At 69.5% G+C, this 205,616-nt stretch carries 192 protein-coding genes, 2 tRNA genes, 3 pseudogenes and 1 riboswitch (1 of these 198 cut by a window edge); of the genes and pseudogenes, 118 read left to right on the forward strand and 79 right to left on the reverse strand.

From position 1 onward, the window contains the following. The 4 genes in view from ACIPEK_RS09790 to ACIPEK_RS09805 are tightly spaced (at most 9 nt apart) and all read left to right on the forward strand, a layout consistent with a single transcriptional unit that may run on beyond the window. Positions 1-755, forward strand: the 3' portion of a protein-coding gene (locus tag ACIPEK_RS09790; RefSeq protein WP_401993023.1) for an ABC transporter permease. The gene continues 172 nt to the left of window position 1, outside the view; only the last 755 of its 927 coding nucleotides appear in the window; its start codon lies off the left edge, out of view; it ends in the stop codon at positions 753-755. Beyond that, positions 748-1,713 (forward strand): ABC transporter permease, encoded by a 966-nt coding sequence (locus ACIPEK_RS09795; RefSeq protein WP_401993026.1) that lies wholly within the window; start codon positions 748-750, stop codon positions 1,711-1,713. The genes ACIPEK_RS09790 and ACIPEK_RS09795 overlap by 8 nt, the downstream gene beginning before the upstream one ends. Before the next feature lie 9 nt (positions 1,714-1,722). Then, positions 1,723-2,781, forward strand: a complete 1,059-nt coding sequence (locus ACIPEK_RS09800) for an ABC transporter ATP-binding protein (protein ID WP_401993029.1) — start codon at positions 1,723-1,725, stop codon at positions 2,779-2,781. After that, positions 2,774-3,925: a dipeptide ABC transporter ATP-binding protein gene (locus ACIPEK_RS09805; RefSeq protein WP_327273118.1), complete on the forward strand. Its 1,152-nt coding sequence runs from the start codon at positions 2,774-2,776 to the stop codon at positions 3,923-3,925. Before ACIPEK_RS09800 ends, ACIPEK_RS09805 begins: the two co-directional genes overlap by 8 nt. 317 nt (positions 3,926-4,242) lie before the next feature. On the opposite strand, the gene ACIPEK_RS09810 is transcribed toward ACIPEK_RS09805, so the two are convergent. The 6 genes from ACIPEK_RS09810 to ACIPEK_RS09835 form a co-directional block, all read right to left on the reverse strand. After that, positions 4,243-5,328, reverse strand: a complete 1,086-nt coding sequence (locus ACIPEK_RS09810; RefSeq protein ID WP_401993033.1) for an ABC transporter ATP-binding protein — start codon at positions 5,326-5,328, stop codon at positions 4,243-4,245. Positions 5,329-5,354: 26 nt separating this feature from the next. Continuing rightward, positions 5,355-6,320 (reverse strand): ABC transporter ATP-binding protein, encoded by a 966-nt coding sequence (locus tag ACIPEK_RS09815; RefSeq protein ID WP_401993456.1) that lies wholly within the window; start codon positions 6,318-6,320, stop codon positions 5,355-5,357. A gap of 71 nt (positions 6,321-6,391) precedes the next feature. Further along, complete coding sequence (locus tag ACIPEK_RS09820; protein WP_401993036.1) at positions 6,392-7,372, reverse strand: ABC transporter permease; 981 nt, start codon at positions 7,370-7,372, stop codon at positions 6,392-6,394. Between the two features lie 92 nt (positions 7,373-7,464). Beyond that, a complete protein-coding gene (locus tag ACIPEK_RS09825; RefSeq protein ID WP_401993039.1) occupies positions 7,465-9,252 on the reverse strand; it encodes an ABC transporter substrate-binding protein in 1,788 nt (595 codons plus the stop codon). Between the two features lie 75 nt (positions 9,253-9,327). Next, complete coding sequence (locus ACIPEK_RS09830) at positions 9,328-10,356, reverse strand: ABC transporter permease (RefSeq protein WP_401993042.1); 1,029 nt, start codon at positions 10,354-10,356, stop codon at positions 9,328-9,330. A 262-nt stretch (positions 10,357-10,618) separates the two neighbouring features. Continuing rightward, positions 10,619-11,098 carry a hypothetical protein gene (locus tag ACIPEK_RS09835; RefSeq protein ID WP_401993485.1) on the reverse strand — a complete coding sequence of 160 codons (480 nt, stop codon included), beginning with the start codon at positions 11,096-11,098 and terminating at the stop codon, positions 10,619-10,621. Positions 11,099-11,158: 60 nt separating this feature from the next. Here ACIPEK_RS09835 and ACIPEK_RS09840 point away from each other — a divergent pair, with 60 nt between their 5' ends. The 5 genes from ACIPEK_RS09840 (at position 11,159) to ACIPEK_RS09860 (ending at position 16,993) form a co-directional block, all read left to right on the forward strand. Continuing rightward, entirely contained in the window at positions 11,159-12,796 is a 1,638-nt protein-coding gene (locus tag ACIPEK_RS09840; RefSeq protein ID WP_401993045.1) for an ABC transporter substrate-binding protein, read from the forward strand. Between the two features lie 117 nt (positions 12,797-12,913). Continuing rightward, on the forward strand, positions 12,914-13,837 hold the full coding sequence (locus ACIPEK_RS09845; RefSeq protein ID WP_401993048.1) for an ABC transporter permease: 924 nt from the start codon (positions 12,914-12,916) through the stop codon (positions 13,835-13,837). Next, positions 13,830-14,804 carry an ABC transporter permease gene (locus ACIPEK_RS09850; protein WP_383075759.1) on the forward strand — a complete coding sequence of 325 codons (975 nt, stop codon included), beginning with the start codon at positions 13,830-13,832 and terminating at the stop codon, positions 14,802-14,804. Before ACIPEK_RS09845 ends, ACIPEK_RS09850 begins: the two co-directional genes overlap by 8 nt. Before the next feature lie 13 nt (positions 14,805-14,817). Beyond that, complete coding sequence (locus ACIPEK_RS09855; RefSeq protein ID WP_401993051.1) at positions 14,818-15,795, forward strand: ABC transporter ATP-binding protein; 978 nt, start codon at positions 14,818-14,820, stop codon at positions 15,793-15,795. Further along, positions 15,785-16,993, forward strand: coding sequence for an ABC transporter ATP-binding protein (locus ACIPEK_RS09860; RefSeq protein WP_401993054.1), 1,209 nt, complete (start codon positions 15,785-15,787; stop codon positions 16,991-16,993). Before ACIPEK_RS09855 ends, ACIPEK_RS09860 begins: the two co-directional genes overlap by 11 nt. Before the next feature lie 156 nt (positions 16,994-17,149). On the opposite strand, the gene ACIPEK_RS09865 is transcribed toward ACIPEK_RS09860, so the two are convergent. Then, the gene (locus tag ACIPEK_RS09865; RefSeq protein ID WP_401993057.1) at positions 17,150-19,282 is read right to left on the reverse strand and encodes a prolyl oligopeptidase family serine peptidase; all 2,133 of its coding nucleotides are present in this window, start codon (positions 19,280-19,282) and stop codon (positions 17,150-17,152) included. A gap of 166 nt (positions 19,283-19,448) precedes the next feature. Here ACIPEK_RS09865 and ACIPEK_RS09870 point away from each other — a divergent pair, with 166 nt between their 5' ends. From ACIPEK_RS09870 to ACIPEK_RS09915, 10 genes and pseudogenes are all read left to right on the forward strand, one after another. After that, positions 19,449-19,643, forward strand: a complete 195-nt coding sequence (locus ACIPEK_RS09870) for a hypothetical protein (protein ID WP_093896879.1) — start codon at positions 19,449-19,451, stop codon at positions 19,641-19,643. Between the two features lie 72 nt (positions 19,644-19,715). After that, on the forward strand, positions 19,716-20,615 hold the full coding sequence (mshB, locus tag ACIPEK_RS09875) for an N-acetyl-1-D-myo-inositol-2-amino-2-deoxy-alpha-D-glucopyranoside deacetylase (protein WP_401993060.1): 900 nt from the start codon (positions 19,716-19,718) through the stop codon (positions 20,613-20,615). Next, positions 20,612-21,043: a DUF6113 family protein gene (locus ACIPEK_RS09880; RefSeq protein WP_401993063.1), complete on the forward strand. Its 432-nt coding sequence runs from the start codon at positions 20,612-20,614 to the stop codon at positions 21,041-21,043. The genes mshB and ACIPEK_RS09880 overlap by 4 nt, the downstream gene beginning before the upstream one ends. Before the next feature lie 639 nt (positions 21,044-21,682). After that, positions 21,683-23,503 carry a hypothetical protein gene (locus ACIPEK_RS09885; RefSeq protein WP_401993066.1) on the forward strand — a complete coding sequence of 607 codons (1,821 nt, stop codon included), beginning with the start codon at positions 21,683-21,685 and terminating at the stop codon, positions 23,501-23,503. 218 nt (positions 23,504-23,721) lie between these two features. Then, positions 23,722-24,657: an ABC transporter ATP-binding protein gene (locus ACIPEK_RS09890; protein ID WP_401993069.1), complete on the forward strand. Its 936-nt coding sequence runs from the start codon at positions 23,722-23,724 to the stop codon at positions 24,655-24,657. Continuing rightward, positions 24,654-25,394 carry an ABC transporter permease gene (locus ACIPEK_RS09895; protein WP_401993072.1) on the forward strand — a complete coding sequence of 247 codons (741 nt, stop codon included), beginning with the start codon at positions 24,654-24,656 and terminating at the stop codon, positions 25,392-25,394. The genes ACIPEK_RS09890 and ACIPEK_RS09895 overlap by 4 nt, the downstream gene beginning before the upstream one ends. Continuing rightward, a complete protein-coding gene (locus ACIPEK_RS09900) occupies positions 25,391-26,569 on the forward strand; it encodes a sensor histidine kinase (protein WP_401993075.1) in 1,179 nt (392 codons plus the stop codon). The genes ACIPEK_RS09895 and ACIPEK_RS09900 overlap by 4 nt, the downstream gene beginning before the upstream one ends. After that, positions 26,566-27,177, forward strand: coding sequence for a response regulator (locus ACIPEK_RS09905; protein ID WP_401993078.1), 612 nt, complete (start codon positions 26,566-26,568; stop codon positions 27,175-27,177). The genes ACIPEK_RS09900 and ACIPEK_RS09905 overlap by 4 nt, the downstream gene beginning before the upstream one ends. A 389-nt stretch (positions 27,178-27,566) precedes the next feature. Beyond that, complete coding sequence (locus ACIPEK_RS09910; protein ID WP_401993081.1) at positions 27,567-28,010, forward strand: hypothetical protein; 444 nt, start codon at positions 27,567-27,569, stop codon at positions 28,008-28,010. Positions 28,011-28,125: 115 nt separating this feature from the next. Next, positions 28,126-28,218, forward strand: a pseudogene (locus tag ACIPEK_RS09915) (DNA-binding response regulator); the annotation flags it as partial. Positions 28,219-28,232: 14 nt separating this feature from the next. Here the strand turns inward: ACIPEK_RS09915 and ACIPEK_RS09920 are convergent. Both ACIPEK_RS09920 and ACIPEK_RS09925 read right to left on the reverse strand, forming a co-directional pair. Continuing rightward, a complete protein-coding gene (locus ACIPEK_RS09920; RefSeq protein ID WP_401993084.1) occupies positions 28,233-29,105 on the reverse strand; it encodes a hypothetical protein in 873 nt (290 codons plus the stop codon). Positions 29,106-29,273: 168 nt separating this feature from the next. Next, positions 29,274-29,498, reverse strand: coding sequence for a hypothetical protein (locus ACIPEK_RS09925; RefSeq protein ID WP_401993087.1), 225 nt, complete (start codon positions 29,496-29,498; stop codon positions 29,274-29,276). 111 nt (positions 29,499-29,609) lie between these two features. Here ACIPEK_RS09925 and ACIPEK_RS09930 point away from each other — a divergent pair, with 111 nt between their 5' ends. Both ACIPEK_RS09930 and ACIPEK_RS09935 read left to right on the forward strand, forming a co-directional pair. Then, on the forward strand, positions 29,610-30,434 hold the full coding sequence (locus ACIPEK_RS09930; RefSeq protein WP_401993089.1) for a Scr1 family TA system antitoxin-like transcriptional regulator: 825 nt from the start codon (positions 29,610-29,612) through the stop codon (positions 30,432-30,434). Further along, positions 30,421-30,714, forward strand: coding sequence for a DUF397 domain-containing protein (locus tag ACIPEK_RS09935; RefSeq protein ID WP_401993090.1), 294 nt, complete (start codon positions 30,421-30,423; stop codon positions 30,712-30,714). Before ACIPEK_RS09930 ends, ACIPEK_RS09935 begins: the two co-directional genes overlap by 14 nt. A gap of 32 nt (positions 30,715-30,746) precedes the next feature. Here ACIPEK_RS09935 and ACIPEK_RS09940 read toward each other — a convergent pair whose 3' ends face one another. From ACIPEK_RS09940 to ACIPEK_RS09950, 3 genes are all read right to left on the reverse strand, one after another. Next, the gene (locus ACIPEK_RS09940; protein ID WP_401993092.1) at positions 30,747-31,034 is read right to left on the reverse strand and encodes an FG-GAP repeat protein; all 288 of its coding nucleotides are present in this window, start codon (positions 31,032-31,034) and stop codon (positions 30,747-30,749) included. Positions 31,035-31,387: 353 nt separating this feature from the next. Then, positions 31,388-32,110, reverse strand: coding sequence for a class F sortase (locus tag ACIPEK_RS09945; protein ID WP_401993094.1), 723 nt, complete (start codon positions 32,108-32,110; stop codon positions 31,388-31,390). Between the two features lie 151 nt (positions 32,111-32,261). Continuing rightward, complete coding sequence (locus ACIPEK_RS09950) at positions 32,262-33,269, reverse strand: hypothetical protein (protein ID WP_401993097.1); 1,008 nt, start codon at positions 33,267-33,269, stop codon at positions 32,262-32,264. Between the two features lie 664 nt (positions 33,270-33,933). On the opposite strand from ACIPEK_RS09950, the gene ACIPEK_RS09955 reads away from it, so the two are divergent. Then, positions 33,934-35,949 carry a GTP-binding protein gene (locus tag ACIPEK_RS09955; RefSeq protein ID WP_401993100.1) on the forward strand — a complete coding sequence of 672 codons (2,016 nt, stop codon included), beginning with the start codon at positions 33,934-33,936 and terminating at the stop codon, positions 35,947-35,949. Positions 35,950-36,290: 341 nt separating this feature from the next. On the opposite strand, the gene ACIPEK_RS09960 is transcribed toward ACIPEK_RS09955, so the two are convergent. Together ACIPEK_RS09960 and ACIPEK_RS09965 are read right to left on the reverse strand one after the other, a co-directional pair. Beyond that, complete coding sequence (locus ACIPEK_RS09960; protein WP_401993103.1) at positions 36,291-37,148, reverse strand: tetratricopeptide repeat protein; 858 nt, start codon at positions 37,146-37,148, stop codon at positions 36,291-36,293. Positions 37,149-37,166: 18 nt separating this feature from the next. After that, positions 37,167-38,168: a GNAT family N-acetyltransferase gene (locus ACIPEK_RS09965; protein ID WP_401993106.1), complete on the reverse strand. Its 1,002-nt coding sequence runs from the start codon at positions 38,166-38,168 to the stop codon at positions 37,167-37,169. A 117-nt stretch (positions 38,169-38,285) separates the two neighbouring features. Between ACIPEK_RS09965 and fdxA the strand changes: the two genes are divergently transcribed. Continuing rightward, positions 38,286-38,606 (forward strand): ferredoxin, encoded by a 321-nt coding sequence (fdxA, locus tag ACIPEK_RS09970; RefSeq protein WP_018956287.1) that lies wholly within the window; start codon positions 38,286-38,288, stop codon positions 38,604-38,606. A 123-nt stretch (positions 38,607-38,729) separates the two neighbouring features. Next, positions 38,730-39,827 (forward strand): bifunctional succinyldiaminopimelate transaminase/glutamate-prephenate aminotransferase, encoded by a 1,098-nt coding sequence (locus ACIPEK_RS09975; protein ID WP_401993109.1) that lies wholly within the window; start codon positions 38,730-38,732, stop codon positions 39,825-39,827. Between the two features lie 71 nt (positions 39,828-39,898). Here ACIPEK_RS09975 and ACIPEK_RS09980 read toward each other — a convergent pair whose 3' ends face one another. After that, entirely contained in the window at positions 39,899-40,297 is a 399-nt protein-coding gene (locus ACIPEK_RS09980) for an ATP-binding protein (protein ID WP_401993112.1), read from the reverse strand. 287 nt (positions 40,298-40,584) lie between these two features. Next, a complete protein-coding gene (locus ACIPEK_RS09985; RefSeq protein ID WP_401993459.1) occupies positions 40,585-41,532 on the reverse strand; it encodes a hypothetical protein in 948 nt (315 codons plus the stop codon). Positions 41,533-41,593: 61 nt separating this feature from the next. Between ACIPEK_RS09985 and dapE the strand changes: the two genes are divergently transcribed. Then, on the forward strand, positions 41,594-42,673 hold the full coding sequence (gene dapE / locus ACIPEK_RS09990) for a succinyl-diaminopimelate desuccinylase (RefSeq protein WP_383078284.1): 1,080 nt from the start codon (positions 41,594-41,596) through the stop codon (positions 42,671-42,673). 87 nt (positions 42,674-42,760) lie between these two features. Beyond that, positions 42,761-43,510, forward strand: a complete 750-nt coding sequence (locus ACIPEK_RS09995) for a TIGR00730 family Rossman fold protein (protein ID WP_093897516.1) — start codon at positions 42,761-42,763, stop codon at positions 43,508-43,510. A gap of 117 nt (positions 43,511-43,627) precedes the next feature. Here the strand turns inward: ACIPEK_RS09995 and folP are convergent, their stop codons facing one another. Continuing rightward, complete coding sequence (folP, locus tag ACIPEK_RS10000; RefSeq protein WP_383078282.1) at positions 43,628-44,500, reverse strand: dihydropteroate synthase; 873 nt, start codon at positions 44,498-44,500, stop codon at positions 43,628-43,630. Positions 44,501-44,610: 110 nt separating this feature from the next. Between folP and ACIPEK_RS10005 the strand changes: the two genes are divergently transcribed. Continuing rightward, entirely contained in the window at positions 44,611-45,084 is a 474-nt protein-coding gene (locus ACIPEK_RS10005; protein WP_401993116.1) for a hypothetical protein, read from the forward strand. Next, positions 45,081-45,668: a DNA-3-methyladenine glycosylase I gene (locus ACIPEK_RS10010; protein WP_401993119.1), complete on the forward strand. Its 588-nt coding sequence runs from the start codon at positions 45,081-45,083 to the stop codon at positions 45,666-45,668. The genes ACIPEK_RS10005 and ACIPEK_RS10010 overlap by 4 nt, the downstream gene beginning before the upstream one ends. 14 nt (positions 45,669-45,682) lie before the next feature. Here ACIPEK_RS10010 and ACIPEK_RS10015 read toward each other — a convergent pair whose 3' ends face one another. Beyond that, positions 45,683-46,495, reverse strand: coding sequence for an enoyl-CoA hydratase/isomerase family protein (locus ACIPEK_RS10015; protein WP_401993122.1), 813 nt, complete (start codon positions 46,493-46,495; stop codon positions 45,683-45,685). A 313-nt stretch (positions 46,496-46,808) separates the two neighbouring features. On the opposite strand from ACIPEK_RS10015, the gene ACIPEK_RS10020 reads away from it, so the two are divergent. Continuing rightward, complete coding sequence (locus tag ACIPEK_RS10020) at positions 46,809-46,976, forward strand: DUF3117 domain-containing protein (RefSeq protein WP_003966491.1); 168 nt, start codon at positions 46,809-46,811, stop codon at positions 46,974-46,976. A gap of 158 nt (positions 46,977-47,134) precedes the next feature. Here ACIPEK_RS10020 and ACIPEK_RS10025 read toward each other — a convergent pair whose 3' ends face one another. Further along, a complete protein-coding gene (locus ACIPEK_RS10025; RefSeq protein WP_383078275.1) occupies positions 47,135-47,800 on the reverse strand; it encodes an O-methyltransferase in 666 nt (221 codons plus the stop codon). A 182-nt stretch (positions 47,801-47,982) separates the two neighbouring features. On the opposite strand from ACIPEK_RS10025, the gene sigE reads away from it, so the two are divergent. From sigE to ACIPEK_RS10050, 5 genes are all read left to right on the forward strand, one after another. After that, entirely contained in the window at positions 47,983-48,744 is a 762-nt protein-coding gene (gene sigE / locus ACIPEK_RS10030) for an RNA polymerase sigma factor SigE (RefSeq protein ID WP_401993462.1), read from the forward strand. Then, a complete protein-coding gene (locus ACIPEK_RS10035) occupies positions 48,741-49,763 on the forward strand; it encodes a zf-HC2 domain-containing protein (RefSeq protein WP_401993125.1) in 1,023 nt (340 codons plus the stop codon). The genes sigE and ACIPEK_RS10035 overlap by 4 nt, the downstream gene beginning before the upstream one ends. A gap of 122 nt (positions 49,764-49,885) precedes the next feature. After that, entirely contained in the window at positions 49,886-51,532 is a 1,647-nt protein-coding gene (locus ACIPEK_RS10040) for a trypsin-like peptidase domain-containing protein (protein ID WP_401993128.1), read from the forward strand. Between the two features lie 99 nt (positions 51,533-51,631). Continuing rightward, positions 51,632-52,117: a sec-independent translocase gene (locus tag ACIPEK_RS10045; protein WP_401993131.1), complete on the forward strand. Its 486-nt coding sequence runs from the start codon at positions 51,632-51,634 to the stop codon at positions 52,115-52,117. Positions 52,118-52,235: 118 nt separating this feature from the next. Then, positions 52,236-52,895, forward strand: coding sequence for a hypothetical protein (locus ACIPEK_RS10050; protein ID WP_401993134.1), 660 nt, complete (start codon positions 52,236-52,238; stop codon positions 52,893-52,895). 123 nt (positions 52,896-53,018) lie between these two features. Here ACIPEK_RS10050 and ACIPEK_RS10055 read toward each other — a convergent pair whose 3' ends face one another. The 3 genes from ACIPEK_RS10055 to ACIPEK_RS10065 are packed head-to-tail and all read right to left on the reverse strand — an operon-like array spanning position 53,019 to position 56,018. Then, on the reverse strand, positions 53,019-54,152 hold the full coding sequence (locus ACIPEK_RS10055) for an Mrp/NBP35 family ATP-binding protein (protein WP_401993137.1): 1,134 nt from the start codon (positions 54,150-54,152) through the stop codon (positions 53,019-53,021). Positions 54,153-54,196: 44 nt separating this feature from the next. Further along, positions 54,197-54,754 (reverse strand): DUF1003 domain-containing protein, encoded by a 558-nt coding sequence (locus ACIPEK_RS10060; protein ID WP_401993140.1) that lies wholly within the window; start codon positions 54,752-54,754, stop codon positions 54,197-54,199. Continuing rightward, complete coding sequence (locus tag ACIPEK_RS10065) at positions 54,744-56,018, reverse strand: magnesium transporter MgtE N-terminal domain-containing protein (protein WP_401993143.1); 1,275 nt, start codon at positions 56,016-56,018, stop codon at positions 54,744-54,746. The genes ACIPEK_RS10060 and ACIPEK_RS10065 overlap by 11 nt, the downstream gene beginning before the upstream one ends. A gap of 203 nt (positions 56,019-56,221) precedes the next feature. On the opposite strand from ACIPEK_RS10065, the gene ACIPEK_RS10070 reads away from it, so the two are divergent. Then, positions 56,222-56,989: a hypothetical protein gene (locus ACIPEK_RS10070; protein ID WP_401993146.1), complete on the forward strand. Its 768-nt coding sequence runs from the start codon at positions 56,222-56,224 to the stop codon at positions 56,987-56,989. Between the two features lie 262 nt (positions 56,990-57,251). Here the strand turns inward: ACIPEK_RS10070 and ACIPEK_RS10075 are convergent, their stop codons facing one another. Together ACIPEK_RS10075 and ACIPEK_RS10080 are read right to left on the reverse strand one after the other, a co-directional pair. Beyond that, positions 57,252-57,773 carry a hypothetical protein gene (locus tag ACIPEK_RS10075; protein WP_401993149.1) on the reverse strand — a complete coding sequence of 174 codons (522 nt, stop codon included), beginning with the start codon at positions 57,771-57,773 and terminating at the stop codon, positions 57,252-57,254. Between the two features lie 12 nt (positions 57,774-57,785). Next, positions 57,786-58,901: a magnesium and cobalt transport protein CorA gene (locus tag ACIPEK_RS10080; protein ID WP_401993152.1), complete on the reverse strand. Its 1,116-nt coding sequence runs from the start codon at positions 58,899-58,901 to the stop codon at positions 57,786-57,788. Positions 58,902-59,310: 409 nt separating this feature from the next. Here ACIPEK_RS10080 and ACIPEK_RS10085 point away from each other — a divergent pair, with 409 nt between their 5' ends. Then, positions 59,311-59,946, forward strand: a complete 636-nt coding sequence (locus ACIPEK_RS10085) for a suppressor of fused domain protein (RefSeq protein ID WP_401993155.1) — start codon at positions 59,311-59,313, stop codon at positions 59,944-59,946. Between the two features lie 103 nt (positions 59,947-60,049). Here the strand turns inward: ACIPEK_RS10085 and ACIPEK_RS10090 are convergent, their stop codons facing one another. Beyond that, positions 60,050-61,282 (reverse strand): MFS transporter, encoded by a 1,233-nt coding sequence (locus ACIPEK_RS10090; RefSeq protein WP_401993158.1) that lies wholly within the window; start codon positions 61,280-61,282, stop codon positions 60,050-60,052. Between the two features lie 157 nt (positions 61,283-61,439). Here ACIPEK_RS10090 and ACIPEK_RS10095 point away from each other — a divergent pair, with 157 nt between their 5' ends. The 3 genes from ACIPEK_RS10095 to ACIPEK_RS10105 all read left to right on the forward strand — a co-directional run bounded on the left by ACIPEK_RS10095 (position 61,440) and on the right by ACIPEK_RS10105 (position 63,860). Then, positions 61,440-62,078, forward strand: coding sequence for a DUF6758 family protein (locus ACIPEK_RS10095; protein WP_114246494.1), 639 nt, complete (start codon positions 61,440-61,442; stop codon positions 62,076-62,078). Between the two features lie 128 nt (positions 62,079-62,206). Beyond that, entirely contained in the window at positions 62,207-63,073 is an 867-nt protein-coding gene (locus tag ACIPEK_RS10100) for a PHP domain-containing protein (RefSeq protein WP_401993162.1), read from the forward strand. Positions 63,074-63,254: 181 nt separating this feature from the next. Then, a complete protein-coding gene (locus ACIPEK_RS10105) occupies positions 63,255-63,860 on the forward strand; it encodes a MarC family protein (protein ID WP_093897497.1) in 606 nt (201 codons plus the stop codon). Between the two features lie 76 nt (positions 63,861-63,936). Here ACIPEK_RS10105 and ACIPEK_RS10110 read toward each other — a convergent pair whose 3' ends face one another. Beyond that, positions 63,937-64,089, reverse strand: coding sequence for a hypothetical protein (locus ACIPEK_RS10110; RefSeq protein ID WP_015611185.1), 153 nt, complete (start codon positions 64,087-64,089; stop codon positions 63,937-63,939). Between the two features lie 221 nt (positions 64,090-64,310). On the opposite strand from ACIPEK_RS10110, the gene ACIPEK_RS10115 reads away from it, so the two are divergent. Further along, positions 64,311-65,198 carry an NYN domain-containing protein gene (locus tag ACIPEK_RS10115; RefSeq protein WP_383078253.1) on the forward strand — a complete coding sequence of 296 codons (888 nt, stop codon included), beginning with the start codon at positions 64,311-64,313 and terminating at the stop codon, positions 65,196-65,198. 17 nt (positions 65,199-65,215) lie between these two features. On the opposite strand, the gene ACIPEK_RS10120 is transcribed toward ACIPEK_RS10115, so the two are convergent. Both ACIPEK_RS10120 and ACIPEK_RS10125 read right to left on the reverse strand, forming a co-directional pair. Continuing rightward, positions 65,216-66,064, reverse strand: coding sequence for an alpha/beta fold hydrolase (locus ACIPEK_RS10120; protein WP_401993165.1), 849 nt, complete (start codon positions 66,062-66,064; stop codon positions 65,216-65,218). 326 nt (positions 66,065-66,390) lie between these two features. After that, on the reverse strand, positions 66,391-68,235 hold the full coding sequence (locus tag ACIPEK_RS10125; protein ID WP_401993465.1) for a DEAD/DEAH box helicase: 1,845 nt from the start codon (positions 68,233-68,235) through the stop codon (positions 66,391-66,393). Between the two features lie 618 nt (positions 68,236-68,853). Between ACIPEK_RS10125 and ACIPEK_RS10130 the strand changes: the two genes are divergently transcribed. Beyond that, positions 68,854-69,567 (forward strand): ferritin-like fold-containing protein, encoded by a 714-nt coding sequence (locus tag ACIPEK_RS10130; protein ID WP_383078247.1) that lies wholly within the window; start codon positions 68,854-68,856, stop codon positions 69,565-69,567. A 52-nt stretch (positions 69,568-69,619) separates the two neighbouring features. Here ACIPEK_RS10130 and ACIPEK_RS10135 read toward each other — a convergent pair whose 3' ends face one another. The 4 genes from ACIPEK_RS10135 to ACIPEK_RS10150 form a co-directional block, all read right to left on the reverse strand. Further along, positions 69,620-69,889: a hypothetical protein gene (locus ACIPEK_RS10135; RefSeq protein WP_401993169.1), complete on the reverse strand. Its 270-nt coding sequence runs from the start codon at positions 69,887-69,889 to the stop codon at positions 69,620-69,622. 223 nt (positions 69,890-70,112) lie between these two features. Continuing rightward, entirely contained in the window at positions 70,113-70,340 is a 228-nt protein-coding gene (locus tag ACIPEK_RS10140) for a DUF3107 domain-containing protein (protein ID WP_218105578.1), read from the reverse strand. A gap of 142 nt (positions 70,341-70,482) precedes the next feature. After that, entirely contained in the window at positions 70,483-71,124 is a 642-nt protein-coding gene (locus ACIPEK_RS10145; RefSeq protein WP_018105511.1) for a TetR/AcrR family transcriptional regulator, read from the reverse strand. Positions 71,125-71,292: 168 nt separating this feature from the next. Continuing rightward, complete coding sequence (locus ACIPEK_RS10150; protein WP_401993172.1) at positions 71,293-71,508, reverse strand: hypothetical protein; 216 nt, start codon at positions 71,506-71,508, stop codon at positions 71,293-71,295. Between the two features lie 109 nt (positions 71,509-71,617). On the opposite strand from ACIPEK_RS10150, the gene ACIPEK_RS10155 reads away from it, so the two are divergent. The 12 genes from ACIPEK_RS10155 (at position 71,618) to moeZ (ending at position 86,576) form a co-directional block, all read left to right on the forward strand. Beyond that, positions 71,618-72,580 (forward strand): alpha/beta fold hydrolase, encoded by a 963-nt coding sequence (locus ACIPEK_RS10155; RefSeq protein ID WP_401993175.1) that lies wholly within the window; start codon positions 71,618-71,620, stop codon positions 72,578-72,580. Positions 72,581-72,588: 8 nt separating this feature from the next. Further along, a complete protein-coding gene (locus ACIPEK_RS10160; protein WP_401993178.1) occupies positions 72,589-73,845 on the forward strand; it encodes a DUF3152 domain-containing protein in 1,257 nt (418 codons plus the stop codon). Between the two features lie 166 nt (positions 73,846-74,011). Then, positions 74,012-74,107, forward strand: coding sequence for an Ms4533A family Cys-rich leader peptide (locus tag ACIPEK_RS10165; RefSeq protein WP_322110005.1), 96 nt, complete (start codon positions 74,012-74,014; stop codon positions 74,105-74,107). A 227-nt stretch (positions 74,108-74,334) separates the two neighbouring features. Continuing rightward, a complete protein-coding gene (locus ACIPEK_RS10170; RefSeq protein WP_401993181.1) occupies positions 74,335-76,059 on the forward strand; it encodes an ABC transporter substrate-binding protein in 1,725 nt (574 codons plus the stop codon). A 2-nt stretch (positions 76,060-76,061) separates the two neighbouring features. Beyond that, the gene (locus ACIPEK_RS10175) at positions 76,062-77,045 is read left to right on the forward strand and encodes an ABC transporter permease (RefSeq protein ID WP_401993184.1); all 984 of its coding nucleotides are present in this window, start codon (positions 76,062-76,064) and stop codon (positions 77,043-77,045) included. Next, a complete protein-coding gene (locus ACIPEK_RS10180; protein ID WP_401993187.1) occupies positions 77,042-78,031 on the forward strand; it encodes an ABC transporter permease in 990 nt (329 codons plus the stop codon). The genes ACIPEK_RS10175 and ACIPEK_RS10180 overlap by 4 nt, the downstream gene beginning before the upstream one ends. Beyond that, positions 78,028-79,647, forward strand: a complete 1,620-nt coding sequence (locus ACIPEK_RS10185) for a dipeptide ABC transporter ATP-binding protein (RefSeq protein WP_401993190.1) — start codon at positions 78,028-78,030, stop codon at positions 79,645-79,647. The genes ACIPEK_RS10180 and ACIPEK_RS10185 overlap by 4 nt, the downstream gene beginning before the upstream one ends. Positions 79,648-79,837: 190 nt before the next feature. Continuing rightward, on the forward strand, positions 79,838-81,685 hold the full coding sequence (locus tag ACIPEK_RS10190) for a DUF3492 domain-containing protein (RefSeq protein WP_401993468.1): 1,848 nt from the start codon (positions 79,838-79,840) through the stop codon (positions 81,683-81,685). Positions 81,686-81,770: 85 nt separating this feature from the next. Further along, positions 81,771-83,360, forward strand: coding sequence for a hypothetical protein (locus tag ACIPEK_RS10195; protein WP_401993193.1), 1,590 nt, complete (start codon positions 81,771-81,773; stop codon positions 83,358-83,360). A 174-nt stretch (positions 83,361-83,534) separates the two neighbouring features. After that, positions 83,535-84,500 (forward strand): NAD-dependent epimerase/dehydratase family protein, encoded by a 966-nt coding sequence (locus ACIPEK_RS10200; protein ID WP_383078231.1) that lies wholly within the window; start codon positions 83,535-83,537, stop codon positions 84,498-84,500. After that, the gene (locus tag ACIPEK_RS10205; protein ID WP_401993196.1) at positions 84,488-85,312 is read left to right on the forward strand and encodes a spherulation-specific family 4 protein; all 825 of its coding nucleotides are present in this window, start codon (positions 84,488-84,490) and stop codon (positions 85,310-85,312) included. Before ACIPEK_RS10200 ends, ACIPEK_RS10205 begins: the two co-directional genes overlap by 13 nt. An 85-nt stretch (positions 85,313-85,397) precedes the next feature. Next, positions 85,398-86,576: an adenylyltransferase/sulfurtransferase MoeZ gene (gene moeZ / locus ACIPEK_RS10210; RefSeq protein ID WP_401993199.1), complete on the forward strand. Its 1,179-nt coding sequence runs from the start codon at positions 85,398-85,400 to the stop codon at positions 86,574-86,576. Positions 86,577-86,646: 70 nt separating this feature from the next. Here the strand turns inward: moeZ and ACIPEK_RS10215 are convergent, their stop codons facing one another. The 3 genes from ACIPEK_RS10215 to ACIPEK_RS10225 form a co-directional block, all read right to left on the reverse strand. Then, positions 86,647-88,227, reverse strand: a complete 1,581-nt coding sequence (locus tag ACIPEK_RS10215) for an alpha/beta hydrolase (protein WP_401993202.1) — start codon at positions 88,225-88,227, stop codon at positions 86,647-86,649. 78 nt (positions 88,228-88,305) lie between these two features. Further along, positions 88,306-89,907, reverse strand: coding sequence for an alpha/beta hydrolase (locus ACIPEK_RS10220; protein ID WP_401993205.1), 1,602 nt, complete (start codon positions 89,905-89,907; stop codon positions 88,306-88,308). Positions 89,908-90,047: 140 nt separating this feature from the next. Beyond that, positions 90,048-92,828, reverse strand: a complete 2,781-nt coding sequence (locus ACIPEK_RS10225; protein ID WP_401993208.1) for a YbhN family protein — start codon at positions 92,826-92,828, stop codon at positions 90,048-90,050. 212 nt (positions 92,829-93,040) lie between these two features. Here ACIPEK_RS10225 and ACIPEK_RS10230 point away from each other — a divergent pair, with 212 nt between their 5' ends. The 5 genes from ACIPEK_RS10230 to nudC all read left to right on the forward strand — a co-directional run bounded on the left by ACIPEK_RS10230 (position 93,041) and on the right by nudC (position 103,638). After that, positions 93,041-93,460, forward strand: coding sequence for an MGMT family protein (locus tag ACIPEK_RS10230; protein WP_401993211.1), 420 nt, complete (start codon positions 93,041-93,043; stop codon positions 93,458-93,460). A 212-nt stretch (positions 93,461-93,672) separates the two neighbouring features. Further along, entirely contained in the window at positions 93,673-97,167 is a 3,495-nt protein-coding gene (locus ACIPEK_RS10235; RefSeq protein WP_401993214.1) for an ATP-dependent helicase, read from the forward strand. Between the two features lie 372 nt (positions 97,168-97,539). Beyond that, complete coding sequence (locus ACIPEK_RS10240; protein ID WP_401993217.1) at positions 97,540-101,067, forward strand: UvrD-helicase domain-containing protein; 3,528 nt, start codon at positions 97,540-97,542, stop codon at positions 101,065-101,067. 184 nt (positions 101,068-101,251) lie between these two features. Then, complete coding sequence (locus tag ACIPEK_RS10245; protein ID WP_401993220.1) at positions 101,252-102,646, forward strand: dipeptidase; 1,395 nt, start codon at positions 101,252-101,254, stop codon at positions 102,644-102,646. A 44-nt stretch (positions 102,647-102,690) separates the two neighbouring features. Beyond that, complete coding sequence (nudC, locus tag ACIPEK_RS10250) at positions 102,691-103,638, forward strand: NAD(+) diphosphatase (protein WP_401993223.1); 948 nt, start codon at positions 102,691-102,693, stop codon at positions 103,636-103,638. Positions 103,639-103,735: 97 nt separating this feature from the next. Here nudC and ACIPEK_RS10255 read toward each other — a convergent pair whose 3' ends face one another. Further along, positions 103,736-103,990, reverse strand: a complete 255-nt coding sequence (locus tag ACIPEK_RS10255) for a mycoredoxin (RefSeq protein WP_093897475.1) — start codon at positions 103,988-103,990, stop codon at positions 103,736-103,738. A gap of 158 nt (positions 103,991-104,148) precedes the next feature. Here ACIPEK_RS10255 and ACIPEK_RS10260 point away from each other — a divergent pair, with 158 nt between their 5' ends. From ACIPEK_RS10260 to ACIPEK_RS10275, 4 genes are all read left to right on the forward strand, one after another. Next, positions 104,149-106,401: an ATP-dependent DNA helicase UvrD2 gene (locus tag ACIPEK_RS10260; protein ID WP_401993226.1), complete on the forward strand. Its 2,253-nt coding sequence runs from the start codon at positions 104,149-104,151 to the stop codon at positions 106,399-106,401. Between the two features lie 165 nt (positions 106,402-106,566). Beyond that, a complete protein-coding gene (locus ACIPEK_RS10265; protein ID WP_383076854.1) occupies positions 106,567-106,899 on the forward strand; it encodes a hypothetical protein in 333 nt (110 codons plus the stop codon). Positions 106,900-107,072: 173 nt separating this feature from the next. Next, positions 107,073-107,441: a WhiB family transcriptional regulator gene (locus ACIPEK_RS10270; RefSeq protein WP_401993230.1), complete on the forward strand. Its 369-nt coding sequence runs from the start codon at positions 107,073-107,075 to the stop codon at positions 107,439-107,441. 32 nt (positions 107,442-107,473) lie between these two features. Then, positions 107,474-107,797, forward strand: a complete 324-nt coding sequence (locus ACIPEK_RS10275; protein ID WP_383076920.1) for a hypothetical protein — start codon at positions 107,474-107,476, stop codon at positions 107,795-107,797. Between the two features lie 506 nt (positions 107,798-108,303). Here ACIPEK_RS10275 and ACIPEK_RS10280 read toward each other — a convergent pair. Next, positions 108,304-109,698, reverse strand: coding sequence for an ABC1 kinase family protein (locus tag ACIPEK_RS10280; protein ID WP_401993233.1), 1,395 nt, complete (start codon positions 109,696-109,698; stop codon positions 108,304-108,306). Between the two features lie 41 nt (positions 109,699-109,739). Then, positions 109,740-110,885, reverse strand: coding sequence for a ThiF family adenylyltransferase (locus tag ACIPEK_RS10285; protein WP_401993236.1), 1,146 nt, complete (start codon positions 110,883-110,885; stop codon positions 109,740-109,742). 219 nt (positions 110,886-111,104) lie between these two features. Here ACIPEK_RS10285 and ACIPEK_RS10290 point away from each other — a divergent pair, with 219 nt between their 5' ends. The 4 genes from ACIPEK_RS10290 to ACIPEK_RS10305 all read left to right on the forward strand — a co-directional run bounded on the left by ACIPEK_RS10290 (position 111,105) and on the right by ACIPEK_RS10305 (position 114,940). After that, positions 111,105-111,728: a M48 family metallopeptidase gene (locus ACIPEK_RS10290; RefSeq protein WP_401993239.1), complete on the forward strand. Its 624-nt coding sequence runs from the start codon at positions 111,105-111,107 to the stop codon at positions 111,726-111,728. A 107-nt stretch (positions 111,729-111,835) separates the two neighbouring features. Then, a complete protein-coding gene (locus tag ACIPEK_RS10295) occupies positions 111,836-113,473 on the forward strand; it encodes a TerD family protein (protein ID WP_401993242.1) in 1,638 nt (545 codons plus the stop codon). 11 nt (positions 113,474-113,484) lie between these two features. Continuing rightward, positions 113,485-114,165: an AIM24 family protein gene (locus tag ACIPEK_RS10300; protein ID WP_327369746.1), complete on the forward strand. Its 681-nt coding sequence runs from the start codon at positions 113,485-113,487 to the stop codon at positions 114,163-114,165. Positions 114,166-114,184: 19 nt separating this feature from the next. Continuing rightward, positions 114,185-114,940, forward strand: coding sequence for an AIM24 family protein (locus tag ACIPEK_RS10305; RefSeq protein WP_401993246.1), 756 nt, complete (start codon positions 114,185-114,187; stop codon positions 114,938-114,940). 82 nt (positions 114,941-115,022) lie between these two features. Here ACIPEK_RS10305 and ACIPEK_RS10310 read toward each other — a convergent pair whose 3' ends face one another. Both ACIPEK_RS10310 and ACIPEK_RS10315 read right to left on the reverse strand, forming a co-directional pair. Further along, positions 115,023-115,571 carry an NUDIX hydrolase gene (locus ACIPEK_RS10310; RefSeq protein WP_401993248.1) on the reverse strand — a complete coding sequence of 183 codons (549 nt, stop codon included), beginning with the start codon at positions 115,569-115,571 and terminating at the stop codon, positions 115,023-115,025. Beyond that, on the reverse strand, positions 115,568-117,019 hold the full coding sequence (locus ACIPEK_RS10315) for a zinc-dependent metalloprotease (RefSeq protein WP_401993251.1): 1,452 nt from the start codon (positions 117,017-117,019) through the stop codon (positions 115,568-115,570). The genes ACIPEK_RS10310 and ACIPEK_RS10315 overlap by 4 nt, the downstream gene beginning before the upstream one ends. A 192-nt stretch (positions 117,020-117,211) precedes the next feature. Here ACIPEK_RS10315 and ACIPEK_RS10320 point away from each other — a divergent pair, with 192 nt between their 5' ends. The 4 genes from ACIPEK_RS10320 to ACIPEK_RS10335 all read left to right on the forward strand — a co-directional run bounded on the left by ACIPEK_RS10320 (position 117,212) and on the right by ACIPEK_RS10335 (position 120,456). After that, complete coding sequence (locus tag ACIPEK_RS10320; RefSeq protein WP_401993254.1) at positions 117,212-118,354, forward strand: SDR family oxidoreductase; 1,143 nt, start codon at positions 117,212-117,214, stop codon at positions 118,352-118,354. A 100-nt stretch (positions 118,355-118,454) separates the two neighbouring features. Next, positions 118,455-118,916, forward strand: a complete 462-nt coding sequence (locus ACIPEK_RS10325) for a molybdenum cofactor biosynthesis protein MoaE (protein WP_401993257.1) — start codon at positions 118,455-118,457, stop codon at positions 118,914-118,916. Positions 118,917-119,044: 128 nt separating this feature from the next. Continuing rightward, positions 119,045-119,215, forward strand: coding sequence for a hypothetical protein (locus tag ACIPEK_RS10330; RefSeq protein ID WP_383076876.1), 171 nt, complete (start codon positions 119,045-119,047; stop codon positions 119,213-119,215). Between the two features lie 152 nt (positions 119,216-119,367). Next, positions 119,368-120,456 carry a PDZ domain-containing protein gene (locus ACIPEK_RS10335; protein WP_401993260.1) on the forward strand — a complete coding sequence of 363 codons (1,089 nt, stop codon included), beginning with the start codon at positions 119,368-119,370 and terminating at the stop codon, positions 120,454-120,456. A gap of 30 nt (positions 120,457-120,486) precedes the next feature. Here the strand turns inward: ACIPEK_RS10335 and ACIPEK_RS10340 are convergent, their stop codons facing one another. Continuing rightward, positions 120,487-121,056 carry a PPA1309 family protein gene (locus tag ACIPEK_RS10340; protein WP_266358114.1) on the reverse strand — a complete coding sequence of 190 codons (570 nt, stop codon included), beginning with the start codon at positions 121,054-121,056 and terminating at the stop codon, positions 120,487-120,489. A 128-nt stretch (positions 121,057-121,184) separates the two neighbouring features. Between ACIPEK_RS10340 and ACIPEK_RS10345 the strand changes: the two genes are divergently transcribed. The 4 genes from ACIPEK_RS10345 (at position 121,185) to ACIPEK_RS10360 (ending at position 126,760) form a co-directional block, all read left to right on the forward strand. Further along, positions 121,185-124,115 (forward strand): UPF0182 family protein, encoded by a 2,931-nt coding sequence (locus tag ACIPEK_RS10345; protein ID WP_401993471.1) that lies wholly within the window; start codon positions 121,185-121,187, stop codon positions 124,113-124,115. Between the two features lie 52 nt (positions 124,116-124,167). Then, a tRNA-Met gene (locus ACIPEK_RS10350) sits at positions 124,168-124,241 on the forward strand. A 213-nt stretch (positions 124,242-124,454) separates the two neighbouring features. Continuing rightward, on the forward strand, positions 124,455-126,605 hold the full coding sequence (locus tag ACIPEK_RS10355) for a sel1 repeat family protein (protein ID WP_401993264.1): 2,151 nt from the start codon (positions 124,455-124,457) through the stop codon (positions 126,603-126,605). An 81-nt stretch (positions 126,606-126,686) separates the two neighbouring features. Beyond that, a tRNA-Met gene (locus ACIPEK_RS10360) sits at positions 126,687-126,760 on the forward strand. Between the two features lie 63 nt (positions 126,761-126,823). On the opposite strand, the gene ACIPEK_RS10365 is transcribed toward ACIPEK_RS10360, so the two are convergent. The 4 genes from ACIPEK_RS10365 to ACIPEK_RS10380 form a co-directional block, all read right to left on the reverse strand. Next, on the reverse strand, positions 126,824-127,966 hold the full coding sequence (locus tag ACIPEK_RS10365) for an ABC transporter substrate-binding protein (protein WP_401993267.1): 1,143 nt from the start codon (positions 127,964-127,966) through the stop codon (positions 126,824-126,826). A gap of 32 nt (positions 127,967-127,998) precedes the next feature. After that, positions 127,999-128,868 carry an ABC transporter permease gene (locus tag ACIPEK_RS10370; RefSeq protein ID WP_383076883.1) on the reverse strand — a complete coding sequence of 290 codons (870 nt, stop codon included), beginning with the start codon at positions 128,866-128,868 and terminating at the stop codon, positions 127,999-128,001. Further along, positions 128,865-129,674, reverse strand: a complete 810-nt coding sequence (locus ACIPEK_RS10375) for an ABC transporter ATP-binding protein (RefSeq protein WP_401993271.1) — start codon at positions 129,672-129,674, stop codon at positions 128,865-128,867. Before ACIPEK_RS10375 ends, ACIPEK_RS10370 begins: the two co-directional genes overlap by 4 nt. 194 nt (positions 129,675-129,868) lie before the next feature. Then, on the reverse strand, positions 129,869-130,288 hold the full coding sequence (locus ACIPEK_RS10380; protein ID WP_093900545.1) for a Fur family transcriptional regulator: 420 nt from the start codon (positions 130,286-130,288) through the stop codon (positions 129,869-129,871). Positions 130,289-130,449: 161 nt separating this feature from the next. Here ACIPEK_RS10380 and ACIPEK_RS10385 point away from each other — a divergent pair, with 161 nt between their 5' ends. Continuing rightward, positions 130,450-131,901: a catalase gene (locus ACIPEK_RS10385; RefSeq protein ID WP_401993275.1), complete on the forward strand. Its 1,452-nt coding sequence runs from the start codon at positions 130,450-130,452 to the stop codon at positions 131,899-131,901. Positions 131,902-131,975: 74 nt separating this feature from the next. Here ACIPEK_RS10385 and ACIPEK_RS10390 read toward each other — a convergent pair whose 3' ends face one another. Next, positions 131,976-132,380, reverse strand: coding sequence for a cyclic nucleotide-binding/CBS domain-containing protein (locus tag ACIPEK_RS10390; RefSeq protein WP_383076889.1), 405 nt, complete (start codon positions 132,378-132,380; stop codon positions 131,976-131,978). A gap of 164 nt (positions 132,381-132,544) precedes the next feature. Continuing rightward, on the reverse strand, positions 132,545-133,345 hold the full coding sequence (hisN, locus tag ACIPEK_RS10395) for a histidinol-phosphatase (RefSeq protein ID WP_383076891.1): 801 nt from the start codon (positions 133,343-133,345) through the stop codon (positions 132,545-132,547). Positions 133,346-133,466: 121 nt separating this feature from the next. On the opposite strand from hisN, the gene ACIPEK_RS10400 reads away from it, so the two are divergent. Next, entirely contained in the window at positions 133,467-134,081 is a 615-nt protein-coding gene (locus ACIPEK_RS10400; RefSeq protein WP_401993280.1) for a TetR/AcrR family transcriptional regulator, read from the forward strand. A 121-nt stretch (positions 134,082-134,202) separates the two neighbouring features. Here ACIPEK_RS10400 and ACIPEK_RS10405 read toward each other — a convergent pair whose 3' ends face one another. The 4 genes from ACIPEK_RS10405 to ACIPEK_RS10420 form a co-directional block, all read right to left on the reverse strand. Then, positions 134,203-134,526, reverse strand: a complete 324-nt coding sequence (locus ACIPEK_RS10405) for a multidrug efflux SMR transporter (RefSeq protein ID WP_114246542.1) — start codon at positions 134,524-134,526, stop codon at positions 134,203-134,205. Between the two features lie 90 nt (positions 134,527-134,616). After that, positions 134,617-135,633 (reverse strand): ribosome small subunit-dependent GTPase A, encoded by a 1,017-nt coding sequence (gene rsgA, locus ACIPEK_RS10410; RefSeq protein WP_401993283.1) that lies wholly within the window; start codon positions 135,631-135,633, stop codon positions 134,617-134,619. 3 nt (positions 135,634-135,636) lie between these two features. Then, positions 135,637-136,953, reverse strand: coding sequence for a 3-phosphoshikimate 1-carboxyvinyltransferase (gene aroA / locus ACIPEK_RS10415; RefSeq protein ID WP_401993286.1), 1,317 nt, complete (start codon positions 136,951-136,953; stop codon positions 135,637-135,639). Positions 136,954-137,056: 103 nt separating this feature from the next. Further along, positions 137,057-137,770 (reverse strand): M50 family metallopeptidase, encoded by a 714-nt coding sequence (locus ACIPEK_RS10420; RefSeq protein ID WP_401993289.1) that lies wholly within the window; start codon positions 137,768-137,770, stop codon positions 137,057-137,059. Between the two features lie 65 nt (positions 137,771-137,835). On the opposite strand from ACIPEK_RS10420, the gene ACIPEK_RS10425 reads away from it, so the two are divergent. The 9 genes from ACIPEK_RS10425 (at position 137,836) to ACIPEK_RS10465 (ending at position 146,259) form a co-directional block, all read left to right on the forward strand. Further along, complete coding sequence (locus tag ACIPEK_RS10425; protein ID WP_401993292.1) at positions 137,836-138,651, forward strand: SOS response-associated peptidase; 816 nt, start codon at positions 137,836-137,838, stop codon at positions 138,649-138,651. 20 nt (positions 138,652-138,671) lie between these two features. Then, the gene (locus ACIPEK_RS10430) at positions 138,672-139,340 is read left to right on the forward strand and encodes an alpha/beta family hydrolase (RefSeq protein ID WP_401993295.1); all 669 of its coding nucleotides are present in this window, start codon (positions 138,672-138,674) and stop codon (positions 139,338-139,340) included. A gap of 321 nt (positions 139,341-139,661) precedes the next feature. Then, positions 139,662-140,318 (forward strand): sigma-70 family RNA polymerase sigma factor, encoded by a 657-nt coding sequence (locus ACIPEK_RS10435; RefSeq protein WP_189273941.1) that lies wholly within the window; start codon positions 139,662-139,664, stop codon positions 140,316-140,318. Continuing rightward, a complete protein-coding gene (gene rsrA / locus ACIPEK_RS10440) occupies positions 140,315-140,635 on the forward strand; it encodes a mycothiol system anti-sigma-R factor (protein ID WP_114246548.1) in 321 nt (106 codons plus the stop codon). The genes ACIPEK_RS10435 and rsrA overlap by 4 nt, the downstream gene beginning before the upstream one ends. 154 nt (positions 140,636-140,789) lie before the next feature. Next, positions 140,790-142,235 carry an HD-GYP domain-containing protein gene (locus ACIPEK_RS10445; protein ID WP_401993298.1) on the forward strand — a complete coding sequence of 482 codons (1,446 nt, stop codon included), beginning with the start codon at positions 140,790-140,792 and terminating at the stop codon, positions 142,233-142,235. Further along, positions 142,232-143,524: an HD-GYP domain-containing protein gene (locus ACIPEK_RS10450; protein WP_401993301.1), complete on the forward strand. Its 1,293-nt coding sequence runs from the start codon at positions 142,232-142,234 to the stop codon at positions 143,522-143,524. Before ACIPEK_RS10445 ends, ACIPEK_RS10450 begins: the two co-directional genes overlap by 4 nt. Positions 143,525-143,615: 91 nt before the next feature. Then, positions 143,616-144,608: a tetratricopeptide repeat protein gene (locus ACIPEK_RS10455; protein ID WP_401993304.1), complete on the forward strand. Its 993-nt coding sequence runs from the start codon at positions 143,616-143,618 to the stop codon at positions 144,606-144,608. 105 nt (positions 144,609-144,713) lie between these two features. Next, entirely contained in the window at positions 144,714-145,352 is a 639-nt protein-coding gene (def, locus tag ACIPEK_RS10460) for a peptide deformylase (RefSeq protein ID WP_401993307.1), read from the forward strand. A 169-nt stretch (positions 145,353-145,521) separates the two neighbouring features. After that, positions 145,522-146,259, forward strand: coding sequence for a D-Ala-D-Ala carboxypeptidase family metallohydrolase (locus tag ACIPEK_RS10465; RefSeq protein ID WP_401993309.1), 738 nt, complete (start codon positions 145,522-145,524; stop codon positions 146,257-146,259). Positions 146,260-146,564: 305 nt separating this feature from the next. Here ACIPEK_RS10465 and ACIPEK_RS10470 read toward each other — a convergent pair whose 3' ends face one another. Then, complete coding sequence (locus ACIPEK_RS10470) at positions 146,565-147,539, reverse strand: GlxA family transcriptional regulator (protein WP_401993312.1); 975 nt, start codon at positions 147,537-147,539, stop codon at positions 146,565-146,567. 81 nt (positions 147,540-147,620) lie between these two features. On the opposite strand from ACIPEK_RS10470, the gene ACIPEK_RS10475 reads away from it, so the two are divergent. Further along, the gene (locus tag ACIPEK_RS10475; protein ID WP_401993315.1) at positions 147,621-147,833 is read left to right on the forward strand and encodes a hypothetical protein; all 213 of its coding nucleotides are present in this window, start codon (positions 147,621-147,623) and stop codon (positions 147,831-147,833) included. Here the strand turns inward: ACIPEK_RS10475 and ACIPEK_RS10480 are convergent. From ACIPEK_RS10480 to ACIPEK_RS10495, 4 genes are all read right to left on the reverse strand, one after another. Beyond that, positions 147,830-148,849 (reverse strand): ribonucleotide-diphosphate reductase subunit beta, encoded by a 1,020-nt coding sequence (locus ACIPEK_RS10480; protein WP_401993318.1) that lies wholly within the window; start codon positions 148,847-148,849, stop codon positions 147,830-147,832. The genes ACIPEK_RS10475 and ACIPEK_RS10480 overlap by 4 nt on opposite strands. Further along, positions 148,849-151,260: a ribonucleoside-diphosphate reductase subunit alpha gene (locus ACIPEK_RS10485; RefSeq protein WP_401993321.1), complete on the reverse strand. Its 2,412-nt coding sequence runs from the start codon at positions 151,258-151,260 to the stop codon at positions 148,849-148,851. The genes ACIPEK_RS10480 and ACIPEK_RS10485 overlap by 1 nt, the downstream gene beginning before the upstream one ends. 138 nt (positions 151,261-151,398) lie before the next feature. Continuing rightward, positions 151,399-151,540, reverse strand: a riboswitch (cobalamin riboswitch). Between the two features lie 142 nt (positions 151,541-151,682). After that, a complete protein-coding gene (gene mctP, locus ACIPEK_RS10490) occupies positions 151,683-153,320 on the reverse strand; it encodes a monocarboxylate uptake permease MctP (protein WP_401993324.1) in 1,638 nt (545 codons plus the stop codon). Continuing rightward, the gene (locus ACIPEK_RS10495) at positions 153,317-153,571 is read right to left on the reverse strand and encodes a DUF3311 domain-containing protein (protein ID WP_093900524.1); all 255 of its coding nucleotides are present in this window, start codon (positions 153,569-153,571) and stop codon (positions 153,317-153,319) included. The genes mctP and ACIPEK_RS10495 overlap by 4 nt, the downstream gene beginning before the upstream one ends. A 261-nt stretch (positions 153,572-153,832) precedes the next feature. Between ACIPEK_RS10495 and ACIPEK_RS10500 the strand changes: the two genes are divergently transcribed. Then, positions 153,833-154,087 (forward strand): hypothetical protein, encoded by a 255-nt coding sequence (locus tag ACIPEK_RS10500; protein WP_401993328.1) that lies wholly within the window; start codon positions 153,833-153,835, stop codon positions 154,085-154,087. A gap of 80 nt (positions 154,088-154,167) precedes the next feature. Here the strand turns inward: ACIPEK_RS10500 and ACIPEK_RS10505 are convergent, their stop codons facing one another. After that, the gene (locus ACIPEK_RS10505; RefSeq protein WP_327372104.1) at positions 154,168-154,932 is read right to left on the reverse strand and encodes a GntR family transcriptional regulator; all 765 of its coding nucleotides are present in this window, start codon (positions 154,930-154,932) and stop codon (positions 154,168-154,170) included. Positions 154,933-155,211: 279 nt separating this feature from the next. Between ACIPEK_RS10505 and ACIPEK_RS10510 the strand changes: the two genes are divergently transcribed. The 4 genes from ACIPEK_RS10510 to ACIPEK_RS10525 all read left to right on the forward strand — a co-directional run bounded on the left by ACIPEK_RS10510 (position 155,212) and on the right by ACIPEK_RS10525 (position 160,047). Further along, positions 155,212-156,513 (forward strand): sugar ABC transporter substrate-binding protein, encoded by a 1,302-nt coding sequence (locus ACIPEK_RS10510; RefSeq protein WP_401993331.1) that lies wholly within the window; start codon positions 155,212-155,214, stop codon positions 156,511-156,513. A 133-nt stretch (positions 156,514-156,646) separates the two neighbouring features. Next, on the forward strand, positions 156,647-157,642 hold the full coding sequence (locus ACIPEK_RS10515) for a carbohydrate ABC transporter permease (protein ID WP_383074217.1): 996 nt from the start codon (positions 156,647-156,649) through the stop codon (positions 157,640-157,642). Continuing rightward, entirely contained in the window at positions 157,639-158,496 is an 858-nt protein-coding gene (locus ACIPEK_RS10520) for a carbohydrate ABC transporter permease (RefSeq protein WP_383074219.1), read from the forward strand. The genes ACIPEK_RS10515 and ACIPEK_RS10520 overlap by 4 nt, the downstream gene beginning before the upstream one ends. 9 nt (positions 158,497-158,505) lie before the next feature. Beyond that, positions 158,506-160,047 carry a glycoside hydrolase family 3 protein gene (locus tag ACIPEK_RS10525; RefSeq protein WP_401993335.1) on the forward strand — a complete coding sequence of 514 codons (1,542 nt, stop codon included), beginning with the start codon at positions 158,506-158,508 and terminating at the stop codon, positions 160,045-160,047. Positions 160,048-160,367: 320 nt separating this feature from the next. Here ACIPEK_RS10525 and nagB read toward each other — a convergent pair whose 3' ends face one another. Continuing rightward, complete coding sequence (nagB, locus tag ACIPEK_RS10530; RefSeq protein ID WP_389983172.1) at positions 160,368-161,153, reverse strand: glucosamine-6-phosphate deaminase; 786 nt, start codon at positions 161,151-161,153, stop codon at positions 160,368-160,370. A gap of 71 nt (positions 161,154-161,224) precedes the next feature. Between nagB and ACIPEK_RS10535 the strand changes: the two are divergent. After that, a pseudogene (locus ACIPEK_RS10535) lies at positions 161,225-161,572 on the forward strand (glucosamine-6-phosphate deaminase); the annotation flags it as partial. Between the two features lie 565 nt (positions 161,573-162,137). After that, positions 162,138-163,604, forward strand: a complete 1,467-nt coding sequence (locus tag ACIPEK_RS10540) for a histidine kinase N-terminal domain-containing protein (RefSeq protein ID WP_401993474.1) — start codon at positions 162,138-162,140, stop codon at positions 163,602-163,604. Positions 163,605-163,778: 174 nt separating this feature from the next. Here ACIPEK_RS10540 and ACIPEK_RS10545 read toward each other — a convergent pair whose 3' ends face one another. After that, entirely contained in the window at positions 163,779-164,036 is a 258-nt protein-coding gene (locus ACIPEK_RS10545) for a WhiB family transcriptional regulator (RefSeq protein WP_003953983.1), read from the reverse strand. Positions 164,037-164,355: 319 nt separating this feature from the next. Continuing rightward, the gene (locus ACIPEK_RS10550) at positions 164,356-165,324 is read right to left on the reverse strand and encodes a diacylglycerol/lipid kinase family protein (protein ID WP_401993339.1); all 969 of its coding nucleotides are present in this window, start codon (positions 165,322-165,324) and stop codon (positions 164,356-164,358) included. A gap of 239 nt (positions 165,325-165,563) precedes the next feature. Here ACIPEK_RS10550 and ACIPEK_RS10555 point away from each other — a divergent pair, with 239 nt between their 5' ends. Further along, positions 165,564-165,941 carry a hypothetical protein gene (locus ACIPEK_RS10555; protein ID WP_401993477.1) on the forward strand — a complete coding sequence of 126 codons (378 nt, stop codon included), beginning with the start codon at positions 165,564-165,566 and terminating at the stop codon, positions 165,939-165,941. Positions 165,942-166,099: 158 nt separating this feature from the next. Here the strand turns inward: ACIPEK_RS10555 and ACIPEK_RS10560 are convergent, their stop codons facing one another. The 3 genes from ACIPEK_RS10560 to ACIPEK_RS10570 form a co-directional block, all read right to left on the reverse strand. Next, positions 166,100-167,053 carry an RNA polymerase sigma factor SigF gene (locus ACIPEK_RS10560; RefSeq protein WP_401993342.1) on the reverse strand — a complete coding sequence of 318 codons (954 nt, stop codon included), beginning with the start codon at positions 167,051-167,053 and terminating at the stop codon, positions 166,100-166,102. Then, the gene (locus tag ACIPEK_RS10565; protein ID WP_073781878.1) at positions 167,050-167,463 is read right to left on the reverse strand and encodes an anti-sigma regulatory factor; all 414 of its coding nucleotides are present in this window, start codon (positions 167,461-167,463) and stop codon (positions 167,050-167,052) included. The genes ACIPEK_RS10560 and ACIPEK_RS10565 overlap by 4 nt, the downstream gene beginning before the upstream one ends. Before the next feature lie 231 nt (positions 167,464-167,694). Further along, complete coding sequence (locus ACIPEK_RS10570; RefSeq protein WP_401993345.1) at positions 167,695-167,955, reverse strand: UBP-type zinc finger domain-containing protein; 261 nt, start codon at positions 167,953-167,955, stop codon at positions 167,695-167,697. A gap of 35 nt (positions 167,956-167,990) precedes the next feature. Here ACIPEK_RS10570 and ACIPEK_RS10575 point away from each other — a divergent pair, with 35 nt between their 5' ends. Continuing rightward, positions 167,991-169,595 carry a Na+/H+ antiporter gene (locus ACIPEK_RS10575; RefSeq protein ID WP_401993348.1) on the forward strand — a complete coding sequence of 535 codons (1,605 nt, stop codon included), beginning with the start codon at positions 167,991-167,993 and terminating at the stop codon, positions 169,593-169,595. A 21-nt stretch (positions 169,596-169,616) separates the two neighbouring features. Here the strand turns inward: ACIPEK_RS10575 and ACIPEK_RS10580 are convergent, their stop codons facing one another. Together ACIPEK_RS10580 and ACIPEK_RS10585 are read right to left on the reverse strand one after the other, a co-directional pair. After that, a complete protein-coding gene (locus tag ACIPEK_RS10580) occupies positions 169,617-170,552 on the reverse strand; it encodes a 1-aminocyclopropane-1-carboxylate deaminase/D-cysteine desulfhydrase (protein ID WP_401993351.1) in 936 nt (311 codons plus the stop codon). 34 nt (positions 170,553-170,586) lie between these two features. After that, the gene (locus tag ACIPEK_RS10585; protein ID WP_327273000.1) at positions 170,587-171,318 is read right to left on the reverse strand and encodes an XRE family transcriptional regulator; all 732 of its coding nucleotides are present in this window, start codon (positions 171,316-171,318) and stop codon (positions 170,587-170,589) included. 356 nt (positions 171,319-171,674) lie between these two features. Here ACIPEK_RS10585 and ACIPEK_RS10590 point away from each other — a divergent pair, with 356 nt between their 5' ends. After that, positions 171,675-171,899 carry a hypothetical protein gene (locus tag ACIPEK_RS10590; protein ID WP_401993355.1) on the forward strand — a complete coding sequence of 75 codons (225 nt, stop codon included), beginning with the start codon at positions 171,675-171,677 and terminating at the stop codon, positions 171,897-171,899. A 399-nt stretch (positions 171,900-172,298) separates the two neighbouring features. Here ACIPEK_RS10590 and ACIPEK_RS10595 read toward each other — a convergent pair whose 3' ends face one another. Beyond that, positions 172,299-173,495, reverse strand: coding sequence for a globin domain-containing protein (locus tag ACIPEK_RS10595; protein ID WP_401993358.1), 1,197 nt, complete (start codon positions 173,493-173,495; stop codon positions 172,299-172,301). A 95-nt stretch (positions 173,496-173,590) separates the two neighbouring features. Then, positions 173,591-174,040: an RrF2 family transcriptional regulator gene (locus ACIPEK_RS10600; protein WP_401993361.1), complete on the reverse strand. Its 450-nt coding sequence runs from the start codon at positions 174,038-174,040 to the stop codon at positions 173,591-173,593. A gap of 178 nt (positions 174,041-174,218) precedes the next feature. Here ACIPEK_RS10600 and ACIPEK_RS10605 point away from each other — a divergent pair, with 178 nt between their 5' ends. From ACIPEK_RS10605 to ACIPEK_RS10625, 5 genes are all read left to right on the forward strand, one after another. After that, entirely contained in the window at positions 174,219-175,625 is a 1,407-nt protein-coding gene (locus ACIPEK_RS10605; RefSeq protein WP_401993364.1) for a family 2B encapsulin nanocompartment shell protein, read from the forward strand. A 22-nt stretch (positions 175,626-175,647) separates the two neighbouring features. Beyond that, on the forward strand, positions 175,648-176,811 hold the full coding sequence (locus ACIPEK_RS10610; protein ID WP_401993367.1) for a family 2 encapsulin nanocompartment cargo protein polyprenyl transferase: 1,164 nt from the start codon (positions 175,648-175,650) through the stop codon (positions 176,809-176,811). A 207-nt stretch (positions 176,812-177,018) separates the two neighbouring features. Continuing rightward, positions 177,019-177,687 carry a DUF6304 family protein gene (locus ACIPEK_RS10615; protein WP_383074247.1) on the forward strand — a complete coding sequence of 223 codons (669 nt, stop codon included), beginning with the start codon at positions 177,019-177,021 and terminating at the stop codon, positions 177,685-177,687. Between the two features lie 252 nt (positions 177,688-177,939). Continuing rightward, the gene (locus tag ACIPEK_RS10620; protein ID WP_401993370.1) at positions 177,940-178,923 is read left to right on the forward strand and encodes a DUF1648 domain-containing protein; all 984 of its coding nucleotides are present in this window, start codon (positions 177,940-177,942) and stop codon (positions 178,921-178,923) included. A gap of 2 nt (positions 178,924-178,925) precedes the next feature. Then, on the forward strand, positions 178,926-179,285 hold the full coding sequence (locus tag ACIPEK_RS10625; RefSeq protein WP_351256520.1) for a GntR family transcriptional regulator: 360 nt from the start codon (positions 178,926-178,928) through the stop codon (positions 179,283-179,285). On the opposite strand, the gene ACIPEK_RS10630 is transcribed toward ACIPEK_RS10625, so the two are convergent. The 3 genes from ACIPEK_RS10630 to snpA all read right to left on the reverse strand — a co-directional run bounded on the left by ACIPEK_RS10630 (position 179,272) and on the right by snpA (position 180,595). Next, entirely contained in the window at positions 179,272-179,460 is a 189-nt protein-coding gene (locus ACIPEK_RS10630; protein WP_401993374.1) for a hypothetical protein, read from the reverse strand. The two genes, ACIPEK_RS10625 and ACIPEK_RS10630, sit on opposite strands and share 14 nt — an antisense overlap. Next, positions 179,460-179,747 carry a hypothetical protein gene (locus ACIPEK_RS10635; protein WP_401993377.1) on the reverse strand — a complete coding sequence of 96 codons (288 nt, stop codon included), beginning with the start codon at positions 179,745-179,747 and terminating at the stop codon, positions 179,460-179,462. Before ACIPEK_RS10635 ends, ACIPEK_RS10630 begins: the two co-directional genes overlap by 1 nt. Positions 179,748-179,938: 191 nt before the next feature. Then, positions 179,939-180,595 (reverse strand): snapalysin, encoded by a 657-nt coding sequence (gene snpA / locus ACIPEK_RS10640; RefSeq protein ID WP_383074359.1) that lies wholly within the window; start codon positions 180,593-180,595, stop codon positions 179,939-179,941. A gap of 267 nt (positions 180,596-180,862) precedes the next feature. Between snpA and ACIPEK_RS10645 the strand changes: the two genes are divergently transcribed. The 5 genes from ACIPEK_RS10645 (at position 180,863) to ACIPEK_RS10665 (ending at position 185,186) form a co-directional block, all read left to right on the forward strand. After that, entirely contained in the window at positions 180,863-181,816 is a 954-nt protein-coding gene (locus ACIPEK_RS10645) for a LysR family transcriptional regulator (RefSeq protein WP_401993380.1), read from the forward strand. An 84-nt stretch (positions 181,817-181,900) separates the two neighbouring features. Continuing rightward, positions 181,901-182,908 (forward strand): NAD-dependent epimerase/dehydratase family protein, encoded by a 1,008-nt coding sequence (locus ACIPEK_RS10650; RefSeq protein ID WP_401993480.1) that lies wholly within the window; start codon positions 181,901-181,903, stop codon positions 182,906-182,908. Between the two features lie 336 nt (positions 182,909-183,244). After that, a complete protein-coding gene (locus ACIPEK_RS10655) occupies positions 183,245-183,604 on the forward strand; it encodes a DUF952 domain-containing protein (RefSeq protein WP_327272988.1) in 360 nt (119 codons plus the stop codon). After that, positions 183,601-184,518, forward strand: coding sequence for an NAD(P)H-binding protein (locus ACIPEK_RS10660; protein WP_401993383.1), 918 nt, complete (start codon positions 183,601-183,603; stop codon positions 184,516-184,518). Before ACIPEK_RS10655 ends, ACIPEK_RS10660 begins: the two co-directional genes overlap by 4 nt. A 44-nt stretch (positions 184,519-184,562) precedes the next feature. Beyond that, positions 184,563-185,186 carry a nucleotidyltransferase domain-containing protein gene (locus tag ACIPEK_RS10665; RefSeq protein WP_401993386.1) on the forward strand — a complete coding sequence of 208 codons (624 nt, stop codon included), beginning with the start codon at positions 184,563-184,565 and terminating at the stop codon, positions 185,184-185,186. Between the two features lie 39 nt (positions 185,187-185,225). Here the strand turns inward: ACIPEK_RS10665 and ACIPEK_RS10670 are convergent, their stop codons facing one another. Beyond that, positions 185,226-185,837, reverse strand: coding sequence for a TetR/AcrR family transcriptional regulator (locus ACIPEK_RS10670; RefSeq protein WP_401993389.1), 612 nt, complete (start codon positions 185,835-185,837; stop codon positions 185,226-185,228). A 102-nt stretch (positions 185,838-185,939) separates the two neighbouring features. On the opposite strand from ACIPEK_RS10670, the gene ACIPEK_RS10675 reads away from it, so the two are divergent. Next, a complete protein-coding gene (locus tag ACIPEK_RS10675; protein WP_401993392.1) occupies positions 185,940-187,412 on the forward strand; it encodes an MFS transporter in 1,473 nt (490 codons plus the stop codon). A gap of 68 nt (positions 187,413-187,480) precedes the next feature. Here the strand turns inward: ACIPEK_RS10675 and ACIPEK_RS10680 are convergent, their stop codons facing one another. From ACIPEK_RS10680 to ACIPEK_RS10700, 5 genes are all read right to left on the reverse strand, one after another. Continuing rightward, positions 187,481-187,960 carry a VOC family protein gene (locus ACIPEK_RS10680; RefSeq protein WP_401993395.1) on the reverse strand — a complete coding sequence of 160 codons (480 nt, stop codon included), beginning with the start codon at positions 187,958-187,960 and terminating at the stop codon, positions 187,481-187,483. Between the two features lie 1,013 nt (positions 187,961-188,973). Beyond that, positions 188,974-189,489: a DinB family protein gene (locus tag ACIPEK_RS10685; protein ID WP_401993398.1), complete on the reverse strand. Its 516-nt coding sequence runs from the start codon at positions 189,487-189,489 to the stop codon at positions 188,974-188,976. A 182-nt stretch (positions 189,490-189,671) separates the two neighbouring features. Further along, entirely contained in the window at positions 189,672-193,328 is a 3,657-nt protein-coding gene (locus ACIPEK_RS10690; RefSeq protein WP_401993401.1) for a hypothetical protein, read from the reverse strand. Between the two features lie 148 nt (positions 193,329-193,476). Next, entirely contained in the window at positions 193,477-194,007 is a 531-nt protein-coding gene (locus ACIPEK_RS10695; RefSeq protein WP_401993404.1) for an NUDIX domain-containing protein, read from the reverse strand. A 1-nt stretch (position 194,008) separates the two neighbouring features. Then, positions 194,009-195,364, reverse strand: coding sequence for a tetratricopeptide repeat protein (locus ACIPEK_RS10700; RefSeq protein WP_401993407.1), 1,356 nt, complete (start codon positions 195,362-195,364; stop codon positions 194,009-194,011). A 194-nt stretch (positions 195,365-195,558) separates the two neighbouring features. Here ACIPEK_RS10700 and ACIPEK_RS10705 point away from each other — a divergent pair, with 194 nt between their 5' ends. The 4 genes from ACIPEK_RS10705 to ACIPEK_RS10720 all read left to right on the forward strand — a co-directional run bounded on the left by ACIPEK_RS10705 (position 195,559) and on the right by ACIPEK_RS10720 (position 198,553). Further along, positions 195,559-196,308 (forward strand): hypothetical protein, encoded by a 750-nt coding sequence (locus ACIPEK_RS10705; RefSeq protein ID WP_401993410.1) that lies wholly within the window; start codon positions 195,559-195,561, stop codon positions 196,306-196,308. A gap of 79 nt (positions 196,309-196,387) precedes the next feature. Next, positions 196,388-197,299 carry an aminoglycoside phosphotransferase family protein gene (locus tag ACIPEK_RS10710; RefSeq protein ID WP_401993411.1) on the forward strand — a complete coding sequence of 304 codons (912 nt, stop codon included), beginning with the start codon at positions 196,388-196,390 and terminating at the stop codon, positions 197,297-197,299. Continuing rightward, positions 197,300-197,992 carry an SAM-dependent methyltransferase gene (locus tag ACIPEK_RS10715; protein WP_401993413.1) on the forward strand — a complete coding sequence of 231 codons (693 nt, stop codon included), beginning with the start codon at positions 197,300-197,302 and terminating at the stop codon, positions 197,990-197,992. 15 nt (positions 197,993-198,007) lie between these two features. Further along, positions 198,008-198,553: an HAD domain-containing protein gene (locus ACIPEK_RS10720; RefSeq protein ID WP_401993415.1), complete on the forward strand. Its 546-nt coding sequence runs from the start codon at positions 198,008-198,010 to the stop codon at positions 198,551-198,553. Positions 198,554-198,646: 93 nt separating this feature from the next. Here the strand turns inward: ACIPEK_RS10720 and ACIPEK_RS10725 are convergent, their stop codons facing one another. After that, positions 198,647-199,150 carry a DUF2716 domain-containing protein gene (locus ACIPEK_RS10725; RefSeq protein ID WP_401993417.1) on the reverse strand — a complete coding sequence of 168 codons (504 nt, stop codon included), beginning with the start codon at positions 199,148-199,150 and terminating at the stop codon, positions 198,647-198,649. Positions 199,151-199,329: 179 nt separating this feature from the next. On the opposite strand from ACIPEK_RS10725, the gene ACIPEK_RS10730 reads away from it, so the two are divergent. The 3 genes and pseudogenes from ACIPEK_RS10730 to ACIPEK_RS10740 all read left to right on the forward strand — a co-directional run bounded on the left by ACIPEK_RS10730 (position 199,330) and on the right by ACIPEK_RS10740 (position 201,547). Further along, entirely contained in the window at positions 199,330-200,028 is a 699-nt protein-coding gene (locus tag ACIPEK_RS10730; protein WP_401993420.1) for a hypothetical protein, read from the forward strand. A gap of 274 nt (positions 200,029-200,302) precedes the next feature. Next, positions 200,303-200,368 (forward strand): annotated as a pseudogene (locus ACIPEK_RS10735) (XRE family transcriptional regulator); the annotation flags it as partial. A 24-nt stretch (positions 200,369-200,392) separates the two neighbouring features. After that, positions 200,393-201,547 carry a tyrosine-type recombinase/integrase gene (locus tag ACIPEK_RS10740; protein ID WP_401993423.1) on the forward strand — a complete coding sequence of 385 codons (1,155 nt, stop codon included), beginning with the start codon at positions 200,393-200,395 and terminating at the stop codon, positions 201,545-201,547. A 7-nt stretch (positions 201,548-201,554) separates the two neighbouring features. Here ACIPEK_RS10740 and sodN read toward each other — a convergent pair whose 3' ends face one another. Then, positions 201,555-201,950, reverse strand: a complete 396-nt coding sequence (gene sodN, locus ACIPEK_RS10745; protein ID WP_093899557.1) for a superoxide dismutase, Ni — start codon at positions 201,948-201,950, stop codon at positions 201,555-201,557. A 180-nt stretch (positions 201,951-202,130) separates the two neighbouring features. Here sodN and sodX point away from each other — a divergent pair, with 180 nt between their 5' ends. Continuing rightward, a complete protein-coding gene (gene sodX, locus ACIPEK_RS10750; RefSeq protein WP_401993482.1) occupies positions 202,131-202,589 on the forward strand; it encodes a nickel-type superoxide dismutase maturation protease in 459 nt (152 codons plus the stop codon). Here sodX and ACIPEK_RS10755 read toward each other — a convergent pair. Next, positions 202,493-203,122, reverse strand: a complete 630-nt coding sequence (locus ACIPEK_RS10755) for a CGNR zinc finger domain-containing protein (protein ID WP_383074277.1) — start codon at positions 203,120-203,122, stop codon at positions 202,493-202,495. The genes sodX and ACIPEK_RS10755 overlap by 97 nt on opposite strands. A 90-nt stretch (positions 203,123-203,212) precedes the next feature. Here ACIPEK_RS10755 and ACIPEK_RS10760 point away from each other — a divergent pair, with 90 nt between their 5' ends. The 3 genes from ACIPEK_RS10760 (at position 203,213) to ACIPEK_RS10770 (ending at position 205,375) form a co-directional block, all read left to right on the forward strand. Then, positions 203,213-203,974 (forward strand): class I SAM-dependent methyltransferase, encoded by a 762-nt coding sequence (locus tag ACIPEK_RS10760; RefSeq protein ID WP_401993427.1) that lies wholly within the window; start codon positions 203,213-203,215, stop codon positions 203,972-203,974. Between the two features lie 148 nt (positions 203,975-204,122). After that, entirely contained in the window at positions 204,123-204,611 is a 489-nt protein-coding gene (locus tag ACIPEK_RS10765; RefSeq protein WP_401993430.1) for a SigE family RNA polymerase sigma factor, read from the forward strand. Beyond that, the gene (locus tag ACIPEK_RS10770; RefSeq protein ID WP_401993433.1) at positions 204,608-205,375 is read left to right on the forward strand and encodes a hypothetical protein; all 768 of its coding nucleotides are present in this window, start codon (positions 204,608-204,610) and stop codon (positions 205,373-205,375) included. Before ACIPEK_RS10765 ends, ACIPEK_RS10770 begins: the two co-directional genes overlap by 4 nt. The last annotated feature ends 241 nt before the right edge of the window (positions 205,376-205,616 follow it).

Consider the following 205,616-nt stretch of genomic DNA (forward strand, 5'->3'; position numbering starts at 1 on the left):
TGGACCAGTCCCTTCCCATGCAGTACTTCAACTACATGAAGGACCTGTTCCAGCTGGACTTCGGCGAGACCTTCGGCGGCCGTCCCGTCTGGGACGAGATGTCGAGAGCCTTCCCTGTCACGATCCGTCTCACAGCCGTTGCGATGGCCATCGAGATGATCGTCGGTCTCAGCCTCGGCGCATGGGCCGGACTCAAGGCGGGCAAGGCACCGGACACCGGCGTGCTGATCTTCACGCTGGTCGTCATCTCGATCCCCGTGTTCATCCTCGGTTACGTGGCCCGGTTCATCTTTGCGGACACGCTGCACTGGGTCGCGCCAAACGTCGAAGACTCGATGGACATCACGCAGTTGTTCCTGCCGGGCTTCGTCCTGGCCATGCTCTCCATGGCGTACGTCGCCCGACTGACGCGTACGACCTTCGCCGAGAACCTGCGCGCGGACTACATGCGCACGGCGCTCGCGAAGGGGCTGCCGCGGCGTCGCATCGTCGGGGTGCACCTGCTGCGCAACTCGCTGATCCCGGTGGTCACGTTCCTCGGTACGGACGTCGGCGGCTTCATCGGCGGTGCGGTCGTCACCGAGGGCATCTTCAATGTCCAGGGTGTCGGCAACCTGCTCTACCGGGCGCTCCAGCAGCGTGAAGGTTCCACCATCGTCGGTGTCGTCACCGTATTCGTACTGATCATTCTCGTGATCAACCTGATCGTCGACCTGCTCTACGCGGTCCTGGACCCGAGGATCCGGTATGCCTGACGTGACCAAGGACCAGAGCATCAAGGATGCCGGAGCGGACGTGGCCGTGACGGTCGACGAGACGCCGGCCAGCCCCGCCGGGGAATCCACCGGCAAGCCCCGTGGTCTGTGGGGTGACGCCTGGTTCGACCTGCGCCACCGCCCCATGTTCTGGATATCGGCGAGCCTGCTGGTCCTGCTGCTGGTGATCGCGGCCTTCCCCGGCCTGTTCACCGGCACCGACCCGCGGGCCGGCGATCTGACTCACCACTACCTGACGAAGCCCGAGTTGGGGCACTTCTTCCAGGCGGACTGGTTCGGCTACGACGTTCAGGGCCGCTCGATCTACGCTCGGGTGATCTACGGAACCCGCGCCTCGATCCTCGTCGGCGTCGGCGTCACCGTGGCGATCACCGTCGTCGGCGGTCTGCTGGGTCTGCTCGCCGGCTACTTCGGCGGCTGGCTCGACGCGATCATCTCCCGCATCACGGACATCTTCTTCGGTCTGCCCTTCCTGCTCGGCACGATGGTCGTCCTGAACGCCTTCGCCGAGCGCAAGGTGTACGTCGTGATCGCGGCCCTCGCCTTCCTGGGCTGGACCTCGATCTGCCGTGTGATGCGTGCATCGGTGATCACCGCGAAGCAGGCGGACTATGTGACGGCGGCACGCGCTCTCGGCGCGGGGACCGGCCGGATGCTGTTCCGCCATGTCCTGCCCAACGCCCTCGCGCCGACCATCGTGGTCGCCACCATCGCTCTCGGTGGCTTCATCTCGGCCGAGGCGACGCTGTCCTACCTGGGCCTGGGTCTCGCCGACCCGACCATCTCGTGGGGCATCGACATCGCCTCGGGCAGCGAAGAGATCCGTAACAACGTGCATGTGCTGCTGTTCCCGGCAGGAATGCTCAGCCTCACGGTCTTCGCGTTCATCATGCTCGGCGACGCGGTGCGCGATGCACTCGACCCGAAGCTGCGCTGAGGAGGGCGTATGACCATCATGGACAAGACAGCAGACATCCCGGCGCCCCGTGCCGGGGGGTCGGACGACAGCCCGCTCCTCGAAGTGCGCGACCTGCACGTGGAGTTCCACACCCGTGACGGAGTCGCCAAGGCCGTCAACGGTGTGAACTACAGCGTCGACTCGGGCGAGACCCTGGCCGTGCTCGGCGAGTCCGGTTCCGGCAAGTCCGTGACCGCTCAGGCGATCATGGGCATTCTCGACATGCCGCCCGGCAAGATTCCGCAGGGCCAGATCCTGTACCGCGGCCAGGACATGCTCACCATGAGCTACGAGGAGCGGCGGAAGATCCGTGGCCAGAAGATCGCGATGATCTTCCAGGACGCGCTCTCCTCGCTCAACCCCGTGCTCTCGGTCGGCTACCAGCTCAGCGAGATGTTCCGTGTCCACCAGGGACTCTCCAAGAAGCAGGCGAAGGCCAAGGCCATCGAGCTGATGGAGCGGGTCAAGATCCCCGCAGCCAAGCAGCGGGTCAATGACTACCCGCACCAGTTCTCCGGCGGTATGCGCCAGCGCATCATGATCGCCATGGCGCTGGCCCTGGAACCGGACCTGATCATCGCGGACGAGCCGACCACCGCGCTCGACGTGACGGTCCAGGCCCAGGTCATGGACCTGCTCAAGGAGCTGCAGACCGAGTTCAACATGGGTCTGATCCTGATCACCCACGACCTCGGCGTCGTCGCCGATGTCGCGGACAAGATCGCGGTCATGTATGCGGGCCGGATCGTCGAGACGGCGCCGGTGCACGAGCTCTACAAGCGGCCCGCGCACCCGTACACCCGCGGTCTGCTCGACTCGATCCCGCGGCTCGACCAGAAGGGCCAGGAGCTCTACGCGATCAAGGGCCTGCCGCCCAACCTGCTCAAGATTCCGTCCGGCTGCGCCTTCAACCCGAGGTGCCCCAAGGCGGATGACATCTGCCGCACGGAGATCCCGGCTCTGGTGCCGGTCTCCGAGCAGGACGGCAGCGAGCTGCCCGGCCGCGGCAGCGCCTGCCACTTCTGGAAGGAGACGATCCATGGCTGAGCTCGACAAGACGGACGGATCGTTGGACAGCACCCCGAACGTCACCGAGGTCGTGACCGTCGACGCCGCCGACGAGACGGCGGCGGTCGCGGCGATCGAGGCCCCGGCGGAGCGCGGTGAGCCGATCCTCCAGGTGCGCAATCTGGTCAAGCACTTCCCGCTGAGCCAGGGCATCCTCTTCAAGCGCCAGGTCGGCGCCGTCAAGGCCGTGGACGGGGTCTCCTTCGACCTCTACCAGGGCGAGACGCTCGGCATCGTCGGCGAGTCGGGCTGTGGCAAGTCCACGGTCGCGCGGCTGCTGATGACGCTGGAGACGGCCACGTCCGGCGAGGTCTTCTACAAGGGCCAGGACATCACCCGGCTGTCGGGGCGCGCGCTGAAGGCGGTCCGCCGCAACATCCAGATGGTGTTCCAGGACCCGTACACCTCGCTGAACCCGCGTATGACGGTCGGCGACATCATCGGCGAGCCCTTCGACATCCACCCGGAGGTGGCGCCGAAGGGCGACCGGCGCCGCAAGGTCCAGGAGCTGCTGGACGTCGTCGGTCTCAACCCGGAGTACATCAACCGCTATCCGCACCAGTTCTCCGGCGGCCAGCGCCAGCGCATCGGTATCGCCCGCGGCCTCGCGCTCAACCCGGAGATCATCATCTGCGACGAGCCGGTCTCCGCGCTCGACGTGTCGGTGCAGGCGCAGGTCATCAACCTGATGGAGAAGCTCCAGGACGAGTTCAACCTCTCCTATCTCTTCATCGCGCACGACCTGTCCATCGTCCGGCACATCTCCGACCGGGTCGGCGTGATGTACCTCGGCAAGATGGCCGAGATCGGTACGGACACGGAGATCTACGACCACCCGACGCACCCCTACACCCAGGCGCTGCTGTCGGCGGTCCCGGTCCCGGACCCGGAGGCCCGCGAGCGCGGCGAGCGGATCATCCTCACCGGTGACGTCCCGTCGCCGGCGAACCCGCCGTCGGGCTGCCGCTTCCGTACGCGGTGCTGGAAGGCCCAGGACAAGTGCGCCACGGAGACGCCGCTGCTGGCGATCCCCGAGCGCTTCAAGTCCGTGGACTCCCCGGCCGCGCACGAATCGGCGTGCCACTTCGCCGAGGAGAAGGACATCGTCGGCGCGGCCTCGTAGTACGGCGCGTGTGACACGGAAGGCCCGGAACCTCAGGTTCCGGGCCTTCTTTCGTGGCCGGCGTACCGTCACCCTCCGCGTTCGTGACGGTGTGTCAATGTCCGCAGCCGACGCGCGCCCTGATCGACGCGCGAGATTCGAACGCGCCCGGAGCCGATCGGTTCCGGGCGCGTCTCCCGTTTCCCCGGAACCGGGCTCGCAGGCGGCTCGGGTCAATGGGCGCACATGCTCGGTTCCTTGGGCCGGGGGAGCCCCGTGGTTCGCGGGCCGATCGGGTCCGTGTCCGTGAGGGCGCCCCCGGGGCCGGGCCAGGGGTGTCAGGCCCCGGCCTCGGGGTCTTCGGTGGTCTTGTCGAGCTTCGGCCCGTCCGAGGCCGTACGGGCCTTCGGGACGGACGACACGGACTGGGAGTCCTCGGGGTAGTGGCAGGCCGTCAGATGGCCGTCCCGGCTGCCCTCCACCCGTACCAGCGGCGGCGCCTCGCTCGTGCACTTGTCCGTCGCCTTCCAGCACCGCGTACGGAAGCGGCAGCCCGACGGCGGGTTGACCGGGGACGGCACATCGCCGGCGAGGCGGATGCGCTCACGGGCCGGTGTGTCGTCGGCGGTCGCCTCGGGCACGGCGGAGAGCAGCGCCTTGGTGTACGGATGACGCGGGTTGCCGTACAGGTCCTCGCGATGGGCGATCTCCACGATCCTGCCGAGGTACATGACCGCCACGCGCTGCGAGAAGTGGCGTACGACGGCCAGGTCGTGGGCGATGAACAGGAACGCGATACCGAGTTCCTTCTGCAGCTTCTGCAGCAGGTTCACCACCTGGGCCTGGATCGACACGTCCAGCGCCGAGACAGGCTCGTCGGCCACGATCAGCTTCGGTTCCAGGGCGAGCGCGCGGGCCACGCCGATGCGCTGGCGCTGGCCGCCGGAGAACTCGTGCGGGAAGCGGTTGTAGTGCTCCGGGTTGAGTCCGACGATCTCCAGCAGCTCCCGTACGCGCGCCTCGCGGCCGCCCGCCGGGTTGATGTCGTTGATCTCCATCGGCGCGGTGATGATCTTGCCGACGGTCTGGCGCGGATTCAGCGAGGCGTACGGGTCCTGGAAGATCATCTGGATCTCGGAGCGGACCGGGGCCAGCTGCTTGCGCGAGGCGTGGGTGATGTCCTGCCCGCGGTAGGAGATCGTGCCGGCCGTCGGCTCCAGGAGCCGGGTGATCAGCCGGCCCGTCGTCGACTTGCCGCAGCCGGACTCGCCGACCAGGCCCAGGCTCTCGCCCTCGGCGACGGTGAAGTCCAGTCCGTCGACGGCCTGGACCGCGCCGACCGTCCGCCGGATCGGAAAGCCGGCCTTGATCGGGAAGTGCTTGGTGAGTCCGGAGACGTCCAGGAGGGGATCTGTGCTGCTCATTGTAGGGAAGTCCCGTCTCTTGTACGTCAGTTGGGCCGGGTGCCGGCGAAGTCGGCGAAGAACTCGGTGCGCTGCTCCGCGGTGAGGTGACAGGCGGCCCCGCGCCCGGCCACCAGTTCCAGCGGCGGCTGGTCGGTCGTACAGCGGTTGCCGCCGACCTGCTCGGTGAACGTGCACCGCGGGTGGAAGCGGCAGCCGGTCGGCGGGTTGAGCAGGCTCGGCGGCGAGCCGGGGATCGGCGACAGCGGCACGTCGACCGGCCCTTCGAGGCTCGGCATGGACCCCAGCAGACCCCAGGTGTACGGGTGCTGGGGTGCCCGCAGCACCTCCTTCTTGGTGCCGCGCTCGACACAGCGCCCGCCGTACATCACCAGCACGTCGTCCGCGATGTCGGCGATGACACCGAGGTCGTGGGTGATGAAGATGATCGAGGTGCCGGTCTCCTGCTGGAGGTCCTTGAGCAGGTCCATGATCTGGGCCTGCACGGTGACGTCCAGTGCGGTCGTCGGCTCGTCCGCGATCAGCAACGCCGGGTTGCAGACCAGCGCCATGGCGATCATCGCGCGCTGGCGCATACCGCCGGAGAACTGGTGAGGGTAGTCGTCCACCCGTAGATCGGGCTGGGGAATGCCCACCTTGGTGAGCATCTCGACAGCCCGGGCCCGGGCGTCCCGTTTGGAGGCACCGGTGTGCTTGCGGAACGTCTCGCCGATCTGCTTTCCGATGGTGTGGTAGGGCGAGAGCGAGGCCAGGGAGTCCTGGAAGATCATGGCCATCTTGTTGCCGCGCAGCCGCTCCAGCTCCCGCTCCGAGGCGGCCAGCAGATCCTGGCCGTCGAGCAGGATCTCGCCCTCGATCTCGGTGTGGTCGGGGTGGTGCAGGCCGAGGATCGTCAGGTTGGTGACGGACTTGCCGGAGCCGGACTCACCGACGATGCCGAGGGTCTTGCCCTTCTCCACATCGAAGGACAGCCCGTCGACGGCCTTGACCATGCCGTCTTCGGTGGAGAAGTGCACGCGCAGATCGCGTACGGAGAGGAAGGGGGTGCTCACTGGATCTCTCCCTAGGCGAGGCGGACGCGTGGGTCGATGAGGGCGTAGACGGCGTCGACGACGATGTTGAGGATCACGATCGCGGTGGCGGCCACCATCATCACGCCGAGCAGGGTCGGCAGGTCGTTGGTGTTGACGGCCTTGACCGAGAGCGCCCCGATGCCCTGGAGGCTGAAGGTCTTCTCGGTGATGATCGCGCCGCCGAGGAGGACGCCCAGGTCGAGGCCGAAGATGGTGACGATCGGGCCCATGGCCCCGCGCCAGGCAAACCGGAAGAAGACGGTCCGCCGGGACAGGCCCTTGGCCCGCGCCGTCCGTACGTAGTCCTCGCTCAGTGACTCCACCAGCTGGGACCGGGCCATACGGGTGTAGTTGGCCGTGAAGATGACGGAGAGGACCAGCCAGGGCAGCAGGAGGCCGGAGAACCACGCGCCCGGATTCTCGCTGAGCGGGGTGTAGCTCGGCCGGTCCAGCAGGTGCAGCTGGTCGGTGAGGAAGTACATGGCGACCACGCCGACGATGTAGATCTGCAGCGAGGAGGCGACGAGTGACGCGGAGGACGCGACCTTGTCGAGCAGCTTGCCCTGCTTGACCGCGGCCAGCATGCCGGTGCCGACGCCGAAGATGACGAAGACGAACGCGCTGCCGACGGAGAGCGAGAGGGTGGTCGGGAAGCGGTCGACGATGGTGCCGAAGACCGGCTCGCGGTTGATGAACGAGTACCCCAGGCAGGGGGCGGGGCAGTGCCCGTACGACTGGTATTCGCGGCCGACGAAGACTCCCTGCAGCCAATGCCAGTACTGCACCGGTATCGAGTCGGCGATCCCCAGGTTGTGACGTACCAGCGCGAGTGTCTCGGGGGTGCAGACCTTGCCGCAGGCCACCCGGGCGGGGTCGCGGGGGGCGGTGTAGAAGAGAACGAAGACTAGGACGCTGATGATCAGCAGGATGACCGCGGCGCCGACGACACGGCGGAGAAGAAAGCGCAGCATGGCAGTGGGTTTTCCTGACGGATGCCGAGAGGGAGGAGGGGAACGGGCGGCTCTCCGGTGGAGAGCCGCCCGCGCCCCGCGGGGGCCGTTCGTCAGGCCTTGACGTACGTCTTGTAGAGCAGCGTCGCGGAGAACAGCGGGTCCATCATGGCGCCGCCGACCTTGGAGCCGTACAGGTAGAAGCGACGCTGGAAGGTCTCCGGGATGATCGGGACGACCTCGTCCATGATCCGCTTGTCCAACGCCGCCCAGGCCTCACCGGCCTTCTTCTGGTCGCTGATGACGACGTTCTCCTTGATGGCCGCGTCGATCCAGTCGACCTTCGTCTGGGAGACGTTGTTCTGGCCGTTGCCGACGGAGGCGCTGTCGAAGAGCGGCTGGATCATCGTGTAGGCGGTCGGCCAGTCCGGGGACCAGCCGAACCACATGACGTCGAAGCTGTTGTCGACCTGCTGGATCTGGTCGTAGTACGAGGTCGAGTCGACGGCCTTGATGACCGGCGTGAAGCCGGCCTTCTTCAGCGCGTTCTCGATGACGACGGCCGTCTTGTCGTAGGTGGGGCTCTGCGGGTAGCTGTAGACGACCTTCTGGCCGAGCTTGCCGGCCTTCTTGAGGATCGCCTTGGCCGCTTCCGCGTCTCCCTGAGGAGCCTTCAGCTTGCCGTAGAGGTCGAACTCCTCACGGCCCAGGATGTCGGGGCTGAGGATGGTCGTCGCGTAGTCGCCGGCGGACGGACCGCCGTAGATCTTGCGGATCTGTTCGAGCGGCCAGGCGATGTTGAGCGCCTTGCGCACCTCGACGTCGGTGGTGCGCTTGCAGTTGATGGCGTAGTAGTACGTGCCGGTGAGCAGACCGTTGAACGTGCGCTTCTTCAGCTCCGGGTCGGTGAGCACCTTCTGCATGCGCTCGGCCGGCACGGACTTGTAGATGGAGACCATCTGCTGGTCCTTGCCCTGGTCCGCGATGAAGCGGTCCGCGGACTCCAGCGAGGTGGGGCCGAACTCGAACTCGAAGCTGTCCGGGTAGGCGTTGCGGATCGGGTCGGTCGCCGGGTCCCAGTGCTTGTTGCGCGTCAGCGTCATCGACTTGTCGATGGAACGGTGCTTGACGATGTACGGACCGCAGGAGACGGGCTGCTTGTCGTACTTCTCCTTGGTGTCCAGCTTCACCGGGGTGGCAGCGTAGGAGCTCATGGCCAGCGTGAAGTTGAAGTCCGGGCGGGCTTCCGCCAGCTTGAAGGTGATCGTCTTCTTCGCCTTGTCGGTGACGATCGAGTCCAGGTGCTTGCCGCCGTACGGACCCTCGTAGCCCTTGCGCCAGTCACCCTTGCCGGTGAGCGCCTGCTGGACGTAGGCGGCGCCCTCGGTGATGAACGGCGCCCAGGAGCGCTCGATGCCGTGGCGGACGTCGTCGACGGTCAGCTCGCTGCCGTCCTCCCACTTGAGCCCGTCCTTCAACGTGAAGGTCCAGGTCTTGTTGTCGGCGGAGGCGGTGCCGACGTCGGTGGCGAGGTCGCCGACGAGGGTCAGGGAACCCTTCATGTCGATCTTGTAGCCGGTGAGACCACGCGCGAACATCATCGCACCGGAGGAGTTGAACGCGAAGTAGATGCGCTGCGGGTCGAGGTGCGAGAAGTCGTCCTCGGAGACGCCGTAGATCGTCCCGCCCTTCTTGGCGCCGGGAACCTCCGGAGCGGGGCCGACCGAGTCTTCCTTGGTGCCGATCTTGACGGTGGCACCGGTGTACTCGGTGGCGCCCGCGCGCGGCGTGTCCTTGCTGCCGCCTCCGCCCGCGTCACCACTGCTGCACGCGGAGAGAACGAGGGAGCCGCCCGCCGCGACGGATGTGGCGATGACGAAGTTTCTGCGGGAGAGAGACATGGCAACCTGCCCTGGTCGATGAAGAGGGACGAATGATCCGGCGGAGCCCCGTCGCTCCGGTCCGGGACGGAACTGTCAGCGCTTGGTCTTCGGGTCGAGAGCGTCGCGAACCGAGTCACCGAGGAGATTGAAGGCGAGGACGAAGACCACCATCGACACCCCCGGGAAGAGCATGAAGGTGATGTCGTCCTGGTAGACGTCGGCGCCGCGTTGAAGGATCACGCCCCAGTCGGGCGTCTTCGCCGTCAGCCCGACGCCGAGGAACGCGAGTCCTGCCTCGGCGGTCACGAACATGGGAAGAGCGAGGGTCGCCTGGATGAGGATCGGCGTCCACAGGTTGGGCAGCAGTTCCTTGAAGATGATCCGCGCCGGCGAAGCGCCGGTGACTCTCGCGGCCTCGACGAACTCCCGCTCGCGCAGGGCGAGCACTTCTCCGCGCAGGAGTCGGGCGATGGACGCCCAGCCGAACGCGGTCATCACCAGGATGAGGCTGGTGACGGTGAGCCAGATCGGGGTGGCTTCCTCCGGCGAGACCAGGATGTTGATGAGGACAGGCCAGAACGCGATGAAGAACAGCGTGGAGGGGAACGCCAGCAGGATGTCGATGACCCGGCCGATGAAGTAGTCGGTCTTTCCGCCCAGATATCCGGCGGTGACGCCGATCACGATGCCCAGGACAGTCACCAGGAGGGTCGTGATGCCGGCGATGAAGAGCGAGTTGCGGATGCCGTAGACGAGGAAGGTGAAGAGGTCACGGCCGAGCTGTGGTTCGACGCCGAACCAGAAGTCGCCGCTGATCCCGCCGTTGGGCTTGACCGGAAAGCCGAAGTCGTTGAGCAGGCCCTCTTGGTCCTGGCCGTAGGTCGTGTACGGATCCTTGCCGTACGCCTTGGAGATCAGCGGCGCGCAGATGGCCACCAGGAAGAAGAAGATGACCACATAGGCCGAAATCACGCCGGTGCGGTCGCGCCTGAAGCGCCGCCAGGCGAGCTTTCCCGGCGAACGGCCGTCGCCGCCCTTGAGGGCCGAAGGGTCCGGCGCCTGCTGCGTGTTCGCGTCCGCGTCCTCAATGGGCGTGGCTGCGTTCGGGGTTGGAATCGTCATGGTGCTCCTGGCCCGGAGGGTCGAAGGACTCCGCAGGCACACCTACGGGCTACCCGGACTTTTTCAACGCAATTCATGCAGGGTCAATGAATGTCCGTCCCCCTTGAGGCGCTCTTTGGGAAATTGGCCAACTCATGACCTTCATATGGGCGTATCTTTGCCTCCGTTTGTTTCATTCGGGGGCGCGGTTGCGGTCATTCGGGAGAAATCCGGCAATGAGTTCGTTATCCGGGCGCCGGTGTCTCGGAATTCGTACATCCAGTCAGGCGGGTGCGTGGTCGATGCACGTTCGATGCGCGGTCGTTATCGCCCCAGTCCTTGTGCGGGTCGGTGTCCGGCGCCCTCGCGGCAGGCGTTTGGGTGGTCGGTCCAGGGTGGGCCAGGTGGTCTCGATGTGGTCTGCGGCGGTGTTGGAGTCCGCGTTGCCGGGCCGCAGCGGCATCCCGCTTGTCGGAGTGGGTGGCATCAGCGCCCCGTCCAGGTGAACGATCAGTGGGTCCGCGGCGTCCGGTGCTCCGGCCAACTTCCGGGCATGTGCCCGCGCTTCGATCCGCGCGGAGCGGGTCGCGGTCGGAGCCTTCGGTCCGGTCGCCGCGAGGGTGTCGGTGAGCGCGGAGGCCGTCAGGTCGGAGGGCGCGGGGTCGAACGCGGCGGGCTCGTCGCTGGTCTGTGCGAACCCGCCCCTCCAGCGCCACTTGAGGCGGCTCTTCTGCGTCCGAATGGGTGGAGTAGGTGTGCGCAATATTCGTTATGCGGTGATATTTGACCCTACGTGAGACGGAGCACAACGAGGAGGCACTCCATGCGCGGAGCCACACAGGCCAAGTGGGCCGCATGCGCGGTGGCCGTCGCCCTGGCGGCGACGGCATGTGGCGGAGGGGGCAGCGGCGGCGGTGGTGGCGGTGGTGGTGCCGACGGAATCGTGAGCTCCTCCTGGGGTGACCCGCAGAACCCGCTGGAGCCCGCGAACACCAATGAGGTGCAGGGCGGCAAGGTCCTCGACGTGATCTTCCGGGGACTCAAGAGGTACGACCCGAAGACCGGCGCGGCCACCAACATGCTCGCCGAGAAGATCGAAACCAAGGACAACCAGAACTTCACGATCACCGTGAAGGACGGCTGGACCTTCAGCAACGGCGAGAAGATCACCGCGAAGTCGTTCGTGGACGCCTGGAACTACGGGGCGCTGCTGAAGAACAATCAGAAGAACGCCTACTTCTTCGGTTATATCGACGGATACAGCAAGGTCCACCCCGAGTCGGGCAGCGCCAGGGCGAATACGCTCTCCGGCCTCAAGCTCGTCAACGACAAGACCTTCACGGTCAAGCTGATGCAGAAGTTCTCCCTCTGGCCCGACACCCTCGGCTACCCGGCCTTCGCCCCGCTGCCCAGGGCCTTCTTCACCGACCACGCCGCCTGGGTGTCCAAGCCGATCGGCAACGGCCCGTACACCATCGTCAAGTACACCAAGGGCTCGTCGATGAACCTGCGCAAGTGGGACAAGTACCCCGGGGGCGACAAGGCGCAGAACGGCGGCATCGACCTCAAGGTCTACACGGACAACAACACCGCCTACACCGACCTGACGGCCGGCAACCTCGACCTCGTCGACGATGTGCCCGCCTCGCAGCTGAAGAACGTCAAGGCGGACCTCGGCGACCGGTACATCAACACCCCGGCAGGCATCATCCAGACGCTCGCCTTCCCCTTCTACGTCAAGAAGTGGGACACCCCCGGCGGCATCAAGGTCCGCCAGGGCCTGTCGATGGCGATCAACCGCGATCAGATCACCGGTCAGATCTTCCAGAAGACCCGCACCCCCGCCTCCGACTGGACCTCCCCGGTCCTCGGCGCGGCAGGCGGCTTCAAGAAGGGTCTGTGCGGCGCGCCCTGCGAGTACAACGCGGCGAACGCCAAGAAGCTGATCCAGGAGGGCGGCGGCATCCCCGGCGGCCAGCTCAAGATCTCGTACAACGCGGACACCGGCTCCCACAAGGAGTGGGTCGACGCCGTCTGCAACAGCATCAACAAGGTGATGGGCAACAACAAGGCCTGTGTCGGCGCCCCGGTCGGCACCTTCGCCGACTTCCGCAGCCAGGTCTCCCAGCAGAAGCTGACCGGCGCCTGGCGGGCCGGCTGGCAGATGGACTACCCGCTCATCCAGAACTTCCTGCAGCCGGTGTACTACACCGACGCCTCGTCCAACGACGGCAAGTGGAGCAACAAGCAGTTCGACGGCCTCGTCGACAAGGCCAACGCCGAGTCCGACAAGGCCAAGGCCGTCTCGACCTTCCAGGACGCGGAGAGGGTCCTGGTCGCGCAGATGCCCGTGATCCCGCTCTGGTACCAGAACGGCAGCGCCGGTCACTCGGACCGGATCACCAATGTGTCGCTGAACCAGTTCAGCGTCCCGGTGTACGAGCAGATCAAGGTCAAGTGACCCGTTGAGGCCGGGTGGCCGGTGCGGTCCTGGCACCGGCCGCCCGGCTTCCGCATCCCGTCGACGCGTCACTCCCCAGCCCCGCGCCTCTGACCCCCGCGACCTCCGGAGCCCTTCATGGGACGTTATGTGATCCGGCGGCTGCTGCAGATGATCCCGGTCTTCTTCGGCACCACGCTGTTGATCTTCCTCATGGTGAACGTGATGGGTGACCCCATCGCGGGCCTCTGCGGCGAACGCCAGTGCGATCCGGCGACCGCAGCCCAACTCCGTGCGGAATTCGGCCTCGACAAGCCCGTCTGGCAGCAATACCTGACCTACATGGGCAACGTCTTCACCGGCGACTTCGGCACCGCGTTCAACGGGCAGAAGGTCACCGATCTGATGGCGACCGCCTTCCCCATCACCATCCGGCTCACCATCGTTGCGCTCCTGTTCGAGATCGTCATCGGCATCAGCCTCGGCGTCGTCACCGGTCTGCGCCGCGGCCGCCCCATCGACACCACCGTGCTGATCCTGACCCTGGTCGTCATCTCCATCCCGATCTTCGTCACCGGTCTGCTGCTCCAGCTCCTCCTCGGCGTGAAGTGGGGGATCACCCATCCGTCCGTCTCATCGGAGGCGCCGCTCAACGAACTCATCATCCCGGGGCTCGTCGTCGCCTCCGTCTCCCTGGCGTACGTCACCCGGCTCACCAGGACCTCGATCGCCGAGAACGCCCGAGCCGACTATGTCCGTACCGCCGTCGCCAAGGGCCTGCCCAGGCGCCGCGTGATCACCCGGCACCTGCTGCGCAACTCCCTGATCCCCGTCGTCACCTTCATCGGTACGGACGTGGGTGCCCTGATGGGCGGGGCGATCGTCACGGAGCGGATCTTCAACATCCACGGCGTCGGCTATCAGCTCTACCAGGGCATCCTGCGCCAGAACTCCCAGACCGTCGTCGGATTCGTCACCATTCTGGTCCTCGTCTTCCTGGCGGCGAACCTGATCGTCGACCTGCTGTACGCCGTACTCGACCCGAGGATCCGCTATGCCTGAGCAGACACCGGACGAGGCGATCTCGTCGGCCGGAGCGGGAGGTGTGATGGACCTCGCCCTGGAGGAGGGTGCGACGCTCGAAAAGACACCGGGCGGCCCCGAAGGCACCGGCCCCGCCGAGAAGCCGCGCAGTCTGTGGTCCGACGCCTGGCGGGATCTGCGCCGCAACCCGGTCTTCATCATCTCCGCCCTGATCATCCTCTTCCTGGTGATCATCTCGATCTGGCCGTCACTGATCGCGGATCAGGATCCCCTCGACTGCAACCTGGGCAAGGCCCAGGAGGGCTCACAGCCCGGCCACCCGTTCGGCTTCGACGGACAGGGCTGCGACGTCTACACCCGGACCGTCTACGGGGCCAGGAACTCGGTGACCGTGGGCGTCTGCTCCACCCTGGGCGTCACCCTGCTCGGCAGCCTCCTCGGCGGCCTTGCCGGCTTCTACGGCGGCCTGTCGGATTCGTTCCTCTCCCGTATCACCGACATCTTCTTCGGCATCCCGGTGGTCCTCGGCGGCCTGGTCTTCCTCTCCGTGGTGCCGAGCTCCACCGTCTGGCCGGTGATCGGCTTCATCGTGCTGCTGGGCTGGCCGCAGATCGCCCGTATCGCACGTGGCTCGGTCATCACCGCCAAGCAGAACGACTACGTCCAGGCGGCCCGCGCGCTCGGCGCCTCCAACTCCCGGATGATGCTGCGCCACATCACGCCCAACGCGGTCGCCCCCGTGATCGTCGTCGCGACCATCGCCCTGGGCACGTACATCGCTCTGGAGGCGACTCTCTCGTTCCTCGGCGTCGGCCTGAAACCGCCTGCCGTCTCCTGGGGCATCGACATCTCCGCCGCGGCCAACTACATCCGCAACGCCCCGCACATGCTGCTCTGGCCCGCCGGAGCGCTGGCGATCACCGTGCTCGCGTTCATCATGCTCGGCGACGCGGTGCGCGACGCCCTCGACCCCAAGCTGCGCTGAGGAGCCCGTTGCCATGTTGCTCGAAGTGCGCGATCTGCACGTGGAGTTCCACACCCGCGACGGGGTGGCCAAAGCCGTCAATGGCGTCAACTACTCGGTGGCCGAGGGTGAGACGCTCGCCGTCCTCGGTGAGTCCGGCTCCGGCAAGTCGGTCACCGCACAGGCGATCATGGGCATTCTCGACATGCCCCCGGGAAAGATCAGCGGCGGCGAGATCCTCTTCAAGGACCGCGATCTGCTGAAGATGAAGAAGGAGGAGCGCCGGAAGATCCGCGGCCAGGAGATGGCCATGATCTTCCAGGACGCGCTCTCCTCCCTCAACCCCGTGCTCAGCGTGGGGGAGCAGCTCGGCGAGATGTTCGTCGTCCACCGCGGGATGTCCCACAGGGACGCCAGGCTCAAGGCCGTCGAGCTGATGGACCGGGTCCGCATCCCGGCCGCCAGGGAACGCGTCGGGAACTACCCGCACCAGTTCTCCGGCGGCATGCGCCAGCGCATCATGATCGCCATGGCGATGGCGCTGGAACCTTCGCTGATCATCGCGGACGAACCCACCACCGCCCTCGATGTGACCGTCCAGGCCCAGGTGATGGACCTGCTTGCCGAGCTCCAGCGCGAGCTCAACATGGGACTCATCCTGATCACCCACGACCTGGGCGTGGTCGCGGACGTCGCCGACTACATCGCCGTGATGTACGCGGGCCGGATCGTCGAGTCGGCCCCCGTCCACGAGATCTACAAGGCCCCCGCCCACCCGTACACCAAGGGCCTCCTCCAGTCGATCCCGCGCCTGGACCAGAAGGGCCAGGAGCTGTACGCGATCAAGGGCCTGCCGCCCAACCTGCTGCACATCCCGCCCGGCTGCGCCTTCAACCCGCGCTGCCCGATGGCTCAGGAGATCTGCCGAGGTGAGGTACCGCCCCTCTTCGAGGTGGCCCGGCACCGCGAGAGCGCCTGCTACTTCTGGAAGGAGACGCTCGATGCACGCTGAACCGGGGAGCACCCGCGTGGGCGGCGAACCCATTCTGGAGGTCCGCGATCTGGTCAAGCACTACCCACTGACCCAGGGCATTCTGATCAAGAAGCAGATCGGCTCCGTGAAGGCGGTCGACGGGGTCTCCTTCGACCTGGCGGCGGGCGAGACGCTCGGCATCGTGGGGGAGTCGGGCTGCGGCAAGTCGACCGTGGCCAGGATGCTGGTGCATCTGGAACAGCCGACGGCCGGTGCGATCAGGTACAAGGGCGAGGACATCACCAAACTGTCGGGGCGCGCCCTGAAGGCCGTGCGCCGCAACATCCAGATGGTGTTCCAGGACCCGTACACCTCGCTCAACCCCCGGATGACCGTCGGCGACATCATCGGGGAGCCGTACGAGATCCACTCCGAGGTGGCCCCGAAGGGCGACCGGCGCAGAAAGGTCCAGGATCTGCTGGACGTCGTCGGGCTCAACCCGGAGTACATCAATCGCTATCCGCACCAGTTCTCCGGCGGCCAGCGCCAGCGCATCGGCATCGCCCGCGGGCTGGCCCTGAACCCCGAGATCATCGTCGCCGACGAACCCGTCTCCGCCCTCGACGTCTCCGTACAGGCGCAGGTCGTCAACCTGCTGGACCGGCTCCAGGCGGAGTTCGGACTGAGTTACGTCTTCATCGCGCACGACCTGTCGATCGTCCGGCACATCTCCGACCGGGTGGGCGTGATGTATCTGGGCCGGATCGTCGAGATCGGCACCGACGAGCAGATCTACGACCACCCCACGCATCCGTACACCCAGGCGCTGCTGTCCGCCGTCCCGGTGCCGGACCCGATGGCCCGCGAGCACCGGGAACGCATCATCCTGCACGGCGATGTCCCCTCGCCCGCCAACCCGCCCTCCGGCTGCCCGTTCCGCACCCGCTGCTGGAAGGCGCAGGAGCGGTGCGAACGGGAAGTGCCGCTGCTGGCGGTTCCGGCGGTCTTCCGGCTGACGGACACACCGGCCGGGCACGATTCGGCCTGCCACTTCGCGGAGGAGAAGCAGGTGGTGCCGCCGGAGGGGCTGCTGGAGACGCCGGGGGAGACAGTGGCGGAAGAGGCCGTTCCGCAGAAGAAGGCGGACGAGTCCGGCCAGGAGGGCGCCCTGAGCCCGTCCGACGCCGTGGGCCGGGAGGACGGGCCGCCGCCTTCCGGGAGCAGCCGGGCCGGCTGACCGCAAACACGTTAACGCGCGGGCAACTTGGCTGTCTCACGTCCGATATACGAACGCGCCACCATGGTCGGCGTACGGCCGTGCGGGTGCCGTGAACCGGCCGGGGGGGCGTCAAGTCCCCCCGGCCGGTTGCCCGTTCGGGCGCCGCCGCTCAGGTCACCCCCGCAGCCCCAACGACCGCTTCAGGAAGTCCACCTGGAGCAGCAGCAGATTCTCCGCCACCTGCTCCTGCGGCGTCATGTGCGTCACCCCGCTGAGCGGCAGCACCTCGTGCGGGCGCCCCGCCGAGAGCAGCGCCGACGACAGCCTGAGCGAGTGCGCGACCACCACGTTGTCGTCCGCCAGACCATGGATGATCAACATCGGCCGGACCTGGTCCGCGGCCTCGGAGAGCCCCTCGTCCGTCAGCACCGAGTTGTGCGCGTACACATCCGGCTGCTTCGCCGGGTCGCCGAGATAGCGCTCGGTGTAGTGGGTGTCGTACAGCCGCTGGTCGGTCACCGGCGCGCCCACCACCGCCGTGTGGAAGACATCCGGCCGCCGCAGCACGGCCAGAGCCGCCAGGTAGCCGCCGAACGACCAGCCCCGGATCGCCACCTTGCCGAGGTCCAGCGGGAACCGCCCGGCGAGCGCGTGCAGCGCCTCGATCTGGTCGTCCACGGTGAGGACGAGGTTGTTCTTGACAGCTTTCTCCCAGCCCGGTGAACGCCCCGGTGCGCCCCGGCCGTCCGCGACGACCACCGCGAAGCCCTGATCGGCGAACCACTGCGACGTCAGATGCGGATTGTGGGCGGCGAGCACCCGTCGGCCGTGCGGGCCGCCGTAAGGATCCATGAGTACCGGAAGCGGGCCGTCCGACTCTTTGTACCCCTCGGGGAGCAGCACGGCGCACGGAATCCGCCGTGCGCCCCCCTCGGTGAGGTGCACCCGCGCCGACAGAACCGGCTCTTCCGCATGGCTTGCGACGGTGGCGACCCGCTTGCCGTCCCGGAGCACGTCGGCACGGGCCCCCGGCCGCTCCAGCGAGTGGGAGACCAGCACCGTCACGCCGCCCGCGCGGACGGCCGAATGCACCCCCGCCCCTTCGGAGACCCGCTCGACACCCAGCTCATTGACCCGGTACACATGGCTCTCGCCGATCTCCGGCTCCGCGGCCTCCTCGCCCGCCGACGCCGAGACCAGGACATCCGACTCGCCGATGTCCAGGACCGCCTGGAGCTGCAACTGCGCCCCGGTCAGCAGCCGGTCGCCGACCGCGAGCACCCGCGCCCCGCCCTCGTCCGCGATCCGCACGAGCCGCCCGTCCGGCGCCCAGGCGGGCACACCGGGGAAGATTTCCAGCCAGACCGGGTCCTCGTCGACATGTACCGTCCGCGTCGTACCCGTCTCCGTGTCCACCGCGAGGAAGAGCTGGCTCTGCTGGTCCCGGGCCTGCACGAGCAGCAGCGGAGCCCCGGCCGACGACCAGTGCACCTGTGCCAGGTACGGGTGGCGAGCCCGGTCCCAGACCACTTCGGTACGGGTGCCGTCCAGGCCCACCACGAAGAGCCGCACCTCGGCGTTGGGCGTCCCCGCCGCCGGGTAGGCGACCTCGGCCGGCCTGCGGTCCGGGTGTGCGGGATCCGCGATCCACCATCGCTGTACGGGGCTGTCGTCGACTCTGGCGACCAGCAGCCGGTCCGACTCCGGTGACCACCAGAAGCCCCGCGAGCGCTGCATCTCCTCGGCCGCGATGAACTCCGCGAGGCCGTAGGAGATGTTCGCGCCCTCCGGCTCCGCGAGCGCCCGGTCCCCGTCGCCCTCGGCGCCCACGACGCGCAGCGCGCCCTTCGACACATATGCGATGCGGCGCCCGTCCGGTGACGGCCTCGGGTCGATCACCGGGCCCGGCACCGGCAGCGCACGCGCCGTACCCGCCCGCAACTCCGCGACGTACACCTTGCCGGAGAGCGCGAAAGCGGCCAACTCGGCCGCCGCGTCGACCGCGTAGCCGACGATCCCCGATGAACCTTCACGGCTGCGCTCGCGCCGGGCCCGCTCCTGGGCCGACAGCCGCTCCGCCGAACCGCCGAGCAGCGTCTCGGGGTCGGCGACGACGCGCTCCTTCGGCGTACCGCCCGCGGGCAGATCCAGCACCCACAGCCGGCCCGTCCGGTCCGTGCCGGAGCCCGACCGCAGGAAGATCACCCGCTCCCCGTCGGGTGAAACGGTGAACGCGCGGGGGGCGCCGAGGGTGAATCGCATCGTCCTGGCGTGCTGACGTGGAAATGAGATCTTCTGCGAAGTCATGGGCCCGAACCTAGTCCCCGACCGCCCGGTCGTGCGCCCCTCGTGCTGCTGTGCCCCGATCAATGCGGTGCCACGGATAGTTATGATCCGTAGCGCTTGGTGGGTATGAACCTGCTGGCTCCATGTGTGCTGCCCGTCCCGACCGTACTGATGGAGGTGAACCGCCGTGGCACTCTCGATTTCGGCGGTGGTGCTGCTGGCGATCGTCGTCTTCCTGCTGATCCGGAAATCCGGACTGAAGGGCGGACATGCGGTGGTCTGCGCGCTGCTCGGTTTCTATCTCGCCAGCTCGTCCATTGCGCCCAGCATCTCGAACCTGACCACGAATGTGGCCGGGATGATCGGAAGCCTCAAGTTCTGAGACCCGGCTCGTCGGCGGCTCGTGCGCGGGCGCGGTCGGTCCAGGGCCTGTCCGGCTCGTAGGCTGGTCCCCATGACGGATCATCCCGCCCGGCGTCTGCTCCTGGTGCACGCGCACCCCGACGACGAGTCGATCAACAACGGCGCCACCATGGCCAGGTATGCGGCCGAGGGTGCCCAGGTCACCCTGGTGACCTGCACGCTCGGCGAGGAGGGCGAGATCATCCCGCCCGCGCTCGCCCATCTCGCGGCAGACCGGGACGACACCCTGGGCCCCTACCGCCAGGGCGAACTCGCCGCGGCGATGAAGGAGCTCGGGGTCACCGACCACCGGCTCCTCGGCGGCCCAGGACGCTTCCGCGACTCCGGAATGATGGGCGCCGAGCAGAATCACCGCCCCGGCGCCTTCTGGGACGCGGACGTGGACGACGCGGCCCAGTACCTCGTGGACGTGATCCGCTCGGTGCGCCCGCAGGTCCTCGTCACCTACGACCCCGACGGCGGCTACGGGCACCCCGACCACATCCAGGCGCACCGCGTCGCGATGCGCGCGGCGGAGCTCGCCGCCGATCCCGCGTACCGCACCGGAGCGGGCGCGGTGCACACCGTCGCCAAGATCTACTGGAACAGGGTGCCGCGTTCGGTCGCCGAAGAGGGCTTCGCGCGCCTGCGGGACACGGTGCCGGACGCCTTCTCGGGGATCGCCGCCATCGACGACGTACCGGGTGTGGTCGACGACGCGAGGATCACCGCGCAGATGGACGGCTCCGCCCATGCGGCGGCCAAACGCGCGGCGATGCGGGCCCATGCCACGCAGATCGCCGTGGACGGCCCCTTCTTCGCCCTCTCCAACGACCTCGGCCAGCCCGTCTTCACCACCGAGTACTACGAGTTGGTGCACGGCGCCTCCGGGGCCCCTCAAGGGGCGCGCGAAGACGATCTGTTCGCCGGTGTACCGGGGGCGGAACAGTGAGCGGCAAGCAGCGCACACCGCGCACCGGTGCACCCTCCGGGGACGTGCGGGCCACCGGTCTCGCCGCGCCCCTCAACCCAGGGCGGATCGCCGCCTATGCGGGCCTTGCCGTTCTCGGCGCGCTCGTCGGGATCGCCGGGGCGCTCGTCCAAGCCGCCTGGTTCCCCGGCGGGTTGCTGCTCGCGCTGGTCGCCTGCGCCGGGCTGTTCTACGGCGGGCGCTGCGTCTTCGGCACCCAGCTCGGCGCCCTGGCACCTGCGGCGGGCTGGCTGATTTCGATCGTTCTTCTGCTCGGCGGACGACCGGAGGGCGACTATGTCTTCGGCGATGAACTGGGCCTCACCCTTTTCATGCTGGGCGGGATGGCGATCGCTGTGATCTGTGCCACTATGTCGCGGTCGCCTCAGAGCCTGTCGGGTGACCTCTGATCGGGCGGCCACGGCATGGCACGCACTCCCCCAAGGCCTTAAGGGCCAGGGGGGACCCCCTCCGGCGTTGCCGAAATGGCCTGGTAGCTCCGCTACGAGGCCATCCCGACGCCTTGGAATCGCACGCACCATGCCGCGTCCGCTCTCCGATCGAAGGTCACCCGACAGGCTCTCAACCGGGCGCCGACAGCGGCCGACCTGGCAAGTAATGTGCCACGTCCGATCCCGTAATGCCCCTTGTCCGTCCGGTGGTCACGCAGTCGTTTCCCCCGGTCGCGGAGTGTCTGTCGGCGACGGCCAGTATGGTGGTTCGCGCGCCGAGCCGTCCCCTGGCCTGCGGCATGGGGGAAGTACGGGCGGCGGAGCCAATCGGGAGAACCTGCTTTGAGTCGTGAAACTGACAGTTCGTCCTCCGGGCCCCAGGGGCGCGGGGGAGCCGCGTACCCCTCGGGGACGCCGCCGTACGGATCCCGCCAGTATCCGTCGCTGCATCCTTCGCAGGACGCCCCGGAGGGGGCCCCGGAGCCTGCGGACCCGCCTCAGTCCGAGGAGCCGAGGACCGAGACGACGCTGACGACGCGCATCCGGATCAACATTCCGGGCTCGCGTCCCATCCCGCCGGTTGTCATGCGTACGCCCATGAGCGACGCCGACACGGCCGAAGCCGAGCGCACAGGCAGCATTCCGCGCCCCGGCTCGCCCGCGTCGGGTGCGTCCGACGCCGACCCGGGCGCCGAGACGAGAGCCGGTTCCGCGCCCGCGGAACCGGCTGCCGACAAGCCGGCCAGGGAGAAGAGCGGCAGCGACTGGTTCGCCCCGCGCAAGGCCCCCACGAACACCTCGGTCGTCGGCGGCAGCGGCAGCGCGGCCGGTGGCGCCGACGGCCCCACGGGCGAGGCGCCCGCCCCGCCCCGCGCCGACCTGCCGTATTTCTCGGACGGCCCGCAGCGCACGGGCGACCAGGACACACCCCGCCCCGGTCGCAGCGCCCTCGACGAGTTCAGCCACGGCGGCCCCGTAGCCGGCCCGCGCCCCACGCCGAACCTCGGGGTGCGTACGCCGGGCCCCTCCGGACCCACCACGGGCCCGGTCACCGGCACCTCGTCCCTCACCCCGAACCTCGACGGAGCGGGCGGCCAGGGCCCCGGAGGTCCGCGAGGCTCCGGTGGTCCCGCGGGCCTGCAGGGGCCCGGCGCACCCGGTGGCGTGCCCCCGCGGATGTCCGACGACACGGCGGTGCTGACGCCCCAGTTCGCGGCCCCGGCCTCCGCCGGGCCCGGCGGCAACGTCTCGGGTGACACGCTCACCAGCGGCATCCCCGTCGTTCCGCCGGAGCGCCGTTCGCCGTCCCCGTTCCCGAGCGCGGGCGGCCCCGGTGGCGGGCGTCCCGATCTGACGCCCCGTATCCCGGACGACGCGATGGGCACCGGACCGGCAGGACCCGGCGGTCCCGTCGCGCCGTCGCCCACCCCGGCGCCCCGCCCCGCCCCGGCGCCCACGCCGGCGAAGAAGAAGGGCCGCTCCAAGCTGGTCCTCCTCTGCGTCGGCGTCGTCGGCCTGGTCGGTGTCGCGTACGGCGCCGGACTGCTGATGAACCACTCCGACGTCCCCAAGGGCACCACCGTCCTCGGCGTCGACATCGGCGGCGGCACGAAGGAAGAAGGCGTCGCGAAGCTGGACGCCGCCCTCGGCAAGCGCGCCGAGGCCCCCCTCCAGCTCTCCGTGGACGGCAAGAAGGCCGAGCTCGCACCGGACAAGGCCGGGCTCGGCCTGGACAGCCAGGAGACCGTGCGCTCCGCCGCGGGCAGCGACTACAACCCGGTCTCCGTCATCGGCTCCCTCTTCGGCGGCAAGCGCGCCGTCGACCCGGTGATCCCGGTCGACGAGGAGAAACTCGGTGTCGCGCTGACGGACCTGGCCGGTGTCTCCGGCTCGGCCAACGACGGCACGATCAGGTTCGAGCCGGGCAAGGCCGTCGCCGTACCCGGCAAGTCGGGCAAGGCGCTGGACGTCAACCAGTCGATGATCTCGGTGCGCGACGCGTACCGGGCCCAGGTGCAGACGGGCAAGCCGGCCACCGTCGAACTGCCGGTCACCACCCGGGAGCCCACCATCAGCCAGGCCGAACTGGACCGGGCGATGAAGGACTTCGCGAAGCCCGCGATGTCCGGCCTGGTCACCATCAAGGCCGGGCCCAAGCAGATCCAGTTCGGCCCGGCGAAGTCGCTGCCGCAGATCCTCACGATGGTGCCGGTCAAGGGCCGACTGGTCGAGCACTACGACAAGAAGGCCATCGACACCCTCTGTGACGGCGTCTTCGACGGCATCGTGATCACCAAGGGTGACGGCAAGAAGCACCAGCTCAGTGCGGACGATGTGGCGCATGCCATGCAGACCGCGCTGCTCGGCAGGACCCCCGCCGCGCGGACCGTCACGATCGGCCTGAACGGAAACGGATAACCGCCCCACCGCGGAGAACCGCACCGCACAACCGCCCCCGTCCGGACCCCCGGCCGGGGGCGGCGTCGTGTTCGGCGGTGTACGGCACTGCAGCGGCGTCGTGTTCCGCGGACGTCCGGCACGACAGCGGCGTCATGCGCGCGGCATGACATCTGTCATCCCGTTTCCACGACCCGCGACCCTGCCGGACGGGCCCCCCGCTCCGCCACGCTGGACGCATGACGACAACAGCCACCGAGGCCACCGGGGCGAAGACCGCCGTGGTCCGCTTCGACCAGGTCAGCAAGGCGTACGGAGCGGTACGAGCAGTCGACGGACTCACCCTCGACCTGCACCCCGGCGAGACCGTTGCGCTCCTCGGCCCCAACGGCGCCGGAAAGTCCTCCACCCTGGACCTGCTGCTCGGCCTGCGCCCCGCCGACTCCGGTTCCGTCCAGGTCTTCGGCACGACCCCGCAGGGCGCCATCGCCGCGGGCCGCGTCGGCGCGATGCTGCAGAGCGGCGGTCTGATGGAGGACGTCACGGTCGAGGAACTGGTCCGCCTCGCCTGCGATCTGCACCCCAGGCCCTACCCGGTGGGCGAGGTGCTGTCCCGGGCCGGCATCGCGCAGATCGCCGACCGCATGGTCAACAAGCTCTCCGGCGGTCAGGAGCAGCGCGTACGGTTCGCGCTCGCCACCGCCGGGGCCAACGACCTGATCGTCCTCGACGAGCCGACCACCGGCATGGACGTCACCGCCCGCCAGGCCTTCTGGGCCACGATGCGGGAGCAGGCCGAGCAGGGCCGTACCGTCCTGTTCGCCACCCACTACCTCGAAGAGGCCGACGCGATCGCCGACCGCGTTCTCGTCCTCCACAAGGGCCGGCTGCTCGCAGACGGCAGCGCCGCCGAGATCAAGGCGAAGGCCGGAGCCCGCCGGATCTCCTTCGAGCTGGAGGGCCCGGTCGACGAAGCGGCCCTGCGCGCCCTGCCGTTCCTCTCCGCGCTCGACACCTCCGGCAACCGGGTCCGCATCCAGTCGCACAACGCCGACGCGACCGTCCACGCCGTCTACGCGCTCGGCCTCTACCCGCGCGAGCTCGAAGTCGCGGGACTCGGCCTGGAGCAGGCCTTCGTCGCCATCACCGAGGCCGAGGAGGCCAGGACCGCATGAACACCCTGATCAGGCTCGAAGTGACCCGCACCCTGCGGAACAAGAAGTTCATGTTCTTCTCGGTCATCTACCCGTCGGTGATCTATCTGCTGATCTCCGGCACCCGGAACACCACCGACAAGGTCCCGCACAGCGATCTCACCCTCCAGGCCTTCTTCATGGTCTCGATGGCCTCCTTCGGCGCGCTGACCGCCGTCCTCATGGGCAACAGCGAACGCATCGCCAAGGAGCGCGAGAAGGGCTGGGTCCGCCAGCTCCGGCTCACCGCACTGCCCAGCCGCGGCTACGTCCTGGCGAAGATCGCCAGCGCGGCGATGGTCACCCTGCCCTGCATCGTGGTCGTGTTCCTGGTCGCCGCCGGCGTCAAGCACGTACGGCTGGACACCTGGCAGTGGTTCGCGCTGGCGGGGGTCATCTGGGCCGGTTCGCTGGTCTTCGCCGCGCTCGGGGTCGCCATCGGCTACATCGCCAGCGGTGACGCGGTCCGCCCGATCACGATGATCATCTACTTCGGGCTCTCCATCCTCGGCGGTCTGTGGATGCCCAGCGCGACCTTCCCGCAGTGGCTGCAGAACATTTCCGAGTGGCTCCCCACCCATGCGTACGCTTCTCTCGGTCAGGCGATCGAGATGGGCGGCTCGCCGCACGCCAAGGACGTCGCCATCCTCTGCGCCTACTTCCTGATCTTCGCGGGCGGCGCAGCCTGGCTCTACCGGAAGGACACCCTGAAGGCGTGAACGACGAGGAGGAGTACGTGGGTGTCGGGCGCCCGCCGACGGGACGCCGGCAGGTCGGGATCAAGCTGCTCTGGATCGGTGTCTGGCTCGCGTTCATGAGCGCTCCGGTCAAGGACCTGGCCGACGGCCACCACACCCCGTGGGGCACCGCGCTGGGCGTACTGGGTCTGCTGGTCTTCGTCGGCGCCTATCTGATGCTGGTCTTCCGCCACACGTCGAAGGCCCTCGACCGGCGCGTCGTCCAGTCCTCGATCGCCTTCCTCGGCGCCCTCGCCATCACTCTCTTCCTGACTCTCGGCACCGCGTGGCTGGTCCTCTTCGTGTACGTGGCGGTCTCCGTCGGCGCCACACTGCCGCTGCGGACCGCCCGCTGGCTGATTCCCGCGGTCGTCGCCGTCCTGGTCCTCCTCGGCCTCACCGACGACCACCCCCGCGAGATCATCACCGCCCTGGTCTTCCCCGCACTCCTCGGCGGCTTCGCGATGACCGGCGTACGGCAGATGATCCGTACGACGATCCAGCTCCGCGAGGCCCGCGCGACCGTCGCCCAGCTCGCCGCCAACGAGGAGCGGCTCAGGCTCGCCCGCGATCTGCACGACCTGCTCGGCCACTCGCTCTCGCTCATCACGCTCAAGAGCGAACTGGCCGGGAGGATGCTCCCCGACCATCCGGAGCAGGCGGCCGCCCAGGTCGCGGACATCGAACAGGTCAGTCGCCAGGCCCTGGTCGACGTACGCAGCGCCGTCACCGGCTACCGCAGGCCGACCCTCCCCGGCGAACTGGCCGGAGCCCGTACCGCACTCGCCGCCGCGGGCGTCACCGCCGACGTCCCCGCCGAGGCTCCTGAGGACCTCCCCGAGAAGCCGGAGGAGGTGCTCGCCTGGGCACTGCGCGAAGCCGTCACCAACGTCGTACGCCACAGCGGCGCCCGGCACTGCACCGTCACCCTCACCCCCCGCCAGACCCTCGACGGCAGGGTCCTCGAACTCACCGTCGCGGACGACGGCGTCGGAGCCGCGGGTACGAAACCGGGCAACGGCCTCACCGGCATCACCGAACGCCTGGCCACGGTCGACGGCGCGCTGACCAGCCGGGCCGGTAACTCCGGATCCGGTAAAGGCTTCACCCTGACCCTGACCGTCCCGCTCGGTTCCGGCCTAGGATCCACGGAATGAGCATGATCAGACTCCTCCTCGCCGAGGACCAGTCCATGGTGCGCGAGGCCCTCGCGGCACTCCTCGGCCTGGAACCCGACATCGAGGTGGTGGCCCAGGTCGCCCGGGGGGACGAGGTGCTCGCCGCGGCCCAGGAGCATCGCATCGACGTGGCGCTCCTGGACATCGAGATGCCGGGCATGACCGGTATCGACGCGGCGGCGGCCCTGCGGCGCGAACTCCCGGCGGTGAAGGTCGTCGTCGTCACCACCTTCGGCCGCCCCGGCTACCTGCGCCGCGCCATGGAGTCGGGCGCCGACGCCTTCCTGGTGAAGGACGCACCGGCCGCCCAACTGGCCTCGGCGGTAAGGAAGGTGCTGGCGGGGGAGCGGGTCATCGATCCCACCCTCGCGGCTGCCGCACTCGCCGACGGGGCGAGCCCGCTCACCGACCGCGAACGCGATGTGCTGCGCACGGCGGCGGACGGCTCCACCAACGCGGAGATCGCGGCCACGCTCCACCTCTCGCAGGGGACGGTCCGCAACTACCTCTCCATGGCGATCCAGAAGATGGCGGCCCGCAACCGGGCCGAGGCGGTCCGCATCGCCCGCGAGAAGGGCTGGCTGTAGAGCCGTAGCAGCAGGCCGGGGCCCGGCCGCCGTTGTCGCCGCGACCGGACCCCGCTCCGTTCCCCCGGCTGAGGGAAGGACGCCACCTGCGACGGAACGGTGCTCGTCCCGGACGTAGGAGCACTCTTGCGACGGGCTGCCAGGTCAAGGTGGCCACGAGAGGGCTGTGCACAGGACCGGGGCTGGTCGTCCTTGCATGACACCTCACTTACGTTCAAGTCACGTCTTCCGAAATGGTGTGCCGGTGGCCACTCGCCGATCCGTTGGCAGGCCATGCGGTGGGTTCGGCCGGGAGGGCGGGTTCGTCGGTTCCTTCGTACCGATGCGAATACGCCACCCCCCATTTTCCGGTCGGTCTAAGATCACTTACTCATTCGCTAGGGGGAAGCATGCGCAAGATCATCATTGGAACGGCTCTGGTCCTGGCCACGACTCTGCTGACGGGATGCGGCAGCGACGACGGCCCGGCGACCGTCGGCAAGTCCGCGAACGCGAACGCGAGCGGGAAGCCGCAGCCGGACGCCGGCAGTGGCGAGGGCAAGCACGAGGTCACCCTCGAAGTTCTTGGTACGGGCACGTCGCAGGTCTACTACAACCTCGACACCAACAAGATGGAGAAGGTGACGCTGCCCTGGAAGAAGACGTCGACCATCACCTTGACGACCGACGCCGAGAAGAGGACCGGCCTTTCGGTGTCCGTCGTTCCCGGCTCCGTGCCCGACCCCGACGGCATGCTCCACGCGGCGGCCTGCGTCATCACCGTCGATGGGAAGAAGGTCGCGGACAACCAGGGCGGCAAATCCGACAAGATGTGTCAGTACAAGGTGAAGTGAGGCTCTCCGGACGGGCTTGACGCCGCCGGCCGTCCGGTGCGGAGCAGGTCGAACACGACGTGACGCCACGAGAAGCCCCGGGCATCGCTTCGCCGTACGCTCCGCCTCCGGCAGGACGGTCCGCAACTACCTCTCCATGGCGATCCAGAAGATGGCGGCCCGCAATCGGGCGGAGGCGGCCCGGATCGCCCGCGAGAAGGGCTGGCTCCAAGGCCTGTCCTTTCAGCGGCGTGGGCGGGCGAGTCGGCCCGGCATCCCCGCGCGCACGGCCGCCGCACCACGCACAGTGGCCGCAGCCGCCGATTCCCGCTGCGGTGCCGCACTCTGGCACGAACCGCACAGCTCCTCGTCTCCCACGGGAGTGAAGAGCAGCGGCTGTACGTGGGGTCCGGCGCACTCCCGCATCAGGGACAGGCGGGACGGCGGGGCGGGAGGTGTCGGCGGGGTGGGTGGCGTCACGGGACTCGGCTCGCGGAGCACGTATCGCAGGAGGCCGCCGGGCCGGTGGATGGCCTGCCCCTGCCCGGGCAGACTGCGTCGGATGTCCGCGCGTACGTCATCGGCGGTGTGCCCGAGAGTCAGCCACTCGGAGGCGAGGGCGACGAGCTGCGGGACCATGCCGCGCGGCACGGTCAGCCGGGCGTCCAGCGCGGTCAGGCTGTCGACCAACTCCCTTGCCCCGCGCTCCGCTTCCGGCTCGGGGGCCGAGCGCGGGGGAAGGTCGGAGGTGTTCCCTTCGGGGGTCTTTTCGGGATGACGACCGGTGACCCGGCCCCTCGGCTGACCGGCGGCCGGACAGGCGACCGTCGGACGCCCGTCGCGCGCGGCGAGGGCCTCCTCGGCGGTCAGCGGTACGGACGACACGAGCTGCACGGTGGTCCAGAGGCCGCGCAGCCCTTGCTGCCGCCACTCGTGTACGTACCCCTCCTCCTTGAGCTGCGCCTTGGCGCGGTTGAAGGCGCCCTTCTTGATCCCGGCGCGGTCGGCGGTGCGGGAGAGGGACTCGTCGGTGTCCTGGGGGAGGGAGAGCTGCCAGGTGAGGATGCGGACCGCGTCGGACGACAGCCGGGGATGTCGGAGGATCTCGTTGGACACCTGGGAAAAGAAACGAACGGGGGCGATAACATGCCGAAGCATTGTTGGTGCTCCTAGGGTAGGCACTGACGGTGTAGGCCCTTGTCGCCGGGTGCAACCAGCGATGAGGGCCGTTTTATCGGTCACCGTACAGCAACGTGCGTGCACGCAGGGTCACTTCACGCAGGCTCACCACTCGCCGCCGTAGCGCTCCTGCTTCCGTTTGAGCCAGGCCTGGATGACATGGGTCTCCTCGGGCGAGGCGTCGCGCAGGTCGCCCGCGCTGATGGTCGCCACGAAGTGCACGAACCGCACACGCCGACGGTCCCCGTCGACCTCGATGACCTTGCCTGGGCCGTAGACGTCGGTGCCGGTGTGGGCGACGTAGGTGTCCTGCCCGAAGGGCGTTGCCATTGCACTGCCTCTCACTCTGTGTGTAATTCACGTCACAGAGTGGGCTGCTTGCGGATACGCTCGCCAGAGGGTTCAGAGTGACGACGCGCTTCGCACATAGGGGAATTGCCGGTGGCCATCGAGGACAATCCCGAATCCCGGGTCTCGTACGGCGAGGAACTGCGCAGCCGCCGGGAGGCGGCCGGGCTCACGCAGGAGCAGTTGAGCCAGCGTGCAATTCTCTCGCGCACACACGTGGCGCACATGGAGGCGGGGCGGCGGAGACCGTCGCCGGAGGACGCCCAGAGGCTGGACCAGGTGCTGGGGACGGGCGGGTTCTTCGTGCGGTTTCTGCCTACGTTGGACGGGCGGAAAGTCGCGGAACACTTCGAGGCTGCGGCAGAGTTTGAGCAACAGGCGTCGGTTATCAGGGAGTACGGGGCGTCACTGATCCCGGGCATCCTGCAGACCGATGGGTATGCCCGGGCGGTCTTTCAGACGCGCTTTCCTCCCATGACTGAGGAGGAATGTGACGAGGCGCTCGTCACGCGCCTCGGACGATCTCGAATCCTCGACGATCCCAAGTCACCAGTTGTGTGGACGCTACTGGACGAAGCAGCGCTGCGACGTCCGGTCGGCGGGCCGTTGGTGATGGCGCAACAGTTGCAGCACGTCCTGGCGTTGGGCGACAGCCGCCGCATCCGCGTCCATGTGCTTCCGTTTGGTGTGGGCGCTCATACCCTGATGGAAGGCATGGTCTCTCTCATGTGGTTCGAGGATCTGCCGCCCATCGTCTATGCCGAGGGCTGGAAGACGGGCAAGGTCTGGGACACCGCGACAGTGGTACAGCAGTGCCTCGCGGCTTACGATCTTGTCCTGGGAGATGCGCTGTCGCACCAGAAGTCGTTAGCCCTCATCAGGTCAGTCGCGGAGGAATACGAGCATGAAGCGCAGTGAGCACATCGTTCTGGACGCCTCGTCCCTGCCCATGTGGCGCAAGTCCAGCTACAGCGGCGCGAATGAGGGCAGTTGCCTGGAGGTCAGCGAGGCATACGCGACCTGGCGCAAGTCCTCGTACAGCGGTGGCGAAAGCGGCGACTGTCTTGAAGTGAACGACGACTGCACCGCCTGCGTCCCCGTCCGTGACAGCAAGAACCCGCACGGCCCGGCCGTCGTCTTCGCGGCCTCGGCCTGGACGCCGTTCGTCACGGCGGTCAAGGGTGAAGGCCTGGTGTGACGGCGTACGTGCGGGGGCGCACCCCCGCACGGTCAGGCCGTCAGCGTCTCGCTGAAGCGGGACAGGCCGGCCGGGGCGCCGAGGGTGGCCGCGCCGAATGAGACGGCGCCTTTGGCGATGATCCCGGTGGCGTCCGAGCCGAAGATCCACAGAGCGCCCCTGCTGCTGTTCTCCGTGGGGTCGCCGGCCACCAGCTCCGCGCGTCCGTTGCCGTCGTAGTCGCCCAGTGCGGTGGCCTCGCCGAAGTGGTCGCCCGTCTCGGCGACACCCGGGACCCCTGCCGTGTACTGGCCGAACTCCTTGGAGCCGGTGCGGCTCACACCGCTGCTTGCGGGTGGAGGACAGGCCGCCGGGGCCCCGAGGAGAACGCTCGCGGCGGGCCCGCACCCTCCGCCTTGCCGACGGTAGCCATAGGGGCGCCCACAGCGACGTTCGGATGCGGGGGCGGTCGGCTTCGTCGTGGCGTGGCCGACGGGCATCACGACGGCTCCGGCGACCAGAGCGATGCCGGTTGCGATCGCCAGGCGGCGGCGGTGGGAGAGAACGGGCACGTTGCTCAAATCCGTTGCTCAGAAGGCGAGTCGGGGCGGCAGGAACTCAGGTTCCGTGCCGCCCCGTACGACCTCCCGGCCCGGCGGATGGTTGTATCCCGGCGTCGACCGCCGACCGGCTGTCAGCCATTCTTGGAGGATTCGAGGTGGGCGAAGGCCACCACGTTGTCCTCGTAGTGCTTGGCCTTCCTGTTGTACGGGCCGCCGCAAGTGATCAGGCGCAGTTGCGCGGACGGGGTGTCCGAGTAGACGCGCTTGTCCGGGAACTTCGCCTTGTTGAACGTCTCGACGGAGTCGACCTTGAATGTGGCGACCGAGCCGTCGGCGCGGGTGATGTCGACCGTGGAACCCGGCTTGAGGAACTGGAGCTGCAGGAACACGGCCGGACCGGTCGTCGTGTCGACATGGCCCGCCACGATCGCGGCACCGCGCTCGCCAGGGGTGACACCGCCCTTGAACCAGCCCACCAAGTTGCTGTCGTTCGGGGGCGGCGGGTTCAGCCGACCGTCGGCGCCGATGGACAGGGCGGTGAACGGTGCCTTGACGGCGAGGGACGGAATCTGCAGCCGCGTCGGGACGGAACGCGACATCGCCGGGCCGACGGCGGGCGCCGACGGGGTGACGGGTCGGGGCGCGGCATGGGAGCCGAGGACCTCGGGTGCGGCTGCGGGCGCGACGGCGGCGGGTGGGGCCGGCGGCTTGTCGTCGACCGAGGTTTCGATGGAGTTGTAGATCAGGAGCATGCCGACCCCGGCTGCCACGGCGGGCCACATCAAGGCGCGGCCCAGTGTGGTTCCGGGGGCAGTCCGGGTTGGGATGGAGCCGGGAGACTGCGGGGCGGCCATGGGAACGTGCCTTTCGGTTGTGCGGTGTTGGAGAGGGGTGAGGGAGGGGTGCGGGGGTGAGGGTGGGGTGTGCAATCGAAGCCGTCGCGGCCGCCGCCCCGAGGGACGGCGGCCGCGACAAACGAAACGACCGGTCAGCCGTTGGGCCCGGTCAGGCGATCGCACCGCCCGACGACTGGCGACGGCGCAGCTTGTACGCGCCGAAGCCGATGCCACCGATCAGCAGCGCCGAGCCGGCGGCCAGGCTGTTGCTGGTCGTAGCCATACCGCCGCCGCCGGCGTTGACGCCACCGCTGGGCTTGCCCTTGTCGCCGCCGCGGCCACCTTCGTCGCCGCCGCGGCCACCCTTGTCGCCGCCACGGCCGCCCTCGTCGTCGCCGCCGCGACCACCCTTGTCGCCGCGACCGCCTTCGTCGCCGCCGCGGCCGCCCTCGTCGTCGCCGCCGCGGCCACCTTCGTCGTCGCCGCCGCGACCGCCTTCGTCGTCGGTGATGACCCGGGCCATGAAGCCGCCGCCGGCGTTGACGCCACCGCTGGGCTTGCCCTTGTCGCCGCCGCGGCCACCTTCGTCGCCGCCACGGCCACCCTTGTCGCCGCCGCGACCGCCTTCGTCGCCGCCGCGACCACCCTTGTCGCCGCGACCGCCTTCGTCGCCGCCGCGGCCACCCTCGTCGTCGCCGCCGCGACCGCCCTCGTCGTCGCCGCCGCGGCCACCTTCGTCGTCGCCGCCGCGGCCACCCTCGTCGTCGGTGATGACCCGGGCCATGAAGCCGCCGCCGGCCTGAACGCCACCGCTGGGCTTGCCCTTGTCGCCGCCGCGGCCGCCTTCGTCGCCGCCGCGGCCACCCTTGTCGCCGCGGCCGCCTTCGTCGCCGCCGCGGCCACCCTCGTCGTCGCCGCCACGGCCGCCTTCGTCGCCGCCGCGGCCACCCTCGTCGCCGCCGCGACCGCCTTCGTCGCCGCCGCGGCCACCCTCGTCGTCGCCGCCACGGCCACCTTCGTCGGAGCCGGACTTTCCGTTCTCGTCGCTGCGCGAGGACGAGGATCCCTTGTGGTGTCCCGAATCCGCGGCCGTGGCCATGGCGTAGGCGGAGGGACCGGTAATGGCAAGGACCGCTGTGACAGCGGCCGAAGCGAACAGTGTGCGGGCAGAGCGCATCTGAACACATTCCTTCCGCCGCAACTGCGAAGAGTGACAGGGCGTCGACTCAGACTGGCGCAGTGGCGACATGATCTACCGTCAGTCCGAATGTCACTTTGCGCCAACGCAAAATGCCGCATTGAGGCCATGTCGTGGGCCCTTCGGGTGGCGAAAAGCCAATAATCACCCGTTGGACTGCACGCAGAGCCACGTGAGGTTTGGGCGGCGATCGTCCACTCGTTTGCCGACGCTTCGGCACGGTGGCCCAATCGCCACCCGGCTCCGCAATGATCCCTCGATGGGCTCGAACAGCCCTTTGGCGAACTGGAGTTGAGAAGAATCGCTCTCCCTGTCCGGCGAGACGTGCGCGCGCGGTGCCTGGCGGGAATTCGCCCGGAGCCATACTTTGAATTTGCGTAACGGCGTACGTGACCCGCCGATGCGCAGAGGCTGATCTACTTGTCCTCGGCTGCCGGGTGTGAAAGCGCAGGAGGCGGGCACGCGGGTTCCGGCAGGCATCCCCGGCTCGGTGAATGGCAGGCTGGTAAATCGGTTGCCGCTCGGGGCGGCCGCCTGCTGTACTCCCCCTCCAGTACTCGATCGACCGAGGAGATGATCATGCGCGGAACTCTCGTGTTCATTCAGACGGAAATTTCCACCGATCTCGAAGGCATGGAGTTTTGTGCACACGCTGAATCTGGGAATTCTGGCGCATGTCGACGCCGGTAAGACAAGCCTGACCGAGCGGCTGCTCCACACTGCCGGTGTCATCGATGAGATCGGCAGCGTCGACGACGGGAGCACCCAGACCGATTCCCTGGCGCTGGAACGACAACGCGGCATCACGATCAAGTCCGCAGTCGTCTCGTTCGCCATCGACGACATCACGGTCAATCTCATCGACACACCCGGTCACCCGGATTTCATCGCCGAGGTGGAACGGGTGCTGAACGTGCTCGACGGTGCTGTGCTGGTCATCTCCGCCGTGGAGGGCGTACAGGCGCAGACCCGTGTTCTGATGCGGACACTGCAACGCCTGCGCATTCCGACGCTCATTTTCGTGAACAAGGTCGATCGCGGCGGTGCGCAGGACGAGTCCCTTCTGCGGAGCATTTCGGAGAAACTGACCCCGGCTGTGCTTGCCATGGGATCGGTCGACGGACCGGGCGGCCGGGACGCCCGCTGCACGCCGTACACCGGTGCCGACGCGGACTTCACGGCCCGGCTGACCGAGCTTCTCGCCGACCACGACGACGCGCTGCTGGCCGCATACGTCGAGCACGCGGCGCCGCTCCCGTACAGCAGGCTGCGCGAAGCGCTGTCCACGCAGACCGGGCAGGCGCTGGTGCATCCGGTGTTCTTCGGCTCGGCGATCACCGGGGCGGGTGTGGACGCCCTGATCGGTGGGGTGAGGGAGTTGCTGCCCGCGGGTGAGGGTGATGCCGACGGGCCGGTCTCGGGATCCGTCTTCAAGGTGGAGCGGGGGCCGGGTGGCGAGAAGATCGCCTACGTCCGGATCTTCTCGGGCACGGTACGGACACGTGACCGGCTGCCGTTCGGCCGGGGCGAGGGACGTGACGAGGGGAAAGTGACCGCGATCAGTGTCTTCGACCGAGGCTCGGACGTGCGCGAAGCAGCGGTCGGCGCCGGCCGGATCGCGAAGCTCCGGGGCCTCGGCGGCATTCGGGTCGGCGATACGGTCGGCGTATCGGACACGACCGCGCAGGGCCGTTGGTTCGCCCCGCCGACCCTGGAATCGGTCGTGGTGCCCTGTGCTCCGGCGAGCAGGGGCGAGCTGCATTTCGCGCTCGCGCAACTGGCCGAGCAGGATCCATTGATCAATCTGCGGCAGGACGACATCCGGAAAGAAGTGTCCGTCTCGCTCTACGGCGAGGTACAGAAAGAAGTCATCCAGGCGACGCTCGCCGATGAATTCGGAATCGATGTCACCTTCCGCAAGACCACGACCATTTGCCTGGAACGGCCGAACGGCAGCGGTGCGGCGTACGAGGTCGGCGACCAGGATCCGAATCCCTTTCTGGCAACCATCGGCCTTCGGATCGATCCCGCCCCGATCGGCAGCGGTATCGAGTACCGGCTGGAGGTGGAGCTCGGATCGATGCCGTTCTCCCTGATGAGGGCGGTGGAGGAGACCGTCGGGGAGACCTTGCGGCAGGGAATCCACGGCTGGCAGGTCACCGATTGCGTCGTCACCATGACGCACTCCGGCTACTGGCCCCGGCAGAGCCATTCCCATGCCGTTTTCGACAAGAGCATGTCGAGCACCGCGGGGGACTTCCGCAATCTGACCCCTCTGGTCCTGATGAGTGCGCTGAAGGAGGCCGGCACCACGGTGTACGAGCCGATGCACCGCTTCCGTCTGGAACTCCCCGCGGACGTGCTGGGTCCGCTCCTGCCGGTACTCGCACATATGCGTGCCGTCCCCGGGACACCGGCCGTGCAAGGTGCGACATGTGCGCTGGAGGGAGAGATTCCGGCGGCGCGGGTCCATGAACTGCAGCAACAGCTCCCGGCCCTGACACGCGGCGAAGGGGTCCTGGAATCCGGCTTCGACCGTTATCGGGCGGTCGTCGGTACGCCCCCGGACCGGCCACGCACCGACCGCAATCCGCTCCACCGCAAGGAGTACCTGCTGCACACGGTGCGCAGGATCGCCGGACGGGAGGATGCCCGCTGACCGGGGCCGGTCCGGCCGGGGCTCAGCCACCGTGCGCCGCCCCGGCACGTTCCCGGCCCGTACACACGTACCCGGCCCTGCACGGCTCCCGTTTCACCTCGTTGCAGGGCGCCGTTCCTGACCAGCGTGCATGAGTGGGTCCTGGACCCACTGCTGCGTGCCGGGCGCATCCCGAACGGTGTTGGGTGCACCGGGTTGCCGCTTTCTCGTCCCGTTCGGCGGCACGTCTCCGGGGGCGTGGTCCGTTGTGGGTGGGCGGGTTCCCTCACGTCCTCGGGTGCGGAGCGGCGCTGAGACGGGGGCGCGGACCGGCGGCCGGCCGCCTCCCGAGCCCCGCCCCGCTAGTTCAGCAACGCTCGCGCCGCCCGCGCCCGTCGCCGGATCGTCTCCGCCGCCTCGGGTTCGATCCCGGCGACCACATCCGCGTACTCCTCCATCTCCGCCGCCCCGCGCAGAAACTGCCCGCTCTGTACGAGTAGCTGCGCCCGCTCGTAGCGCAGCCTGGCCGGATGCGAGGGCAGCAGCAGCGACAGATCCACCGCCCACAGCGCCACATCCGTCCGCTCCGGACGGGCCGCCGCCCACGCCCTGATGTTGTTCAGGATCCGCAGCACGATCTCCAGCGGCCGCGCGGGCACCAGCATCGACTCCTCGAGCGGCTCCCCGGTCGCCCCCGCCACCAGCAGCTCCGCGTCCTGCCCGGTCATCGGCCGGCCGCCGTCGAACGGGTCGGCCAGCACCCGCTCCGAAGGGTCGCCGAACCCGACGACGAAGTGACCGGGCAGCGCCACCCCGTACACCGGAGCGCCCGCCCGCCGCGCGACCTCGATCCACACCACGGACAGCAGGATCGGCAGCCCGCGACGCCGGCGCAGCACCTCGTGCAGCAGCGACGACTCCAGCCGCTGGTAGTCCGCCGACGAGCCCGCGAAGCCGCACCGTTCACCGAGAAATCCGGCAAGGGCCGAGGCCCAGGCCCGGCCGCCCCGTACCCCGTACGGAAGCCGGCCCGCCAGCTCGTCCAGTTCGATCTGCGCCGCGTCGATCCCGTTCGCGTCCAGCGCCGGGTCGGCCACCGCGCCCAGCAACAGGCAGAGCAGCGCGAGGTCCGGCCGCTCGGCGCGCGCCTCCTCGGCGAACTGCCGGCGCAGCTCGTCCGGGCCGGGACGCTCGGGCTGCTCGGGGTGGTGAGGATTCATGGGGCTCGTCCGTCTCCGTCACGCCGACCGGAAGTGGTGATACAGGTGATGGACCGCGAACCCCATGCGCTCGTACAGCGCCCGCGCCCCCTCGTTGTCCGTCTCCACCTGGAGCCACGCCGCCGACGCGCCCTCGTCCAGGGCCTTGCGGGCGAGCGCGGCCATCACGGCGGTGGCGATCCCCCGGCGCCGGTACTCGGGAGCGACCTCGACGGCCATGAAGCCGGTCCACCGCCCGTCCACCACGCACCGCCCGATCGCCGCGGGCGGTGCGCCCTCGGTGTCGCCGGGCACCGAGGCGAACCACACCGAGGGACCGCCGCGCAGCACCTTCAGGACGTGCGGCCCAGGGGTGTCGAAGCGCTGATAGCGGGAGAGCCACGTCTCGTCGAGGTCCCGGCTCAGCCGTACCTGCGACACATCCGCGTCCAGATCACCGATCGGCGCCAGCGCGGCGATCCGTACCTCCGCCGTCACCTCGCGTCGCCATCCGCGCTGCTCCAGCGCCGCACAGAGCTGTTCCTGGGTGCCCTCGGCGCCGGTCGCGGTCTGGATGTACGCGGGCAGGTCCCGCTCCCCGTACCACTGCCGGACGCGCCCGAGCGCCTCGTCGAGCGGTACGCCCGGATCGCCGAGCGGCAGCACGGAGTTGGCACGCCGGGTGAACCCCTGAGCGGCGCGCAGCTGCCAGTCGCCCAACGGCTCGCTCTCCAGCGGCTGCCAGGCGCGGGCACAGACGGGCGCGAGCTCGTCGAAGGAGGCCGCGGGACCGCGCCGCCGGGCCGGGGCGGCGGGCACGACCTTGCCCGCCACCAGCGTCGATTCCGCGATACGGACGCAGTCGCCGCTCTTCGTTGTGATCGACAGCACATCACTGTCCCATGATGTGAGAACACCGACCGTGTCGGTGAACTTCGGCCCCTGCGAGCCGCCCTCGGCCGTGCGCCGGACTGATACCCGTTTGCCCACGTCAGCCGGTGTAATTCGGACTTCGAGTTGTCCGCCGATGGTGAATTCCATAGCTCTGTCCGCCCCTCCTGTTCGGTTCGCGCCCGGGAACGGAGATACTAGGGGTGGGCATCGACGACGCCGCGCTCCCGCGCGAGAGCCAACGCCCTACCGAGGAGGAACGACAGCGTGACCTACGTCATCGCGCAGCCTTGTGTCGACGTAAAGGACAAGGCCTGCATCGAAGAGTGCCCCGTCGACTGCATCTACGAGGGCCAGCGGTCCTTGTACATCCACCCGGACGAATGCGTCGACTGTGGAGCCTGTGAACCGGTGTGCCCGGTCGAGGCAATCTTCTACGAGGACGACACCCCGGAGGAGTGGAAGGACTACTACAAGGCGAACGTCGAGTTCTTCGACGACCTCGGGTCGCCCGGTGGTGCCTCCAAGCTGGGCCTGATCGAACGCGACCACGCGTTCATCGCTGCGCTGCCGCCGCAGAACCAGTAGTCAGCGGCCGGCACGTGCGTCGCCCCGGTCCCGTACGGCTTGTCACCGTGCGGGGCCGAGGCGTTTCCACGCCCGAGCGCCCCGAGCAACCCTCGGAACCCCCGTACGAGAAAGCAGAGATCCGTGTCCGCAGTCTCCTCCCGTCTCCCGGTCTTCCCCTGGGACAAGCTTGCGCCCTACAAGTCGACGGCCGCCGCCCACCCGGACGGCATCGTGGACCTGTCGGTCGGCACGCCCGTCGACCCGGTGCCCGGGCTGATCCAGCGGGCGCTCGTCGCCGCCGCGGACAGCCCCGGCTATCCGACGGTGTGGGGGACCGCCGAGCTGCGTGACGCGATCACCGGCTGGGTGGAGCGGCGGCTCGGCGCGGTCGGGGTGGCGCACGAGAACGTCCTGCCGGTCGTCGGGTCCAAGGAGCTGGTGGCCTGGCTGCCGACGCAGCTCGGCCTCGGCGCGGGCGACAAGGTGGCGTACCCGCGCCTCGCCTACCCGACGTACGAGGTGGGCGCCCGGCTCTGCGGCGCCGAGCCTGTCGTCTACGACGACCCGACGGAGCTGGACCCGGCCGGCCTGAAGCTGCTCTGGCTCAACTCGCCGTCCAACCCGACCGGTCGCGTCCTGTCCAAGGACGAGCTGATCCGGATCGTCGCCTGGGCGCGCGAGCACGACGTGCTGCTCTTCAGCGACGAGTGCTACCTGGAGCTGGGCTGGGAGGCCGAACCCGTCTCCGTACTGCATCCGGACGTCTGCGGCGGTACGTACGAGGGCATCGTCGCCGTCCACTCGCTCTCCAAGCGCTCCAACCTGGCCGGATACCGTGCGGCCTTCATCGCGGGCGACGCGGCCGTACTCGGCGAGCTGCTGCTGATCCGCAAGCACAGCGGAATGATGACGTCGGCCCCTGTCCAGGCGGCGACCGTCGCTGCGCTCGGCGACGACGAGCACGTCGCCGAGCAGCGGACCCGGTACGCGGCCCGGCGCGCGGCCCTGCGCACGGCGCTGGAGGCCCACGGCTTCCGGATCGAGCACAGCGAGGCGAGCCTCTACCTGTGGGCGACGCGCGACGAGCCGTGCTGGGAGACCGTGGCGTACCTGGCGGGGCTCGGCATTCTGGTGGCACCGGGCGACTTCTACGGAACGGCCGGTGACCGCTTCGTACGCGTCGCGTTCACGGCGACGGACGAGCGGGTGGCCGCCGCGGTCAAGCGGCTGGCCCGATAGCGGGCGGTACACGCGAGGGGCCTCGGGCGCACTCCCGAGGCCCCTCGCGTGTGATGTGCCGACGGATCGGGTCAGCCGATCGGCAGGCCCTGGGTGGGCAGGCCGCCTCGCGGCGCGGCACCGGCGGCGCCGCCCAGGACCTCGCCCGCGCTCCCCGCGGCGCCGCCGGCGGCGGTCTGCACGGTGGGGGCGGCCTGGGCGCCGGCCTTGCCGACGGTCTTGCCCGCGACCGGAAGGGTCGTCCCGACGATCTTGCCGCCGGTTTCGCTCGCCGCCTTGGTGCCCTGCTGGGACGCGCCGTCGACCGTCTTGCCGAGGCCGTCGCCGTCGACGGTGGTCAGACCGCCGAGCTCCGGGGCATGCGGGAGCTCCGCGGCACCTGCGGCACCGGCCGCACCGACCACGGGGGCTGCACCCGCGGCGATCAGCAGCGCGGCACGGGCGATCCGGCGGGTCAGGGGGAGGGACATGATGCTCCTTCGACGGGATGAGGAATCTGTCTGTCCGTTGACCGGACGCAGTGACAACCGTCGTAGGGGCGGGGGAGGTTGCGGTGGGACCAGGCAAAGAGTCGGCAATGCGTCACATAATCCACAACGGAGGAACCCGGGCGGACGCCGCATTCCCGGATGACCCGATGAACCGTCACTTCCCTTTGACTGCAAGGAAATTGAGGAGTCGCGGAGCGGTGACGGGAGATGTTGCGCCAGGGGGCGTTCCGTGCCGGCCGGATAACGCCTTCGGGTGACTGTCCGCACTAGCGTGCGAGCCTCATACGGACCTCGGTGGTGCCCGATTCCGTACGCTCCGTCCGCCAGCCCGACCCGGCCTTCCACACCCGGCCCGCGTACGCGACCTCGTCCAGGCGGAGTGCCTCGGACTGCGCGACCGCCCAGTGTGCGAGCTCCCAGCCGCGCCGCGCCGAATCGTCGTCCCCGGCGGCGCGGGCCGCCCGCACCGGCACCGAGACCGTGCTCGTCGCCGACGCACCGGCCGCGCCCGTTCCGTCCTTCGGCGACCGCTTCTCCGCGGGCAGCACATCCTTGCCGAAGGCGCGGACCAGCTCCGCCCGCACCTTCGCCGCATCGGCCTTCGCAGCCGTCGTCCGGGGCGGCGTGCAGGTCAGCGCGGCAGGCGTACGGCCGGTCAGCGCGGCCGCCAGCAACGCCGCATCCGGCTCGTGCTTCGCGTACGCCTGCGGGAAACCGCTGCGCTGGACCCGCTGCGCGGCGACCGTCAGCGGCAGCCGCGAATAGCCGGGGACCTCGGCCAGATGCCGGTAGAACTCCCCCGCGGAGTAGACCGGGTCCAGGATCTGTTTCTCGGTGCCCCAGCCCTGCGAAGGACGCTGCTGGAACAGCCCCAGCGAGTCCCGGTCCCCGTGCTCGATATTGCGCAGCCCGGACTCCTGCAACGCGGTCGCCAGCGCGATCGTCACCGCCCGCTCCGGCAGCCCGCGCGAGGTGCCGACCGCGGAGATCGTCGCGGCGTTCGAAGCCTGCTCCGGGCTCATCCGATACGTACGGCCCTGGCCGGCCGAACCGTCGGCGGACTCCACGGTGCAGCCTTCGGTGACCTTGCTGCCGGAAATGTACTGCACGGCCAGATAGCCGCCCAGCGCGGCGAGCACGACAAAAGCAGCCGCGATACGGAAGAGGCGGCTGCGGCCGGTGTGTCGGCGGGCGGGGGAGACGGTCCGGGGCACGGAGCCACCGTACTGGAGTGCCCGGCCGGGGCCGAGGGCCCAGTCCTTTAGGGTCGGCTCCATGCCCGAAAGCACGCTCGACCTCACCCTGGACGGCCCGGCGCTCACCGCCCGGCTCGTCGACTTCCCGTCGGTCAGCGGTCAGGAGGAGGAGCTCGCCGACGCGATCGAGTCGGCGCTGCGCACCCTCCCGCATCTGACCGTCGACCGGCACGGCAACAACGTCGTGGCCCGGACGAACCTGGGCCGTGCCGAGCGGGTCGTGCTCGCCGGACACATCGACACCGTGCCGATCGCCGACAATGTGCCGTCCCGGCTCGACGGCGACGGTGTGCTGTGGGGCTGCGGCACCTCCGACATGAAGTCGGGCGTCGCCGTCCAGCTGAGGATCGCCGCGACCGTGCCCGAGCCCAACCGCGACCTCACCTTCGTGTTCTACGACAACGAAGAGGTTGCCGCGCACCTCAACGGTCTCGGCCACGTGGCCGACGCCCACCCCGAGTGGCTCGCCGGAGACTTCGCGGTCCTCCTGGAGGGCACCGACGGCCAGGTGGAGGGCGGCTGCCAGGGCACCCTGCGGGTCTTCCTGCGTACCGAGGGGGAGCGGGCCCACTCCGCCCGCAGCTGGATGGGGTCCAACGCCATCCACGCCGCCGCCCCGATCCTGGCCCGCCTCGCCGCGTACGAACCGCGCCGCCCGGTCATCGACGGTCTCGAATACCGCGAGGGTCTCAACGCCGTACGGATCGAGGGGGGCGTCGCCAACAACGTCATCCCGGACGCGTGCACGGTCGTCGTCAACTACCGGTACGCCCCCGACCGCACCGCCGAGGAGGCACTGGCCCACGTCCACGAGGTCTTCGCGGACTGCGGCGTCGTCGAATTCACCGTCGACGACCACTCGGGCGCGGCCATGCCCGGTCTTTCCCACCCGGCTGCCAAGGCGTTCATGGCGGCGGTCGGCGGCACCGCCCACCCCAAGTTCGGCTGGACCGACGTCTCCCGTTTCAGCTCCCTCGGCGTTCCCGCGGTGAACTACGGACCCGGTGACCCGCTCCTCGCGCACAAGCGCAACGAGCATGTGGCGGTCGACCGGATCACCCACTGCGAGGAGCGGCTCCGCTCCTGGCTCACCAGCTGACCCACGGTATTCCCCTGTCCGTAACCTCCGCCGATCTACCCTGACCTGACACAGATGGTCATCGATCGTCGTCGGAGGGAGCAGGTCATGGGCAATCCCGAGGGAGCGCACGTCCCCGAGGAGCAGCGGCAGGGCCCGGTACTGCGCCGCAGGGACCAGGTGCAGCCCGGCACCACCGATCAGCGGCTGCTGGACACCGAGGGCGACTCCGAGTGGGTGCACACCGACCCATGGCGGGTGATGCGCATCCAGTCGGAGTTCGTCGAAGGATTCGGAGCCCTCGCCGAGCTGCCGAGCGCCATCAGCGTCTTCGGCTCGGCCCGCTCCCCGGCCGGCGGGCCGGACTACGAGGCGGGCGTAAGGATCGGCAAGGCCCTGGTCGAGGCCGGCTTCGCGGTGATCACCGGAGGTGGCCCCGGAGCGATGGAAGCGGCGAACAAGGGGGCGCGGGAGGCGAAGGGCGTCTCGGTCGGCCTCGGCATCGAGCTGCCCTTCGAGTCAGGCCTCAACCCGCACGTCGATATCGGCGTGAACTTCCGCTACTTTTTTGTCCGAAAAACGATGTTCGTGAAGTATGCCCAGGGGTTCGTCGTTCTGCCCGGCGGCCTCGGCACCCTGGACGAACTCTTCGAGGCCCTCACCCTCGTCCAGACGGGCAAGGTCACCCGCTTCCCGATCGTGCTGTTCGGCACCGCGTACTGGAGCGGGCTCGTGGACTGGCTGCGGGACACGGTGGTGGCGCAGGGCAAGGCGTCCGAGCACGACCTGCTGCTGTTCCACGTCACGGATGACGTGGACGAGGCGGTCGACCTCGTGACGAAGGAGGTCGGCCGGTAGTTCAAGCCCCTCCGGCGATCGAGGAGCGGGGGCCGGGCAGAGCCCCGGTTCCGGGAAGGGCGGGCAGGGGGCAAGGTCCGCCACAGGCGCCCTGCCCCCTGCCACCTCACGCCCCGGTTACGCCAGCCCCCTCCGTGCCACCGCCGGCTCCCGGTGCCCCGCGATGGACGCCACCATGTCCAGCACCTGCCGCGTCTCCGCCACCTCGTGCACCCGGTACACCTGCGCCCCCAGCCACGCGGACACGGCCGTCGTCGCCAGCGTCCCGATCACCCGTTCCTTCACCGGCCGGTCGAGCGTCTCCCCGACGAAGTCCTTGTTGGACAGCGATACGAGGACCGGCCAGCCGGTCTCCGCCATCTCGCCGAGCCGACGCGTCGCCTCCAGCGAATGCCGGGTGTTCTTCCCGAAGTCATGACCGGGATCGATCATGATCCCGTCCGGCCGCACCCCGAGTCCGACCGCCCGCTCGGCCAGCCCCAGCGTCACCCGCAGGATGTCCGCCATCACGTCGTCGTACGCGATCCGGTGCGGCCGGGTCCGCGGCTCGGCGCCGCCCGCGTGCGTACACACCAGACCGGCGCCGTACCGCGCGGCGACCTCCGCGAGCTTCGGGTCGACGCCGCCCCACGCGTCGTTCAGCACATCCGCACCGGCCTCGCAGACCGCCTCGCCGACATCGTGGCGCCAGGTGTCGACGCTGATCACCACATCCGGGTGGCGGCGCCGCACCTCCGCGACGAACCCCACCGTGCGACGGGCCTCTTCCTCGGCGGTCACCTCTTCACCGGGGCCCGCCTTCACACCCCCGATGTCCACGATCGCCGCGCCGTCCGCGATCGCCTGCTCGACCCGGGCCAGCGCCGGCTCGTCCTGGAACGTCGCGCCCTGGTCGTAGAAGGAGTCAGGGGTGCGGTTCACGATCGCCATGATCACCGGCTCGTGCGCACCGAATTCACGCCGCCCCAGCCTGAGCGCACCGCTTCGCATCCCGTGTCTCTCCTCTGGTAGATCGCCCGGTGGGTCGCCTGCGACCCTAACTGTCGGCACCGCATGGCACGATCGGACCCGGACAGGTTTCCGCTCCCGGGGAGATACGCGTGTTCTGGTTCTTGCTGCTGGCGATGGTGGTGGTCGTGGCCGCGGTCACCCTCGCGGTGGTCGGCGGAGGGAAGAGTGCCGTCCTGCAGGACGTGGCGGCGGAGCAGCTGACCGACCCGCTGCCCGCGACGCGCCCGGTCGGCCGCGCGGATGTCGAGGCGCTGCGGCTGCCGGTGGCCGTACGCGGCTACCGCATGACGGATGTCGACGAGGCGCTCGGCCGGCTCGGCGCCGAGCTCGCCGAGCGGGACGCGCGGATCGCGGAACTGCAGTCGGCGCTGGCCGGCGCGCAGGCGACCGCGGTCGGCGGCCCCGATCTCCTCAAGCGGCCGCAGGACGTGCCGCAGCTGACGCCGGAGCGGCCGGAGGACCGTCCGAGAGCGCCGTGGGAGGCGCCCCGACAGGAACACCGGCAGGAACACCGGCAGGACCCGCAGCGGACAGAGCACCCCGGAGAGGAGCCCCAGCGATGAGCGGCGGCGCAGAAGCGGCCCCGGACGGCGGTCTGCGCTGCCCGTGGGGGCTCTCCACCGAGGACTACCTCGCCTATCACGACACCGAATGGGGCCGCCCCGTCCACGGCGACGACGCCCTCTTCGAACGGCTCTGCCTGGAGGCCTTCCAGTCGGGCCTTTCCTGGCTGACGATCCTGCGCCGCCGGGAGGGCTTCCGTTCCGCCTTCGCCGGGTTCAAGATCCCCGCGGTGGCGGAGTTCACCGACGCCGACAAGGAGCGCCTCCTCGCCGACGCCGGCATCATCCGCAACCGGGCGAAGATCGACGCGACCCTCGCCAACGCCAAGGTGCTGGCCGGCTGGCGCGACGGCGAGCTGGACGAGCTGATCTGGTCCTACGCCCCCGACCCGGCCGGCCGCCCGGCCCCGCGCACCGTCGGCGACGTTCCCGCGGTCACCCCGGAGTCCACGGCTCTGGCCAAGGACCTCAAGAAGCGCGGTCTGCGCTTCGTCGGACCCACGACGGCCTACGCCCTGATGCAGGCCTGCGGCCTGGTCGACGACCACCTGGCCGACTGCGTGGCGCGCGGCACCGGGGCGTAGACCCGCGCCGGCGGCTACCGGCCGAGGTACTTCGGCTTCTCCTTGTTGAGGAACGCCTGCACCGCGATCGTGTGGTCCTCGGACGCGCCCGCCTTCGTCTGGAGTTCGTCCTCCTTCTCCAGCGACTCGCTCAGCGTGTGACCGGCGCCGTAGGCCAGGGACTCCTTCAGCGCCGCGTACGCCACCGTGGGACCGGACGCCAGGGTGCGGGCCACGGCGACGGCCTGAGCGGCCAGGTCGGCGGCGGGCACCAGCTTGTTCACGATGCCCAGCTCATGGGCCTCCTGCGCGGAGATCGAGCGCGGGAAGAGCAGCAGGTCGGCGGCGCGGCTCTGCCCGATCAGGCGGGGCAGCGTCCAGGAGACGCCCGAGTCGGCGGTGAGGGCGACCCCGGCGAACGAGGTGTTGAACGAGGCGGTGTCGGCGACCACCCGGTAGTCGCAGGCGAGCGCGAACCCGAAACCGGCACCGGCGGCGACACCGTTCACCCCGGCGACGACCGGCTTGGGCATCTCGGTGATGGCCCGCACGATCGGGTTGTAGTGCTCCCGCACGGTGCTCAGCGCGTTGCCGCCGGCGGACTCACGGGCCTCGTCGAGCTTGCCGACGTGCTCCTTCAGATCCTGGCCGACGCAGAAGGCGCGCCCGGTCGCGGTGAGCAGAACGGCCCGTACGGCGGTGTCGGCCGCCGCGGACTTCAGCGCGTCACGGAGCGCCACCTTGGCCGCGGTGTTCAGGGCGTTCATCGCGTCGGGAGGGTTGATCGTGATGGTCGCGAGTCCGTCGCTCACTTCGTAGAGCACGCTGTCCGCCATCTGGTCGGCCATGTCGCTGTCCCCTCTGCACCTTGGGCAATGCCTGTCCAGGCAAGCATGGCCGACTCGGGCGGGAGCGAACATGTGACCTGCGTCTAACAATTGCGCCGCGATGGAGGGGGGAAGGGGACGGAGTATCGCAGCTGGATCGCCGAATTGGGTGGTTTTGAGAGAGCGCGTTGCGCAAGCGATGCAGACCGATGTTGGTCATTGGGGTCTGTGATGCGGGATAATGGCCTGGAAGCAATGTGTTCGATGCCGGTGACACAGCGCCTGTCATGGGGCCGCCGGTTGTGATGAGCTGGTTTCAGGAAGGGGAACGAGCATGGCGGCCATGAAGCCGCGGACGGGCGACGGCCCGCTCGAGGTGACAAAGGAGGGGCGGGGCATCGTCATGCGCGTTCCGCTCGAAGGCGGCGGTCGGCTTGTCGTGGAGCTGACTCCGGACGAGGCCGATGCACTCGGCGATGCCCTCAAGAAGGTCGTCGGCTGAGCAGAGGCGCCCACACTTCATCACTGCCCCGGCACGGTGTCCGTGCCGGGGCAGTGATGCGTTCACACTCAGCAGAATCAAGCCCGTCCGGCGCTTGAGGACACCCGCCTGCCCCAGGCACGGGGGACACGGGGCAAGAGCCCTGCCCCGCCGGCCCCTCAGCCCCGCCGCACCGCGCACAGCAACCCGTCGCCCACCGGCAGCAACGTCGCCATCAGCTCCTGGCTCTCCCGCACCGCACGCAGCAGCTCCCGCAGTCGCAGCACCTCCGCGGGCTGCGCCGCCGAGTCGACCGTACGGCCGTCCGCGAAGACACCCTCGAAGCAGACCAGGCCACCAGGTCGCAGCAGACGCAACGATTCAGCGAGGCAGTCCAGGCTCTCCAGCCGGTCGCCGTCGCAGAACACCAGGTCGTATCCGCCGTCCGCGAGCCGCGGCAGTACGTCCAGGGCACGGCCGGGAATGAAGCGGGCCCGATTGGCGGCGAACCCCGAGGCCCGGAACGCCTCACGGGCGAACTGCTGGCGCTCGGGCTCCGGGTCGACCGTGGTCAGCACCCCGTCGGGCCGCATGCCGTGCAGCAGATAGAGTCCGGACACGCCGGTCCCGGTGCCGATCTCGGCCACCGCTTTGGCGTCCGTCGTGGCAGCGAGCAGGCGCAGCGCGGCGCCGGTACCTGGCGACACCGAGCGGAGCCCTGCATCCCGAGCCCGGTCCCGGGCCCAGCGCAATGCTTCGTCCTCGGCGACAAAGGCGTCGGCGAACGCCCAGCTCGTCTGCCGGTTGGCGGTAATGACCCTCTCCTGTCCCCGTAGTTGGCGCAACGGTGACTGTATCCGCTGCACCCGGGAACCCGCAGATGGGACCAGGCGTTAGACAGGGGCAGGGGAAAGCCCGTGGAACCGGCCCGCAGATCGGGTCCGGGAGACACCGGCCGGCGGTTCCCGGGGTGACCCCCGGCCCCAGCAGGAAAAAGGCTTATCCGGAGCTAACGGGCGAGGTGGCTATGGTAGGGGCTCCACTGGACACCACCAGAGCCGATAGGGGAGGTGCGGCTGCGCCTGTGGATCGGGGAGGAGTGCTGCGGCGCTTTCTCAGGTCGGCGGGTGAGCCGAAATCCGTGACCAACATCGCTGACCGTTCTTCCAACGAATCCGCACCGACTGCGACCTTCGCCTCAGATGCGAACTCCCAGGCGTGGACGCCGCCCTCATGGGAAGAGATCGTCAGCACGCACAGCGGCCGTGTCTATCGCCTTGCCTACCGGCTGACGGGCAACCAGCACGATGCGGAGGACCTCACACAGGAGGTCTTCGTGCGCGTGTTCCGGTCGCTGTCGACCTATACGCCGGGCACCTTCGAGGGCTGGCTGCACCGCATCACGACCAACCTGTTCCTGGACATGGTCCGTCGTAAGCAGCGGATCCGCTTCGACTCCCTCGGCGACGACGCCGCCGAGCGGCTGCCGAGCCGTGAACCGTCCCCGCAGCAGGTCTTCAACGACACCCACTTCGACGCGGATGTGCAGCAGGCGCTGGACACCCTTGCGCCCGAATTCCGTGCCGCTGTCGTGCTCTGTGACATCGAGGGCCTCTCGTACGAGGAGATCGCCGCGACGCTGGGTGTGAAGCTCGGTACCGTGCGCAGCCGTATCCACCGCGGTCGCTCGCACCTGCGCAAGGCGCTGCAGCACCGTTCGCCCGAGGCCCGTGCCGAGCAGCGCTCGCTGGCGGGCGCGATCCTGGCAGGGGAGGGCGGAACGGCGTGAGTGGCACAGTTCCGACCCCTGCGGAACAACACCTGGGGGACCGGCTCGCCGCGCTTGTCGACGGTGAGCTCAAACACGACGCCCGGGAGCGGGTGCTCGCCCACCTCGCGACCTGCGCCAAGTGCAAGGCCGAGGCTGCCGCCCAGCGGCGGCTGAAGAGTGTCTTCGCACAGTCCGCCCCGCCTTCGCCGTCCGAGGGATTCCTCGCCCGGCTGCAGGGCCTTCCCGGGGGACCGGGGGGTCCGGGGGGTGACGACGACAACCGGGGGAAACCATTCGGCGGCTCCGGGCGCTTCGCCGACGGGCTCTTCCCCATGATCCAGCCGCCCGGGAGCCGCACGGATTCGCCGGGGGATTCACCACTGGGGAGTTTTGGCTTCCTCCCCGCCCCGCACGGCTCGACCGCCGTACTGCCGGGTGGCTCCTCCCGTTCGGGCTTCCGGATCCATGAGGTCGGCCGTGAGGGAGACCGCTCGCCGTGGCGCGGCCGGAGGTTCGCCTTCGCAGCGGCCAGCGCCGTATCGCTGGCGGCCATCGCCCTGGGCGGTGCCCTGCCGACGGGGGCGGGTCCCAGCTCCCCGGCCCGGGCCGAGGGCGCCGGAAACACCGTGAACCCGCTCGACACCGCATCCCGCAGCGAGAGCGGCAGCTCGGTGAGCCGCCGCGGCGGTGGCAGCCAGAGCACCCTTTCCGCTACGGAGGCGGGCGACCGCTCGACCGCGGCCGCTGCCCCATCACCTCCCGTGCCGCGGGCCACACCGGCGGTGCCTTCCACCGCTCCCGCGCTGCTCTCCACGGGAAGTCTCGCGGAGAACACCTTCGCCGTTCAGGTTCTGACCAATGTGTCCGCGCCACCTCTGATACGCCCGACCGGCACCACCCCGCTCTTCGCCCGGGTGCTCGGACGACCGGCCCCACAGGCCCCGGAGCCCTCCGCGCCGCCGTCCTGGACGCCGCCGTCGGCCTCGGCCCTCCCCACCCCCGCCGATCGCGGCCTGCCGCTTTCCTCCCGGCGCTGACCGGGGTCTGCGCCGGGGTCTGCGCAGACATTCGCAAACCTGGTTGAATTCCGGGAGGAATTCCGGGACGGACGCCCCTGCCGGGGCGTGCAGAGGCCAGACGCGGCAGTTGCGGGGAGAGCATGGAAGACGGGAAGTCCACCGGGCCGAAGGCGAAGTGGTGGAGCCGGCCCACGGCGGGAGGCAGCACCCGCACCGCGCCGGACGAGCCGCCGCCCGTCGAGGACACAGCGCCCACGGCCGATGTGACTGGCGCGACGGGCGTGACGGAAGCGCACACAGCTGACGTGCCCCCTCAGCCGTCGGCCCCCGAGCCGGTGTCATCCCCGCCCGCACCCGAGCCCGTGGCGTCCGTAGCGGCCACGCAGCCCGTGGCACCCCTGCACGAGCCCGATCAGTACAGCACCCCGCCGTACGGTGGACCCGGCCCCTGGGCGCCCGCACCACCCGTACAGCGACCGGTCCCGACCCCGGCACACGGCACCCCCGTACCCCCGCAGTACGCGGGTACGAACGGCGCCGGCATCCCCACCTCGCCCGCCCCCGGCTTCACGCCCCCGCCTCAGCAGCCGCAGTGGCTCCAGTACGACCCCTGGGGTGCGCCCCGGCAGCCGCTGACCAATCCGGGTCCGCCGCTCGGGGCCGACGGCGGCCGCAAGAAGAACCGCCGCGGCTCCCTCCTCGTCGGGGCGGTGCTGCTCGCACTGGTGGCGGGCGGCATCGGCGGCGGCATCGGCGCCTACATCGAGCGCAACGGCGGCCTGACCCAGGTCGAGCTTCCGCAGTCCGGTCACAACAGCGGCGGCCGCGCCCCCGACAGCGTCGCGGGCATCGCCGCCAGCGCCCTGCCCAGTGTGGTCACTCTCCATGTCAGCGGCACCACCGAATCCGGCACCGGTACCGGCTTCGTTCTCGACAACTCCGGCCACATCCTCACCAACAACCATGTTGTCGCCCCGGCCGGGCCCTCCGGCGAGATCACTGTGACGTTCAGCGGCGGCGAGACCGCGCGCGCCCAAGTCGTCGGCAAGGACAGCGGCTACGACCTGGCCGTGGTCAAGGTCACCGGCGTCTCCGGCCTCAAACCGTTGCCGCTGGGCAACTCCGACAATGTGCAGGTCGGCGACCCCGTGGTGGCCATCGGCGCCCCCTTCGACCTGTCCAACACCGTGACCTCCGGCATCATCAGCGCCAAGGACCGGCCCATCACGGCGGGCGGCGAGAAGGGCGACGGCAGCGACATCAGCTACGTCGACGCGCTGCAGACCGATGCCCCGATCAACCCGGGCAACTCCGGTGGTCCGCTCGTCGACACCGACGCCCATGTCATAGGCATCAACAGCGCCATCCGTGCCGCCGACAGCGGTTCGAGCACCGAGGGCGGACAGGCAGGCTCCATCGGTCTCGGCTTCGCCATCCCGATCAACCAGGGCAAGCGGGTCGCCGAGGAACTGATCAACACGGGGAAGGCCACCCACCCGGTGATCGGCGTCACGTTGGACATGAAGTACACGGGGGACGGCGCCAAGGTCGGTACGAAGGGTGCGGCCGGCAAGCCCGCGGTGACGCCCGACGGGCCCGGTGCCAAGGCCGGGATCAAGCCGGGGGACGTCATCACCGAGGTCGACGGCGGGCGGGTGCACAGCGGCGAGGAGCTGATCGTGAAGATCCGCGCCCACCGGCCCGGCGACCGTCTGGACCTCGGCCTGACCCGTGGTGGTAAAGACCTGTCCATCTCTTTGACTCTTGGTTCGGCAACCGGCACGTGACGGCCACGGGACGCTACCGCGCGGACAGTTTCGGCGGGTACCGTGGGCCGGGTCCGGACCTCGACCGACACGGTCTCGGAGAACACGAGGAGCAACAGGGTGTTCAATGACATAGGCGTACTCGAGCTGGCGACGCTCGCGATCCTGGGCGTGCTGATCTTCGGCCCGGACAAGCTGCCCAAGGTCATCCAGGACGCCTCGCGCTTCATCCGTAAGATCCGTGAGTTCTCGGAGAGTGCCAAGGAAGACATCCGTACGGAGCTCGGCCCGGAGTTCAAGGACTTCGAGTTCGAGGACCTCAACCCCAAGACGTTCGTCCGCAAGCAGCTCATGGACGGCAATGACGATCTGGGGCTGAAGGAGATCCGCGAGAGCTTCGACCTGCGCAAGGATCTGGCCGAGGTCACCGACGCGGTGAACGGCCGGGAGAGCGCGGCCGTGGAGTCAGCGGACTCCCCGAGCGGCGTGTCGAGCGGCTCGGCGATCACCGCGGCCAACGGCTCCGCCGGTACTCCGGACCTGCTCAAGAAGCGTGAACAGCCCGCGAAGGACGACCGCCCGCCGTTCGACGCAGACGCCACCTGACAGCAGTCAATCCCGGCTCGTTGGGAGGGTATGGCTATTCTCCATCTGTCCGGTTGTGAGGACGCCCGTGGGGGGCGGGCCGCTCCGGACGCAAGGGATCGAGGAGGCGGCCGGTCAGATGGAGACAACCAGTCGGGTGGGCGCGGAAGGTGCGCCGAGCACAGTCACCGCAGAGGGGGTATCGGCGGCCCGGCGTACTGTCGACGGTTTTCTGGCAGCTCCGTTTCCCTGGTACGGACTGGACGAGGCCTTCACCGGGCCGCGTTGGCCGATGCAGGTGGGCACCGCGGCGGACGGCACTGTGCAGCACGGTTCCATCGGGCACGGTGACGAGCCGTCGGTACGGGCCGACTCGGGTGTCGAGAAGCAACGATTCGCTGTCGTCGTGACGGTGGCCAGCAGCCCGGTGCGGCGCAGCGGTGACGGTACGGGGGTTCTGGACGCGACCACGGCCTCCTCCGCGGCCTGGCTGGCCGGGTCCGGCCTGCTCGCCTGTACGTGGCCCCCGCAGATGGATCACACACTGCGTGACGACTGGCTGGACCAGCAGACGGAGACTGCGTTCGAACTCGCCGACGATCTGGACGGTCCCGCATGGTCGGCGCTGTCGCTGCCGGTGGACGGTGTCCCGGTGTCGTTCCACTACCGCGAGTCCGAGTTCGGCTGGGTGCTGGCGGGGTCGGCGCACGGCGGGGTGCACATCGGGGCGTACGGGCGGGGGATGAGCGCGTACGGACTGGGGTTCTCGGTGGTCGGCGACATCGCGACGTACGCGTAGGGCGGGGCGGCGAGCGGTGACCGGTCATGGCCGGTTGCCGCTTTGTTCTCAATCGCCGGCCGGGCTCGGTCTCGCCGGACAGGCCTGGAGATCAGGCCCGTCCGGTGTTGCCTTCGTCCCCGCTCAGAACTTGTTGCGCGGGGTGATTCCCAGTGACATGCCCGACAGGCCGCGCTGACGGCCTCCCAGCTTGTCCGCGATGGTGCGGAGTGCCTTGCCGGCCGGGGAGTCGGGGTCGGACAGGACGACCGGCTTGCCCTCGTCGCCACCCTCGCGCAGCCGTACGTCGATCGGGATGGAGCCGAGCACCGGCACCTCCGCGCCGACCGTCCTCGTCAGGCCCTCGGCGACCTTCCGGCCACCGCCGGTACCGAACACATCGACCATCTCGTCGCAGTGCGGGCACGGAAGCCCCGACATGTTCTCGACGACACCGACGATCTTCTGGTGGGTCTGCACGGCGATCGAGCCGGCCCGCTCGGCCACCTCGGCCGCCGCCTGCTGCGGGGTCGTGACGACCAGGATCTCGGCGTTGGGCACGAGCTGTGCCACCGAGATCGCGATGTCACCGGTGCCCGGCGGCAGGTCGAGCAGCAGGACGTCCAGGTCGCCCCAGTACACATCGGCGAGGAACTGCTGGAGTGCTCGGTGCAGCATCGGTCCGCGCCACACCACCGGGGCGTTGCCCGGGGTGAACATGCCGATGGAGATGACCTTCACGCCGTGCGCCGACGGCGGCATGATCATGTTCTCGACCTGGGTCGGCTTGCCGTCCGCGCCGAGCATCCGCGGCACGCTGTGTCCGTAGATGTCCGCGTCCACGACACCGACCTTGAGGCCGTCGGCCGCCATCGCGGCCGCCAGGTTCACCGTGACCGACGACTTGCCGACGCCGCCCTTGCCGGATGCCACCGCGTAGACCCGGGTCAGCGAGCCGGGCTTGGCGAACGGCACCTCGCGCTCAGCCGTGCCGCCGCGCAGTGAGGACGCGAGTTCCTTGCGCTGTTCGTCGCTCATCACGTCGAGCGTGACGTCGACGCGCGTGACGCCTTCGACCTTCGCCACCGCGTCGGTCACGTTCTTGGTGATGGTCTCGCGCATCGGGCAGCCGGACACCGTGAGATACACCGTGACAGCGACCGCACCGTCAGCATCGATCTCGACCGACTTCACCATGCCGAGTTCGGTGATCGGACGGTGGATCTCCGGGTCGTTCACTGTCGCCAGTGCCTCAAGCACCGCGTCTTCCGTAGCCATACGGACGATGTTACGGCGCCTGCTGCTACGCGCGAGTAGCCCCGTCAGCGGTCTTCGTCACTCTCGGGCGGGAATAGGGCACGCCGGTCGTCCAGGCCCCTGAGGAGGTCCTCCAGTTCGGAGCGGATCCAGTCGCGGGTGGCGACCTCGCCGAGCCCCATCCGCAGTGCCGCGATCTCGCGGGTGAGGTACTCGGTGTCCGCGATGGAGCGCTCGTTCTGCTTGCGGTCCTGCTCGTAGGTGACCCGGTCGCGGTCGGCCTGCCGGTTCTGCGCGAGCAGGATCAGCGGGGCCGCGTACGAGGCCTGGAGCGACAGGACCAGCGTCAGGAAGATGAACGGGTACCCGTCGAACCGCCACCCCACGGGCGCGAAGGCGTTCCACACCACCCAGACGATGATGACCAGTGTCATCCAGGCGATGAAGCGCCAGGTGCCCAGGAACCGGGCGATCCGTTCGGAGAGCCGGCCGAACGACTCGGGGTCGTATTCGGGCAGCAGCCGCCGCCGCGGGGCCTTCGGCTGGTCCAGCCGGGAACGGGGCGGGCGCGCGATGCCCGAGGCGCCCGTGGACGCCCCTTTCGCACGGTCCTCACCGGCCACGGGCGGCCTCCTCCTCACCGTGGAAGTCCGTCTCCCGCCAGTCCTCGGGCAGCAGGTGGTCGAGCACGTCGTCGACGGTCACCGCGCCGAGCAGCGAGCCGCTCTCGTCCACCACCGGCACCGAGACCAGGTTGTACGCGGCCAGATAGCTCGTCACAGCCGACAAAGGGGTGTCCGGGGTGAGGGGGACGAGGTCGCTGTCGACGATCGAGCTGACCAGAGCGTACGGCGGATCCCGCAGCAGCCGCTGGAAGTGCACGGTGCCCAGGTACCTGCCGGTCGGTGTCTCGTCCGGTGAGCGGCACACGTACACCTGGGCGGCGAGTGCGGGGGACAGATCCGCCTGCCGGACCCGTGCGAGCGCGTCGGCGACCGTCGCGTCCGGCCGCAGAATGATCGGCTCGGTGGTCATCAGACCGCCGGCGGTCCGTTCCGCGTACGACATGAGGCGCCGCACATCCGCCGCGTCGTCCGGACGCATCAGGGCCAGCAGCCGCTCCTTGTCGTCCTCGGGCAGTTCGGACAGCAGGTCGGCCGCGTCGTCCGGGTCCATGGCCTCCAGGACATCGGCGGCGCGCTCCTCCTGGAGCTTGCCGATGATCTCCACCTGGTCGTCCTCGGGCAGCTCCTCCAGGACGTCGGCGAGCCGGTCGTCGTCGAACGCGGCCGCTACCTCGGCCCGTCGCTTCGGCGACAGATGGTGCAGCGCGTTGGCCACGTCGGTCGGGCGCAGCTGCTCGAAAGTGGCGACCAGGGACTCGGCGCCCTGCCCGTCCTCCTCCAGCGAGAAACCACTGACCGCCGACCATTCGACCGTCAGGGTCTCGCCCTTGCGCCGCAGCGCCCCGCCCTTGCCCTTGCGTACGAAGTACTTGTCGATCTCCCAGTCGCGGCGGGCCGGAAGCTGCGACACGGAGACATCGAGGACGGTGACCTCCTCGCCGGTCTCCACGAGGCGGACCCGCCGGTCGAGGAACTCGCCGAGCACCAGGCGCTCGGTGGGCCGCTGCTCGAAGCGCCGCATGTTGACGACACCGGTGGTGATGACCTGACCGGACTCGATCCCCGTCACCCGGGTCATCGGGAGGAAGATCCGGCGGCGGCTGAGCACCTCGACGACCAGGCCGAGCAGCCGGGGCGGCCGGCCGCCGACCCGCAGCATCGCGACCAGGTCGCGGAGGCGGCCCACCTGATCGCCGTGGGGATCGAAGACCGGGACGCCGGCGAGGTGCGAGACGAAGATCCGGGGGGCGCCTGCCGCCATGGTGCGCCTCCTACTTCCGTGTACGACTTCTCTGTCCGGTCCGTTTGGCAGCTAATTAACCGTTATGACGGGATCAGGCTAGCCCGTACCGCTCCGGGCTGCCCCGGTGGATCCGTCCGTACGGCTCTCTGCCGGAAGGTGTGAACGGCACAGGTACGCTGCCGTCTGCCACCCCCGCCATGCAAATGAGAGGCAGTGCGCCCGTGACCTCTTCCGTTCCGCCCGTCCGGGCCCGACGCCGCCGGACCGCCCTCGCTGTTGTGCTCTGCGCGGGGCTGACCGCCGCTCTCACGGGGTGCGGGGGCGAGGATCCGGACAAGGGGACCAACGGCGTCGGCAAGCTCGACGCCACGGAGATCGAGAAGAAGGCGCAGACCGCAGCGGACTCCGCCGATGCGGTGCGCCTCGCCGGGACGCTGGTCAGCAAGGGCGGCACGTACAAGCTCAATATGCAGCTCAGGGAGAAGGGCGGCATCGGCTCCGTCGTCTCGAAGAGCAGCACCTTCGAACTGCTGCGGATCGGTGACGAGCTCTATCTGAAGGCGGACTCGGGGTTCTGGAGCCACGACGAGAAGTCCGGCGCCGACAGTGACGCGGGCGGGACGGCCGCGGACAAGCTCCAGGACAAGTATGTGAAGGTGCCCGAGGACGACCCCACGTACAAGCAGCTGCGCGGCTTCACGGACAAGAAGACCCTGCTCGACGGGTTGCTCACGCTGCACGGCACCCTCAACAAGGGCGACCGGGAGAAGGTCGGACCGAACCGGACCGTTCAGATCATGGGCGGCAAGGGCGAGGGCGGAACACTCGACGTCTCGCTGGAGGGCACGCCGTATCCGCTGCGTTTCGCCCGCGGCGGTGGCGGGGGGATCGTGACGCTGTCGGACTGGGGCAAGGACTTCACGCTGGAGGCCCCGGCGAAGGGCGACACGGTCGACTACGGGCAGCAGCTGCCCAAGACGTCCTCCTGAGAGCCTGTCGGGTGACCTTCGATCGGAGAGCGGACGCGGCATGGTGCGTGCGATTCCAAGGCGTCGGGATGGCCTCGTAGCGGAGCTACTAGGGCATTTCGGCAACGCCGGAAGCGTGCGTGCCAGGGCGTGGCCGCCCGATCAGAGGTCACCCGACAGGCTCTGAGAGCGGGCCGCACGGCACGCGGTCCAGGAGGTGACCCTGTCCGGCGGATCAGAGGCTCTGTCCGGCGGATCAGCGGCGGGACAGGCCCTGCCCCGGTCAGCCCTTGAGCGCCCGCTTCAGCAGCCGCGGCAGTCCGGCCGGCACCGGCCGCCGCGTGGTCGCGGATGTCGGCAGGGGCGCAGCGGCCAGCGAGCCGTCCGGCAGCTCTGTACGGAATTCGCCGGGTGTCAGCCGCAGCACCCGGCATTCGCGCGCCCACCGCTCCGTCATCTGTTCGGCGTCCGGTGCGTTCAGCCGCTTGCCCTTGAGCTCGGCGACGGCGGCCTCCCACTCCTCGGAGTGCGGTGCGAGCTCCGTCACGGCGGCCGTCCAGGCGACCAGCCGGCCGCCCTTGTCCTTGCTGCGCACGGTCACCTCGGCGGCGGACCCGTCGTCGAGACCGGCCGGGAGCGGCTGCTCGCCGGGGCCGTCGCCGACCAGATGCACCGCACCCTCGTGCCACACGTGCCACAGCGCCCGCGCGGGCCCGGTGCCCCGCACCCAGATGAGGCCCGACTTCTTGGTGGCCTCCTCGACGAGAGCCCGGCCCAGCGGCACGTCAGCGGCAGCAGCAGTCATACCCGAACTCTATTAGAGCCAGCCGTTGCGCTTGAGTGTGCGGTGGATGGAGAAGCAGACCACTCCGATGACGCCCAGCACCATCGGGTAGCCGTACCTCCAGCCCAGCTCGGGCATGTGCTTGAAGTTCATGCCGTAGACGCCGCAGATCATCGTCGGTACGGCGACGATGGCCGCCCAGGACGTGATCTTGCGCATGTCCTCGTTCTGCGCGACGGTCGCCTGCGCCAGGTTGGCCTGGAGAATCGAGTTCAGCAGTTCGTCGAAGCCGATGACCTCTTCGTGCACCCGCGCCAGGTGGTCGGCGACGTCGCGGAAGTACTTCTGGATGTCGGGGTCGATCAGCCGCATCGGCCGCTCGCTCAGCAGCTGCATCGGCCGCAGCAGCGGCGACACTGCCCGCTTGAACTCCAGGACCTCACGCTTGAGCTGATAGATCCGGCCCGCGTCCGAGCCGCGCGGGCTGCCCTTCGCGGGGGTGGAGAAGACCTCGATCTCCACCTCGTCGATGTCGTCCTGGACGGCGCCCGCCACCGCGATGTAGCCGTCGACGACATGGTCGGCGATGGAGTGCAGGACCGCGGAGGGCCCCTTGGCGAGCAGCTCGGGGTCGTCCTGCAGCCGGTGCCGCAGTGCGCGCAGCGAGCCGTGGCCGCCGTGCCGGACGGTGATGACGAAGTCCCGGCCCGTGAAGCACATCACCTCGCCGGTCTCGACGACCTCGCTGCTCGCGGTGAGCTCGGTGTGCTCGACGTAGTGGATGGTCTTGAAGACGGTGAAGAGAGTGTCGTCGTACCGCTCCAGCTTCGGCCGCTGGTGGGCGTGGACGGCGTCCTCGACCGCGAGCGGGTGGAGGCCGAACTCGCGGGCGATACCGGCGAATTCCTCCTCGGTCGGCTCGTGCAGGCCGATCCAGGCGAAGCCGCCCTCCTCACGCACCTGGAGCATCGCCTCGTGCGGCGTGCGGCAGGTGCCGGTCTCCACTCGCCGTCCGTCGCGGTAGACCGCGCAGTCGACGACCGCGCTGGAGGCGGACGGGTCACGGGTGGTGTCGTAACTGTTGTGCAGGGCGTTGCTCTTGCGCAGGGACGGGCGCACGGCGGCGCGCAGGTCGCGGATCATCGACATGGCTGGCTCCTTCACGGAGGGCCGTCGTCAGGCACGTGGAACAGCCCGGAATGGGGACGTGCGCTCACGTCCGCAAAGCGGGCGGCACCGCAGCGGCGCGATGACGGCGTTCGCTACAGACAGGCAAAAAAGGGGTGCTCTTCCGTCGTGCGCAATGCCATGGGCCTTGACCGAGAAGGCTTCAGATCACCGAAGAGAGGTGAGGAGCGGAAGAGCGGTTGGTACTGCACGGTCGACTTCGATCCATTGCAGCCCCACCTCCTCCAGCCGGTCCCCCGTGGGGGATGACGTGTCGTCGGGACTGAGAGCGACGCTTCTGCGTGCTGCCCCGACCAGCGGCCAAGACTATCAGCCGACTGAGGGCCAATCCTTTACTTTGCCCGTTCCATACGCGTCCTATGCTCGCAGGATGGGAGAAATTCTTGCTCTGGTCGAGGCCCGGCTGCTGGCGGCCCTCGGCGAACCGGACGCGCGCGCCGCAGTGACGTTTCTCGGGACGGACCGCATCGAGGTACTCCGCTTCGCCGACCGCGACGTGGTGCGCTACGCCACGCTCGGCATGTCCGCACAGCCGATGGCCGATCCGACCGCGGCCCTTGCGGACCCGGTGAAGGGCCCGCGCGCCGAGCTGGTCCTCTCCGTGCGCGCCGGACTCGCCGACACCGACAAGGTGCTGCGTCCACTGGCCGTGCTGGCTGCCGCCCCGCAGGTCGAGGGGTTGATCGTGGCGCCCGGCGCCTCGCTGGACCTCGGCGAACCGCTGTGGCCCGGGGCGCCGTTCAGCTCCGTGCTGGTCGCCGAGCCGGGCGGTCTGGTCGAGGACCTCGAACTGAATGAGCCTGCGCTGTGCGGCGGCTCCGCGGGGGGCGGTGGCCGGGAGACGGGCGGGCCGATGGAGCCGGTGCGGTTCCTGCCCCTGCTGCCGATGACGCACAACGAGGCCGCGTGGAAGCGGGTCCGCGGCGCGCAGGAGCTCCAGGAGCGGTGGCTCTCGCACGGTACGGATCTGCGTGATCCGCGGCGTGGCTCCGTGGCGCTGGACTGAGACGTCGGACCGGTCGGCTGAGTCGTGACGGGCAAACGGGAAGCCCCGCCGCGCAGCCAGGAGGGGTAGCCGTGGGCGGGGCGGAGCCGGGTCTGCGTCGTGGTCAGTCGGCGAAGACCGTGACGCCGTCCTCGCCGGCGTGCTTGGGCTCCAGCTCCTTTGCCTCGTGGGTCAGCGCCGTACGCCGGATCCAGACGACGACCGCACCGACGACGGCCGCGATCGCGGCGACCACGAACGGGATGTGGATGTTGCTCCACTCCTCGATCTTCGGTGCGAGGTACGGGGCGGCGGCCGCGGCGAACCAGCGGACGAAGTTGTAACCCGCGCTCGCCACCGGGCGCGGTGCGTCCGACACACCGAGCGCCAGCTCCGTGTAGACGGTGTTGTTCATGCCGATGAAGGCGCCGGAGACGATCGTGCAGACGATGGCGGCGGTGTGGTTGCCGTATCCCAGGATCACGAGGTCGACGGCGAGCAGCACCAGCGAGGCGCCGAGCACCTTCAGTGACCCGAAGCGCTTCTGCAGCCGCGGGGCGACGAGCACCGAGAAGATCGCGAGCAGCAGACCCCAGGCGAAGAAGACCGCGCCCGACTTGTACGGCGTCATGTTCAGCACGAACGGTGTGAACGCCAGGATCGTGAAGAACGCGTAGTTGTAGAAGAACGCCGAGGTCGCGACGGAGGCCAGGCCGCCGTGGCCGAGCGCCTTGACCGGGTCGAGCAGCGAGGTCTTCCTGGCGGGCTTGGGCTGCTCCTTCAGGAACGCCGTGATGCAGATGAAGCCGATCGCCATCAGCGCGGCCGTGCCGAAGAACGGGTAGCGCCAGCTGGCGTCACCGAGCAGGGCGCCGAGCAGCGGTCCGCAGGCCATGCCGAGACCGAGCGCCGACTCGTAGAGCAGGATCGCCGCCGAGCTGCCGCCGGCCGCCGCACCGACGATCACGGCGAGCGCGGTCGATACGAAGAGCGCGTTGCCCAGCCCCCAGCCGGCCCGGAAGCCGACGAGTTCGGCGACGGACGACGAGGTGCCGGAGAGCGCGGCGAAGACGACGACGAGCGCGAGGCCGGTCAGGAGCGTCTTGCGGCCACCGATCCGGCTGGACACGAAGCCGGTGACGAGCATCGCCACGGCGGTGATCAGGAAGTACGAGGTGAAGAGCAGCGACACCTGGCTCGGCGTCGCCTCCAGGCCCTTGGCGATGGACGGGAGAATCGGGTCCACCAGGCCGATTCCCATGAACGCGACAACAGAAGCGCCCGCCGTGGCCCAGACGGCCTTCGGCTGGCGCAGGATGCTGCCCGCTCCCTGATCGAACGGATCCTCTCCCTGCATGGGTCTTCTCACTCTCCACTAGGTAGTTGCATTATGCACAGAATAAGTTAGAGGAACTAATAAATGCAAATTACATCTAATTCTGCTGGTGGGAGCCACGCTGCGGACGGGTGATCATCCTTGACGCGGCGACGGTCCTGGAGGACCGTTGGACGCTATGAGGGGCGAACCCAGTTGCCCGAAGTGTGGAGGCCGGGTCAGGGCGCCCGGTCTCTTCTCCGACACCTGGCAGTGCGCGGTGCACGGCAGCGTGCAGCCGCTGCAGCCGGTCGTCCCGCCCAGCGTCGAGGCGCTGAGTGTGGTGGTGCAGCGGGCCCAGGTCCCGGTGTGGATGCCCTGGCCGCTGCCGGTGGGCTGGCTGTTCACCGGTGTGGCGAGCGCGGGTGACGACCGCAGTGGCGGTCGCGCCACCGTCGTCGCCTGTTCCGGCCCCGGTCCCGTCGGCGGTATCGGCGAGCTGCTGCTCGTCACCGAGGAACTCGGCGTCGGACTCGGGGCGCGCTACGCCGGGATCGACGGCCTCGACCCCGGCCCCTATCTGCACGTCGACGGCCCGCCGGACGTGAAGATGCTCGCCGCCGGCCGCCCCACCCCGCTCTGGAACGTCAAGGGAGCGCCCGAGGACCGGGCGGTCTTCGCGGGCGAGGCGCGCGGGCTCTGGCTCTGGGCGATCGTCTGGCCCGAGCAGTCGGGGCTTTTGATGTACGACGAGCTGGTGCTCGCCGATCTGCGCGAGGCCGGGGGTGAGATGGACCTCGTACCGTGCGGGGCGCTCACGCCGCGCCTGCTCAACTAGGACCTGCCCGGCGGACAGGGTCCGGCACCCCGGGTGCCCGCAGGGCCTTCGGGCCCGGCCGGGCACCGGTCGAATGCCGGTTATCCTTAAATGTCCCCTTGTCCGGCCCGAGCAGTGGAGTACGCGTCGTGCGCATCGACCTGCACACCCACTCCAGCGCGTCGGACGGTACGGACACCCCCGCCGAGCTGGTGCTGGGCGCAGCCGCCGCAGGCCTCGACGTCGTGGCCCTCACCGACCACGACACCGTGCGCGGCCACGCCGAGGCGATCGCCGCCCTTCCGGAGGGGCTCACCCTCGTCACCGGCGCCGAGCTCTCCTGCCGGATCGACGGCGTGAGCCTGCACATGCTGGCGTACCTCTTCGACCCCGATGAGCCCGAGCTGGCACGCGAACGCGAGCTGGTGCGGGACGACCGGGTGCCGCGCGCCCGGATCATGGTGGGCAAGCTCCAGGCGCTCGGCGTTCCGGTCGAATGGGAGCAGGTCGCGAGGATCGCCGGGGACGGATCGGTCGGCAGGCCGCACATCGCCACCGCGCTCGTCGAGCTGGGCGTCGTCGAGACAGTCTCCGACGCCTTCACGCCCCAATGGCTCGCGAACGGCGGACGCGCGTACGCCGAGAAGCACGAACTCGACCCCTTCGACGCGATCCGGCTGGTCAAGGCCGCCGGTGGCGTCACCGTCTTCGCCCACCCGCTCGCCGTCAAGCGCGGCGAGGTGGTGCCCGAGTCGTCGATTGCGCGGCTCGCCGCCGCAGGCCTCGACGGCATCGAGGTCGACCACATGGACCACGACGAGCCGACCAGGGCCAGGCTGCGCGGGCTCGCCCGGGAGCTGGGGCTGCTGACGACCGGGTCCAGCGACTACCACGGCAGCCGCAAGACCGTCGCACTCGGCGAGTACACCACCGACCCCGAGATCTACGGCGAGATCACCCGGCGCGCCACGGGAGCCTTCCCGGTGCCGGGCGCAGGCGGACTCCGCCCCGCGTAACGACGCACGTGTCGCTGCCGGGGCGTGAAGCCCCTCGCCGCCCTGCCGGGCGGCCGGAAGCGTACCGCCACTCGACCCACTACTGCGTTCCACTTCTGCGCACCCGGCCGTCAGGCCGCCGTCATGGCTTCGGGGTGCGCTCCTTCAGGCCATTTCTCGCTCTCTTCTCGCAAGGCTCACTGTGTTCGACGTCGCTGTCTTCGGATCCCTTTTTCTCACGCTTTTTGTGATTATGGATCCCCCCGGGATCACCCCGATCTTTCTTGCCCTCACCGCCGGCCGCCCCGCAAAGATGCAGCGCAGGATGGCGCTGCAGGCGGTGGCCGTCGCCTTCGGTGTGATCGCCGTCTTCGGTGTGCTCGGCCAGCAGATCCTCGACTATCTGCATGTCTCCGTGCCCGCCCTGATGATCGCGGGCGGATTGCTTCTGCTCCTGATCGCGCTCGATCTGCTGACCGGCAAGACCGACGAGCCGACGCAGACCAAGGACGTCAATGTTGCGCTCGTGCCGCTGGGCATGCCGCTGCTCGCCGGGCCCGGTGCGATCGTGTCGGTGATCCTCGCGGTGCAGCACGCCGACAGCGTGGGCAGCCAGATCTCGGTCTGGTCGGCGATCATCGCCATGCACATCGTGCTCTGGCTGACCATGCGCTACTCGCTGCTCATCATCCGGGTCATCAAGGACGGCGGTGTCGTGCTGGTGACCAGGCTCGCCGGAATGATGCTCTCCGCCATCGCCGTACAGCAGATCATCAACGGGGTCACCCAGGTCATCCAGAACTCCTGAGGTGCTCGCGGACACCAGAGCGCCCCCGTACGGACCTTCCGTACGGGGGCGCTTCGTCTTTGAGCGTCGTAATGCGTTACGAAGCCGAGCTTTCGGCCGGGCGGATATAGATGCGCTGGCCCATGGCTGCGGCCTGCTGCACGATCCGGTTGACGGAGGCGGCGTCCACGACGGTGCTGTCCACGGCGGTACCGTCGACATCGTCGAGTCGCATGATCTCGAAGCGCATAAGGCTTCCCTTCGTCTGATCCTCCTGCTGGAGAACTACTGGGAGGACGGGTGCCCCGTCCGCAAGGATGAGAGCGCCCGACACCTATGTCTTGCGCTCCACGACGTGTACAACGGCTTGCCTCCTGCAAACATTCCCTACGCTAAGGAAATTTTTTGGATGTCTAAGTACCAGCAGGTCACCGAGCGCGATCCGGCGACAAGGCCCACGACGAGGCCCGAATGAACGAGGTAGAGATCCGCGAGCGCCTGGACCGCACCAACGAGCTGCTCCAGCGCGTGCTCGCCGAGGTGTCGAAGACCCCCTCGACCCACGCGATCTTCGTGGACGCGGGCTATGTGTACGCCGCGGCCGGACTGCTCGTCACCGGCACCGAGGACCGCCGCTCCTTCGACCTCGACGCGGAAGGGCTGATCGAGGCCTTCATCGACAAGGCCCGCACGATCTTCGCGGACAGCAGACTGCTGCGCGTGTACTGGTACGACGGAGCAAGGAGGCGCATCCACACCGTCGAGCAGCAGTCCATCGCCGAACTCCCCGACGTCAAGGTCAGACTCGGCAACCTCAACGCCAACAACCAGCAGAAGGGCGTCGACTCACTCATCCGCACCGACCTCGAATCGCTCGCCCGGCACCGCGCCATCAGCGACGCGGCACTGGTCGGCGGTGACGAGGACCTGGTGTCGGCGGTCGAGGCGGCGCAGGGGTACGGGGCCCGGGTGCACCTGTGGGGCATCGAGGCGGGGGAGGGGCGCAACCAGGCCGAACCGCTGCTCTGGGAGGTCGACAGCCAGCGCACCTTCGACCTGGACTTCTGCCGCCCGTACGTCACCAGACGCCCCGTCACCACCTACGAGGACGACACCCCCGCACCCTCGCGCGAAGACGTCCGCTTCGTCGGTGCGCAGATCGCCGCTGCCTGGCTGGCCGCCCGGGGCCGCGAGTCCCTCGCGGATCTGCTGCCCGGACATCCGTACCTGCCTGGCTCCGTCGACCAGGACCTGCTGGTCGAGGCCGAACGGCTGCTGCAGCACTCGCTGCGCGGCCACGCACATCTGCGGCGGGCGCTGCGTGACGGTTTCTGGCAGCACCTGCAGGCGCAGTACTGAGGTCTGACGCCCGTCGCCTACAGGCTGTCCCAGAAGGAGACGAGCGCGGAGGCCGTCTGCTCCGGACGGTCCGTATTGGGGGAGTGCTCGGCGCCCGTGATCCGGGTACGGCGCGCGCCCAGCCGCTGGGCCATCTCGTCGAGCAGCGGCACCGGCCAGGTGTCGTCGCGCTCGCCGGAGAGCACATGGAGGGGCAGAGGCACGGCGGCGAGTTCGGCCACCCGGTCCGGCTCGGTCGCCAGCTGGCGGCCGGTGGCGATCAGCTGGGCGGGCTGGTGGCGCAGCCAGCGCCGGCGCAGAGCCTCGCCGTCCGTCGCCGCGTCCTCGGGCGGGTCGAGGGCGCGCATCGCCTCCCACACCTCGGCCATGCTCAGCGTCGCGAGCGCGTCGCCGAGCATCTTCACCTTGAGCTGCTGGGCCTCGGTGACCTGTGCCGGTCCGGACGACATGAGGGTCAGTGAACGGAACGGCGAGGCGTCCAGAAGTACGGCGGCGCGGGCGATCTGCCCGCCCAGCGAATGCCCGACCAGATGCACGGGGCCCTCGCCGCCGACGCCGGGAGCGGTGGCCTGCGCGAGCACATCGCGGGCCAACTCGCCCTGTGCGTAGTCACCTTGATGGGTCGAGCCCTCGGTCTCGTACTGCCCGCGACCGTCCACGGCGACGGTCCGGTACCCGGCGGCACAGAGCGGTTCGAGGAGTGCGATGAAGTCCTCCTTGCTGCCTGTGTAACCGGGCAGCAGGAGAGCGGTACCGCGCGGCGCGGTGCGCGGCGAGGCGTCCAGCACGGCGAAGTCCCCGCGCGCGGTGCGGAGCTGGCGGGCGTGGGCGCAGGGGGGCGGGGCGAAGGTGGGCGGCCGACTCATGGGACGAGGTTATGTCCTCGAACGCCGGACGGGCTTGAGGATGCCCTCAAGCCCGTCCGGCGAAATCAAGCCCCTCAGAGCCTGTCGGGTGCCCTCCGGCCGGGCGGCCACGCCCTGGCACGCAGGCTTCCCGCGTTGTCGTCAGTCACCGACTCCCCCATAGCTGAAGGCATGGGGGGACCCCCTTCGCGTCGACTTTCTCCTCCGCCTTGGAATCGCACGCACCAGACCGCGTCCGCTATCCGATCGGAGGTCACCCGACAGGCTCTCAGGCGTTCGAGGAGCGGGGTCCGAGGCGGAGCCCCGGATCAATCAGCGCTCCGTGCTCAGCCCTCGGTCTTGGCGGCAGCCGCACGCGGCGCCCGCCTCCTCCGCGGCTTCGCCTCGCCCTCGGCGACCGGGGCCTGGGCCACGGCCTCCGTCTTCGGCTTGGCTGCCGCACGGGTGCGACGGCGCGGCTTGGTCTCCGGGTTGGGCTCGGAGATCGGCGCGATCTGGAAGTCGACCTCGTCCTCCGCCGGCTTGATGACGCGGGCGCGGCGACGCGGCTTGGTCACCGTCCTCGCCTCGGGCACCGGCTCGGCGACGGGCGCGATCTGGAAGTCGACCTCGTCCGCGACCGGCTTCACGACGGCGGCCCGGGTGCGGCGGCGGCGCGGCTTGGTCTCGGTCGCGGGCTCGGCCTCGGCCTCGGTCTTCGTGGCGACGGCGGTGGCCGGAGCCTCCACCGTGGCCACAGCGGCCTCGGCCGTGATGTCCGGGGCACCGACGCGGGTACGGCGGCGGCGGCGCGGCGTACGCGGCTCCGACGGGGCGTCGTCCACCTCGGTGGACGGGGCCGGCACCGTGGCGGTGGCGGCGGCCTCCTCGACCGCGGAGCCGCCCCGCGTACGACGACGCTGACGCGGCGTACGCGGCGCACGCTCCTCACGGACGGCGGGCGCCGAGGACGCGGCGGAGGACTTGCGACCGCGGCCGCCTGTCTCGCCCAGGTCCTCGATCTCCTCGGCCCGCAGACCCGCACGGGTCCGCTCGGTGCGCGGCAGGACACCCTTGGTGCCGGCCGGGATGTCGAGCTCCTCGAAGAGGTGCGGAGAGGTGGAGTACGTCTCGACCGGGTCGGGGAACTTCAGGTCGAGCGCCTTGTTGATCAGCTGCCAGCGCGGGATGTCGTCCCAGTCGACCAGCGTGATCGCGATGCCCTTGGCGCCCGCACGGCCGGTCCGGCCGATGCGGTGGAGGTACGTCTTCTCGTCCTCCGGCGACTGATAGTTGATGACGTGGGTCACACCCTCGACATCGATACCGCGGGCCGCCACGTCGGTGCAGACGAGCACGTCCACCTTGCCGTTGCGGAACGCGCGCAGTGCCTGCTCGCGCGCGCCCTGGCCGAGGTCGCCGTGGACCGCGCCGGACGCGAAACCGCGCTTCTCCAGCTGCTCGGCGATGTCGGCGGCCGTGCGCTTCGTACGGCAGAAGATCATCGCGAGTCCGCGGCCGTTGGCCTGCAGGATGCGGGAGACCATCTCCGGCTTGTCCATCGAGTGGGCCCGGAAGACATGCTGCGAGATGTTCGCGACGGTCGCGCCCTCACCGTCGGGCGAGGTGGCGCGGATGTGCGTCGGCTGCGACATGTAGCGCCGCGCGAGGCCGATGACGGCGCCCGGCATGGTCGCCGAGAACAGCATCGTCTGCCGCTTCGGCGGAAGCATGGTGATGATCTTCTCGACGTCGGGCAGGAAGCCCAGGTCGAGCATCTCGTCGGCCTCGTCGAGCACGAGTGCGCGGACGTGCGAGAGGTCGAGCTTGCGCTGCCCGGCGAGGTCGAGCAGTCGGCCCGGGGTGCCGACGATCACATCGACGCCCTTCTTCAGGGCCTCGACCTGTGGTTCGTACGCGCGGCCGCCGTAGATGGCGAGAACGCGGACGTTACGCACCTTGCCGGCGGTCAGCAGGTCGTTGGTGACCTGCTGGCAGAGCTCGCGGGTGGGGACGACGACCAGCGCCTGCGGCGCCTCGGTCAGCTGCTCGGGCTCCGCCCGGCCCGCCTCGACGTCCGCGGGGACGGTGACGCGCTCCAGCAGCGGCAGACCGAAACCGAGGGTCTTGCCGGTGCCGGTCTTGGCCTGGCCGATGACATCGGAGCCGGAGAGTGCGACGGGGAGCGTCATCTCCTGGATGGGGAACGGGGACACGATGCCGACGGCCTCAAGGGCCTCGGCCGTCTCGGGAAGAATCCCGAGGTCTCGGAACGTAGTCAGGGTGCTGCCTCTTCTGTGAGACGCGGTCCGAGGCGAACGCTGGGGGTCGTACCGTGCCGGGGTTGGTCATCCGGCCGTGGATGGGCCGGGTGGCGCGGGACCACTGCCGTCGCTCGAGCGCTCGTGCCGCTGAGGGGGCCCCTCATCTGCGGTCGTACGTGGCGTACGCCCCGCGTGGAGGGCTGTCGGGTCGGAGCCGATCGGGCCACCGACCGGGCATCCTCATTGGATTTCGTTCACGCCGCAGGTACATCCAAAATACTCAGTAGCGCAATACCACTGTACCCCGGATTCGCGCACATGTGTTGGGTGGTACGTCACGAGAGAGCCTGTCCGACAATGCCGGACAGGCTCTTCCCTCAAGCTGAGGGCGGACTATTCTGCGCTTCGTGACTCCTCCCCGGAGGGGCTTCTCACTTGGCTGCCAGACAGCTTCATGACGGACAAGCCCTGCCCGGCGCGGCGAAGCGCAGTAGGGAAGCCATCAGCTGTATGCGATGCATCACAGCCGATTCAGAAAGGATTGCCGTGGCCGAAAGCGAGCACACGCAGGTCGCTGCCCAGGGCTGGGAGCAGGCCTCTGCCGACCCGCAATACAGGGCGGCGGTTGTCGACCTGCTCGGAGCACTCGCATACGGGGAGCTGGCGGCCTTCGAGCGGCTCGCCGAGGACGCCAAACTCGCGCCGACGCTGGCCGACAAGGCGGAGCTGGCAAAGATGGCCTCCGCCGAATTCCATCACTTCGAGCGGCTGACGGACCGGCTGACCGCGATCGAGGTGGAGCCGACGGGCGCGATGGAGCCGTTCGCCAAGGCGCTCGACGACTTCCACCGCCTGACCGCGCCGTCGGACTGGCTGGAGGGCCTGGTCAAGGCCTACGTCGGCGATTCGATCGCCAGCGACTTCTACCGCGAGGTCGCCGCCCGGCTCGACTCGGACACCCGCTCCCTCGTCCTCGCCGTGCTCGACGACACGGGGCACGGCAACTTCGCCGTCGAGAAGGTGCGCGCCGCGATCGAGGCCGACCCGCGTGTCGGCGGGCGGCTCGCGCTGTGGGCGCGCCGGCTGATGGGCGAGGCGCTCTCGCAGGCACAGCGGGTGGTGGCCGACCGGGACGCACTGTCGACGATGCTCGTCGGGGGAGTGGCCGACGGGTTCGACCTGGCGGAAGTCGGGCGGATGTTCTCGCGGATCACCGAGGCGCACACCAAGCGTATGGCCGCGCTCGGGCTCGCCGCGTAGTCGCGGTTCACCGCGGCCGTCCGGCGTCCGTTCGCGCGGGTGCCGGACGGCTTCAGGCCGCCGCTGATCGACTCAGGCGGTGGCTATCGGGGCGGACCAGCAGCGAGAGCGTCACGGCCCCGACCGGCACCGCGCCGATCAGTGTGGCCACGACGTGGTCCGGGCCCAGCACCGAGTGCATCAGAAACGCACCGAACACCGCTCCCAGAGCGCCGGTGGCGAAGACGGCACGGCGGGACGGGAGCCGGTGCGGCAGCGCACGGAGCGCCACCCAGGCGAGGGTGAGCCCGAGCACGACGGAGCCGAGGAATTCCAAGATCACAGATGATCACCTCGCGAGTTGCGGGGCGGGTAAATCGGTCGTTAGCGGTACTACCCGAGGGTTGCGGAACGCAACCCTCCTTGAACGGGGTTCGCACAGGAATCGCCCGGCTGACGGAAACGCGGACGCGGACGCGGACCGATATGACGGGCCGGAACGGAAGGCGGCCCGGTGGGGAATTCCCACCGGGCCGCTGCCACGGTCACCGCTTCGAGCGTGCTGCCTACAGCGCGCCGAACCCCACGCGGCGCGTGCTCGGCTCGCCGATCTCCACGTACGCGATCCGGTCGGCCGGCACCAGGACCTTGCGGCCCTTCTCGTCCGTGAGGCTGAGCAGCTGCGCCTTACCGGTGAGAGCCTCGGCGACCGTGCTCTCGACCTCTTCGGCGGAAAGCCCGCTCTCCAGAACGATCTCCCGGGGCGTGTGCTGCACCCCGATCTTGACCTCCACGGCTATGTCCCTCCGACGGTCAGTCCCTGCGCGGTGAACCGCGCCGTACGCAGCACACATTAGCCCGCTGAGGGGATCCGCCAGCGGTCGGCGGGCAACGCCCGCAGCGAACACGGGCGCCGGCCGCACCCGGCGGCTTCCGTCAGTGCTGATCGATGCCGTGCAGCGGGAAGCCCGCGATGCCCCGCCAGGCCAGCGAAGTGAGCAGCTGCACCGCCGTATCCCGCGGAATGGCGGACCGGCTGGAGAGCCAGTAACGGGCGACCACCTGGGAGACACCGCCCAGACCCACCGCGAGCAGCATGGACTCGTCCTTGGACAGTCCCGTGTCACCGGCGATGACGTCGGAGATGGCCTCCGCGCACTGCAGCGAGACCCGGTCGACGCGCTCGCGCACCGCGGGCTCATTGGTCAGGTCCGACTCGAAGACCAGCCGGAAGGCGCCGCCCTCGTCCTCGACGTATGCGAAGTACGCGTCCATCGTCGCGGCGACGCGCAGCTTGTTGTCGGTCGTCGACGCCAGCGCCGTACGGACTGCCTGGAGCAGCGACTCGCAGTGCTGGTCGAGCAGGGCCAGATAGAGCTCCAGCTTGCCCGGGAAGTGCTGATAGAGCACCGGCTTGCTGACCCCCGCCCGCTCGGCGATGTCGTCCATCGCGGCGGAGTGGTAACCCTGCGCCACAAATACTTCCTGCGCGGCGCCCAGCAGCTGGTTGCGTCGGGCGCGGCGGGGCAGTCGAGTGCCCCGCGGGCGCGCCGCCTCGGTCTGCTCGATGGCTGTCACGCCGCCTCCCAAATTTGTGATCGGACACAGCCTTTCCGTGCACGCTGCGCCATACAGCCATCGTACTTTTGGGTAACCCGGGTATGCGCGGCGCGGACGCAGAATTTCACGGACCGGACGGCTGCGGTAGCCATGGATTCGTCGACCGATGGGGCAAAACGGGGTGTATCAGCGGTAATCATCTTCATCCTGTGTGACAACACGAGCCTGTTCCGCCGCATCCGCCTCATCGGCACTGTCCCGGTCGATGTCCGTGAGCGGTTCGTCCTGCCGCTGCTGGAGATCGGCCCGCTGCTCGGCGGCGTCCGCCCGGGGCGTCTCCTGGTCCGGTTCGTCCGGCTGGATGTCCTCGAAGGTCTCCGGGTCACTGGGGTCGACCGTCATGGTGACTCCCTTCCTTGCTTCGAGCCTAGGAGCTACCCCTGCAAGCCGCTATGCGGTGTGTGACCGCGAACACATGAACCGCGGTGTGATCGTCTCGTAACATTGCCGCATGTCTTCGACCGAGCTGCCGGGAGTCCGCGCCGCCACCGCGGTGGCCCCCATGGTGAGCACCGTCAGGGTCGCGGAGGGGGAGAAGCTGCGCTCCGCCGCGCTGCCCGGACTGACGCTGACCGTCCGATCCCGGCCGCCGGAGCGGACCGGGCTGCCGCCCGCGCTCTATGTACATGGGCTCGGCGGCTCCTCGCAGAACTGGTCGGCGCTGATGCCGCTGCTCCAGGACCTGGTGGACGGAGAGGCGGTCGACCTGCCCGGTTTCGGCGACTCGCCGCCGCCGGACGACGGCAACTACTCGGTCACCGGGCATGCCCGTGCCGTGATCCGGTTCCTCGACGCGGGGGAGCGCGGGCCCGTCCATCTGTTCGGCAATTCGCTCGGCGGCGCCGTGGCCACCCGGGTTGCCGCGGTCCGCCCCGACCTGGTGCGCACCCTCACCCTCATCTCGCCCGCGCTCCCCGAGATCCGGGTGCAGTGGCCCGCCGTGCCGACCGGACTGCTCGCCGTTCCGGGCGTCGCAACCCTGTTCGCCAGGATGACCAGGGACTGGACCGCGGAAGAGCGCACGCGCGGCGTCATGGCACTCTGTTACGGCGATCCGGCGCGCATCTCCGAATCGGGCTTCCGTGAAGCGGTGGCCGAAATGGAGCGCCGGCTGGAGCTGCCGTACTTCTGGGACGCGATGGCGCGCTCGGCACGTGGCATCGTCGATGCGTACACGCTGGGCGGGCAGCACGGACTGTGGCGCCAGGCCGAGCGGGTGCTCGCACCGACCCAGCTCGTGTACGGCGGACGGGACCACCTGGTCTCGTACCGGATGGCACGCAGGGCGTCCGCGGCCTTCCGCGACTCGCGGCTGCTGACACTGCCCGACGCGGGGCACGTGGCGATGATGGAGTACCCGGAGGCGGTCGCCCAGGCCTTCCGGGAACTGCTCGACGAACGCGGCGGGAGCTGATCCGGGGCGTGGGACGACATAGTCGAAAGGGCCCCGAACCCGCGGGGTCCGATGTCGAGGCCGCCGTCGGGAATACAGGCGGTGATCGTGAGGCCATGCGTCCGGGGCCCGGCAGCGGGCGGCGCCGGAGGCAGGCCGACACACCGGCCGGCGCGGATGGACACGCCCCGTTCCGGCAGACCGGCCACGTCCGCGGCGGCCACCCCGAACAGCGTGAACCCGGCGGCGGCTGGGGGACCGGGCCGCAGCAGGCGGTGCCCCGGCGTCAGCAGCAGGCCGGTACCCGGCCACAGGTACCGGGACCGCGGCGCGAGTTCGTCGAGGCGTTCGACGCGCCGCCCGCACCCCCCGCGCCCCGTGGGCCTTCCGTCCCGCCGGCCGATCCGTACAGTTTGGTCGGCGAGTGGGACGAGCAGCCGCCGCACAGCGACGCCGACGTGCCGACGCCCGCCAAGGACGGCAAGGGCGCCAGGGGTCGTACCTTCACCGGTATCGCGGCCGCCGCGGTGACCACCGTGCTCGCGGTGGTCGTGGCCGGGCAGGTCGCCCACGACGGCGGCGGGACCAGCGCCGCGCAGCCCGCGGGCGTCGACCGGGACGGCACCGACGGCGCCTCCCGCTCGGACGGCCGGCCGACCCCGAAGGTGGCGCAGGTCAAGTCCCTTTCGTACGCGGAGAAGATGGCCAAGGCGTATCCGCTCTCCCCAAAGCTCCATGGGTCCGGGAAGTTCGAGGCGGTTCCGGGTACGGCGAAGGCCCCGGGCAGGGGCCACAAGTACCGCTACCGGATCGATGTCGAGAAGGGCCTCGGGCTCGACGCCTCGCTCTTTGCCCGTGCCGTCCAGGAGACGCTCAACGACGACCGCAGCTGGGCGCACGACGGCGCCATGACGTTCGAGCGGATCTCCTCCGGCGACCCCGATTTCGTGATCACCCTGGCCAGTCCCGGGACCACCGGGGACTGGTGCCGGAAGTCGGCTCTGGACACGACCGAGGACAACGTCTCGTGCGACTCCGCGGCGACCGAACGCGTGATGATCAACGCCTACCGCTGGGCGCAGGGGTCGTCGACGTTCGGCCCGGACAAACTCTTCGCCTACCGCCAGATGCTGATCAACCATGAGGTCGGTCACCGGCTGGGGCACGACCATGTGAGTTGTCGCACGCCGGGAGCCCTCGCTCCGGTGATGCAGCAGCAGACCAAGTCCCTGAACATCAACAAGATCAAGTGCCGGCCCAACGCCTGGGTATATCCGAGCAGTTGAATCGAAAAGGGCCGGACCGGGGGGCATGCCGGGCCGTCTCGTCGATCGAGCCGGGCTCCGCCGTCATCTGCCGGGCGGCGCGCCCACACTCGATGGTGTCCGCATATTGAGACGGTCGTCTCATTCCGCGTTGACATCCCCTGGGCGGTGATCCATATTTCTCGGCATGTCACGCAGCCCTGTCACCCCCGAACGCGCCGCCATAGAGCTGGCGCTCATCGGCGTGACCGGGCACAGCGTCGCCGACATCCACTGTTGCTGACGCCTGCCCGAGCGCGCGTCGGCCCTCTGCCCGAGCCCTGAAACGGCCCGGACGACCATGCACGACTGCCGCGCCTGGGCGCACTCCGTCCGCAGGCGCGACAGTCTCAGTGTTCCGGTCATCTTTTCCATGTGCCGACCGGTTGTGTGCACTCGCTCTCGTTGCTGCCTGCACGGAAATTCCCTCCGTTCTTTTCTCCAGGCAGTACTCCGAGAGGTCACCTTCCGATGCGTCAACCGTCCGTCATATCGCGCCGCGTGGCAGCGGCCGCCGCAGTACTCGTCGTGGCCGCGGGTGCCGCGGCCTGCGGGCCCCAGGACAGCAAGGACAGCGGCGGTGATTCCGGCGCGGCGGGCACGCCCGAGAAGGGCGGCACGCTCACCGTCCTCAACAGCAAGCCGCAGGAGGACTTCGACCCCGCCCGGCTCTACACCTCCGGCGGCGGCAACGTCCCGTCCCTCGTCTTCCGTACGCTCACCACCCGCAACCGGGAGGACGGCGCGGCGGGCGCGAAGGTCGTCCCCGACCTGGCGACCGACCTGGGCACGCCCAGCAAGAACGCCACCGTGTGGACGTACACGCTCAAGGACGGGCTGAAATACGAGGACGGCACCGCGATCACGAGTGCCGACATCAAGTACGGCATCGAGCGCTCCTTCGCCGCCGAGCTCTCCGGCGGCGCGCCCTACCTGCGTGACTGGCTGATCGGCGGGGCCGACTACCAGGGCCCGTACAAGGACAAGAAGGGCCTCGACTCGATCGAGACGCCCGACGCGAAGACGATCGTCTTCCACCTCAACAAGCCGGAGGGCGAATTCCCCTTCCTGGCCACGCAGACCCAGACGACCCCCGTGCCGAAGGCCAAGGACAAGGGCACCAAGTACGAGGAGCACCCGATCTCCTCGGGGCCGTACAAGGTCGTCAAGAACGAGGGCGACGGCGAGCGCCTCGTCCTGGAGCGCAACCCGCACTGGTCGGCAGCGACCGACGAGGAGCGCAAGGCCTACCCCGACCGGATCGATGTGCGCTCCGGGCTCGACTCCGCCGTCATCAACCAGCGCCTCTCCGCATCGCAGGGCGCCGACGCGGCCGCCGTCACCACCGACACCAACCTGGGCCCGGCCGAGCTCGCCAAGGTCACCGGCGACAGGAAGCTCGCCGCCCGCGTCGGCACCGGCCACTTCGGTTACACCAACTACATCGCCTTCAACCCGAAGGTGAAGCCGTTCGACAACCCGAAGGTGCGCCAGGCGATCTCGTACGCCGTCGACCGCTCCTCCGTGGGCAACGCGGCCGGCGGCTCCTCGCTCGCCGAGCCCGCCACCACCTTCCTCCCCGACCAGAAGGCCTTCGGGTACACCCCGTACGACCACTTCCCGGCCGGGAAGTCCGGCAACGCCGCCAAGGCCGAGGAACTGCTGAAGGAGGCCGGCTACCCCAAGGGGCTGACCGTCACCCTCACGCACTCCAACGACAAGGACTTCGCGACGAGCCCGGAGATCGCCACCGCGCTCCAGGAGGCGCTGAAGAAGGCCGGCATCACCGTCAAGCTCCAGGGACTGGAGAGCAACGACTACTCCGACACGGTCTACAACGTGAAGAGCGAGCCCGGCTTCTTCCTCGGCGGCTGGGGCGCCGACTGGCCGTCCGGCGGTCCGTTCTTCGCACCGATCTTCGACGGACGCCAGATCGTCAAGGCCGGGTACAACTTCAACTCCGCCCAGTTGAACGACCCCGCGGTCAACAAGGAGATCGACGAGATCAACAAGCTGACCGACCTGAGCGCCGCCGCGAAGCGCTGGGGCGCGCTCGACGAGAAGGTCGGTGAGCAGGCACTGACCGTGCCCCTGTTCCACCCGGTCTACAAGCGCCTGTACGGCGAGTCCATCAAGAACGTCGTGATCAGCGACTGGACCGGTGTGCTCGACATCTCGCAGGTCGCGGTCAAGTAACCATGGCCGAAGCTCTACTGGCCGAGGAGACGGGGGCCGTCAAGGCCCCCGCCTCCGGGGCCCATCCGTTCTGGCGGCGGCTGCGCGCCCGGCGCGCGGCCCTCGTGGCGGCCGTCGTCGTCGCCCTGCTGGTCCTGATCGCGCTCGCCGCACCGCTGCTCGCGGGCATCGAGGGCCAGGACCCCACCACGTACCACCCGGATCTCGTCGACTCCGCCACCGGCGGGGTGCCGCTCGGCTCCTTCGGCGGGATCAGCGCCGAGCACTGGCTCGGCGTCGAACCGCTCACCGGACGCGACCTGTTCGCACGCGTCGTCCACGGGGCGCGGGTCTCGCTCGGCGTCGCTCTCGCCGCCACCCTGCTCCAGGTGATCATCGGGGTCGGCGTCGGCCTCGCGGCCGGGCTCGGCAACCGCTTCGTCGACCAGGCGCTCAGCCGGGTCACCGACGTCGTGGTCGCGCTGCCCGTCATGGTGATCGCGCTCGGCGCGCTCGCCGTCGTCCCCACGAGCTTCCCGCGCCCGGTCCTGATCGCCGTGATCATCGGCCTGGTCGGCTGGTCCGGCATCTCGAAGATCGTGCGCGCCCGGACGCTCGCGCTGAAATCGCTCGACCATGTCTCCGCCGCCCGGCTCAGCGGCTGGGGCTCCTGGCAGATCGCCAAGCGGGAACTGCTGCCCGCGCTGGCCGCCCCCGTCATCACCTACGCGGTGCTGCTCTTCCCGGCGAACATCGTCGTCGAAGCGGCCCTGTCCTTCCTCGGCGTCGGCATCAAGCCGCCCACGCCATCCTGGGGACAGATGCTCAGCGACGCCGACACCTGGTACCAGGCAGCGCCCACCTATCTGCTGATCCCCGCCCTGCTGCTCTTCGTCACCGTGCTGGCGCTGACCGTCCTCGGCGAGGGCGTACGCACCGCGCTCGACCCGCGCGCCGAATCCCGGCTGCGGATCGGCACCGGCCGGAAGAAGGAGGCCGACGCATGAGGTTGTTCCTGCTCAGGCGCCTCGGCGGGGCGCTCTTCGTGCTGCTCGCGCTCAGCATCGTCGTCTACGCCGCCTTCTACGTCGCCCCCGGCAACGTCGCACAGATCGCCTGCGGTCCGCGCTGCTCGCCCGCGCAGGTGGCACAGGTCAGCGAACAGCTGCACCTGGGCGACCCGTTGTACATGCAGTACGCGCACTTCCTCCAGGGCCTCTTCGTCGGCCGCGACTACTCGACCGGAACCGGGGTGCTGCACTGCCAGGCGCCCTGCCTGGGGCTCTCGTACCAGAGCGACCAGCAGGTCACCGAACTGATCCTGGCCAAGCTCCCGGCGACCGCCTCGCTCGCCGTCGGCGCCTTCGTGCTGTGGATGCTGCTCGGTGTCGGCACCGGACTGCTCTCGGTGTGGCGGCGCGGGCGGGCGACCGAGCGCATCCTCACCTGGATCACCCTGGCAGGCATGGCCACCCCGGTCTTCGTCATAGGCCTGCTGCTGATCATCATCCTGGTCACGGCGCTCCAGATCCTGCCGTTCCCGGATTACGTGCCCCTCACCGAGGACCCGGAACAGTGGGCGTGGAACCTGCTGCTGCCGTGGATCTCGCTGGCGCTGGTGACCGCGGCCCCGTACGCCCGGATGACCCGGGCCTCGATGCTGGAGACGCTGGCCGAGGACCATGTGCGCACCTTCAGGGCGTACGGGGTCAGCGAGCGGGCGCTCGTCGGGCGACACGCGCTGCGCGGTGCGCTGGCGCCGGTGATCGCGCTCGGCGCACTGGACATCGGCTCGATGTTCGGCGGCGCCGTACTCACCGAATCGCTCTTCGGGATCCCGGGGGTCGGCCGCGAACTCGTCGACGCCGTGAAGCACGTGGACCTTCCGGTGGTCGTCGGTCTGGTGCTCGTCACCGGGTTCTTCGTCGTCCTTGCCAATGCCGTCGCGGACGTACTCCAGGCGATGGCCGACCGACGGGTGGTACTGGCATGAGCCTGGTCGAAGTCTCCGATCTCTCGATCTCGTTCGGCGACGTGCGGGCGGTGGAGAAGCTGTCGTTCTCGCTGGAGGCCGGTGGCGCGCTGGGCGTGGTCGGTGAGTCCGGCTCCGGCAAGAGCGCGTCGGCGTACGCCCTGCTCGGACTGCACCGCGGGACCGGGGCGCGGGTCGGCGGCTCGATCCGGGTCGCCGGGGTGGACGTGACCGCGGCGGGCGACGCGGAACTGCGTGCCCTGCGGGGCGCGAAGGCGGCGATGGTCTTCCAGGACCCACTGTCCTCACTGGACCCGTACTACGCGGTGGGCGACCAGATCGCCCAGGTGTACCGGGTGCACAACCGGGTCTCCCGGCGGGTGGCGCGGGCCCGGTCCGTCGAGGTGCTGGACCGGGTCGGGATTCCCGACGCGGTACGGCGCTCCCGGTCCCGGCCGCACGAGTTCTCCGGCGGGATGCGGCAGCGGGCACTGATCGCGATGGCCCTGGCCTGCGAACCCCAGCTGCTGATCGCCGACGAGCCGACGACCGCCCTGGACGTCACCGTCCAGGCCCAGATCCTGGATCTGCTGCACCATCTGCGGCGGGAGACGGGCATGGGGTTGCTGCTGGTCACGCATGACGTGGGCGTGGCGGCCGAATCGGTCGACGAGGTACTGGTCATGCAGTCGGGGCGGGCGGTGGAACGGGGGCCGGTGGGCGAGGTGCTCGTGGCGCCGCGCGAGCCGTACACGCAGGCGCTGCTGGCGGCGGTGCCACGCATTCCGGTCCGCCCGGCGGCCTCGGACGACAAGCCGGCCGCGGACGAGGGCGAGGCATCCGCCGATGGTGAGGAACTCGTCGGGAGTGAGCCGCTTGTCGAAGCCGTCGACGTCCGGCAGGTGTTCGGCAGGGGCAAGTCCGCCCTCGCCGCTGTCGACGGTGTCTCCCTCACAGTCCGGCGCGGCGAAACCCTCGGCATCGTCGGCGAGAGCGGCAGCGGAAAGACCACCCTCGGGCGGATGCTCGTAGGACTGCTGGAGCCCACCTCCGGGCGGCTCACCCGCCGGGCCAGGGTGCAGATGGTCTTCCAGGACCCCGTCTCCTCCCTCAACCCGCGACGCTCGATCGGCGAATCGGTCGCCGACCCGCTGCGGGCTTCCGGGGAGCGCGACGAGGTCGCGATCCGGGCCCGGGTACGGGATCTGCTGAAGCGGGTCGGGCTCGACCCCGAGCAGTACGACCGCTACCCGCACGAGTTCAGCGGCGGACAGCGCCAGCGCGTCGGGATCGCACGGGCGCTGGCCGCCGAGCCGGAACTGATCGTCTGCGACGAGGCCGTCTCCGCACTCGATGTGACGACCCAGGCCCAGGTGACCGCCCTGCTGGCGCAGTTGCAGCGGGAGCTGGGGCTCGCCCTGGTCTTCATCGCGCACGACCTCGCCGTCGTACGGCAGGTCAGCGACCGGGTCGCCGTCATGCGGCGGGGCCGGATCGTCGAGGAGGGTGACGTGGACCAGGTGTACGGAGACCCCCGGGACCCGTACACCAAGCAGCTCCTGGCGGCCGTTCCCGCGCTCGATCCGGCGCTCGCGGCAGTGCGCCGCGCAGCCCGCAAGGAGCTGGCCGCAGCCTGACCCTGCGTGACCGGCCACTCCCATAGCGCGACAGAACGCTACCGGGGTGGGAAAGTTACGACGGTTCACCCCTTTCGGTGGCGCGACGGACAACCGTCCGTCGCGCCACCGGCGTATCCGCTTACGGTCGTCCCGCTGTGAGTCGCCGTTCCAGCGGCGGCCGACCACAAGGGAGATCGGGGGTGTGCTCGTGCGGATCGGACTCCTCACCGACGGTGGTTATCCGTATGCGACCGGTGAGTCCAGGCTCTGGTGCGACCGTCTGGTGCGCGGACTCTCGCAGCACGAGTTCGATCTCTTCGCGCTCAGCCGCTCCGCCGAACAGGAAACGCAGGGCTGGGTCCAGCTTCCGGCACAGGTCAGCCGGGTGCGGACGGCGCCGCTGTGGACGACCGACGAGGACATCCTGGGCACCCACGCCTCCAAGGGGCTGCTCGCCCGGATGGTGACGGGCGGGGGCGGACGCTCGTACGGACGGCGCGAACGGCAGCGCTTCACCGCGTACTTCACGGCTCTCGCGACCTCCGTCTGCACGGCGGATGCGACGAGCGGCGAGGACGATGCCGCAGGCGCGAGCGGGGGAGCGGGTTCCGGTGGACGGAGCGATGACGGGCGTACAGGGCGTACGGCCGTCGGCGTCATGGACGCGCAGTTCACGGACGGCCTGTACGGACTGGCCGAACTGGCCCGCGAACACGGGGGGCTCCCAGCGGCGCTCCGCTCCGAAACCGCCGTACGCGTGCTCGAAGCCGCCTGCCGTGCCCCGGGCACCGGGCGCACCGTCCAGACCGCCACCGTCCCCGACTTCCTCGCCTTCGCCCGGGAGCTCGACCGGGTACTGCGCCCGCTCTCCCTCGACTGGTACGACGAGGAGAGCCTCGGCGCGGTCGACCTCTGCCACGCCACATCCGGTGGTGCCGCGGCGCTGCCGGGGCTGCTGGCCAAACGCTTCTTCGGGGTACCGCTGCTGGTCACCGAGCACGGCGTGCAACTGCGGGCGCACTACCTCGCAGCGGCCGACACCCCCCTGAGCGCGCCGGTACGCGCCCTGCTCTCCAACTTCCACGGACGGCTCGCCACCGAGGTGTACCGGCAGGCCGCGATCGTCACCCCCGGCAACACCCACACCCGCCGCTGGCAGGAACGCTGCGGTGCCGAGCGCGAGAAGCTGCGCACAGTCCACCCCGGCATGGAGTCAGGCAGGTTCACGGCCCTGGGGGAGAGCGGCGACAGCGGTCCCGACGACACGCTGGTCTGGGTCGGCCGGATCGAGCCCGCCAAGGACCTGATCGCGCTGCTGCACGCCTTCGCGGAGGTGCGGAAGGCCGAACCGGACGCCCGGCTGCGGATCATCGGCGCCCCGGCGCAGGGCCCGGAAGGCGCCACCTGTCTCGCGCACTGCCGGGCGCTCGCCGCCCAGCTGTTCCCCGACGAGGCCACGGGCGCACACGCCGTCGGCGACAACCCGGTCTCCTTCGAGGACATCGGCGGAGCCGAGGTGCCGGATCTGTCGGAGGCCTATGCGGCGGGCGGGGTCGTCGTCCTCTCCAGCGTTGTCGAAGGCTTCCCCATCAGCCTCGTCGAGGCGATGTTCTGCGGACGGGCCACGGTGTCGACGGACGTCGGCGCGGTGGTCGAAGTCATCGGCGGTACCGGGCTCGTGGTGCCCCCGCGCAACCCCAGGGCGCTCGCCGACGCCTGCCTCGCGCTGCTGCGCGACCCCGAGCGCCGCGCGCGGCTCGGAGCGGCGGCGCGCGCCCGCGCGCTCGAACTCTTCACCGTCGAACAGAACCTCGCGGCATTTCGCGGCATCTACCTGGAGCTGATCTCGCACGCCCCGGTGCGCAGGGAGGCCGACACGGTGAACGCCGACGGCGAACCGCGCCCGTTCGCCACTCCGCCCGAGGCGCACGTCCAGGGCCCGTGGACGGCCTCGGGCCCTGCCCCGGCAGGCGCGGTCGACCGCACACTCAGCTGGGCCGCCGAGTCCAGGACCGTCTGCGCGGGAGCTCGGGGAGCGGGTGGCGGCGATGTGTGAACAGCAACGGGGAACGGCCGGGACGGGCCGCAGCGGCGGGCCGGGACGGCCCGAGGCAACCGGCGACGATCACGGAGGAACCACCATGGGCGGCCCGACCGAGGTGTCCGACGCACCCGCCACACCGACCACCGGCGGAAGCTGGGACCTCCGCTCGCGGGCGCTCGTCTCCAAGACCCTCGTCGCCGAGATCTCGGAACCTGTGTGGGGCCCGCCGAACCCTGACCCGGCAGCGGTGGCGGCAGCTGCGGGCGAGCCCGTGGGCGTTCCGGACGATGCTGCTCGGAACGAGGCTTCTCGGGTCGCCGAGGCCGGTGACGTATCGGCCGAGGCCGGTCCCCTTACGGCTCCGGACGGCGAGCCCGCCTCCGCGCCGAAAGCCACAGAGAAAGCTGCCCTGGAAGAAACAGAGAAAGCTGCCCTGGAAGAACAGGCCACGGAGAAAGCGGCCACGGAGAAAGCCACCGCGGAGAACACCGCCGCAGAGCAGACCTTCGCGGAGCAGACCTCCGCAGAGAGGGCCACCACTCCCCGCGCCCCCGAGATCGCGCGCGCCGCTCCGGCGCGCAAGCTCAACGCCTCGCGCCGCGGTCCCGCCGACCCCGTGAAATCGCTGATGCACCGCCATCGCGAGCTGTGCGAGCGGGCCGTCGATCCGTTGGAGATCGCCGCCGGGCTCGAAGCCCATGGCGTCACCGACCGCGCCGCCGCCCGCTACCGGCACCGCGATGTCTTCTCGCTCGCCGAGGAGCTCTTCGCCCGGGTACCCGCCGTGGCGGGGGAGCCCGTAACAGCGCTCCGCGCGGCGGAGCGCGACACCGAGACGCGCGCCGTCTGGTCGCTCCGCGCACTGGTGCCAGGCGCGGCCTGCATCGCGACCGCCGGCGCACTGAGGCTTACCGAGGGGATGCTCGGAGGCCAGGGACGGCTTGCGATCGCCCTCACCGGAGTGCTCGTCGGCATTGTCGGACTCGCCCTCAGCCTGCGCAGCGGCCCCCTGCACGCCGAAGGCCGGTCCTCGGGCACCGCCCATGTGTACGGCTGCTGGCTCCTCGGCTATGTCCTGTACGGCGAAGCGCTGCTCGACCAGGTACTCAGCGGCGGCCCCGAAGGCCCCTGGACGCTCACCCCCGCACCGCTGCTGGGGCTGGCCCTCTCCGTCGCCCCGGCCGCTTGGTGCGCGCACCTCTTCTCCGTACACGCACACCGCAAACTCATCGTCAGTCGCGCACTGGAGGAGTTCGCCGCAGGTGTGCGCCCCCTGCTGTTCGGAGCCGTCGCACTCCACCTGTGCGTCCTCGCCGGGCTGCTCTACGTCGCGCATCTGGGGTACGGGGGCGGCGGCGCCTTCGTCGGGGCGGCCGCGCTCGGTGTGCTGCTCCTGCTGGCCCGGCTGCTGACCGTGCACGGTTTCCCGGAACCCGCCGCCGTCGGACTCGCCGCCGCCTGCGCCCTCGAAGCGCTGGCACCCGCACTGGTCCTGGCCGGGCGGCTGCCCGGTCTGCACTTCCTCGCCCGTCCCGTCGACGCCCTTGTCATGGCGGCCGGCACCGGAGCCGTACCCGCCGTCGCCTGTGGCGCAGCCGCGCTCGGACTGCTGATCAGCGCCACTGTCGCCCTCTCCCGGGCATCCGCCCACACCACACCCGGCGACGAAACCCGTACCACCGCGTAACCCGCGCGACCGAAGCCGCACCACCCTCACATACGAACAACCCGCACGCCCCCCGCGGAGCCGACGCTGCGGGTCCTTCCCCCGTACCGCACCACACTTCCTGAAGGAGACACCGGACATGACCCCCCAATCCCCCGCACCGGCAGCCCGCCGTCGGCACCGAGGGGGCGCGCGATGAGGGTGCTGCTGCTCGGAGCCAACGGATTCCTCGGCCGGTTCGTGGCCGACCGCCTCCTCGCCGACCCCGCCGTGCACCTCACGGCGCTCGGCCGCGGCGACGACGCCGACGTACGGTTCGACCTCGCCGGCGGCAGCCCCGGCGCGCTGACCCGTTTCCTGGACGCCGTCCACCCCGGAGTCGTCGTCAACTGCGCGGGCGCCACCCGTGGCGGGGCTCGCGACCTGACCCGCCACAACACCGTCGCCGTCGCCACCGTCTGCGAGGCAATGCGGCGCAGCGGCTGTACGGCCCGTCTCGTCCAGGTCGGCTGTTCGTCGGAGTACGGGCCCTCGCAGCCCGGCTCATCGACCGCGGAGGACGCAATTCCGCGCCCCGGCGGCCCGTACGGCGTCAGCAAGCTCGCAGCCACCGAACTCGTCCTCGGCTCCGGCCTCGACGCGGTCGTGCTGCGGGTCTTCTCCCCGGTCGGTCCCGGCACCCCGGCCGGTTCCCCGCTCGGCAGGCTCGCCGAGGCGATGCGCCGGGCCATGCAGTCCGGCGACGGCGAGCTGAAGCTCAGCGGCCTCGGCGTGCAGCGCGACTTCGTCGACGTACGCGATGTCGCGCGCGCCGTGCACGCCGCCTCGCTCTCCGCCGCGCAAGGCGTCGTCAACATCGGCACCGGCCGCGCCGTGCGGCTCCGGGACGCGGCCGGTGTTCTCGCCAGGGTCGCCGGATACGCGGGCGCACTCCACGAACTCGACGCGCCCCCGCCCCGGCTGCCGATCGGCGCCCCGCGCACCTCCACCGAGTCGGTCATCGAGCATCTCTCGGCGACCCCCTCCCCCTACCCGGACGGCTGCGGGGCCTGGCAGCAGGCCGACGTCCGCACCGCCAGGGACCGGCTCGGCTGGCGCCCCCGGATCAATCTGGAGGAGTCCCTCGCCGACATCTGGATGGAGGCGGCGTGCCGTATCTGACCCCCACCGATACCGCCCGCCGGACCAGCGGGGCCGAACAACTCGGCTTCGGTGTCCCCGGTTACGCGCATCCGCTGCTCGCCCCCACCGAATGGGCCGAGCTCACCCGCCCCGGCACCCCGCTGCACTGGGCGGTCCTCAACATCGACAACGGCCCCGGTGCCCGCCCCGACCCGCACTGTCTGGAGGCCGCGGGCCGGCTCCGCAACGCGCGGGAGCGGGCCGTGCACGGCGAAGCCCCGCAGGACTCCATTCGGGCGGCGGGCGGCCGGCTGCTCGGCCACCTCGATCTGGCCTTCGGCAGCCGCCCCTTCGGCGAGCTGATCGCCGACGCGCAGTCCTTTCTCGACTGGTACCGCGTCGACGGCTTCTATCTCGGCCGGTGCCCGGCCGGGCGTGCCGACCTCGCGGCGGTGCGCCGTCTCACCAGCACACTCGCCACGCTTCTCGAACACGGCGACTACGGGGAGGAGCGCGGGCTGCTGGTGCTGGGGCTGGGCACCCATCCGCATCCGGGCTATGCCGAGGCCGCCGACCAGCTGGTCACCTTCTCCGGACCGTGGACCGACTACCGCTGGTCGCAGGTGGCGGAGTGGACCGCCGCCTGTCCGCCGGAGCGGTTCGCGCACTTCGTCCACGGCGTTCCGCGCACCCACCTCGAAGAGGCCATGCGCATCGCCCGCTGGCAGGGCGCGGGCACGATCTTCTTCACGGACCGGGACGGCCGACACGGACAAACGGACCCATTCGCGGCGCTGCCCAGGTACTGGGACGAAATCGTCTCGCGGATCGGACCTGGTATCTCGGAATGAGAAGGGGCGTGGCAGTGTTACGGCAAGAACAACCGTACGTAGATGAAGTACGTAGAAACCGACCACCTGCATTGTTGAGGTTCCTGTGTCGCTGCCACCCCTGGTCGAGCCAGCTGCTGAGCTCACCGTCGACGAGGTCCGCAGGTACTCCCGCCACCTGATCATCCCGGATGTCGGGATGGACGGACAGAAGCGGCTGAAGAACGCAAAGGTGCTCTGTGTCGGCGCCGGCGGTCTCGGTTCGCCGGCCCTGATGTACCTGGCCGCCGCCGGTGTCGGCACGCTCGGCATCGTGGAGTTCGACGAGGTCGACGAGTCGAACCTGCAGCGCCAGATCATCCACAGCCAGGCCGACATCGGCCGCTCCAAGGCCGAGTCCGCCAAGGACTCGGTGCTGGGCATCAACCCGTACGTGAATGTGGTCCTTCACGAGGAGCGGCTCGAAGCCGACAACGTGATGGACATCTTCGCCCAGTACGACCTGATCGTGGACGGCACGGACAACTTCGCCACCCGCTATCTGGTCAACGACGCAGCCGTACTGCTGAACAAGCCGTACATCTGGGGCTCGATCTACCGGTTCGACGGCCAGGCGTCCGTCTTCTGGTCCGAGCACGGCCCCTGCTACCGCTGCCTCTACCCGGAGCCGCCCCCGCCGGGGATGGTCCCCTCCTGCGCCGAGGGCGGCGTGCTCGGGGTTCTCTGCGCCTCGGTCGGCTCCATCCAGGTCACCGAGGCCATCAAGCTGCTCGCCGGTATCGGCGACCCGCTGGTCGGCCGGCTGATGATCTACGACGCCCTGGAGATGCAGTACCGCCAGGTCAAGGTCCGCAAGGACCCCGACTGCGCGGTCTGCGGCGAGAACCCGACCGTCACCGAGCTCATCGACTACGAGGTCTTCTGCGGCGTCGTCTCCGAGGAGGCCCAGGAGGCGGCGCTCGGCTCCACGATCACTCCCAAGCAGCTCAAGGAGTGGATCGACGCGGACGAGAAGATCGAGATCATCGACGTCCGTGAGCTGAACGAGTTCGAGATCGTCTCGATCCCCGGTGCCCGGCTGATCCCGAAGAACGAGTTCCTGATGGGCAACGCCCTCCAGGACCTCCCGCAGGACAAGCGCATCGTCCTGCACTGCAAGACCGGTGTCCGCAGTGCCGAGGTCCTCGCAGTTCTCAAGTCGGCGGGCTTCGCCGACGCGGTGCATGTGGGCGGTGGCGTGATCGGCTGGGTCAACCAGATCGAGCCCGAGAAGCCGGTGTACTAAACGCTCAGCATGCCGAAGGGGCCGGTCCGCGCACTGCGGACCGGCCCCTTCGGCATGCACACGTCCTGCGTCACGAGCAGGTCTTGCCGTCCGCCGGGACTTTCCCGTCGAGGAAGTACGCGTTCACGGTCGACGTCACACACGTGCTCTCGCCGTACGCGCCGTGCCCCTCACCTTTGTTGGTGAGCATGATGCCGACGCCCTTGCCCAGCTCGTCCGCCATCTTCCGCGCACCCTCGTAGGGCGTCGCCGGGTCACCGGTCGTACCGACCACCAGGATCGGACCGGCGCCCGGAGCGCTCGCCTCCGGGTTGTCGTGCTCACCCTTCACCGGCCACTGGGCACACCAGCCGGCCGTGTCCCACGCCAGGAACGGGCCGAATACCGGGGACAGCTTCCGGAACTCGGGCAGCATGGCCCTGGCCTCGGCCGCCGTCGGCCGGAGCTTGCTGTCCGCGCAGGAGATGGCGCGCTGCGAGTGGTTCTGGGTGTCGTAGTGCCCCTTCTCGTCACGGCCGTTGTACGCGTCGGCCATCTGGAGGAGCATGTTGCCGGTGCCGCTCTTCTCGGCCTCGTCCAGCGCCTGGGTCAGATACGGCCAGTTGCTCTTGGAGTAGAGCGGCATGACGATGCCGGTGATGGCCAGCGACTCGTTGAGCTCGCGGCCCGAGGTGGTCGGCAGCGGCCTCTTGTCGATCCGTTCCAGCAGCCGGGCGATGCGCTGCGTGCCCGCCTTCGGGTCCTGGCCGCGGTCCTTGAGGTAGTTCTCCAGCGCCCGCTGGAAGCCGGTCGCCTGGTTGCGGGCGTGCCCGATCGTGTCCGCGGTCGGGTCGACGACGGCATCCAGGACGGTCCGGCCGACGTTCTTGGGGAAGAGGTGCGCGTAGGTGCCGCCGAGCTCCGTGCCGTACGACATGCCGAAGTAGGTGAGCTTCCTGTCGCCGAGTACCTCACGGATCAGATCCATGTCCCGGGCGGCGTTCGTCGTACCGACGTACGGCAGGACCTTGCCGGAGCGGCGCTCGCAGCCGGCGCCGAAGTCCGCGCCGTCCTTCATGAACGCCGCCTCCTCCGCCGCCGTGTCCGGAGTCATGTCGACCTTCCGGTTGGCGTCCTCCGTCTCCTTGTCGGTACGGCAGTTCACCCCTGCGCTGCCCGCGACCCCGCGCGGATCGAAGCTCACCAGGTCGTAGCGGGCGTTGAGCTTCTTGTACGAGCCGGCGGCGCGCGGCAGTATCGAGACGCCCGAACCGCCCGGGCCGCCGAAGTTGAACAGCATCGCGCCGAGGCGCCGGCCTTCGTCCCGGGCCTTCTTGCGGATCACGGCGATCCCGATGGTGTCGCCGTCCGGCTTCGCGTAGTCCAGCGGCACCTCGACCGTCGCGCACAGCCAGTCGTCACCGGGTGCGCTGCCGCCCGCGGGGGCCTTGCAGCTGTTCCAGTCCGGCCGCTGGGAGGTGAGGGCGGCGGGCAGCCCGGGCATGCCGGGCTGCCCGCTCGGCGTGGCGGACGACTGGCCGGGCGAGGACGCCGCACTGTGGTCCGTCCCGTCGGCCGGCTTGTCGTCCGTACCCCCGTCACAGCCCGCGAGCAGCCCCGTCAGCAGAAGTGCGGCGCCTGCCAGAGCCCCGGCACGTGCGTGTCCGACCACGTGTACGTCCCTCCCCGATGTGCCTGTACATACGACGTACAGAAAGTGCGCCCATGCTAGGCGGTCCGAGACGGTGAATTACTTGCAGACCGTCCCGGCCGCCGGAACCTTGCCGTCCAGCAGATAGTCGCCCACGGCCTTCTGCACACAGGCATTGCCGCTGTTGTACGCGCCGTGTCCCTGGCCCTCGTACGTCATCTCCACACCGACGCCCTTGCCCAGCGCGTCGGCCATCGCCTTCGCTCCCTTGTACGGGGTCGCCGGGTCGCCGGTGTTGCCGATGACGAGGATGGGCGCCGAGCCCCGGGCGCTGACGTCCGGGATCTCCCAGGCGCCCGCCACCGGCCAGCCGGTGCAGGCGAGCAGACCCCAGCCCAGATAGTCACCGAAGACCGGCGAGGCGGACTGGAACTCCGGGAGCTTCGCCATGGCCTGGTCCGCGGTGAACCGCTGCTTGGAGTCGGCACAGTTGATGGCGGTGTTGGCGGCCATCAAATTGTTGTAGCGACCGTCGGCCTCACGGCCGTTGAGCGAGTCCGCGAGAGCGAGGAGCAGCGCGCCGTTCCCGCCGTCGGCCTCGTCCACTCCCTGCTCCAGCAGCGGCCAGGTCTCCTTGGAGTAGAGGGCGGCCGCGATGCCGGTGATGGCCAGGGACTGCGTCAGCTGCCGGGACCCGATCCCCGGGATCGGCTTCTTCTCCAGCCGGGTGAGAAGGCCGGAGATTCCCTGCTCGACCTCCTTCCCGGTGGAACCGGGGAGACTGCAGGCGGCGCCGCGGTCCACGCAGTCCTTGGTGAAGTTGTCCAGCGCGAGCTGGAACCCCTTGGCCTGGCCGAGCGAGGACTGCTCGGAGTCCAGGGTCGGGTCGACGACCCCGTCCATCACCAGCCTGCCGACGTTCTTCGGGAACAAGTTGGCGTAGACACCGCCCAGTTCGGTGCCGTACGAGATGCCGAAGTAGTACAGCTTCTTGTCGCCGAGCACCTGACGCATCAGATCCATGTCGCGGGCGGCGTTGGCGGTGCCGACGTAGGGGAGCTCCTTGCCGGAGTTCTTCTTGCAGGCCGACGCGAACGTCTTGATTTCGTTGACGAAGGCATTCACATCGGCGCTGCTGTCCGGGGTGGCGTCGGTCTCGTAGCGCGCGTCGAGCTGCCGGTCGGTCTCGCATTCCACGCCCGCACTGCGTCCGACCCCGCGCGGGTCGAAGCTGACCAGGTCGTAGCGGGTGCGGAGCTTGTCGTAGTCGGTGCCGAAGGCGGGCAGGGTGGCGACGCCGGAAGCGCCGGGACCGCCGAAGTTGAAGATGAGGGAGCCGATTCGCTTGTCGGGATTCTTGGCCCTGGCCCGGATGAGTGCCAGCTCGATCGTCTCGCCGCCCGGATTCGCGTAGTCGAGCGGGACCTTCATGAAGGAACACTCCCAGGAGGTGCCGTCGGGCAGGGGCGACGGGGCCTTTCCGCCGCCCTGTGCCGTGGACGGGGCAGGGCAGGGCTTCCACGTCAGCTTCTGGGACGCGAGCCGACCGAGGCTGCTCGCCTCGGCGGCATTCGCCGCAACCGGAGACCGCGGCGGCCCGTCCGGGTCGTCCTTGGTGCCGCTCTCCGAGCAGGCGGTGATGGGAAGGAGCACGGTGACGGCGGCGGCGAGAGCGGCGGCACGCAGGGCGGAGGTCCTCATGGCCCCATCGTGCGGCGGGAACCGGACCCGTGCACGAGGCATCGGTCCAAGCGGGTGGCCGGGGCTCTCTCCGGTCGCCCGACCGGCCCTACGGACAGGCGCGTGCTACGGCTGAGGAACCGTCAGCTCGCCCCTACGGGTCAGAGCTCGCCCTTGCGGGTCAGATGGTTGAAGCAGAGCCAGCCGGGAAGCACCGGCAGCCACAGTGTCAGCAGTCGATACAGCAGAACGGCCGGTGCCGCGACCTCCTTCGGCAGGCCGACCGCGATCAGCCCCAGCGTCAGCGCGCCCTCGACCGCGCCCATTCCGCCCGGTGTGGGCGCCGCCGACCCCAGCGCGTTACCGGCCAGGAAGACCACCGCGATGCTCGCGTAGCTGAGATGCGGCACATCCGGGCCGCTGAACGCCCGGACCGACGCGTCCAGACACATCACGAACAGGCCGGTCAGCAGCAGCATTCCGCCGATGCCCGTCAGCAGCTTCTGCGGCCGCTGCACCACGTCGAGCATGCGCGGCACGACTCCGGCGAACAGCGACCGCACCCGCGTCACCACGAACTTCCGCAGGAACGGAACCGCCGTCACCACCAGCACCAGCACCGCGACCGTCAGCAGCCCGGCGATCACGGTCCTGGAAGGAGTGAGCGAGGACGGGGTCCTCTCGGTACCGGTCAGATAGCCGAACGCCGCCAGCAGCAGAATGTGGCAGCCGAGACCGAACAGCTGCGAGGCGCCGACACTCGCCACGGCGAGGCCCGGACGCACCCCCGCGCGCTGCAGGAAGCGGGTGTTCAGCGCCACACCGCCGACCGCGGCCGGGGCGACGATCTTCACGAAGGACCCGGCGACCTGCGCCAGCACGGTCTTGCCGAACGGCACGCGCTCCGGCACGAAGCCCAGCAGGCTCATCGCCGCCGCGACATAGCTGAGGGCCGAGAAGCCGACCGCGGCCGCCACCCAGCCCCACTCCGCCTGCTCGACGACCGCACCGAAGTCGGCCTGGGTGACCTGCGAGATGAGGAAGTACGCGGCGATGGCGCCGGCGATGCAGCTGACCAGGGTGCGCGCCTTGATGCGCTCCAGCCGTACCGGTTCGACCGGTGCCTGCGGCCGGATCAGCAGCACCTGCTGCCGCATCTGGGAGAGCAGATCCTCCTCGCGCGCCTCTTCCAGCGCGTCGTCCATGGCCCGCTTCTCGGCCTGCTTCTGGTTGCGCAGCGACTTGCGGGCGGCCTTGTGGTCCGGTACCGGACCGACGGTGGAGGTCTCCTGAGCCGCCCCGTGTTCGAGCGCCCTGGCATGCTTGGCCGCGTCCGACGCATCGAGCACCGCCTGGCGCTCGCGCTGCGAGCGTTCCCGGGCGAGCCGACGCAGGGTCGCCCGGGTGGAGCGGCTCAGCGCGATCGGCTGGAGCAGCGGCAGACAGTCCGCGACGGCATCGGGGCCGAGCACCTCCAGAGCACCGGCGACGGCCCGCTCGGCGCCCACCCGCAGACCCGTGGTGGTCAGCAGCTGAGCGACATCCATCCGCAGGACCAGATCACCGGCCGCGATCTCGCCGCCGCGCAGATCGGTGACGAACACCTTGCCGGAACGATCGACCAGGATGGCGTCGCCGGTGAGCCTGCGATGCGCGATCCGCCGCGACTGGAGCGCCTTCACCTGGCGCCAGGCGCCGCGCACCAGCTCGTCGGTGATCTCCGAGTCCTCCAGCGCGTCCAGGGAACGGCCGCCGATGTGCTCGTACACCAGCATCACGGCGTCGGGCCCGAGCTCGGAGGTGGCGATCAGCTTGGGTGCGTTGGCCCCGGCGGCGATCGCCGCGTACGCGAGCAGCGCCTCCTGCTCCAGAGCCTGACGCAGCGACTGGATGGAGCGGCGCTGGGTGATGCCGCGCAGAGTGAGCCTGCGCCACACCCGGTAGAAGAAGCCCTGGGCCTGTTGCTCGCGGTCGACGACCGTCACATCGAGTGGTGGCCCGTCCTCCAGGGTGACCAGGTAGCGGCGCCCGCGGTCGTTCTGATCGCCGGAGTCGGGTGCGTCCTCGGCGCGCATCGCGGTGACCGGGCGGAAGCCGACATGGCGCAGACCTGCCATCAGATGCTGACCGGTCGGCCGTACATTCGGCGAGCCGACCGCGTACAGCGTGCCGTACGCCACGGTCCAGCCGATCAGCACGGTGAGGATGATCGAGAACGGGGTCGTGTATCCGCCGACCAGCATGGCGAACGCGTCGAGCAGCAGCACCACCCACAGCACGACCCGCCAGCGTGGCCGTCTCGCCATCCCGACCGCCGTCATATAGGCGATCACGGGGGCGAGATAGCCGTGTACGGGATCGGTGAGCCCGTCACCGGGCTGCGGCTGGGTCAGGGCGTCCTGAATGGTGCCGGGGGCGGACTTGGCCACCCAGAGGTCGGTGGCGAGCGTGACGCCGTGCGCCAGTACGGCGGCGAGCACGCCGTCCGCGATCCGCAGTCCGTCGCGTTTGATCAGCCGCTCGATGGCGAACGCGACCGGAACGAGCAGCACGGCGATGCTGGAGACCAGACCGCCGGTCTTGATCAGGACGTCGGGCGCCTGGCCGGTTCCCTTGCTGATGTCCTGTTCGAGACCGGTGGTCGTGCCGTGGGCGAACGCGGCGACCGAGAGCAGGACGACGACCGCCAGGACCCCGATGAGGAGCCGCATGAGATCGGAGGGGCGGTGCACCCGGGCGGCGAGCAGCGGTTCGTCTCCCGAGACGCGCTCGGTCTGTTCCGCCGCGGCGGACGAGAGCGTCGAGCCGACCAGGTGCTCGGGCACCTCCCCCTGCTCCGCACCGGACTTTTCCTGCTTCGCAGCGGGCTTCTCGGCGGGTCCGTCCGAAGCGGCCGGGTGCGGTTCGGCGTCAGGGGCGTCCGCCGCCTTCGGTGGCTGCACGCCCTGCTCCTTCGTCGCCTCTGATTGGTCTTCGTGTTCTCGTATCACCGGTCACCGCCCGCACGATGGTGGCACGGCCCGGCGACAGACGAGGGCATCAGGGTGCACTGCGCGGACACGCGAAGCGCAACATACGCTCCTTTGCTCCCGCACGCACACCCCGTGAAAGGGCGCACACGGACCGGGCCGGGCTGTCGGTTGCGTACGGCAGGATGGGCCGAGTGAGCCAATACCGGACGAGCGGCGACCGGACGATCGACGAGTTGCCGGAGTACGCGGAGCGGGTGCTCGATGTCGCCGAGCTGATTCCGCCCGGCCGTGTCATGACGTACGGAGATGTCGCCGAGTGGCTGGGCGACGGCGGCCCGCGCCAGGTCGGCCGGGTCATGGCGCTGTACGGGGCCGCGGTGCCGTGGTGGCGCGTGGTGCGCGCAGACGGGGCGCTGCTGCCCGGTCACGAACTGCGGGCGCTGGACCACTACCGCGAGGAGAGCACCCCGCTGCGCGAGGCGTCCCGCAGCGCGGAGGGCCATCTGCCGCGACTCGACATGAAGCGGGCGCGATGGGACGGCGTCACCGGTGGTGCGGGCGCGGACGCGGACAGGGACAAGGGCGGAGGTGCTCACATCTGACAGCTTCGGCCATTCGGGGGCGCAACGGGCGGTGCCGGGCCCGGCCCGTGATGCGGAACACGAAGCGAGACGCGACGGCCCCCGTGACGCGGAACGTGACGAGGCACGCAGCGGACTCGCCCCGGACCGCGCCCCCGCTGGCGTAGCGTCGACAGTTCGCGGCACGCACCGCACCCTCAGCACCAGCACACCCACCAGGACCGGCGATCCACGTGAGCTCCTCCTCCTTCACCCGGCACAGTCCGCACCGTCAGGCACGGCAGGGGGTCCCCCCACGCCCGCAGGGGCGTAGGGGGAGGACCACGGGCGCGTACCGGCTGGTGCGCACCCCGCCGGGCTCCGTGGATCCCCCTCTCCTGGACGCGGCGCAACGTGCGGTGGTTGATCATCCCGGAGGCCCGTTCCTGGTGCTCGCCGGACCGGGCACCGGCAAGACGACCACGCTCGTCGAGGCGGTCGCCGCACGTGTCGCACGGGGCGGCGACCCGGCCCGCATCCTGGTCCTCACCTTCAGCCGCAAGGCCGCCGTGGAGCTGCGCGACCGGATGGCCGCCCGGCTCGGTGCCGCCCGCGGTCCGCAGGCCACCACATTCCACTCCTTCTGTTACGCACTGGTCCGCGCCCATCAGGACGCCGACCTCTTCGCCGAACCGATGCGGCTGCTCTCCGGACCGGAGCAGGACGTCACGGTCCGCGAGCTGCTCGCCGGCCAGCTCGAACTGGAACAGGACGGCTTCGCGCACATCCGCTGGCCGGACGAGCTGCGGGCCTGTCTGACCACACGCGGTTTCGCCGACGAGGTACGGGCGGTGCTCGCCCGCAGCCGTGAGCTGGGCCTGGGCCCGGACGCGCTGACCGACTTCGCCCGCCGTACCGGCCGCCCGGACTGGGGCGCCGCCGCCGAGTTCCTCGCCGAGTACCTGGATGTGCTGGACGCACAGGGGGTGCTGGACTACGCGGAGCTGGTGCACCGGGCCGTGCTGCTCGCGGAGCGCCCCGAGGTGTCGGCGCTGCTGGCCGGGCAGTACGACGTGGTGTTCGTGGACGAGTACCAGGACACGGACCCGGCACAGGTGCGGCTGCTGCACGCACTGGCCGGCAACCGGGGGAGCGCCCCGGGGGCCGGGGGCGGCCGGGATCTGATCGCCTTCGGTGACCCGGACCAGTCGATCTATGCGTTCCGGGGTGCCGATGTGAACGGCATCCTCGACTTCCCGGAGATGTTCCGGCGGGCGGACGGCGCCCCGGCACCGGTCGGCGTCCTCACGACCTCGCGCCGCTCCGGCGGACAGCTGCTGGCCGCCACCCGGCTGCTCACCCGGCGGATGCCGCTGACCCGGCTGCCCTCGGCGAAGGTCCGCGCCCACCGGGAGCTCGCCGCCGTCCGCGAGGGCGGCAGCGTGGAGACGTACACCTACCCGACCGCCTCCGCCGAACTCGACAACATCGCCGATCTGCTGCGCAGGGCGCATCTGGAGGACGGCGTCCCATGGAACGAGATGGCGGTGCTCGTACGGGCCGGAGGCCGCACGATCCCCTCGGTGCGCCGGGCCCTGACCTCGGCGGGCGTCCCCGTGGAGGTCGACGGCGACGACCTCCCCCTGCGCCATGAGCCGGCGGTGGCCCCGCTCCTGTCCGCCCTGCGCGCGGTCGCCGCAGCGGCGCTGCGCCGGGGCGCGCCGGGTGCGGAGGCGGAGGCCACGGCCTCGGAGGGCGCGGAGACCCCCGACTCGGAGGTCCGAGAGGGCGCGGAGGCGGAAACCCCGGCTCCTCCGGGCCAGGAGCCCGATCAGGCTGCCGGGCAGGACCCCGAAAAGGCTCCCGAAGCGCCTTCCTGGCTGGACACCGAGACGGCCCTGAGCCTCCTCACTTCCCCCCTCGGCTCCATGGACGCGGCCGACCTGCGCCGGCTCGGCCGGGCCCTGCGCGACGAGGAGCGGGCCGCCGGGAATCGCCTACCGGCGCCTTCCGGCGACCTGCTGGCCCGCGCGCTCGCCGAGCCCGAACGGCTTGTCGCGCACGATCCGGCGTACGCCCGTGGCGCCCAGCGACTCGGCGCGCTCCTGCGCAAGGCGCGCGAGCTTCTCGAAGGCGGCGGTACCGCGGAAGAAGCCCTGTGGGAGCTGTGGGCCGGCACCCCGTGGCCGGGGCGGCTGGAGCGTGCCGCGCTGCGCGGCGGTGCGGGCGGCCGCAACGCCGACCGCGACCTCGACGCCGTCTGCGCGCTCTTCGACACCGCGGCCCGCGCCGAGGAACGCACCGGCGGGCGCGGCGCGCTCAACTTCCTGGAGGAGGTCGACGCCCAGGACATCGCCGCCGACACCCTCTCCAGGCGCGCGGTGCGACCCGACGCCGTACGGCTGATGACCGCGCACAGGTCCAAGGGCCTGGAATGGCGCCTCGTCGTCGTCGCAGGGGTGCAGGAGGGGCTCTGGCCGGACCTGCGCCGCCGCGGTTCGCTCCTCGAAGCGGACCGGATCGGTCGCGACGGCCTGGCCGAACCGCTCACCCCCGGCGCCCTCCTCGCCGAGGAACGCCGCCTCTTCTACGTCGCTGCGACCCGCGCACGCGAACGTCTCGTCGTCACCGCGGTCAAGGCGCCCGCCGACGACGGCGACCAGCCGTCCCGCTTCCTCACCGAGCTCGGCGTCGAACCGCGCGACGTCACCGGTCGGCCGCGCCGGCCGCTCGCCGTCGCCGCGCTCGTCGCCGAACTCCGCGCCACCACCGTCGACCCCGACGCCTCGGACGCCCTGCGCGAGGAGGCCGCCCACCGCCTCGCCCGCCTCGCCGCGCTCACCGACGACGAGGGCCAGCCGCTCGTACCCGCGGCCCATCCCTACCGCTGGTGGGGCCTGTACGAGCCGACCCGCTCCGCCGTCCCGCTCCGCGACCGGGACCAGCCCGTGTCCCTCTCCGGCAGCGCGCTCGACCAGCTCGCCAACACCTGCGCGCTCCAGTGGTTCCTCGGCCGCGAGGTGAAGGCGGACGCCCCGGCGACAGCCGCACAGGGCTTCGGCAACGTCGTCCACGTACTCGCCGACGAGGTGGCCTCCGGGCGTACCCCCGCCGATCTGGCTGTCCTGATGGAGCGGCTGGACTCGGTCTGGGACGGCCTCGTCTTCGACGCCCCCTGGAAGTCCCAGCAGGAGAAGGAACAGGCCAGGGCCGCCCTCGAACGCTTCCTGCGCTGGCACGTCATGGACCGCACCGGCCGCACCCCCGCCGCGAGCGAGCACGACTTCGACGTGACGCTCGAAGCGGGGGAGTACGAGGTACGGATCCGCGGCTCCATGGACCGCGTCGAACGGGACGCCGACGGCCGGGCGTACGTCGTCGACTTCAAGACCGGCAAGCAGTCCCCGACCAAGGACGAGGTCGCCCGACACCCCCAGCTCGCCGTGTACCAGCTGGCCGTCCGGGAAGGGGCGGTCGACGAGGTCTTCGACGGCAATCGCCCCGTCCCCGGCGGCGCCGAACTCGTACAGCTGCGACAGCCCGCCCCGAAGAAGGAGGGCGGCGACGCCCTTCCCAAGGTGCAGGCCCAGGAACCGCTCTCCGGCGAGTGGGTCCCCGACCTGCTGGCCACGGCCGCCGGCCGGGTCCTGGACGAACGGTTCACCCCCACGACCGGCCAGCACTGCACACACTGCACCTTCCGTGCCTCGTGCAGCGCACAGCCGGAGGGCCGTCACATCCTGGAGTGAGAGCCTTCCGGCCGCTCGGTCAGGGCCTGAGAGCCACCACGACATGGACGGCATTCGCGGCGGCCGCCGCCCCACTGCCGGCGGGGCAGCCGTCGTCGACACCGAGAAATACGTCATACACCCGGGCCGGATGCGCCTTGGTCGCATCGGTGCGCCGGTGCGGGCCGGAGACGTCGGGACCGGATGCGGCGAGTGCTCATGAGGCCGCCCTGGCAAAGGAGTTGAGGTGATCAGCGCTCAAGGCGGTCCGGACCCGGACCGCCGGGCGATCCTGTTGCGCGCTGCCGGCCGGGCCTGTTGCGGGCCACGGGCCCGCCCGGACCGTCCGGCGGCCCCGGCACGTTGTCAGTGCGCGCGGTTAGCCTCTGTCGGGTGTCCTCACGCATCAGCGATCCCGAGCAGCTGAAGGAGCTCCTCGGGATCCCGTTCACCCCGGAGCAGACGGCCTGCATCACAGCGCCGCCCGCCCCGCAGGTGATCGTGGCCGGAGCCGGGTCGGGAAAGACCACGGTGATGGCGGCGCGCGTGGTGTGGCTGGTGGGGACCGGCCAGGTCGCCCCGGAGCAGGTCCTCGGGCTCACTTTCACCAACAAGGCGGCGGGCGAGCTCGCCGAGCGCGTCCGCAAGGCCCTGATCGCGGCCGGGGTCACCGATCCGGACGCCATCGATCCGGACAACCCTCCGGGCGAGCCCAGCATCTCCACGTACCACGCGTTCGCCGGCCGGCTCCTCACCGAGCACGGGCTGCGCATCGGCCTCGAACCCACCACCCGCCTCCTCGCCGACGCCACCCGCTACCAGCTGGCCGCCCGCGTACTGCGCGAGGCGCCCGGCCCCTATCCGGCCCTGACGAGGTCGTTCCCCACGCTGGTCAGCGATCTGCTGGCCCTCGACGCCGAGCTGGCCGAGCATCTCGTACGCCCGGAACAGCTCGCGGAGTACGACACCGACCTGCTCCGTACGCTGGAAACGGCCCGGCTGACCAATGCCGAGCTGCGCAAGATTCCCGAGGCCGCCCGGGCCCGCCGTGAGCTGCTGCAGCTGACCCGCCGCTACCGCGAGGCCAAGAAGAGCCGCGACGTCCTCGACTTCGGCGACCAGATCGCCCTCTCCGCCGAGCTGGCCCTCACCCGTCCCGAGGTGGGCGCGATCCTGCGCGACGAATTCCGCGTCGTACTGCTCGACGAGTACCAGGACACCTCCGTCGCCCAGCGCCTGCTGCTCTCCGCCCTCTTCGGCAGGGGCCCCGAGGGAAGGGTTGCGGAGGCGGAGTCCGGCGCGACCACCGGGGCGGTGGCCACCGGTCATGCCGTCACCGCCGTCGGCGACCCCTGCCAGGCGATCTACGGCTGGCGCGGTGCCTCCGTGGCCAACCTCGACGACTTCCCGCTCCACTTCCCGCACGCCGACGGCACCCCCGCCACCCGCTACTCCCTCAGCGAGAACCGTCGCAGCGGCGGCCGCCTCCTCCACCTCGCCAACGGCCTCGCCGCGCCCCTGCGCGCCATGCACGAAGGCGTCGAGGCACTGCGCCCCGCCCCGGGCGCCGAGCGCGACGGCATCGTCCGCTGCGCCCTGCTCCGTACCCACACGGAAGAGATCGACTGGCTCGCCGACTCGATCGCCCACCTCGTGAGGACCGGAAAGGCACCGGGCGAGATCGCCGTCCTGTGCCGCACCGCGGGCGACTTCCCGGAGATCCAGGCCGCGCTGGTGGCCCGCGACATCCCGGTCGAGGTCGTCGGCCTGTCCGGGCTGCTGCACCTGCCCGAGGTCGCCGACCTCGTCGCGGTCTGCGAGGTCCTCCAGGACCCCGGCGCCAATGCCTCCCTGGTCCGGCTGCTCACCGGCCCCCGCTGGCGGATCGGCCCCCGCGACCTGGCACTCCTCGGCCGCCGCGCCCGCCTCCTCGTCCACCGCGCCGCCCACGGCGACGAGGACGACTTCGACCCCGACCGCCGCCTCGCCGAGGCCGTCGAAGGCATCGACCCGGCCGAAGTGATCTCGCTCGCCGACGCCCTGGACACCTTCCTCGAATCGGGCGGAGGAGAGGACGACGGACTTCCGTTCTCCACCGAGGCCCGCATCCGCTTCGCCCGCCTGGCCGCCGAACTGCGCGACCTGCGCCGCTCGCTGGCCGACCCTCTGATGGACGTGCTGCACCGCGTTCTTGCCACCACCGGCCTGGAGGTCGAGCTCTCCGCATCGCCGCACGCCCTGGCCGCCCGCCGCCGCGAGACCCTCGCCAACTTCCTCGACGTCGCGGCCCGCTTCGCCACCGTCGACGGCGAGGCCACCCTCCTTGCTTTCCTGGGCTTCCTGCGCACGGCAGTCCAGTACGAGAAGGGCCTGGACAACGCCCTGCCCGGCGGCGAGAACACCGTCAAGGTCCTCACCGCCCACAAGTCCAAGGGCCTGGAGTGGGACGTCGTCGCGGTGCCCGGCCTGGTCACCGGACAGTTCCCCAGCAGCCAGTCCCGCGACGCCTGGACCTCCCAGCCCAAGGTCCTCCCGCACGCTCTGCGCGGGGACACGGCCACCCTCCCCGTCATCCACTCCTGGGACGCCAAGGGGCTCAAGGGCTTCAAGGAGGAGATGAAGGAGCACCAGCACACCGAGGAGCTCCGCCTGGGATACGTCACCTTCACCAGGCCCCGCACCCTGCTGCTCGGCTCCGGCCACTGGTGGGGCCCGACCCAGAAGAAGCCGCGCGGCCCGTCCGACTTCCTGCATGCACTGTACGAGCACTGTGCGGCCGGACACGGCGAGATCGAGGCCTGGGCGGACGAACCGGCCGAGGACGAGGAGAACCCGGCCCTCGCCGAGAAGGAGGCCGACCGGGCGTGGCCGCTCCCCCTGGACGACACCGCCCTGACCCGCCGCCGGGCCGCCGCGGACACGGTGATGGCACATCTGGAGGCCCTGGCCGCGGCGGGGAGTGTTCCGGATGTGTACGAGGCGCCGTCCGACGCCCCGGATCCGTACGACGATCCGTACGACGCCGCTTACGAAGACGACCCGTTCCCCGACAGCGAGGCGTACCCCGACGAGGCCGAGGCCGACGACTGGGACGCCCTGTCGACGGAGCCCCCGCCGGCCCCCGCTCCCACACCACACGCCCCCGCTCCCACACCACACGTCCCGGCTCCCACGCCACACGTCCCGGCGGCCCGCACGCCTCAGCCCACCGGGGAACAGCGCCTCACCTCCGAGGAATCCCGCACACTCGCCTCCTGGGACCGCGACCTCGACGCCCTCACCGGCGAACTGCGCCGCGCCCGCGCCACCGTGCGCGACGTCCTCGTACCCGCCTCGCTCTCCGCCACCCAGCTGCTGCGTCTCGCCGACGACCCCGACGGCTTCGCCCAGGAGCTGGCCCGCCCCATGCCGCGGCCCCCGCAGCCCGCGGCCCGCCGGGGTACCCGTTTCCACGCCTGGGTGGAGTCCCGCTTCGAGGAGCTGCCGCTGCCCATGCTCGGGCCGGACGAGCTGCCCGGCGGCGACGAGAGCGACGCCGAGATCGCCGACGAGCGCGACCTCGCCGCACTCAAGGAGGCCTTCGAGCGCACCCCGTACGCCCGCCGCACTCCATACCGCGTGGAGACGCCGTTCCAGATCACTCTGGCCGGCCGGGTGATCCGGGGCCGTATCGACGCGGTGTACCGCACCGGGGACACGTACGAGATCGTCGACTGGAAGACCACCCGCACCAACACCGCCGACCCCCTCCAGCTCGCGGTCTACCGTCTGGCCTGGGCCGAGCTGCACGATCTGCCGCTCACCGACGTCACCGCCACGTTCCTGTACGTACGCAGCGGAGAGACCGTCCGCCCCACCCGCCTCCCGGGCCGGGCGGAGCTGGAGCGGCTCCTGCTGGACGAGCCACCTCCCACGGGCTAGTGCCTCGCCCAGTGGGGTTTGCCCCGTCGCGCCGCCCAGCACGCACGCTCGCCGCGTTGCCGGAGTGCCCAAGCAGCTCCTTCCCCAAGCTCTCAGCTTCGTCTCCGGCGCCTTGCGATCGCACGCACCGGACGACGCTCCTCAGCGGGCAAACCCCACTGGGCGAGGCACTAGGCTCAAGGCCATGAGCGACACCCCGGACAGCGCCGTCCGTACGTACACCGAACAGCACCGCACAGCCTTCCTCGACGACCTCGCCGACTGGCTGCGCATCCCGTCCGTGTCCGCCCAGCCGGTCCACGACGGGGACGTACGACGCAGCGCCGAGTGGCTGTCCGCCAAGCTCGAGGAGACCGGCTTCCCGGTCACCGAGATCTGGGAGACGCCCGGTGCTCCCGCGGTCTTCGCCGAGTGGCCGTCCGACGACCCGGACGCCCCGACAGTCCTCGTCTACGGGCACCACGACGTGCAGCCCGCCGCCCGCGAGGACGGCTGGGACACCGACCCGTTCGAGCCGGTGATCCGCGACGGCCGCATGTACGGGCGGGGCGCTGCCGACGACAAGGGGCAGGTGTTCTTCCACACCCTCGGCGTCCGGGCCCACCTCGCCACCACCGGCCGCACCACCCCGGCCGTCAACCTCAAGCTGCTGATCGAGGGCGAGGAGGAGTCCGGTTCACCGAACTTCCGCGCCCTGGTCGAGGAGCAGGCCGCCCGGCTCACCGCAGACGCCGTGATCGTTTCCGACACCGGCATGTGGGACGAGACGACCCCCACGGTCTGCACCGGTATGCGAGGCCTCGCCGAGTGCGAGATCGAGCTGTACGGCCCCGAGCAGGACATCCACTCCGGCTCGTTCGGCGGCGCGGTCCCCAACCCGGCGACCGCCGTGGCCCGGCTCGTCGCCGCACTGCACGACGCGGACGGACGGGTCGCGATCCCCGGTTTCTACGAAGGGGTGACGGAACTCACCGACACCGAGCGCACGCTCTTCGCCGAGCTGCCCTTCGACGAGGCCACCTGGCTGCGTACCGCCAAGTCACGAGCAGCGGCGGGCGAGGCCGGTCACTCCACGCTGGAGCGCATCTGGGCCCGCCCCACCGCCGAGGTCAACGGCATCGGCGGCGGCTACCAGGGCGCCGGAAGCAAGACGATCATTCCGTCCTCCGCCCTGGTGAAGATCAGCTTCCGGCTGGTCGCGGGCCAGGGCCCCGACCACATCCAGCAGGTGGTCAGGGCCTGGGCCGAGGCACAGGTTCCGGCCGGTGTCCGTCACCGGATCACCTTCGCCCCTGCCACCCGCCCCTGTCTGACCCCGCTGGACCACCCCGCTCTGCAGGCCGTGGCCCGCGCCATGGGACGGGCCTTCGGGCAGAAGATCCTCTTCACCCGCGAAGGAGGCTCGGGACCCGCCGCCGACCTGCAGGACGTGCTCGGCGCGCCCGTCCTCTTCCTGGGCATCTCCGTACCGTCCGACGGCTGGCACGCCCCCAACGAGAAGGTCGAACTCGACCTCCTGCTCAAGGGCGTGGAGACAGCCGCCCACCTCTGGGGCGAGCTGGCCGCCGCACTCCGCTGAATCCTCTGAACACCCGATCCATCCCGGGGGAGTAGGAAGCACCTGTGAGCACCTTCGACAACGCCACCGCAGACCGGCCCATCGGTCTCACGGCGCCCAGCGGCATCGACCGCGCGGCGCACCATCGCCTCGACGAGGCCTGGCTGTCCGCCGCGTGGAGCCACCCGACCACCCGTGTGTTCGTCGTCTCCGGCGGGCAGGTGCTGATCGACGACACGGCCGACGGCGGTACGGAGATCGTCATGACCCCGGCCTTCGAGGCCCCGGTCACCGAGACCCACCGCTACTTCCTCGGCACCGACGAGGACGGCGTCAGCTACTTCGCGCTCCAGAAGGACTCCCTGCCCGGCCGCATGGACCAGCAGGCCCGCCCGGCCGGCCTGCGCGAGGCCGGACTGCTGCTCGGCCCCCGTGACGCGGGCCTGATGGTGCACGCGGTGGCCCTGGAGAACTGGCAGCGCCTGCACCGCTTCTGCTCGCGTTGCGGCGAGCGCACGGTCATCGCGGCAGCCGGCCACATCCGCCGCTGCCCGGCCTGCGGCGCCGAGCACTACCCGCGCACCGACCCCGCGGTCATCATGCTGGTGACGGACGACCAGGACCGCGCCCTGCTGGGCCGCCAGGTGCACTGGCCCGAGGGCCGCTTCTCGACGCTCGCGGGCTTCGTCGAGCCGGGGGAGTCGATCGAGCAGTCCGTGGCCCGCGAGGTGTTGGAGGAGGTGGGCGTCACGGTCGGCGAGGTCGAGTACATCGCCAGCCAGCCATGGCCGTTCCCGTCCAGCCTGATGCTGGGCTTCATGGCACGGGCGACCTCGTCGGAGATCAACGTGGACGGTGAGGAGATCGAGGAGGCCCGCTGGTTCTCCCGCGAGGACCTGACGGCGGCCTTCGAGTCGGGCGAGATCATGCCCCCGTTCGGCATCTCGATCGCGGCCCGCCTGATCGAACTCTGGTACGGCAAGCCGCTCCCGAGGCCGGGAACCGTCGGCTGACGCACGCGTACGGGCTGCGGCGCCCCGGACGCGTACAGGAACGCCCCCTCCGGTGCTCGACCGGAGGGGGCGCGACTGTGCTGTGGGAGCGGCGGGATCAGGCGGCGAGCGCCTGCTTCACCTGGGCCAGGGACGGGTTCGTCATGACGGCCTCGACACCCGTGGAGCCGACCACCAGGACGGTGGGAACGGTCTGGTTGCCCCCGTTGGCCTTCTCGACGAAGGCCGCGGAGTCCGGGTCCTGCTCGATGTTGATCTCGTTGTACGCGATGCCTTCGCGGTCCATCTGGCTCTTGAGCCGACGGCAGTAGCCGCACCACGTGGTGCTGTACATCGTCACAGTGCCCGACATGTCTTCGCGCTCCTCTGTCTCGTCAGTCTTGTCAGACTCGTCTGTCTCATCCGTCTCATCCGGCACGCGGAGAAGCTGGAAAGTGCGTCGCCGCACGGAAAGGGAACGTACGTGAGCCGACCACCATTCCCGCCGCCACCCCCGCATTAGTACGACAGATGCGGCCCCCCTGTGGACAACCTCCGCGCCCGCCTCTTCCGACCTGGCAGCATGGCGGGGTGACAGCAGCAACGCATTCCTCCCTTTTCCCACAGGTTCCCGATTCGGCGGACGCCGTGCTCGACGGCCTGGACCCCGAGCAGCGCGAGGTCGCCATGGCCCTGCACGGCCCGGTGTGTGTGCTGGCCGGAGCCGGTACGGGCAAGACGCGTGCGATCACGCATCGCATCGCCTACGGGGTGCGCGCGGGGATACTCCAGCCGGCAAGTGTGCTTGCCGTCACGTTCACCAACCGGGCCGCGGGCGAGATGCGGGGACGGCTGCGCCAGCTCGGCGCGGGCGGGGTGCAGGCGCGGACGTTCCACTCCGCCGCCCTGCGCCAGCTCCAGTACTTCTGGCCGAAAGCCGTCGGCGGTGACCTGCCCCGGCTGCTGGAGCGCAAGGTCCAGCTGGTCGCCGAGGCCGCGGCCCGCTGCCGCATCCGGCTCGACCGTAACGAGCTGCGCGACGTCACCAGCGAGATCGAGTGGTCCAAGGTCACCCAGACCGTGCCCGCCGACTATCCGGCCGTGGTCGCCAAGACCCAGCGGGACGCCCCGCGCGATCCGGCCGAGATCTCCCAGATCTACGCGATGTACGAGCAGTTGAAGCGCGACCGCTCGTTGATCGACTTCGAGGATGTGCTGCTTCTCACCGTCGCCATCCTTCAGGACCGCCACGACATCGCCGACCACGTCCGCCGCCAGTACCAGCACTTCGTCGTCGACGAGTACCAGGACGTCAGCCCGCTCCAGCAGCGACTGCTCGACCTCTGGCTCGGCGACAGGGACACCCTGTGCGTCGTCGGTGACGCCAGCCAGACGATCTACTCCTTCACCGGGGCCACCCCCGACCATCTGCTGAACTTCCGCACCCGCCACCCCAACGCGACGGTGGTCAAGCTGGTCAGGGACTACCGCTCCACCCCCCAGGTCGTCCATCTGGCCAACGGGCTGCTGGGCCAGGCCCGCGGCCGCGCCGCCGAGCACCGGCTCGAACTGGTCTCACAGCGCGAGCCCGGCCCCGAGCCCGTCTATACGGAGTACGCGGACGAGCCCGCGGAGGCCGAGGGCACCGCTCGCCGCATCCGCGATCTGATCGCCGCGGGAGTCCCGGCCGGCGAGATCGCCGTGCTCTACCGGGTCAACTCCCAGTCCGAGGTCTACGAGCAGGCCCTGGCCGACGCGGGCGTGCCGTACCAGCTGCGGGGCGCGGAGCGCTTCTTCGAACGCGCGGAGGTGCGGGAGGCGGGCATCGCCCTGCGCGGCGCGGCCCGCGCGGGGGGCAACGACTCCCTGCTCGACGACGCGGAGGGGCTGCCGGCGGAGGTGCGCGCGGTGCTCTCCACCAAGGGATGGACCACGGAACCGCCCGCAGGCTCAGGTGCGGTGCGCGACCGCTGGGAGTCCCTGGCCGCACTGGTCCGGCTCGCCGAGGATTTCGAACAGGCCAAGCCGGGGGCGACGCTCTCCGATCTGGTGGCGGAGCTCGACGAGCGCGCAGCCGCCCAGCACGCCCCCACGGTCCAGGGAGTCACACTCGCCTCGCTGCACTCGGCGAAGGGCCTGGAGTGGGACGCCGTGTTCCTGGTCGGGCTGAACGAGGGCATGATGCCGATCACCTACGCCAAGACCGACGAGCAGATCGAGGAGGAGCGTCGGCTGTTGTACGTCGGCGTCACCCGGGCGCGCTTCCATCTCTCGTTGTCATGGTCGCTGTCCCGCTCGCCCGGCGGCCGCGCCGGACGGCGCCCGAGCCGGTTCCTGAACGGACTGCGCCCCGGCTCGGTGGCCCTCGGTATGCGCGGCGCGGCCGGAGGCGGCGGGATCGAACGGGGCCCCGGACCGGTCGCCAAACGCGGCCGCCGCGGCCCTGCCCGGTGCCGGGTCTGCGGCAAGACCCTCACCGATGCGGGCGAGATGAAGCTGATGCGCTGCGACGATTGCCCCTCCGACATGGACGAGGCGCTGTACGAGCGGCTGCGCGACTGGCGGGCGGTCCGGGCGAAGGAGATCGGCCAGCCCGCGTACTGCGTATTCACGGACAAGACGCTGATGGCGATCGCCGAGGCGGTGCCGGGCAGCGCGGGCGAACTGGCCGGGATCTCCGGGGTCGGCGCGCGGAAGCTGGACCGGTTCGGGACTGCGGTCCTTGCCATTTGCGCAGGTGAGACGGCAGAAGAAGGGCTCGAGGACGCCGTTGACGAGGTGTGAGAAAAACTCGTCGAAAAAATAGTTTGCGCCCGCCCCAGTCATCACCATAGGTTCTTAACCACGGGAACAGCGACTTCTCTGAAGCCCTGGTCCTGTGCTGTACTTATTCGAATACGCAGGACCGGTCCGCCGGTCCCCCCGAGACGCCGAGAGGAGGCGATTGAAGTGATCAGCATCATCGAGACCAACAAAATGACCGATCTCTCGGTCGTCTCCGCCTGCTCGCTCGGCCTCGCCTGCTCTTCGGAGTTCTCGCTGCGTGGCACCGGTCTGTCCGGCATTTCCGCCGTCAGCCCGGTGTCCCTGTCGAACCTCCCCGTGCGGGAGCGCAATGAGCGACCGACCCAGGCACCGGCAGCAGCAGTAGCGAAGGGACAGGCCCAGGCCTATGCCTTTGCGGCCGTCGGTGCAGGAGCGGAATCCGGCGCCAAGAAGCAGACGATGCACCACACGATGTGGGCCTTCCGTGGGCCTGAACCCTGGAGTGATCCAGCCTGATTCAGAATCAGGCCGGCGCCTTCAGGGCCGCGGAACCCCACTCGGGATCCGCGGCCCTTTTGTTTTGTCCAAACGGACGAGACAGCGCGAAGGAGCCTCGGGACAAGCAACACCCGGTACCAGCCGCCCCCCGGCCAACAGGCCGGAACGACCAGACGAGGACACCACCCACCGTGCAACTCGAAGCGCACGCCCCGTCCGTACCGCCTTTCGAAACGTTCCCGCCGCCCGGCCTCACGGAGGACTCCACCTTGATCCCCCTCACTGCGCTCACCGCGCTCGACGACGCCATCGAGAACCTCGGCGTGCCCGTCCCCTGCCGCTCCTACGACCCGGAGGTCTTCTTCGCCGAGTCGCCGGCCGACGTCGAGTACGCCAAGTCCCTCTGCCGCACCTGCCCGCTCGTCGAGGCCTGCCTCGCCGGCGCCAAGGAGCGCCGCGAGCCGTGGGGCGTCTGGGGTGGTGAGCTCTTCATCCAGGGCGTTGTCGTTGCTCGCAAGCGGCCGCGTGGCCGTCCGCGCAAGAACCCGGTCGCGGCGTGACCGCCGGACTGGGGGTCACGGCCCCCAAACCCATGAAGCGCATCGGAACCATCGACCGCCCCCACACCCACGATCCCCGAAATCAGGCACCAATGTCCGTCCCCACGAATGAGCCCGTCGGCTCCGCAACACCGAACGTCACGATCATCGGCGCGAACGACTCGCGTCAGAACAGGACCCGCGAGATGCAACTCATCCCAGAAGCCCTGGCTCGTGCTCATATGCACGACCGCCTGAGGGAAGCCGACGCACAACGCCAGGCCGTGCGCCTGGTCACCGCGCGCCGGATGCAGCGCCGGGCCGAGCGCGCCTCGATGCGCGCCCGCCGTGCGCTGGCCATGGCGGTCATGCACTAGTCAGGCCGAACACCAGCAGCCCCCGCTGCCGGGCAGCCGCTCTGCCCAGCAGCAATCAGTACCCATAGTCAGTACCCCTTCCGCGGGGCCGGTCCGAACGGGCCGGCCCCGCGGTCGTGCTGTGTGGTCGTGCTGTGTGGTGCCGCGCGGTACAGCAGAGACGGAGTTATCGTCACGAGGTGGACGAGGAGACTCATCACCGGATTCAGCAACCCACGCAGAGGGACGACGCTGTGGCCTTCTGTGCCCTCTGCGGTACCTCCGCCGACAGCGGGACCACACCGCCGACCTGGATCTGCTCCGTGGAGAACGGCAGACACCAGTACTTCTGCGAAGAGTGCGCCCGCACTCATATCAGGGCGATCGAGAGCCGTCTCGACTCTGCCTGGTGGTGACACCCCTGGTGGTGCTGCCCGGGCATCATGGCCCGGGGCGTCACGGCTCGGGGCGCTACGCTCCGGGTCGTGAGTACAACCCGGGCCGGCTCCGGGGGCTCGAAGGCTGCCCTACGCACCGGCGGCCGCGTCGCCCGCCAACTCCTGTACCACGGACTTCTGCTGATCCTCCACCAGGAACCCCGGTACCCAGGACTCCAGTTCGTCACGCAGCCGCACCGTCGCACCCAGCTGGCACAGCACCCCGATCGTGCTCAGCGTCACCCGGTGTATCAGCAGATAGGCGGGCGGCAGATTCAGCTGCTTGCCGAGCTGATGAGCGGGGGAGCGGGGATCCGCAATGCGGGTCGCCTGATTGCGCATCCAGCTCCGGGTGAAGGTGAACTCCTCCACCTGTGCCGGTTCGATGATCGGGAGGAGATAGTCGAGCACCGCATCCGGGTCGAGGTCGATCGAGTCCTTGACGAACCCCTCCTTGCGCAACAGTTCGTACACCGCATCCGCATCACCCGACAGCGTCAGCCGCAGGGAGTCCCCGATCGGCCGCGGCAGACCACCCTGCAGCCGGTCAACCGTGCCGAAGTCCAGTACTCCGAGCCGCCATTGCCCGTCCTGGCCGGCATCGTCCTCCGGGGGCAGCAGCCGGAAGTTGCCCGGATGGGGGTCCGCGTGCAGCAGCCCGGTGCGCGCTGGGCCCGAGAAGAGGAAGCGCGCCAGCAACTGGCCGGCCCGGTCCCGCTGCTCCGGCGTGCCCTCCGCGATCACGTCGGCCAGCGGAAGACCGTCCATCCACTCCGTCACCAGAACCTGGTCGGACTGGTGCACCACAGCGGGGATCGCCACATCCGGGTCGGCCGCGAACTCCTCGGCGTGGTCCCGCTGCGACCGTGCCTCCTGCTCGTAGTCCAGCTCCTCCGAGACCCGGTCGCGCAGCTCCGTGATAAGCGGCTTGATGTCCATTCCGGGGATCAACGGACCGAGCAACCGGGCGAACCTGCTGAGTTGGGTCAGATCTGAGAGCAGCGCCTCTCCGGCGCCCGGATACTGCACCTTCACCGCGACTTCCCGCCCGTCGTGCCACACCGCCCGGTGCACCTGACCGATCGATGCGGCGGCCGACGGCTTGTCCTCGAATTCGAGGAACAACTCCCGCCAGTCCTCGCCGAGCCGCTCCTCCAGCACCGCGTGCACGGCGCCGCTGGGCATGGGAGGTGCGGCTTCCTGCAGTTTGGTGAGCGCCGCCCTATACGGTCCGGCGACCTCCTCGGGCAGCGCAGACTCGAAGACGGACAGGGCCTGCCCCAGCTTCATCGCCCCACCCTTCAACTCGCCCAGGACCTTGAAGAGCTGATCCGCAGTGCGCTGCTGCACCTCCCGGGCGACCAACTCCGCCGACTTCCCGCCGATCCGCTTGCCCAGGCCCCACGTGGCGCGGCCGGCGAAGCCCAGTGGCAGGGCGGCCAACTTGGCGGTACGAGTGACCGCTTTCCGGGGTAGATCAGACATGAGCCCCTCCAAATCCCAGACTGCCGTACCGCGTGCGGCGGTTACCCGGCCATTGTGTCGTGCGCCGCTTCGACCCCGGAGGCGCGCTCCCCCTCAGTGTGCCCAGCCGCTCCGCAGGAACAGCCGAGGTGCGCCCGGATCTGCTCGGACCGCCAGTCCAACAGCGGCAGCGCGGCCTCCCAGCGCGTCCCCGTACTGGCGGGCAGCTCCCCGTCCAGGAAGGACAGTGCGTGGGCGGCCGTAAGACCGGCCACCGCAGTCGCCAGCCCCAGGTCACAGGCCTGTACAGCGGTGCGCCGCCCGGACTGCCACTGAGACAGCATCCTTGGCCACTGCTCATCCCGGTCTGCACGCTCCAGCGCCAGACACCCCGCGCACGCCGTACCCCCGGGCAGGACCAGGGGGCCGACCACTCCCGTCGCCTCCATCACTCCGGCATAGAGATGGGGAGTCCCCGAAGCGATCCACGGTTCGGCCGTACGCGGGTCGGGGGCGTACACCCCTAGTCCGTCGCGAGGAGCGACCACGATCAGTGACAGCCCCGGCTCACCACCCGCCGAGGAACCCGTCGTCTCCGGTGCCCGGGGAGCCGAACCCGCGGCGGACCTGCGCACCAACTGCCGGGCGGCGGTGTCCCTGCGCTCCCCGACGGCTGACGGTGGTAGCCCGCCGGGCGAGACGTCCCACGGCTCGGTGCACCCGCCGTCCAGAACCTCCACCCGGCCCACCCCGGATCCGGACAGCACCGCCGCGATCGCGGCACCGACCCGGCCGGCGCCCCGCACCTGGACCCGCATCGCCCGGCGGGCCGCCAGCCGTCGCATCCCGCCGCCCGGCTCGGGATGGACGACGGAGAGCGACGCCAGATCGGGGCGGTGCCGCTCCAGGGCGCCGGGCCGGTTCCGTAACGCATCGGTCTCCGGGCCGACAGCCCGCACATCGTCGATCAGGCCCGCATCCGTCAATCGGCCGACCAAGGTGTCCACTTGAAGGTCCGACAGATCCAACGCACGGGCTTCCTCGCGCAGCAGCGGCAGGCCGCGCGTACCGTCGAGCAGTTCCAGAAAACAGCCCGTCGCGATATCCATCGGACTGAGCTTCACCGCATGAGCGGGGGTCACCCCGAATTGCACGGTGCCCCGGCCACGCCATGCGCGGCGCAGTGCGGGCTTCAACATCGGATACACGGCGTTCCCCCGGTCTGTGTTCCATGATCTCTGTGCGTGGGCTGTGGCCCGGACCTCCGCGAGATCCGTTGTCAGAATGCAGGTAGGCGTCGAAGTTTGCAGAAAGTTATCCACAGGCATGGGGTATTAGTCGTTCAAATGGTGCATGCCGTGGAGCTGATCAAGCGCAACCGTCCCGGAGGCGGGACTTCCCCCACTGACACCGGGTAACGTCATGGCGTGCCCGCCGACCCGTCACCCGGATTCGCCGGGGAGACCCCCGCGCGCAGCGCCGGAACCCATCAGCGCAGCGCGACGGACCGTCCGCCCCGCGCCTCGGCAACGAGCGCGGTCGAGGTCCGCAGGAGCAATCGCCGCAGCAGAACGGTCTCCGCGTACCGGGAGGGAGACCGCACCATCGTGCTCATCCCTGCCCGGATGTCGGAGGCCGAGGAGCAGCGCTGGGTGAACGTGATGCTCGACAAACTCGCGGCCCAGGAGAGCAAACGCATCCTCGGTGACAGCGAACTCACCGAGCGGGCCGAGCGGTTGTCCGCCCAGTATTTTCAGGGCCGGGCAAGACCCGCGTCAGTGCGGTGGGTGACCAATCAGAACACCCGATGGGGGTCCTGCACCCCGGCGGAGGGCAGCATCCGACTGTCGCACCGGCTGCAGGGCATGCCCGAGTACGTTGTCGACTACGTGCTCGTCCATGAGCTCGCGCATCTGCTGGTCCCCGGTCATGGTCCGCGATTCTGGCGGCTGCTGGAGGCGTACTCGCGGACCGAGCGGGCTCGCGGCTACCTCGAAGGGGTGGTGGCGGCCGACCGGCTGCCGCATCTGCCTGCTGCGCGCGGTGAGTGACGTTCGGCGATTCTGTACCGGGTGTGTACCGACTTAGCTCAATGTCGGAGTTTGCGGTTAGCCTGGCGCGACGCATTCACATTCGGGATGGGGGACGGTCGTTACGCATGGCCAGGGAATTCCAACGCGGCCACAAGGCCAAGATCAGCGATCTCACGCCGGGGACGGACCTGTACGTAGGTGTGCAGATCGCCGGCCCGGGACTGACCTTTGACATCAGCTGCTTCGGCCTCGATGCCAATGAACAGCTCTCCGACGACCGGTATTTCATCTTCTTCAATCAGCCTAAATCACCCGAGGAGTCCATTCAGCTCCTCGGCGCCCAGGCCGGTGACACCGAGTCGTTCCGCGTCACTCTGGACCGCATTCCGGCGAACATCCACAAGCTGTCGTTCACGGCGACGGTCGACGGCGCCGGGCAGATGTCCCAGGTCGGCCCCGGATACATCCGGATCGTCGCGGGCGGCGAGGAAGTCGTCAGGTACGCCTTCAACGGTTCGGAGTTCACCACTGAGCGTGCGGTGATGCTGGGCGACTTCTACCTGAAGGACGTGTGGCGGTTCGCCGCCGTCGGCCAGGGCTTCGACGGGGGCCTCGACGCGCTGCTGAAGAACTTCGGCGGCGAGGTCGCCGAGGAGGAGCCCGCCGTGCCTCAGCCGCAGGCAGCCGCCCCGTCGTTCGCCCCGCCCGCCCGGGCGGCCGCACCGGCGCCCGCCCCGTCCTTCGGCGCCCCGGCCGCACCACAGGCACCCCAAGCCCCGCAGCCGGCCCCGTCCTTCGGTGCCCCGGCCCCCACGCCGCAACATCAGATGCATTCCGCGCCGACGATGGCAGCCCCGATGGCACCGCTCGGTGGCACGGTGCCGCCGCCCGGCCCCGCCCCGGCTCCGTACGGGCAGCCGTCCCAGCCGTCCCAGCAGCCGCAGTTCGGGCAGATCCCCGGCCAGCAGCCCGCCGCCCCGTCCGGGCAGCAGGCCCCCGCTCCGTACGGCCAGCAGGCTCCTGCTCCGTACGGCCAGCAGCCTCCCGGAATGCAGCCTCCCGGTATGCCCCACGGGGTACCGCAAGGCGTGCCACAGGCCGGGGCCGGTCTTCAGGCCGCGCTCCAGCCGTACAAGGAGACGGCCACCGGGCAGCGTTGGACCCCGCAGAACCAGCAGCTCATGCGGGTCGACCTCACCATGGGGGGCACACCCGTGCTCGCCCGCCAGGGCAGCATGGTGATGTACCAGGGGAAGGTCGACTTCAGCTACAAGGGTGCCGGTTTCGCGGGCCGCATCGTCGGCAATTCCACCGGCCAGGAAATGCAGCTGATGCGCTGCACCGGCCGCGGACAGGTCTTCCTGGCCGAGGACGGCTCCCATCTGCACGCCATCGAGCTGCAGGGCGACGGCATCTGCGTCTCGGCGGAGAACGTCCTCGCCTTCGACGAGTCGCTGCAGCACGAGGTCCGCAGGATCGAGGGCCACGGCATCCCCGGGGGCGCCCTGTTCACCATGCAGTTCCAGGGCACTGGCACGGTCGTCATCAAGACCCACGGCGTCCCTGTCGTCCTGCCCGTCACCCCGACCACCTTCGCCGACTGCAATGCCGTCGTGGCCTGGTCGTCCGCGTCCCAGGTGATCATCTCCAGCCAGGTCCGGCTGCGCCGCAACGCGTACCCGGGACACAGCGGAGAGACCGTGAACCTTCAGTTCCGGGGCGCCCCCGGCAACTTCATCGTCGTCCAGCCCTACGAGGTCTGAGGGAGCCCGTCATGAACCAGCAACTCGCGGGCTACGCCCCGACCCCCGTCACGGCCCGTATGGAGAACCACGGCCGTGCGATGCTCAAGGTCGCCATGGCCACCGGCCAGGACCTCTACGCACGTACCGGCTCGATGGTCGCGTACGAGGGCTTCATCCAGTACGAACCCAACCCGCCCGCCGTCCGCCAGATCGCCTCCCAGTGGATCACCGGCGAGGGCGCACCGATCATGAAGTGCTCCGGCGACGGACTGCTCTACCTCGCCGACTACGGCGCCGATGTGGTCGTCATCAATCTCAACAACGACTCCCTCTCGGTCAACGGCACCAACGTCCTCGCCTTCGACGGCCATCTCACCTGGGGCGTGGAGCGGGTCAAGGGCCTCGCGAAGTTCGCCGGCCAGGGCCTGTGGAACGTCTGCATCTCGGGCACCGGCTGGGTCGCCATCACCTCGCGCGGCACACCGATCGTCGTCGACTGCGGACGCGGCGAGGACGAGACCTACGTCGACCCGGACGCCCTCGTGGCGTGGTCCCCGAACCTCAAGGTGAAGGGCAAGCGCAGCTTCAAGGCATCCTCGCTCATCGGGCGTGGCAGCGGCGAGGCGTACCAGATGGCTTTCTCCGGCCAGGGCATCGTCGTCGTACAGCCGAGCGAGGACAGTACCGACCGCCTGCGGGTCCGGAACTGAGGGGGAGGGAGAACACACCATGCAGAGTCCGCTTTTCGGCTACACGGAACAGCAGTCCCAGGACAGGTACACCGTCCAGAACCCGCAGCTCCTGCGGGTCTCGTTGACCGGCCAGGACGACGTCCTCGCCCGCAAGGGCGCCATGGTCGCCTATCAGGGACTGATGGAGTTCGACGGCGAGTACCAGTCGCACGGGCAGCGCCGCGCCCGCGCGAGCACCGGTGAGGGCCTGGACCTGATGCGCTGCTCCGGGCAGGGCACCGTCTACCTCGCCAACCTCGCGCAGTACATCCATGTCGTGGACGTCGACCACGACGGCATGACGGTGGACAGCGCCTACGTCCTGGCGCTCGACTCCTCGCTGCACACCGAGGTCATCGCGGTGGACAGCCAGTACGGCATTTCGGGCACCGGCAAGTACCAGCTCAACATCTCCGGCACCGGCAAGGTCGCTCTGATGACCTCGGGCCAGCCGCTGATGATGCAGGTCACGCCGGACAAGTACGTCAACGCCGATGCCGACGCGATCGTCGCCTGGTCCAGCTCGCTGCGCGTGCAGATGCAGGCCCAGACGCACTCCTCGGGCGTCTGGCGGCGGAGTGGCAACACCGGCGAGGGCTGGGAGCTCAGCTTCCTCGGCCAGGGCTTCGCCCTGGTCCAGCCGAGCGAGGTGCTGCCCCCGCAGAACCACGAGATCGGCCAGGGCGTCCGGGCCCAGTACGGAATGGGCCAGCACGGCGCCCACGGCCAGAACCAGAACAACTCCTGGAACTGAGCCGCAGCGCACCGGCACGGACAACACGGCTGAGGGGCGGTCTCCCCGGAGACCGCCCCTCACCTGTGCCGCATGCCGACCCCTACCCGCGCTGCTCCAGGGCTGCGCGGACCCGCGTCATCAGCCGCACGACCGATGTATCGGCCACCGACGCGACCTCGTCGTACGCGAACCAGCGCAGGTCCAGCGACTCGTCACTGATCTGCTCCGTCGCGCCCGACGGCGCCAGCGCCGCGTACTGCACATCCAGATGCCAGTGACAGGGCGCGGGGATCGGGTGGCGGTCCAGCGTCACCGGTCCGCCCGCGAGCAGGGTCAGGCCGCTGATGCCGGACTCCTCGGTGGCCTCACGCAGCGCCGCGGCGGCCAGCGTGGTGTCCTGCGGCTCGCAGTGGCCGCCCATCTGCAGCCACATCTGCAGCTTGCGGTGGAGGGTGAGCAGGACCCGGCCGCGCTCCGGATCGATCACCAGTGCGCTTGCCGTCAGATGTCCGGCTTCGCAGGCCTTCCACATGCCGTCGGGATGCCGGACCAAGTGATCCAGATAGACCTGGCGCAGTTCCTCCTGGGCCGGGTCCACCCGGTTCCCGTACCCCTTCAGTGCGAGAACGGCGTCGTCGTACAGGCTCACTGGTCGGATTCGCCCTTGCCGTCGCTCTTCCGGTCGTCGGCTTCCTCGGAGCCCGCGTCGCCCGCTTCGGCCCCGGGCTTCTGCGGACCCTTCGCGGCCTCTCCGAGCATCTTGTCCAGCTCGGAGAAGTCCAGCTGCTCGTGATGCACAAAGCCGTCCGGATCGTCCAGGTCCTGGGCGGTCGGCAGCATGTCGGGGTGCTCCCACAGGGCGTCGCGCCCGTCGAGACCGCGGGCGTCCGTGAGCGACGCCCACAGGCGCGAGGCGTCACGAAGCCGCCGCGGACGCAGCTGAAGGCCGATGAGCGTGGCGAACGTCTGCTCGGCCGGCCCGCCGGAGGCGCGGCGCCTGCGCATGGTCTCGCGCAGTGCGTCCGCCGAGGTCAGACGGGACTTCGCCGCCTCGTGCACCACCGCGTCCACCCAGCCCTCGACCAGTGCGAGCGCCGTCTCCAGCCTGGCCAGAGCGGCCTTCTGCTCCGGCGTGTCCTCAGGCTGGAACATGCCCTGCTGAAGGGCGTCCTGCAGCTGCTCCGGCTGCGACGGGTCGAACTGGCCGACCACATCCTCCAGCTTGCTGGTGTCGACCTTGATGCCGCGCGCATACCCCTCGACGGCGCCGAACAGATGCGAGCGCAGCCACGGAACATGGGCGAAAAGCCGCTGGTGGGCGGCCTCGCGCAGGGCCAGATACAGTCGCACCTCGTCCTGCGGCACGCTGAGGTCCTTGCCGAACCTCTCCACATTCAGCGGAAGGAGCGCGGCCTTGCCCGCCGGGCCCAGCGGCAGCCCGATGTCGGTCGAACCGACCACCTCGCCCGCCAGCACACCGACGGCCTGCCCGATCTGCTGGCCGAACATCGCGCCGCCCATGGACCGCATCATGCCGATCAGCGGGCCCGCCATGGCCTGCATCTCCTCAGGCAGCACATCGCCCATGGCCAGACCGACGCGCTCGGCCACCGGGTCGACCAGCTTCTGCCAGGCGGGGAGGGACGCCTCGACCCACTCCGCACGGCTCCACGCCACGGTGGAGACCGAACCGGAGGGCAGCGACGTCACGCCGTCCAGCCAGAGGTCGGCAAGGCGCAGCGCCTCGTCGACCGCGGACCGCTCGGACTGGCCGACGCTCGCGTCCTTGGTGCCGTCCGGTGTGCCCTGCGAGACCGTCTGGCGGGCGATCTGCTTGGCCATGTCCCAGTTCACGGGGCCGCCCTCGTAGCTCAGCATCTGGCCGAGCTGCTGGAAGGCCGCACCCAGGTCGTTGGGGTTCATCGTGCCGAACATCGCCGCGAACGGGTTGTCCCCGCCCGCGCCGGGCCCGAAGCCGAACGGCTTCGCCGGCCCGCCGGAACCCTGCCCACCTCCGGTGGGGTCCTTCTTCTTGCCCTCGTCGCCGTTCTCCGGCTCCTCCGGCGGAAGGCCGAATCCGAATGGGGTGTCACTCACGGGTTTCCTCGGCTCGTAGGGCCGCCGGCTCGAACCGACGGCGACTGCCCGACATCACCATCCAGCGTAGACACCAAAAGTCCGCTTGGGGCCTCAGTGCTCCGCCGGCTCCCGGCCTGCGGCAGGATGGACGCCACCTGGTACGTACGCGTCATTCGGGTACGTACTGAAGACAACCGCTGGAGACGCCCGGTGAGTTCCCCAGATCCTCAGGTTCGCGCAGCGCGAAACCTGTCCGAACCCGCGACCGAGAACAAGCCCGCAAAGAACCGCTCCAGGAACCGTGGCCCCGTCGTCGCGGTCACCGGAGCCGCGGGGGGCGTCGGTGAGCTGCTCACCGCACGTCTCGCGGCGTCCGAGGAGATCAAGCAGGTCATCGCCATCGACGAACGCCGAGGAGAAGTCTCCGAGGCGACCTGGCACATCCTCGACGTACGGGATCCCGCCATCGCCGAGAAGCTGCGAGGCGCAGATGTCGTCGTGCATCTGGCACTCGATCTCGACCTGGAGACCGACCCCGCCGCCCGCACCGCCTACAACGTGCGCGGCACCCAGACCGTGCTGACGGCCGCCGCGGCCGTCGGGGTCCACCGGGTCGTGCTCTGCACCTCGGCGATGGTCTACGGGGCGCTGCCCGACAACGACATCCCTCTCGCCGAGGACGCCGAACTGCGTGCCACGGCGGAGGCCACCGGCGTCGGCGACCTCCTGGAGATCGAACGGCTCGGGCGTCGCGCACCCCGCGCCCACCCCGGCCTCAATGTCACCGTGGTCCGCCCCACCGTACTGGTCGGCGGTACGGACACCGCCCTGACCCGCTACTTCGAGTCGCCGCGCCTCCTGGTCGTCGCCGGATCACACCCCACCTGGCAGTTCTGCCACGTCGACGACCTGGTCACGGCCCTGGAGTACGCCGCGCTGGAGAAGATCGACGGCGAGTTCGCGGTCGGCTGCGACGGCTGGCTCGAACAGGAGGAGGTCGAGGAGCTCAGCGGCGTCCGCCGGATGGAACTGCCCTCCGCCGTGGCACTCGGTGCCGCCGCCAGGCTGCACCGGATCGGCCTCACCCCGTCCCCGGCGGGCGATCTGGCGTACACGATGCATCCCTGGGTGGTCAGCGTGAGCCGGCTGCACGACGCGGGCTGGCGCCCGAGCTGGACCAACGAGGAGGTGCTTGCCGCGCTCCTCGAAGAGGTCGAGGGCCGGCACACCGTCGCCGGACGCCGGCTCGGCCGCAAGGACGCCACCGCGGCAGGTGCCGCCGGTGCGACCGTGGCGCTGCTCGGCACCGCCGCCCTGGTCCGCCGCGCCCGCAAGGCCCGCCGCCGGATCTAGGCGGTTGCGGTCCGTCTGTAGAAGGCTCCAAGGTCAGAGGCGGTCCGCCGGTGGAAAACGCTATTCCACGATGTCGGTGCGGTACGGCACCATGGGCCCCATGGTTTCCACCCACGACCACCCCGGCGAGCAGGCGGCCGGCGACCCCATCCGGCTGCTGGCGATTCGCGACACGCCGTTGTCGGTCGACGAGATCTTCCGGGCGGTCGGGGACGACGCCGCGGGCGGCACGGCGCTCTTCGCCGGTACGGTGCGCAACCACGACGGCGGTCAGGACGTCGGTGCGCTCGGGTACTCCTGCCACCCCTCGGCTCAGGACGAATTGCGCCGGGTGGCCGAGAAGGTCGTCGCGGAATTCCCGGTCCGGGCACTGGCCGCCGTCCACCGGGTGGGCGACCTCCGGGTGGGCGACCTCGCTGTGGTCGTCGCCGTCTCCTGCCCCCACCGTGCCGAGGCGTTCGAGGCGTGCCGCAAGTTGATCGACGACCTCAAGCACGAAGTTCCGATCTGGAAGCACCAGCGCTTTTCGGACGGCACCGAGGAGTGGGTGGGCGCCTGCTGAGCGCAAGCCGATCGGGTGGTCGGCCGCCCCGATTTGCGTAACCGCACCCCAGCCGTGAGCGTTGGTCCTGCAGATGGTTAATCTGCTGATCGATCAGTTGCGGTCGCTCATGGGGTAGGGAGGTCGTCATGGCAGCACTCGCTTGGTTGCTGATTCCGCTTTTCGCTGCACTCGGTGCTGCGATATGGGGAAGCTGGGCCACCCGTAATAGCACGGCCGGTGATGTCTCAGAACTCGCCGGGTACGCCCGGTTCCGTGAGGCGATGGAGAAATCGCGCTCCGGTTCCGATGTTGTCTGATCCTCCGTTCCTCCGTCGAACGTACGCAGTCGCCAATCCGCACAGCGGTGCCGGCTGCCGACGCCCTCCGGTACGGCGCCACGCCGGGCTCCACGCCCCGTCCGGACCGGCCCCGACGGTGCACTGACAGACCCTTCCCGTACTGTCGTTCCATGCCACGCCGCACCGCGACGATGCTCGCCTCCACGCTGATCCTCATCGCGCTGCTCTGCGCAGGCGTGCTGATTCCCGTGCCGTATTCGGAGATGTCTCCGGGCCCGACCGTGAACACCCTCGGCAAGGTCGAAGGCGAACCGGTCCTGCAGATTTCCGGACACAAGACGTACCCGACGTCCGGCAACCTCAACATGACGACGGTCAGGGTCACCGGCGCCGACTACAACATGAACCTCGTCGAGGCCGTCTACGGCTGGCTGGCCCACGACAGCGTGGTCGTTCCGCACGACACGCTCTACCCCGGCGGCAAGACCGAGCAGCAGTCGACGCAGGAGAACGCCGAGGAGTTCAGCCAGTCCCAGGAGAGCGCCAAGGTCGCCGCACTGACCGAGCTGGGCATCCCGGTGTCGTCGCGCGTCGTGGTCTCCACCGTCATCAAGGGCAGCCCCGCCCAGGGCAAGCTGCACGCCGGCGATGTGATCAAGCAGGTCGACGGCAGCGCGGTGAAGCAGCCCGAGGACGTCGCGAAGCTCGTCACCCGCCACAAGCCCGGCGAGGACGTCGCGTTCACGATCATCCCGGCGAAGACGGCGCAGGCGGCGGAGAAGGCAGGCAAGGAGCCCGAGGGCAGCCGGAAGATCGTCATCACCACCGCGAAGGCTCCCAAGGAGAACCGCGCGATCGTCGGCATCCAGGCCGGGACGGACCACACGTTCCCGTTCCGGATCGACATCAAGCTCGCCGATGTCGGCGGCCCGAGCGCAGGTCTGATGTTCTCCCTGGGCATCATCGACAAGCTGACGCCCACCAACCTCACGGGCGGCAAGTTCATCGCGGGTACCGGCACGATCGACGACAAGGGCAAGGTGGGCCCGATCGGCGGCATCAACATGAAGCTGGTCGGCGCGCGCGACGCGGGCGCCCGGTACTTCCTGACGCCGAACGACAACTGCAAGGCCGCAGCCTCGGACACCCCGAGCGGACTCACGCTGGTGAAGGTGAAGACGATCGACGACGCGAAGAAGTCGCTGGAGAAGATCCGGACGGGGGACACGGCCGACCTGCCGAGCTGCTCGGCAGGCTGACCGCGTCCCCTCGGCGGGGACGCGGCGGGGTCAGGCCTCGAAGGTCGCGGCCAGGGCGTCGGCCAGCCCGGGCACCAGTCCGGCGCCGGTCCGCACCTCGCTCGGGGAGTCCTTCTCGCGGAGCCGTACGGCCGACTCGCGCGTACCGTCCCGAAGGACGGCCACCGTCATCCGCACCTCCTGGCGCTCCGGGTGCTTGGCGACCCACTTGGTCAGCTGGGCATCGCTGAGCCCCTCCGGAACGGAGGCCTCGGCGGACGGTGGCAGCATCAGCCGCTCCACCGTCATCGCGCATCCGATCACCGCGTCGGGCCAGGCGATCGTGGCGAGGAATTCGTCCAGGGCGGTGCCCGGCGGAAGCTCCTCCTGCTCGATGGGGGTGAGTGAGGCGGTCGGGGAGTCGGAGCTGTCGAGACCGAGCTGGGCGGCGAGGCCCGGCTCCTGGGTCCGCAGCCGGGCGGTGTCGACGAGAGCAAACAGCCGGGCCGGCTGGTCCCAGCCGAGGCCGGAGATGTACTCGTCGATTTCGAGCACGGCGACGGTGAGGGGGCTCGCGGCCATCGGAGGGCCTGAGGGGGAAACGTTGGGCATGGCCAACATCCTGCCTCCTTCCGCCCCGGGAACGGGAACTAGGTAAAGCCTCAGTAAGTTGCATAGGTGGGCTCTACGATCGCTGGGCCCGCTTCACACGACCCGCGAACTTCGAGGTGCGCACGTTGGCTTTCCAGATGCCGGACCGCGGCGGAGGCCCGACCGGGCCACGGATCAGAGTCGGCCGCCCGTCCCGGCGCGCCCGTACCCTGCTCATGACACTGGGCGTCCTGGCGGTTCTCGCCATGGCGTTCGTCATGTTCGCCGGGTTCTGGACGGACTGGCTCTGGTACCGGTCGGTCGCGTATTCGTCCGTCTTCACCACCACCCTGTGGACCAAGATCGGGCTGTTCCTCGTCTTCGGACTGCTGATGGCGATCGCCGTCGGCCTGAACATCTGGCTCGCGCACCGGCTCCGGCCGCCGCTGAGCGCGATGTCGCTGGAGCAGCAGAGCCTGGACCGTTACCGGATGAGCCTCGCCCCGTACAAGAAGTGGGTGCTGCTCGCGATCACCGCGCTCGTCGGACTGATCGCCGGAGCATCCGCCTCCGGTCAGTGGCGCACCTGGCTGATGTATGTGAACGGCGTGGCGTTCAACCAGAAGGACCCCCAGTTCCATCTGGATGTGTCCTTCTACGCCTTCGACCTTCCCTGGTACCGCTTCCTGCTGGGCTTCGGCTTCGCGGCCACGGTGCTCTCGCTGATCGCCGCCGCGCTGACCCACTATCTGTACGGCGGCCTCCGCATCACCAGCCCCGGCGCGCGGGCGACCGGCGCGGCCACCGGCCATCTGTCGGTGCTGCTCGGTGTCTTCGTCTCGCTGAAGGCCGTGGCGTACTGGCTCGACCGGTACGGCCTGGCCGTGAAGTCCAGCGACTTCAAGGCCACGGACAACTGGACGGGCCTGCGGTACGTCGACGCCAACGCCTACCTTCCGGCGAAGACCATCCTGTTCTGCATCGCCGCGATCTGCGCCGTGCTCTTCTTCGCCACGCTCTGGCGCCGCACCTGGCAGCTCCCGGTGATCGGCTTCGGTCTGATGGTGCTCTCGGCGATCCTGATCGGCGGGCTGTACCCGGCGATCGTGCAGAAGTTCCAGGTCCAGCCGAACGAGCAGGCCAAGGAAGCGCCGTTCATCCGGAAGAACATCGAAGCGACGCGTGACGCGTACGACATCGACAACGCTCAGGTCGACGATTACTCGGGCAAGAGCACGACGAACGACGACGCCAAGCTGCGCGCCGGCGCGGACGATGCCGCCAGTTACCGGGTGATGGACCCCAACGTCGTCTCCCCGGCCTTCCAGCAGCTCCAGCAGAAGAGGAACTACTACCAGTTCCCCAAGACGTTGGACGTGGACCGCTACAAGGACGCCACCGGCAAGGACCAGGACACGGTCATCGGTCTGCGTGAGCTCAACCTCGACGGCATCCCCAAGCGCAACTGGATCAACGACCACTTCACCTACACCCACGGCTACGGCGCCATCGCGGCCCGGGGCACGACGACCGGCAAGAACCCGAAGGGCTCCCCGGACTTCACCGAGTCCGGTCTGCCGACCACGGGTGAGCTCGGCAAGTACGAGCAGCAGATCTACTACGGCGAGAAGACCGAGCAGTACTCCATCGTCGGCGGGCCCCAGAAGGAGCTCGACTACGAGGAGGACGGCGAGAAGACCACCAGCTACCAGGGCAACAGCGGGGTCAGTCTCTCCAACGCCTTCAACCGCGCCGCGTACGCCGTGGCGTTCAGTGAGCCGCAGATCCTCTACTCGGGGGCCATCGGCGAGGGCTCGCGGATTCTCTACAACCGCACGCCCAAGGAGCGCGTCGAGGCGGTCGCCCCGTGGCTGACCATCGACGGCGACGCCTACCCGGCTGTGGTGAACGGCCGCATCCAGTGGGTCGTCGACGCGTACACCACCACCAACGGGTACCCGTACGCCTCGCGTACGACGCTCGGTGACACCACGGCCGACTCGCTGACCACCAACCAGCGTGCGGTCGTCGCCCAGCAGAACCAGGTCAACTACATCCGCAACTCGGTGAAGGCCACCGTCGACGCGTACGACGGCAAGGTCAAGCTCTACGAGTGGGACACCAAGGACCCGGTCCTCAAGACCTGGCGCAAGGCGTTCCCGGGGACGGTGGAGCCGCGGGCCGACATCCCCAAGGACCTGATGGACCACCTGCGGTACCCGCAGGACCTGTTCAAGGTGCAGCGCGAGCTGCTCACCCGCTACCACGTCACCAACCCCGCACAGTTCTACAGCGGCAGCGACGCGTGGCAGGTCCCGGACGACCCGACCAACAAGGAGTCCGGCGCCGTCCCGCCGTACTACCTGAGCATAAAGATGCCGGACCAGACGGCCCAGAAGTTCTCGCTGACGACGACGTTCACCCCGAAGGGACGGCCCGACCTCGGGGCGTTCATGGCGGTGGACGCGGATGCGGCCAGCAAGGACTACGGCAGGATAAGGCTGTTGAGAGTCACCAGCACGGTGAAGGGCCCCGGTCAGGTGCAGAGTGAGCTCAACGGCAACGACGATGTCGCCGAGTTCGTGAGAAACCTCAAGGGAACCGACTCCGACATCGAGTACGGCAACCTGCTGACCGTGCCGCTCGAAGGAGGCTTCCTCTACATCGAGCCGGTGTATACGCGCGGTGGCACGCAGAACTATCCGCTGCTGCGCAAGGTCGCCGCCTCCTACGGGTCGAAGACCGTCTTCGAGAACAGCCTCGGGGAGGCGCTCAACGCGGTCTTCGGGGTGACGGGCTCCGGCACCACCGAGCCGCCTTCGGAGGCCACCCGGCCACCAGGCACCACGCAGCCACCGGCCACCGGTGACGCGGCGCTGAAGAAGGCGATCGCGGATGCGCAGAAGGCCTACGCGGAAGGCGAGGCAGCCCTGAAGAAGCAGGACTGGAGCGCCTACGGCAAGGCCCAGGCGGATCTGCAGGACGCGTTGCAGCGTGCGGCGGCCGCCCAGCCCAAGTCGGGCAGTGCGAATAATGCGGGCAATTCGGATGGTACGGATAAAGCGTCCGGTGCCGGCGGTGGTGGCTGAGTAACTCGGTAAAGGCTCGCCCTCGCGTCGTGGTACGGTTTGAACACAACGACGCGGGGTGGAGCAGCTCGGTAGCTCGCTGGGCTCATAACCCAGAGGTCGCAGGTTCAAATCCTGTCCCCGCTACTGATGGACGAAGGCCCGGATCCTTTCGAGGATCCGGGCCTTCGTCGTGCCACGGTGACTTTCTTGTGCGGTGGGTGTGAAGTGCGGTTCGCGGGGCACGAGTTGAGTCCGGACGTGTTTGACTTATCTCTCTGTGGGCATGTCGACAAAACGCTGAAGTGACCTCACTGGCCGCGATATACCAGGGGTACGCGGGCTGTAGGTGGTGCGACGATGGTATTTATGGGGGACAGGGCAACTCTGTTGGAGACAGGGCGGTTTGTGCAGCGTCACGTTCATCGGCCGGATAGCGTGATGAATGCGGCTTTTGGTGTTACTGCCGCGGAGAACAGCGAGACCACTGAAACCACTGAGATCATCGGGACGACCGAGACCGCCGAGACTGTGGGGTGTGCCGCGACCGTCGAGAGCACAGAGAGCACAGAGAGCACAGAGAGTGCAGAGAGCGCGGGGAGCACCGGGTTCGCCGGGAGCGCCGGGGCCATTGAGGCTGCAGAGAATCCCGGGACCCCGGAGAACTCCGAGACCCGGGAGAGCCCGGAGAGCGCCGAGAGTGAGGCGCGCCATCGTCGCGCCGCCGATGCCGGGGACACCACGTCGATGAGCGTCCTCGGTGCCCTGCTGCTTCGCCGCGGCGATCTGCACGGTGCCGAGCCCTACCTGCGTGCGGCTACCGCCGACGGCGACCGGGCCGCGGCGAACAACCTGGGAGTCCTCCTCCACCAGCGCGGATACACCGACGACGCGGCCGGCTGGTGGCGTATCGCAGCCGTCGCGGGTTCCGCCGCCGCCGCGCACGCCCTCGGTCGCCACTACCGCGAGCGGGGCGACGAGCCCGGCGCCGAGTACTGGCTGCGGCAGTCCGCCGAGCAGGGCCATGCCCTGGGTGCGTACGCCCTCGCCGACCTGCTGGAACACCGCAGCGACGTCGGAGCCGAGCGCTGGCTGCGCGCCGCCGCCGAGCAGGGGCACCGGGAGGCCGCGTACCGCCTCGCGCGCATGCTGGACCGCAACACCGCCGACGACCCGCACGACGCCTTCGGCCGCCCGGGCCTGGGTCCCGGACCCGGCGCGGGCGCAGCCGGTCGTCTGGGTGCTGCCACCCGTTCCGCGATGCGCTCGGACGACGGCCCCGTGGCCGGTCCGGCGACCGGGCGCGTGGGCGAGGCCGAGCAGTGGTACCGGCAGGCCGCCGCGCGTGGCCACGGGCGTGCCGCCCTGCACCTCGGCGCCATCCTTGAACAGCGCGGCGAGCCCAAGGAGGCCGGCCGCTGGTACCTCATCTCCGCGAAGGCCGGCGAGGCGCGGGCCGCCTGCGCGCTCGGATTTCTGCTGCGTGACGCGGGCGACGAGGAGAGTGCCGCCGTGTGGTGGCTGCGCGCCGCCCAGGACGGCGACGGGAACGCCGCCAATGCTCTGGGCGCCCTGCACGCCGCCCGTGGCGAGCAGCAGACCGCCGAGCGCTGGTACCGCGCCGCCATGGACGCGGGCGACGTCAACGGGGCCTACAACCTGGGGCTGCTCTGCGCGGCCCAGGACCGTACGCCGCAAGCCGAGCAGTGGTACCGCCGTGCCGCGTACGCGGGCCACCGGGAGGCCGCCAATGCACTGGCCGTACTCCTGCTCCAGGCGGGCGACGCGACCGGCGCCGAGCCCTGGTTCTCCAAAGCGGCCGAGGCAGGCAGCGTCGATGCGGCCTTCAATCTCGGCATCCTGCACGCCGGACGTGACGAGGACCGTACGGCACTGGTCTGGTACGAGCGGGCCGCCGCGGCAGGCCACACCGAGGCGGCACTCCAGGTCGGCATGGCCCTGCTGCACCACGGCGAGGAGCAGGCGGCCGAGCGTCATCTGCGCTGCGCGGCGGGCGGTGGCAGCGCCGAGGCCGCCTTCCGGCTGGCCGGGGTGCTGGACTCGCGGCAGCCGCCGCCCGGACCTCCCGCGCTCGGCGAGCCGATGCCGGAGAAGACCGAGTGCGAGGAGTGGTACGAGCGGGCTGCCGAGCAGGGGCACCGCCGCGCCCAGGTGCGTGTCGGGATGCTCGCGGCGGCCCGTGGTGACGTGGACAGTGCGGCCCGCTGGTACCGCGAGGCCGCCGAGTCGGGCAGCCGCAACGGCGCCTTCAACCTCGGGCTGCTGCTGGCCCGCGAGGGCAGCGAGCGCGAGGCCGCGCTGTGGTGGAGCCGTGCCGCGAACGACGGGCACGGCCGGGCCGCGCTGCGCCTCGCCCTGCTGGCCGCCCGCCGCGGGGAGCTCGCCGAGGGGCAGCGCTGGTGCGCACGGGCGGTCGAACTGGGCCCGGCGGAGGTCGCCGAGCGGGCTGCCCGGCTGCGCGAGGCGCTGCATCAGGAGCTGACCGCGTAAGCGGTGCGCGGCGGCCCCCGCACGGCCCGCAGAAACGGATTTGCGCTGGTCCAGGGCGTCACGTACTGTTGGGTTCAACGACGCGGGGTGGAGCAGCTCGGTAGCTCGCTGGGCTCATAACCCAGAGGTCGCAGGTTCAAATCCTGTCCCCGCTACTGAAAGCAGAAGGCCGGATCCTTTAGAGGATCCGGCCTTCTGCGCATACCCCTGCGCGCGAGTCAGAGCTTGTGGCCGACCGCCTCCGAGTACATCGCCCGGTCGACGGCCTTCGTCTCCGGCACCGGGGTGCCCTTCGAGACGCCCGAATCGGCGTACGCCTTCTGCAGCCGGTCCGTCGTGCCCTTCCGTATCTCCCAGTCCATGCGCATCGACGGGGTCGACCGCAGCGTCGCCTCGTCGGTCTTCATCAGCTTCGCCAGCTCGGCGACGAAGGCGGGATCGGACTTGTAGTCGCCGGCGAAGTAGGTGTTCACCGTCCGGATGTAGGCGCGGAGAAAGGCGACGCCCGCGTCCGGGTCCTTGTCCAGCAGCGTCGGGCCGAAGAGCAGGCCGCCGAGCGGTTCGCCGATGGGCTGGCCGCCCAGGAACGCGTACTTCTTGTCGCCGTCCACCTTGCGCCAGATCGGGTCGAGCAGCCAGGCCGAGTCCACGCCGCCGTTCTGCAGCGCGGTCAGCACATCCGCGGAACCGAGCTGCTGGAAGCTGATCTTGTCGAGGCCGCCGCCGTGCTTCTTCAGGGAGGTGTCCATCGGGTACGCGATGACCGAGCCCTTGCCGATCATCGTGCCCATCTTCCGGCCCGCCATCTCGACGTGATCGGCGCTCTCGCCGTCCTTGAGGCGCACCCACAGGCCGCTCTTGGAGGTGGGGTCGGGGGAGAAGTTCCCTGCCACCCACCTGATGTCGAAGCCGCCGTTGATGCCGTTCATCACGGCTGCCTCGGGAGCCGCCCACTGGGCGTCCACATCGCCCTTGGCGAGCAGCGGCAGGGCGTCCGGGGTGGGCAGTACCTTCAGTTCGACGTTCAGCCCCTCTTTCGCGAACTCGCCCTTCGCCACCGCGACCTGGAGCGGAGCGACGTACTCCGCGCTCAGGGTGCCAGTGGCGACGGTGATCTTCCGCTTCTTCGCCAGGGGCTGGGCCGCCGGGGCGCCCTTGTCGCAGCGGGCCGGTTTCCGGTCGGGGGCGAGGTCGGCCGGGTCGGTCCAGCTGTCGGCGCCACAGCCCGCGACGGGCTTGACGGTGCGTGGCGCGGCGGCGGCGTTGTTGTCGGCGGAGTCGTTCCCGGCGCAGCCGGCCGCGCCGAGCAGGGATGCCGTGACGAGCACGGCGGTGCAGGTGAAGGGGGTATGTGTACGCACAGTGCCTCCGTACGAAGAACATGGGGAGCCGTTCAGGACTGGCTGCGGCCGCGGTCGCGCGGGGCCCACGGTGTGAGCAGCCGCCCGGCGATCCTCACCACTTCGGAGAAGACGACACCGAGGACCGCCACACACACGATGCCGACGAACATCACGTCGTTCCGGAACAGCGCCCGGGAGTCGAAGATCAGATGGCCGAGACCGTCGGCCGCGGCGATCTGTTCGGAGGCGACGATGACGAGCACGGCCACCCCTGCCGCGATTCGTGCTCCGACCAGGACCGCGGGCAGCGACGCGGGCAGCAGCACATGGCGGAACATCTGCCAGGGCGAGGCGCCGAAGACCTGACCGGCATCACGGTGGCCGACCGGGACGGCGAGTACGGCCGCCATGGTGGAGATCCAGACGAAGAAGAAGACGGTCGCGGCGACCAGGGCGATCTGCGGTCCCTCACCGAGGCCGAACATATTGAGGAAGACCGGCAGCAGGGCCAGCTTCGGCACGACGTACAGGGCATCGAGCAACGGCTCCAGAGCCGCCCGTACGAGTGAGAGCGAGCCCATCAGCAGGCCGAGCGCGTATCCCGCGACGGTGCCGATCGCATAGCCGCCGAGGACCCGCTTGAGTGTGGCCCATACATCCGGCCACAGTTCACCAGCGCCCGCCCGGTCCCAGCCGTCCGCCAGAATGGTGGAGGGGGCGGGGTAGACCCGGTCGTCGATCCAGGACTGCGCCGCGGCCAGTTGCCAGAGCAGCACGAGGAGCAGCGGTACGGCGACGGCGAGCGTGAGTTCCAGGGCGCGGCGCCTGCGGTGGGTGCGTACCGGGTGCAGCTCCTGCGGGCCCGGTCTGCGGATCAGGACGCCGTCGTCGGGTTTCGTGGCGTTCACTGTGGTGGTCATGCCGGGACCGCCTCCCTGCGCACCTCGCCGCGCAGAAGTTCCCACAACTCGCTCTTCAGCGCGGTGAATTCGGGTGCCGACCGGACCCCGCCGGTGCGCGGCCGGCCGAACGGCGGGCGGCGCTCGGCGATGATCCGCCCCGGTCTGGCGGACATCACCAGCACCCTGTCCCCGAGCACGATCGCCTCTTCGAGGCTGTGGGTGATGAAGAGGGTGGTGGTACGGGTGGTCTGGGTGAGGTCGAGCAGCTCGTCCTGGAGGATCGTGCGCAGCTGGGCGTCGAGCGCCGCGAACGGTTCGTCCATCAGCAGCATTTCGGGTTCGACGGCGAGGGCGCGGGCGATCGCGACCCGTTGCCGCATCCCGCCGGAGAGGGCGGCCGGATACGCCCCTGCGAAGTCGGAGAGCCCCATCCGGGCAAGCCAGTCGCGCGCCCTGGCGTCGGCCTCCTTGCGCGGTATGCGCTGGATGTCGAGACCGAACCGGACATTGGCGAGCACGGTCTTCCAGTCGTAGATCCCGTAGTCCTGGAAGATCATCGCTGCCGGACGGGGTGAGGTCGTACGGATGGACAGCTCGCCGGAGCTGGGGCGGAGCAGTCCGGCGGCGATCCTGAGCAGCGTGGACTTGCCGCAGCCGGACGGGCCGACGATGCAGGTGAACTCGCCCGGTGCGACGGAGAGATCGAGCGGGCCGAGGGCGGACAGGACCTTGGCGCCGCGCCCGAACGAGCGGGTGAGCGCGTCGGCGCGGAGTTTGGGACTGGTGGCTGCGGTTGTGGGTGGGGGCGGGTGCGGATCTCCCACGGGTCTCTCCTCGCGCGTATCGAGGTGCGGATCCGCCGCGGGGCGGACGTGATCGCCGCAGACGATATGACTACCCGTCAGATTCGGGAAGGGGGCGCGCGCGTGCTGGGGGGATGCATGTCATCCCCTGTGAGTGTTCATGCGGAAGGCCCCGGTGCGCGGGATACTCGCACCGGGGCCTTCCGTGGCGGGACTCAGGTCGTCGCGGCGCAGTTCGGGCAGATGCCGCGGTAAGTCACCTCGACATTGGAGACCGTGAAACCGAACCGCTCGTCGCTCGGCAGGTCCGCGAGCGGGTCGCCCGCCGGGTGCACGTCGCGGATGGTGCCGCAGCTCGCGCAGACGAGGTGGTGGTGGGGGCGGTGTGCGTTCGGGTCGTACCGCTTGGCCCGGCGATCCGTGGAGACCTCGATGACCTCGCCGAGCGTCACCATCTCGCCCAGGGTGTTGTAGACGGTGGCGCGGGAGATCTCGGGCAGCTTGGCGACGGCCCGGGCGTGGACCTCGTCAGCCGTCAGGTGCACATGGTCCCCGTCGAGGACCTCGGCCACGACGCGCCGCTGCGCGGTCATGCGCCAGCCGCGTCCGCGAAGTCGTTCCAACAGGTCACTCATGGGAACAAGCCTAACAGTGGGGGGACCGGGTCCCGAACGGGTGTGACTTTGGATGTTCGCTTGACTTGGACAATGTCCATTGTAGGATCGGGATCGGCATACGCCAAGGGACAGGCTGTGCAGGACATGACGAATGTGCAGGAACGACGCAGGAGGCGCACGTGACGCAGGGACCGCTCACCACGGAGGCCGGCGCGCCGGTCGCCGACAACCAGAACAGTCAGACCGCGGGCGTCGGCGGTCCGGTCCTGGTGCAGGACCAGTCGCTGCTGGAGAAGCTCGCGCACTTCAACCGCGAGCGCATTCCGGAGCGCATCGTGCACGCCCGCGGCGCCGGTGCGTACGGCACGTTCACCCTGACCCGCGACGTCTCGCAGTGGACCCGGGCGAAGTTCCTCTCCGAGGTCGGCAAGCAGACCGAGACGTTCCTGCGTTTCTCCACCGTTGCGGGCAACCTCGGCTCCGCCGACGCGGTGCGCGATCCCCGTGGTTTCGCGCTGAAGTTCTACACCGAAGAGGGCAACTACGACCTCGTCGGCAACAACACCCCGGTGTTCTTCATCAAGGACGCCATCAAGTTCCCGGACTTCATCCACACCCAGAAGCGCGACCCGTACACCGGCTCGCAGGAGGCGGACAACGTCTGGGACTTCTGGGGTCTGTCGCCCGAGTCCACCCACCAGGTGACCTGGCTCTTCGGTGACCGCGGCATCCCGGCCACGCTGCGCCACATGAACGGGTACGGCTCGCACACGTACCAGTGGAACAACGAGGCCGGTGAGGTCTTCTGGGTCAAGTACCACTTCAAGACCGACCAGGGCATCAAGAACCTCACCCAGGCCGAGGCCAACAAGCTCGCCGGCGAGGACCCGGACAGTCACCAGCGCGATCTGCGCGAGGCGATCGAGCGCGGCGACTTCCCGTCCTGGACGGTGCAGGTCCAGATCATGCCCGCGTCCGAGGCGGCCACGTACCGCTTCAACCCGTTCGACCTCACCAAGGTGTGGCCGCACGAGGACTACCCGCCGATCGAGATCGGCAAGCTGGAGCTCAACCGCAACCCGGAGAACATCTTCGCGGAGACCGAGCAGTCGATCTTCAGCCCCGCCCACTTCGTGCCGGGCATCGGTCCGTCCCCCGACAAGATGCTCCAGGGCCGTCTCTTCGCGTACGGCGACGCCCACCGCTACCGCGTCGGCATCAACGCCGACCACCTGCCGGTGAACCGCCCGCACGCTACCGAGGCGCGCACCAACAGCCGTGACGGCTACCTGTACGACGGCCGCCACAAGGGCGCGAAGAACTACGAGCCGAACAGCTTCGGTGGCCCGGCCCAGACGGACCGGCCCCTGTGGGAGCCCACCTCCGTCACGGGTGAGATCGGCACGCACGAGGCCCCGAGCCATGCCGAGGACAACGACTTCGTGCAGGCCGGAAACCTCTATCGGCTCTTCTCCGAGGACGAGAAGGCCCGGCTGATCGACAACCTCGCCGGGTTCATCGCCAAGGTGTCGCGCGATGACATCGCCGAGCGCGCGATCAACAACTTCCGCCAGGCGGACGGCGACTTCGGCAAGCGTCTGGAGGCCGCGGTCCAGGCCCTGCGCGGCTGACAAGGACGCCTGTCGTCGACGGTGGGCCGGTTCCCTCTTCGGAGGGGACCGGCCCACCGGTCGTTCACGGGGGCTCAGCCGACGAGTTCCGCGTGGTGGCGGCGCCTGGTGGGCGCCCAGCAGCGCAGGATGTCGCGGACCGAGACAATACCGACGGGCCCGTGGTCGTCCAGCACGATCAGATGGCGGAAACCGCCGTGCGTCATGGCCTCCGCGGCCTCTTCCAGGGTCCAGGTGGGCGCGGCGAAGACCACATCGGTGGTGGTGTGGGTGGCGGCGGTCTCGACGTCGGGGTTCTGGCCGGAGCCGATCGCGTTGAGGATGTCGCGCTCGGTGAGAATGCCGAGCCCGCTGGTGTCCCGGTCGAGGACGACTGCGGCTCCGATGCGGCGGACCGACATCAGCCGGGCGGCCTGGCGGAGCGTATGGGTCGGTCCGATGGTGAGGACCAGCGTGCTCATGGCGTCACGGACGAGCATGAAGAGAGCCACCTCCTTCGTGAAGCGACTGCGTGAGCCGGTTCACAAGTTCACAAGCGGGGGGACTCTCAGACTTGCACCGATGCGTGACCGGAACAAGGGGGGACGAGATCATCCGAGGGGCGTGCGGTGGTGCGCGACGCCCCTCGGGGGCGCGATCCGGATCAGTAGCGCTGGTTCAGATAGCCCAGGAGTTCGTGGTGGAGCAGTCCGTTCGAGGCCGCCGCGTTGCCGCCGCCGGGGCCCGACACTCCGTCCAGGCTGGTGAACTTCCCGCCGGCCTCCTGGACGATGATCGCGTTGGCGGCCATGTCCCAGAGCGAGAGCTCCGGCTCCGCGCAGATGTCGACCGACCCCTCGGCGACCATCATGTACGGCCAGAAATCCCCGTACCCGCGAGTGCGCCAGCAGGCCCTGGTCAGATCCATGAACCCGTCGAGCCGGCCCTGCTCCTCCCAGCCGCTCAGCGACGCATACGCGAACGAGGCGTCCGCGATCCGCTCCACCTGCGACACATGCAGCCGGGTCGCTGACGTCAGACTGCGGCCGGAGAACGCCCCCGCACCCTTCGCCGCCCACCAGCGCCGGTTCAGCGCGGGGGCCGATACCACGCCGACCACCGGCTGAAACCCTTCCTCGCCGGCCTCCATCAGGGAGATCAGTGTCGCCCAGACCGGCACGCCGCGTACGTAGTTCTTGGTGCCGTCGATCGGGTCGACGACCCAGCGCCGCGGGCCGGTGCCCTCGATTCCGTACTCCTCGCCCAGAATCGCATCGCGCGGGCGCGCCCGATGGAGGTGGCCGCGGATCAGTTCCTCGGCGGCCTTGTCGGCCTCGCTCACCGGCGTCATGTCCGGCTTGGTCTCGACCTTGAGATCCAGAGCCTTGAACCGGTCCATCGTCGCCGCGTCGGCGGCGTCCGCCAGCACATGGGCGAGTCGTAGATCATCGTGGTAATCGGGCATGTCGTCACAGTATCGACCGCAGGTGAACAGAGCTACAGGACCCTGCGGCCGCTCGGACCATTGACAGTCCCCGCAAGCGCGTCAACTCTGGGACGCAGAGCCCTTGGCGCGGGAGGCGATGATGCCCACGGCGCGAGACGCATTGCTGGACGCCGCCCTCTCGGCGTTGGCCGGCCTGCCCTGGTCGGCGGTGCGCATGGTCGATGTCGCGTCCGCCGCCGGAGTCTCCCGGCAGACCCTCTACAACGAGTTCGGCAGCAAGGACGGCCTGGCCCGCGCCCTGGTCCGGAACGCCGCCGACGGCTATCTGGCCGGAGTCGACCGGGCGCTGGGATCAGCAGGCGGTACGGGGGACAGGCTGGCGGCCACCGCCGCCTGGACCGTCCGCGCCGTTCGAGCGAATGCCCTGGTCAGAGGGCTACTCACAGGCTGTTGGGGTGAGCGATTACCCCGTCCCGTACACCCCGCGGCGCCGACCGCGTCGCCCGTCCCCGCCCAGCGGCGCGCCGACGCCGGGACGCCGACGCCCGCCGAGCTGCTCGGCCAGGTCGGAGCGCGAGCGGTGGCCGCCCTCGACGAGGGGCGGCCACCGCACGACCCGGAGGTACTGGCCGCGACCTGCGAGATCGCACTGAGGCTCGCACTGAGTTACGCGCTGGTGCCGGCTCCCCCGGGGGCGGAGGGGGAGGTGGCGCCGCTGGTACGCGAGGTGGTGGAGTGGCGGCCTACCGGGTGACCGCTCGGTGCGCGAGGCGGAGCAGCGGTCGCGGGCCGGGTGACGTCGGCGCGGGCGCCGATCACACCGCCGCGTGCCACTTCTCGCGAACGGATTGCCGGGGTGTGAGCGCGACGCGCGGTCAGTGGGACGAGCCCGAGAGCTGCAGTCCGATCACTCCGACGATCACCAGCGAGATCGAGACCAGCTTGAGGGTGGAGACCACGTCGTCGAGGAAGACCATGCCGTAGATCGCGGTGCCCGCCGCGCCGATGCCTGTCCATACGGCGTAGGCGGGCCCCACGTCGAGTTTCTTCAGCGACAGAGTCAGCAGACCGAAGCTGCCGAGGGCGAAGACGCAGAACGCGACGGTCGGCCAGAGCCGGGTGAACCCGTGCGAGAGTTTCAGACAGACGGCGAAGCCGGTCTCCAGAAGTCCTGCGACCACGACCAGCAGCCACGCCATCGTCAGTGCCCTCCCACGTCGGTGACCGCCTTGCCTCGCTGGGCGTGATTATGCACTTACCTGCGGCAGCAGATCGCAAACGTGCCGGGGTCAGTCGCCTTCGCGTCGCTCCCGGGTGGACATCAGCCGCCGCAGCGATTCCAGCCGCGCCGGATCTGCGTGGCCGTCCGCCACCCAGGCGTCCAGGGCGCATTCCGGTTGATTGCTGTCGTGGGTGCAGCCGCGCGGGCAGTCCTCGGTGCCCGGCTCCAGGTCCAAGAATGCGTGGATCACCCGGGAGGGGTCGATGTGGTTGAGCCCGAAGGAGCGCACACCGGGGGTGTCGATCACCCAGCCGCGGTAGTCGGGCAGGGGGAGCGCCAGCGCCGATGTGGTGGTGTGCCGGCCACGGCCGGTGACCGCGTTGACGACCCCGGTGGTACGCCGGCGGTCCTTCGGCACGAGTGCGTTGACCAGCGTCGTCTTCCCGACACCGGAGTGCCCGACGAACGCGGTGACCCGGTCGTGCAGCTGCTCGCGGACCCGCTCCGCCGCGTCGCCGTTCTCCAGCTCCTCGCGGCTGGTGACGATGAACGGGACGCCCAGCGGGGTGTACGCCTCCAGCAGCTTGTCCGGGGAGGCCAGATCGGACTTGGTCAGCACCAGGAGCGGGGAGAGCCCGCCGTCGTACGCGGCGACCAGACAGCGGTCGATCATCCGCGGGCGGGGTTCCGGATCGGCCAGTGCGGTGACGATCGCCAGCTGGTCGGCGTTGGCGACGACCACCCGCTCGTACGGATCGTCGTCGTCCGCGGTCCGGCGCAGCACCGAGCGGCGCTCACCGATGCGGACGATGCGGGCGAGGGTGTCCTTGTCGCCGGACAGATCGCCGACGATGGAGACGGTGTCACCCACCACGGCGGCCTTCCGCCCCAGCTCACGGGCCTTCATCGCCATGACCGTACGGTCGTCGACGAGACAGGTGAGGCGGCCGCGGTCGACGGTGAGAACCATGCCCTCCTCGGCGTCCTCGTGCTTCGGGCGGGTATGAGTGCGAGGCCGGTTGCCCTTCGGGTTGGGGCGGAACCGGATGTCGTCCTCGTCGGGGTTCTTGCCGTAGCGGCGCATGTCTCAGGCCCCGAGCATTCCGGTCCACATCTGCGGGAAGTCCGGCAGGGTCTTGGCGGTTGTCGCCACGTTCTCGATCTCCACTCCGGGGACGGCAAGGCCGATGATCGACCCCGCGGTTGCCATCCGGTGGTCGTCGTACGTATGGAAGGTACCGCCGTGCAGCGGCCGGGGCCGGATGTGGAGCCCGTCGGCGGTCTCGGTGACGTCGCCGCCGAGCTCGTTGATCTCCTTGGTGAGCGCGGCCAGCCGGTCCGTCTCGTGCAGCCGCAGATGAGCGACACCCCTCAGGGTGGACGGGCCGTCGGCGAGGGCCGCGAGCGCCGCGATGCCCGGGGTCAGCTCGCCGACCTCGCCGAGGTCGACGTCGATGCCGTGGATACGGCCCGAACCGGTGAAGGTGAGGCCGTGCTCGGTCAGCTCGCAGCTGCCGCCCATCGTGGTGAGGATCTCCCGCAGGGCGTCACCGGGCTGGGTGGTGCGCTCGGGCCAGTCCGGAATGGTGACCCGGCCGCCGGTGACCAGTGCGGCGGCGAGGAACGGCTGGGCGTTGGAGAGGTCGGGTTCGACGGTCAGATCGCGGCCGAGCAGGGCGGAGGGGGAGACCCGCCATACGTTCGGCTCGCCGCCCGTCTCCGGCTCGTCGACCTGGGCGCCGACGGCCCGCAGCATGTCGACGGTCATCCGGATGTGTGGCATGGAGGGGAGTCTCGCGCCGGTGTGGCGCACCTCCACCCCCTGGTTGTAGCGCGGCGCCGACAGCAGCAGCGCCGAGACGAACTGGGAGGACGAGGAGGCGTCGATCGACACCGGTCCGCCGTCCAGGGCACCGCCGCCGTGCACGGTCAGCGGCAGCGAGCCGCGCCCGTCGTCGTCGATCCGGGCTCCCAGTACGCGCAGCGCGTCGATCACGCCGTTGAGCGGGCGTTCGTACGAACGGGCGTCGCCGTCGAAGCGGATCGGGCCGTCGGCGAGGGCCGCGACCGGCGGCAGGAAGCGCATGACGGTCCCGGCATTGCCGACATCGATCGTGGCGGGGCCGTGCAGCCCGGCGGGGATGACCCGCCAGGCCTCGCCGGCGCCGTCCGGGCCGACGCCTTCCTCGATGCCGACGCCCATCGCGCGCAGCGCCTCGGCCATCAGCAGGGTGTCGCGGGAGCGCAGCGGGCGGCGCAGCCAGCCGGGCTCGGCGGCGAGAGCGGCGAGGACGAGGGCGCGATTGGTGACCGATTTCGATCCGGGCACGGTGACGGTCGCGTCGACGGCGTCGCTCGCTCGGGGGGCGGGCCAGAGGGCGGGGTGCACGGCACTTTCGGTCATGAACCTCACTTTAGTGGCTCACCGCAAACCCGAATCTCGATCAAATAAGACGAAACCGGTACGTAACGCAAGCGTGGTAGGTGTCGCGGGGTGCCACCGGCACTCACATGCCGAGCAGCCAGCGCCCGCCGCCGATCATCGAGCAGAGCGACACCGCGTGGAAGAGGAACAGCCAGAGCGCGGCCGGCACATCCGTCAGCCGCGACAGCTGGTCCGCGTCCGAGTCCGGCGCACCGCCGTGCCGCCGCTTCGACTGGAGCTCGAAGGCCGGGCGTACGCCGCCGAGCAGCAGGAACCAGACCACGGTGTATGCGAACAGCGACTGCACGGCGGGCGAGGCGAGCCAGGACACCAGCAGGAAGGCCGATCCGGTGAAGATCACCGTCAGTGCCCCGTACACATTGCGGATCATCACCAGCATCACGGCGAGCAGTGCGGTGGCCACCCACAGCAACAGCGTGATCCTGCCGTCGACCAGCAGCCACGCCCCGCCCAGCCCCAGCAGCGGCGGGGCGGTGTAGCCCGCAGCCGCGGTCAGGATCATCCCGATGCCGGTCGGCTTGCCGCGGCTGACCGTCAGCCCGCTGGTGTCCGAGTGGAGCCGGATGCCGGACAGCTGTCGTCCGGTGAGCAGGGCGATCAGCCCGTGCCCGCCCTCGTGCGCGATGGTGATCGCGTTGCGGCTCAGCCGCCATATCGGGTTCGGTACGACGGCGATCAGTGCGAGCGTTCCGGTCACCACCACCAGCCACTGCTCGGGTGCGGGCTGGGTGCCGAAGACGCGGTCCCACAGATTGCCCAGATCGGTGCTGTCCATGGTGTGGGCGGCTCCTTGCGGTATCGGCGTCTTGTCGTCGTGACGGTCGTGGCAGTCTGGCACTTATGTGCGGACGGTATGCAGCGAGTCGGCGGCCCGAGGATCTGACCGGACTTTTCCAGGTCGAGAAGTGGGAACCGGCGGAGACCTTGGCGCCCGATTGGAACGTGGCGCCGACCAAGGAGGTCTACGCCGTACTGGAACGTCCTGTGAAAGACGCAGATGATCAGCGTCCGGTTCGCCAGCTGCGCGCCCTGAAATGGGGGCTCGTACCGTCGTGGGCGAAGTCCCCCGAGGGTGCCGCACGCCTGATCAACGCCCGTGCGGAGACTGTCCACGAGAAGCCGTCCTTCCGCCGCCCCTTCGTCTCCCGGCGCTGCATCCTGCCCGCGGACGGCTACTACGAGTGGGTCACCGGTGCGGATGAGCGGCAGCTGGAGGAGAAGGGGAAGAAGAAGCGGCCGCGCAAGCAGCCCTACTTCGTGACACCCGCCGACGGATCGGTCTTCGCGATGGCCGGACTGTACGAGTTCTGGCGCGACCGGACACTGCCGGACGATCATCCGATGGCCTGGTGGGTGACCTGCTCGGTGATCACGACCGAGGCGGAGACCACCCCGCTCGCCGTCGCCCCTGCCGAGGGCCCGGCCGCACTCGCCGACATCCACCCCCGGATGCCGCTGATGCTGACCCCGGACCGGTGGGACGCCTGGCTCGACCCGTCGCGCACCGACATCGAGGAGCTGAAGGGGCTGCTCACACCGCCGCCGGGCGGGCTGATGCGGGCCTATCCGGTGGCCACGGCCGTCAGCAACGTCCGAAACAACGGTCCCGAGCTGCTGGAGGAGCTGGCCGCGCCGGAAGCGAACACGCTCTTCTGAGCCTCCTGTGACCGGGCAGGATGGGGTGCGTGAGTACTGCAGAGACAGGCCGCAGGGCCGAGACGGTCGACACGGAGGCCGGGCCGGCCAGGATCACCTGGCTGCCCGCCGAGAACGCGAAGAACGCACGCCTGGTGCTCGCGGTCGGCCATGGCGCGGGTGGCGGCATCGAGACCCGCGACCTGCGCGCCCTGGCCGCCGCGCTGCCCGCCCACGGGGTGACCGTCGCCCTCGTGGAGCAGCCGTGGCGGGTCGCCGGCAAGAAAATCGCGCCCGCCCCGAAGACCCTGGACACCGGATGGCGGGGCCTGTGGCCCGCGCTCACCGCCGCGGGGCTGCCCGTCGTCGCGGGAGGGCGCAGCGCAGGGGCACGGGTGGCCTGCCGTACGGCGGCGGAGCTCGGCGCCCATGCCGTCCTCGCGCTCAGCTTTCCGCTGCATCTGCCGGGGAAGCCGGAGAAGTCCCGCAAGGACGAGCTCCTCGGGTGCGGAGTACCCACGCTCGTCGTGCAGGGCGGCAATGACCCGTTCGGGCGGCCCGCCGAGTTCCCTCCGGGGGAGTACGAGATCACCGAGGTGCCGTACGGCGACCACGGGTTCGCCGTACCGAAGAAGTCCGGCCTGACCGAGGATCAGGCGATGGAGATCCTCACCGCCGCCGTGACCGCGTGGCTGTCCACCCTCGTCTGACGTACGCCCCTGCGGGTGGGGCCGGTCACAGCCACGGCGGCGGCCCGGGCACACCCCCGGGAATGTTGAGCGAGGGGCCACTGTTGTGGCTGACATCGGTACATCAACGTCGTACGTGGAGAGGGAGTCCGTCGCATGGGTTCGACCATCTGCCCGCGCCGCTCGAACGCCGCTGACCTGGAGTGGACGGTCCTGCATGCGGCCAAGACCACTCCCGAGCGGGCACTGAGCGGATCGGATCGACAGCCCGTCTCGAAGCAAGGTCGACTATTCTCCGATTCGAGCGGGTCCGGTTTCGGCTCCGCCACAGCGTTGGAGGAGGTGGGTCCGGTCACTGGGACCGACACAGGGACCGACGACGGCCGCGCACAGGAGACGACTGCCGAGCGCAACGCGCGCTTCGAGCGGGACGCTCTCGGTTTCCTCGACCAGATGTACTCGGCCGCGCTGCGCATGACGCGCAACCCCGCAGACGCCGAGGACCTGGTCCAGGAGACGTATGCCAAGGCGTACGGATCCTTCCACCAGTTCCGTGAGGGCACCAACCTCAAGGCGTGGATGTACCGCATCCTCACCAATACGTTCATCAACTCGTACCGCAAGAAGCAGCGCGAACCTCAGCGCAGCGCCGCCGAGGAGATCGAGGACTGGCAGCTGGCGCGCGCCGAGTCGCACATGTCGACCGGTCTGCGCTCCGCGGAGTCGCAGGCTCTCGACCACCTTCCCGACTCGGATGTGAAGTCCGCTCTGCAGGCGATCCCCGAAGAGTTCCGCATCGCCGTGTATCTCGCCGATGTAGAGGGCTTTGCCTACAAGGAGATCGCGGACATCATGGGGACTCCCATCGGTACGGTGATGTCCCGACTGCACCGGGGCCGCCGCCAACTGCGCGGCATGCTGGAGGACTACGCCCGTGAGCGCGGGCTCGTCCCGGCCGGTGCCGGAGAGTCGGACGATCGGAAAGGCTCGGGCTCATGAGCTGCGGAGAGCCGCACGAGACGGACTGCTCAGAGGTCCTCGATCATCTCTACGAGTTTCTCGACCACGAGATGCCCGACAGCGACTGCTCCAAGTTCGAGGTGCACTTCGAGGAGTGCTCCCCGTGCCTGGAGAAGTACGGCCTGGAACAGGCCGTCAAGAAGCTGGTGAAGCGCTGCTGCGGCCAGGACGACGTGCCCACCGATCTGCGCTCGAAGGTGATGGGCCGGATCGACCTGATCCGCTCGGGGCAGGCAGTGCCCGAGCAGGACGTGACGGCGTCGGAGACCGGTCAGCCGACCGTCGCCAAGGAGTGACTCCCGGCGGCCGTCACTCGTAGCCGCGCCCCGTACCGCCCGCGTCCCGCGCATATCACCCGAATGTGCTAATCGGGCTCATCGACGCTCGACGGGAAACACAACTCGCTAGCCTGGCGCCTTCATTGACCATGTTGGGGGGCGAGCGGGGCGGGTGGGAGCCACACGCGGGACGGCGCGCGCGTACATTCTGACGGCCGCGGTCGGCGCCCTGTCATGTGTGCTCCCCGCGCTGGGAACGGGCGCCGGGACCCCGTGGGCCACCGTCGGACTGCTCACCGGGCTCTATCTGGTCTGTGAACTCCCCGGGCGCTGCCCCTTCTTCGGCAGCTCCGTGCCGATCGGCCCCGGATCGTTCTTTCCGCTGCTGCTCGCCGCCGCCTTTCTGCTGCCGCCGGCCGCGGCCGCCCTGGTCGCGATCCCCGGATCACTCGTCGGCCCGGTGGAGGCCCCGCCCGCCACCGCACGGCGTGTCTGGCGGACCGCGCAGCTCGCCGTCACCGTCTGGGCGGCCTCGTCCGTACACGGTCTGCTCGGCGGCGCCGCCACGCTCGGCGGCACCGGCACCGGTACCGGCCCCGGCCGGCTCCCCGACCTCCCGTACGCCCTGCTGCCCGCCTGTGTCGCCGTCCTGGTCTTCAGTCTCGTCCTGACCGTTCTGGACGGTTCCATCCTGGTCGCGGCCGAACGGCTGCCCGTCCGGCGTGCCTGGAGCGGACTGCTGTCCCGCTCGCTGGGACCGCATCTGGTGCACGGCCTCGCAGGGCTGATGATGGCCGTCCTGTGGCGCGGTCCGTACGGGCCGCTGTCCGCGCTCATCGTCCTGCTGCCGATGTACATCTCCTGCTGGGTCTTCGCCCAGTACCACCGCGAGCACGCCGCCCACCGCGCCACCATCAGGGCACTGGTACAGGCAGTCGACATCAAGGACACGTACACCCGCGGCCACAGCGAACGGGTCGGGCAGGCCTGCGTCCTCATCGCCCGCGAACTGGGCATGGACCAGGGCCGGCTGGAGGTTCTCCGGTTCGCCGGCATCCTGCACGACGTGGGCAAGCTCGGCGTCCCCACCCGGGTGCTCCGCAAGGACGGACCGCTCACCCCTCAGGAGCGGCGGGTGATCGAACTGCATCCGGAGTACGGGCACGAGATCGTCCGCGGCATCGGCTTCCTCGGCGAGGCGCGGGCCGCGATCCTGCACCACCACGAACGGCTCGACGGCAGCGGCTACCCGTACGGGCTCAGAGGGCGGGAGATCCCCGAGTTCGCACGGGTCGTCGCGGTGGCGGACGCCTTCGACGCGATGACGTCGACCCGGTCGTACCGGCGGGGGAGGCCGGTGCCCGCGGCGCTGGAAGAGCTGAAGCGGTGTGCGGGTACGCAGTTCGATCCGCAGATGGTGCGGGCGTTGGTGCGGGCGGTGGACCGGCACGGGTGGTCGGCGGCGACAGTGGTGGTGACGGCGGACGAGGCGATGTGGCGGCCGCGGAGGGAGGCGGCGGGCGGGGGTGCCGGGGCCGTCCGGGGACTGGTCCGTCCTCAGCCGCCGGACGGCCCCGGCAGCCCCGGTCCGCAGCCGTCCGCGGACCGGGGCCGATGACCCGGGCCGGGTCGCGGTTGCCCCCCGTCGTCCTCGCCGTCCGCGGCGCAGCTGCGATGCTCGCCGTCGCCGGGCTGGGCCACACCCTCTGGGACGGTGTCCACGAACCCGGACACGCCCTCGCCTTCGGGGTGCTCATCACCGTCGGTGAACTGGCCCGCTGGGGCGCGCTGCCCGGCGAGCGCGAGCCCGCGCCGCTCGGAGCCGCCGGCGCACTCGCGTACGCCCTCCTCGGCCGCAGCGGCGGCGCACCCACCACCCACGGCGTCCTCCAGGTGGTAGCCGTACTCGTCGCGGCACTGCTCGTCGCCTGTGTGCCCCATGTGGCACGCGGCAGCGGACCCGCGCCCGACCGGGTGGCCCGCCGCATCCTGACCGTCACCTTCGCCGCCGTGTGCTTCCAGCCGCTGTACAACTCCGGCCGCACCGCGGACTGGTTCGGCGAAGGCCCGTACTACGTGCTCTTCATGCTCCTGCTCCTCGCCCTGACCGCCCTGTGCGACGCCGTGCTCGCCGCCCTGCTGCTGCGCTCGCGCACCGTCCCCCATGGCTTCAAGAGCATGGGAGGCACCCCCCTCCCGTACGGGCCGCTGCTCCGCGACGAGCTGCGCGCCCTGATCGGCATCGGCTCGGCGGTCTGCGCGACCGGGGTCGTGATGGCCCTCGGGGTCGCCGTCGCCGGGCTGTGGGCGCTGCCCGTCCTGTGCGTACCGCTGCTGCTGACCCAGGTCTCGTTCCGCCGGTTCGTCGCCGTGCGCACCACCTACCGGCAGACGATCACCTCGCTCGCCCGGTCCACCGAGATCGCCGGATACACCCTGCACGGGCATGCCCGCAGGGTCGCGGTACTCTGCACGGCCGTCGGGCGTGAGCTGGGGCTCTCCGGGAGCGAGCTGACCGTGCTGGAGTACGCGGCCCTGATGCACGACATCGGCCAGCTCTCCCTCGTCGACCCGGTCCCGGACGGAGCGACGGCCACCCTGCCCGCCGCCGAGCAGCGACGCATCGCGCTGCTCGGAGGGGCCGTCGTCCGGCAGACCGGGGTGGACACCGAGGTTGCCGTCGTGGTGGAACGGCAGGCCGACCCCTATCGCGAGCAGCCGTTGTCCGCCAGGATCGTCAGGGTCGTGAACGCATACGACGACCTCTCCGGGGAAAGTCTCATCGGGCCGCTGGGTGCGCTGGAACAACTCAGGCTCGGTACCGGTCACGACTATCAGCCCGAGGTCGTGGAATCCCTGGCAAGGGTCCTGGCCAGGGGCGGTCCGACCCCCGTTCTGCCTGGGTAACCCATGGGTAATGAGCGGGTGTCCGGCCCGGCATGGTTGGATGCGAAGAAGAGTGGAAAACGAGGGTGTCCAGTCGGGACAGGCGGGAATCGTGAGGATCTTCGGGAAGGTACGGCATCGGCCCTCCGCCTCTTGGCGGCAGGCCACGGACCGCGCGTTCACGCTGATCGGCGACGGCCGGTACGAGGACGCGGGCGCGCTGCTGACACGTGCGGCGGACCTGGAACCCTGGCTCTCCGAGTCGTGGTTCAACCTGGCACTGCTGCACAAATTCCGGCACGACTGGGAACAGGCGAGAGCCGCCGGCCTGAGAGCCGTCGCGCTGCTCGACAAGGAATCCGGTGCTCCCGACTGGTGGAACGTCGGGATCGCCGCCACCGCACTGCAGGACTGGCCGCTGGCGCGCAGGGCCTGGCAGGCGTACGGCCTCAAGGTGCCGGGCGCGGGCCAGTACACCTCGGCGGCCAACAGCGAGCCGGTCGGCATGGAGCTGGGCAGCGCCGCGGTACGGCTGTCGCCGGAGGGCGAGGCCGAGGTCGTCTGGGGCCGCAGGCTCGATCCGGCCCGGACGGAAGTGCTCTCCATCCCGCTGCCGTCGTCCGGCCGCCGCTGGGGCGAGGTCGTCCTGCACGACGGCGTGCCGCACGGAGAGCGGGTCACCGCAGCCGGCCCCTCGTACCCCGTCTTCGACGAGATCGAGCTGTGGGCGCCGTCCCCCGTACCCACCTGGGTCGTGCTGCTCGAAGCGGCCACCGAGGCGGACCGGGACGCCCTGGAGCAGCTGGCGTCCGACGCCGGGTTCGCCGCCGAGGACTGGTCGTCCTCCGTGCGGCTGCTCTGCAGGGCCTGCTCGGAGAGCCGGATGGAGAGCGACGAGGGCGACGGCGAGCACCTGGACCCGCACGACCACAGCGAGCCGGGGCATCCGGGCCCGCTGGGGCACCGCACCGCCGGTGAGCTGTGGGTGCCCGAGCGCGAGTGCGGGATAGCGGCACCGGCCGGGCTGGTGCGCGGACTGCTGGACGGCTGGGTGGCGGACAGCCCGGACAGCCGTGAGTGGCGGGATCTCGAAGAAGTCTGCTGATCGGTGCCCGTAGGCTGTACGGGCACCGATCGCGGTGCTCGGGTGCCCGGGACCCGGTCCATCGGACGTCCGGGTTTCAGGTTTTGAGGAAGGCGTACGGCGGACATGGCGCAGCAGGAGACGGACGAGCAGATCAGCGTCGACGACGAAGGCTTCGTCGTGGACACCGAGGACTGTGAGGCGCGCGAGGCGGCACATCGTGAGCGCGGCACCTCCCGTCCGATCACGGTCGTGGGCAACCCGGTGCTGCACAAGGAGTGCAAGGACGTCACCGAGTTCGACGACGAGCTGGGCCGGCTGATCGACGACATGTTCACGAGCCAGCGGACGGCGGAGGGCGTGGGTCTTGCCGCCAACCAGATCGGCGTCGATCTGAAGGTCTTCGTCTACGACTGCCCGGACGACGACGGTGTGCGGCACGTGGGCGCCGTCTGCAACCCGGTGCTGGAGGAGCTGGCGCCCGAGAACCGGGTCCTGGACGACTCCAACGAGGGCTGCCTCTCCGTCCCGACGGCGTACGCCTCGCTGGCCCGCCCGGACTACGCGGTGGTCCGCGGGCAGGACGCCAAGGGCAACCCGGTCAAGATCCGCGGCAACGGCTACTTCGCCCGCTGCCTCCAGCACGAGACGGACCACCTGTACGGATACCTGTACATCGACCGGCTCTCGAAGCGGGACCGCAAGGACGCGCTGCGGCAGATGGCGGAGAACACACCGCGCTACGAGACCGTGCCGAACGACTGAGCATCCGGTTGCCACCGGGCGGGCCCGGTCTCCCTTGCGAGGGCGGCCCGGGCCCGCCGTTTCCGCCCCTCGGCGGACCGTCAACTGCCGTTGTTCCATGCGTAGTTGACGCGCGTCGACTCGTCCGACAAGCTCTCTCACCACATCTCCGTCATGGTAGGGAGCCTCCATGCTCAGACGCACCGCACGACTCCTGCTGGGTCTTGTCATGGCCATGGCTTTCGCCTTGGGCGGGGCCGTGGTGACCGCCGGCACCGCACAGGCCGACGGCTGCTACACCTGGACCCGCACACTGTCCCCCGGCGCCACCGGCAATGACGTCGTCCAGCTCCAGATACGGGTGGCCGGCTACCCCGGCTACAACTCCGTGCTCGCCGTCGACGGCTCCTACGGGCCGGCCACCACCGCCGCCGTCAAGCGCTTCCAGGCCGCCTACGGCCTCGCCGCCGACGGCATCGCGGGCCCGGCCACCCAGGCCAAGATCTATGAGCTCCAGGACAACGACTGCACCCCGGTCCACTTCACCTATGCCGAGCACAACCAGTGCAATACGACCTGGGCGGGTGGTGCCGTCGCGGCGGGCACGGCGAAGGCCAATGCCCTGAGCACCATGTGGAAGCTGGAGGCGCTGCGGCACGCGCTCGGTGACCAGTCGATCCGGATCACCAGCGGCTTCCGCTCCACCTCCTGCAACAGTGCGGTCGGCGGCGCGTCCAACAGCCGTCATCTGTACGGGGACGCCGCCGATCTCGGCGCCGGACCGCACGCCCTGTGCACCCTCGCCAAGGAGGCCCGCAACCACGGCTTCAACGGGATCCTCGGCCCGGGCTACCCGGACCACGGCGACCACGTCCACGTCAACCAGGGCCCCAGCCACTTCTGGGCGGCGCCGAACTGCGGCATCTGACACACAAGGGGCCCCGTACGCCGGTCCGTCCCGAACCGGCGTACGGGGCCCTTCCGCGCGCCGCGTCAGGCGGTCTTCGCCGTCAGCCGCGCCGAGCCCGTCGTCCGGAGTTTGGCACGATCCTCGCCCGGTCGGTGAGCGTGAACCCGCCCTGGCATCCCCGCCATTCACGCAGCGTGAGCAGCACCTCGGGCGGGGCCACGGCCGCCGAGTGCCCTCGCATTTTGCGCGTCGCGGGGGCCGTGGTCCATGGACAGGTGTGCGCAATGGCTGGGCGAATGATTGGGCCTCAGGTCCGTTATGGATCAGGCCACTTCGGTCATAGTGCTCGGGCCGCGGAAGGTGCGACGGTACGCATTTGGAGTGGTGCCCAACGATCGTACGAACTGATGGCGCAGCGCGGCGGCAGTTCCGAAGCCGGTGCGACCGGCGATCGTGTCCACCGTCTCATCGGATGTCTCCAGTAGATGCTGCGCCAGAAGCACCCGCTGGCGGAGCAGCCAGCGGTACGGAGTGGTGCCCGTCTCCTGCTGGAAGCGACGGGCGAAGGTGCGCGGCGACATGTGCGCCTGTACGGCGAGCTGTTCGACGGTCATCTCCTGATCGAGGTGGCGCTCCATCCAGGCCAGCGTCTCGCCGACCGTGTCGCACCGGGTGCGGGGCAGCGGCCGCTTGATGTACTGCGCCTGCCCGCCGTCCCGGTGCGGCGGCACCACCATGCGGCGGGCGATCGCGTTGGCGACATCGGGGCCGTACGCCTGCCGGACCAGATGCAGACAGGCGTCGATCCCGGCCGCCGTACCGGCCGATGTGATGACCGGGCCCTCGTCCACGTACAGCACATCGGGTTCGACGACGGCCCGCGGGAAGCGGCGGGCCAGCTCCGAGGCGTGGCGCCAGTGGGTGGTGCAGCGGCGCCCGTCCAGCAGTCCGGCCGCGCCGAGCACATACGCGCCGGAGCAGACGCTCAGCACGCGTGCACCCCGCTCCACCGCCCGGCGCAGGGCGTCGAGGATCTCTTCGGGGTAGTCCCGCTCGATGAAGTGGCTGCCGGCCGGCACGGCGATGAGGTCGGCCTCGTCCAGACGGTCGAGGCCGTGCGGCGTACTGATGGTGAACCCGGCATGGGTCTGCAGCACCGGGCCCTCGGCGGAGACCACGGCGAAATCGTGGACCGGCAGGCCCTCGTCGCTGCGGTCGAGGCCGAAGACCTCGCACAGCACGCCGAGCTCGAAGGGGTGGACCTCGTCGAGCAGCAGGGCGGCCACATTGTTCAGCATGAAGCCAGTGTGGCAGTAATTCGATGGTCTATGACAGTCCTGCCACTGCCGGAATCCGTCCGCGCGGACGAGAGTAGAGCCATGAACGCATTCCTGAACGTCCTGGGCATAACAGCACTTATCGCTCTCGTCCTGCTGACCACCCTCGCCGGGCTCGCCCGGGAGCGCCGCATCGACCGCGAGCTGCGGGAAGCGGAACGGGAGCGGAGGGAGGCACCCCCGGAAACGGCGGACGCCGCGCAGCCGGTGACGGCTGCGCGGCGCCCCTACCTCAGAAGCTGGGCCAGGATCTAGAAGTCGTCGTCGAAGGCGACCGAGCCCTCCACCGCCACCTGGTAGGCGGACGGCCGACGCTCGAAGAAGTTCGTCAGCTCCTGCACGCCCTGCAGCTCCATGAACGAGAACGGGTTCTCGGAGCCGTAGACCGCCGGGAAGCCCAGCCGGGTGAGCCGCTGGTCGGCCACACACTCCAGGTACTGGCGCATGGACTCGGTGTTCATGCCCGGCAGCCCGTCGCCGCACAGATCCCGGCCGAACTGCAGCTCCGCGTCGACAGCCTCCTTCAGCATGTCGGTGACCTGCTGCTGGAGCTCGTCGTCGAAGAGGTCCGGCTCCTCCTTGCGAACGGTGTCCACGACCTCGAACGCGAAGTTCATGTGCATCGTCTCGTCACGGAACACCCAGTTGGTGCCCGTGGCGAGCCCGTGCAGCAGACCCCGCGAGCGGAACCAGTAGACGTACGCGAACGCGCCGTAGAAGAACAGACCCTCGATGCACGCCGCGAAGCAGATCAGGTTCAGCAGGAAGCGACGGCGGTCGGCCTTCGTCTCCAGCCGGTCGATTTTCTCGACCGAATCCATCCACTTGAAGCAGAACCGCGCCTTCTCACGGATGGACGGAATCTCCTCGACCGCGTCGAACGCGGCGGCACGGTCGTCCGGGTCGGGCAGATAGGTGTCCAGCAGCGTCAGATAGAACTGGACGTGCACGGCCTCCTCGAAGAGCTGCCGCGACAGATACAGGCGCGCCTCGGGGGAGTTGATGTGCTTGTACAGCGTCAGCACGAGGTTGTTGGAGACGATCGAGTCGCCCGTCGCGAAGAACGCGACGAGCCGGCCGATCATGTGCTGCTCGCCGGGGGAAAGCTTGGCGAGGTCGGCGACGTCGGAGTGGAGGTCGACCTCCTCCACCGTCCAGGTGTTCTTGATCGCGTCGCGGTAGCGCTCGTAGAAGTCCGGGTAGCGCATGGGGCGCAGGGTCAGTTCGAAGCCGGGGTCGAGCAGGTTCTTCTCGGAGTTGGTGGAGCTCATCACTGACAGGCCTCGCAGGACTCGGGGTTTTCGAGGGAGCAGGCGATCGCGTCCGCGTCGGGAGTCTGGGCCTGCTGCACGGGAATGGGGGCGGCGGCCCCGGCCCGGCCGGAGGCCGCACGGGCGATCCGGGTCGCCGGGCGCGAGCGCAGGTAGTACGTCGTCTTCAGCCCCTGCTTCCAGGCGTACGCGTACATCGAGGAGAGCTTGCCGATCGTCGGCGTCTCCATGAACAGGTTCAGCGACTGGCTCTGGTCGAGGAACGGCGTACGGGCTGCCGCCATGTCGATCAGACCGCGCTGCGGGATCTCCCACGCCGTGCGGTACAGCGCCCGCACATCCTCCGGGATCCAGGCGAAGCCCTGCACGGAGCCGCTCGCCTCGCGCAGTGCCTCACGGGTCCGCGCGTCCCACACGCCGAGCTGCTTCAGCTCATCCACCAGATATGCGTTGACCTGGAGGAACTCACCGCTGAGCGTCTCGCGCTTGAAGAGGTTGGAGACCTGCGGCTCGATGCACTCATAGACACCTGCGATCGACGCGATCGTCGCCGTCGGCGCGATGGCGAGCAGCAGCGAGTTGCGCATCCCGGTCTTCGCGACCCGGGCGCGCAGCGCGTCCCAGCGCTCCGGCCAGTTCAGCTCGGTGTCGTAGTGGTCGGGGTGCAGCACACCGCGCGCGGCACGCGTCTGTGACCACGCGGGCAGCGGGCCGGAGCGCTCGGCGAGCTCGCAGGACGCCTCGTACGCCGCGAGCATGATCCGCTCGGAGATCTTCGTGGAGAGCGCGCGGGCCTCGGGGGAGTCGAACGGCAGCCGCAGCTGGAAGAAGACGTCCTGCAGACCCATCGCACCCAGGCCGACGGGGCGCCACTTCGCATTGGACCGGCCGGCCTGCTCGGTCGGGTAGAAGTTGATGTCGACGACCCGGTCGAGGAAGGTCACGGCGGTGCGGACGGTCGCGTCCAGCCGCTCCCAGTCGATGCCACCGTCGGCGACGAACGCACCGAGGTTGACCGAACCCAGGTTGCAGACGGCCGTCTCGCCGTCATCGGTGACTTCGAGGATCTCGGTGCACAGATTCGACGAGTGGACGACGCGGCCCGGCTCGGCGGTCTGGTTCGCGGTCCGGTTGGAGGCGTCCTTGAACGTCATCCAGCCCTGGCCGGTCTGCGCGAGGGTACGCATCATCCGGCCGTACAGTTCACGGGCCGGCATCGACTTGCGGGCCAGCCCCTTGGCCTCGGCTGCCCGGTACGCGGCGTCGAACTCGTCGCCCCACAGGTCGACCAGCTCGGGCACATCGGCGGGCGAGAACAGCGACCAGTCGCCGTCCGCGTCGACCCGGCGCATGAACTCGTCCGGGATCCAGTGCGCCAGGTTGAGGTTGTGCGTACGCCGCTGGTCCTCACCCGTGTTGTCGCGCAGCTCCAGGAACTCCTCGATGTCCGCGTGCCAGGTCTCCAGGTAGACGGCGGCGGCGCCCTTGCGGCGGCCGCCCTGGTTGACCGCGGCGACGGAGGCGTCGAGCGTCTTCAGGAACGGCACGATGCCGTTGGAGTGCCCGTTGGTGCCGCGGATCAGTGAACCGCGGGCGCGGATGCGGGAGTACGAGAGACCGATTCCGCCCGCGTGCTTGGAGAGCCGCGCCACCTGGTGGTAGCGGTCGTAGATCGAGTCGAGCTCGTCGAGCGGGGAGTCCAGCAGATAGCAGGAGGACATCTGCGGATGCCGGGTGCCCGAGTTGAACAGGGTCGGCGAGGACGGCAGGTAGTCGAGCCGGCTCATCAGCCCGTACAGTGCCGCGACTTCGTTCAGGGCACGCTTCGAGTTGTCCTCGGCGAGCCCGGCCGCGACGCGCAGCATGAAGTGCTGCGGTGTCTCGATGATCTGGCGGGTGTGCGGGTGGCGCAGCAGATAGCGGCTGTGCAGGGTCCGCAGCCCGAAGTAACCGAAGCGGTCGTCGGCGTCGTCGGCGAGCGAACGCTCCACCAGCGCGTCGAGTGCGGCCGCGTGCAGCGCGACGAACTCGGCGGTACGGTCCGCGATCAGGCCCTCGCGGTGCCCGACGGCGACCGAGGCGGAGAAGGAGACCGCGCCCTGGCCCGCCGCCTCGTCCGCGATGGTGCGGGTCAGCAGCCTGGCCGCGAGCCGGGAGTAGGCGGGGTCCTCGGAGATCAGCCCCGCGGCGGCCTCCGTTGCCAGCGAGCGCAACTCCGCCGCGTCCGACCGGGCGCTACGGCCGCGCAGCGCGGCGGCGGCGACGCGACCGGGGTCGGTGTCGGGCAGATCGACGGTGAGGTCGGTCAGGGTCCGCAGCAGTGCGGTCCCCGGTCCGTCGTGTGCGGTTCCCTCGGACTCGGCCGCTTCGGACACGGCGACTGAAGCCGGATCGGCTGGCGCGATGGTCACGTGGTGCTCTCCCTCGCTCGGCTCGGGGCCGGCGGGGAGCGGGGCAGCCGGGCAGAGGCGGGCCCGCGTCGGGGCAGCACTCATTACGGCGTCCACCGGCCCATCCGCGAGGCCCGGACGTCTGGCATCCGGTTCGGTCGAGCCGGATGCGCTGTCGGCAGGTCCTCGGACTTACTTGAGGGTGCGCAAAAGCACACCGAATACACCGTTGCGGGACAGTTCCGGATTCGCACCGGATTTCCCTGCGGCGACAGCGAGCACGAGCATACATGTGGGGGCCGTCCGATGAGACAGCCCCCACATGTTGTGTCGCGCAACGGAATTCGGAACGCGCGTACGGCCCGCCGCTGAGCGCACGGACGGCCCGCCGCGCCCCGCTGGAGGGGCCTCGACGGGCCGTCGTACGGCTGTGGGAGCGGTCGTCAGTGGCCGCCGCCCGGGGCCCCCGCAGTGGCCGGCGGGAGCTCCACCTGGACGCCCTTGTCGCCCGCGTCGGCCGTGTAGTCGGCCGGGGAGGTCTCGTCGATACCGGCGGGTGCCTTCACGGCGTTCAGGGCGAAGGTGAGCACCACCGTCACCACCACGTTCAGCACGAACGCGGTCAGGCCGATGTAGCCGATCTCGCCGATGCCCGGGATCTCCTTGGACGACCCGCCGAAGTGCGCCTGGGTCGGGCTGGCGACCCCGTACGCGGCCACCGTCCCGTACACCATGCCGACCGCCCAGCCCGCGAGCAGTGCCCAGCGGTGGAACCAGCGGGTGAACAGGCCGCCGACCAGGGCCGGCATCGTCTGGAGGATCCAGATGCCGCCGAGCAGCTGGAAGTTGATCGCGACCGTCTTGTCCATGGTGAGGACGAAGGCGAGCGCGCCGACCTTCACCAGCAGCGACACCAGTTTGGAGACCTTGGTCTCCTGTTCCGGGGTCGCGTCCGGCTTGAGGAAGTCCTTGTAGATGTTGCGGGTGAAGAGGTTCGCCGCGGCGATCGACATGATCGCGGCGGGCACCAGAGCGCCGATGCCGATGGCGGCGAACGCGACCCCTGCGAACCAGTCGGGGAACATGTTCTCGAACAGCTGGGGGATGGCCAACTGCCCGTTGTCCACCTTGATCCCGGCGGCGATCGCCATGAAGCCGAGCAGTGCCAGCAGGCCCAGCATCAGCGAGTACAGCGGCAGGATCGTGGTGTTGCGCCGGATCACATTGCGGCTGCGGCTGGATAGCGTCGCCGTGATCGAGTGCGGATACATGAACAGCGCCAGCGCCGATCCCAGCGCCAGTGTGGCGTAACCCCATTGGCCCGCTTCACCCGGCGCGAGCGCGCCACGCGGCTTGCCGGTTGCCGGGTTGGTCTGGGAGAACGCATCGCCCGCCTTGGCGAAGATGTCGTCGAAGCCGCCGAGCTTGATCGGGATGTAGATGATCGCCACCACGATGACCAGGTAGATCAGTCCGTCCTTGACGAACGCGATCAGCGCCGGCGCCCGCAGACCGGACGAGTAGGTGTACGCGGCGAGCACCGCGAACGCGATCAGCAGCGGCAGGTCCTTGACGAACCAGTGGGTGTTCTCTCCACCGCCCACGCCCATCACGTCCAGCACGGCCTGGATGCCGACGAGTTGGAGCGCGATGTACGGCATCGTGGCGAGGATGCCCGTGACGGCGACCGCCAGCGAGAGCCCCTTCGAGCCGAAGCGCCCGCGGACGAAGTCCGAGGTGGTCACGTACCCGTGCTTGTGCGAGACCGACCACAGCCGAGGCAGGAAGGTGAAGATCAGCGGGTACACGAGGATGGTGTACGGCACTGCGAAGAAGCCTGCCGCGCCCGCCGCGTAGATCGCCGCGGGCACGGCGACGAAGGTGTACGCGGTGTACAGGTCGCCGCCGAGCAGGAACCAGGTGACCCAGGTGCCGAACGAACGTCCGCCCAGGCCCCATTCGTCGAGGCTGGCGTCGTTCTCGGCCTTCCGCCAGCGCGCCGCCAGGAAGCCCATGACCGTGACGGCCAGGAAGAAGAAGATGAAGACGCCGAGCGCGACGCCGTTCACGCCGTCCTTCATGCCGACGCACCCCCCTTGCGGGCGCGCTGGTCACGCTGCCACAGCTTGTACGCGATCATCGTGAGCGCGGTGGAGATCAGCACCCAGAGCATCTGGTACCAGTAGAAGAACGGAATGCCGATGAAGGTGGGGTCCACCTTCGCGTATGAACTCACCCAGAGCATCGCCACGAACGGCGCGATGAGACAGAGGGCGATGACCACCCGCACGGGTGTGACGGTGGGTGGTTTTCCTTCTGGGCCTGCTGGCATGCGGCGACTCCGTCCCCTCGCTGATCACCTGGTCGATGCGCACGAAATCTAGGGGAGGCTTCCGGCCATCGTCATCCCCTGTCCGCATCGCGGTCCGGCAACGGTGATGCATCGGTAGGTATCACGGGGGCGGGCCCACCCCGGTTCACCCCGGCGGGCAGATTCTGTCGAGCAAGCGTGCGAACCCCGAACGATGATGTGGCACGGGTCGCTTCGCTCGCGAAAAGCCGCGGCGAGTGGCGGGTTGGTGTGGACCTTTCCTTGGCTGTGGTCCAACCGGCGGGCGCCGGCGTTTGCGATGTCCTCGCCGGCCCTGGCCGCACCGGCCGGCTTTACGGGGGGAAGGGCTGCCCGTCCTCCTGCTGCAACACGGACTCTGCGGGGGTCCGGTGGCAGCGGTTCCTGGAGAAGGAGTTCATTGCTGCCAACGGTTTCCGGTACGGCCAGTACAAGGTCTACAAGATTGTTTCCGACCGTCAGGTCTATGTGGACACCACGGAGTACCGCTGCGCCTGAGGGTGGGTGCGTGGCACTGACCGGCCCCTGCTCCGCGGACCGGGGTCCGCGGAGCAGGGGCCCCTGCGTGATCAATATGTCTAGTCCGTGGGCCGCTTGAGTCGCGCCACGAACTTGTACCGGTCGCCGCGGTACACCGAGCGCACCCATTCCACCGGCTCGCCCCGCCCGTCGAGCGAGTGCCGGGACAGCATCAGCATCGGCAGGCCCACGTCCGTGCCGAGCAGTCCGGCTTCGCGCGGGGTGGCGAGCGAGGTCTCGATGGTCTCCTCGGCCTCGGCCAGTCGTACGTCGTACACCTCCGCCAGTGCTGTGTAGAGCGAGGTGTACTTCACCAGCGAACGGCGCAGCGCGGGGAAGCGTTTGGCCGAAAGGTGGGTGGTCTCGATCGCCATCGGCTCCCCGCTGGCGAGCCGCAGCCGCTCGATCCGCAGCACTCGGCCGCCGGCGGTGATGTCGAGCAGACCGGCGAGCGTGTCATCGGCCGTGACGTAGCCGATGTCCAGCAACTGGGATGTCGGTTCCAGGCCCTGGGCGCGCATGTCCTCGGTGTAGGAGGTGAGTTGCAGGGCCTGTGAGACCTTCGGCTTGGCGACGAAGGTGCCCTTGCCCTGGATGCGCTCCAGCCGGCCCTCGACGACCAGCTCCTGGAGCGCCTGACGCACGGTCGTGCGCGAGGTGTCGAACTCGGCGGCCAGGGTCCGCTCGGGCGGCACAGGGGTGCCCGGCGGCATGGTGTCCGTCATGTCGAGGAGATGTCGCTTCAGCCGGTAGTACTTCGGTACGCGCGCCGTCCGCGTGGTCGCGCCCGTCTCGTTCTCCGTACTGCCCCCGTCGGCACCCATGGCCCGCCTTCCCGACTGCTGCGTTGCTGCCGTCACCGGCTCCTCCGTCTGTCGCGGCTCACATGGTGGCACGGTCCGGTCACGACTCGTCGCCCCCCCTCAGGTGTCGGTCCTGTAACGGACGCGAGTGCACTTCTTATACACCCTTGACACCCCAAAAGGTCTAGGCCAAGCTCCCGGTACTGGTCTAAACCATTAAAGACCAGGTCCCAGCCCCAGCAGTACTCGTCGACGGTCTTCGCGGTGGGGAGGGGTTGCAGCATCCCTGAGGAGGGTGGCGTGAAGCGCAAGCTCATCGCGGCGATCGGCGTCGCGGGCATGTTGGTCTCGATCGCAGCGTGTGGTTCGAACGACGACAAGACTTCGTCCAAGGACCCGAAGGACCGTAAGGAGACGCTCACCGTCTGGCTGATGTCGGACGCGCAGAGCACCTGGCCCGAACTGGTCAAGGATGTCAACAGCCAGTTCAAGGCGAAGTACCCCAACGTCAAGGTCAATGTCCAGTACCAGACGTGGGCGGACAAGGCCAAGAAGCTCGACGCCGCTCTGGCCGGTGACAAGTTCCCGGACGTCGTCGAGCTCGGTAACACCGAGACCATGACGTACATCCTCAACGGGGCTCTCGGCGAGATCGACCCGAAGAAGTACGAGAACTCGGACACCTGGATCAAGGGTCTGAAGGACACTTGTGCCTTCGAGGGCAAGCAGTACTGCGTGCCCTACTACGCGGGCGCCCGCGTAGCGATCTACAACAAGGACATGTTCAAGGCCGGCACCGGCAAGGACACCCTCCCCGCCACGCAGGACGAGTTGACCGCCGCGCTCGACAAGATCGGCACGAAGTACGGCAAGGACAAGGCGTTCTCGCCGCTGTACCTGCCGGGTCGGTACTGGTACGCCGCGATGTCCTATGTCGCAGCCGAGGGCGGCCGGATAGCCAAGTACGACGAGGGCAAGAAGGAGTGGAAGTCCACCCTCTCCACCCCCGAGGCCCAGAAGGGCATCACGGACTTCGTCGAGCTGGTCAAGAAGTACAACCACGGAGACAAGACCAAGGACGAGGCGGACCACGCCAACGTCATGGCCAACGAGAAGACCGCGCTTCTCTACGGCAACGGCTGGGAAGCCGGCAGCGTCGTCGACTCCAAGGCGAACGGCAACCCGAAGCTGGAAGGCAAGATCGCCACGGCGGGTATGCCCGGCCCGAACGGCAAGGCCCTCCCGTCCTTCATCGGCGGCTCCGACCTGGCCACCATCTCCAAGTCCAAGATCCAGGATCTCGGCGAGGAGTGGATCTCGATGTTCACCAGCGAGAAGTCCGAAGAAGTGCTCGCTTCCAAGAACATCCTTCCGAACAACACCAAGCAGCTTGAGCCGCTGAAGGCCAAGCCGGAGACCGCGGCCATCGCCAACGCCGTGCCGGACGCCTGGTTCACGCCGATCGCCCCGGGCTGGACGGCGATCGAGAAGAAGGAAACGCTCGAGATCATGCTGCTCGACATCATCAAGGGCAAGTCGGTCGCGGATGCCACGAAGGCGGCCGACGCGGAGATCGACTCGATGATCAACAAGGAGTCCTGAGCCTCCGGCTCACGGAATTCGAGCCGGTGAGTTTATGAACCATCGACTCAAATGATCATCTGCGGGGGTGGCAGTCCGAAAGGAGCTGCCATCCCCGTCCTCCGGTACCAGGTCCGAACGGAAGGCCAGCACAGTGAGTGCCGCCGATATGAAAGCAGCCGACCCGCCGGTGTCCGTCCCGCGGGCCCCTGAGGGGACGCAACCTCAGCCTGCGAAGAACGTGAATCGTCCACGGCGGAAGGCCGGCGCTCTGCTGCCGTACCTCCTGATAGCTCCGGCGTTCATCGCGATCGCCGCCGTGTTCGTCTGGCCCTTCATCAAGACGGTCATCATGTCCTTCCAGGACGTGGGCCGCCGTGAGCTGTGGTCGGGAGATGCCGCTCCGTGGGTGGGCTTCGACCAGTTCACCAACATCCTCGGAGACGGCGAGTTCTGGAACGTCGTCCTGCGGACCATCGTCTTCATGGTCGTCTGCGTCGCCGCGACCATGGCCGTCGGCCTGGGCCTCTCCATGCTCATGCAGCGGATGTCCACGTGGGTACGGCTCCTGCTGACCGCCGCGCTGGTCGCCGCCTGGTCCATGCCGCTCCTCGTGGCCACCTCCATCTTCCGGTGGTTCGCGGACTCCGACTACGGCGTCCTGAACATGGTGCTGACCAAATACTTCGGGATCGACGCACAGGGCCACAACTGGTTCCTGGACCCCAAGCAGGGCTTCGTCATCATCGGTGCGGTGGTGGTCTGGGGCGCTGTTCCCTTCGTCTCCGTGACCCTGTACGCCGCGCTGACGCAGGTTCCCAAGGAGCTCGAAGAAGCCGCCTCGCTCGACGGAGCCGGCACCTTCGGCGTCTTCCGCTTCGTCACCTGGCCCGTCATCAAGCCGGTCTTCCAGATGGTCGCCACCCTGTCCGTGCTCTGGGACTTCAACGTCTTCGGCCAGATCTTCCTGATGCGCGGCAACAAGCCGGAACCCGAGTACTCCGTCCTCGGTATCTACTCGTTCGAGAAGGCATTCGAGTCCAACTCGTTCAGCCAGGGCGCCGCCATCTCACTCATCACGGTCCTGCTGCTGTCCGGCGTCGCCGTGTACTACCTGCGCCAGCTGCTCAAGATCGGAGAGGTCGAGTGAGTACCTCCACCCCCCAGGTCCTCCGCCCGGACCGCAAGAAGCACCGCATCGGCTACAACATCGCGGGTCTCGTCGCCTTCGTGCTGATGGCGTTCCCGGTCTACTGGCTGATCGTCAGCTCCCTGCGGCCCAACGCCGAGATCCGCAGCTACGACCAGACGCTCTGGCCGACGTCGATCACCTTCGACAACTTCTCCCGGGCCATCAAGCAGCCGAACTTCGGTACGGCCATCGAATCCAGCCTCATCGTGTGCGGCGTCGCCGTCCTCGGCGGCATGCTGCTGGCCACGATCGCGGCGTTCGCCATCGGCCGCTTCCGCTTCCGCGGGCGCAAGTTCTTCATGATCGTGCTGCTCGTCGTCCAGCTGCTGCCCCCGACGGCCATGCTGATCCCCATCTACATCCAGCTCAACGACCTCGGCGGACTCAACGAGTACTGGGGCGTCATCGTCATCTACCTCGTCTCCACCCTGCCGTTCGCGACGTGGATGATCCGCGGCTTCGTGATCAACATTCCGCAGGAACTCGAAGAGTCGGCCATGGTCGACGGCTGCAGCCGGATGGGAGCGTTCTGGCGCGTCACCTTCCCCCTGCTGGCCCCCGGCCTCGCCGCTGCGTCCATCTTCTCGCTGATCACGGCCTGGAACGAGTACCTGCTCGCCTACGTCGTGCTGCAGGACAACGACAAATACACGCTCAACGTGTGGCTGATGAACTTCACCACCTCGCGAGGCATCGACTACGGCGCGCTGATGGCGGCTTCGACGCTGATCGCCATCCCGGTCGTGGCCTTCTTCCTGCTGGTCCAGAAGTACATGGCGACCGGCCTCACCTCCGGCGCCGTGAAGGGATAACGCCACTCCATGACCACCCTGATATCCACCACGGACACCGTCACCCGCGACGCTCTCGCCGTCCTGCAGCCCGGCTTCACCGGTACCACCGCCCCGGACTGGGTGCTGCGCAGGGTCGACGAAGGCCTCGCCTCCGTCGCGCTGTTCGGCCGCAACATCCAGACGGCCGAGCAGGTTGCCGCGCTCACGGCCCGGCTCCGGGCCGAGCGCGACGACCTTCTCGTCGCGATCGACGAGGAGGGCGGTGACGTCACCCGCCTCGAGGTGCGTACCGGCTCCTCCTTCCCCGGCAACCTCGCGCTCGGCCAGGTCGACGACGTGGCGCTGACCCGCGCGGTCGCCCAGGAGCTGGGCCGCCGGCTCGCCGAGTGCGGCGTCAACCTCAACTGGGCGCCGTCCGCGGACGTCAACTCCAACCCGGATAACCCGATCATCGGCGTGCGGTCCTTCGGCGCCGACACCGAGCTCGTGGCCCGGCACACCGCCGCGTACATCGAGGGCCTCCAGGCCGCCGGAGTCGCCGCCTGCACCAAGCACTTCCCCGGGCACGGCGACACCGCGATCGACTCGCACCACGCGATGCCGCGCATCGACGTGGACCTGGAGACGCTGCACGCCCGTGAACTGGTGCCCTTCCGGGCGGCCATCGCCGCGGGTTCCAAGTGCGTGATGAGTGCGCACATTCTGCTGCCCGCCCTCGACCCGGACCGCCCCGCGACGGTGAGCCCGCAGATCCTCACCGGTCTGCTGCGCGAGGAGCTGGGGTACGACGGCCTGATCGTCACCGACGCCGTGGAGATGCAGGCCATCGCCGGGACGTACGGCATCGAGCGCGGCTCCGTCCTCGCGATCGCCGCGGGAGCCGACGCCCTGTGCGTCGGTGGCGGCCTGGAGGACGACGGCACGGTGCAGCGGCTGCGCGACGCGCTGGTCGCGGCGGTGCGCAGCGGTGAACTCGCCGAGGAGCGGCTCGCGGACGCGGCCGCACGGGTGCGCGCCCTCGCGTCCTGGACACGGGGGGCCGGGGGAGCCGGTTCGCAGCCGGGTGCGGCAGCGCAGGGGGGGACCGCGCCCGGCACCGGGATCGGTTCCGCCATCGGCCTGGTCGCCGCCCGCCGCGCGGTGAAGGTGACCGGCTCCGCCGAGCCGCTGACCGACCCCGCTTACGTTGCCGCGTTCACCTCCGCGTCGAACATCGCGGTCGGCGACGAGACCCCGTGGGGCGTCGCCGCGGAGCTGGGCCGTCTGCTGCCGGGCACGGAGACCGACACGTACAGCAGCGAGACCGAGGCACCCGTCGCCGCGGTGCTGCGGGCCGCGGGGGAGCGGCGCATCGTCGTGGTCGTCCGCGACGCCCACCGCCATGCCTGGATGGCCGAGGCCCTCGACGCCCTGGTGGCGGAGCGTCCCGACACAGTCGTGGTCGAAATGGGCGTCCCGCAAGCGGCCCCCAGGGGCGCCCTGCACATCGCCACCCACGGCGCGGCCCGCGTCTGCGGCCTCGCGGCCGCGGAGATCATCGCCAGGGGTACGAACCGCCGCCAGGCCTGACAGCAGGGCGTGATGCGGCACGAAGGGCCGCATCACGCCCTGCCCCACCCCCGGCCGGCTCAACGCCCGTTCAGATGGACGGGCGTTGCCGTACGAACCATCCGAGCCGCCCGGGCGACTCAAGCTGCTCCGGCAACTCCAGCCCTCCCCGCGTTCGAGGACACCCCGTCCACCCGGACACGCCGCCCCACGGCGCGAGGGCCGGATCAAGTCCGTCCGGCGATTGAGGACAAGCACGTCCGCAGGACGCGTAACGGCATACGAGAGGGCCGGGGCACCCACCAAGGGTGCCCCGGGCCCTCTTCTCGCGTCCGGGACGACTAAAGACCCTGCCACAGCGGCTTCGCCGCATACGTGGCGCGGAAGTAGTCCGCCAGCCTCAACTTCGACGCCGCCGCCTCGTCCACCACCACCGTCGCATGCGGATGCAACTGCAGCGCCGACGCGGGCACGATCGAGGCCACCGGCCCTTCGACCGTCTGCGCCACGGCGTCCGCCTTGCCCTCGCCGGTGGCGAGCAGGATCGGGTGGCGGGACTCCAGGATGGTGCCGATGCCCTGCGTGATCACGTGGTGCGGCACCTGCGTGATGTCGTTGTCGAAGAAGCGCGCGTTGTCGATCCGGGTCTGCTCGGTGAGCGTCTTGATCCGGGTACGGGAGGCGAGCGAGGAGCACGGTTCGTTGAAGCCGATGTGCCCGTCGGTACCGATGCCGAGGAGCTGCAGGTCCACCCCGCCGGCCTCGGCGAGCGCCTTGTCATATGCCTGGCAGGCGGCCAGGACGTCCTCGGCGGAGCCGTCGGGGCCCATGAAGGACGCCTCGGACAGGCCGAGCGGTTCGACGACCTCGCGCAGCACCACGGAGCGGTAGGACTCGGGGTGGCCCGCCGGCAGCCCGACGTACTCGTCGAGCTGGCAGATGCGGGCGCGCGAGGCGTCCACGGCACCGGAGCGGACCTTGGCCGCCAGCGCCTGGTAGATGGGCAGCGGGGTAGAGCCGGTGGCAACGCCGAGAAGGGCGTCGGGCTTGCGGCTCAGCAGCGCGCCGATGGCCTCCGCGATGAGTTCGCCGCCTGCCTTGGCGTCCGGGACGATGACAACTTCCACGCGGGGCCTGCCGATCTGAAGAGTTGAATCATGTGGTATAGACCAATCAGGGTCCAATCTAGCAGAGCCGGATGGAGACCAGTTGCATCCCGGCTCTCTCCTGCTCCGGCGCCGATCCGCCGCGCGGCCCGCTCGCCATGGTCGACAACATCTCCCCGGTGATCGCGGTCGTCACGGACGGCCGGGGCGGCCAAGCCCTCCAGTCCGTCCTGGACCGCCTGTGAGGCCGTGGTGCGGACCTGTTCGCGGTCAGCCCGAAGGCCCAGGTGGAGGCGGCGTCAGTGGGCGTCGTGCTGCCGACGGCGGGGGGTGCCGAAGAGGTACGGCCGATCCTGGAGGTCCTGCCGCTGCAGATGCTGGCGTACGAGGCGACGATCGCCCGCGGTCAGGACCAGGACGCGCCGCGCGCGCCGGCTGAGAGCCTGTCGGGTGACCTCCGATCGGATAGCGGACGCGGTCTGGTGCGTGCGATTCCAAGGCGGAGGAGGGAGTCGACGCGAAGGGGGTCCCTCCATGCCTTCAGCTATGGGGGAGTCGGTGACTGACGACAACGCGGGAAGCCTGCGTGCCAGGGCGTGGCCGCCCGGTCGGAGGGCACCCGACAGGCTCTGAGGTCGCCGAGACCCGCTGATCACGGGCCGGGCGCGGGCGACGGCCGCAGAACACCCGCGGGCCGCGGCGCCGGGACGGGACCCTCAGCCCGTCCGGCACCGCAGCCCGGAGTTGCTCGGCCGGCGGTGTGCGGTGCCCCCGGCCGGGGAGAGGTGCCTGCGCAGTCAGGGCAGAGAGCGCGGGTACCTCGATCCACTCTCCTGTGCGGGGAGAGCGGAAGCTCTGTATGGAGCATTGTGGACTAGACCATTCGCCCGTGTCCATCCGTCGGACGGCCGCAATTTTCCGGGCCCCCTACGCTTACACGTACGGCCGGGTCGTTCGGTTCGGAACCATTGCCCGTCCGCGGGTACGCTCGCACACGTGCCCTCCATGAACGACCTCGTCCGCCAGCACACAGCACTCAGTGAAACCGACCTGGAGTGGCTGCATCTGCTGGTCTCGGAGTGGCAGCTGCTCTCCGATCTTTCCTTCGCCGACCTCGTGCTGTGGGTTCCCACCCGCGACGGCACCCGCTATGTGTCCGTGGCCCAGATGCGGCCCAACACCGGTCCCACCTCCTACCAGGACGACATGGTCGGCCACTTGGTGCCGCGCGGCCGCCGCCCACTGCTCGACGCGGCGCTGGACGAGGGCCGGATCGTGCGCGAGGGCGACCCGGAGTGGCGCGAGGAGGTGCCGGTACGGGTCGAGTCGATCCCCGTACGCCGTGAGGGCCGGGTCCTCGGAGTCATCGCCCGCAACACCAACCTCCTGACCGTCCGTACACCGTCCCGGCTGGAGCTCACCTACCTCCAGTCGGCCTCCGATCTGGCCCAGATGATCGCCGCCGGGTCCTTCCCGTTCCCCGGCCAGCAGGTCGACATGGACGCATCGCCGCGCGTCGGCGACGGGCTGATCAGGCTCGATGCCGACGGAGTGGTCCAGTACGCCAGCCCCAACGGTCTCTCCGCGTACCACCGCCTCGGCCTCGCCTCCGACCTGGTCGGCCAGCACCTGGGTGGGATCACCGCCGAACTCGCCCCCTCCCGCGGTCCGGTGGACGAGGCCCTGGTCAAACTCGCCAGCGGATACGCGCCCCGTGAGTTCGAGGTCGAGTGCGCGGGCGGGGTGATCCAGCTCCGGGCGATCCCGCTCAAGCCCAAGGGGGTCAGGATCGGTTCCCTGGTCCTCCTCCGGGACGTCACCGAACTGCGCCGCCGCGAACGGGAGTTGATCACCAAGGATGCCACCATCCGGGAGATCCACCACCGGGTGAAGAACAACCTCCAGACCGTCGCTGCCCTGTTGCGGCTCCAGGCCCGCCGGATGGACTCCGCCCAGGGCCGCGAGGCGCTCAACGAGGCGGTACGGCGCGTCGGTTCGATCGCCATCGTTCATGAGACGCTGTCCCAGAATCTGGACGAGCGGGTGGAGTTCGACGAGATCGCCGACCGGGTCATCGCGATGGTCGCCGAGATCTCGCCGGGCAAGGTCACCTGTCGCCGTACGGGACGCTTCGGCATTCTCGACGCCGAAGTGGCCACACCGCTGGCGATGGTGCTCACCGAGGTTCTGCAGAACGCCCTGGAGCACGCCTTCACGCTCGCCGAGTCCGGCACGGTGGAGGTGTCGGCGGTACGCGGCGGTTCCTCCGCCGGGACGCGGCTGCTGATCACGGTCCAGGACGACGGCTGCGGACTGCCCGAGGGATTTGACCCGCAGCGCGCCGGCAACCTGGGGCTGCAGATCGTGAGGACGCTGGTGGAGGGCGAGTTGAGCGGCACCTTCGGGATGGTCCCCGCCCCGGACCGCGGCACCCGGGTCGTCCTCGACATCCCGGTCCGCGCCGAGAGGTAGCCCCGGCTGTCGGCAAGGCACGAACACAGCAGTGAGCCCGGACCGTTGATCACGGTCCGGGCTCACTGTTCATGCATGCGCTTCGGGGGTACTGCGCGCTGCGACTCGGGGGGCGGGGTTGTGCGTACGCTCTGTACGCGCCGCCTGGCTGAGGCTCGTAGCGGTGGCGTCGGATCAGGCGCTGGCGTTACGCGCCCGGTTGCGAGCGGCACGGCGCTTCATTGCGCGGCGCTCGTCCTCGCTGAGGCCACCCCAGACGCCGGAGTCCTGGCCGGACTCGAGCGCCCACTGCAGGCACTGCTCCATGACGGGGCAGCGACGGCAGACGGCCTTGGCTTCCTCGATCTGCAGCAGCGCAGGACCGGTGTTGCCGATGGGGAAGAACAGCTCGGGGTCTTCCTCACGACAAACGGCGTTGTGACGCCAGTCCATGGCTGCTACCTCTCCTTGGTATTACATACTGTTGCTTGTGAATGTGAACGCTTTCACGAATCCCCCCACAGGTGATGGGCCGACGCCCAGATGAACTGGTTGTGGTCCTGTGAAGTGAGGAGGGGTTCTGGCTCTCAGTGGAGGCCGTTGTTGCGGGCCGTCCCGATCGCCATGTAGAGATTCGCAAACCTCAGCTGCGGATACAACCCCTTCTGGAAACTTTTTTTTGATTCCTCGGTGTCGACTAGGTCACAGCCGTACTTCTATGGGGTGGAGTCCAGCCCAAACGTTCGAGTTAAAGGACTTTGGTCCCTTCCACTCACACAATCACACGCAGTGCACGGCGTACGCCTGTGAACGTCACACTGGTACGCACTCCCAGGTGGTCGCCGTCCATCTGGAAGGGCAGTGGCACCTTTGAATGCAAGGTGAAGTCCGTGAGGTCATGGAGTGAAACGGCGTGCTTGCCGGACGGGCCCTTCTCCGGGCTCGAAGTGAGCAGCTGGGTGCCGTAGCGGGCGACCGCCGTGGTGGAGAGCCGCTTCAGTCCGAGCACGTCCAGACCGGTGTCGAAGGTGGCCTTCGGGGACGCGTACATGGGGCGATTCCCCAGGTACGTCCACGGGGCCGTGTTGGAAATTATGGACAGCGCGAGGTCGGTGACCGGTTCCTGTCCGGGCGTCTCCAGTGTCATCGCCCCGTGCCGCCGGTGCGGCTCCTCCAGGAATTGCCGGATCACCTGACGTACATACAGTGCATGCGTCGAGCGCTTGCCGCGTTCGCGTTGTTGTTCGACCCGGCCGACCACGCCCGCGTCGAATCCGAGCCCGGCGCAGAAAGTGAACCAGCGCTCCGGAACCGACTCGTCCTCGGTGCCCGGGGTGCCGGCCGCCAGCCCGAGGCCGACCGTACGTTCGGTGTGGTTGGCGAGTGCGTCCAGGATCGCGCCGGTCGCCTCCACCGCATCGTTGGGCAGGCCCAGGGCGCGCGCGAAAACATTGGTGGAGCCACCGGGAACCACCGCGAGACTCGGCAGGCTGTCCAGGTCGGGGCCGTTGTGGAGCAGACCGTTGACGACCTCGTTGACCGTGCCGTCGCCGCCCAGGGCGACCACCAGGTCGATCTCTCCGGAGTCCGCGGCCTGCCGCCCCAGGTCCCGGGCGTGGCCGCGGTACTCCGTGGTCACGGCCTCCAGCTTCATCTCGCTGGCCAGCGCGTGGATGAGCACATCACGCGTCCGCGCACTGGTGGTGGTAGCAGCTGGATTGACCACAAGGAGTGCGCGCATGACGGCCAGACTACCTACCGCGTGGTATTGCTCTGAAGTCCTGCCCCATGACCTTCACGCTCGGTGACGGTCCGGGTGCTGCGGGGCGGGCCGGTGTCCGTTCCCGTACCGATTCCGACCCCGGCTTCGCTTTCGCGGCGCCGGGATGCCAACCTGCAAGGGTGAGTACTCAGCAGAACACGCCCGCCTCGTCGCCCTCGCCGAGGCTCGAACCGGCGAAGCCGAGCAGGATCACTCTCGTGGCCGGACTCACCGCCCTGGAAGGGGCGGCGCTGGCCATCGGTGGGATCTACATGCTGGTCATGGGTCTGCTCGGACGCCCCGAGAGCCCGCAGCAGGCGGAGATGGGCGGTCTGACGCTGATCGCGCTTGCCCTGATCCCGCTGTTCGCCGCCCGTGGGCTGCTGCGGCGGCGCAGCTGGAGCCGCGGCCCCGCGCTCATCACGCAGATCATCGCGCTTCCGGTGGCCTGGACGCTGCTGAGGTCCCACGGCGTACTGATCCCGGCCGGGATCGTCCTCGCCGCGGTGGTCCTGACGGCGCTCTACCAGCTGGTCAGGCCGACGACCGTCGAGGCACTCGGCATCCGCCGACCGGGCACCACGCCGGACGCCTGAGCCGGATGCCCGATGCCCGGGCCGGGTGAGGCGGCCTCCGGGTGCCGGCGACTCCCCGGGCGCAGGTGCTGCACGCACAAGCCGACCGCTGGGCGCCGCTGCCCCGCGCGGGCACGGCGGTTTCCGCCGGCCCCCCGCGCCCGGACCGCCCCTTCGCGCTACTCCTCGACGAGCAGCCGCTCGCGCAGCTGCGCCAGTGTGCGGGCCAGCAGCCGCGAGACGTGCATCTGCGAGATGCCGACCTCCTGTGCGATCTGCGACTGGGTCATGTTGCCGAAGAAGCGCAGCAGCAGAATCCGCTTCTCGCGCGGCGGCAGGTCCTCCAGCAGCGGCTTGAGCGACTCCCGGTACTCGACGCCCTCCAGCGCCTCGTCCTCGGAGCCCAGCGTGTCCGCGACCGCCGGGGACTCGTCGTCCGTGTCCGGCACGTCCAGCGAGAGCGTGCTGTACGCATTGGCCGATTCCAGGCCCTCCAGGACCTCCTCCTCGGAGATGCCCAGCCGCTCCGCCAGCTCGTGCACCGTCGGCGAGCGGCCGTGCTGCTGGGAGAGCTCGGCGGTCGCCGTGGTGAGCGAGAGCCGCAGCTCCTGGAGCCGGCGCGGCACCCGGACCGCCCAGCCCTTGTCACGGAAGTGGCGCTTGATCTCGCCGACGACCGTGGGGGTCGCGTACGTCGAGAACTCGACGCCGCGGTCCGGGTCGAACCGGTCCACCGACTTGATCAGGCCGATCGTGGCGACCTGGGTCAGATCATCCAGCGGCTCGCCGCGATTGCGGAACCGGCGGGCCAGATGCTCCACGAGCGGCAGATGCATCCGCACCAGCTGATTGCGCAGCTCCGCCTTCTCGGCCGACCCGTCGGGAAGCTCGCGCAGTTCGATGAACAGCGCCCGCGCCCCGCTGCGGTCGTGTGGATCGTGGTGCCCGTGCTCGCTCATCTGGCCTGCCTGCTCCGCCTGCGACTGCTCCACCGCGACCGTACGGCCCGCAGGCCCGTCCGCCCCGTCCTCCGGATGGGGCAGGGCCTGCTGTTCCGGGATGCCTGCTGGTCGCACCACCCCTGGTCGGATCGTCTCGTCCCGCACAGGACCGTCCCCGTTCCCGTTGCTCACGCCGGCCCGGGTCCCGCGCCGCGCTGTTTGTAGAGGCTGATACTGACAGTACGGTCGTCGGCGACCGAGGAGTCGACCTTTCCGGCCAGTGCGGAGAGCACCGTCCATGCGAAGGTGTCTCGCTCCGGCGCCCGGCCGTCCGTCGTCGGGGCCGACACCGTCACCTCGAGAGAATCCTCGATGAGCCGGAAGACGCAGCTGAGGACGGAGCCCGGCACGGCCTGCTGAAGCAGGATCGCGCAGGCCTCGTCGACCGCGATGCGAAGATCCTCGATCTCGTCGAGAGTGAAGTCCAAGCGTGCTGCGAGACCGGCCGTTGCCGTACGCAGCACCGACAGGTAGGCACCCGCAGCGGGCAGCCGGACCTCCACGAAGTCCTGATTCCCGGGCTCGCCTGCGATCTGGGACACCCTCACCTCCAAGGTGGCACAAACTCATTCGAGGATCCGGGAAGGGTGCCCCGGAGCCATGCGGTACGTCTTCGGTTCTGGTCCGGCGACGCTATCGCGATCCATGATGCCGTGTCGCCGGACCCCCAGCCCATGACTGTCACTCATGGTAAACCCATGCGTACACACAGTGGGTAGAGGTCTGCGGCGGTCAATTCCGAACAACCGGCGCCGGTTTGACGTACCCAGGCGTCAGACGATCGAACCGTCCTCGAAGCACCAGCGCCAGCTTTCGCCCGCCTCGAAGCTCCGCATCACAGGATGACCGGTCTCCTTGAAGTGCGTGGTGGCGTGCTGCAGCGGCGACGAATCGCAGCAGCCGACATGACCGCAGAGCAGACAGAGCCGTAGCTGCACCGGGTGGGTGCCCGCCTCGAGGCACCCGAGGCAGGTCTCGCTGAGCGGGGCCGGCTCGGGGCGCGGCAGTTCGGACACGTGCGCGCAATCACTCATGATTGTCAGGTTACGACGGATGCGAGGACCGTGAAATGGACGCATTGCCGCTGGTGGCATTGGTCGCGGCCAGTGCGGCCGTGGCGGGGGCCGCCCGCCGTACACCCGTGCCGGCCCCCCTGTTGCTGGTCACGGTGGGGCTGATCGCCTCGTATCTGCCCGGGGTGCCGACGTACACCCTGGACGCGCACATCGTGCTGCCGCTGCTGCTGCCGCCGTTGCTCTATACGGCGGCCGTCGACAGCTCGTACCTCGATCTGCGGGCCAATCTCCGGCCGGTCGCGCTGCTCTCCGTCGGTTACGTCCTGTTCGCGACCGTCGCGGTCGGCTGGCTGGCGTACCGTCTCGTGCCGGACCTGCCACTCACCGCCGCGCTGGTGCTCGGCGCGGTCGTCGCCCCGCCGGACGCCGTCACGGCCGCCGCGATCGCCCGCCGGGTCGGGCTGCCCGGCCGGGTCACGACGATTCTGCAGGGCGAGTCCCTGGTGAACGACGCCACCGCGATCACCGCCTACAAGGTGGCGCTCGCCGCCGCCGTCGGCGAGGGCATGAGCTGGGGTGCCGGGATCGGCGAATTCCTCCTCGCCGCGGTCGGCGGCGTCGTGGTCGGCCTGGCGCTGATGGTGCCGCTGCACTGGCTCCGTACGCACCTCAAGGAAGCCCTGCTGCAGAACACGCTGTCGCTGCTGATCCCCTTCGTGGCGTACGCGGCGGCCGAACGCGTACACGCGTCCGGAGTGCTCGCCGTGGTCGTCGTCGCGCTCTATCTGGGCCACCGCTCCTGGCAGGTCGACTTCGCGACCCGGCTCCAGGAGGCGGCCGTCTGGAAGATGGTCGCGTTCATCCTGGAGTCCGCGGTCTTCGCGCTGATCGGGCTCCAGCTGCCCTTCGTGCTGAAGGGGCTCGGCACGTACGCCGTGGCAGACGCACTCTGGTACGCGGTGGCCGTGTTCCTCGCCGTCGTCGTGGTCCGCTTCATCTGGGTCTACCCGGCGACGTATCTGCCCAGGTGGCTGTCGAAACGGATCAGGGAGCGCGAGCCCGGGACCAACTGGACGGCGCCGCTGATTGTTGGCTGGGCCGGGATGCGCGGGGTCGTCTCGCTCGCCATCGCCTTCTCCATCCCCGTGCTCGCGACCGACGGGCAGGCCTTCCCGGCCCGCAATCTGGTGCTGTTCCTGACCTTCACCACCGTCATCGGCACCCTCGTCGTCCAGGGGCTCAGCCTGCCGCTGCTGGTGCGCGTCCTGAAGCTTCCGGGGCGCGATGTGACGGCGGAGACCCTGGCCGAGGCGCAGGCGCAGAGTGAGGCGTCCACGGCCGCCGAGGCGCGCCTGGAGGAGCTGCTCACCGACCGGCGCAACTGGCTGCCGGGACCGCTCACCGACCGGCTGCGCACCGTCCTGGAGCGCCGCCGCAACGCGGTGTGGGAGCGGCTGGGTGCGGCCAATCCGGTGACCGGGGAGTCGGCGGACGACACGTACCGGCGCCTGGCCGGGGAAATGATCGAAGCCGAGCGCGAGGTCTTCGTACGTCTGCGGGACGAGCGGCGGATCGACGACGAGATGCTCCGCACGCTGCTCAGACGGCTCGACCTGGAGGAGGCGGCGGCCTACCGGGAGGAGTCGGAAGCGCCTTAGGTCCTGTCCGGTGGGATGCGCCTACGGCCGGCCCGTGACGACGGCCGCGACCGTGGTTCCCGCGGGGAACGCGCCCTCCTCGGCCAGCGCGGTGAGCGCGTACAGCAGTTTGGCGACATAGAGGCGCTCGACGGCCAGCCCGTGCCGCTGCTCGAAGTCGTCAGCGAAGGCGTGCAGCTGCGGGGGCGTACGGGCGTAGCCGCCGAAGTGGAAGCGCTCGTCCAGGGACCACGACCCGGCGGGCCCGCCGAACGCCTCCTGCTGCAGTTTGCGTACCGCGTCGCCGAGGAAGCCGCCGCGCAGCACCGGGATGCCGAGGGCGCGCTGCCCTGGTGCGAGGCCGGCGGCCAGCCCGGCGAGGGTGCCGCCGGTGCCGCAGGCAACCGCGACCACATCGGCTGGGCCGCGCAGCTCGCGGCCCAGCTCCGCACAGCCCTGTGCAGCCAGGGCGTTGCTGCCGCCCTCCGGGATGACGCAGCATTCACCGAAGGCGCTCAGCAGCCCCGCCAGGACCTCTGGATCGGCCTTCGCACGGTACGTCGTACGGTCCACGAAATGCAGGGTCATCCCGTCGGCGGCGCAGCGGGCGAGCGAGGGGTTGAGGGGGCGGCCGGCCAGTTCGTCACCGCGTACGACCCCGATGGTGGGGAAGCCGAGCAGCCGCCCGGCGGCGGCGGTGGCCCGCAGATGGTTGGAGTACGCGCCGCCGAAGGTCAGCACGGTGCGCCCGGCGGCGGCCCGCAGGTTGGGGGAGAGTTTGCGCCATTTGTTGCCCGGGGGGTACAGCTCCACTGGTCCAAGTGCAGCCGTATCCCAGTCCAGCGTGGTGTGAATGAGATCGTCCCGCTTGAGCAGCAGTCGAACGCCCTGGCGGGCGAATCGGTCGTCGTGGACTTCTTCCAGGGGGGAGGGCGGCCGGGGCTGGAGTGCAAGGGCGAGATTTACGGGCTGGCTCACCCTGTCATTGTCGCTCTGACCGTTGGCCGCGCGTTCACGGCGTCCGGGGTACGCCCCGGTTCCACAGTTCCTCGGCGTGCTCGGCGAACCTGTCGAACATCCCGCTGTCGCCCTGGCGGCGCAGATGCAGGAGAGGCGAGTCGTGGCCGACGAGCCGGGCCAGGTGGGGTGTCACGAGTGCGTCGTGGTCGAACCTGAACACGGACAGGGACACGTGGTTCACGGCATCCTCGGCGCTGCTGAATCGCGTTTCCAGGCCCTCCAGCGGACCAAGCCGTCCCAGGTGCTCCAGGCTTATCCGGATGCGCGTTGCGACGCTCAGGGCGACGTCCTCGATGGCCTCACGCTGGCGGGTCACTTCCCCGTCGGGATCACCTAGCAGGAAGCGCACCCGGCATCCCTCTGAGATCTTCCTGCGCAGTGTGTCGACGAACGCGGGTTGCTCCAGCCACACGAAGTAGTTCGTGTATCCGGCCAGGAAGATGTCCGTCGTGGCACCTTCGATCAGTTCGCCCCACACCGTCGACGGGCAGGCCGATCGGTACGGGTATGCGTGTACCAACTCGCGGTCGTGACCGGTCTTCACGCGTTCCTGTACGGCCTTCGGCCAGATCATCTCTTCGTCCACCTTCAGCGCCCGGCACGCGTCGACACGGTTCCTTGCATGAGGTACCAACTCGGCATCGGCCAGCCACCGTTCCACGGTCTTGGGTGCCACGCCGATACGGGCGGCGAGTTTCCGTGGCGAGAGCTTGGCGTCTGCCATAGCCGATCGTAGAGCGACGTTCAAGACTTCCCCCAGCGACGTTTGGGCCTTTTTGAACCGTAGCGCTCAACGGTCCAACTGTCCGTGGTTCGTCGCGAGATACGTCCGCAAGGGGCGAGCAGCATCGCAGCCATGACGGCACACAGGACGACGATGGACAAGCCCGTGCACCTTCAGCTCCCTCCGGAACCTCCCCGAGCGGCGGAGGGGTGCGATGTGTGCGCGGCCCTGGCTGAGCAGAGGCGGGAGGCCAGGGCGCGAGGCGACTACTCGGCCGAGACGGACGCGAACGTGGCGATCCGTAACCACCCTCACAGGAGGAGGGGACGCCGGCGATGACACAGGGGGCGAGGAGGATGGAGACGCGGCAGTGGCGCGAGGGCCGCAAGGTGGCAGAGGACGCCACGGAGGCGCTGAAGGCAGCTTTCGCGGCACGCGGCTTCCGTGCCGACCGGATCGGCCACCTGCGGCCCGTGGTGACTCACTCGGGGCGGCCCCACGTCCATCTGGGGACGCTCCCCGCCGACATGGTGGAGTGCCTGGCAGAGGCTCTCAGGCGCTGTCAGCCGCCGACGCCGTAGCGGTCTTCCGGCAGAACCGAGCGCCCATCGGTAGCCAGCGGCTGATGATGAACGCAGGCCCGAGGCTGACCGGCTTGACTTTTCTCTGCTTACTCAAGGGCGCGCCTTCGGCGCGCCGGGAGGCCAAGTCGCCTCGGCCGGGCATGCGGCCTGGCGGCCGGTCCCGACCGAACGACAGCCGCCCAGCCGCGTCGCTGCCCGAGCCGCAGGGAAAGTAGCCGCCGATCGCATCGTGCGCCCCTCCTCCGCTGCTTCGGCGGGGCGCCGACCTTTTCCAGAGGCCGTGTGGTGGATCACCACGCCGCTGACCGGGCCTCAGGGTCTCCGGCCCATCCCCGGACCGGTTGTTCGGGCCCTGTGTGAGCCGATCCGGTCAATTCCGCGAGCAGTGGGCCGGGTTCAGCCCTGGGCGAGCCACAGGTCGGGGCCGAACACCTCGTAGTGGATGTCCGCCGCCGGGATGCCCTTGGCCAGCAACTGGGTGCGTACGGCGCGCATGAAGGGCAGGGGGCCGCAGAGGTAGGCGTGGGTGCCGGGGGCGATCGCGAGGCCGCTCAGGTCGACCCGGCCGGTGTGGTCGGCGGGGTGGCCGGGCTCCGGGTTCTCGTACCAGAACTGGGCGATGGCGTCGGGGAGTTTGCCGGTGAGCAGTGCGTGGTCGGTGCGCATCGCGTGCTCGACGGGGGAGCGGTCGCCGTGCACGACGGTGACCGGGGCGCGGTGTCCGGTCGCCGCGAGGTGTTCCAGCATCGACAGCATCGGGGTGCAGCCGATGCCTGCGGAGGCGAGCAGGAGAGGGGCGTCGGCGGAGTCGAGTACGAGATCGCCGTACGGGGCGGAGACCCGCAGCCGGTCGCCCGCCCCGACCTCGGCGTGCAGATGACGGGAGACCTCGCCGTCGGGCGAGCCGCCGCTGTGCACCCGCTTGACGGTGATCGAGCGGAGCGGGGAGCCGGGGGCGCTGGAGAGGCTGTACTGGCGGATCTGGCGGGCCCCGTCAGGGAGTTCTACCTGTACGGAGACGTACTGGCCGGGGCGGAAGGCGGGGGCGGGTGCGCCGTCTGCCGGGCGGAGCTGGAAGGTGGCGACATCCGCCGTCTCCTCGATCCGGGCGGCCACCTCCCACTCGCGCCACACGTCACCGGCGACGACGCCCTGCTGTGCGTACAGCCGCTCCTCGATCGAGATCAGGGCGCCCGCCATCAGCCAGTAGACCTCGTCCCATGCGGCGGCGACCTCCGGGGTGACCGCGTCGCCGAGCACCTCGGCGATGGCGGCGAACAGATGGGTGTGCACGATGTCGTACTGCGCGGCGGTGACGCCGAGCGAGGCGTGCTTGTGCGCGATCCGGCTGAGCATCACGTCGGGGCGGGTGTCCGGGTGCTCGACCAGCTGGGTCGCGAAAGCGGCGATGGAGCCCGCGAGAGCCTGGCGCTGGGCACCGGACGCCTGGTTGCCGCGGTTGAAGAGGTCACGCAGCAGCTCGGGGTGGGCGTCGAAGAGCTTGCGGTAGAAGAGATCGGCGATGTCTCCGATGGCCGCTCCCACGTCGGGGAGGGTGGCACGGACGGTGGCGGTCGACGTCTCGGAGAGCATCGGTGACTCCTGGGTTCTTGAATTGGTATTTGAGATTCGTATTTTTGGGCAGTGTGAAACCGGGCGATGGCGCCCGTGATGCGGTGTGTGGTGGCTCAGTCGGCGGCCGGGCGGCCGCTGCTGATGCCGATGAGCAGCGGTCCGGTGGGAGAGGTGACGAGTTCGGCGACGGTGATCGGATCGAGCGAGGCGTAGAAGGCCTCCTCCGCCTGGCGCAGGGCGCCGCGCAGTCGGCAGGCCGAGCGCAGGGGGCAGGGGGTGGCGCCCTCGCACTCGACGACGTCGCCGGGTCCCTCCAGTTTCCGGACGAGTCCGCCGATCGAGGCGGCCCGGCCCGCTCCGGTGAGACTGAGCCCGCCGCCGCGGCCCCGGCGCGCCTCGACGAGGCCGAGGTGCTGGAGCTTGGCGACGACCTTCGCGGTGTGGGTGTACGGCACCTGCATGGTCGCCGCCACCTCCCGGGTGGTCGGCGGGTCCTCGTTCTCCACGACGGCGAGGCGCATCAGTACGCGCAGCGCCACGTCGGTGAATCTCGTCAGCCGCATGATGGGCACGGTAGATAAGTTGCATCAGGGATGCAAATTAATGAGACCCGTGGGCATCGCTGAGCGTCGTGCCCAGCCCAAAGCCCGAATAGTCACACTCTTTTGTGTAATGGCGCGGCGACTCTCCGTGCTGAAAGGCTTCTGCACGTAGGTCAGCCGATGATCGAGAGGACGTCAGATGTCCGTTGGTGAAGAGGTTCAGAACGCGCCGGTGCCGCCGCAGCAGAGTCTGGGCACGGCAGCGGCGCGGAACCTCGCGACGACCACCAAGTCCGCTCCGCAGATGCAGGAGATCACCTCACGGTGGCTGCTGAAGATGCTGCCATGGGTGCAGGTACAAGGTGGCACCTACCGGGTGAACCGCAGGCTGAGCTACTCGGTCGGGGACGGCCGGGTGACCTTCGTGCAGACCGGTGACCGGGTCACGGTCATCCCCGCCGAGCTCGGGGAGCTGCCCGCCCTGCGGGAGTTCGACGACGAGGAGGTGCTCGGCGAGCTGGCCCGGCGGTGCGAGCAGCGTGAAATCGCCGCCGGCCAGGTACTGGCCGGCGCCGGGGACGCGGCGGACCGTGTCTTCCTGCTGGCGCACGGCAAGGTCGAGAAGGTCGGCACCGGCCCGTACGGGGACGAGACGGTGCTCGGGGTCCATGCCGACGGGGCATACTTCGGCGACCACGCCCTGATCGACGGCGACGCCGTCTGGGAGTACACGGCCCGTGCCGTCACCGCCTGCACGGTGCTGACGCTGAGGCGGGCCGATGTGCTGAATCTTGCCGAGCGCGCGGATTCGCTCCGCACCCATCTCGCCGGACTGCTCAGCATTCCGCAGCAGCGCACCAACAAGTACGGCGAGGCGGAGATCGATCTCTCCGCCGGCCATGTCGGCGAAGCCGTCGTCCCGCACACGTACGTGGACTATGAATCGGCGCCGCGTGAGTACGAACTGAGCGTCGCCCAGACCGTGCTGAAGGTCCACAGCCGGGTCGCCGACCTCTACAACCAGCCGATGAACCAGACCGAGCAGCAGTTGCGGCTCACGGTCGAGGCGCTGCGCGAGCGCCAGGAGCACGAGCTGATCAACAACCGCGAGTTCGGACTGCTCAACAACTGCGACTACGGGCAGCGCCTCCAGCCGCACGACGGGGTGCCCAGCCCCGACGACATGGATGAACTGCTCTCGCGCCGCCGCGGCTCGAAGCTCTTCCTCGCGCATCCGCGGGCCATCGCCGCATTCGGCCGTGAATGCAACAAGCGCGGTCTGGTGCCGGAGAGCGTGGAGGTCGGCGGACACCATGTGCCGGCCTGGCGGGGCGTACCGATCTTCCCGTCCAACAAGATCCCGGTCACCGACGCCCGGACCACGTCGATCATCTGCATGAGGACGGGTGAGGCCGAGCAGGGCGTCATCGGACTCCAGCAGACCGGCATCCCCGACGAGATCGAGCCCAGCCTGTCGGTCCGCTTCATGGGCATCGACGAGCAGGCGATCATCTCCTACCTGGTGACGGCCTACTACTCTGCGGCCATCCTCGTACCGGACGCCCTCGGCGTACTGGAAAACGTAGAGGTCAGCCGCTGGCGGTAGCCCATCGGGGGCCCGGACGGCGATGTCCGGGCCCCTGTCAACCTCCGCCACCGGGCAGCCGCGCCCGGGGCGGCCTCGGGAGGACGCCCCAGTGAAGACCCACCACGCACCCCAACCACCCAAACCCCGGGCCCCGGGTGACAACGACCCGGCCGCCCTCGCAACGCAGGGCCATGAGGCAACAGCCCTCCTGGAACAGACCCGCACCCTCGTCGATCCCCAACTGCACGCCGCCGTCGACTCCTTGCCCGGATCGATCCGCCGCGTAGCGATGTACCACTTCGGCTGGCAGCAGGCCGACGGCACCCCGTCAACGGGACGGGCGGGCAAGGCGATCAGGCCAGCGCTCGTCCTCGCCGCCGCCCGGGCGCTGGGCGGCGACCCGCAACGGGCGGTACGGGCCGCCGTCGCCGTGGAGCTGGCCCACAACTTCACCCTGCTGCACGACGACGTCATCGACGAGGACCGGACCCGTCGGCACCGGCCCACGGCCTGGGCGGTCTTCGGCATTCCGGACGCGGTCATCGCCGGTGACGCCATGCTCGCCCTCGCCCAACGGCTGCTCGCCGAGGACACCGGCCCGGCCTCGGTCCGCGCCTCGGCGAGGCTCTCGACCTGTGTCATCGAGCTGTGCGCAGGCCAGCAGGCCGACTGCGCCTTCGAGGACCGCGGTCCGGACGAAGTCTCGCTGGACGAGTGCCTGGCCATGGCCACCGCCAAGACGGGAGCCCTGCTCGGCTGCGCCTGCGCACTGGGTGCGCTGTACGCCGGCGCGGGGGAGCGGGCGGTCGGCGCGATGGACGGATTCGGCCGGGAGGCGGGCCTCGCCTTCCAGCTCATCGACGATCTGATCGGCATCTGGGGGGACCCGGCGCAGACCGGAAAGCCGGTCGGGGCGGATCTCGTCGCCCACAAGAAGTCCCTGCCCGTGGTCGCCGCGCTGACCTCCGGTACGCCCGCGGCGGCCGAACTGGCCGCGCTCTACCGGGGGCCGATGAATACACCCGGTGAGGTGAGCCGCGCCGCCGACGCCGTCGACCGGGCCGGCGGCCGGGACTGGGCGCAGGTCTGCGCGGCCGACCGGATGGCACGCGCGGTCCACCACCTGTCCCGGGCGGTCCCCGACCTGGCCCCGGCGGGCGATCTCCTGACCCTGGCGGAGTTCGTCACCCGCCGGACGCACTGAGCACGGAAAGCAGGGAGCGGTAAGCGGAGCGGGATCGGAGGGGGCATGGAGAAAGGAGAGGGGGCATGGAGAAAGGAGCGGAGAGCCGAGACCGGTGAAGGGGGCGGAGGAAGGAGGACGGAGCAAGGTGCCGAGGTCACAAGGCCCGTGAGACGAAAAGGAGGGCGACCGGGCGACTGTCATGGGCACGGGCTACAGTCCGTGCCCATGACAGATGAGTCATGGGCAGGGTGGTACCGGGACCGACAGGGTTCCGACGCCGTCATCCTCACCACCGACGGACAGCAACTCCGCCTCCGGACCAGGGGCGTCGACTTCGAGGGCGAAAGCTTCGACTGCCTCACCCCGGTGGCCGGCACACCACCGGCCGACGACCTGTTCGCCCTGGTGGACGGTGCGTTGGGCGACTGTGTCCTGGAGTGGGACCTGCCGCTCCCGGTCCTCTGGGACGGCTCCGTCCATCAGGCCACGCTCAGCAGCCTGTTGTCGCTGCGCCGCCCCGATCCGTATCTCTACCTGGAGCTGCAGTTCGGAGGGGCGGCCTACCGGTCCCATCGTGCAGAGAGCGACTTCGCGTCCGCCCTCGCCACGATCCAGCGCGCCCTGCCGCCCGACGTGCGCCTGCAGACCTGCATCGCCTGCGCCTTCTCGGACTACTTCCCGACCCCCGGCCGCGGCCTTTCCGGCGGCCTCGCATGCTTCCGGGGCGCCAAGGACGCCTACCGCGGGGCGGCCGGTGAGGGCGATGTCATGGATCTGTGGGACCGGCGGACCGGATTCGTCCAGGAGATCTGGAGCTGCCGCGAGTACGAGCCCCGTCCGGACCGGGGCGCCGGCACCGGGCACCGGGGCGCGTTCCCGCTGGAGCTGGCCTGACCTTCCCTGCCTGACCCGTTGCCGCCCGCCCGCCCGGTCGTCCGCCCGCCCGCCCGTCCGGCCGGCCGGGCCGCGGCGAGCTCGGTCCCGGGCTCGCCGCCCTCCGGTTGCTCGTCGGGCTGTTCCCGGCCACGACGGGGGCGGTCCGTACCTGATCCCGCCATCCCCGACGGCATGCCATCCCAATGGCATGCCGTCAAAGCTTTGCCACACCTCCATTGTTCTACTAGCATGCAAACAATGGAGGTTTTCATGAAGCGTAAGAATCTGGGCCGCGCGACGCTCGTCGCCCTGCCGTTCCTGCTCGCGCTCGTCGCTGATCTGGCGCTGCTCGCCGTCTTCCGGGACCGGCTTCCCGGACAACTGGCCAGTCACTTCCGGGCCGATGGCCGGGCGGACGGCTATGCGGGGCAGGTGTGGCACGCCGTGGCCAACGTTCTGCTGTTCGCCGTGACCGGCGCTCTGTGGGCCCTCACGATGGTGCGGGGGAAGTTCTACGGGTGGGCCTACCGCTGGCTGGTCGCCGGTGGATACGCCTTCGCCGGATTCCTCGGCTGGGTGATGGCAGCCGTGCTGCTCGCCAACGTGGATGCCGGTGAGAATGCCCAGGGGGAGGCGCAAGGTGCGTCGTTCCCGATGTGGCAGCTCGCCGTCGCCCTGGGGGTCGCCGCGCTCGCCGGAGGGCTGGGGATGGTGCTGGCCGCGCTCGGTCCCGTACCGAAGCAGCCGACCGCGACCGGGCAGGCCGGGGGCGGCGCGCGGATCGTGCTCGCCGATGGGGAGGTCGCCGGATGGGCGCGCAGCACCGGGAGCTGGTGGCCGCCGCTGATCGCGCTCGCGCTCGTGGCCGGCGGGGTGGTGCTGCTGTTCGTCTCGGGCTGGGCGGCGGCGATTCCGCTGCTGCTCCTCGGCGTGCTGCTGGCCGCCTTCGCCCGGCCGTACGTGGTGGTGGACCGGCGCGGCATCACCATCTCGGGAATGCTGCCCTGGCCGCGCCTCAGGGTGCCGCTCGACCGGATCGAGGCCGCGACCAGCAGGGACATCAACCCCCTTGCGGAGTACGGGGGCTGGGGCTATCGCATCCGTCCAGGACGGAGCGGCCTCGTGATCCGCTCCGGTGAGGGAATCGTGGCGACACTGGCCGGCGGCCGGGATTTCGCGGTGACCGTCGACGATTCGGCGACCGGCGCCGCGCTCCTCAACACCCTCATCGACCAGCGCCGAGCGGAGCACTGACCATGCTCTTCCGGGTCGATCCCACCTCCACCGTGCCGCTCGGTGATCAGATCGCGGCGTCCGTGCGCCGCGCCGTCGCCGAGGGGGCGGTGGTGCCGGGCGAGCGTCTGCCCGCCGCCCGGGTGCTCGCCGATTCCCTGGGGGTCAATGTCCATACGGTGCTGCGGGGTTATCAGCAGCTCCGCGAGGAGGGGCTGATCGAACTGCGCCGGGGGCGCGGTGCGGTCGTCACCGGCGGCGCATCCCCGCACCGGGCCCGGCTGCTGGAGCGCGTACGCGAAGTGGTCGCGGACGCACGCGAGCTGGGGATGACGGAGGACGAACTGCTGACCCTGGTCCGTACCGCACTCAACAACCCGTAGGTCGGCGCAGACCGTCCCAGCCCCAGCGTGGCGTCGGGCCGGGATCGCCGAGGTCCTCGCCGACCGGGGACGCCGAGACATCGCGGGCGACGCCCGTGCCCCAGTCGATGTACTCCAGGACCCGGCGGCGCAGCAGCGCGTCCTCCGGGAGCTCCTTCCCGACGGCGTCCGTCATCAGCTCCGGCGCAGCCGCTGCTGCTCGGTGACGGACAGCATGGACAGCCCGAGGTGGACGCGCAACAGGGCCTGGTGACCGCCGTGTTGCGCGGTGGAGTCGGCGGGGCCGTCGAATATCTCGGCCGGCCGGACGGCGACATGCTCGATATGGGTCGGGGTGAAATCCGCGAAGACGGATGCGAGCAGGGGATCCGCCGGCACGTTGTCGTAGAAGGCGTTGCTCAGCCGGCGCAGTGCGTCCATGCCGCCGACGGCTTCGTACAGGGATTCGGGACGCTCGCTCACGCCCGTACCTCCATGGGGGACGGCCCGCCCGCGGTGGCCGTTTCCAGCCTCCCCCGGAAGGAGCGGCGCGCCCGGCCCGTTTGCTGCGGGCGGATCACGTGGGGGCGAGCGTGCCCCCGTCCCTCAGAGGCTCAAGGGGCCACCCCGTCCTACGAGGTGGCCCCCGGTGCCGCTGAGCTGCCGGGCAGCGGTCAGGAGCCGCTGCGGGCGAGTGCGGCCGCGAAGCCGTTCTGCCACAGGTAGTTCACCTGGCTGCGCTCGTTCGCGTTGGGGTAGGGATTCGTGCAGGACGTGCCGGGGCCGCCGCCCGACATCAGCTCGCTGCACGGACCGGAGTAGTGATCCGGCAGGCCGAGCACATGACCGGTCTCGTGGGCGGTGACGCGGGTCGAGTTGTACTGCTGGTTCTGTGCGTAGTCGAGGAAGATGTAGCCGTTGCCGTGCCCGTCGGTGCTGGCGTACGAGCCGCTCGGGTCGTTGCCCTCGTAGTAGGCGAAGTCGGCGTTCGAGCCTTGCTGCAGCCGGACGTTGGAGACCGAGCTGTTCCAGATCTGCGCGCTGTTGGCTATCTGGGTGCGGAAGCTCGGCGCGTTGGCGGTGCTGTAGACGATGGTGACCGCCTGGGCGCCGGGGTTCGCCGCCCGCTTCTTGGCGACGGACTTGGCGACCGCCTCGAAGAACGCCTTGTTCGCGGCGGCGCTCTCGTGCGACCCGGAGCCGGAGGTGTAGCCCGCGTGGGCCTCCGAGGCGGCGGCGGGGGGCGCGGCGGGGCCGGGAGAGGAGGCGATGGCGGGTGCCGTGCCCAGCGCGGCCGCGAGGCCGAAGCCGAGGCCGACCACGGCCGACATGACGGTCCTGGGGAGTCTCATGGGGGGTCTCCTACCGATTACCTGTCCGATGAACCCGTCCGGTCATCGGACTCGGACGGGGTGCGGTACGCAGAGAGTGTCGGGGAGCGGAGGCCACGGCGGATGATGTCAACCGGCGATAGCACCGGCCTATCGCCACCCCCGGTGCTGATGTCGACGCCTCCACCAACGCCCGGTGAATTAAAGGACTTTGATGGGATTGGGGCGTCTGGTGCGACAGTGGCCCGCCGTCCTACGCTCGACCGTATGGAGCTTGAGGTGAGACACCTCAGGGCGCTGTGCGCCATCGCCGACACGGGCAGCCTGCACCGAGCGGCCCGCAGGCTGGGCGTGAGCCAGCCCTCCCTGACCACCCAGCTGCGGCGGATCGAGAACACTCTGGGCGCCGAGTTGTTCAGCCGCGAACGGACAGGCTGCCGGCCGACGTTGCTCGGCCGCGCCGTCCTCAGCCGGGCACGCCCCCTGGTCGACGGAATGACCGCCCTGGTCAGAGAGGCGAAGGCGGAGGCCGAAGCGGTCCGCGCCTCGGGCCCGCGGCTGCGCATCGGCTGCACCGCGAGCCGGGTCATCGGCGGCTGGCTGCGCAGGCTGCGGCTCCGGCTGCCCGGCACGGACATCTCGCTGCGGGTCGACGTATCGGCCAGTGCCCTGCTGCATACGGTCGATGCGGGCGGGCTCGATGTCGCCTTCGTGCACGAGGTCGAGGGCTTTCCGCTGGCCATCCCGGAGAAACTGGAGCAGCGCGTACTCCTGGACCGCGAACCGCAGTTCATCTCCATGGCCCGGGACCATCCGGCCGCGGCCCGGTCCGTGGTCGACCTCGGGGACCTGGCCGCCGACCGGTGGATGGTCGACCCCACGGTGGACGGCGAATGGGACGGTCTGCGCCGGGTGTTCGACGAGGCGGGCCTCGCGCCGACTGTCCTGCACGGTGACTACCTCACCGCCGCGTCCCTCGTCGTGCTCGGCGAGGCGGTCGCACCCTGCCAGCCCACCTCCGGGCCGCGCGACGACATGGCGATCCGTCCGCTGCGCGACGACCCCCTGGCCGTACGGCTGCTGCTGGTCTCCCGGCCGGGCGCCGACATGGCGACGGTGTACGGGGAGCTGGAGGCGGCCTACCGGGAGGCGGCCCAGCGGGCGGCCGGGTACCACCAGTGGCTGCTGCGCAATCGCAGCCCGCTCGCCCGCACACAGTGAAGGCCGCCGTCCGATTCCGCCGAGAGCGAGGACCTGTTCCGGTCCGGCCGTCCGGCGGGCAGAGTCGGTCCCATGAGGCTTCTGATGCTGGGCGGTACGGAATTCGTCGGTCGCGCCGTCACCGAGGTGGCGCTCGCGCGCGGCTGGGAGGTCACGGTGTTCCACCGCGGCCGTCACGCACCCCCGCAGGGCGTGACGGAACTCCTCGGTGACCGCACCACCGGCGACGGTCTCGCCGCGCTGGCCGCAGGCGTCGGCCGCCACGGGGGGACGCCCGACTGGGACCTGGTCGTCGACACCTGGAGCGGCGCGCCCTCGGCCGTACGGGACGCGGCCCGTCTCCTGGCCGACCGGGCCGCCCGGTACGCGTACGTTTCCAGCCGTTCCGTGTACGACTACCCGGCCCCGGCCGGTCTGCCCGAGGACGGCCCGCTGGTGGCCGGTGCCTCGCCCGACGCCGGTGGGGACGTCTCGTACCCCCTTGCCAAACGCGGCGGCGAACTGGCCGTACTCGACACCTTCGGGGACCGTGCCCTGCTGGCCCGCGCGGGACTGATCCTGGGCCCCTGGGAGAACGTGGGCAGACTGCCCTGGTGGCTGCTGCGGATCGCCCGCGGCGGGCCCGTACTGGCCCCGGGGACACCGGACCTGATGCTCCAGTACATCGACGCCCGCGACCTCGCCGATTGGCTCCTGGACGCGGGACGCGGTGGTCTGCACGGGCCGTACAACCTGGTCAGCCGCCCCGGCCACGCCACCATGGGGCAGCTGCTGGACGCCTGTGTACGTGCCACCGGCTCAGACGCGGAACTCCGCTGGACGCCCGCTCGGACCATCCTCGCGGCAGGTGTGGAGCCCTGGAGCGACCTGCCCGTCTGGCTGCCGCCGGGCGAGCTGTACGACACCATGCACCGGGGCGACGTCAGCAAGGCGCACACGGCCGGTCTGCGCTGCCGGCCGGTCGACGAGACGGTCGCCGATACCTGGAAGTGGCTGGTCGAACTGGACGGCGCGGCCCCGCAACGGCCGGACCGGGCCGTGGTCGGTCTGGACCCGCGGGTGGAGGCCGAACTGCTGACGGATACGGCCTGACGCGCGCTCGCGCGCACGGCATACCCCGCGCAGCCCTACATATCGGGGCATCCGGGTGCATCGGAAACCGGCCGGCCCACCCCGGCACTCGGAGACGGAATCACCCACTCCGGCCCCTTCGGAGGCGACACCCGCACCGAAGCCCATCCCCACTCCCGGCCGCGCAAGCCCGACCACAACCGGCCGGACCACGCCGGCCACGGGGGCTCGCGCCCGAACACGGGTTCCCACGGCGGTGAAAGGATTCCCGGCGGCATCGTGGCAGTTCTGCTCGCTGCCGGATCGGCGGCCACGCTGATGGCCCGCAGGGCGCGTCGGCGCAGCTAGCTTTGGCCCATGGCCGAACTGCTGCTGCACCTCACCGAAGGCCCCTTGTGGGAGGCGGCCCGCGGGATCGGGACGTACGAGATGTCCACCCGCGGCCGCACCCTGCACGAAGAGGGCTTCATTCACTGCTCGCTGCCGCACCAGCTCGCAGGCGTGGCCGAGATGCTGTACGGCGCCGGGAGCCGGGCCGGGACCGGTGACCAGGATCTGGTGGTCCTCGTCATCGATCCCGCCCGTCTCCCGGCACCCGTACGGTACGAGTCCGTCGCGCCCGGCGGCGAGGAGTTCCCGCACATCTACGGACCCGTCCCGGTGGACGCGGTCGTGGAGGTGCGCCCCTGGCTGCGAAAGGAAGGAGACCCCGCATGAATCCCCAACCCCCCACGGACCCAAGCGCCCCCATCGTCGCCGTCACCGGTGCGAGTGGTGCGGTCGGCGGCCGTGTCGCACAGCGCCTGGTACGCGCCGGTGTGCCCGTGCGGCTCCTCGGCCGCGACCCGTCCCGGCTGCCGGAGCTGCCCGGCGCCGTCGCCGCACCGCCCGCACCCTATGGTGACGGTGAGGCCATGCGCCGCGCCCTCGCCGGGGCGCACACGCTGTTCCTCGTCTCGGCGCACGAGAGCCCCGACCGGGTGCGCCAGCACACGACGGCCGTGGACGCGGCGGTCGCCGTGGGAGTCGAACGCATCGTGTACATCTCGTTCCTCGGCGCGGCGCCGGACGCCACGTTCACCTTCGCCCGGGACCACTGGCACACCGAGGCCCACATCCGGGCCGCCGATGTCCGCTACACCTTCCTGCGCGACAGCCTGTACCTCGCCGGTCTCCCGGCGATGACCGGAGCCGACGGGGTGCTGCGCGGTCCCGGCGGCGACGGCCGGGTGTCGGCGGTGGCACACGAGGACATCGCGGACGCCGCGACCGCCGTGCTGCGGGCCGACACCGAGAGCGACGGCACCCGCCACGACGGGGTCACGTACGACCTCACGGGGCCCGAGGCATTCACCCTCGCCGAAGCTGCCGAGGAGATCGGCCGGGTCACCGGCCGGACCATCACCTACGTACCGGAGACGCGCGAGGAGGCCTATGCCTCACGGGCGCAGTACGGTGCCGAGGACTGGGAGGTGGCCGGCTGGGTGACGTCGTACGAGGCCATCGCCACCGGCGAGATGTCCACGGTCTCGGACGCCGTACCGAACCTCACCGGACATCCGGCGATGAGCCTGGCCACGTATCTGAGGGAGCATCCGGACAGCTACCGGCATCTGCTGAAAACGGACTGACGCCACGGCGGGCGACATCGGAAGAGGAGAGGGGCCGGCAGCCCATGCGTACGGAAACTCCCTGGGGCCCCTGGGATCCGGCCCCGCTCGAAGAGGTCGCCCGCCGCTTCGCCCCCTTGCGCGTCCCCTGGTGGATCGCGGGCGGCTACGCGGTCGAACTCGCCGTGGGTCACACCTTCCGGGACCACGGCGACATCGACGTACTCCTGCTCCGCCGTGACCAGCTCACCGCCCAGCAGATCCTGGCGGGCTGGGAGTGGTGGGCCGCGGATCCTCCCGGCACCCTGCGCCCCTGGCTCCCCGGCGAGGTCCTGCCGCGTCACGTCCACGACATCTGGTGCCGCCCCGGGCCGGCCGAGCCCTGGCGCATCCAGCTCATGCTCGACGACGCGGAGGGCACCGACTGGCTGTTCCGCCGCGATTCCCGCATCCGGCTCCCGCTCGACCGGCTCGGCCGGGTCTCGAAGGACGGCGTCCCGTACCTCTCCCCCGAGGTACAGCTCCTGTACAAGGCCAAGTCCCCGCGGCCCAAGGACGAACAGGACTTCGCGACGGCGCTGCCGACCCTCGCCGCCGACCAGCGCGCCTGGCTGACCGAGACGATCACATTGGCCCAGGGTGCCGGCCACCCGTGGGCGGCACGTCTGCGTGCCCACCCGGTCGGCTGACGCGGCGTAGAGCGCGGGACGGGGACGGCTGACCACCCCTCACCGCACGTACGCGCCCGCCCGTGCCGCCGCGGCCGCGGCTGAGGCGGCGCGATCCGCCGCCGCCTCGTCGAGCGGGTCGCCGCTGGCCAGCAGCCGGTAGTAGAGGGGGGCCGATACGGCGCGGATCACCTCGTCCGCGTCCGTGCCCGCGGGCAGCTCCCCGCGTTCGACGGCCTCGGAGACGCAGCCGGACCACTCCTTGATGCGGATCGCGTAGAAGCGGTGCAGGGCCTCGGCCGTGCGCGGGTCGCAGGTCGCCGCGGCGATCACGGACTTGAAGAGGGCGCCCTGCCGTGGATCGGTGAGGGTGGTGACCACCAGCCGCGCATTGGCCCGCAGGTCCTCGGCCAGAGAACCCGTGTCCGTACGGGGTGAGGACTGCTCGGCCATGTCGTCGAGCAGGTCGGCGATCAGTCCGGTGGGGGTGGACCAGCGCCGGTAGACGGTCGTCTTGCCGACTTCCGCGCGGCGCGCGACATCGGCGAGGTCCAGGTGGTCGAAGCCGTGCTCGGCCAGGGCGTCGCCCGCGGCCCGCAGCACCGATTCACGGACCCGGGCGGTACGGCCACCGGGCCGGACGGTGCCGGGCTCCACACCCTCAGAAGTCATAACGGGTCTCCAGTTCCATTAGTAACACTCCCCCTGCTACGGTGACTCTCAGCTTAACGGAACCATAGTCCCATTAACACCTCTCCCTGAGGAAGGGCAGCCATGTCCGCACCCAGCCGGGCCCAGTCTCCCGGCACCACCGACGCCGTTCCCGTCGTGCCGTCCCCGAAAATCCGCATGACCGGACGGCAGAAGCTGGTCCTCGCTCTTCTCCTCGGCGCCCAGTTCATGATCGCCGTGGACTTCTCGATCCTGAACGTCGCACTGCCGGTCGTCGGCGAGGGCCTCGGCTTCTCCCTCTCCCACCTGCAGTGGATCGCCACCGCGTTCGCGCTCGCCGCCGCCGGCTTCACGCTGCTGTTCGGCCGCGTCGCCGATCTCGTGGGCCGTAAACGGCTGTTCCTGGGCGGCATGGTCGTCCTCGGTCTCTCCTCCGCCCTGGGCGGTCTCGCCACCTCACCCGAAGTCCTGCTCACCGCCCGGGTGTTGCAGGGTCTCGCCACGGCGGCGGTCACCCCGGCCGGACTCGCGCTGCTGACCACGGCCTTCAAGGAAGGCCCGCTGCGGGAACGCGCGCTGGGTCTCAACGGCGCACTGATGTCCGCCGGATTCACCGCCGGAGCCATCCTCGGCGGCCTGCTCACCGATCTGCTCTCCTGGCGCTGGGCCTTCTTCATCAACGTGCCCGTGGCCGCCCTGGTGGTCTCCCTCGCCCCGGCCGTCATCACCGACTCGCGCCCCGCACGACGCCCCCGGCTCGATGTCCCCGGAGCCGTGACCGTCACCGGCGGACTGCTTCTGCTCGTCTACGGACTGACCCAGGCCGGTGAGTCCGGCTGGACCACGCCCACCACCCTGGCCGCACTTCTCGCAGGTCTCGCGCTCCTCCTCGGCTTCTGGTCCGTCGAGAAGAGGGCCGCCTCGCCCCTGGTCCCCGTACGCATCCTGAAGCGGCGCAGCGTCATCTGGGGCAACATCGCCGGCCTGATCGCCTTCGTCACCGAGACCGCACTGGTCTTCCTGCTCACCCTCTATCTGCAGGAGGTCCTCGGCTACTCACCGCTCGCCACCGGTCTCGCCTTCGGTGTCCTGGGCATAGGCACGGTGATCGGCGGCGCATTCGGGGGCCGTGCGGTCGGCCGGTACGGCAGCCGTACGACCATCGTCGCCGGCGGCGTCATCCAGGCCGTCGCCACGCTCTCCCTGGTGGCGCTCGGGACATCGGGGGCCTGGATCCGGCTTCTGCTGGTGGCCACCTTCATCGGCGGCATAGGCAACATGCTGATGATCGTCGGCTTCATGGTCACCGCGACCTCCGGTCTTCCCGACGAGGAACAGGGCCTGGCCACCGGCCTTGCCACCATGACCCAGCAGGTCGGCATCACCATGGGCATCCCGGTGATGAGCGCCGTCGCCACCGCCCGGATGTCCGCCCTCGGTGACACCGGACCCGAGGGTGTCCTGTCGGGAGTCTCGGTCGCGATCCTGGTCGACTCGGCACTGGTCCTGGCCGGCGCCCTGCTCGCCGGCGCCTTCCTCGGTCCGCGTCGACCAGGCAGCGGCGCGCGTCGGTGAGCAATGGCTCGCCCGCCGATGGCGCGGAGATGCCGGACGGATCGCCCCCGTCCGGTATCTCCGTCCCGTCAGCCGCCGTCGTGCACCTTCTGCAGCGCGGCGATGTCCAGCTTCTTCATGGTCATCATCGCCGCGGTGGTCCGCGCGGCCTTCTCGGCGTCCTGGTCGCCGATCAGATCGATGAGCTCCTCGGGGACGACCTGCCAGGAGACGCCGTATCTGTCCTTCAGCCAGCCGCAGGGCCCCTCTTCGCCCCCGTCGGTGAGGCTGCTCCAGTAGTAGTCCACCTCGTCCTGGTCCGAGCAGTGGATCTGGAACGAGATGGACTCGTTGAAGGTGAACTGCGGCCCGCCGTTCAGCCCTACGAACTTCTGGCCGTTGATCTCGAACTCGACCGCCATCGTCGATCCGGCGGGCCCGGGCCCTGCTTCGGTGTAGCGGCGGATCCTGCCGAGGCGGGAGTTCCTGAAGACCGAGAGGTAGTACTCCGCCGCCTCCTCGGCCTGCCCGTCGAACCACAGACATGTGGTGAAGCCCTCGGTGGTCATTGCTGTCTCCTGTCGTGAGCGCATGTCCGTCGTGTGCGCATGTCCACCCATACCGACTGATCTCGTCCCGGAAACTCATCAGTCGCATATAGGGGGCATCGGCGGCGCCCCGGCCCACGGCGGACAGCCGCAGCTCAGCGGGTGTCCGGTCCGGGCCGGGACCCTCCCCGTCCGCCAGGTACGAAGAGGGGCATCGGCGCCGTTCGGCTCCACATGGCCCCGGACTGGACGAACGCCCGCAAGGTCACGGCGATGGTGGAGATCCCGCCGGGCGGACGCGATCCTCGCCCCGGACAAACGGCTGGCTCCTGCCGGGTGTTGACCTTACGCTCCCCGGAACGGGACTGCGCAGTCCCGCAGGTTGCGGAGCCGTGGCAGAGCGGCCCATTGCGATCGGCGTGCGGGAGGTCCCCCGCATGCCGACTGAGGGGGTTCGGGCGGACCTGCCCTCCCCGTCCGCGGGTTCGAATCCCGCCGGCCCCGCAGCCGACCGGCTGACCGCATCTCCTGTACGTCTCCTGGACGTTCCGGGAACACGGAAGGGCCCGACCTGCCGGTCGGGCCCTTCTGGCTGCCCGCTGGACTGCGGCGAGGCCGCGGTCGTCGGGGCGGGATGATCAAGCCTTCTTGGTCTCCTAGTAATGGGGCGGGCCGGTGACCTGTGGGGTTGTTCCCTGTGGGTCGCTGACCTGGTCCTTTAGTGTTGGCCAGCGATGGTCCCCGACGGTCCTGATCGGGTGTCCTGCGGACTGTGTGCGGACTGCTCGGGCAGTCGAAGATCCGCTCCGGATGAGGCTTTCTGTCGCTGGACGCTGAGAGACCAGAAAGCGCAATCCCGCTGGAGCACTACTGAGGTTTGATGCGTGATGTCGCTGGGTCGACGTCTTGAACTGCGAAGACGAGGGTTCGCCGCGCGGCATCATACGAAGATCACCAGTGACAGGCTCTCCCGCATTGGTCGTGAGGCGTGTTGGCCTGGCTCCTGAGGGAAGGGCCCGCTTCGCGGAGCTGCGCTAGTAGTAGCCCTTCGTGCCGTCGAGTAGCTCCCGGACGATGTCCGCGTGCCCCGCGTGTCGCCCCGTCTCCTCGACGAGGTGGATCAGTATCCAGCGGAGGTTGGCGCTGCCGTCGCGGAAGTCGGGGTGGCGGCCGACGTCGTCCAGGTCGGCCGCGGCAACGATCTCGTTGCTGCGGGCGCACTGGGCCTCGTACTCCGCGAGGAGCTCTGCGAGGGGGCGGCCGTCGGTGTGCCAGTCGGCGTTCTTGCTTGACTCGTCGAATGCGGGGTTCTGCTTCTTGTCGCCGCCGAGGAACACCACTTCCAGCCATATCTGCTCGGTCCAGCGCATGTGGGAGATGAGACCGGCCATCGTCATGGCCGGTGAGGTCGGGATGACCGGGCGGCGCGCGTCCTCGTCGCTCAGCCCCTCGCATTTCCAGCGCAGGATCTGCCTCTGCAGGTCCAGCCAGCCGATGAGCGCGGTGCGTTCGTCCGCTTGGCGCGGGGGGCGTTCCAGTTCCGATGACATGCCGGCGCACGCTACCAGGGCGGTCGGGAGGGGCACCTGGATGACGGGCTCTTCCGCGATTTACGATCTTGGTCACGGTTGGGGACATCGGGGTGTTACTGGTGATCTTCGCATGATGCCGCGGGGCGGGCCCTCCTCTTCGCAGTTCAAGGCGTCGACCCAGCGACATCACGCATCAAACCTCAGTAGCGAGCGCGGCGTTTGGATCTCTGGCCGTGTCGAGTCTGTGCTGCAGCCCATGCCGTCAGCTGGTGGATGGCCATGACGGGTACGTCCGATGTCAGGACGCGTGACGAAATCAGGTCGCGGCTGGTGACGACGACGGGGGCCACAGTCCAACCTCGGGTGTCGGTGCTGCTGACGAAGTGCTGCAGTGTAGGGGCCAGATGGGTGCGGATCCATTGGGCTCGTCTTGTGATCTTGAAGACGGCGCTCTTGTCTCCTCGCAAAAGTGCGTCAGCTTCGTTGGCTAGCTCAGAGGGGTTCCGGGCCATCTCGAAGTCCTTGGATTCAACGATGAAGATGGTCCTTTGATCCAAGTTGATTCCCAAGGCATCGATGTCGCCGAGGTCGTCTCCCTGGGCGGACATGAGGCGCCGCCCCGCGATCTTGCCCACGCTGTGGGCCGTTATGGAACAGCCTGCGTCAGCCAGGGCTCTTTCGGATTCCTTCTCGAACTCCTTGTTGTGGTCCTGTCGGATGGACCCCATAAGCTTCTTCATCGTCGCCGAGGTGGCTTTGAGCCTGCCGGAATACACGAGGTCGACCCAGTAGGGGCCCGTGCTCAATACGTGTCTGGGCGCCCACATCAGCACTTCGCCGTCGACGCCAGCCGAGCGGACCAGCGGACGTCGTGTGTAGGACCATTCACGGTTATAGCGCCAGGGCCACGCGTCGGCGCCCACGGACAGGAACTTGGCACGTGGACGCAAGCTAAGGCGATCGAGGAAGGCGTGTGCCTTGTCGTCGGCCCAACCGAGGGTGGAACCAAGGTGCTGTTGGACAAGGTCGACAGGGAGGGTGAATGGTTCCTTATCGCACGCCTCATCACCCAAAGCGATGATCTCGCCCATGCCGTGGGCGAGGTCGGTTAGGGTGAACCCGAATTCGGCGAGCATGGCTTCTTCCACCTTCGCGGAAGGGGCTGCGGCCGTGCGGGGCGCAGAAGGGGTGGACGTCTGATCAGCAGTTGCCATGGCTGCGCGTGCTCGGTCCAATGCCAAGGCATCGGTACCCGTTTCGTACTGATCACCGCGAGAGACGCCGAGCCGACCCGACTCCAGTAGAGACAGCTGTGCGGTGGAGAAGTCGTGCCGGATGGCGTCGGACAGCGTGGCTCGAGAGATCAGGTCAGCGGCGATCGCCAAGAGTGTGTCGTAGGTATCCAAGGTCAGGGGCTGGTCGCCTGAGGGTGGGGTAGCGGCCGCGTACTCGATGAGGAAGCGGCTTGCTTGCGCGGCGGCAACTCGCTCTCTGCTGTCTCTGGCGATCTGTGTGGCGGGCTGGCTGGATATTCCGAAGCAGGCGTGCCTGGACCGCAGGACCAGATCGTCGTGAGCCTCGGCACGCATGAGCGCCTCGTGCCGTGTCATGAGCTGATTTAGCAGGCCCTCGGGGGCCAAGTCGGCGATCAGGTCCTGAATGCGCTGGAAGTAGTGCTGGACTGTCTTGTTGAGCACATCAAGGCGTTTGTCTTCTGAGACGATCCCCTCCGGGATTCCCTCAGCGGCGAGCCATTCACCCAGTTCGTCCAATACGACTGCGGAGACAGCTGGCTGCACAAGTCGGGCGGCAGGCAGCCGCCCCGGGCGCAACAGCATCGGTCGGTCTTGTGTGTGCAGCATCTTCTTGTGACCGGCAGGAGCGAGACGTTTGACAAGCTCGCTGACCACGAGGTCGCTGTCGTTGCCAACCATGGCTTCAGCCAGGGCCTGGACGATCATGCGGTCGGCGCTGTTGTCCTCCACCAAGAGGGAAGCTACGCCTGCGGCCAGCAATTCAAGGTGAATGAGCCCTGCGCTAGGCGCTCGCCGCGCGATCCAGGGGGCCTTCTTACCGGGCTGGGTGACATGTCCTGCCAGAGCCTTACACCAGGCGTCCGCGTTGTCGAAGGACACCGTGATCCGCACACGCCCCAGGTCGTCGGCTACTGCGAGTAGTTCGTTGGGCGCCGCGAGCGAGACCTGCCAGGCCCAGTAGGCGACAGCTTCAATGACCATCTCTTGGAAGGATTCCAAGGCATCTGCCGTGCCCTGACTAGCTCCGATCCAGACCTGAAGGCCGGCGGTTTCCACAAGCAGTTCGTCTTCCGGGACAGTGGGATGTGTCCGGTAGATCGGTGCAGTATTTACGCCGTAGAGGGCGAGAACCGGAACGAGAGCAGGGCGGTGAGGGCTGGCAACCACGTGATGGTCGTACCGCTGGTGGGCCTTGACTCGCAGCGCGTGACTGAAGTCGGAGTTGACCATAACGGCATTCGGCCTGCGCTCATCCGACAGGTAGTAGCTGTACTCGTGGTCACGGTACATGCCGTAGTTCTCGAGTGTGCCGAAGGAATGGACCATCGCGTCGGAATGCAGCTTTTCGTCCGCTTGAGCGAAGCGCCACAGAAACAGTGGGTCCGTGCCATCGAGCCCTGCCATAACGCGTAGGTCGTCGACGGTAGTGGCGAGGCGAGGGCCGACTCGTGACGATTTGCGAAGGCCGAAGAATGAAGAACGACCCAGACCTTGGTTGATGATGAGCCGTAGGCAGTGCGCGTCATCCTGCAGAGGATGGACCGGTGTCTCGTGCAGTTCATGCAGCTGTTGCATGACTCTGCCAGCATCCCAGTACCCGTAAGGGGTCTGGGCATCGTAGTCAGACAGATCATCGGCCACGACCGCTAGGTCAAGGTGCTTGTCATCAGCGAAGGTGAACTGACGGCGACTGATCTGCGGATTTTCATCGACTTGCGCCGTCGGGGGCAGCGGCGTCGCCCCGCAGTCGATCAGGATTTCAGTGGCTTCATCCAGGACGCATGCACGCACGAGCTGGGCGAGCTGGGGACCGCAGCCATGCTCTGTGGCGAGGACGAGAAGGCGATGACGCAGGGCTGTGGGCAGATCCCCTGGATTTGCGATAACCACGGTCGCGCCGAGGGCCAGCAGCGGGGTGAGAATCATCCCTTCGTCTGGGCCGAGCTCCGCTGTAAGAGTGTGCGTGCCCGGCCGCACGCTCAGGCTGTCCAGTACTTGCAGCGCCTGTGGCGGCGCTATCTGGGACAAGGCTGCCTCATCGAAGGTGACAGCTTCGCATAGTGTCTTCAGCGCATGCTCTCCTGGTACGAATACCTCCTCCCTGGTCGATTTTGGTGGGGTAATGCCACGGGCGAGCCCTGCGCGGAATAGTGCCGTGTGGCTCAGACGCAATACCACCTGGACCAGCGGGCTTACCTCATGCCGAAAGGCGACGGGAAGCGTCTTGCCCTCCGGTCCGAAGATGCTGTGCAGGATCAGGCCGAGCGTGTAAGCCGACCTCTCCGTCAGCCCCTGGGCGATCAGGTAGGGACCGCCGTGGAAAGGCACTTCCGCCGTGTAAAGGTCGTTGTATGGATCTTCCTGAGATCGGACCTCCGCACTGCCGATCACCGGCTCCTTCAGCAGTGACCGGATCCTGCTCGGCGACAGGCGAGGAGCTTCAGGACGGCTTGGCAGGCAGGCGCCGACTGCAGCAAGCCGCTGCAGCCTGACCAGGCAAGGGATGTTCTCGGGGATCAGCTGCAACGCGGCGGCCGACCGCACCAGGGAGGGACCATCCACCGTATTCCAGGGCTTTGCGTCAGAAACGAACTTTGTCACGGCCGCTCCTCTTCCAGTGTCCGGCATGCTCCTGTTGCCGAGGCCACACGGGTGACGTTACCGGCCTCCACTGACACAGTCCGTCAGACGACGAGCTATGCCGTGGTCAGGGAGGTCCCTTGAGTCCCTACGGGGTGCGGGCCCTCCTCTACCTCCAGCCGTTGAGGGAAACCTCAGGGCCTCCCGCGAGGTACCGGTGGAGGGCGCTTGAAGTGGTGTCCACGAAGTTCTCGGGGATGGCGTCGGCGTCGATCCAGCGGACTTGGGAGTGCTTCCGGGGTTCGCGGTTCTCGGGTTCGCCGGTCCATTCGTGGGTTGCGAAGACGACCGTGAGGAAGCCATTGGGGGACTCAACGCCCCAGGCTCCGTGAATGATGTGCGCGACCTTGAGGGACTCGGGCTTCACCGTGAGGCCGGTCTCCTCGTAGAGCTCGCGGACCGCGGTTCCGGTGATGGGCTCGCCCGGTTCGCTCTTGCCGACGGGCAGGTCCCACATCCCCTGAGCGAACTTCGCGTTCTCGCTGCGCTGGAGGAGGACGACGCGGCTGGTGGCCTTGTCGTGGACGATGACGGCCGCGACGAGCAGCGTCATCGAGTCGAGCGCCGGCTTGAGGGCTGGAGGGCGGTTGTCGGTCTGCTGAGCCACGGGGTTCCCTTCGTCGGGCAGGTTGGTCGGCATGTTAAGCGAGGGCCTCGCGGGCGCGGCGGGCGAGATCGGCGGCTCCAGGAACGCGGCGGCGCTGGTAGATCGCGAGCGTGGACCGGATCGAGGTGATCGCCTTCCGGGTGCGGTCGGAGGTCATGCCTTCCATGAGGACCAGGGCCTGGGTCCAGGCAGCGACTGCTTCGTCGGCACGGGCCTGGGCGGCGAGGCTGTCGCCGAGGTCGGCGTGAGTGAGGGCGTGGACGCGCTTGTACTTCTCCGGGTCCCAGCGGGTGAGCGCGTCGCGGTGCTGTTGTTCCGTACCGATGTGGTCGGCGAGGTCGGTCAGCGTGCGTGCAGTGTGGCTGGCCACGGTCCCGGCGGCGGGGCCGCTGACGCGGGAGAAAGTGGGCTGGGGCCCGTCCTCGCGTAGGAGAGCGTCTTCGGCGGCGAGGAGAGCGCGGGCAGCCAAGGGGTTCTCGCCGACCGCTGCATAGGCGCGGGCCTGCGTGATGTGGAGGAGCGCTTCGGTCTGGCCGTCTACGTGGCCGAGGCCGCGGGCGAGCGCGCCTTTGACGAGGTCCACGCAGTGGTGGGGTTGCTTGAGGCTGAGGGACTGGTGGGCGAGGGCGCGCATCATCCATGCGGCGTGGCCGTGGGGGTCGGCTTCGCAGGCGAGCTGGTAGCCGACCTGGTAGTAGCGCTGGGCAGCGCCTTCGTGTCCAAGGTCGTGGTGCTTCCACCCTGCGAGGTAGGCGAGTTCGGCGACGGCGCCGAAGGCAGCCTGGCGTAAGACTTCTGTGGGGAAGCGACCGCGCAGCATAGGGGCTGCCGTGTCGGCGAGGTATGCGGTGACTGTGGTCAGGCCATGCCCGCCGCCGAGGCGTTCGTCGGCGGCGCTGAAGGCTGCCGTGATCTGTCGTACGACGTCGATGTCGTCGCCGCCGACGAGGGAGCGGGCGGTGCGGGCGCGGAGCATCCGCGAGGTGGCTTCGTGGTCGTGCAGGAGCGGCATGGCGACGCCGGCCGTGGTGAAGGCGGCGATGGCAAGGAAGCGGCGGCGCTCGACGTCCGCGCGGCCGAGGTCGGTGACCGCGGTGACGGGGTCGGTGTCCGGTGGCGACTCCGTGTCGGGCGAGTGGAGCCCGAGCTCGGTTCGGGTGACGACGCGGCTCAGTCGTCGGGAGAGCGCTTCGGCGAGGTACTGCCCTGCCTGGCCGGACGGCGCACGTGCACCGCTCACCCAGTGGGAGATGGCCGACTTGTTCGTCTGGAGCAGTTCGCCGTTCTCGGCGGCGATGCGGCGTACGTCCTTGGCGAGCGCGTCGTACGTGCACCCGGAGGCGTTGATCGTGTCGCGCAGGCGGGAGTTGGCGCTGGTCGGTGTCGGCACGATCGCCTCCGCTCCGGATCCGTAAACCGTGTATACCGCTTGACCTCGGTCACACCGTACCCACTCTGCGTAGCGGGCGGTTCACTTATCGACAGCCGCCCCACTCTCGGGCCGGGCGGCCCCCAAGTTCCGTACGCCCTAACGGGTTCGGGCATTCCTGTGCCCCGGCCCGGACGATCAGAGACGGAGACACGGTGACCACCATCGACACCGCGACCATCACGGTCGAGCTGCCCGACGCCTTCGACCCGCGCTGGAACCGCCTGCCCGGCATCCAGGTGGACGGTCGGCGTATCACCATCGACCCGGCCGAGTACTTCTTCCGCTTCGAGTCCAGCACCTGGCTCGTCGCCGACTGGGAGTTAGTGAAGGCCCAGCTCCTGGACGTGGACGAGACGACCGAGAGCGCGGTCGAGCAGCTCGCGCTCGACTTCATCAAGCAGCACAGCGAATCCACCTCCGACGCGGCCCGCGTCCTGGCCACCGCGTACGAGGTGTACGCCTACCTCTTCCGCGACGAGCACCTGGCTGGCCTCGGACTCCCGCAGATCACCGCCGAGCACCTGCGGATGCTTCGCGAGGCGGCCACGCTCATGGCGCTCAACAAGGTCGAGCTGGACGGGCACATCTCCAACGTCGGCCCGTGCTGGTTCTTTCCTGCCGCCACCTCCGTCGTCTTCGACCTGGATGACGCGACGGGCGGAATGCTGGACGAGGTCTACCACGGCGGCTGGTTCAACGAGCACCGCCGGATCGAGTCCATCAAGGCCCACGCCGCGCTCGGCGGCCGGCTCGTGCACGGCTGCCAGTCCGTGCCGGACCAGTCCGGCGGCGTCGTCGCACCCTACGGTGCCTCGATGGCCAACTTCCGTGACGACCTGGCCGAGTTCAAGGCGGGCTGGATCGAGCAGGTCTACGCCCACCGCGTGACCGCAGGCGAGTAACCCCACCCCAGTACGGCTTCGGGGCGGGCCGGCTCGCGCGCCGCCCGCCCCGGAGCTCACCAGTCCCCTGGAGACCCCCATGGACCAGAGCCTGTCCGCCACCCTGCTGGACGACCTGTGCACTCTCGTCGGCAAGCCCCTGCCCGAACGTGCCGAGATTCGGGTCTGGGGCATGTCCGGCGTCGAACGCGTCACCTTCCCCGACGGCACCACGGCCGTCTTCAAGTACGCCAAGGAGCCCTTCGATCGCGAGGCCCAGGCCCTGCGGGCGGCATACCAGCGCGCGCTTCCGGTCCCCGCCCTCCACGCCACCGCGATGCAGGACAAGTGGCTCGGGATGCTCATGGATGACCTCGGTGCCCCCGTACGGGACGCCGACGACCTCGACGGTGTTGCCGCCGCCGTGATGCTCCATGCTGCCCGCCCGGCGGGCGGTCTGCCCCTCCTCGACGGGGCGGGCCTCGCAGCCCTGCCCGGCCGAGCCCTCGATCACCTCCAGCGGCTGCGGAAGGCCGACCGATGGACGGATTGCGACGACATCGAGACCGCGCTGGGGAAGATCTCCGCCGCGGCCGCGGCGCGTGTCCAGGGGGCGACGCTCGACCCGTTCGGCTGGGTGCACTCAGAGTTCCACCCCACGAGCGTCCACATCGGGGAGAACGGCTGGCACCTCCTCGACTTCGCACGCGCCTTCACCGGCCCCGGCCTGATCGACCTCGCCTCGTACCACGGCACCACCGACGTACCGAGCCCCTTCCGCATGCGGGTGTTTTTGGAGCAGTACGTCACCGCAGGCGGTCATGAGGACGCCCTCGCCGCCCGGGGCGGCCTGGCCGCCGAGGCATGGGCTTTGGGCTGGCACCGCATGTGGGCCGTGGAGTGGTTCATGGAGCAGGCCATCCGCTGGATCAACGATCCGGCCAAGGACCCCGCGTACATCCCCGTCGTCCGCCGCCACCTGAACGACGTGGTCCAACTCCTGGAGGTCTAGGTGCTCGCCCAGGTCTCCCCTTGGTACACCCACGCGGCCCAGCGCACAGCCGCCGCCCCCGCGCACGCCCTCACCGCACCGGCCCGGATGGAATGGAGCACCCACGCAGGCATCGGTCCCGGAGCCGAGATCCTGGGACGGGACCTGTGCGGCAAACGCGTCCTGGAGCTGGGCTGCGGCCCCGGCCACAACGTGGCCCACCTCGCGAAGCACCACCAGGCCCGCGTCACCGGCGTGGACCTGGTCGGCCTCCAGGTACGCCGCGCCCGCTCCCACTACGGCCACATCGACGGCGCAACCTTCGCCGCCGGCCACGCACTGCACCACCTGCAGGCCACCGGCCAGACCTTCGACGCGATCTACTCCGTCTTCGGCGCTGTCGGCCTCGTCGCCCCCGAGCTCCTCCTCGCCGCCATTTCCCGACGCCTGGAACCGGGTGGTGTCCTGGCCTTCTCCGTCCCTCACCCGGCACGGGCCGGAAGACATCCATCCACGGACGACCGTCCGCGCGAGGACTACGTCACCATGCCCGACCGCACCCGACTGCCCCTCGCCCGATGGGAGTTCGATGCCCGCCGCTGGGGAGCCCACCTCTCCCGGGCGGGCCTGGGCGTCACCTCGACGGTGGAGCTGCGGCACCCGCGCCGTGACCCGTGGCCCACCACTCTCCTGATCACCGCCCGCAAACGCTGACCGACGGAGGCACCGATGACCCCGCCCTACCTGCTCCTCGACATCGACGGCGTCCTCATACCGTTCCCGGCCGCCGACGGCAGCACCCCGCCCACCCACGTCCGCCACACCGTCCTGCCCACCGGCCGACACCCCGACGACCCCGTCCCCATCTGGCTCAACCCGAGCCAGGGCGTCCTTCTCACCGACCTCCTGACCAGCGGACTCGTCACCCCCGTGTGGTGCACGAGCTGGCGCAAGGACGCCACCACGATCATCGGCCCTCTCCTGGGGCTGCCCGACTTCCCCTACCTCGACCTGCCTCACCCCCAGATCACCACCAGCCACCCCAACGGCTACCTCTGGAAACGCGACCACGTCGACACCTGGCTCGGCAGAGCTCCCGCCGTATGGATCGACGACGACTTCACCAACCTCGACCACGCCTGGGCGGCGGAGCGCACCTCCAGGGGAACGCCGACCCTCATCGTCCAGCCCGACCCACATCTCGGGCTGCAGCCCGAGCATCTGACCAAGGTGACGAAGTGGGTCTCGCAGCTACCCACAGCCCGCGCCGTCTGACGACTGATGCCCTCGCCGCCACGAGCAGCGAGGGCATCAGGATGCTGCGCTGTGGGGTCTGACTCCCTGGTGTCTGTGGAGTCGGGAACCACCTCAGGCGGTGCCGACTGCCCTGCCGGACCTACGGATCGGCTGGCCGAGAAGCTCCTCTACCTCCGCGGAGGCGGCGTCGATGAATTCCTGACCGAACAGACAGAGGGACTTCTCCCAGGGGTGCCCAAAACAGCCCATACGGAAGTCTTCCGAGAGGTAGATGTAGTAATCCCCATCGGGGTACGGGCTCAAAGGCCAGGCCAGCTGCCCCGGGCCACCGACGCCCAGCGGTGCGAAGCGATACGACGTGTGCTGCCAGTCGAGCGCGAGCAGAGTTCCGCTCGGGCCCATGCAGGACTTCAGCCCCTGCTCGACCACCTCGACCAAGCGGTCCAAACGCTCGTATTCAGGGTCGTCGTCAAGCACGGCAAGGCTCCAGGTAACCGATGCGACGGGCTCCTTGATGGCCGGCCACTTGCAAGAACTCGTACTCGGCCGGAACCTGAACTCGTCGTAGAAGCGGTCCCAAACGCGTCGATACTCGGTCTCAAGCAGCTCGACCACGGGGCTCTCCATCATGGCCCGACCCTATCGAGTCGCCAGTGTGAGGATCGGGATAGATCCTTCACGGAACTTCGCTCCCCTCCACTCGGACCATCAAGGCATTCCGTGAGAGGCGGGGGACGGCCTGATAGCCTGCGATCTTCGCCGGTCGCCCGGACGGAGTCCCCCGGCAGGTCTTCATGTCTTGCTCTGAGCAGCTCATGACAGCTCTCGATGCCCTGGACCACGCCTTCGCCTCAGAAGGTTCCTTCCTCGTCACAGGATGCACGTACTGCTACGGCGAGCACGACTTCGCCGAACTCTCCGGCCCGCTGCACCTCATTGGCGACGACCTGGTTTCCTCGGTTGCCGCAAAGACGCCTGATCATTGGGAAGACTTTCCTCGTCTCTATCGTCACCTCGTCCCGCGCATCATTCGCCTACTCGTCACCGGCCGGCTCCACATCGACGAGGAGCTCATTGCCTCCCGCCTGATCCACGCGGGCTGGGCCACCTGGGACTTGCCCTTGACCGAGGCCCTGCGGGACGTCTGGTCCGCTTGGTGGCAGAGCACGCTGCATACCCACCCCAGCCCCGTGCCCGTCAGGGATTCCCTCAGCGTCATCACCGTGGCCACCAACAGCCTGCGTCCTTGGCTGAACACATGGACCGCGACCAATACCCCAGCCGCCGACGCGCACTTGGCAGACCTCGTCGACGACGTGATGTTCGAGTTCGAGATCACCGACTTGCGCATGGGCTTCTACGATGAGTACGACGCCACTGCCGAACTGCTGGGCTGGCTTCTCACCGACGTGCGCGATCGTGTCATCGACACACGTCTCGACGCCCCCTTCCTCTATGAGCACCTTCAGGCCACCGCTCAGCGCTCCAGCTGATCTGGTACGCCATCCGGAACTGAACGGAAAGCCCCGTCTCCTCAGGGTTGGGCGTTCTCCGAGGGAACATTTCCGGTGTTCCCTCGGGGAACGTGTCGCACCAGGGGCTGTGCCGGCCCTCGCCTGCCGGTCCCTTCGTCGGGAATCTGGCTGGGAGAAACCGGGGTCAGCGGTGCCGACTGCGCTCCTCGGGCCTCGTGGCCACTGGCGTAGCCGGATGGCGTGGCGTGGCGGACCTGGCTGATGTGCCACTGATGGCGCTTTGCCTGCGAGCCTCATGGGCGACGAGCGGGACGCTCGCACGCTAAGCAGCGACATCGAGGACGGCGGCCACTACTGACAACCGACACGAAGGAGAGGCCACTTGGCCAACATCCAGAAGCGACCCAACGGCAAATGGCGGGCCCGCTACCGCGACCTCGACGGCAAGGAGCACGCGCGCCACTTCGAGCGCAAGCTCGACGCCCAGCGCTGGCTCGACGAGGTCACGGCCAGCATCGTGACCGGCCAGTACGTCGACCCGCGTGCCGGACGGATCACGTTCGAGAAGTACGCGAAGAAGTGGGAGGAGTCGCTCATCGCCAGCGAGGCGGGCGAGCGCATCACCGACAACGCGCTGCGACTGCACCTCGTCCCGGCGCTCGGCTCCCGCGCCATGGCGGCGATACGCCGCAACGACATCCAGGTGCTGTTCAAGAACCTGTCCGAACTGCTCGGCCCCGGCAGCGTGCGCAACGTCTACGACGTCCTCGTGCGCGTCATGACCGCAGCCGTGGAGGACAAGGTCATCCCGTCCAGCCCGTGTCGCCGGATCACCCTCCCGCCCACGTCGGACGAGGAGGTCACCCCGCCCACGGTCGCCCAGGTCGAGGCCATGGCTCGGGGGATGCCGCCGTACATCCGTGCGGCCATCGTCACGCTCGCCGGGTCAGGCTTGCGCATAGGTGAGTTGCTCGGCCTCAAAGTGGCGGACGTCGACTTCAAGGCCGGCAGCATCCGTGTGGAGCGGCAGCGGCTCCAGTCGGGGAAGATCGGTCCGCCGAAGACCGCCAAGTCCCGGCGGACGGTTCCGGTCGGGGAAGTCGTCACCGACGCGCTCCTCGGGCACCTTGCCGCGCGCCCTTCCACGGATTGGCTCTTCACGATGGAGGAGGGCGAGCCGCTCAACTACCGACGGTGGAAGACCGAGTGGAACTGCGCCCGCAGGTGGCTCCAGGCGGAGGAGAACAAGGCGGCCGGGCGCGAAGGCCGCAAGCCCGTCGAGCTGCCGCACATGGTGACCCACGACCTGCGGCACTTCTACGCCTCCGCGCTCATCGCCGGAGGAGCGAGCGTCAAGCAGGTGCAGCTGGTCCTCGGCCACGCGTCCGCCGTCATCACCCTGCGGATCTACGCGCATCTGTGGCCCGGAGAAGAAGACCGCACCCGCTCCGTCATGGACGCCGTTCTCGGCGGCCTGCGGACCGGGTGCGGACAGGTAGCCGATACGACCAGCGAAACCGCAGGTCAGACGGCCTAACCAGAGATCAAGCCTTCTTGGTCTCCCAGAAGATCTTGTCGATCTGGGCGATGTAGTCCAGCGCCTTCTGGCCCGTCGCCGGGTCCGTGGAGGCCTTCGCGGCCGACAGCGCCTTCAGGGCGTCGTTGACCAGCTGGTGCAGCTCCGGGTACTTCTCGAAGTGCGGGGGCTTGAAGTAGTCGCTCCACAGCACCGAGACGTGGTGCTTGGCGAGCTCGGCGCGCTGCTCCTTGATGACCACTGCGCGGGCCCGGAAGTGCGGGTCCTCGTTGGCCTGGTACTTCTCCTGGACGGCCTTGACGGACTCCGCCTCGATGCGGGCCTGGGCCGGGTCGTACACGCCGCAGGGCAGGTCGCAGTGGGCGCTGACCTTCACCTTGGGGGCAAACAGGCGGGAAAGCATTGAGCTGTCCTTCCTCGTGATCGTCTTCTCAGGTGGGACATTACTCCGTGAGAGACGGGATTTAGTGGGTGCCCCCATGGGCTTAGGCCAAAAGTCCAGGGTGAGGATGGGTCCAGTGGCCGAATGTACGGAACGCTGTACGGGACGGTGTACTGGACGGACCGGGGAGGTGCCGGAGAGATGCGGGAGGTGCCGGAGTTGCCTGAGCTGACGCAGGAGCAGCCCGGGCGGGGGCTGGCGGCGCGTGTGCCGTTCCAGATGGTGGAGGTGATGGGGCCGTCGATGGTGCCCACCCTCCATCACGGGGACTGGCTGCTCGTGCAGTACGGGGCGACGGTGCGCCCCGGGGATGTGGTGATTCTGCGCCATCCGTTCCAGCAGGATCTGTTGATCGTCAAGCGGGCCGCCGAGCGTCGTCGGGGCGGCTGGTGGGTGCTGGCCGACAACACCTTCGCGGGCGGTGACAGCACGGATTACGGGACGGTGCCCGAGGAGCTCGTACTGGCCAGGGTCCGGGCGCGCTACCGGCCGCTGAAGAAGGATCAGCGGTCGCTGTGGGGTGTGGTGACCTGGGCGGTCTCCGCGCTGCGGCCGGTGTCGGCGGCCCGTTCCGTCTCCAGGCGCTTGCGGGCCCGGTAGGCGGCCACGTTGGCGCGGGTCGCGCAGCGGTCCGAGCAGTAGCGGCGGGAGCGGTTGGTCGAGGTGTCGAGGTAGGCGTTGCGGCACGGCGCCGCCTCGCACAGGCCGAGCCGGTCCACACCGTACGAGGTGAGATGGAAGGCGAGGCCCATCGCCGCGATGGCGGCGTACCCGGCTGTCGCGTTCGACGGGTGGTCGGCCAGGTGCATGTGCCAGTCCGGCTTGCCGTCCTCGTCGCGCAGATCGTGTCCGGAGATCTGCGGGCTGACCGGGAACTCCAGCAGCAGTGAGTTGAGCAGGTCGACGGCGAGTGTCTCGTCACCGCCGTCGGCCGCCTCGAAGACCGCGCGCAGCCGTGCCCGTACGGACCGGAAGCGGGTCACATCCGCATCGGTGGCCCGCCGGGCCGCCTGTCCGTTGGCGCCGAACAGCTCGCGGACCGCCTCGACGGAGGTGAGGGAGTCCTTGTTGCGGGCCGGCTCCTCGGTGTTGACCAGGCGCACGGCATAGTCCGAGTAATAGGCCAGTTCCACTTGTAGTCCTTACGGCGTCGGTCTAAAGTCGATGCAGCGAACGATGTAATAGTCTTTTACGGCTCCAGGGTATTACATGAAAGGTTCCTCGTGGCGGAGACAACGACAGGTACTGACTGGGCGGCCTGGCAGGCGAGCTGGGACCGGCAGCAGGAGTGGTACATGCCCGACCGCGAGGAACGGTTCCGGGTGATGCTGGACATGGTCGAGGCCATTGTCGGGCCTCGACCGAGAGTGCTCGACCTCGCATGCGGTACGGGAAGTATTACGGACCGGCTGCTCAAGCGGTTCCCCGAGGCCACCAGCACGGGCGTCGACCTCGACCCGGCGCTCCTTGCCATCGCCCGCGGTCACTTCGACGGCGACGAGCGCGTCAGCTTCGTCACCGCCGACCTCAAGGACCCGGACTGGGCAGGGCAGTTGCCGTACGACTCGTACGACGCCGTCCTCACCGCCACCGCCCTGCACTGGCTGCACACCGAACCGCTGACCGCGCTCTACCGGCGGATCGGCGGGCTCGTCAGGGAGGGCGGGGTGTTCATGAACGCCGACCACATGATCGACACCGAGACCCCCCGTATCAACGCGGCCGAACGCGCCCATCGCCACGCAACCATGGACCGTGCCAAGGCCGAGGGCGCTCTCGACTGGGCGGACTGGTGGGCCCTCACCGCCAAGGACCCGGTCCTCGCCGGGCCGACCGCGGAGCGGTACAAGATCTACGGCGAGCACGCGGACGGCGACATGCCGTCCGTGCGGTGGCACGCCGACACCCTGCGCGAGGCGGGGTTCGGTGAGGCGCGGGCCGTCTGGGCGTCGCCGTCGGACAGTCTGGTGCTGGCCGTGAAGTAGCGGCAGCATGCGCAGGAAGGGGCGGTACGGGCAGCGGCCCGTACCGCCTCTCCTATTTTTCTGTCGTCTGCTGCAACCCGCTGTGCGTCCCGCCGCACTGGAAGGGTGAGACGGTCCGCACCCGCGGGCCCGGAGAGGGGCGCTGACGATGCGGATCGGTGACGATGCCGCGCTGCACGCCTTCGTCGAGGGCAGACGTACCGCGCTGTTCCGCAGCGCGTACCTGCTGTGCGGCGACCGGCACGAGGCCGAGGACCTGGTCCAGGCGACGCTGGTCAAAGTGGTGCTCGGCGGACGGCGGCACGGGCGGCTCGACAACATCGAGGCGTACGCACGCAAGACCCTGGTCAACACCTACATCGCGGCCCGCCGCCGGTTCTGGCGGCGCGAACAGTCGTACGGCGAACTGCCCGACCGCGCGGGCCATGCGCCCGACACGGACACCGGCCTCGCGGTGCGGGCGGCCCTCGCCCGGCTCACGGCCAAGCAGCGAGCCGTACTGGTGCTGCGCTACTGGGAGGACCTGAGCGTCGAGGCCACGGCCGAACTGCTCGGGATGCGGGAGAACACGGTCAAGAGCCATGCGGCTCGGGGGTTGGCGGCGCTGCGCGCCGAAATGGCAGAGGAATTCGTATGAACGACGTGCATGAGCTGTTGGGGCGGGTTGCCGCGGACGCGGGACAGCCGGTCATCTCCACCCAGGCGGTGTACGCCGGAGCCGCCCGGGTGCGACTGCGGCGCCGGGTCACCGTATCGGCGGCCGCACTCGCCGTGGTCGCCGCCGGAGTGGTCGCGGTACCGGGCCTCGCCTCGGGGGCGAAGCCGAAGGAGTCGTCGGTGGCGGCCCCGGCCGAGCTCGCGGGGAACACCGGCAGGGCCGAGCAGTTGGTCAAGCTGCTGCCCAAGGACGTGGGGAGCGTCGAACAGGTCTCGTTGGCCGTCATCATCAAGAACGCCACCCCCGAGCAGGCCAAGGAACACCCGGTGGGGCCGCTGGACGGACAGTACGCCGTCCGCAGGGACGGCGGCGTCGGCTATCTCACCGTCGACCTGAGGGATGCCGAGTCCGTCGCGAAGAAGTTCGGCGGGCTCGATCCGGCCGCGGATCTGTGCAAGCCGAACCGTGGGGAGCATCGTCCGGCGGACTGCGTACGCGAGGAGCTCCCGGACGGGCGGGTGCTGACCATCTGGAGCGACCCGATGAAGTACGGGGGCACACCCCTGTGGGGGCCCGAGCTCGTCGGCCGGCTCGCCCTGAAGGACGGCGGACTGCTGGCCGTCCGCAGCAGCACCGGTCTCAAGAGCGCACAGGCGCAGGGCCCGCTCCTCAAGACCCCGCCGCTCAGCCGCGCCCAGATGCGGACCCTGATGCTCAGCCCGGAACTGATGCCGAAGAAGTGAAGTAGGAGCAGCAGCGAGGATACGACGAGGAGGGCGGTACGGACCGGTCCAGGTCCGTACCGCCCTCCTCGCGCGCTCTTAGAGGGTGTTCGGTACCGTTTCATGCTGCCGCGGGCGGTTTCGGGCGGAGGTATTGCCCGATTTGGCTCGGGCTCGCGGTCAGCCTGCTGACCATGGAGTTGACCATGGCCCAATGGATCATCGAACGGGACCGCTCCGGCAGCGCCTCGTAATCGCGGTG

The organism is Streptomyces sp. NPDC088246 (assembly GCF_044741025.1).
Classification (GTDB): domain Bacteria; phylum Actinomycetota; class Actinomycetes; order Streptomycetales; family Streptomycetaceae; genus Streptomyces.

What these genes read in the sequence shown, in the direction of transcription:
- ACIPEK_RS09795 (WP_401993026.1), top strand. Translation starts at nt 748, where the DNA reads ATGCCTGACGTGACCAAGGACCAGAGCATCAAGGATGCCGGAGCGGAC.
- ACIPEK_RS09800 (WP_401993029.1), top strand. Translation starts at nt 1,723, where the DNA reads ATGACCATCATGGACAAGACAGCAGACATCCCGGCGCCCCGTGCCGGG.
- ACIPEK_RS09805 (WP_327273118.1), top strand. Translation starts at nt 2,774, where the DNA reads ATGGCTGAGCTCGACAAGACGGACGGATCGTTGGACAGCACCCCGAAC.
- ACIPEK_RS09810 (WP_401993033.1), bottom strand. Translation starts at nt 5,328, where the DNA reads ATGAGCAGCACAGATCCCCTCCTGGACGTCTCCGGACTCACCAAGCAC.
- ACIPEK_RS09815 (WP_401993456.1), bottom strand. Translation starts at nt 6,320, where the DNA reads ATGGTCAAGGCCGTCGACGGGCTGTCCTTCGATGTGGAGAAGGGCAAG.
- ACIPEK_RS09820 (WP_401993036.1), bottom strand. Translation starts at nt 7,372, where the DNA reads ATGCTGCGCTTTCTTCTCCGCCGTGTCGTCGGCGCCGCGGTCATCCTG.
- ACIPEK_RS09825 (WP_401993039.1), bottom strand. Translation starts at nt 9,252, where the DNA reads ATGTCTCTCTCCCGCAGAAACTTCGTCATCGCCACATCCGTCGCGGCG.
- ACIPEK_RS09830 (WP_401993042.1), bottom strand. Translation starts at nt 10,356, where the DNA reads ATGACGATTCCAACCCCGAACGCAGCCACGCCCATTGAGGACGCGGAC.
- ACIPEK_RS09840 (WP_401993045.1), top strand. Translation starts at nt 11,159, where the DNA reads ATGCGCGGAGCCACACAGGCCAAGTGGGCCGCATGCGCGGTGGCCGTC.
- ACIPEK_RS09845 (WP_401993048.1), top strand. Translation starts at nt 12,914, where the DNA reads ATGGGACGTTATGTGATCCGGCGGCTGCTGCAGATGATCCCGGTCTTC.
- ACIPEK_RS09850 (WP_383075759.1), top strand. Translation starts at nt 13,830, where the DNA reads ATGCCTGAGCAGACACCGGACGAGGCGATCTCGTCGGCCGGAGCGGGA.
- ACIPEK_RS09855 (WP_401993051.1), top strand. Translation starts at nt 14,818, where the DNA reads ATGTTGCTCGAAGTGCGCGATCTGCACGTGGAGTTCCACACCCGCGAC.
- ACIPEK_RS09860 (WP_401993054.1), top strand. Translation starts at nt 15,785, where the DNA reads ATGCACGCTGAACCGGGGAGCACCCGCGTGGGCGGCGAACCCATTCTG.
- ACIPEK_RS09865 (WP_401993057.1), bottom strand. Translation starts at nt 19,282, where the DNA reads ATGACTTCGCAGAAGATCTCATTTCCACGTCAGCACGCCAGGACGATG.
- mshB (WP_401993060.1), top strand. Translation starts at nt 19,716, where the DNA reads ATGACGGATCATCCCGCCCGGCGTCTGCTCCTGGTGCACGCGCACCCC.
- ACIPEK_RS09885 (WP_401993066.1), top strand. Translation starts at nt 21,683, where the DNA reads ATGAGCGACGCCGACACGGCCGAAGCCGAGCGCACAGGCAGCATTCCG.
- ACIPEK_RS09890 (WP_401993069.1), top strand. Translation starts at nt 23,722, where the DNA reads ATGACGACAACAGCCACCGAGGCCACCGGGGCGAAGACCGCCGTGGTC.
- ACIPEK_RS09895 (WP_401993072.1), top strand. Translation starts at nt 24,654, where the DNA reads ATGAACACCCTGATCAGGCTCGAAGTGACCCGCACCCTGCGGAACAAG.
- ACIPEK_RS09905 (WP_401993078.1), top strand. Translation starts at nt 26,566, where the DNA reads ATGAGCATGATCAGACTCCTCCTCGCCGAGGACCAGTCCATGGTGCGC.
- ACIPEK_RS09910 (WP_401993081.1), top strand. Translation starts at nt 27,567, where the DNA reads ATGCGCAAGATCATCATTGGAACGGCTCTGGTCCTGGCCACGACTCTG.
- ACIPEK_RS09925 (WP_401993087.1), bottom strand. Translation starts at nt 29,498, where the DNA reads ATGGCAACGCCCTTCGGGCAGGACACCTACGTCGCCCACACCGGCACC.
- ACIPEK_RS09935 (WP_401993090.1), top strand. Translation starts at nt 30,421, where the DNA reads ATGAAGCGCAGTGAGCACATCGTTCTGGACGCCTCGTCCCTGCCCATG.
- ACIPEK_RS09945 (WP_401993094.1), bottom strand. Translation starts at nt 32,110, where the DNA reads ATGGCCGCCCCGCAGTCTCCCGGCTCCATCCCAACCCGGACTGCCCCC.
- ACIPEK_RS09950 (WP_401993097.1), bottom strand. Translation starts at nt 33,269, where the DNA reads ATGCGCTCTGCCCGCACACTGTTCGCTTCGGCCGCTGTCACAGCGGTC.
- ACIPEK_RS09960 (WP_401993103.1), bottom strand. Translation starts at nt 37,148, where the DNA reads ATGAATCCTCACCACCCCGAGCAGCCCGAGCGTCCCGGCCCGGACGAG.
- ACIPEK_RS09965 (WP_401993106.1), bottom strand. Translation starts at nt 38,168, where the DNA reads ATGGAATTCACCATCGGCGGACAACTCGAAGTCCGAATTACACCGGCT.
- ACIPEK_RS09980 (WP_401993112.1), bottom strand. Translation starts at nt 40,297, where the DNA reads ATGTCCCTCCCCCTGACCCGCCGGATCGCCCGTGCCGCGCTGCTGATC.
- dapE (WP_383078284.1), top strand. Translation starts at nt 41,594, where the DNA reads ATGCCCGAAAGCACGCTCGACCTCACCCTGGACGGCCCGGCGCTCACC.
- ACIPEK_RS09995 (WP_093897516.1), top strand. Translation starts at nt 42,761, where the DNA reads ATGGGCAATCCCGAGGGAGCGCACGTCCCCGAGGAGCAGCGGCAGGGC.
- folP (WP_383078282.1), bottom strand. Translation starts at nt 44,500, where the DNA reads ATGCGAAGCGGTGCGCTCAGGCTGGGGCGGCGTGAATTCGGTGCGCAC.
- ACIPEK_RS10010 (WP_401993119.1), top strand. Translation starts at nt 45,081, where the DNA reads ATGAGCGGCGGCGCAGAAGCGGCCCCGGACGGCGGTCTGCGCTGCCCG.
- ACIPEK_RS10015 (WP_401993122.1), bottom strand. Translation starts at nt 46,495, where the DNA reads ATGGCCGACCAGATGGCGGACAGCGTGCTCTACGAAGTGAGCGACGGA.
- ACIPEK_RS10020 (WP_003966491.1), top strand. Translation starts at nt 46,809, where the DNA reads ATGGCGGCCATGAAGCCGCGGACGGGCGACGGCCCGCTCGAGGTGACA.
- sigE (WP_401993462.1), top strand. Translation starts at nt 47,983, where the DNA reads ATGGTAGGGGCTCCACTGGACACCACCAGAGCCGATAGGGGAGGTGCG.
- ACIPEK_RS10040 (WP_401993128.1), top strand. Translation starts at nt 49,886, where the DNA reads ATGGAAGACGGGAAGTCCACCGGGCCGAAGGCGAAGTGGTGGAGCCGG.
- ACIPEK_RS10050 (WP_401993134.1), top strand. Translation starts at nt 52,236, where the DNA reads ATGGAGACAACCAGTCGGGTGGGCGCGGAAGGTGCGCCGAGCACAGTC.
- ACIPEK_RS10055 (WP_401993137.1), bottom strand. Translation starts at nt 54,152, where the DNA reads ATGGCTACGGAAGACGCGGTGCTTGAGGCACTGGCGACAGTGAACGAC.
- ACIPEK_RS10065 (WP_401993143.1), bottom strand. Translation starts at nt 56,018, where the DNA reads ATGGCGGCAGGCGCCCCCCGGATCTTCGTCTCGCACCTCGCCGGCGTC.
- ACIPEK_RS10075 (WP_401993149.1), bottom strand. Translation starts at nt 57,773, where the DNA reads ATGACTGCTGCTGCCGCTGACGTGCCGCTGGGCCGGGCTCTCGTCGAG.
- ACIPEK_RS10080 (WP_401993152.1), bottom strand. Translation starts at nt 58,901, where the DNA reads ATGTCGATGATCCGCGACCTGCGCGCCGCCGTGCGCCCGTCCCTGCGC.
- ACIPEK_RS10085 (WP_401993155.1), top strand. Translation starts at nt 59,311, where the DNA reads ATGGGAGAAATTCTTGCTCTGGTCGAGGCCCGGCTGCTGGCGGCCCTC.
- ACIPEK_RS10090 (WP_401993158.1), bottom strand. Translation starts at nt 61,282, where the DNA reads ATGCAGGGAGAGGATCCGTTCGATCAGGGAGCGGGCAGCATCCTGCGC.
- ACIPEK_RS10095 (WP_114246494.1), top strand. Translation starts at nt 61,440, where the DNA reads ATGAGGGGCGAACCCAGTTGCCCGAAGTGTGGAGGCCGGGTCAGGGCG.
- ACIPEK_RS10110 (WP_015611185.1), bottom strand. Translation starts at nt 64,089, where the DNA reads ATGCGCTTCGAGATCATGCGACTCGACGATGTCGACGGTACCGCCGTG.
- ACIPEK_RS10115 (WP_383078253.1), top strand. Translation starts at nt 64,311, where the DNA reads ATGAACGAGGTAGAGATCCGCGAGCGCCTGGACCGCACCAACGAGCTG.
- ACIPEK_RS10120 (WP_401993165.1), bottom strand. Translation starts at nt 66,064, where the DNA reads ATGAGTCGGCCGCCCACCTTCGCCCCGCCCCCCTGCGCCCACGCCCGC.
- ACIPEK_RS10125 (WP_401993465.1), bottom strand. Translation starts at nt 68,235, where the DNA reads ATGACGCTCCCCGTCGCACTCTCCGGCTCCGATGTCATCGGCCAGGCC.
- ACIPEK_RS10150 (WP_401993172.1), bottom strand. Translation starts at nt 71,508, where the DNA reads ATGACGGTCGACCCCAGTGACCCGGAGACCTTCGAGGACATCCAGCCG.
- ACIPEK_RS10155 (WP_401993175.1), top strand. Translation starts at nt 71,618, where the DNA reads ATGTCTTCGACCGAGCTGCCGGGAGTCCGCGCCGCCACCGCGGTGGCC.
- ACIPEK_RS10165 (WP_322110005.1), top strand. Translation starts at nt 74,012, where the DNA reads ATGTCACGCAGCCCTGTCACCCCCGAACGCGCCGCCATAGAGCTGGCG.
- ACIPEK_RS10170 (WP_401993181.1), top strand. Translation starts at nt 74,335, where the DNA reads ATGCGTCAACCGTCCGTCATATCGCGCCGCGTGGCAGCGGCCGCCGCA.
- ACIPEK_RS10175 (WP_401993184.1), top strand. Translation starts at nt 76,062, where the DNA reads ATGGCCGAAGCTCTACTGGCCGAGGAGACGGGGGCCGTCAAGGCCCCC.
- ACIPEK_RS10180 (WP_401993187.1), top strand. Translation starts at nt 77,042, where the DNA reads ATGAGGTTGTTCCTGCTCAGGCGCCTCGGCGGGGCGCTCTTCGTGCTG.
- ACIPEK_RS10185 (WP_401993190.1), top strand. Translation starts at nt 78,028, where the DNA reads ATGAGCCTGGTCGAAGTCTCCGATCTCTCGATCTCGTTCGGCGACGTG.
- ACIPEK_RS10195 (WP_401993193.1), top strand. Translation starts at nt 81,771, where the DNA reads ATGGGCGGCCCGACCGAGGTGTCCGACGCACCCGCCACACCGACCACC.
- ACIPEK_RS10200 (WP_383078231.1), top strand. Translation starts at nt 83,535, where the DNA reads ATGAGGGTGCTGCTGCTCGGAGCCAACGGATTCCTCGGCCGGTTCGTG.
- ACIPEK_RS10220 (WP_401993205.1), bottom strand. Translation starts at nt 89,907, where the DNA reads ATGAGGACCTCCGCCCTGCGTGCCGCCGCTCTCGCCGCCGCCGTCACC.
- ACIPEK_RS10230 (WP_401993211.1), top strand. Translation starts at nt 93,041, where the DNA reads ATGGGCCGAGTGAGCCAATACCGGACGAGCGGCGACCGGACGATCGAC.
- ACIPEK_RS10245 (WP_401993220.1), top strand. Translation starts at nt 101,252, where the DNA reads ATGAGCGACACCCCGGACAGCGCCGTCCGTACGTACACCGAACAGCAC.
- ACIPEK_RS10255 (WP_093897475.1), bottom strand. Translation starts at nt 103,990, where the DNA reads ATGTCGGGCACTGTGACGATGTACAGCACCACGTGGTGCGGCTACTGC.
- ACIPEK_RS10260 (WP_401993226.1), top strand. Translation starts at nt 104,149, where the DNA reads ATGCGGCCCCCCTGTGGACAACCTCCGCGCCCGCCTCTTCCGACCTGG.
- ACIPEK_RS10275 (WP_383076920.1), top strand. Translation starts at nt 107,474, where the DNA reads ATGAAGCGCATCGGAACCATCGACCGCCCCCACACCCACGATCCCCGA.
- ACIPEK_RS10280 (WP_401993233.1), bottom strand. Translation starts at nt 109,698, where the DNA reads ATGTCTGATCTACCCCGGAAAGCGGTCACTCGTACCGCCAAGTTGGCC.
- ACIPEK_RS10295 (WP_401993242.1), top strand. Translation starts at nt 111,836, where the DNA reads ATGGCCAGGGAATTCCAACGCGGCCACAAGGCCAAGATCAGCGATCTC.
- ACIPEK_RS10300 (WP_327369746.1), top strand. Translation starts at nt 113,485, where the DNA reads ATGAACCAGCAACTCGCGGGCTACGCCCCGACCCCCGTCACGGCCCGT.
- ACIPEK_RS10305 (WP_401993246.1), top strand. Translation starts at nt 114,185, where the DNA reads ATGCAGAGTCCGCTTTTCGGCTACACGGAACAGCAGTCCCAGGACAGG.
- ACIPEK_RS10325 (WP_401993257.1), top strand. Translation starts at nt 118,455, where the DNA reads ATGGTTTCCACCCACGACCACCCCGGCGAGCAGGCGGCCGGCGACCCC.
- ACIPEK_RS10330 (WP_383076876.1), top strand. Translation starts at nt 119,045, where the DNA reads ATGGCAGCACTCGCTTGGTTGCTGATTCCGCTTTTCGCTGCACTCGGT.
- ACIPEK_RS10335 (WP_401993260.1), top strand. Translation starts at nt 119,368, where the DNA reads ATGCCACGCCGCACCGCGACGATGCTCGCCTCCACGCTGATCCTCATC.
- ACIPEK_RS10340 (WP_266358114.1), bottom strand. Translation starts at nt 121,056, where the DNA reads ATGTTGGCCATGCCCAACGTTTCCCCCTCAGGCCCTCCGATGGCCGCG.
- ACIPEK_RS10345 (WP_401993471.1), top strand. Translation starts at nt 121,185, where the DNA reads ATGCCGGACCGCGGCGGAGGCCCGACCGGGCCACGGATCAGAGTCGGC.
- ACIPEK_RS10355 (WP_401993264.1), top strand. Translation starts at nt 124,455, where the DNA reads ATGGTATTTATGGGGGACAGGGCAACTCTGTTGGAGACAGGGCGGTTT.
- ACIPEK_RS10370 (WP_383076883.1), bottom strand. Translation starts at nt 128,868, where the DNA reads ATGACCACCACAGTGAACGCCACGAAACCCGACGACGGCGTCCTGATC.
- ACIPEK_RS10380 (WP_093900545.1), bottom strand. Translation starts at nt 130,288, where the DNA reads ATGAGTGACCTGTTGGAACGACTTCGCGGACGCGGCTGGCGCATGACC.
- ACIPEK_RS10390 (WP_383076889.1), bottom strand. Translation starts at nt 132,380, where the DNA reads ATGCTCGTCCGTGACGCCATGAGCACGCTGGTCCTCACCATCGGACCG.
- hisN (WP_383076891.1), bottom strand. Translation starts at nt 133,345, where the DNA reads ATGCCCGATTACCACGATGATCTACGACTCGCCCATGTGCTGGCGGAC.
- ACIPEK_RS10400 (WP_401993280.1), top strand. Translation starts at nt 133,467, where the DNA reads ATGCCCACGGCGCGAGACGCATTGCTGGACGCCGCCCTCTCGGCGTTG.
- ACIPEK_RS10405 (WP_114246542.1), bottom strand. Translation starts at nt 134,526, where the DNA reads ATGGCGTGGCTGCTGGTCGTGGTCGCAGGACTTCTGGAGACCGGCTTC.
- rsgA (WP_401993283.1), bottom strand. Translation starts at nt 135,633, where the DNA reads ATGCGCCGCTACGGCAAGAACCCCGACGAGGACGACATCCGGTTCCGC.
- aroA (WP_401993286.1), bottom strand. Translation starts at nt 136,953, where the DNA reads ATGACCGAAAGTGCCGTGCACCCCGCCCTCTGGCCCGCCCCCCGAGCG.
- ACIPEK_RS10420 (WP_401993289.1), bottom strand. Translation starts at nt 137,770, where the DNA reads ATGGACAGCACCGATCTGGGCAATCTGTGGGACCGCGTCTTCGGCACC.
- ACIPEK_RS10425 (WP_401993292.1), top strand. Translation starts at nt 137,836, where the DNA reads ATGTGCGGACGGTATGCAGCGAGTCGGCGGCCCGAGGATCTGACCGGA.
- ACIPEK_RS10430 (WP_401993295.1), top strand. Translation starts at nt 138,672, where the DNA reads ATGGGGTGCGTGAGTACTGCAGAGACAGGCCGCAGGGCCGAGACGGTC.
- rsrA (WP_114246548.1), top strand. Translation starts at nt 140,315, where the DNA reads ATGAGCTGCGGAGAGCCGCACGAGACGGACTGCTCAGAGGTCCTCGAT.
- ACIPEK_RS10450 (WP_401993301.1), top strand. Translation starts at nt 142,232, where the DNA reads ATGACCCGGGCCGGGTCGCGGTTGCCCCCCGTCGTCCTCGCCGTCCGC.
- def (WP_401993307.1), top strand. Translation starts at nt 144,714, where the DNA reads ATGGCGCAGCAGGAGACGGACGAGCAGATCAGCGTCGACGACGAAGGC.
- ACIPEK_RS10465 (WP_401993309.1), top strand. Translation starts at nt 145,522, where the DNA reads ATGCTCAGACGCACCGCACGACTCCTGCTGGGTCTTGTCATGGCCATG.
- ACIPEK_RS10470 (WP_401993312.1), bottom strand. Translation starts at nt 147,539, where the DNA reads ATGCTGAACAATGTGGCCGCCCTGCTGCTCGACGAGGTCCACCCCTTC.
- ACIPEK_RS10475 (WP_401993315.1), top strand. Translation starts at nt 147,621, where the DNA reads ATGAACGCATTCCTGAACGTCCTGGGCATAACAGCACTTATCGCTCTC.
- ACIPEK_RS10480 (WP_401993318.1), bottom strand. Translation starts at nt 148,849, where the DNA reads ATGAGCTCCACCAACTCCGAGAAGAACCTGCTCGACCCCGGCTTCGAA.
- mctP (WP_401993324.1), bottom strand. Translation starts at nt 153,320, where the DNA reads ATGAAGGACGGCGTGAACGGCGTCGCGCTCGGCGTCTTCATCTTCTTC.
- ACIPEK_RS10495 (WP_093900524.1), bottom strand. Translation starts at nt 153,571, where the DNA reads ATGCCAGCAGGCCCAGAAGGAAAACCACCCACCGTCACACCCGTGCGG.
- ACIPEK_RS10505 (WP_327372104.1), bottom strand. Translation starts at nt 154,932, where the DNA reads ATGGGTGCCGACGGGGGCAGTACGGAGAACGAGACGGGCGCGACCACG.
- ACIPEK_RS10525 (WP_401993335.1), top strand. Translation starts at nt 158,506, where the DNA reads ATGACCACCCTGATATCCACCACGGACACCGTCACCCGCGACGCTCTC.
- ACIPEK_RS10540 (WP_401993474.1), top strand. Translation starts at nt 162,138, where the DNA reads ATGAACGACCTCGTCCGCCAGCACACAGCACTCAGTGAAACCGACCTG.
- ACIPEK_RS10545 (WP_003953983.1), bottom strand. Translation starts at nt 164,036, where the DNA reads ATGGACTGGCGTCACAACGCCGTTTGTCGTGAGGAAGACCCCGAGCTG.
- ACIPEK_RS10550 (WP_401993339.1), bottom strand. Translation starts at nt 165,324, where the DNA reads ATGCGCGCACTCCTTGTGGTCAATCCAGCTGCTACCACCACCAGTGCG.
- ACIPEK_RS10570 (WP_401993345.1), bottom strand. Translation starts at nt 167,955, where the DNA reads ATGAGTGATTGCGCGCACGTGTCCGAACTGCCGCGCCCCGAGCCGGCC.
- ACIPEK_RS10575 (WP_401993348.1), top strand. Translation starts at nt 167,991, where the DNA reads ATGGACGCATTGCCGCTGGTGGCATTGGTCGCGGCCAGTGCGGCCGTG.
- ACIPEK_RS10585 (WP_327273000.1), bottom strand. Translation starts at nt 171,318, where the DNA reads ATGGCAGACGCCAAGCTCTCGCCACGGAAACTCGCCGCCCGTATCGGC.
- ACIPEK_RS10590 (WP_401993355.1), top strand. Translation starts at nt 171,675, where the DNA reads ATGGAGACGCGGCAGTGGCGCGAGGGCCGCAAGGTGGCAGAGGACGCC.
- ACIPEK_RS10595 (WP_401993358.1), bottom strand. Translation starts at nt 173,495, where the DNA reads ATGCTCTCCGAGACGTCGACCGCCACCGTCCGTGCCACCCTCCCCGAC.
- ACIPEK_RS10600 (WP_401993361.1), bottom strand. Translation starts at nt 174,040, where the DNA reads ATGCGGCTGACGAGATTCACCGACGTGGCGCTGCGCGTACTGATGCGC.
- ACIPEK_RS10605 (WP_401993364.1), top strand. Translation starts at nt 174,219, where the DNA reads ATGTCCGTTGGTGAAGAGGTTCAGAACGCGCCGGTGCCGCCGCAGCAG.
- ACIPEK_RS10610 (WP_401993367.1), top strand. Translation starts at nt 175,648, where the DNA reads ATGTCCGGGCCCCTGTCAACCTCCGCCACCGGGCAGCCGCGCCCGGGG.
- ACIPEK_RS10615 (WP_383074247.1), top strand. Translation starts at nt 177,019, where the DNA reads ATGACAGATGAGTCATGGGCAGGGTGGTACCGGGACCGACAGGGTTCC.
- ACIPEK_RS10620 (WP_401993370.1), top strand. Translation starts at nt 177,940, where the DNA reads ATGAAGCGTAAGAATCTGGGCCGCGCGACGCTCGTCGCCCTGCCGTTC.
- ACIPEK_RS10625 (WP_351256520.1), top strand. Translation starts at nt 178,926, where the DNA reads ATGCTCTTCCGGGTCGATCCCACCTCCACCGTGCCGCTCGGTGATCAG.
- ACIPEK_RS10630 (WP_401993374.1), bottom strand. Translation starts at nt 179,460, where the DNA reads ATGACGGACGCCGTCGGGAAGGAGCTCCCGGAGGACGCGCTGCTGCGC.
- snpA (WP_383074359.1), bottom strand. Translation starts at nt 180,595, where the DNA reads ATGTCGGCCGTGGTCGGCCTCGGCTTCGGCCTCGCGGCCGCGCTGGGC.
- ACIPEK_RS10645 (WP_401993380.1), top strand. Translation starts at nt 180,863, where the DNA reads ATGGAGCTTGAGGTGAGACACCTCAGGGCGCTGTGCGCCATCGCCGAC.
- ACIPEK_RS10650 (WP_401993480.1), top strand. Translation starts at nt 181,901, where the DNA reads ATGCTGGGCGGTACGGAATTCGTCGGTCGCGCCGTCACCGAGGTGGCG.
- ACIPEK_RS10655 (WP_327272988.1), top strand. Translation starts at nt 183,245, where the DNA reads ATGGCCGAACTGCTGCTGCACCTCACCGAAGGCCCCTTGTGGGAGGCG.
- ACIPEK_RS10660 (WP_401993383.1), top strand. Translation starts at nt 183,601, where the DNA reads ATGAATCCCCAACCCCCCACGGACCCAAGCGCCCCCATCGTCGCCGTC.
- ACIPEK_RS10665 (WP_401993386.1), top strand. Translation starts at nt 184,563, where the DNA reads ATGCGTACGGAAACTCCCTGGGGCCCCTGGGATCCGGCCCCGCTCGAA.
- ACIPEK_RS10670 (WP_401993389.1), bottom strand. Translation starts at nt 185,837, where the DNA reads ATGACTTCTGAGGGTGTGGAGCCCGGCACCGTCCGGCCCGGTGGCCGT.
- ACIPEK_RS10675 (WP_401993392.1), top strand. Translation starts at nt 185,940, where the DNA reads ATGTCCGCACCCAGCCGGGCCCAGTCTCCCGGCACCACCGACGCCGTT.
- ACIPEK_RS10680 (WP_401993395.1), bottom strand. Translation starts at nt 187,960, where the DNA reads ATGACCACCGAGGGCTTCACCACATGTCTGTGGTTCGACGGGCAGGCC.
- ACIPEK_RS10685 (WP_401993398.1), bottom strand. Translation starts at nt 189,489, where the DNA reads ATGTCATCGGAACTGGAACGCCCCCCGCGCCAAGCGGACGAACGCACC.
- ACIPEK_RS10695 (WP_401993404.1), bottom strand. Translation starts at nt 194,007, where the DNA reads ATGCCGACCAACCTGCCCGACGAAGGGAACCCCGTGGCTCAGCAGACC.
- ACIPEK_RS10710 (WP_401993411.1), top strand. Translation starts at nt 196,388, where the DNA reads ATGGACCAGAGCCTGTCCGCCACCCTGCTGGACGACCTGTGCACTCTC.
- ACIPEK_RS10720 (WP_401993415.1), top strand. Translation starts at nt 198,008, where the DNA reads ATGACCCCGCCCTACCTGCTCCTCGACATCGACGGCGTCCTCATACCG.
- ACIPEK_RS10730 (WP_401993420.1), top strand. Translation starts at nt 199,330, where the DNA reads ATGTCTTGCTCTGAGCAGCTCATGACAGCTCTCGATGCCCTGGACCAC.
- sodN (WP_093899557.1), bottom strand. Translation starts at nt 201,950, where the DNA reads ATGCTTTCCCGCCTGTTTGCCCCCAAGGTGAAGGTCAGCGCCCACTGC.
- sodX (WP_401993482.1), top strand. Translation starts at nt 202,131, where the DNA reads ATGCGGGAGGTGCCGGAGTTGCCTGAGCTGACGCAGGAGCAGCCCGGG.
- ACIPEK_RS10765 (WP_401993430.1), top strand. Translation starts at nt 204,123, where the DNA reads ATGCGGATCGGTGACGATGCCGCGCTGCACGCCTTCGTCGAGGGCAGA.
- ACIPEK_RS10770 (WP_401993433.1), top strand. Translation starts at nt 204,608, where the DNA reads ATGAACGACGTGCATGAGCTGTTGGGGCGGGTTGCCGCGGACGCGGGA.